Source organism: Stenotrophomonas sp. ZAC14D2_NAIMI4_7 (assembly GCF_003086675.1).
In the GTDB taxonomy this organism is placed as follows: Bacteria; Pseudomonadota; Gammaproteobacteria; order Xanthomonadales; family Xanthomonadaceae; genus Stenotrophomonas.
Window position 1 is genome coordinate 2,589,836 of the sequence record NZ_CP025995.1, and the last position, 228,254, is coordinate 2,818,089.

The 228,254-nt window shown below is 67.0% G+C and carries 208 protein-coding genes and 3 tRNA genes (2 of these 211 running past the window's edge); 107 read left to right on the forward strand and 104 right to left on the reverse strand.

Annotation, left to right across the window (positions count from 1 at the left end):
• From C1922_RS11940 to C1922_RS11950, 3 genes are all read left to right on the forward strand, one after another.
• Positions 1–700: the 3' end of an EAL domain-containing protein gene (locus C1922_RS11940; protein WP_108749952.1), read on the forward strand. 1,052 nt of this gene lie to the left of the window's left edge; only the last 700 of its 1,752 coding nucleotides appear in the window; the start codon falls outside the window, past its left edge; its stop codon occupies positions 698–700.
• 66 nt (positions 701–766) lie between these two features.
• Positions 767–1,960, forward strand: coding sequence for a GAF domain-containing sensor histidine kinase (locus tag C1922_RS11945; RefSeq protein WP_108749953.1), 1,194 nt, complete (start codon positions 767–769; stop codon positions 1,958–1,960).
• An 82-nt stretch (positions 1,961–2,042) separates the two neighbouring features.
• Positions 2,043–4,190: a TonB-dependent siderophore receptor gene (locus C1922_RS11950; RefSeq protein WP_234413517.1), complete on the forward strand. Its 2,148-nt coding sequence runs from the start codon at positions 2,043–2,045 to the stop codon at positions 4,188–4,190.
• A 223-nt stretch (positions 4,191–4,413) separates the two neighbouring features.
• Here C1922_RS11950 and C1922_RS11955 read toward each other — a convergent pair whose 3' ends face one another.
• The 5 genes from C1922_RS11955 to C1922_RS11975 form a co-directional block, all read right to left on the reverse strand.
• Positions 4,414–4,869: a hypothetical protein gene (locus C1922_RS11955; RefSeq protein ID WP_108749955.1), complete on the reverse strand. Its 456-nt coding sequence runs from the start codon at positions 4,867–4,869 to the stop codon at positions 4,414–4,416.
• A 96-nt stretch (positions 4,870–4,965) separates the two neighbouring features.
• On the reverse strand, positions 4,966–6,291 hold the full coding sequence (locus tag C1922_RS11960) for an XVIPCD domain-containing protein (protein ID WP_108749956.1): 1,326 nt from the start codon (positions 6,289–6,291) through the stop codon (positions 4,966–4,968).
• 24 nt (positions 6,292–6,315) lie between these two features.
• Complete coding sequence (locus C1922_RS11965) at positions 6,316–7,179, reverse strand: hypothetical protein (RefSeq protein ID WP_108749957.1); 864 nt, start codon at positions 7,177–7,179, stop codon at positions 6,316–6,318.
• Positions 7,180–7,254: 75 nt separating this feature from the next.
• Entirely contained in the window at positions 7,255–7,662 is a 408-nt protein-coding gene (locus tag C1922_RS11970; RefSeq protein ID WP_108749958.1) for a hypothetical protein, read from the reverse strand.
• Positions 7,663–8,071: 409 nt separating this feature from the next.
• Positions 8,072–8,425 (reverse strand): helix-turn-helix domain-containing protein, encoded by a 354-nt coding sequence (locus C1922_RS11975; RefSeq protein WP_108749959.1) that lies wholly within the window; start codon positions 8,423–8,425, stop codon positions 8,072–8,074.
• A 102-nt stretch (positions 8,426–8,527) separates the two neighbouring features.
• Here C1922_RS11975 and C1922_RS11980 point away from each other — a divergent pair, with 102 nt between their 5' ends.
• The 5 genes from C1922_RS11980 (at position 8,528) to C1922_RS11990 (ending at position 14,079) form a co-directional block, all read left to right on the forward strand.
• Entirely contained in the window at positions 8,528–9,517 is a 990-nt protein-coding gene (locus C1922_RS11980; RefSeq protein WP_108749960.1) for an MDR family oxidoreductase, read from the forward strand.
• A gap of 148 nt (positions 9,518–9,665) precedes the next feature.
• Positions 9,666–12,419: a UvrD-helicase domain-containing protein gene (locus C1922_RS11985; protein WP_108749961.1), complete on the forward strand. Its 2,754-nt coding sequence runs from the start codon at positions 9,666–9,668 to the stop codon at positions 12,417–12,419.
• A gap of 52 nt (positions 12,420–12,471) precedes the next feature.
• Positions 12,472–12,606 carry a hypothetical protein gene (locus C1922_RS20760; protein WP_267896399.1) on the forward strand — a complete coding sequence of 45 codons (135 nt, stop codon included), beginning with the start codon at positions 12,472–12,474 and terminating at the stop codon, positions 12,604–12,606.
• 67 nt (positions 12,607–12,673) lie between these two features.
• Positions 12,674–13,300 carry a hypothetical protein gene (locus C1922_RS20405; protein ID WP_234413307.1) on the forward strand — a complete coding sequence of 209 codons (627 nt, stop codon included), beginning with the start codon at positions 12,674–12,676 and terminating at the stop codon, positions 13,298–13,300.
• A gap of 140 nt (positions 13,301–13,440) precedes the next feature.
• On the forward strand, positions 13,441–14,079 hold the full coding sequence (locus C1922_RS11990) for a hypothetical protein (protein ID WP_108749962.1): 639 nt from the start codon (positions 13,441–13,443) through the stop codon (positions 14,077–14,079).
• Positions 14,080–14,128: 49 nt separating this feature from the next.
• On the opposite strand, the gene C1922_RS20685 is transcribed toward C1922_RS11990, so the two are convergent.
• The gene (locus C1922_RS20685) at positions 14,129–14,407 is read right to left on the reverse strand and encodes a hypothetical protein (protein WP_234413309.1); all 279 of its coding nucleotides are present in this window, start codon (positions 14,405–14,407) and stop codon (positions 14,129–14,131) included.
• Here C1922_RS20685 and C1922_RS20815 point away from each other — a divergent pair.
• Positions 14,387–14,491, forward strand: coding sequence for a hypothetical protein (locus C1922_RS20815; protein ID WP_325051583.1), 105 nt, complete (start codon positions 14,387–14,389; stop codon positions 14,489–14,491). The two genes, C1922_RS20685 and C1922_RS20815, sit on opposite strands and share 21 nt — an antisense overlap.
• A 12-nt stretch (positions 14,492–14,503) precedes the next feature.
• Positions 14,504–15,550, forward strand: coding sequence for an XVIPCD domain-containing protein (locus C1922_RS11995; RefSeq protein ID WP_234413310.1), 1,047 nt, complete (start codon positions 14,504–14,506; stop codon positions 15,548–15,550).
• A gap of 106 nt (positions 15,551–15,656) precedes the next feature.
• Here C1922_RS11995 and C1922_RS12000 read toward each other — a convergent pair.
• Positions 15,657–15,746: transfer RNA gene (locus C1922_RS12000), tRNA-Ser, on the reverse strand.
• 102 nt (positions 15,747–15,848) lie between these two features.
• Positions 15,849–16,841, reverse strand: a complete 993-nt coding sequence (locus C1922_RS12005; protein ID WP_079222336.1) for a LysR family transcriptional regulator — start codon at positions 16,839–16,841, stop codon at positions 15,849–15,851.
• A 124-nt stretch (positions 16,842–16,965) separates the two neighbouring features.
• On the opposite strand from C1922_RS12005, the gene C1922_RS12010 reads away from it, so the two are divergent.
• Both C1922_RS12010 and C1922_RS12015 read left to right on the forward strand, forming a co-directional pair.
• A complete protein-coding gene (locus tag C1922_RS12010) occupies positions 16,966–17,550 on the forward strand; it encodes an NAD(P)H-dependent oxidoreductase (protein WP_108749963.1) in 585 nt (194 codons plus the stop codon).
• Between the two features lie 147 nt (positions 17,551–17,697).
• Positions 17,698–18,048, forward strand: a complete 351-nt coding sequence (locus C1922_RS12015; protein WP_108749964.1) for a ligand-binding protein SH3 — start codon at positions 17,698–17,700, stop codon at positions 18,046–18,048.
• A gap of 279 nt (positions 18,049–18,327) precedes the next feature.
• Here C1922_RS12015 and serS read toward each other — a convergent pair whose 3' ends face one another.
• A complete protein-coding gene (gene serS, locus C1922_RS12020; RefSeq protein WP_108749965.1) occupies positions 18,328–19,608 on the reverse strand; it encodes a serine--tRNA ligase in 1,281 nt (426 codons plus the stop codon).
• A gap of 113 nt (positions 19,609–19,721) precedes the next feature.
• Here serS and C1922_RS12025 point away from each other — a divergent pair, with 113 nt between their 5' ends.
• Positions 19,722–20,360, forward strand: coding sequence for an energy transducer TonB (locus tag C1922_RS12025; protein ID WP_108751580.1), 639 nt, complete (start codon positions 19,722–19,724; stop codon positions 20,358–20,360).
• 118 nt (positions 20,361–20,478) lie between these two features.
• Positions 20,479–21,039: an energy transducer TonB gene (locus tag C1922_RS12030; RefSeq protein ID WP_108749966.1), complete on the forward strand. Its 561-nt coding sequence runs from the start codon at positions 20,479–20,481 to the stop codon at positions 21,037–21,039.
• A 125-nt stretch (positions 21,040–21,164) separates the two neighbouring features.
• Here the strand turns inward: C1922_RS12030 and aroA are convergent, their stop codons facing one another.
• From aroA to C1922_RS12050, 4 genes are all read right to left on the reverse strand, one after another.
• Positions 21,165–22,472: a 3-phosphoshikimate 1-carboxyvinyltransferase gene (aroA, locus tag C1922_RS12035; RefSeq protein ID WP_108749967.1), complete on the reverse strand. Its 1,308-nt coding sequence runs from the start codon at positions 22,470–22,472 to the stop codon at positions 21,165–21,167.
• Between the two features lie 72 nt (positions 22,473–22,544).
• Entirely contained in the window at positions 22,545–23,729 is a 1,185-nt protein-coding gene (gene pheA, locus C1922_RS12040; RefSeq protein WP_108749968.1) for a prephenate dehydratase, read from the reverse strand.
• A gap of 51 nt (positions 23,730–23,780) precedes the next feature.
• On the reverse strand, positions 23,781–24,866 hold the full coding sequence (gene serC / locus C1922_RS12045; protein ID WP_108749969.1) for a 3-phosphoserine/phosphohydroxythreonine transaminase: 1,086 nt from the start codon (positions 24,864–24,866) through the stop codon (positions 23,781–23,783).
• A 233-nt stretch (positions 24,867–25,099) separates the two neighbouring features.
• Positions 25,100–25,909: an FHA domain-containing protein gene (locus C1922_RS12050; RefSeq protein WP_108749970.1), complete on the reverse strand. Its 810-nt coding sequence runs from the start codon at positions 25,907–25,909 to the stop codon at positions 25,100–25,102.
• Positions 25,910–26,034: 125 nt separating this feature from the next.
• On the opposite strand from C1922_RS12050, the gene C1922_RS12055 reads away from it, so the two are divergent.
• The 3 genes from C1922_RS12055 to C1922_RS12065 all read left to right on the forward strand — a co-directional run bounded on the left by C1922_RS12055 (position 26,035) and on the right by C1922_RS12065 (position 28,141).
• Complete coding sequence (locus C1922_RS12055; protein WP_108749971.1) at positions 26,035–26,310, forward strand: polyhydroxyalkanoic acid system family protein; 276 nt, start codon at positions 26,035–26,037, stop codon at positions 26,308–26,310.
• An 80-nt stretch (positions 26,311–26,390) separates the two neighbouring features.
• Entirely contained in the window at positions 26,391–26,879 is a 489-nt protein-coding gene (locus tag C1922_RS12060) for a phasin family protein (RefSeq protein ID WP_108749972.1), read from the forward strand.
• 236 nt (positions 26,880–27,115) lie between these two features.
• Positions 27,116–28,141 carry a restriction endonuclease gene (locus C1922_RS12065; protein WP_108749973.1) on the forward strand — a complete coding sequence of 342 codons (1,026 nt, stop codon included), beginning with the start codon at positions 27,116–27,118 and terminating at the stop codon, positions 28,139–28,141.
• A gap of 142 nt (positions 28,142–28,283) precedes the next feature.
• Here the strand turns inward: C1922_RS12065 and C1922_RS12070 are convergent, their stop codons facing one another.
• From C1922_RS12070 to C1922_RS12085, 4 genes are all read right to left on the reverse strand, one after another.
• A complete protein-coding gene (locus C1922_RS12070) occupies positions 28,284–28,661 on the reverse strand; it encodes a type II toxin-antitoxin system HicB family antitoxin (RefSeq protein ID WP_234413312.1) in 378 nt (125 codons plus the stop codon).
• Positions 28,662–28,684: 23 nt separating this feature from the next.
• A complete protein-coding gene (locus C1922_RS12075; RefSeq protein ID WP_325051574.1) occupies positions 28,685–28,951 on the reverse strand; it encodes a type II toxin-antitoxin system HicA family toxin in 267 nt (88 codons plus the stop codon).
• Positions 28,952–29,032: 81 nt separating this feature from the next.
• A complete protein-coding gene (hutC, locus tag C1922_RS12080) occupies positions 29,033–29,761 on the reverse strand; it encodes a histidine utilization repressor (RefSeq protein ID WP_108749975.1) in 729 nt (242 codons plus the stop codon).
• 32 nt (positions 29,762–29,793) lie between these two features.
• The gene (locus C1922_RS12085) at positions 29,794–31,164 is read right to left on the reverse strand and encodes a formimidoylglutamate deiminase (RefSeq protein WP_108749976.1); all 1,371 of its coding nucleotides are present in this window, start codon (positions 31,162–31,164) and stop codon (positions 29,794–29,796) included.
• Between the two features lie 67 nt (positions 31,165–31,231).
• On the opposite strand from C1922_RS12085, the gene hutI reads away from it, so the two are divergent.
• The 5 genes from hutI to C1922_RS12110 all read left to right on the forward strand — a co-directional run bounded on the left by hutI (position 31,232) and on the right by C1922_RS12110 (position 38,798).
• A complete protein-coding gene (hutI, locus tag C1922_RS12090) occupies positions 31,232–32,455 on the forward strand; it encodes an imidazolonepropionase (protein WP_108751582.1) in 1,224 nt (407 codons plus the stop codon).
• Entirely contained in the window at positions 32,452–33,993 is a 1,542-nt protein-coding gene (gene hutH / locus C1922_RS12095) for a histidine ammonia-lyase (RefSeq protein WP_108749977.1), read from the forward strand. Before hutI ends, hutH begins: the two co-directional genes overlap by 4 nt.
• Positions 33,990–34,844 carry an N-formylglutamate deformylase gene (gene hutG / locus C1922_RS12100; RefSeq protein WP_108749978.1) on the forward strand — a complete coding sequence of 285 codons (855 nt, stop codon included), beginning with the start codon at positions 33,990–33,992 and terminating at the stop codon, positions 34,842–34,844. The genes hutH and hutG overlap by 4 nt, the downstream gene beginning before the upstream one ends.
• Positions 34,841–36,508: a urocanate hydratase gene (hutU, locus tag C1922_RS12105; RefSeq protein ID WP_108749979.1), complete on the forward strand. Its 1,668-nt coding sequence runs from the start codon at positions 34,841–34,843 to the stop codon at positions 36,506–36,508. Before hutG ends, hutU begins: the two co-directional genes overlap by 4 nt.
• A gap of 181 nt (positions 36,509–36,689) precedes the next feature.
• Complete coding sequence (locus C1922_RS12110; RefSeq protein WP_108749980.1) at positions 36,690–38,798, forward strand: TonB-dependent receptor; 2,109 nt, start codon at positions 36,690–36,692, stop codon at positions 38,796–38,798.
• A gap of 39 nt (positions 38,799–38,837) precedes the next feature.
• Here the strand turns inward: C1922_RS12110 and C1922_RS12115 are convergent, their stop codons facing one another.
• From C1922_RS12115 to C1922_RS12135, 5 genes are all read right to left on the reverse strand, one after another.
• On the reverse strand, positions 38,838–39,359 hold the full coding sequence (locus C1922_RS12115; protein WP_108749981.1) for a hypothetical protein: 522 nt from the start codon (positions 39,357–39,359) through the stop codon (positions 38,838–38,840).
• Positions 39,360–39,389: 30 nt separating this feature from the next.
• A complete protein-coding gene (locus tag C1922_RS12120) occupies positions 39,390–40,277 on the reverse strand; it encodes a hypothetical protein (RefSeq protein WP_108749982.1) in 888 nt (295 codons plus the stop codon).
• A gap of 37 nt (positions 40,278–40,314) precedes the next feature.
• The gene (locus tag C1922_RS12125; RefSeq protein WP_199912177.1) at positions 40,315–41,085 is read right to left on the reverse strand and encodes a hypothetical protein; all 771 of its coding nucleotides are present in this window, start codon (positions 41,083–41,085) and stop codon (positions 40,315–40,317) included.
• The gene (locus C1922_RS12130; protein WP_108749983.1) at positions 41,082–41,462 is read right to left on the reverse strand and encodes a VOC family protein; all 381 of its coding nucleotides are present in this window, start codon (positions 41,460–41,462) and stop codon (positions 41,082–41,084) included. Before C1922_RS12130 ends, C1922_RS12125 begins: the two co-directional genes overlap by 4 nt.
• Before the next feature lie 80 nt (positions 41,463–41,542).
• Positions 41,543–42,118: a TetR/AcrR family transcriptional regulator gene (locus tag C1922_RS12135; RefSeq protein WP_108749984.1), complete on the reverse strand. Its 576-nt coding sequence runs from the start codon at positions 42,116–42,118 to the stop codon at positions 41,543–41,545.
• Positions 42,119–42,187: 69 nt separating this feature from the next.
• Between C1922_RS12135 and C1922_RS12140 the strand changes: the two genes are divergently transcribed.
• Positions 42,188–42,733, forward strand: coding sequence for a thioesterase family protein (locus tag C1922_RS12140; RefSeq protein WP_108749985.1), 546 nt, complete (start codon positions 42,188–42,190; stop codon positions 42,731–42,733).
• Positions 42,734–42,740: 7 nt separating this feature from the next.
• Here C1922_RS12140 and C1922_RS12145 read toward each other — a convergent pair whose 3' ends face one another.
• The 6 genes from C1922_RS12145 to C1922_RS12170 all read right to left on the reverse strand — a co-directional run bounded on the left by C1922_RS12145 (position 42,741) and on the right by C1922_RS12170 (position 50,049).
• On the reverse strand, positions 42,741–43,208 hold the full coding sequence (locus C1922_RS12145; RefSeq protein ID WP_108749986.1) for a hypothetical protein: 468 nt from the start codon (positions 43,206–43,208) through the stop codon (positions 42,741–42,743).
• A 15-nt stretch (positions 43,209–43,223) separates the two neighbouring features.
• A complete protein-coding gene (locus C1922_RS12150; RefSeq protein WP_234413314.1) occupies positions 43,224–43,976 on the reverse strand; it encodes an SGNH/GDSL hydrolase family protein in 753 nt (250 codons plus the stop codon).
• A gap of 172 nt (positions 43,977–44,148) precedes the next feature.
• A complete protein-coding gene (locus C1922_RS12155) occupies positions 44,149–46,536 on the reverse strand; it encodes a GH92 family glycosyl hydrolase (protein WP_108749988.1) in 2,388 nt (795 codons plus the stop codon).
• A 135-nt stretch (positions 46,537–46,671) separates the two neighbouring features.
• Positions 46,672–47,013, reverse strand: a complete 342-nt coding sequence (locus C1922_RS12160) for a hypothetical protein (RefSeq protein WP_159091966.1) — start codon at positions 47,011–47,013, stop codon at positions 46,672–46,674.
• A gap of 66 nt (positions 47,014–47,079) precedes the next feature.
• Positions 47,080–49,542 carry a prolyl oligopeptidase family serine peptidase gene (locus tag C1922_RS12165; RefSeq protein ID WP_108749990.1) on the reverse strand — a complete coding sequence of 821 codons (2,463 nt, stop codon included), beginning with the start codon at positions 49,540–49,542 and terminating at the stop codon, positions 47,080–47,082.
• Between the two features lie 177 nt (positions 49,543–49,719).
• The gene (locus C1922_RS12170) at positions 49,720–50,049 is read right to left on the reverse strand and encodes a hypothetical protein (RefSeq protein ID WP_108749991.1); all 330 of its coding nucleotides are present in this window, start codon (positions 50,047–50,049) and stop codon (positions 49,720–49,722) included.
• A 246-nt stretch (positions 50,050–50,295) separates the two neighbouring features.
• Between C1922_RS12170 and C1922_RS12175 the strand changes: the two genes are divergently transcribed.
• From C1922_RS12175 to C1922_RS12190, 4 genes are all read left to right on the forward strand, one after another.
• Positions 50,296–50,913, forward strand: coding sequence for a hypothetical protein (locus tag C1922_RS12175; RefSeq protein WP_108749992.1), 618 nt, complete (start codon positions 50,296–50,298; stop codon positions 50,911–50,913).
• Between the two features lie 92 nt (positions 50,914–51,005).
• Positions 51,006–51,782, forward strand: coding sequence for a HipA family kinase (locus C1922_RS12180; RefSeq protein ID WP_108749993.1), 777 nt, complete (start codon positions 51,006–51,008; stop codon positions 51,780–51,782).
• On the forward strand, positions 51,760–52,155 hold the full coding sequence (locus C1922_RS12185; protein ID WP_108749994.1) for a DUF3037 domain-containing protein: 396 nt from the start codon (positions 51,760–51,762) through the stop codon (positions 52,153–52,155). Before C1922_RS12180 ends, C1922_RS12185 begins: the two co-directional genes overlap by 23 nt.
• A 102-nt stretch (positions 52,156–52,257) precedes the next feature.
• Positions 52,258–53,409 (forward strand): aldo/keto reductase, encoded by a 1,152-nt coding sequence (locus C1922_RS12190; protein WP_108749995.1) that lies wholly within the window; start codon positions 52,258–52,260, stop codon positions 53,407–53,409.
• Here C1922_RS12190 and C1922_RS12195 read toward each other — a convergent pair whose 3' ends face one another.
• The 9 genes from C1922_RS12195 to ligA form a co-directional block, all read right to left on the reverse strand.
• Positions 53,410–54,828 (reverse strand): serine hydrolase domain-containing protein, encoded by a 1,419-nt coding sequence (locus C1922_RS12195; protein WP_108749996.1) that lies wholly within the window; start codon positions 54,826–54,828, stop codon positions 53,410–53,412.
• A gap of 202 nt (positions 54,829–55,030) precedes the next feature.
• Positions 55,031–55,498 (reverse strand): transposase, encoded by a 468-nt coding sequence (locus tag C1922_RS12200; RefSeq protein WP_108749997.1) that lies wholly within the window; start codon positions 55,496–55,498, stop codon positions 55,031–55,033.
• A 230-nt stretch (positions 55,499–55,728) separates the two neighbouring features.
• Positions 55,729–58,257, reverse strand: coding sequence for a membrane-bound PQQ-dependent dehydrogenase, glucose/quinate/shikimate family (locus C1922_RS12205; RefSeq protein WP_108749998.1), 2,529 nt, complete (start codon positions 58,255–58,257; stop codon positions 55,729–55,731).
• Between the two features lie 126 nt (positions 58,258–58,383).
• Positions 58,384–61,083, reverse strand: coding sequence for a DNA gyrase subunit A (gyrA, locus tag C1922_RS12210; RefSeq protein ID WP_108749999.1), 2,700 nt, complete (start codon positions 61,081–61,083; stop codon positions 58,384–58,386).
• A 224-nt stretch (positions 61,084–61,307) separates the two neighbouring features.
• Positions 61,308–62,372 (reverse strand): S-methyl-5-thioribose-1-phosphate isomerase, encoded by a 1,065-nt coding sequence (gene mtnA / locus C1922_RS12215; RefSeq protein ID WP_108750000.1) that lies wholly within the window; start codon positions 62,370–62,372, stop codon positions 61,308–61,310.
• Between the two features lie 46 nt (positions 62,373–62,418).
• Positions 62,419–63,153: a DUF3011 domain-containing protein gene (locus tag C1922_RS12220; protein WP_108750001.1), complete on the reverse strand. Its 735-nt coding sequence runs from the start codon at positions 63,151–63,153 to the stop codon at positions 62,419–62,421.
• A 150-nt stretch (positions 63,154–63,303) separates the two neighbouring features.
• Positions 63,304–64,260 (reverse strand): EF-P lysine aminoacylase EpmA, encoded by a 957-nt coding sequence (epmA, locus tag C1922_RS12225; protein WP_108750002.1) that lies wholly within the window; start codon positions 64,258–64,260, stop codon positions 63,304–63,306.
• A complete protein-coding gene (locus C1922_RS12230; protein WP_108750003.1) occupies positions 64,257–64,742 on the reverse strand; it encodes a GNAT family N-acetyltransferase in 486 nt (161 codons plus the stop codon). Before C1922_RS12230 ends, epmA begins: the two co-directional genes overlap by 4 nt.
• A gap of 52 nt (positions 64,743–64,794) precedes the next feature.
• The gene (gene ligA / locus C1922_RS12235) at positions 64,795–67,260 is read right to left on the reverse strand and encodes an NAD-dependent DNA ligase LigA (protein WP_108750004.1); all 2,466 of its coding nucleotides are present in this window, start codon (positions 67,258–67,260) and stop codon (positions 64,795–64,797) included.
• 265 nt (positions 67,261–67,525) lie between these two features.
• Between ligA and C1922_RS12240 the strand changes: the two genes are divergently transcribed.
• Entirely contained in the window at positions 67,526–68,638 is a 1,113-nt protein-coding gene (locus C1922_RS12240; protein WP_108751584.1) for a pyridoxal phosphate-dependent aminotransferase, read from the forward strand.
• 168 nt (positions 68,639–68,806) lie between these two features.
• Positions 68,807–69,253: a transposase gene (locus C1922_RS12245; protein ID WP_108750005.1), complete on the forward strand. Its 447-nt coding sequence runs from the start codon at positions 68,807–68,809 to the stop codon at positions 69,251–69,253.
• Between the two features lie 147 nt (positions 69,254–69,400).
• On the opposite strand, the gene zipA is transcribed toward C1922_RS12245, so the two are convergent.
• From zipA to C1922_RS12280, 7 genes are all read right to left on the reverse strand, one after another.
• A complete protein-coding gene (gene zipA / locus C1922_RS12250; RefSeq protein ID WP_108750006.1) occupies positions 69,401–70,138 on the reverse strand; it encodes a cell division protein ZipA in 738 nt (245 codons plus the stop codon).
• Positions 70,139–70,184: 46 nt separating this feature from the next.
• A complete protein-coding gene (gene smc / locus C1922_RS12255; protein ID WP_108750007.1) occupies positions 70,185–73,688 on the reverse strand; it encodes a chromosome segregation protein SMC in 3,504 nt (1,167 codons plus the stop codon).
• A 238-nt stretch (positions 73,689–73,926) separates the two neighbouring features.
• Positions 73,927–74,379 (reverse strand): 50S ribosomal protein L9, encoded by a 453-nt coding sequence (gene rplI / locus C1922_RS12260; protein WP_108750008.1) that lies wholly within the window; start codon positions 74,377–74,379, stop codon positions 73,927–73,929.
• A 104-nt stretch (positions 74,380–74,483) separates the two neighbouring features.
• A complete protein-coding gene (gene rpsR / locus C1922_RS12265; RefSeq protein ID WP_002804494.1) occupies positions 74,484–74,714 on the reverse strand; it encodes a 30S ribosomal protein S18 in 231 nt (76 codons plus the stop codon).
• Positions 74,715–74,725: 11 nt separating this feature from the next.
• A complete protein-coding gene (rpsF, locus tag C1922_RS12270) occupies positions 74,726–75,163 on the reverse strand; it encodes a 30S ribosomal protein S6 (RefSeq protein WP_049445625.1) in 438 nt (145 codons plus the stop codon).
• Between the two features lie 195 nt (positions 75,164–75,358).
• Positions 75,359–75,901, reverse strand: a complete 543-nt coding sequence (locus C1922_RS12275) for a CbrC family protein (protein ID WP_108750009.1) — start codon at positions 75,899–75,901, stop codon at positions 75,359–75,361.
• A 135-nt stretch (positions 75,902–76,036) separates the two neighbouring features.
• On the reverse strand, positions 76,037–76,375 hold the full coding sequence (locus C1922_RS12280; RefSeq protein ID WP_006452998.1) for an iron-sulfur cluster assembly accessory protein: 339 nt from the start codon (positions 76,373–76,375) through the stop codon (positions 76,037–76,039).
• Positions 76,376–76,505: 130 nt separating this feature from the next.
• Between C1922_RS12280 and asnS the strand changes: the two genes are divergently transcribed.
• The 12 genes from asnS to C1922_RS12340 all read left to right on the forward strand — a co-directional run bounded on the left by asnS (position 76,506) and on the right by C1922_RS12340 (position 87,006).
• The gene (gene asnS / locus C1922_RS12285; protein WP_108750010.1) at positions 76,506–77,900 is read left to right on the forward strand and encodes an asparagine--tRNA ligase; all 1,395 of its coding nucleotides are present in this window, start codon (positions 76,506–76,508) and stop codon (positions 77,898–77,900) included.
• Positions 77,901–77,930: 30 nt separating this feature from the next.
• The gene (locus C1922_RS12290) at positions 77,931–78,230 is read left to right on the forward strand and encodes a hypothetical protein (RefSeq protein ID WP_005410232.1); all 300 of its coding nucleotides are present in this window, start codon (positions 77,931–77,933) and stop codon (positions 78,228–78,230) included.
• A gap of 7 nt (positions 78,231–78,237) precedes the next feature.
• A complete protein-coding gene (locus C1922_RS12295; RefSeq protein WP_108750011.1) occupies positions 78,238–78,552 on the forward strand; it encodes a hypothetical protein in 315 nt (104 codons plus the stop codon).
• Positions 78,553–78,562: 10 nt separating this feature from the next.
• Positions 78,563–79,201, forward strand: a complete 639-nt coding sequence (locus C1922_RS12300; RefSeq protein WP_108750012.1) for an FMN-binding negative transcriptional regulator — start codon at positions 78,563–78,565, stop codon at positions 79,199–79,201.
• 74 nt (positions 79,202–79,275) lie between these two features.
• A complete protein-coding gene (can, locus tag C1922_RS12305; RefSeq protein WP_108750013.1) occupies positions 79,276–79,938 on the forward strand; it encodes a carbonate dehydratase in 663 nt (220 codons plus the stop codon).
• A 16-nt stretch (positions 79,939–79,954) separates the two neighbouring features.
• Positions 79,955–80,476, forward strand: a complete 522-nt coding sequence (locus C1922_RS12310) for a 3-hydroxyanthranilate 3,4-dioxygenase (RefSeq protein ID WP_108750014.1) — start codon at positions 79,955–79,957, stop codon at positions 80,474–80,476.
• 160 nt (positions 80,477–80,636) lie between these two features.
• A complete protein-coding gene (kynU, locus tag C1922_RS12315) occupies positions 80,637–81,911 on the forward strand; it encodes a kynureninase (protein WP_108750015.1) in 1,275 nt (424 codons plus the stop codon).
• A 31-nt stretch (positions 81,912–81,942) separates the two neighbouring features.
• Entirely contained in the window at positions 81,943–83,310 is a 1,368-nt protein-coding gene (locus C1922_RS12320) for an NAD(P)/FAD-dependent oxidoreductase (protein WP_108751585.1), read from the forward strand.
• A complete protein-coding gene (gene sbcB / locus C1922_RS12325) occupies positions 83,310–84,749 on the forward strand; it encodes an exodeoxyribonuclease I (RefSeq protein ID WP_108750016.1) in 1,440 nt (479 codons plus the stop codon). The genes C1922_RS12320 and sbcB overlap by 1 nt, the downstream gene beginning before the upstream one ends.
• Positions 84,746–85,432, forward strand: coding sequence for a DUF2461 domain-containing protein (locus tag C1922_RS12330; protein WP_108750017.1), 687 nt, complete (start codon positions 84,746–84,748; stop codon positions 85,430–85,432). The genes sbcB and C1922_RS12330 overlap by 4 nt, the downstream gene beginning before the upstream one ends.
• Positions 85,432–86,424 carry an aldo/keto reductase gene (locus tag C1922_RS12335; RefSeq protein WP_108750018.1) on the forward strand — a complete coding sequence of 331 codons (993 nt, stop codon included), beginning with the start codon at positions 85,432–85,434 and terminating at the stop codon, positions 86,422–86,424. Before C1922_RS12330 ends, C1922_RS12335 begins: the two co-directional genes overlap by 1 nt.
• Positions 86,425–86,466: 42 nt before the next feature.
• On the forward strand, positions 86,467–87,006 hold the full coding sequence (locus C1922_RS12340; protein WP_108750019.1) for a DUF2939 domain-containing protein: 540 nt from the start codon (positions 86,467–86,469) through the stop codon (positions 87,004–87,006).
• 372 nt (positions 87,007–87,378) lie between these two features.
• Here the strand turns inward: C1922_RS12340 and C1922_RS12345 are convergent, their stop codons facing one another.
• From C1922_RS12345 to C1922_RS12355, 3 genes are all read right to left on the reverse strand, one after another.
• Entirely contained in the window at positions 87,379–88,326 is a 948-nt protein-coding gene (locus C1922_RS12345; RefSeq protein ID WP_108750020.1) for a 5'-nucleotidase, read from the reverse strand.
• A gap of 49 nt (positions 88,327–88,375) precedes the next feature.
• Positions 88,376–89,149 carry an NAD kinase gene (locus tag C1922_RS12350; protein WP_108750021.1) on the reverse strand — a complete coding sequence of 258 codons (774 nt, stop codon included), beginning with the start codon at positions 89,147–89,149 and terminating at the stop codon, positions 88,376–88,378.
• A gap of 292 nt (positions 89,150–89,441) precedes the next feature.
• Complete coding sequence (locus C1922_RS12355; protein WP_108750022.1) at positions 89,442–94,418, reverse strand: NAD-glutamate dehydrogenase domain-containing protein; 4,977 nt, start codon at positions 94,416–94,418, stop codon at positions 89,442–89,444.
• A gap of 262 nt (positions 94,419–94,680) precedes the next feature.
• Here C1922_RS12355 and C1922_RS12360 point away from each other — a divergent pair, with 262 nt between their 5' ends.
• The 3 genes from C1922_RS12360 to C1922_RS12370 are packed head-to-tail and all read left to right on the forward strand — an operon-like array spanning position 94,681 to position 99,767.
• Entirely contained in the window at positions 94,681–95,337 is a 657-nt protein-coding gene (locus C1922_RS12360; RefSeq protein ID WP_108750023.1) for a TetR/AcrR family transcriptional regulator, read from the forward strand.
• Positions 95,337–96,581 (forward strand): efflux RND transporter periplasmic adaptor subunit, encoded by a 1,245-nt coding sequence (locus C1922_RS12365; RefSeq protein ID WP_108750024.1) that lies wholly within the window; start codon positions 95,337–95,339, stop codon positions 96,579–96,581. Before C1922_RS12360 ends, C1922_RS12365 begins: the two co-directional genes overlap by 1 nt.
• Positions 96,582–96,596: 15 nt before the next feature.
• Entirely contained in the window at positions 96,597–99,767 is a 3,171-nt protein-coding gene (locus C1922_RS12370) for a multidrug efflux RND transporter permease subunit (protein WP_108750025.1), read from the forward strand.
• A gap of 180 nt (positions 99,768–99,947) precedes the next feature.
• Here C1922_RS12370 and C1922_RS12375 read toward each other — a convergent pair whose 3' ends face one another.
• On the reverse strand, positions 99,948–100,235 hold the full coding sequence (locus C1922_RS12375; protein ID WP_108750026.1) for a hypothetical protein: 288 nt from the start codon (positions 100,233–100,235) through the stop codon (positions 99,948–99,950).
• A gap of 250 nt (positions 100,236–100,485) precedes the next feature.
• Here C1922_RS12375 and C1922_RS12380 point away from each other — a divergent pair, with 250 nt between their 5' ends.
• Positions 100,486–101,403: a hypothetical protein gene (locus C1922_RS12380; protein WP_108750027.1), complete on the forward strand. Its 918-nt coding sequence runs from the start codon at positions 100,486–100,488 to the stop codon at positions 101,401–101,403.
• Between the two features lie 235 nt (positions 101,404–101,638).
• On the opposite strand, the gene C1922_RS12385 is transcribed toward C1922_RS12380, so the two are convergent.
• A complete protein-coding gene (locus C1922_RS12385) occupies positions 101,639–102,787 on the reverse strand; it encodes an acyl-CoA dehydrogenase family protein (RefSeq protein WP_108750028.1) in 1,149 nt (382 codons plus the stop codon).
• A gap of 163 nt (positions 102,788–102,950) precedes the next feature.
• Between C1922_RS12385 and C1922_RS12390 the strand changes: the two genes are divergently transcribed.
• The 4 genes from C1922_RS12390 (at position 102,951) to C1922_RS12405 (ending at position 109,056) form a co-directional block, all read left to right on the forward strand.
• Positions 102,951–103,880, forward strand: a complete 930-nt coding sequence (locus tag C1922_RS12390) for a metalloregulator ArsR/SmtB family transcription factor (protein ID WP_108750029.1) — start codon at positions 102,951–102,953, stop codon at positions 103,878–103,880.
• A 7-nt stretch (positions 103,881–103,887) separates the two neighbouring features.
• On the forward strand, positions 103,888–104,982 hold the full coding sequence (locus C1922_RS12395) for a homocysteine S-methyltransferase family protein (protein WP_108750030.1): 1,095 nt from the start codon (positions 103,888–103,890) through the stop codon (positions 104,980–104,982).
• Positions 104,979–107,663 (forward strand): methionine synthase, encoded by a 2,685-nt coding sequence (gene metH, locus C1922_RS12400; protein WP_108750031.1) that lies wholly within the window; start codon positions 104,979–104,981, stop codon positions 107,661–107,663. The genes C1922_RS12395 and metH overlap by 4 nt, the downstream gene beginning before the upstream one ends.
• 67 nt (positions 107,664–107,730) lie before the next feature.
• The gene (locus tag C1922_RS12405; protein WP_108750032.1) at positions 107,731–109,056 is read left to right on the forward strand and encodes an amidohydrolase family protein; all 1,326 of its coding nucleotides are present in this window, start codon (positions 107,731–107,733) and stop codon (positions 109,054–109,056) included.
• Positions 109,057–109,092: 36 nt separating this feature from the next.
• Here the strand turns inward: C1922_RS12405 and C1922_RS12410 are convergent, their stop codons facing one another.
• The 6 genes from C1922_RS12410 to C1922_RS12435 all read right to left on the reverse strand — a co-directional run bounded on the left by C1922_RS12410 (position 109,093) and on the right by C1922_RS12435 (position 115,174).
• On the reverse strand, positions 109,093–111,162 hold the full coding sequence (locus C1922_RS12410; protein WP_108750033.1) for an acyltransferase family protein: 2,070 nt from the start codon (positions 111,160–111,162) through the stop codon (positions 109,093–109,095).
• A gap of 50 nt (positions 111,163–111,212) precedes the next feature.
• Positions 111,213–111,896 (reverse strand): DUF2058 family protein, encoded by a 684-nt coding sequence (locus C1922_RS12415; RefSeq protein WP_108750034.1) that lies wholly within the window; start codon positions 111,894–111,896, stop codon positions 111,213–111,215.
• Between the two features lie 11 nt (positions 111,897–111,907).
• Positions 111,908–112,147, reverse strand: a complete 240-nt coding sequence (locus C1922_RS12420; protein WP_108750035.1) for a SlyX family protein — start codon at positions 112,145–112,147, stop codon at positions 111,908–111,910.
• Positions 112,140–113,489 carry a UDP-glucose/GDP-mannose dehydrogenase family protein gene (locus C1922_RS12425; RefSeq protein ID WP_108750036.1) on the reverse strand — a complete coding sequence of 450 codons (1,350 nt, stop codon included), beginning with the start codon at positions 113,487–113,489 and terminating at the stop codon, positions 112,140–112,142. Before C1922_RS12425 ends, C1922_RS12420 begins: the two co-directional genes overlap by 8 nt.
• A 23-nt stretch (positions 113,490–113,512) precedes the next feature.
• A complete protein-coding gene (locus tag C1922_RS12430) occupies positions 113,513–114,490 on the reverse strand; it encodes an FKBP-type peptidyl-prolyl cis-trans isomerase (protein WP_108750037.1) in 978 nt (325 codons plus the stop codon).
• A 96-nt stretch (positions 114,491–114,586) separates the two neighbouring features.
• On the reverse strand, positions 114,587–115,174 hold the full coding sequence (locus C1922_RS12435; protein ID WP_108750038.1) for a glutathione peroxidase: 588 nt from the start codon (positions 115,172–115,174) through the stop codon (positions 114,587–114,589).
• A 606-nt stretch (positions 115,175–115,780) separates the two neighbouring features.
• Here C1922_RS12435 and C1922_RS12445 point away from each other — a divergent pair.
• The 6 genes from C1922_RS12445 to C1922_RS12470 all read left to right on the forward strand — a co-directional run bounded on the left by C1922_RS12445 (position 115,781) and on the right by C1922_RS12470 (position 120,138).
• Positions 115,781–116,143, forward strand: coding sequence for a GntR family transcriptional regulator (locus C1922_RS12445; RefSeq protein WP_108750039.1), 363 nt, complete (start codon positions 115,781–115,783; stop codon positions 116,141–116,143).
• Positions 116,140–117,030, forward strand: coding sequence for an ABC transporter ATP-binding protein (locus tag C1922_RS12450; protein WP_108750040.1), 891 nt, complete (start codon positions 116,140–116,142; stop codon positions 117,028–117,030). Before C1922_RS12445 ends, C1922_RS12450 begins: the two co-directional genes overlap by 4 nt.
• Positions 117,027–118,052 (forward strand): hypothetical protein, encoded by a 1,026-nt coding sequence (locus C1922_RS12455; RefSeq protein WP_108750041.1) that lies wholly within the window; start codon positions 117,027–117,029, stop codon positions 118,050–118,052. Before C1922_RS12450 ends, C1922_RS12455 begins: the two co-directional genes overlap by 4 nt.
• Positions 118,053–118,084: 32 nt before the next feature.
• A complete protein-coding gene (locus tag C1922_RS12460) occupies positions 118,085–118,969 on the forward strand; it encodes a DUF2807 domain-containing protein (RefSeq protein WP_108750042.1) in 885 nt (294 codons plus the stop codon).
• Between the two features lie 30 nt (positions 118,970–118,999).
• The gene (locus tag C1922_RS12465; RefSeq protein ID WP_108750043.1) at positions 119,000–119,614 is read left to right on the forward strand and encodes a hypothetical protein; all 615 of its coding nucleotides are present in this window, start codon (positions 119,000–119,002) and stop codon (positions 119,612–119,614) included.
• 98 nt (positions 119,615–119,712) lie between these two features.
• Positions 119,713–120,138 carry a hypothetical protein gene (locus tag C1922_RS12470; protein ID WP_108750044.1) on the forward strand — a complete coding sequence of 142 codons (426 nt, stop codon included), beginning with the start codon at positions 119,713–119,715 and terminating at the stop codon, positions 120,136–120,138.
• Between the two features lie 55 nt (positions 120,139–120,193).
• On the opposite strand, the gene C1922_RS12475 is transcribed toward C1922_RS12470, so the two are convergent.
• Positions 120,194–121,633, reverse strand: coding sequence for a class II fumarate hydratase (locus C1922_RS12475; RefSeq protein ID WP_108750045.1), 1,440 nt, complete (start codon positions 121,631–121,633; stop codon positions 120,194–120,196).
• 245 nt (positions 121,634–121,878) lie between these two features.
• On the opposite strand from C1922_RS12475, the gene purB reads away from it, so the two are divergent.
• The 6 genes from purB (at position 121,879) to lpdA (ending at position 132,036) form a co-directional block, all read left to right on the forward strand.
• Positions 121,879–123,246: an adenylosuccinate lyase gene (gene purB, locus C1922_RS12480; protein ID WP_108750046.1), complete on the forward strand. Its 1,368-nt coding sequence runs from the start codon at positions 121,879–121,881 to the stop codon at positions 123,244–123,246.
• Between the two features lie 715 nt (positions 123,247–123,961).
• Complete coding sequence (locus C1922_RS12485) at positions 123,962–125,368, forward strand: cupin domain-containing protein (RefSeq protein WP_108750047.1); 1,407 nt, start codon at positions 123,962–123,964, stop codon at positions 125,366–125,368.
• A gap of 3 nt (positions 125,369–125,371) precedes the next feature.
• Entirely contained in the window at positions 125,372–126,274 is a 903-nt protein-coding gene (locus tag C1922_RS12490) for a GNAT family N-acetyltransferase (RefSeq protein WP_108750048.1), read from the forward strand.
• A 186-nt stretch (positions 126,275–126,460) separates the two neighbouring features.
• The gene (locus C1922_RS12495) at positions 126,461–129,292 is read left to right on the forward strand and encodes a 2-oxoglutarate dehydrogenase E1 component (RefSeq protein ID WP_108750049.1); all 2,832 of its coding nucleotides are present in this window, start codon (positions 126,461–126,463) and stop codon (positions 129,290–129,292) included.
• Positions 129,293–129,333: 41 nt separating this feature from the next.
• On the forward strand, positions 129,334–130,536 hold the full coding sequence (gene sucB, locus C1922_RS12500; protein WP_108750050.1) for a dihydrolipoyllysine-residue succinyltransferase: 1,203 nt from the start codon (positions 129,334–129,336) through the stop codon (positions 130,534–130,536).
• A 63-nt stretch (positions 130,537–130,599) separates the two neighbouring features.
• Positions 130,600–132,036, forward strand: a complete 1,437-nt coding sequence (gene lpdA / locus C1922_RS12505) for a dihydrolipoyl dehydrogenase (protein WP_108750051.1) — start codon at positions 130,600–130,602, stop codon at positions 132,034–132,036.
• Between the two features lie 112 nt (positions 132,037–132,148).
• On the opposite strand, the gene C1922_RS12510 is transcribed toward lpdA, so the two are convergent.
• From C1922_RS12510 to C1922_RS12550, 9 genes are all read right to left on the reverse strand, one after another.
• Positions 132,149–132,412, reverse strand: a complete 264-nt coding sequence (locus tag C1922_RS12510; RefSeq protein ID WP_108750052.1) for a hypothetical protein — start codon at positions 132,410–132,412, stop codon at positions 132,149–132,151.
• Positions 132,409–132,621 (reverse strand): hypothetical protein, encoded by a 213-nt coding sequence (locus tag C1922_RS12515; RefSeq protein ID WP_108750053.1) that lies wholly within the window; start codon positions 132,619–132,621, stop codon positions 132,409–132,411. The genes C1922_RS12510 and C1922_RS12515 overlap by 4 nt, the downstream gene beginning before the upstream one ends.
• Before the next feature lie 156 nt (positions 132,622–132,777).
• Complete coding sequence (locus C1922_RS12520) at positions 132,778–134,208, reverse strand: replicative DNA helicase (RefSeq protein ID WP_108750054.1); 1,431 nt, start codon at positions 134,206–134,208, stop codon at positions 132,778–132,780.
• 202 nt (positions 134,209–134,410) lie between these two features.
• Complete coding sequence (locus C1922_RS12525) at positions 134,411–134,971, reverse strand: NADPH-dependent FMN reductase (RefSeq protein WP_108750055.1); 561 nt, start codon at positions 134,969–134,971, stop codon at positions 134,411–134,413.
• Positions 134,972–135,035: 64 nt separating this feature from the next.
• Positions 135,036–136,979, reverse strand: a complete 1,944-nt coding sequence (asnB, locus tag C1922_RS12530) for an asparagine synthase (glutamine-hydrolyzing) (RefSeq protein ID WP_108750056.1) — start codon at positions 136,977–136,979, stop codon at positions 135,036–135,038.
• A gap of 3 nt (positions 136,980–136,982) precedes the next feature.
• Entirely contained in the window at positions 136,983–139,262 is a 2,280-nt protein-coding gene (locus tag C1922_RS12535) for a transketolase C-terminal domain-containing protein (protein ID WP_108750057.1), read from the reverse strand.
• Between the two features lie 68 nt (positions 139,263–139,330).
• Complete coding sequence (locus C1922_RS12540) at positions 139,331–139,990, reverse strand: glutathione S-transferase family protein (protein ID WP_108750058.1); 660 nt, start codon at positions 139,988–139,990, stop codon at positions 139,331–139,333.
• Between the two features lie 84 nt (positions 139,991–140,074).
• A complete protein-coding gene (locus C1922_RS12545) occupies positions 140,075–140,617 on the reverse strand; it encodes a GNAT family N-acetyltransferase (protein WP_108750059.1) in 543 nt (180 codons plus the stop codon).
• A 119-nt stretch (positions 140,618–140,736) separates the two neighbouring features.
• Positions 140,737–141,576 carry a glycine zipper 2TM domain-containing protein gene (locus tag C1922_RS12550; protein WP_108750060.1) on the reverse strand — a complete coding sequence of 280 codons (840 nt, stop codon included), beginning with the start codon at positions 141,574–141,576 and terminating at the stop codon, positions 140,737–140,739.
• A gap of 163 nt (positions 141,577–141,739) precedes the next feature.
• On the opposite strand from C1922_RS12550, the gene C1922_RS12555 reads away from it, so the two are divergent.
• Together C1922_RS12555 and C1922_RS12560 are read left to right on the forward strand one after the other, a co-directional pair.
• Positions 141,740–141,955, forward strand: a complete 216-nt coding sequence (locus C1922_RS12555) for a DUF6116 family protein (RefSeq protein ID WP_108750061.1) — start codon at positions 141,740–141,742, stop codon at positions 141,953–141,955.
• Complete coding sequence (locus C1922_RS12560) at positions 141,952–142,725, forward strand: TatD family hydrolase (RefSeq protein ID WP_108750062.1); 774 nt, start codon at positions 141,952–141,954, stop codon at positions 142,723–142,725. Before C1922_RS12555 ends, C1922_RS12560 begins: the two co-directional genes overlap by 4 nt.
• A gap of 33 nt (positions 142,726–142,758) precedes the next feature.
• Here C1922_RS12560 and C1922_RS12565 read toward each other — a convergent pair whose 3' ends face one another.
• The gene (locus tag C1922_RS12565) at positions 142,759–143,574 is read right to left on the reverse strand and encodes a tRNA threonylcarbamoyladenosine dehydratase (protein WP_108750063.1); all 816 of its coding nucleotides are present in this window, start codon (positions 143,572–143,574) and stop codon (positions 142,759–142,761) included.
• A gap of 79 nt (positions 143,575–143,653) precedes the next feature.
• Between C1922_RS12565 and C1922_RS12570 the strand changes: the two genes are divergently transcribed.
• On the forward strand, positions 143,654–144,088 hold the full coding sequence (locus tag C1922_RS12570) for a cytochrome c (protein WP_108750064.1): 435 nt from the start codon (positions 143,654–143,656) through the stop codon (positions 144,086–144,088).
• A 128-nt stretch (positions 144,089–144,216) separates the two neighbouring features.
• Positions 144,217–144,711 (forward strand): glycine zipper 2TM domain-containing protein, encoded by a 495-nt coding sequence (locus tag C1922_RS12575; protein ID WP_108750065.1) that lies wholly within the window; start codon positions 144,217–144,219, stop codon positions 144,709–144,711.
• Positions 144,712–144,784: 73 nt separating this feature from the next.
• Here the strand turns inward: C1922_RS12575 and C1922_RS12580 are convergent, their stop codons facing one another.
• Positions 144,785–144,994: a cold-shock protein gene (locus C1922_RS12580; protein WP_065197592.1), complete on the reverse strand. Its 210-nt coding sequence runs from the start codon at positions 144,992–144,994 to the stop codon at positions 144,785–144,787.
• Between the two features lie 237 nt (positions 144,995–145,231).
• On the opposite strand from C1922_RS12580, the gene C1922_RS12585 reads away from it, so the two are divergent.
• The 3 genes from C1922_RS12585 to arsC all read left to right on the forward strand — a co-directional run bounded on the left by C1922_RS12585 (position 145,232) and on the right by arsC (position 147,333).
• Complete coding sequence (locus C1922_RS12585) at positions 145,232–145,717, forward strand: DUF456 domain-containing protein (RefSeq protein WP_108750066.1); 486 nt, start codon at positions 145,232–145,234, stop codon at positions 145,715–145,717.
• A gap of 120 nt (positions 145,718–145,837) precedes the next feature.
• On the forward strand, positions 145,838–146,992 hold the full coding sequence (locus C1922_RS12590; RefSeq protein ID WP_108750067.1) for a phospholipase A: 1,155 nt from the start codon (positions 145,838–145,840) through the stop codon (positions 146,990–146,992).
• Positions 146,992–147,333, forward strand: coding sequence for an arsenate reductase (glutaredoxin) (gene arsC / locus C1922_RS12595; protein ID WP_108750068.1), 342 nt, complete (start codon positions 146,992–146,994; stop codon positions 147,331–147,333). Before C1922_RS12590 ends, arsC begins: the two co-directional genes overlap by 1 nt.
• A 162-nt stretch (positions 147,334–147,495) precedes the next feature.
• Here arsC and C1922_RS12600 read toward each other — a convergent pair whose 3' ends face one another.
• The 3 genes from C1922_RS12600 to C1922_RS12610 all read right to left on the reverse strand — a co-directional run bounded on the left by C1922_RS12600 (position 147,496) and on the right by C1922_RS12610 (position 150,145).
• Complete coding sequence (locus C1922_RS12600; RefSeq protein WP_108750069.1) at positions 147,496–148,131, reverse strand: glutathione S-transferase family protein; 636 nt, start codon at positions 148,129–148,131, stop codon at positions 147,496–147,498.
• A gap of 45 nt (positions 148,132–148,176) precedes the next feature.
• Positions 148,177–148,509 carry a hypothetical protein gene (locus C1922_RS12605; protein WP_159091968.1) on the reverse strand — a complete coding sequence of 111 codons (333 nt, stop codon included), beginning with the start codon at positions 148,507–148,509 and terminating at the stop codon, positions 148,177–148,179.
• 118 nt (positions 148,510–148,627) lie between these two features.
• Positions 148,628–150,145: a fumarate hydratase gene (locus tag C1922_RS12610; RefSeq protein ID WP_108750070.1), complete on the reverse strand. Its 1,518-nt coding sequence runs from the start codon at positions 150,143–150,145 to the stop codon at positions 148,628–148,630.
• Between the two features lie 159 nt (positions 150,146–150,304).
• Between C1922_RS12610 and C1922_RS12615 the strand changes: the two genes are divergently transcribed.
• From C1922_RS12615 to C1922_RS12635, 5 genes are all read left to right on the forward strand, one after another.
• On the forward strand, positions 150,305–151,201 hold the full coding sequence (locus C1922_RS12615; protein ID WP_108750071.1) for an RNA polymerase sigma-70 factor: 897 nt from the start codon (positions 150,305–150,307) through the stop codon (positions 151,199–151,201).
• A gap of 36 nt (positions 151,202–151,237) precedes the next feature.
• Entirely contained in the window at positions 151,238–151,687 is a 450-nt protein-coding gene (locus C1922_RS12620; protein WP_108751586.1) for a carboxymuconolactone decarboxylase family protein, read from the forward strand.
• 247 nt (positions 151,688–151,934) lie between these two features.
• Entirely contained in the window at positions 151,935–153,788 is a 1,854-nt protein-coding gene (locus C1922_RS12625; RefSeq protein WP_108751587.1) for an ABC transporter ATP-binding protein, read from the forward strand.
• 100 nt (positions 153,789–153,888) lie between these two features.
• The gene (locus tag C1922_RS12630; RefSeq protein ID WP_108750072.1) at positions 153,889–154,668 is read left to right on the forward strand and encodes a ferredoxin--NADP reductase; all 780 of its coding nucleotides are present in this window, start codon (positions 153,889–153,891) and stop codon (positions 154,666–154,668) included.
• A gap of 84 nt (positions 154,669–154,752) precedes the next feature.
• A complete protein-coding gene (locus C1922_RS12635) occupies positions 154,753–155,316 on the forward strand; it encodes a TlpA disulfide reductase family protein (RefSeq protein ID WP_234413315.1) in 564 nt (187 codons plus the stop codon).
• 36 nt (positions 155,317–155,352) lie between these two features.
• Here the strand turns inward: C1922_RS12635 and C1922_RS12640 are convergent, their stop codons facing one another.
• A complete protein-coding gene (locus tag C1922_RS12640; RefSeq protein WP_108750073.1) occupies positions 155,353–155,832 on the reverse strand; it encodes a glutathione peroxidase in 480 nt (159 codons plus the stop codon).
• Between the two features lie 141 nt (positions 155,833–155,973).
• Here C1922_RS12640 and C1922_RS12645 point away from each other — a divergent pair, with 141 nt between their 5' ends.
• Positions 155,974–158,142 (forward strand): M3 family metallopeptidase, encoded by a 2,169-nt coding sequence (locus C1922_RS12645; protein ID WP_108750074.1) that lies wholly within the window; start codon positions 155,974–155,976, stop codon positions 158,140–158,142.
• 163 nt (positions 158,143–158,305) lie between these two features.
• Here the strand turns inward: C1922_RS12645 and cfa are convergent, their stop codons facing one another.
• Genes cfa through C1922_RS12660 form a run of 3 tightly spaced genes read right to left on the reverse strand, consistent with a single transcriptional unit; the run spans position 158,306 to position 160,670 of the window.
• Entirely contained in the window at positions 158,306–159,424 is a 1,119-nt protein-coding gene (cfa, locus tag C1922_RS12650; protein WP_108750075.1) for a cyclopropane fatty acyl phospholipid synthase, read from the reverse strand.
• Between the two features lie 19 nt (positions 159,425–159,443).
• On the reverse strand, positions 159,444–160,331 hold the full coding sequence (locus tag C1922_RS12655; protein WP_108751589.1) for a DUF3298 and DUF4163 domain-containing protein: 888 nt from the start codon (positions 160,329–160,331) through the stop codon (positions 159,444–159,446).
• Positions 160,332–160,367: 36 nt separating this feature from the next.
• Entirely contained in the window at positions 160,368–160,670 is a 303-nt protein-coding gene (locus tag C1922_RS12660) for a GNAT family N-acetyltransferase (protein ID WP_108750076.1), read from the reverse strand.
• A 210-nt stretch (positions 160,671–160,880) separates the two neighbouring features.
• On the opposite strand from C1922_RS12660, the gene C1922_RS20530 reads away from it, so the two are divergent.
• Entirely contained in the window at positions 160,881–161,042 is a 162-nt protein-coding gene (locus C1922_RS20530) for a hypothetical protein (protein WP_199911963.1), read from the forward strand.
• 49 nt (positions 161,043–161,091) lie between these two features.
• On the opposite strand, the gene C1922_RS12665 is transcribed toward C1922_RS20530, so the two are convergent.
• Together C1922_RS12665 and C1922_RS12670 are read right to left on the reverse strand one after the other, a co-directional pair.
• Positions 161,092–161,715 carry a rhomboid family intramembrane serine protease gene (locus C1922_RS12665; protein WP_108750077.1) on the reverse strand — a complete coding sequence of 208 codons (624 nt, stop codon included), beginning with the start codon at positions 161,713–161,715 and terminating at the stop codon, positions 161,092–161,094.
• 12 nt (positions 161,716–161,727) lie between these two features.
• A complete protein-coding gene (locus C1922_RS12670; protein WP_108750078.1) occupies positions 161,728–163,293 on the reverse strand; it encodes an oligopeptide:H+ symporter in 1,566 nt (521 codons plus the stop codon).
• A 162-nt stretch (positions 163,294–163,455) separates the two neighbouring features.
• Here C1922_RS12670 and C1922_RS12675 point away from each other — a divergent pair, with 162 nt between their 5' ends.
• Entirely contained in the window at positions 163,456–164,304 is an 849-nt protein-coding gene (locus C1922_RS12675; protein WP_108750079.1) for an endonuclease/exonuclease/phosphatase family protein, read from the forward strand.
• Positions 164,305–164,374: 70 nt separating this feature from the next.
• Here the strand turns inward: C1922_RS12675 and C1922_RS12680 are convergent, their stop codons facing one another.
• Positions 164,375–164,986 carry a superoxide dismutase gene (locus C1922_RS12680; protein ID WP_108750080.1) on the reverse strand — a complete coding sequence of 204 codons (612 nt, stop codon included), beginning with the start codon at positions 164,984–164,986 and terminating at the stop codon, positions 164,375–164,377.
• A gap of 222 nt (positions 164,987–165,208) precedes the next feature.
• Between C1922_RS12680 and C1922_RS12685 the strand changes: the two genes are divergently transcribed.
• Entirely contained in the window at positions 165,209–165,658 is a 450-nt protein-coding gene (locus C1922_RS12685) for a ribonuclease domain-containing protein (RefSeq protein WP_108750081.1), read from the forward strand.
• The gene (locus C1922_RS12690) at positions 165,655–166,068 is read left to right on the forward strand and encodes a barstar family protein (protein WP_108750082.1); all 414 of its coding nucleotides are present in this window, start codon (positions 165,655–165,657) and stop codon (positions 166,066–166,068) included. Before C1922_RS12685 ends, C1922_RS12690 begins: the two co-directional genes overlap by 4 nt.
• An 81-nt stretch (positions 166,069–166,149) precedes the next feature.
• Here C1922_RS12690 and C1922_RS12695 read toward each other — a convergent pair whose 3' ends face one another.
• A complete protein-coding gene (locus tag C1922_RS12695; RefSeq protein ID WP_108750083.1) occupies positions 166,150–167,928 on the reverse strand; it encodes a hypothetical protein in 1,779 nt (592 codons plus the stop codon).
• 10 nt (positions 167,929–167,938) lie between these two features.
• Complete coding sequence (locus C1922_RS12700; RefSeq protein WP_108750084.1) at positions 167,939–168,538, reverse strand: NfuA family Fe-S biogenesis protein; 600 nt, start codon at positions 168,536–168,538, stop codon at positions 167,939–167,941.
• 90 nt (positions 168,539–168,628) lie between these two features.
• Between C1922_RS12700 and C1922_RS12705 the strand changes: the two genes are divergently transcribed.
• The 3 genes from C1922_RS12705 to zupT all read left to right on the forward strand — a co-directional run bounded on the left by C1922_RS12705 (position 168,629) and on the right by zupT (position 170,300).
• A complete protein-coding gene (locus C1922_RS12705; RefSeq protein ID WP_108750085.1) occupies positions 168,629–168,976 on the forward strand; it encodes a 4a-hydroxytetrahydrobiopterin dehydratase in 348 nt (115 codons plus the stop codon).
• Positions 168,976–169,392, forward strand: a complete 417-nt coding sequence (locus C1922_RS12710) for an energy transducer TonB (protein WP_108750086.1) — start codon at positions 168,976–168,978, stop codon at positions 169,390–169,392. Before C1922_RS12705 ends, C1922_RS12710 begins: the two co-directional genes overlap by 1 nt.
• Before the next feature lie 98 nt (positions 169,393–169,490).
• The gene (zupT, locus tag C1922_RS12715; RefSeq protein WP_108750087.1) at positions 169,491–170,300 is read left to right on the forward strand and encodes a zinc transporter ZupT; all 810 of its coding nucleotides are present in this window, start codon (positions 169,491–169,493) and stop codon (positions 170,298–170,300) included.
• A gap of 102 nt (positions 170,301–170,402) precedes the next feature.
• Here the strand turns inward: zupT and C1922_RS12720 are convergent, their stop codons facing one another.
• Positions 170,403–171,377 carry an RluA family pseudouridine synthase gene (locus C1922_RS12720; protein WP_108750088.1) on the reverse strand — a complete coding sequence of 325 codons (975 nt, stop codon included), beginning with the start codon at positions 171,375–171,377 and terminating at the stop codon, positions 170,403–170,405.
• Between the two features lie 408 nt (positions 171,378–171,785).
• Here C1922_RS12720 and C1922_RS12725 point away from each other — a divergent pair, with 408 nt between their 5' ends.
• Positions 171,786–175,022: an Rne/Rng family ribonuclease gene (locus C1922_RS12725; RefSeq protein WP_108750089.1), complete on the forward strand. Its 3,237-nt coding sequence runs from the start codon at positions 171,786–171,788 to the stop codon at positions 175,020–175,022.
• A gap of 779 nt (positions 175,023–175,801) precedes the next feature.
• Here the strand turns inward: C1922_RS12725 and C1922_RS12730 are convergent.
• The 10 genes from C1922_RS12730 to C1922_RS12775 all read right to left on the reverse strand — a co-directional run bounded on the left by C1922_RS12730 (position 175,802) and on the right by C1922_RS12775 (position 189,645).
• Entirely contained in the window at positions 175,802–176,686 is an 885-nt protein-coding gene (locus C1922_RS12730) for an endonuclease/exonuclease/phosphatase family protein (protein WP_108750090.1), read from the reverse strand.
• A 2-nt stretch (positions 176,687–176,688) separates the two neighbouring features.
• Positions 176,689–179,856 (reverse strand): discoidin domain-containing protein, encoded by a 3,168-nt coding sequence (locus tag C1922_RS12735; RefSeq protein ID WP_108750091.1) that lies wholly within the window; start codon positions 179,854–179,856, stop codon positions 176,689–176,691.
• Positions 179,853–180,689, reverse strand: coding sequence for a carbohydrate ABC transporter permease (locus tag C1922_RS12740; RefSeq protein WP_108750092.1), 837 nt, complete (start codon positions 180,687–180,689; stop codon positions 179,853–179,855). The genes C1922_RS12735 and C1922_RS12740 overlap by 4 nt, the downstream gene beginning before the upstream one ends.
• Entirely contained in the window at positions 180,686–181,567 is an 882-nt protein-coding gene (locus tag C1922_RS12745; RefSeq protein ID WP_108750093.1) for a sugar ABC transporter permease, read from the reverse strand. Before C1922_RS12745 ends, C1922_RS12740 begins: the two co-directional genes overlap by 4 nt.
• Positions 181,564–182,856, reverse strand: coding sequence for a sugar ABC transporter substrate-binding protein (locus tag C1922_RS12750; protein WP_108751590.1), 1,293 nt, complete (start codon positions 182,854–182,856; stop codon positions 181,564–181,566). Before C1922_RS12750 ends, C1922_RS12745 begins: the two co-directional genes overlap by 4 nt.
• Before the next feature lie 55 nt (positions 182,857–182,911).
• Positions 182,912–184,519, reverse strand: coding sequence for a glucoamylase family protein (locus tag C1922_RS12755; protein WP_108750094.1), 1,608 nt, complete (start codon positions 184,517–184,519; stop codon positions 182,912–182,914).
• Between the two features lie 236 nt (positions 184,520–184,755).
• Positions 184,756–187,812, reverse strand: a complete 3,057-nt coding sequence (locus C1922_RS12760) for a TonB-dependent receptor (protein WP_108750095.1) — start codon at positions 187,810–187,812, stop codon at positions 184,756–184,758.
• A 75-nt stretch (positions 187,813–187,887) separates the two neighbouring features.
• The gene (locus C1922_RS12765; protein ID WP_108750096.1) at positions 187,888–188,925 is read right to left on the reverse strand and encodes a LacI family DNA-binding transcriptional regulator; all 1,038 of its coding nucleotides are present in this window, start codon (positions 188,923–188,925) and stop codon (positions 187,888–187,890) included.
• Positions 188,926–189,073: 148 nt separating this feature from the next.
• Positions 189,074–189,349, reverse strand: coding sequence for a BolA family protein (locus tag C1922_RS12770; protein ID WP_108750097.1), 276 nt, complete (start codon positions 189,347–189,349; stop codon positions 189,074–189,076).
• Positions 189,346–189,645 carry a YciI family protein gene (locus C1922_RS12775; protein ID WP_108750098.1) on the reverse strand — a complete coding sequence of 100 codons (300 nt, stop codon included), beginning with the start codon at positions 189,643–189,645 and terminating at the stop codon, positions 189,346–189,348. The genes C1922_RS12770 and C1922_RS12775 overlap by 4 nt, the downstream gene beginning before the upstream one ends.
• A gap of 362 nt (positions 189,646–190,007) precedes the next feature.
• Between C1922_RS12775 and C1922_RS12780 the strand changes: the two genes are divergently transcribed.
• The 4 genes from C1922_RS12780 to C1922_RS12795 all read left to right on the forward strand — a co-directional run bounded on the left by C1922_RS12780 (position 190,008) and on the right by C1922_RS12795 (position 193,947).
• Entirely contained in the window at positions 190,008–190,913 is a 906-nt protein-coding gene (locus C1922_RS12780; RefSeq protein WP_108750099.1) for a ScpA family protein, read from the forward strand.
• Positions 190,914–190,926: 13 nt separating this feature from the next.
• Positions 190,927–191,805: an SMC-Scp complex subunit ScpB gene (gene scpB / locus C1922_RS12785; protein WP_108750100.1), complete on the forward strand. Its 879-nt coding sequence runs from the start codon at positions 190,927–190,929 to the stop codon at positions 191,803–191,805.
• A complete protein-coding gene (locus C1922_RS12790; protein ID WP_108750101.1) occupies positions 191,798–193,489 on the forward strand; it encodes a pseudouridine synthase in 1,692 nt (563 codons plus the stop codon). The genes scpB and C1922_RS12790 overlap by 8 nt, the downstream gene beginning before the upstream one ends.
• Positions 193,490–193,686: 197 nt before the next feature.
• Positions 193,687–193,947, forward strand: a complete 261-nt coding sequence (locus C1922_RS12795) for a hypothetical protein (protein WP_108750102.1) — start codon at positions 193,687–193,689, stop codon at positions 193,945–193,947.
• 3 nt (positions 193,948–193,950) lie between these two features.
• On the opposite strand, the gene C1922_RS12800 is transcribed toward C1922_RS12795, so the two are convergent.
• The 3 genes from C1922_RS12800 to C1922_RS12810 all read right to left on the reverse strand — a co-directional run bounded on the left by C1922_RS12800 (position 193,951) and on the right by C1922_RS12810 (position 196,466).
• The gene (locus tag C1922_RS12800; protein WP_108751591.1) at positions 193,951–194,385 is read right to left on the reverse strand and encodes a hypothetical protein; all 435 of its coding nucleotides are present in this window, start codon (positions 194,383–194,385) and stop codon (positions 193,951–193,953) included.
• 113 nt (positions 194,386–194,498) lie between these two features.
• Positions 194,499–195,305, reverse strand: a complete 807-nt coding sequence (locus tag C1922_RS12805; RefSeq protein ID WP_108750103.1) for an amidohydrolase — start codon at positions 195,303–195,305, stop codon at positions 194,499–194,501.
• Between the two features lie 12 nt (positions 195,306–195,317).
• Entirely contained in the window at positions 195,318–196,466 is a 1,149-nt protein-coding gene (locus tag C1922_RS12810; protein ID WP_108750104.1) for a pyridoxal phosphate-dependent aminotransferase, read from the reverse strand.
• 173 nt (positions 196,467–196,639) lie between these two features.
• On the opposite strand from C1922_RS12810, the gene ccmA reads away from it, so the two are divergent.
• The 11 genes from ccmA (at position 196,640) to C1922_RS12865 (ending at position 205,005) form a co-directional block, all read left to right on the forward strand.
• Positions 196,640–197,287 carry a heme ABC exporter ATP-binding protein CcmA gene (gene ccmA / locus C1922_RS12815; RefSeq protein ID WP_108750105.1) on the forward strand — a complete coding sequence of 216 codons (648 nt, stop codon included), beginning with the start codon at positions 196,640–196,642 and terminating at the stop codon, positions 197,285–197,287.
• Entirely contained in the window at positions 197,284–197,979 is a 696-nt protein-coding gene (gene ccmB / locus C1922_RS12820) for a heme exporter protein CcmB (RefSeq protein ID WP_108750106.1), read from the forward strand. The genes ccmA and ccmB overlap by 4 nt, the downstream gene beginning before the upstream one ends.
• 43 nt (positions 197,980–198,022) lie before the next feature.
• Positions 198,023–198,799 (forward strand): heme ABC transporter permease CcmC, encoded by a 777-nt coding sequence (gene ccmC, locus C1922_RS12825; protein ID WP_108750107.1) that lies wholly within the window; start codon positions 198,023–198,025, stop codon positions 198,797–198,799.
• Complete coding sequence (gene ccmD / locus C1922_RS12830) at positions 198,796–198,981, forward strand: heme exporter protein CcmD (protein ID WP_108750108.1); 186 nt, start codon at positions 198,796–198,798, stop codon at positions 198,979–198,981. Before ccmC ends, ccmD begins: the two co-directional genes overlap by 4 nt.
• Positions 198,978–199,439 carry a cytochrome c maturation protein CcmE gene (ccmE, locus tag C1922_RS12835; RefSeq protein WP_108750109.1) on the forward strand — a complete coding sequence of 154 codons (462 nt, stop codon included), beginning with the start codon at positions 198,978–198,980 and terminating at the stop codon, positions 199,437–199,439. Before ccmD ends, ccmE begins: the two co-directional genes overlap by 4 nt.
• Positions 199,440–201,359, forward strand: coding sequence for a heme lyase CcmF/NrfE family subunit (locus C1922_RS12840; protein ID WP_108750110.1), 1,920 nt, complete (start codon positions 199,440–199,442; stop codon positions 201,357–201,359).
• Between the two features lie 8 nt (positions 201,360–201,367).
• Positions 201,368–201,985 (forward strand): DsbE family thiol:disulfide interchange protein, encoded by a 618-nt coding sequence (locus tag C1922_RS12845; protein ID WP_108750111.1) that lies wholly within the window; start codon positions 201,368–201,370, stop codon positions 201,983–201,985.
• Positions 201,954–202,430 carry a cytochrome c-type biogenesis protein gene (locus C1922_RS12850; RefSeq protein ID WP_108750112.1) on the forward strand — a complete coding sequence of 159 codons (477 nt, stop codon included), beginning with the start codon at positions 201,954–201,956 and terminating at the stop codon, positions 202,428–202,430. Before C1922_RS12845 ends, C1922_RS12850 begins: the two co-directional genes overlap by 32 nt.
• Entirely contained in the window at positions 202,424–203,416 is a 993-nt protein-coding gene (locus tag C1922_RS12855) for a cytochrome C biogenesis protein (protein ID WP_108750113.1), read from the forward strand. The genes C1922_RS12850 and C1922_RS12855 overlap by 7 nt, the downstream gene beginning before the upstream one ends.
• 131 nt (positions 203,417–203,547) lie before the next feature.
• On the forward strand, positions 203,548–204,660 hold the full coding sequence (locus tag C1922_RS12860) for a homoserine O-acetyltransferase (RefSeq protein WP_108750114.1): 1,113 nt from the start codon (positions 203,548–203,550) through the stop codon (positions 204,658–204,660).
• Entirely contained in the window at positions 204,661–205,005 is a 345-nt protein-coding gene (locus C1922_RS12865) for a DUF1294 domain-containing protein (RefSeq protein WP_108750115.1), read from the forward strand.
• A 38-nt stretch (positions 205,006–205,043) separates the two neighbouring features.
• Here the strand turns inward: C1922_RS12865 and cydC are convergent, their stop codons facing one another.
• Entirely contained in the window at positions 205,044–206,717 is a 1,674-nt protein-coding gene (cydC, locus tag C1922_RS12870) for a thiol reductant ABC exporter subunit CydC (protein WP_108750116.1), read from the reverse strand.
• Entirely contained in the window at positions 206,714–208,459 is a 1,746-nt protein-coding gene (gene cydD / locus C1922_RS12875; protein ID WP_108751592.1) for a thiol reductant ABC exporter subunit CydD, read from the reverse strand. The genes cydC and cydD overlap by 4 nt, the downstream gene beginning before the upstream one ends.
• Before the next feature lie 227 nt (positions 208,460–208,686).
• On the opposite strand from cydD, the gene C1922_RS12880 reads away from it, so the two are divergent.
• The 10 genes from C1922_RS12880 to pgaD all read left to right on the forward strand — a co-directional run bounded on the left by C1922_RS12880 (position 208,687) and on the right by pgaD (position 219,395).
• Positions 208,687–210,276 carry a cytochrome ubiquinol oxidase subunit I gene (locus tag C1922_RS12880; protein WP_108750117.1) on the forward strand — a complete coding sequence of 530 codons (1,590 nt, stop codon included), beginning with the start codon at positions 208,687–208,689 and terminating at the stop codon, positions 210,274–210,276.
• A 15-nt stretch (positions 210,277–210,291) separates the two neighbouring features.
• Positions 210,292–211,446, forward strand: a complete 1,155-nt coding sequence (gene cydB / locus C1922_RS12885) for a cytochrome d ubiquinol oxidase subunit II (RefSeq protein ID WP_108750118.1) — start codon at positions 210,292–210,294, stop codon at positions 211,444–211,446.
• 59 nt (positions 211,447–211,505) lie between these two features.
• Positions 211,506–211,622 carry a cytochrome bd-I oxidase subunit CydX gene (gene cydX / locus C1922_RS12890; RefSeq protein ID WP_108750119.1) on the forward strand — a complete coding sequence of 39 codons (117 nt, stop codon included), beginning with the start codon at positions 211,506–211,508 and terminating at the stop codon, positions 211,620–211,622.
• A gap of 55 nt (positions 211,623–211,677) precedes the next feature.
• Positions 211,678–211,754: transfer RNA gene (locus C1922_RS12895), tRNA-Pro, on the forward strand.
• 140 nt (positions 211,755–211,894) lie between these two features.
• A tRNA-Pro gene (locus C1922_RS12900) sits at positions 211,895–211,971 on the forward strand.
• A gap of 199 nt (positions 211,972–212,170) precedes the next feature.
• On the forward strand, positions 212,171–213,376 hold the full coding sequence (locus C1922_RS12905; protein ID WP_108750120.1) for an MFS transporter: 1,206 nt from the start codon (positions 212,171–212,173) through the stop codon (positions 213,374–213,376).
• Positions 213,377–213,712: 336 nt separating this feature from the next.
• Positions 213,713–215,752, forward strand: a complete 2,040-nt coding sequence (gene pgaA / locus C1922_RS12910; protein WP_108751593.1) for a poly-beta-1,6 N-acetyl-D-glucosamine export porin PgaA — start codon at positions 213,713–213,715, stop codon at positions 215,750–215,752.
• A 10-nt stretch (positions 215,753–215,762) separates the two neighbouring features.
• Positions 215,763–217,652 (forward strand): poly-beta-1,6-N-acetyl-D-glucosamine N-deacetylase PgaB, encoded by a 1,890-nt coding sequence (gene pgaB, locus C1922_RS12915; protein WP_108750121.1) that lies wholly within the window; start codon positions 215,763–215,765, stop codon positions 217,650–217,652.
• A gap of 1 nt (position 217,653) precedes the next feature.
• Positions 217,654–218,907: a poly-beta-1,6-N-acetyl-D-glucosamine synthase gene (gene pgaC / locus C1922_RS12920; protein WP_108750122.1), complete on the forward strand. Its 1,254-nt coding sequence runs from the start codon at positions 217,654–217,656 to the stop codon at positions 218,905–218,907.
• Complete coding sequence (gene pgaD, locus C1922_RS12925; RefSeq protein WP_108750123.1) at positions 218,904–219,395, forward strand: poly-beta-1,6-N-acetyl-D-glucosamine biosynthesis protein PgaD; 492 nt, start codon at positions 218,904–218,906, stop codon at positions 219,393–219,395. The genes pgaC and pgaD overlap by 4 nt, the downstream gene beginning before the upstream one ends.
• 642 nt (positions 219,396–220,037) lie before the next feature.
• Here pgaD and C1922_RS12930 read toward each other — a convergent pair.
• From C1922_RS12930 to C1922_RS12970, 9 genes are all read right to left on the reverse strand, one after another.
• Positions 220,038–221,306, reverse strand: a complete 1,269-nt coding sequence (locus tag C1922_RS12930) for a glutamate-5-semialdehyde dehydrogenase (protein ID WP_108750124.1) — start codon at positions 221,304–221,306, stop codon at positions 220,038–220,040.
• Complete coding sequence (gene proB, locus C1922_RS12935) at positions 221,303–222,460, reverse strand: glutamate 5-kinase (protein WP_108750125.1); 1,158 nt, start codon at positions 222,458–222,460, stop codon at positions 221,303–221,305. Before proB ends, C1922_RS12930 begins: the two co-directional genes overlap by 4 nt.
• A 10-nt stretch (positions 222,461–222,470) precedes the next feature.
• Positions 222,471–222,734 (reverse strand): YciI family protein, encoded by a 264-nt coding sequence (locus C1922_RS12940; RefSeq protein ID WP_108750126.1) that lies wholly within the window; start codon positions 222,732–222,734, stop codon positions 222,471–222,473.
• Positions 222,734–224,029 (reverse strand): argininosuccinate lyase, encoded by a 1,296-nt coding sequence (gene argH / locus C1922_RS12945; protein ID WP_108750127.1) that lies wholly within the window; start codon positions 224,027–224,029, stop codon positions 222,734–222,736. The genes C1922_RS12940 and argH overlap by 1 nt, the downstream gene beginning before the upstream one ends.
• 22 nt (positions 224,030–224,051) lie before the next feature.
• Positions 224,052–225,005 carry an N-acetyl-gamma-glutamyl-phosphate reductase gene (gene argC, locus C1922_RS12950; RefSeq protein WP_108750128.1) on the reverse strand — a complete coding sequence of 318 codons (954 nt, stop codon included), beginning with the start codon at positions 225,003–225,005 and terminating at the stop codon, positions 224,052–224,054.
• Positions 225,002–225,604, reverse strand: coding sequence for a GNAT family protein (locus tag C1922_RS12955; protein WP_108750129.1), 603 nt, complete (start codon positions 225,602–225,604; stop codon positions 225,002–225,004). Before C1922_RS12955 ends, argC begins: the two co-directional genes overlap by 4 nt.
• 3 nt (positions 225,605–225,607) lie before the next feature.
• Complete coding sequence (locus C1922_RS12960; RefSeq protein WP_108750130.1) at positions 225,608–226,936, reverse strand: acetylglutamate kinase; 1,329 nt, start codon at positions 226,934–226,936, stop codon at positions 225,608–225,610.
• A 24-nt stretch (positions 226,937–226,960) separates the two neighbouring features.
• Positions 226,961–228,049 carry an acetylornithine deacetylase gene (locus tag C1922_RS12965; protein WP_108750131.1) on the reverse strand — a complete coding sequence of 363 codons (1,089 nt, stop codon included), beginning with the start codon at positions 228,047–228,049 and terminating at the stop codon, positions 226,961–226,963.
• A gap of 132 nt (positions 228,050–228,181) precedes the next feature.
• Positions 228,182–228,254, reverse strand: partial view of an argininosuccinate synthase gene (locus C1922_RS12970; protein ID WP_108750132.1) — the 3' end only. 1,121 nt of this gene lie beyond the right edge of the window; the window shows 73 of its 1,194 coding nt (coding positions 1,122–1,194); the start codon falls outside the window, past its right edge; it ends in the stop codon at positions 228,182–228,184.

Consider the following 228,254-nt stretch of genomic DNA (forward strand, 5'->3'; position numbering starts at 1 on the left):
CCTGCAGCCCGTTGCGGCCGAAGTGCTGATCCGCTGGAACCACCCGCAACTGGGTCCGGTCAGCCCGGCCGAGTTCATTCCGGTGTTCGAACGCACCGCATTGATGCACGGAATCACCGACTGGGTGGTGGACCGCGCACTGGACCAGCTTGCACGCTGGCACGCCGATGGCCTGCCGCTGAACCTGTCGATCAACTACTCGGCCCGCGACATGGCCCGCGAAGGCGCGGCCGAGCGCTTGATCGCCGGGATCGACCGGCGCGGCCTGGCCTGCACGCAGGTCGAGGTGGAGATCACAGAAAGCCAATGGCTGCGTGCCGATTCGCAGCAGGGCGTACAACTGAAGCGGATGGCCGATGCGGGCATCCGCGTGGCGGTGGACGACTTCGGCAGCGGCTACAGCAACTTTGGTTACCTGACCGAACTGCCGATCAGCACACTGAAGCTGGACAAGTCGCTGATCGATCGCCTGTGCCTGGACAACCGGTCCAGCGTGAAGGTGGAAGCCATCATCGGCCTGGCCCACCGCCTGGGCTACAGCGTGGTGGCCGAAGGCGCCGAGAGTGCCGACCAGGTCAGCCGCCTGCGCGCACTGGGCTGCGATGAGATCCAGGGATTTGCCCTGGCCCGGCCGATGGATCCGGATCAGCTGTTCACCAGCCACAGCCGCCGCCTGCAGGGTGCCTCCCTGGCCGAGTGATCCGCTTGCACGCGCTGCCGGTGGCTATACTGCCCAGGCCCAGACGCGATTGCCGGACCGCCTGCGATGCCCACACGAATCGACTTCCGTCCCTCCCTTGATCTCGCCTGCCAGTTGACCGGCATGCGCGTGGCGCTGGTAGGCGAAGTGACCGACAGCCGCTGGCGGGCCGTGCAGAGCGTTGACCGCGCCGGCCTGGGCATCAGCAATGGCATGGTGCTGGACATCAACAAGACCTTCTGCAAGGACGTGAAGGCCCAGCAATGCCCGGTGTGGTTTGCCGACGCGCACACCCACCCCGGTTTCCAGCACAGCCCGGTACCGGGTCTGTACGGATTCCGCAGCTATATCTCCGTGCCGATCACCCTGGCCGACGCCAGCATCTTCGGTACGCTCTGCACGCTCGATCCGCTGCCCCGGCCGGTGGACGAAAGCCATGTGGCGGCGCTGACGATGCTGGCGCGGCTGGTGGCCGCGCAGATTGATGCGGTGCACGGCCACGATGCCGATGCGGAGCTGATCGATGGCCTGAAGCGTGATGGGACCAGCCGCGACGTGCAGTTGGCCGAATCCGAGCACAACAACGCCGAGCTGCTGCGGGTGGGCAAGGAGCGCGAGGAGTTCATCGCGGTGCTGGCCCACGATCTGCGCAATCCGGTGCAGGCCATTCGCGCTGGCGCCGACCTGCTTTCGCTCGGGACGCTGAGCATGGCGCAGCAGAAGGTGCTGGAGCACATCAACGACAGTACCGATCGCATCGCCGAGCTGATCGATGTGACCCTGGACTTCGCCCGGGGCCGCCTGGGCACCGGCATTGCCCTGAGGCTGGAAGACTGGTCCGATCTTTCCGGGGTGCTGGCCGTGGCCTGCCGCGAAGCGATGCGCGCCTATCCGCAGCGCCGTTGCGAGCTGGATCTGCAGTTGCCGCCGGTATTCCGCTGCGACGGTGCGCGCCTGTGCCAGTTGCTGGCCAACCTGGTCATCAACGCCGCCGTGCATGGCAGCCCGGGAGAACCGATACGGGTGACAGGCCGCAGCGACGGCGAAGGCCTGCGGATCGAGGTAGCCAACGCCGGGGTGATCCCGCAGGCGCACCTGGCGGCGCTGTTCGAGCCGTTCTCTCGCCCGCAGGAAAAGCGCCTGGATTCCGGCCTGGGCCTGGGGCTGTATATCGCCTCGCAGATCGCCAAGGCCCATGGCGGCACGCTATCGGTAGCCAGCGCCATCGATTCGGGCACGGTACTGACCCTGCGTCTTTGAAAGAAAACGGCATTGCCCGAACGGGGGATGCGTGTCGAAGTGTTGCAAATGCTAATATTTCTCATTTGCAGCCACCCCCACACTGCCCATGCCCTCGAGACTGCTCCGTCGCCGCGCCCTGTGCGCCGCGCTCGCCCTGCCCTTAGCTATTGCCGCCCACGCCGCCGACAGCCCGCCTGCCGGCGTGCAGGATCTGGACAAAGTGGAAGTGCGCGGCCGCGCACAGACCCTGTACCGGGTGGACGACGCCGCCGTCGGCACCCGCACCGACACCCCGCTGACCTTGGTGCCGCAGTCGATCCAGGTACTGCCGCGCGAACTGATCGATGACCAGGCCGCCCGCCAGGTGACCGATCTGTACCGCAGCATCAGCGGCATTAGCTTCTTCAGCTACGCCGGCGTGACCCTGCGCGGCTTCCGCCAGGAAAACGTGCTGTACGACGGCCTGCGCGGCGATCCCTATGCCGGCTTTTCGGTCCCGCAGCTGTTCAACATCGAACGGGTGGAAGTGCTGAAGGGCCCGGCCGGTGCCCTGTACGGCGGCGGCGATGCCGGTGGCGTGATCAACTACGTCACCCGCAAGCCCAAGGCCACCGCCGAGCGCCGCATCGAGCTGCAGGTGGGCAACGAGGACTTCCGCGCCGCCTCGGTTGAAGGCACCGGCCCGTTGAACCGCAGCGGCAGCGTGCGCTACCGCGCGGGCATCTATGGCGATAGCGAATCGGGCGTACGCTGGAACACCGACAGTGAAAGCGTGATTGGCGATGCCTCGCTGGCCTTCGACGTGGGCGACACCGGCGAGCTGGTGCTGCAGTTCACCGATATCACCCAGAACCTGGGCGGCAACCGCCTGCGCGGCGTGCCGGTGGACGACAACGGCACCTTCCTGACCGACCGCCGCTGGAACCACAACGAGGCCAGCGATTTCCTGGACATGCGCGCCAAGGTGGCGCTGGCGCAGTATCGCTTCGCGCCCACCGATACGCTGGATGTGGATGTGGCGGCGCGCTGGTTCAAGAACAGCGAACACCAGATGTACCACGAGCCGATGGGGCTGATCGACCGTGACGGCGACGGCGTGGCCGAGTGGATGACCCGCCAGCTGCGCAACCAGATCCGCGACAACGACGCCGTCACCGCCAACGCCAATGCGGTCTGGCGCACCCGTACCGGTGGCATTGAACACAAGGTGCTGTTCGGCGCCGACGTGTACCAGACCGATGCGGACTTCACCGCGCAGACCGCCAACAGTGCCGACCTGGCCCGTGGCGCCGGCCCGGTGCAGGGCATTGACCTGTTCAACCCGGTGTACGGCGCCAGCACCTGGCATGACTACAACCTGGCCGCCCTGCCCTGGCGCGGCACCTCCACCCGCAGCCAGCGCTACGGCGGCTACCTGCAGGACGAGCTGACCCTGACCCCGCGCTGGCATGTGCTGGCCGGCCTGCGCTGGGACGGCTTCAAGGACGAAGACCGCATCGCCCACAGCAGCGTGGATGGCAACGACATCAGCTGGCGGTTGGGCAGCACCTTCATCGCGCGAGACGGCCTGAACCTGTACGCCAACGTGGCCAGCGGCTTCGTGCCGCAGAGCGCGGCGAACCAGAATTCAGCGGCAGGCGGTCCGTTCGATGCCGAGCGCAGCAAGCAGTGGGAAGTGGGCATGAAATCGCTGCTGGCCGACCGGGTAACCCTGAACCTGGCCGCCTACCGCATCGATCGCAGCAACATCGTGCAGGCTACCGGCGAAGTGGTGGGCGGGGTGAACCAACTGGCCGCGCTGGGCCTGGTGCGCAGCACCGGCATGGAGATGGACCTGCTGGCCGACGTGACCGAGCGCTGGGTGTTGAACCTGACCTACGCCTACAACGACGCGCGGGTGAAGGATGCCGGCCCGAACGGGATCACCAATGCCTCCGGCGATCGCTTCGCCAATGCGCCGCGCAACAAGCTGGGCCTGTGGACCCGCTACGACCTGCCCGCCCTGCATTCGGCCATCGGCTTTGGTGCCGATTACGTGGGTGAGCGCGTCAGCCTGGACGGCCAGCGGGTGAAGCCCTACGCCGTGTTCGACATGAGCTGGAAGACCACCTGGCAGCAGTGGCAGTTCCAGGCCAACGTAAAGAACCTGTTCGACAAGGTGTATGCCGCCAGCGGCTTCATCGAGCGCAACGGGCATTTCCCGGGAGAACCGCGGCGGGTCTACGTGCAGGCGGGTTACAACTTCTGAGGCGGTGCTGCGGGGCGCAGCGGGGGAAGTGGCCATCCACTTTCCCCGCCAACCTCAGTACGCGCGGGACAGCCGCGTCGAACGGGGGCCACACCTTGGTGGGCACGGCGCTGGCGCTGGCGCTGGGCATGCAAACATCAGAGCGTCCACGAAGGTGGGCGTCCATCGTAGCGGTGCAATGGTGCCTCACTCGGGTGGGCCTCTACCCGGGGCGGCGCCGCGCTCAGCGCACCTTGTACAACACCGCGGCCCCTGGACGCGGCTCGAACGCCGGCACGGTCTGCTGGGTGAGCGCGGTGCCCTTGGCATCCCACACCAGCGTTTCCACCGGGTACTCATCCTTCCGGGTCATCTGGTCGATCTTCGCCACGACCACCGCCGCAGCAGCCGGCACCTCCGGATTCCAGCCGAAAACCCCCACCCGGCCGTAGAACACGGCCGGTGCAGTGGCGTCGAGGCGGCGGTCCGGGCACATCACCAGGCCGCGGTCGAGCATGACGCGCAGTGCACCGACCGGCACCTTCTTCACCGTAGGCGCAGTGCGCTCGGTGCTGTGGCCAGGACAGACGTTGGCCGCGCGGGTGACCATGTCTTCGGCCACCTGGCGGTCGGATTGGGCCAAGGCCAGCGCCGGGGCCAGGCAGAGGCCGAACAGGACAAGCGGGGACTTCCGGGTCATTGCTGCGTTCCTTGAATGGGTTGCAAGCGAACTTAGCAATGGCTGCACGCGAAGTTGCAAAGGCGACGTGAGGCTTCGGTTACGTCGTCATGGCGCCTAGCCCATGCGCATGGATGGATTGTCCCGTGTCTGCAGGTCCATCTCCTGCTGCTGGCGCTGCACCTGGCTCTGCTCGCGGTCCACGCTGGCCACCTGCAGGCGCTGCAGCGACTGCTCGACCGGTGTCTGCACCGCGAGATCCGTCGGCATCGACGCGCGAAGATGCGCGGGGTCGTTTGGCTCGCCCTGCACCACAAAGACATTGCGGCCGGCAGGGTTGTCGCTCGTCTGCGCGCTCAGCATCACGTGGTCGGCCCGCTCCAGGTTGTGCTGGCGCGCCAGCGCCATCACGCTGGCGGTCAGGCGCTCGCTGCTTTCATCATGCGTGCGCCCGGCCTGCGCATCCAGAACAGCGACACCCTGTCTGACCTGTTGCAGCAGACCGTACTCGGCATGGCCCGGGCCGATATCGGCCAACCGGGTCGGGGCGAGGCGCGGGTCTGGCAGATCGTCCACCGACGCCGTGAGTGGGCTGCGCGTAATCGTGCGGAAGTTGTCCTCGGGATGGAACTGGCCTGCCTTCTGCTGGCGCTCCAGGCGAACTTCGCGGGCGTCGTTGAGCTCGGCAATGCGTACGGGATCGGTGATCTCGCTCATCGTCACATGGCCACCACCGGCGCTGACACTGGTCCACTTCTTGTCTCCCTCGAAGTACATGGCGTAGTAGCTGTTGCCGCCAATCACGTTTGGGTCGACCGACGAGCGACCTTCAAGGGCTTGGACGGCTTCATGCGCCGTCAACGTGAGTACGTAGCGACCGCCCTTCCATGCCCCCATCTGCGTTACGGCATCGGTACTGGTATCCCAGGCGCGCGTCATGCCTCGGTAGTCGTTGCTAAGCATGCCGGTCCAGATCTGCTCCATCTTCTGCGGACCTTCCTTGGCCAGCGCAGCCTGCAGCAGCACGCGCGGAGTCCAGCAGTTTGGATCAAGCCTGTGATGCTCGAAGGCACGATCATGCGACAGCATCACGTCCCTGCCCGGCAGGTTCAAGGCAAGATCCGGGCGTTTCAGGTCGAACCAGCGCTGCCTGCGCTCGAGGTCCTGCACAATCAGGGTCTGCCCAAAAGACTCCCATTCCCGCTCGCTCAGATTCGCGTTGGGGTGGCGGGAGCCATTGTCGTGCTGGTGCGACGCGTGGCTCTGCGCGTAACTTTTGGCAACACGTCCAGGCAGGCTGTCATTGCGCACCACTCCAAGTGCCAGCGTCCCGTAGCCGTCGGCGCCCTCCAGCTGCGACAGATAGTTCCAGTAAAGCTCGCGATTCCCGGACTTGGCGTAATGTCCGAGGATCTCCAGATTCTTTTGGCTCAATCCACTCATGCCTGCCTCCCTGTAGGCAAAAAATTACTTCACCTTGCTTTCCGCAAGGACGCGCCTCACAGCACTCTCCATGCGTTTCCAATCCTGCAGAAACACCCTGTTATAGCTGAGCATGATCGAAAGCTTGCTTTCGTCATCCACGAAGTAGTGCGTACAACCTGCCACTGTAGATCCAGGCATTTCCGTTACCTCGCTTCCTTGCACACGCAGGCCATCCTCACTGTGCTTCCTGCTGTCGCACTTGATGAAGGTGGTCAGGCGAGCCTGTGCATCACGGACCACGTACCAGTCACCTTCGTAAGCCGGGTTCCGCGGTGCCGGCCTGCCATAGCGGGCCTGGTACTGCTCTGAATACACGGCCATCTTCTCTTCATCGATGGCGTACGGAATCAAGCCCAAGGTTTCAGGCTGCGCGATACGCAGATCAAGCCTGGCAGCAGGATCACCGTGCTCCACCGAATCGCCCGCCGTACGGGCCTCGTCGCCCGAGTACCGTGCCAACGCTGTTTCGATGGGCACACGGTCGACGTAGTCAATGAGGACTTTGATCTCCTTTCGGAAATCGTTTGTGCGTGGATCGGCCCGCGCGCCTGGCGCCGTCGGCTTCATATCCGGCCATTCAATCACCAGGGTAACGCCCTCGCCCGGCCAGGGCGCAATCTGGCTGTCCAGATAATTGGCGGGAAACCGGAACGTCGTCGGACCGAGTTTCACATCCACCGGGGCGTCGGTGTAGGTATGCCCATTGAGGGTTCGGCCGGTCTGGGTTGCGCCCGTCATGGCAGGATTCCTTTCGTGTTCGTTGGACGGCGGCCGTGCACAGGCACCGGCACTTACTGCGACAGCAAGCGCCAGTACCAGGCAGCGGCCGGGGGACATCACGTGCATGGCCAATCCATAGCAGGGTTCCGGGGCCACTATAGGGAACCGGGTGTCAATGGGACAGGAACGGCGTCCCAACCTTCACGGCACCAGACTGCGTTCCACCTGCAGCGACAGCACCTGGCAGGCGTTGAACAGTCCGTCGATGACCGCCGAGGACGGGCAGCTGTCCGGATCGTCGCTCTCCCGCGCGACGTGGGCGGCGTGCAGCACGGCCGTCAGTGCGGTAATGCCCGACGCACTGCGGGTCGCCAGGGCCATATCGAACGCACGGCCCGGGCTGAGGCGGGTTTCGGTCCAGGGCTGGCCATCGGCCCGCGTGTTTTTGCCGAAGCTTTTCAGCAGGGCCAGGAAAGCGGATGACGCAGCGGATTCGGCGGATTCGCAGAGGGCATCCTCGAGCCTTTCGGCCAGGGCATTGGGAAGATCGCGCACGGCACTGCCGAGCAGCGCGTGCAGCCGGGGATAGTCGGGAAGACGGACGGACATGGCGGCAACCTCACGGTGTGGCCACCTGCAGATGCAAGGTGGCGGACGGTGCGGGTTGGCGTGCCGGATACATGATGCAAGAAGCCGGCGGATCGCGAGATCCCCACGCACCGTCCGCCATAAGCTGGCAGGCGGTGCATTGTCGCGGCCGCAGCGCTGGCTGCAACCGAGACGCCGCGCATCATGTAAGTTCGGGACGCCAATCCCGGCCAGGGCAGGTGCCTTGGCGAGGCGATGATTGCCGCACTTCTTCAACGCTTAAAAGTAGGGAAATTCCACTTCTGCGCGTAGTCGTGGCGGTAGCGTCACAGCGTGTCGAAATGCATGCAGGATCAGGTAATACGTCGACCGGAACTGTCGAGCCACACGGGTGATTCGGCCCGAATCGCCAAGCTGAACGCGACATCACTCACGCGTCAGCGGGGGCATCCGTCTGCTGATAGCCGCGATACGTCTCACCCCACTCGCGCATGGCCAGCAGCACCGGCACCAGCGTGCGACCGAACTCGGAAAGCTCGTACTCCACCTTCGGCGGCACTTCGGGGTAAACATGGCGGATCACCACCCCGTCGGCTTCAAGCTCGCGCAGCTGGCTGGTCAGCATGGACTGGGTGGCATTCGGCACGCGCCGGGTCAGTTCCATGAAACGCCGCTTACCGGTCATCAGGTGAAACAGAATGATCGGCTTCCACACACCGCCCATTACCGACAGCGTGACCTCTACGGCACAACCGCTCTTGTTGTCCCAACGCCTGCTACGCATACCTACTCCGGAAAACCATAGTACCTACGAAAAACCATCGTTCTTGTTGTAATAACGGTGCGAGCCTAGCATGGAGCCATCCCCTGAACGCGAGGCCCCACCATGAGTTTCAAGGCACTGCTGACCCGAAAGACCGACACCGGTGTTGCCACTGAACTGGTCGATTTCGATGAAGCCAACCTGATGGAGGGCGACGTCCTGGTACAGGTTGAATATTCAACGCTCAATTACAAGGATGCGCTGGCGCTGACCAACGAGCGCCCGGTGATGCGCACGTATCCGCTCATTCCTGGCATTGACCTGGCCGGCGTGGTGCTGGAATCCAGCACTGCCGAATTCAAGACCGGTGATCGCGTGGTTCTCAATGGCTGGGACCTGAGCATGGGCCACCACGGCGGCCTGGCCCAGCGTGCGCGCGTGCGTAGCGAATGGCTGAACAGGATCCCCGGCAACTTGACCACCCGCGATGCCATGGCCATCGGTACCGCCGGCTATACCGCCATGCTGTGCGTGCTGGCACTGGAAGATGCGGGTGTAACGCCGGACAAGGGCGATGTGCTGGTGACCGGCGCCAACGGCGGCGTGGGCTCGATTGCCGTGGCCATTCTTTCCAAACTGGGTTACCGCGTGGTGGCCGCGACCGGCCGTCCGGAACATGCCGAGTACCTGCACAGCCTCGGTGCGGCGGAGATCATCGACCGCGCGCAGTTCTCCGAGCCGCGCGAGCGGCCGGTCAGCAAGGAGCGCTGGGCCGGCGTGGTGGACGTGGCCGGTGGCCCTACCCTGGTCAACGCAATTGCCGAAACCAAGTACCGTGGCGCCGTGGCGGCATGTGGGTTGGCGCAGAGCGATGCGCTGCACGGGTCGGTCATTCCCTTCATCCTGCGCAACGTCACCCTGGCCGGCGTGGATTCGGTGAATGCACCGCAGGAGGTCCGGCAGCGTGCGTGGGATCGCCTGGCGACCGACCTCGACCCGCAGAAGCTGGAGAGCACCATCCAGCAGATCGGCCTGGCGGAGGTGCTGGATGTGTACGAACAGATCATCCCGGGCAAGGTGCGCGGGCGGATCGTGGTGGATGTGAACGCCTGAGATCTGTTGGCCAGCGGTGGTGCAACGCCATCGCTGGCGGCTGGCCCGCCAGACCGGAAACGCCGCGCACGGCACCAAGCCCCCTTATCATGGGGCTGTAAGGGCGCTTTACGCCCAGTGACGTACGCAAGGCAGTATCTGGATGTCTATGGAATGGCGCCCCTCGAGCTGGGGCCAGCGTGTGACCCGCTCGCCGGACTGGCGTCTGCGGCTGGATGGCGAGCAGGTCGAGCTTCTGATTGAGGGCCGGCAGTACCGGCAGCCACTGGATGACGCCCAGCGCCTGCAGGTGCGTCCGGGGCTGTTCTGGGCCAGGGTTGCGTTGCAGACCGAGGACGGCGAAACGCTGTCCGTGGACGGCCTGCCCAAGCGGCATGCCTCCCAGCTTTCGGCGGCCGTGCAGCACGTGCTCTTTGCGCGCACCACGCGCGGGCGCAAGGCGCTCTTTGAGGACATCCTGGGGCAGATCCAGGCATGGCTGGCCGAGGCCGACGCCCTCACCGACCGGGGCAGTGCCGGCCGCCGCTGGATCACCCACCAGGAACAGCAGGCGCTGCTGGCCGAGCGCCCCACCCTGCCCCTCGCTCCGGACGATCTGGAACGGCTGTTCCTTGACGAGTCCGTGCATGACGATCTGCGCGCCAGCAGCCACCTTGCCGCACTGGAAGCGCTGAACGACTGGTACCTCGACTGGCCCGCCGTCTGGGCGGACGCCAACGAGGCCATGACAACGCGCGAACTGGTGCTGGCCAAGGACTTCCTGGACCGGGTGGAAAGCAAGCCGCTGACCGAGGAGCAGGCCCGCGCGGTCATCTGCTTCGACAACTGCGTGCAGGTCGTCGCCGCAGCCGGCTCCGGCAAGACCTCCACCATGGTCGCCAAGGCGGCCTATGCCATCGACCGCGGCTTCGTTGAGCCCGAGCGCATCGTCATGCTCGCCTTCAACAAGGATGCGGCCAAGGAGCTGGAAGAGCGCGCGCAGCGCTCCTTCGACCGGCTCGGCATGGGCGACACCGTGGTCGAGGCACGCACCTTCCATGCGCTGGGCCTGGCCATCATCGGCAAGGCCACCGGCCGCAAGCCCGACATTCCCGAATGGGCCATCGACGCCACGCTGGGCTTCAACAAGCTGGCCGAGCTGGTGGACGACCTGAAGGACCGCTCGATCCACTTCCGTACCCAGTGGGACATGTTCCGCCTGGTGTTCGGGCGCGACCTTCCGCCGTTCGGTGCGGAGATGATGGCCGACGGCTACGACCGCGACGGCACGCCGTACATCCGCACCCTGCAGGGCGAGCGGGTGAAGAGCCTGGAAGAGTGTGTCATTGCCGATTGGCTGTTCTACAACGGCGTGGCGTACGACTACGAGCGCCGTTACGAATTTGATACCGCCACCGATACCCATCGCCAGTACCGACCGGACTTCTATTACCCGGACGCAGCGCTGTATCACGAGCACTTCGCGCTGGATGCCGATGGTCAGCCGCCGAAGCACTTCGCCAATTACGCTGAAGGCATGCACTGGAAGCGCCAGCAGCACGTGGCGCGCGGCACCGCACTGGTCGAGACGACCTCGTTTGGCCTGCGCAGCGGGCACGCATTGGAACATCTTGCGGAGAAGCTCGGCGACTCCGATGTCGAGCTGGACCCGAACCCCGACCGTGAGCTGCCTACCGAGGGCGCAAAGCCCATGCCGGATGCCGACCTGATCGGCCTGATGCGGACCTTCATTGCCCACGCCAAGAGCAACTGCCTGACGCTGGACGACCTGGCTGCGCGCCTGCAGCAGATGCCCGAGGACCAGTTCAAGGAGCGGCATCGGCGGTTCCTGGAAATCGCAGCGCCGGTCTTCCAGGCCTGGGACGAGGCGCTGGCGGACGAGCGCAGCATCGATTTCGAGGACATGTTGAACATGGCCGCCGGACTGCTGGAACAGGGCCATTATGAATCGCCCTACGAACTGGTGATGGCCGACGAATTCCAGGACGCCTCGCGCGCCCGCGCCCGCCTGTGCCGCGCCCTGGTAAACCGCCCGGGACGTTATCTGTTTGCGGTGGGCGACGACTGGCAGTCGATCAATCGTTTCGCCGGTGCCGATGTTTCAGTGATGACCGGTTTCCGCGAATGGATGGGGCACGGCCAGGTACTGAAACTGGAGCAGACCTTCCGTTGCCCGCAGGCACTGTGCGATATCTCCAGCCGCTTCATCAGCCGCAATCCCGCGCAGATTGCCAAGGCGGTGCGTTCTTCGACGCCAGCGATTGGGCCGGTGCTGCAGGCATTCCAGATGACCCGGCGCGAAGAAGTGCAGGATGGCGTTCGCCAGTATCTGGCCACGCTGCATCAGCAACTGCTGTCCGGTGCCGTGCCTCGCGGCCGCGACGGGCGCGTGACGGTCTTCATTCTGGGCCGGTACCGGAATGAGCGCAGCGCACTACCGGCGGACTGGAAGGCAGCGTTCGGCAGCACGATGGACGTGGAGTTCCTGACCGCGCACCGTTCAAAGGGACGCGAGGCGGATTATGTGATTCTGCCGGGAATGGTGAACCGCGGTTTCCCCAGCCTGCGAGCGGATGATCCGGTGCTTTCGCTGGCGATGCCCGAAGGCGATACCTTCCCGCTGGGCGAAGAGCGGCGGCTGTTCTATGTGGCGCTGACGCGCGCGCGGCGGAGTGTTGCGATGTTCACGCTGCAGGGCAAACGCTCGCCGTTCCTGGATGAGCTGGTGCAGGATGGCGTGGTGGCGGTGACGAGCGTGAAGGGTGTGGCGATCAATGAGGAGCGCTGCCCGGTGTGCAAGGTGGGGGTGTTCGTGGAGCGGAATGGGCCGCATGGGGCGTTCCGGTCGTGTTCCAGTTACCCGTTGTGCCATAACAAGCCGAGGGGTGGGCGACGCGGGTAGGCCTGGCCAGAGCGGATCGTATGGTCAGCGCACGCCTTGCAATGGCGCGCCGATGAACGTGAAGCTGAGAGAGCGCGTACTGTCGCATCTGCCCAAGAAGCCAGTCTGGGCTTCATCTTTCAAGGCGACACGCTCTGCCCAGCTGATCTACGATCCGGGCAATCCTGCAAACTGCGTCACGCCCTGAGAGCCATGCTTTGTAGTAAGCCTGTACTGGCGCCGCCCGGTAGCACCTCAATCAGCGACATGGATCGATGATGCTGACATTCCTACAGACCCTTCCTCGTGTTGTGTTGATTGCTTTGATCGCCGTTGCCGCCCCAGGCTGCAGCAAGGACCGTTCGTACCCTGTCTACCGCGAGAATCCTGCTCCCAAGGATGCCCTGCCGATCGTGATACGGGTCCGCAATGCGCCCGTGAGCGTCCCAACGCCCAAGATAACCGTCCTTTACGAAATTGACCCACGTTGCCTGCCGCCGATCGACAACTACGAGGGCGTGAACTACGAACCCAAATGGCATTCTGTTCAGTTGCAGGTAGAACGCATCAGTTCAACCGAATTCACCAGTAAGGCCTTCAAAGACGGAATGGCCGTTCCTGACTACTACGGTCGTGGCCCGTGCAACTGGACGCCCAACACCGTGCAAGCCTCATTTCCAATGGTCGTGGATGGCCGCTCAATCCACGCTAAAGTTGGCGCCGCATTCCAGAGACTTGAGGATGAGGGCAGCTCAACCACCTACGTAGAGAAGGCACTAAGACCGTTGATTCCAGCGCAGACACCTGAACGGGCTTGGACATTGTCCCAGACCATGTTCGAAAAGCGCCCGCTCGCAGATCACCCCAAGTACTTTGCGATAGATATGTCCTCAAGATTCTAAGATTGACCATCCGGGCGACACAGCGCGAATCAACGGTCTGGCTGGTCCAGCCAACTGCTTAACGCCCTGGAAGCCACGCTTTGTAGCAAGCCTGTATTGGCGCCCCCGAACAGCATCTCAATCGCCGACATGGACCGATCATGCTGACATCCCTCCAGACTCTTCCTCGTGTAGTTCTCATCGCCTTGGTCACCGCCGTCGCACCTGGCTGCAATGAGGACCGTTCGTACCCGGCCTACCGCGAGAATCCTGCTCCCACGGACGCGCCTGCTATCGTGATTCGGGTACACGATGCGCCCGTGGACGTCCCTGCTCCCAAGGTCTTCGTCTCCTACGAAATAGACCCGCTCTGTCTCCCGCCGATCGACAACTACGAGGGCGTGCAGTACGCGCCACAACGCCGGTCAGTGGTGTTTCCAGTGCAACGCGTCAGCAAGACCGAATTCACTTCCACAGTGTTCAAAGATGGGATGGAGGTCGCCGACTACTATGGCCGCGGACCATGTAACTGGACGCCACGCTTTGTGCAAGCATCGTTCACGCTGGACGTCGAAGGCCGCCCGATCGGACTAGCTATTCCCGCCTTCTTTCCAGAGATCGAAGATAAAGCGCGCTCTATTACATACGTGGAGAAGGCACTTAGACCACTGATTCCAGGACAGACACCCGAGCGAGCGGGCATCTGGCCCGACAGCCAATTCCAGAAGATCCCCGATAGTGAGCACTCAAAGTACTTCCCTATCGAGATTTCCACAAAGGCTGAAGGAGAGATTCGATGAATCCTGTTACCGCCGCCGCGCTCTCCAACAGCACGTATGAATCCCCCCCTTAGACGATGCGTTCATTACCGTTGCGGGCATCAAGTACTAGATACTGGCCAGACGCGACTCCAGTACCGGATATCAAGGCACCGTCTATCGCAGCCCAGCAACGAACGAAGTCATTGTTGCCCACCGCGGCACCGAGTTTGATCGCGAGCCACTGCTCGATGGCGGGATCGACGCTGCCATGGTTGCCGCCAGAATCAACCCACAGCTCGACGATGCCCTCGCGCTGACCAAACAAGCCATCAAGATGGCGAATGAAATGGGGTATGGCCCTGTACACGTCACCGGCCACTCCCTAGGTGGCGCGCTTGCACAGATCACCGCACATCACTACAACCTCCCCGGCGACGCGTTCAATCCCTAAGGCGCTGCCGGATTGGCGTACCGCATTCCCGAAGGCCAGCCCGCCAATGCGGCACCCTTCACCAACCATGTCATGGCAGGCGACCTGGTGAGCGCAGGCGGCCCCCATTACGGCAAGGTTGAGATGTGTGCGCTCCCCAAGGAACTGGAGGTTCTGCGCAACGCCGAACAGGGCCAACGCGTCGGGTCCCTTCTGGCACCTGGATTGAGGAGCGGGCACGCCATCTCCGCTGCCGTGGCGGTGCAGTTGGACGACTCCGATCGGGTGATTCATTTCCTTGATCGCATGACCGACAAAGGGCCGGTGCAGTCCGTCCTTGACGACCCAAGCGCACGGATCACCGCCCCCGACGACCTGCGCCGGGTCACTGAGTACCGCAGTGACATCCATCAAGTACGCATGGGAGCCACCGTTGTTGTAGGTGGCGGCCCAGGGCTACTACGTGACGGGATCAATCATCTGCGGGGCACCGAGGAACCCGGCGAGTACGCTCGCCGCGAGGCCGCAGCGGAACAACGGGCACACAGTGCGCTCAAACCTGGTGAGCGACTGACACAAGAATCAACCAACAAGGGCTCGCCTTCGCTGAGCAACCCGGGCTTCACACCCAAGAGTCCACTGCAGGAAAGCATCGAATCGACCCTGGACAAGATGAATCAAGATCCCAGGGACAAAGGGCACCCTGATCATCCGCTCTATCAACAGATCCGCAATGGTGTATCGGCCGTGGACTCCACGCATGGACGCAGCTTCGATGAAACCAGCGAACGCATCTGTGCCAGCCTGTTGGCATCGGCCAAGAGTGGCGGCCTGGATCGGGTCGATCACGTCGTCCTGGGCAACCCATCTTCCGACGGCTCTGGCCCGCGCATGTTCGTTGTGCAAGGTGAGCTCGACAACCCGGCACATCTGCGGGCATCGGTAGCCATCAGCGACGCGATCAACACCCCAGTGGAGCAGTCACTCGCCAAGGCAGAGCAGATCTCACAGGCCCAGCAGCAGGTTGCCCAGAAAGAGCAAGCTCACGAGCAGGCGCGAGATGCGACGCGCATTGGGTAATTGCTGCGCAACCGAACCCAAATCGCTCCGATTGCCGAAAGCGATGAGAGGATGCGCAGCCACGATGAAAAGAAAGCCCCTGTTTCCAGAGGCTTTCCAAATATTCTGGCGGAGAGAGTGGGATTCGAACCCACGGAAGGTTTAACCCTTCGCCGGTTTTCAAGACCGGTGCCTTAAACCGCTCGGCCATCTCTCCGTATCGGCCCAGCCTGCTGGCCGGGCACGCATTCTCGCACGGCCGGGCGATTTGCCCAAGACCGGCGTAACGCCGGGCGTGACCCGGCGCTATCGGCAGGCCTCAGCCCGCATCCACGGCCAAGGCGCCCAGGGCGCTGGCCTTGATCTTCTCCTTGGCCTTCTCGCACGCGCCACCGCAGTCCAGGCGTGAGGCCTCCAGCTGCGGCGGCAGGTGTTCGGCCAGGAAGTCGATGAACACGCGCACCGCCGGCAGCAGGCCACGGCGCGAGGCGAACACCGCATGGCACACGCCCTGCGGCAGCGACCAGTCCGGCAGCACCACTTCAAGTTCACCGTTGCGCACGGCTTCGGCGCACACGGTTTCCGGCAGCATGGTGATGCCGAAACCGTCCTTCACCATGCTCTGCAGCAGCGGGAAGTCGAAGCCGGCCACGCGCGGCTGCAGGTCCACCCGGCGTACTTCGCCTTCCGGGCCATGCAGTTCCCAGCGCTGGCGCGCCTCGTCTTCGCTGATGCTGAGGGTGACGTGCTGGGTCAGCTCTTCGGGGTCCTTCGGGCGGCCGGCGCGGTCCAGGTACTTCGGGCTGGCGACCAGCAGTTCCTGCACCTGGCCGAAGCTGCGCATGACCAGGCTGCCGTCGTCGTCCAGGCGCGAACGCACGCGCAGGGCCACGTCGTAGCCTTCATTGATGATGTCCACGCGGCGGTTGCTGATGTTCAGCTGCAGGCGCACCTTCGGGTACTGCTCCAGGAACTTGGGCAGCAGCTTGGGCAGCTGCATCTGCGCCAATGACACCGGCACGCTGGCACGTACCACGCCACGCGGCTCGGCACTCAGGCGGTCCACCACTTCGCGCGCGGCCTGGGCCTCGGCCAGCATCGTCTGCGCATGGCGGTGCACGCTGGTGCCGACGTCGGTGACGGCGAAGCGGCGCGTGGAACGCTGCAGCAGGCGCACGCCCAGGTCGGTTTCCAGCTGGCTGATACGGCGGCTCAGGCGCGATTTGGGGATACCCAGGGCGCGCTCGGCGGCAGCGAAACCGCCGTGGTCCACGACCATGGCGAAGTAGTACAGGTCATTCAGGTCATGCATACCCGAGTTCCATATCTAGAACAATTCGTGGCATTGAACCACCTTTATCCTGCCCATGCAACAACCTATCGTTCTCTCCGTCGGCGGCGAACCCGCCCCTCCTTCCCGAACATAGGTGACTGCCATGAAGCTTCTGCATCTCGACGCCAGCGTGCTTGGCGACAACTCCGTCTCGCGCCAGCTGACTGCGGCGGTGGTCGCCCAGTTCAAGGACCAGATCGACGGCCTGCAGGTCGATTATCGCGATCTGGACGCCAACCCGGTACCCCATCTGCGCAGCAGCTCGCTGGCCGGTGTCGATGCCGCCGAGGCGACCGACGCTGAACAGGTGATGCAGCAGTTCTTGGCCGCCGACATCCTTGTCATCGGCGCGCCGATGTACAACTTCAGTATTCCGTCCACGCTGAAGGCCTGGATTGACCGCGTTGCCGTGGCCGGCCGCACCTTCAAGTACACCGAGAACGGCCCGGTGGGCCTGGCCGGTGGCAAGCGCGTGATCGTGGTGAGCGCCCGCGGCGGCATCTACACCGATTCGCCGGCCGACTTCCAGGAACCGTTCCTGCGCCAGGTGTTCGCCTTCATGGGCATCGACAACGTCGAGTTCGTGCGCGCCGAGGGCATTGCCTATTCGCCCAAGCACCGCGAAGACGCCATTGCCGGCGCGCTGTCGGCCCTGCCGTCGCACGCTGCCGAAGAAGTGGCTGCGTAAGTACTGCGTTCCAGCGATCGGCGCCCTCCCCCCTCCTCGTCGGGGGCGCTGATTGCGGGCCGGGAGCCCCTCCCCCATCCCGGCCCACCCTGACGGCTCCGCATTGCGGGGCCGTTTTTTGTTGCGTGGGACCGGTAGGCTGGGGGCATGGATTACATCGTGACCACTGCGCACCGCAGCGAATTTCCGCAACCGATCACCCTGCGCCGTGGGCAGGCGCTGGTGGTGGGCGAACGTTATGAGGGCCCTGAGGGCTGGGAAGACTGGTTTCTATGCCAGGCCGAGGGGCAGGAGCCCGGGTTCGTGCCAGCGCCGGTGATCGGGCGAGATGCGCACGGTGGCGCGTTTGCCACGGAGGATTACTGCGCGCGGGAGCTGGATGTGGACCCGGGGCAGCGATTGCGCGGGCTGCGCACGCTGAATGGATGGGCGTGGTGCGTGCCGGAAGACGGCGAGCCCGGGTGGGTGCCGTTGGAGAAGCTGCGGGTGGTGGGGTGATCGCCGGGGTTCATCCACGCAGGGCATGGATGCAGTAGATCCACGCCATGCGTGGCTGCGGTGCCATGCAAGCAAGGCACCCACCGGAGCAGGAGCAGCGCCATGCAAGCATGGCACCTACCAAGGCTGAAGCAGTGCCATGCAAGCATGGCACCTACCAAGGCTGGAGCAGTGCCATGCAAGCATGGCACCTACCAAGGCTGAAGCAGTGCCATGCAAGCATGGCACCTACCAAGGCTGAAGCAATGCCATGCAAGCATGGCACCCACCCCAGCGGGCTCAGCCGATGGTTTCGATACCGCCCATGTACGGGCGCAGCACGTCCGGCACGGTGATGGTGCCGTCGGCGTTCTGGTAGTTCTCCATCACGGCAATCATCGCGCGGCCGACCGCCACGCCCGAGCCGTTCAAGGTGTGCACCAGTTCCGGCTTGCCGGTGGCCGGGTTGCGCCAGCGGGCCTGCATGCGGCGGGCCTGGAAATCACCGGTGTTGGAGCACGAGCTGATTTCGCGGTAGGTGTTCTGCGACGGCAGCCAGACTTCCAGATCGTAGGTCTTGATGGCCGAGAAGCCCATGTCGCCGGTGCACAGCAGCACCTTGCGGTACGGCAGGCCGAGCTTTTCCAGCACGACTTCGGCGCAGCGGGTCATGCGGGTGTGCTCGGCGTCGCTGTCTTCCGGGCGGCAGATCGACACCAGCTCGACCTTCTCGAACTGGTGCTGGCGGATCATGCCGCGCACGTCGCGGCCACCGCTGCCGGCTTCGGCGCGGAAGCACATGGAATGGGCGGTCACGCGCAGCGGCAGGCGCTCGGCGTCGACGATCTCGTCGCGCACCAGGTTGGTCAGCGGCACTTCCGAGGTCGGGATCAGGTAGCGCGTGGAATCACCCACGGCGGTCTTGAACAGGTCGTCCTCGAACTTCGGCAGCTGGCCGGTGCCACGCAGCGAATCGGCGTTGACCAGCAGCGGTACGTTGGTTTCTTCGTAGCCGTGTTCGCCGGCGTGCAGGTCCAGCATGAACTGGGCCAGGGCGCGGTGCAGGCGGGCGACCTGGCCGCGCAGCACGGTGAAGCGCGAGCCGGACAGCTTGGCCGCAGTTTCCGCGTCCAGGCCGGCGTTGCGCGCGCCCAGTTCAACGTGGTCCAGCACCGGGAAATCGAAGCTGCGCGGGGTGCCCCAGCGCGCCTGCTCGACGTTGTCGTTCTCGTCGGCACCAGCCGGCACGTCATCGGCCGGCAGGTTCGGGATGCCGGCGGCGATGGTCTCGATCTTCTCACGCAGCTCGTCCAGGGCCACTTCCGAGGCCTTCAGCTCGTCGGCGAATGCGGCCACTTCAGCCATGATGGCCGAGACGTCCTCGCCCTTGGCCTTGGCCTGGCCGATGGCCTTGGAACGGCTGTTGCGCAGGCTCTGCAGCTCCTGGGTACGCACCTGGATACGCTTGCGATCGGCCTCCAGGGACTCCAGGGCAGACACGTCGAGCTCGAAGCCGCGGCTGGTGCGCAGGCGTTCGGCGAGGTCGGCGGGCTGGTGGCGGAGCAGGGCTGGATCAAGCATGGCAGGTGTCGTGGTGGGTAACAGGGACGGGATTATCGCCTGTTATACGGATTTCTGCCGCCCGGTTCATTCCGGGCGTGGCAGAATCGGGGTACTTCACGCTGGTCTGGTCCATGTCTGCACCCCGCTCGTCCTCTGCCAAGTCGTTCACTGTGCACATTCCGCGCAACGCCCTGAAGATCGCCGGCATCGCCTTCGGCGTGGGCATTGCGCTGTTCGTGGTGGTCTGGCTGACCGGCCGCGACAAGGAATTCTTCCGCGCCGACCCGGCCACGGCCACCCCGCAGGAAACGGCGCAGATCGAGCCGCTGCCCGAGCCGTTGCCGGCCGCGGCGGGATCCAGCGACATGCCCGATGCCAAGCCGGCGCCACTGCCCGAAGACGAGGCGCCGAAGCTGGTGGAAACCGCGCCGCCGCCGCCCGCTGCGGTGGACCCGGCTGCCCCGACCCCGGGTACGGCCGCGCCGGCTGCAGCAACCTCGCAGCCGATGCCGATTGCCGAGCAGTCGCCCGCGCCCAGCTACCCGCCTGCCGCCCTGCGCCGTGGCGAAGCTGGCAGCGTGGTGGTACGCGTGGACGTGGATGCCACCGGCTACCCGAACAACGTAACGGTCATCCAGCGCAGCGGTTCGCGTGACCTCGACCGTGCGGCCACCGACGCCGTGCGCCGCTGGCGTTTCACCCCAGCGCAGAGCAACGGCCAGGCCGTGCCGGGCAGCATTGAAGTGCCGTTCGACTTCAAGCCCCAGTAACTGAACGGTGCCCGGCAGGCAACCTGAACCCTGCCGGTTGCGTTGACGCAACGCTGACACATTGCCACTGCTGCCCGGTCCAGACTCGGGGCGTCGTTACAGACGCGAGGAGCAAGCAATGGCGGCTACTACCCACCAAAACCTTCATTCGCCCCAGCTGCAGCAGGATGTGCCGCACCGGCCGACCTCGCCGTGGCTGTGGATGGCGCTGATCGTGGCAATGTTCGCAGCGGCTTTCGTCTGGCTGCGCTTCGCCCACCAGGAAGACGTGGCGCCGGCCCCGGTAGGCGAGCGCATGCTGCCGGCCACCGAAACACCGGTCGTTACTACGGCACCGGCGGCCCGCACCGCGGCACCGGCCAACACCACCCGACGCAGCGCTCCGGCTGTGAGCAACCGTGAGGCGCGCCCGCTGGCCAGCAATGCCAAGCCGACCTACCCCGCTGCCGCGCTGCGCAGTGGCGTGCAGGGCAGCGTGGTGGCCAGCCTGAACGTGGATACCCGCGGCAATGTGACCCAGGCCAGCATCGTGTCCCGCAGCGGCGAACGCAGCCGTGATCTGGACCGCGCCGTGATCAATACCGTGCAGGGCTGGAAGTTCCAGCCGGCCATGCATGAGGGGCGCGCCGTGGCCAGTGTGGTGCGCGTGCCGGTGGATTTCCGTACCGAACAGCGTTGATCGCGGACGAGGGGTTCGTGATGTGGCGGAGGCTTCGGCCTCCGCCTTTTTTTGCCCCGGATTGCCTGTTCGCCGGGCATGGCCCGGCGCTACCGGGGTGCGGGCGCCGCGGTATCGCGCCGAGCTCAGGCCAGGTTGAAGCCTGCGCTGCGGGCCAGGCCGTCGAAATCGGGGAACGAGGTGGCAACGTTGGCGATGTCGTTGATGCGCACCTCGCCGCTGCTGATCTGACCGGCAATGGCAAACGCCATGGCAATGCGGTGGTCGCCGTGGCTTTCGATGGTGCCGCTGCCCAGGGTCACGCCGCCGTGCAGGGTGGCGCCGTCTTCGGTTTCGTCCACCTGCATGCCCAGCGCGCGCAGGCCGGTGGCCATGGCCGCCAAGCGGTCCGATTCCTTCACCCGCAGTTCGGCCGCGCCGGTCACCACGGTCTGGCCTTCGGCCGCCGCAGCGGCAACGAACAGCGCCGGGAACTCATCGATCATGTCCGGCACCAGCTCCTCTGGAATGCGCGCGCCCTTCAGCGGGGCATGGCGCACCACCAGGTCGGCCACCGCTTCCCCGCCCTGCTCGGCCGGGTTTTCCTCGGTGATGTCCGCGCCCATCAGGCGCAGCGCGTGCAGCAGACCGGTGCGGCGCGGGTTCAGGCCCACCTGCTTCAGGCGGATGTGCGAGCCGGGAATGATGCTGGCGGCGACCAGGAAGAACGCGGCCGAGGAGAAATCAGCCGGCACCACGATGTCGGTGGCGCGCAGTCGCTGGCCGCCGCGCAGGCGGGCCTTGCCCGGCGAGAATTCAATGTCCACGCCGAACGCCGACAGCATGCGCTCGGTGTAGTCGCGGGTCGGGTGCGGCTCGACCACGCTTGTTTCGCCCTGCGCATACAGGCCGGCCAGCAGGACGGCCGACTTGACCTGCGCGCTGGCCACCGGCGAAGCGAAATCGATGCCGTGCAGCGCTTGGCCACCGTGCACGTGCAGCGGCGGGGTGCCATCGTCCTGCGTGTCGATCTTCGCGCCCATCTGCGACAGCGGGCCGGTCACCCGGCGCATCGGACGGCCCGACAGCGATTCATCGCCCACCAGGGTGCAGTCGAAGGCCTGGCCGGCCAGCAGACCAGCCAACAGGCGCATGCCGGTGCCGGCGTTGCCACAGTCCAGCGGCGCGCTCGGCGCCTGCAGGCCGTCGATGCCGACGCCATGCACGATGCGCTGCGAGGCGCTGGGGGTTTCGATGCGCACGCCCAGCTGGCTGAAGATGCGCGCGGTGGCGCGGGTGTCTTCGCCTTCCAGGAAGCCGTCGATCTGCGAGGTGCCATCGGCCAGCGCGGCGAACATCACCGAGCGGTGCGACACCGACTTGTCGCCGGGAATGGTCAGGCTGCCCTGCAGGGGCTGGCCCTTGCGGGCAATCCAGTGTTGCGCGTTGCTCATCGTTCGATCGTTCCGTAGACGCCGGCGGGCCGGCGGTGCTTCAAGGGGCGCGGCACGTGGCCGCCACAGCAATCAGGGCACGGCCACCGGGTAGGAGCCCAGCACCTTGATCTGCGCCGAGTGCGCTTCCAGTTCGGCCAGCGCGGCCTGCATGGGGGCATCGTCGATATGGCCGGCCAGATCGATGAAGAAGCCGTATTCCCACTTGCCGTGGTGCGAGGGGCGCGACTCGATGCGGTTCATGCTGATGCCGTGGCGGGCAAACGGGCTGAGCACATCGAACAGCGCGCCGGGCTTGTCATGGATGAACACCAGCACCGAGGTGCGGTCGTGGCCGGAAGTCGGGAAGATGTTGCGGCCCACCACCAGGAAGCGGGTGGTGTTGTCGGCATCGTTCTGGATCGGCTTGGTCACGACCTTCTTCAGGCCGTACACGTGGCCAGCGCTTTCACCACCGATGGCCGCGGCATCGTCGGCATTGCGCGCGCGGCGCGCGCCTTCGGCGTTGCTGGACACGGGGATCTTTTCGGCCTTCGGCAGGTTGGCACGCATCCAGGCCGAGGTCTGCATGAAGGACTGCGGGTGGCCGTAGACGCGCTCGATATCCTCGATGCGCCCGCTGCGCGACATCAGGTACTGATGCACGCGCAGTTCCACTTCGCCGCAGATCTTCAGGTTGGAGGTCAGGAACATGTCCAGGGTGATCTGGATGGTGCCCTGCCCCGAATTCTCCACCGGCACCACGCCGAAATCGGCATTGCCCGCTTCCACTTCCTGGAACACTTCTTCGATGCTGGCCATCGGCAGGCCCAGTGCCGAGCGGCCGAAGTGCTTGAGCACGGCCTGCTGGCTGAAGGTGCCTTCCGGGCCGAGGTAACCGATCTTCAGCGGTTCCTGCTGGGCCAGGCACGCCGACATGATTTCGCGGAACACGTGCACCAGCAGTTCGTCGCTGAGCGGGCCTTCGTTGCGGTCCACCACCATGCGCAGCACCTGGGCTTCGCGCTCGGGGCGGTAGTAATCGACGGCGGCGGCCAGCTTGCCCTTGGCCTTGCCCACCTGGTGGGCAAACTGCGCGCGTTCGGCGATCAGGCCCTGGATGTCACGGTCGATCTGGTCGATCTTGGCGCGCACGTCGGCCAGCGCCAGCGGTGCCAGCGTGGGGGCCGCGGTGGCGGTCTTCTTGCCCTTGGGGGCCGCGCTGCCCTTGGCCGTTTCAGCCTTGGCGGGCGCCTTCTTGGCGGGTTTGCTTGCCATTGGAATTCCTTGTTGCAGGGCACGCACCGGACGGTGCGCGCCGTTCAGTGCTCAACCGTGACGCTGCTGGAAATCGGCCATGAAGGCGACCAGCGCCTCGGCTCCGGCCAGCGGCATGGCGTTGTACAGCGAGGCGCGGATGCCGCCCACCACCTTGTGGCCCTTCAGCGCCAGCAGGCCAGCGGCCTTGGCTTCGGCCACGAAGCGCGCGTCCAGGTCGATGCTGGGCAGGAAGAACGGGATGTTCATCCGCGAGCGTGCCGAGGGCGCCACTTCATTGCGATAGAAGCCGCCGGAAGCATCGATGGCGCCGTATACCAGCGCGGCCTTGGCGGCATTGCGCTTGGCGAACTCGACCACGCCGCCTTCGGCCAGCATCCACTTGAACACCAGGCCGGCCAGGTACCAGTTCCAGGTGGGCGGGGTGTTGAGCATGGAATCGCGCGCGACGTGCGAGCGGTAATCGAAGATGTCCGCGCGCGGCTGGCCGGCGCGCTCCAGCAGGTCGCGGCGGATGATCATCACCGCAATGCCGACCGGGCCCAGGTTCTTCTGCGCGCCGGCATAGATGATGCCGTAGCGGCGCACATCCAGCGGTTCGCTGGCGATGGACGAGCTGAAATCGGCCACCAGCGGCACAGAGCCGGTGTCTGGCACATCACGGAACTCGACGCCGTGGATGGTCTCGTTGGCGGTGATGTGCACGTAGGCGGCATCGACCGAGAGCTGCCAGCCCTCACGCGCGGGCAGTTCGCGATAGCCGGTGGCTTCGCTGCTGGCGGCGATGTTCACATCCACATAGGGGCCGGCCTGTTTGACCGCCGTCTTTCCCCAATGGCCACTCACTACATAGTCGGCGCGCTGGCCGGGCTTGGCGAAGTTGAGCGGGATGAGCGCCTGCTGGGTGGTGGCACCCCCGGGCAGGAACAGCACCGCGTAGTCGTCGGGTATATCGAGCAGGCGGCGCAGGTCGGCCTCGGCCTCGGCAGCCACGGACATGAATTCCGGGCCGCGATGGCTCATTTCCACGATCGAGGCGCCGGCACCGTGCCAGTCCAGCATTTCCGCCTGCGCCTGGCGCAGGACCGATTCCGGCAAGGTTGCAGGGCCGGCACTGAAGTTGAACGCGCGCGTCATGTCACACCTGTGGGGCAAGACCCCTAGTATGCCGCAGCGCACCAGCCTTGCGGCCTTGTCGCGCAAGGGAAATTTGGTTGCATTCGTATCCAATTCACGCCGGGGGCAATGTGCCAACCAAGGTTGGCACCTACCAAAGAGCGGGCGTGCATGGCTCTGGTAGCCGCCGACCTTGGTCGGCGTACGCCGTCAGGCGTCATGGGTAGCGCCGAGCCATGCCCGGCGGAACGCGTTCAGCGCGCGCCGAACCAGAGCAGCAGGCTGAGCACGCTGGCCAGCAGCAGGGCGCTGGCCAGCAGCCACGGCCAGCGGCGCACGTGACGCGGCGCCACCGGGGCCACCGGCGCCTGTTCGCTGTCTGCCGCCTCGTCGTCCGCGCTGGGCGCCGGGCGCCGGCGCGGGTCATGCGGCACTTCCAGCACGAAGCGATGCTGGCCGTCGAACACCAGCTGGTCACCGGCCTGCAGCCAGCAGTGGCGCACGGCCACGCCGTTCACCCGGCTGCCTTCGGCACTGCCCAGGTCACGCAGCAGTACCCGCTCGCCATGCAGTTCGACCCGAGCGTGCTGGTCGGCGAAGGCCGGCTCATCAATAGCGATGTCGGCATCGTCACCACGACCGATCAACCGCGGCCGTGCCAGGGTGAAACCGCGGCCATGGTGCAGGCCGCCCACCCCGCGCAGCACGCGTTGTTCGTCGATGCCCGGATCGACCTGCGCCGTCGGCGCCGGGGCCTGCAGCAGGGTTTCCACCTCGCCCTGCAGGACCATTTCCACGCCGTCCACATACACCGCATCGCCGGCACGCAGCAGGGCCATGCGCCGCACCGGGCGACCGTTCACGTGGATGCCACGGATACCGTTGCCGACCTGCAGCCAAAGACCGCGATCGTCCAGGCAGAACTGCGCCAGCAGCAGGGCGCCGTTGCCGGCATCGCCCAGCCGCACGCTGCCATTGGCCTGGCGCACGATGCGCTGCACCCCGGGCCGCAGCGGCTGGTCGGGCTGTTGGTGTTGACTGAAGTGAACAAGCAGGTTCTGCACGCGGCGCAGACTAGCAGGTTGGCCGCCAACGCAGAAGAACCCCGTCTGAGTGCTTGGCGCCGCGCCCGCCGATGCGCACAATGACCGCCCTCTTACTACAACCCGGCCCTGCGCCAGGAGCCTGCATGTCCAGCATCGACGTCCGCCACGCCCATTCCCTGCCCGACGCGCAGGCGCGCGAGGCCATCGAACAGGTGGCCGCCAAGCTGTCCGAGCGCTTCGGCCTGAAGTCGAGCTGGGCGGCCGACGTACTGAACTTCAGCGGCAGCGGCGTGGACGGTGCCATCGAACTGCAGCCGGGTGCGGTGCGGGTGACCGCCAAACTCGGTTTCCTGCTGTCGGCCATGAAGGGCATGGTGGAAAGCGAGATCCAGCGCGTGCTGAAGGAAAAGCTGGGCTGAACCCCGGCGCCGGGCCATCACGGCCCAGCAACGCAACGCCGCGCTACTCTCGGGGCAGGCCCAACCTCCCCGGGAGTGCGATGAACACTTACGACAACGACGACCGCCGCGACGATGACGCCAGCTTCGGCGAACAAGCCGGGCGCTTTTCGCGCAAGTTGAGCGATTCGGCACAACAGGTCTGGCTGGCCGGGCTGGGCGCGCTTGGCCGGGCACAGGCCGAAGGCAACCGCTTCTTCGATGGCCTGGTGAAGGAAGGCGAAGCGTGGGAAGCCCGCCGTCGCGAACGCAGCGGTGAACAGGGCCCGGGCTGGCGCGACAATGTGGAACAGTCGCTGGATGAAGCCCGCGAAAAGGCATCGGGCACTTGGACGAAGGTGGAAAAGGCCTTCGACGAGCAGGTGCAGGGCGTGCTGAAACGCATGCATGTGCCCACCGCTCAGGATGTGGCTGCCCTGGAGGCTCGCCTGGATGCGCTGCATGCGCGCTTGGCCAAGCTTGAAAACCGTGCCGCATCGGGCACTGATGCCCCCGCCCCCGGCAGCCACCAGGGGCCGGGCGCCGCCTGACCGGCCAATTGTTGCAATGCAATAAAATTTGTCTGACAATCGCGAGAACCCGCCAATCGCTTCGCCTGCCGTTTGTTCCCTCCCCTCACGGCTTCAGGATTGGCGGGTTTTTTCGTGTCTGCACAGCGCTGATCTGCGCGCTGCATCACGCTTCTTGTCGGGAACGCCCTGACGCAATCGCCCAGTGTGGCCTTTACACTGTCGGCTTCTGAATTTTCCCTTCCGTTCGCACCTGCATGCTCCCTTGGATTCTGGCCCTGCTGTCGGCCCTGCTCATCTGCACCTTGGCTGTTGTCTATCTGTGGTGGGTGAAGCGGCGGCAAACGGAAATGCGACTGGGCCTGCAGGCCCTGGCCGGTATGCATTGGCGTGAGTTTTCCACGCTGATCAAGCGCATGCTGAGCGAGCAGCGCGGGCTGCGCGAGGTACATGACGCAGACGAGGATGCGCGCGAACCGCGCAGCGATTTCGTGCTGACCGACGGCCCCAACACCTGGATGGTCTGGTGCAAGCACGGCCTGGCCTACCGTATTGGTACGGCAGCGGTGAACGAACTGGGTGCGGCCGCGCGCCTGGGCGGCGCCAAGGGTGGCTTGTTGATCACCGAAGGGCGGGTGGAGCGTGACGGCCTGGCCGCCGCCGAAAAGCAGGCGGTGGAAGTGCTGGACGGCCCGCGCCTGTGGCCGCTGCTGCAGCCTTACCTGCCCGGCGACATCGAAAGCCGCGTGCGTGCCAGCGCCCGCCACGAGGCCCTGCGCCGCATCGCCATTTCTGCACTGGGCGCGGTGACCGTGGGCCTGCTGGTCGGGGTCAGCCTGCAGGGGCTGCACGCCGATGCACCGGTTGCCGCCCCGGAGCCCACACCCGTGGCCACTGCCAGCACAGCGGTTGCACCGGCCGCCCCCGTCGCAGCGCCAGCGCCGTCACCCGCGGCGGATGCGGCTCTGACCAGCGCGCCGGTTGTGCCCGCAGCCAAGGCCGGCGACGACAGCCGCAGCAATCCCAACCCCGATGCGGCCACGCTGGAGCGCTACCAGGCCGAGCTGGCCCGCGCCCTGGCCGGTCAGAGCGGCATTGCCAGCGGCGTCTGGCTGACCCGGCAGACCCTGGCCATCAACCGCACCGGCGAACTGGAGCAGGTCTGGCCGCGCGTCTGTCAGGAAGTGCTGCGCTACCCTGCCCTGCGTACGGTGCGCGTGCAGCTCAACGCCCGCCCGGGCGTGGACGAGCCGGTGCGCTGGCGGCAGTGCGCCACGTATTGAGAATGAGGCATCCACGCATGGCGTGGATCTACCGGATTGTGTGAATCATCGTTGCGCGGCCCTGGCATTGCGTGGATCAACCCTGCGTGGTCTCACCCAGTAGATCCGCGCCATGCGTGGATGGTTGCGCCGCCCGCCGCCGTCAAGCCAACGCGGCAAGATGGGCGATGTAGCTTGAACGCGTTTCCCCGGCCGCCTTGGCCTGCGCATCCAACCTGGACAGGATCCGTCGCGGCAGGCTGATGTTCACCCGCTCGATGGTGTCATCCAGCAGTGCGGGATCGATGCTGATATAGGCAAGAATCCATCGCGTTCCACCTGCCGCGTCGGCGACCAGTTTCTGTGGTGCCGACGGTGTTGGAATCGAGTGCCCGGCATCCAGTGCGGCGTCAATCCAGGCAAGCGCAGCCTCTTCGGCCGAACGCAGGGCGTCATCGAGCGTGTCCGCGGCAGAGAAGCAGCCCGGGAGATCCGGCACCACCACGCCCCAAGCAGTGTGTTCATCACCGGCTTCGATCAAGACTGGATATCGCATGGGAGCCTCTACTTCAGTCCAGCAAGCTTCCGGATCGCCTTGACCAGGCCAGTTCCCAGATTCTTCCTGGGATGCGGCACGGTAACGATGTGCGGGCAATGCGGATGCACGAATACATGATGGGAGCCACGGATTCGACAACAGGTCCAACCCGCCTCGCGCAGCTCCCGGATAAGGTCCCCGCTCTTAATGGCGGGGACGATACACATCGTACACACGCCTCGACAGAGTTCAAGGCGACAGACCTGCCGGTTGAAGGAACGCCATCCACGCATGGCGTGGATCTACAGGTAGCAACCACGCGCGGTTGATCCGCGCCATGCCGGTAGGTCCACGCCATGCGTGGATGGTCTGCCTCAGCGCCCGCCAGGCGCGAAGCGCGCCACCAGGTCCCAGGCGTCGCCCAGGAACACCTGCCGCACCCGGGTGATCGGCTGATCGCCGCGCCAGGTCAGGCGCTCGATCACCAGACAAGCGGTGCCCGGCGCCACCTGCAGCAGCTTGGCCGACGCGGCGTCAGCGCCCCAGGCACTGATGCGGTGCTGGGCGCGGGTCCAGGACACGTTCTGCAGCAGCCAGCTGCCCGGCGCAGTGGTGCTGAAATCCACCGCCAGCACTTCGGGCACGCCCACCGGGCTGATCAGGCGATGTTCCAGCGCCAGCGGCCGGTCATCGGCCAGATGCAGGCAGCGCATCGCCAACAGCGAGCCTGCACCGGCCAGCTCTTCTTCGCCGGCATTGCCCGCGGTGGCCCCGCGCAGTTCGCGCTGCAGCAGGCGGTAGCTGTACTGATGGCCACGCGAGCCTACTTCCATCGCGATATCGGGAATTTCCAGCGCCACCTGTTCCAAGTGCGGCGGCTGCCGGGCCACGAACGAACCGGCACGACGCCGGCGCTCGATCATGCCGCTCTCGGCCAGCGCGGTCAGCACCTTGTTCACCGTCATCCGCGAACAGCCGTACTGCTCCATCAGCTCGTGCTCGTACGGAATGCGGAAACCCGGCGCCCATTCTCCACTGAGGATGCGGCTTTCCAGATCGCTGCGGATACGCTGGTTGAGCGTGGCGGACTTGCTGGCCTTCACGGGGGTGGGGATCTCGATGAGCAGGGAGGCGATCAGCCCAGCACGCCACGCAACGCGGCGGCAAAGGCGGTGGTGATGGCCTCGCGCTGCAGGTGGCGGCCGTCGGCCACGACCTGGCAGCCATGGCGCCAGACCGAACGCAGCGCGCCATTACGTGCAGCGAAGACCCAGCTGTCAAGCCATGCGTCATTCTGTCGCGCCTGCAGCGCCGGGTGCGCGGCGTCCAGTTCCAGCAGATCGGCACTGGCGCCGACCTGCAGGCCGGCAGCCACGCCCAGCGCCTGCGCACCGCCGTGCAGGGCGCCTTCGAACAGGAAGCGGCCACTGCTGCGGCGGGCGTCCGGGGCCAGCACGTTGCGGCCGCGCAGGCTCAGGCGCTGGCCGTATTCCAGCAGGCGCAGCTCTTCGGCCGCGTCGATCAGCACGTTCGAATCGGAGCCGACGCCGAAGCGCCCGCCTTCGCGCGCGAACGCCTGCATCGGGAACAGGCCATCGCCCAGGTTGGCCTCGGTGATCGGGCACAGGCCGGCCACCGCCTGGCTGGCCACGATCGCGGCGCGCTCGTCGTCGGTGATGTGGGTGGCATGCACCAGGCACCAGCGCGCGTCCACCGGCGCATGGTTGTACAGCCATTGCACCGGGCGCTGGCCACTCCAAGCCAGGCAGGCGTCGACTTCGCGCACCTGTTCGGCGATATGGATATGCACCGGGCCGTCGGTCAACGGCAGCAGCGCACTCAATTCTTCGCCGGTGACCGCCCGCAGGCTGTGCGGCGCGATGCCCAGCACCGCATCGGGCAGCGCGGCCAATGCCGGCTTGGCCGCATCCAGCAGCTGCGCGAAACCTTCCACGTCGTGTATCAAGCGGCGCTGCGCGGGATTGGGCGGCGCGCCGCCGAAATCGGCGTGGGCGTAGAACACCGGCAGCAGGGTCAGGCCGATGCCGGTCTGCGCCGCAGCGGCGGCAATGCGCGCGCTCATCTCGGCGCGGTTCGCGTACGGCTGGCCATCGGCATCGTGGTGCAGGTAGTGGAATTCGCCCACCCGGGTGAAGCCGCTTTCAAGCATTTCCATGTACGCCTGGGCGGCAATGGCCTGCACCGTATCGGGACGCAGGTGGGCCAGGAAGCGGTACATCAGCTCACGCCAGCTCCAGAAGCTGTCGCCGTCGCCGCCGCCGATCTCGGTCAGGCCGGCCATGCCGCGCTGGAAGGCGTGGCTGTGCAGGTTCGGCAGGCCTGGCACGGCGATACCGACGCGGGTATCGCCTGCTTCGGCGCCCTGCCCCGTGCTGACCGCGGTGATGCGACCGTGCTGCACCTGCAGGCGCACATCACGGGCCCAGCCGTCGGCCAGCAAGGCATGGGCGGCGTGGAAAGCGGCAGGGGAACGCGAATCAGACATGGCTGGACAACCCGAAAGGGACGCTTATATTGTATAGACATATAAGCACAGCCGCGTAGTGGATGCCATGCACGTCGACACCCTCTGGTCCAATGTCCACCTGATGACCCTTGATGGCGAGGGCCTGGGAATCATCCGCGACGGCGTGCTGGCCTGCGCCGACGGCCGCATCGTGCACGTCGGCGCCGCCGGCAGCGATGCCCACCTGCGCCCGACCACGCGTTTCGATGGCGAAGGCCGCTGGATCTCGCCCGGGCTGGTCGACTGCCACACGCACCTGGTCTACGCCGGCAACCGCGCCAACGAATTCGAGCAGCGCCTGCAGGGCGTCAGCTATGCCGATATCGCCCGCGCCGGCGGCGGCATCGTCTCCACCGTACGCGCCACCCGTGCCGCCAGCGCTGAGCAGTTGGCCGCAGAAAGCCGCCCGCGCCTGCTGGCGATGCGCGCCGAAGGGGTAACCACGGTCGAGATCAAATCCGGCTATGGCCTGACCCTGGCCGATGAGCGCAAGCAGCTGCAGGTCGCGCGCGCGCTGGGCGAGCAATGCCGGGTGAACGTGGCCACCACTTTCCTTGGCGCGCACGCGGTGCCGCCGGGCCGGCAGGCGCAGGAGTACACCGACGAGGTGTGCAACGTGATGATTCCGGCCATCGCTGCCGAAGGCCTGGCCGAGGCCGTGGACGTGTTCTGCGAGAACATCGCGTTTTCGCCGGCGCAGGCGCGGCAGGTTTTCGAGGCGGCGCGTGCGAACGGGCTGGCGGTGAAGATCCACGCCGAACAGATGAGCAACCAGCATGGCGCCGAACTTGCCGCCGGCTTCGGTGCGCTGTCGGCCGACCATATCGAACACCTCGACGAGGCCGGCATTGCCGCGATGGCGGCCGCCGGCACCGTGGCCGTGCTGCTGCCCGGCGCCTTCTATTTCACCCGCGATACCACCCTGCCCCCGATCGCCGCGCTGCGTGCGGCCGGCGTACCGCTGGCCCTGGCCACCGACAGTAACCCCGGCACCTCGCCGCTGACCAGCCCGCTGCTGGCGATGAACATGGGCGCCACCCTGTTCCGCCTGACCGTGGACGAATGCATCGCCGGCTTCACCCGAGAAGCGGCGCGCGCACTGGGCCGCGGCGAACGCATCGGCCGCTTGGCGGTGGGCCTGGACTGCGACCTGGCGATCTGGGACATCGACGCGCCGGCCGACCTGGTCTATCGCATGGGATTCAACCCGCTGCACGCGCGCGTGGTGCGCGGGCAGCCCGATCTGCCTGCTTCCTGGAGCAACACATGAGCAACACCCTGGTTCTTCGCCCCGGCCACGTCACTCTCGCCCAGTGGCGGCAGGTCTACCGCGGCGCACCGCTTGCACTGGACCCGGCCGCGCTTCCGGTGGTGCGCGCCAGTGCCGCCGCGGTGGCCGCCATCGTCGCCAAGGGCGCGCCGGTGTACGGCATCAATACCGGCTTCGGCAAGCTGGCCAGCGTGCGCATCGAGCGCGAGGACCTGGCCACCCTGCAGCGGAACATCGTGCTCTCGCATGCCGCTGGCGTGGGCGAGCCGATGCCGGCCAACGTGGTGCGGCTGATGATGGCGCTGAAGCTGGTCAGCCTGGCCCAGGGTGCATCGGGTGTGCGCGAGGAAACCCTGCTGCTGCTGGAAGCGATGCTGGTGAACGGCGTGCTGCCAGTGGTGCCGGCGCAGGGCTCGGTCGGCGCGTCGGGTGATCTGGCCCCGCTTTCCCACCTGGCGAGCGTGATGCTGGGCGTGGGCGAGGCCTTCATCGGCGAGGAGCGTCTGCCGGCGGTGGAAGCCCTGGCACGCGCTGGCCTGCAGCCGGTGGAACTGGGCGCGAAGGAAGGCCTGGCCCTGCTCAACGGCACCCAGTTCTCCACCGCGTACGCGCTGGCCGGGCTGTTCGAGATCGAAACCGTGTTCCAGGCCGCGCTGGTGACCGGCGCGCTGTCGGTGGAAGCGGCCAAGGGCTCGGACACGCCGTTCGATCCGCGCATCCATGCCATCCGCGGCCAGCGCGGGCAGATCGCTACTGCCGCCACCCTGCGTTCGCTGATGCAGGGCTCGGACATCCGCGAATCGCACCGCGACAACGACGTGCGCGTGCAGGACCCGTACTGCCTGCGCTGCCAGCCACAGGTGATGGGCGCGGCGCTGGACATCCTGCGCCAGGCCGCAACCACGCTGGAAATCGAAGCCAACGGTGTCTCCGACAATCCACTGGTGTTCACCGATACCGGCGAGGCACTGTCCGGTGGCAATTTCCACGCCGAGCCGGTGGCCTTCGCCGCCGACATGCTGGCCATGGCCGTGTGCGAGATCGGTTCGATCAGCGAGCGCCGCCTGGCCATGCTGGTGGACCCGGCGCTGTCCGGCCTGCCGGCCTTCCTGACCCCGCGCCCCGGTTTGAATTCCGGTTTCATGATTCCGCAGGTGACCGCTGCGGCGCTGGTCTCGGAAAACAAGCAGCGCGCCTACCCGGCCAGTGTCGATTCGATCCCGACCTCGGCCAACCAGGAAGACCATGTCTCGATGGCCGCGCACGGTGCGCGCCGCCTGATGCAGATGGCCGAGAACGCGGCCAACGTGATCGGCATCGAACTGCTGGCCGCCGCGCAGGGCTGCGATTTCCATGCGCCGCTGCGCTCCAGCGCCGCACTGGAAACCGTGCGCGCCACCCTGCGCGCGCGGGTGCCGACGCTGGAAGAAGACCGCTACTTCCACCCGGACATGGTGGTCGCCACGAACCTGGTGCGCAGCGGTGCGCTGGCACAGGGCCTGGGTGAACTGCTTCCCACCGTGGAGCCGCAGGCATGAATGCCCGCCCCGACTGGCTGACGGTGCACGAGGGCGATGCCCCGCTGATCGTCAGCTTCCCGCATACCGGCAGCGAACTGCCGCACGAACTGATGGGCGACTACCACTCGCCGTGGCTGGCGCGGCGCGATGCCGACTGGTGGGTGCACGAACTGTACGACTTCGCGCGCGGCATGGGCGCGACCACGGTGCGTTCGGCGATCTCGCGCTCGGTGATCGACCTCAACCGCGATCCCAGCGGTGTTTCGCTGTACCCCGGCCAGAACACCACCGGCCTGTGCCCGCTGACCACCTTCGACAACCAGCCGCTTTACCACGCCGGGCGCGAGCCGGACGACGTGGAAATCGCCCGCCGCCGCGACACGTATTTCGCGCCCTACCACGATGCACTGGCCGCACAGATCACGCGGCTGCGCGCGCAGCACGGCACGGTGGTGGTGTACGACGCGCATTCGATCCGTTCGCATATTCCGCACCTGTTCGATGGCGAACTGCCGCAGTTCAACCTGGGCACCGCCGGTCCGTCCGGCGCGGCCGATACCTCCTGCGACAACGCGCTCAGCGATGTGGTGGAAAATCTGCTGAAGATCAGCGGCATGAGTCAAGTGCGCAACGGTCGCTTCAAGGGCGGCTGGATCACCCGGCATTACAGCGACATCCCCGGCGGCGTGCATTCGCTGCAGATGGAACTGGCCTGCCGCGGCTATATGCACGAGCCCCTGCCCGACCAGGTGGATGAGCACAGCTGGCCTACTCCGCTGGATCCTGAACACGCCGCACCGCTGCGCCACACCCTGGCGCAGGTGCTCAATGCCTGCCTTGAATTCGCTACCAACCGGAGCGCCGCATGACCCGCAACGACCCCAGCCGCACCATCACCGCGCCGACCGGTACCACGCTGAATGCCAAGAGCTGGCTGACCGAGGCGCCGCTGCGCATGCTGATGAACAACCTGCACCCGGACGTGGCCGAGCGCCCGCAGGAACTGGTGGTGTACGGCGGCATCGGCCGCGCCGCGCGCGACTGGGAAAGCTTCGATGCCATCGTGGAGACGTTGAAGCGACTGGAAGATGACCAGACCCTGCTGGTGCAGTCGGGCAAGCCGGTGGGCGTGTTCCGCACCCATGCCGATGCACCGCGCGTGCTGATCGCCAATTCCAACCTGGTGCCGCGCTGGGCCAACTGGGACCACTTCAACGAGCTGGATAAGAAGGGCCTGGCGATGTACGGGCAGATGACTGCCGGCAGCTGGATCTACATCGGCGCGCAGGGCATCGTGCAGGGCACCTACGAAACCTTCGTGGAAATGGGCCGCCAGCACTACAACGGCAACCTAGCCGGCAAGTGGTTGTTCACCGGTGGCCTGGGCGGCATGGGCGGCGCACAGCCGCTGGCCGCGGTGATGGCCGGTGCCTCATGCCTGGCCGTGGAGTGCCGCAAGAGCAGCATCGACATGCGCCTGCGCACGGGTTACCTGGACACCTGGACCGACAACCTGGACGAAGCGCTGCGCCTGATCGAGGAATCGTGCACGGCCAAGAAGCCGTTGTCGGTGGGCCTGCTGGGCAACGTGGCCGATGTGCTGGACGAACTGCTGATCCGCGGCGTGAAGCCGGACCTGCTGACCGACCAGACCTCGGCGCATGACCCGGTAAACGGCTACCTGCCGCAGGGCTGGACGGTGGAGGAATGGGACCAGAAGCGCGTTTCCGCGCCGAAGGTCGTGGAAAAGGCCGCGCGCGAATCGATGGCAAACCATATCCGCGCCATGCTCGGTTTCCATGCGCTGGGCGTGCCCACCGTGGATTACGGCAACAACCTGCGGCAGATGGCGCTGGAAGAAGGCGTGGAAGATGCCTTCGATTTCCCCGGCTTCGTGCCGGCCTATATCCGCCCGCTGTTCTGCCGCGGCATCGGCCCGTTCCGCTGGGCCGCGCTGAGCGGCGATCCGGAAGACATCGCCAAGACCGATGCCAAGGTGAAGGAGCTGATTCCGGACAACCCGCACCTGCACCGCTGGCTGGACATGGCCGCCGAGAAGATCAAATTCCAGGGCCTGCCGGCGCGCATCTGCTGGGTCGGCCTGGGCGACCGTGATCGCCTCGGCCTGGCCTTCAACGAGATGGTGGCCAACGGTGAACTGAAGGCACCGGTAGTGATCGGCCGCGACCATCTGGACAGCGGCAGCGTGGCTTCGCCCAACCGCGAAACCGAAGCGATGGCCGATGGTTCGGATGCGGTGTCCGACTGGCCGCTGCTGAACGCCCTGCTCAACACCGCCAGCGGCGCGACCTGGGTGTCGCTGCATCATGGCGGCGGCGTGGGCATGGGCTTCTCGCAGCACGCCGGCATGGTGATCGTCTGCGACGGCACCGAGGCCGCGGCCAAGCGGATTGGCCGCGTGCTGTGGAACGACCCGGCCACCGGTGTGATGCGCCATGCCGATGCCGGGTATGACATCGCGGTGGAATGCGCGAAGGAAAAGGGATTGGACCTGCCCGGGATTCTGGGCTGATCGAGCGGTTCTTGTAGAGTCGAGCCATGCTCGACTGCTTTTCTCGCCATCCTCGGAACGGCCAGTCGAGCATGGCTCGACTCTACAAGGGGCGCGGGCGGCCCATACGCCGCCGGTGGGTGACGTGGCGTGCGCGACCTGTTAACTTTCGCGCCACTTTAATGGTTTACAGCCTGTCCGCATGTCGCTTCCGTCTTACCGCCCCACCCCGTCGCTGCTGTTCCTGGCCGTGTCCTTCAGCCTTGCTGCCACGGCCAACGCCGCCCCGCAGGCCACCACCCTGGATGCCGTGCAGGTCACCGCCGCCGATGCCAGCGCCCAGGCGCGCGCGGCGCTCAAGCACGTGCCCGGCGCCAGCAACGTCATCGATGTGGCCAAGGCCGACAGCCGGTTGTCCAGCAGTGCTGATGTGCTGGCCTACCAGCCGGGCATCAGCGCTCAATCGCCGGGCAACGAAGGCACCAAGATTTCGATCCGTGGCTCGGGCATCAACCGGGGCCCGGGCGCGCATGCCTCGGGTATTGCGGTGTCGATCGACGGCCTGCCACTGACCGGCCCGGGCGGCACGCCCTACGAACTGCTGGAACCGCTGTGGCTGTCGCGCGTGGAAGTCCTGCGCGGCGCCAACGGTTTCGAGCGCGGCGCGCTGGCGCTGGGCGGTGCCATCGACTACGTCAGCCGCAGCGGCCGTGATTCGGCGGGCGTGCAGTTGCACTACGAAGCTGGGAGCCGCGGCTACCAGAAGCGCGGCATCAGCTGGGGCGGCGTCAGCGGCGATGTCGATTATTTCCTCGCCTATACCGATACCGAATTCGACGGTTACCAATACCACGCGCGCGGCGACGGCAAGGGCGCGATGGCCAACATCGGCTGGCAGATCACGCCCGACCTGCAGTCCCGCTTCTTCGTGCGCTACCGCGAGACCAATCACGAAACGCCCGGGCGCCTGACCCGCGCGCAGATCCGCAACGATCCGCGCGCGGCCAACCCCGCCAACCTGGCCATTGATGCGCGCCGCCCGCAGCCTGGCAGCACCTGGATCGGCAACATGACGACGCTGCAGATCGACGAGGATTCCTCGCTGCAGGCCGGGCTGGTCTATCACAAGTACCCGATGGACTTGAACGAGAGCCTGTACCGCCAGCAGCTGGACTACGCCAATCTGAACGCCACGCTGGACTACCGCCATCGCCATGTGCTTTTCGGGCGGGACAGCGAAACCACGGTCGGCCTGCGCGTGACCCACGATCTTCAAGCCGACGTGCGCGAATCGCTGCGCTTTGCCAGCAACGGCTACGCCGCCGGCACGCGCACGCGTGATTTCCGCCACCACGGCACCGACAGCACCCTGCACATCGGCAACGCCCTGGCGTGGAACGAGCGCCTGCGGGTGCAGACCGGGCTGGCCCTGGTCAACACTCAGCGCGACGTGCAGGTAACCTGGCCCAGCAGCGGTGGCCGCCTGCGCAAGCACGACTGGGACTACGCGCCGCGCCTGGGCTTCACCTGGCAGCACAGCGCGCAGACGCAGTGGTTCGGCAACCTGAGCCGTTCGGTGGAAGCGCCGCACCCGTGGTCGATGATCTGGGGTTCGAACCAGTACTTCGCTGCGGGCAACGGGCCGTCCACCGGCCGCCAGCGCAGCCCGGTGCCGATGCAGAACCAGACCGCCACCACGCTGGAACTGGGCGCGCGCGGTGACGCCGCCCTCGGGCGCTGGGAACTGACCGGCTACTACGCGCACGTGAACCACGAACTGCTGACGGTGGAACTGCAGCCGGTGCCGAACCAGTTCATTGCCGAGAACAATGCCAGCCCCACCGTGCACCGCGGCATCGAGGCCGGGTTGGACAGCACGCTGTGGCAGGGCGTGCCGGGCCGCCTGTCGCTGCGCCAGGCCTACACCTTCAGCGATTTCCGCTACCGCCACGACACGCGCTTCGGCAGCAACCGCCTGCCCGGCCTGCCGCAGCACAGCTATCAGGCTGAACTGCGCTTCGATCACGCCTCGGGCCTGTACGCGGCGCTGAACACCGAATACGCCTCGCGCATCGCGGTGGACTATGCCAACAGCTACTGGGCCGACAGCCACGTGATCTTCGGCAGCCGCATCGGCTACGACGCCCCCGGTGGCCGCTGGCAAGCCTGGGCCGAAGTGCGCAACATCGGTGACCGTCACTACGCGGCAACGGTCACGCCCGGCTACGACGACGCCGGCAGGGACCTAGCGCGCTCGACGCCCGGCGAAGGCCGTGGCGTGTACGCGGGCATGCGCTGGCGCTTCGACTGAGCTCGCGCGGGGAATCGCCGGGCATTGCCCAGCGCTGCCTCAGGCGATGCGCCAGCGTGGCAGGCGCTCGCTGCGCTTCCAGATGAGCGGCGCCGCCGCGATCAGCAGCAGGGCCATCAACCAGCGCGGCGAGGTGGCCAGCAAGCTGTTGAGCCACCCGGCTTCGACCACCGGCGGCACCTCCTGCCAGGGGTTGTAGCCCAGGTAGAGCACGCTGCCGGCGCGCCACACGAATACCAGGCCCATGGCCGCCAGGAACAGGGCCGTGCTGCGGCAGGTCCAGCGCTGCGAGGGCGTTCCCCACTCACGGGACACGGCCACCAGCATGCCGATGATCAGCGCGGCCATCACGGCCACCAGGGCGATATCCACCTTGCGCCCGATGCGTTCGTAACTGCAGGCACGGCATTTCGCCTCTTCGCTGGCGGTCGCCGCTTCGGTGGCCGGCACCGCGGTGGAAGGCGATGACTGTGCCAGGCTGGTGAACGGCAGCAGCAGCGCCAGAACCACCCCCAACGTCCATCGAAGCCAGATGCTGTTGCTGCGCATTGCGATATCCATGTCGCGTCTCCTTCCTGTCGATTGATCCGTTCACCACGTGTAGGGCCATCTGCCAGGGCTGCTGCGTACGCCGCCGCCCCGGTCCGGCCGCTCGAATACCCAACGGTTGTCCTCACGGTGCAGCAGGAACTTCTCCCGCAGACCGAAGCCATCAAAGCAGCTGCCGCTGACCACCGAAATCATCGCCCACTGTCCGTCGATACTGAACACCGGGCGTGACAGCGACACGATCTGCAACTGCCGCTCGGTCAGGTCCTGGTTGCACCCCGGCCCGCGCTCCGCCTTCATCGTCTGCAATCGTTGAGGGGTCATCCGCTGCACACCCGCCAGGATCTGCCCGGGTACGCGCGAAGCCCGCGCATTGGCCGCGCCCTGCGCAGCTTCCAGTTCCTGCCGCAGGCGGAACAGCTCGCCACCTTCATCGTCGGGAAAACGGGCCAGCGGCGCATCGTCCTGGCAATCGGTCATGGCGGGCCGATGCCTGCAGAATGGCAGCGTCCACTCCATCAGTCGAACCCACGGAGGCACGGGGGTATCCAGCGTCGGTTGCTGCAGCGGCCGCCAGCGCCCGACTTCCCTCAGCGCAGGCGCGGCGCCGGCCGCCGTGGCGACGTTCGTCCGTGGCGCCGGAACCGCTGCCTCTGTGCGCGGCAGCGACGGAGGCGGCGGGGCTGCGGCCTCTTCCACCGACAACGCCCTCACCACGAGCGGCGGCGGAAGCATCGGCGGCCAAGGCGGGCGCACCTGGCGGATAGCCAGCGCCATCACCTCGGCCTGCATCTGCGCCGTGCCCAGCACGACGGGCACTTGACCGATCCGCACCGCTGGCGCCTGCCACACGCGCTCGACCAGCAGCGCCACCGCCAGCATGGCCACGACCCAGCACACGATGCGCCTGCAGATGATGCGTGCGTGCATGTTCCTCCCTGCTCCGTCCAGCAATTGTAATGCCACGCTACAACGCGCGCGCCACCTGCATCAGGGTGACCGCTTCGGGTGCCAGCGTCTGCGCCAGCCAGCCGAGCGCGGCGAAGAACACCAGCAGCCCCACCAGCGGCCACACGGTATGGGTCAGGCACAGCCGCCACCAGCCCTGGGCCTGCATGCCCTGCATGCGCCGGTACAGCCCACCGACAATCGCGGCATCCACCAGCAGTTCGGCCATCAGCAGCGGCGCCGACCACACCACCCAGGCGCTGGCCAGCACCGCACTGCCGACCACGGCAACGATGCCCAACACCGCCAGCAGTGGCAGGCCCGCTTCGCCATCGGCGGCGTCCAGCAGGGAGGCACCGTCGCTGTCGATCCCGGAGCGAGCCGAGCCCTCCGCCCACGATGCCGATGCACCGCCACCACCCGATTGGCCGCCCTGCCCGCCCCACGCCGGCCCCTGCGCATCCCGTGCTGAACCACCGCCGCCACCGACATCCGGCGCGCCATCCACGGCGTCCCAGCGCCAGCGGATCCACAGCCACATCAGCAGCAGGAACACGCCGTACGCCAGCAGCACCGCCAGCGGGTAGCGCAGCACCATCATGTCCACACCCGCCACGCGCAGCGCATGCGCGGCCAGGAAGCCCGCCGCGCCTGTCAACAGCACGATCACCGCCATCTGCAAGCGCGGCCAGCCGTTGCGCTGCAGTTGCCGGCGCGCGCTCAGCACTTCACCGCGGCGGGTGATGGGCAGCTTCAACGAACGCGCGTTGAATCGGCCGCGCTTGGTCAAGGCACTGCGCCTTTGTAGACGGCCTCGAGGCGATGACCGTCCGGGTCGACGACGAAGGTGGCGTAGTAGCAGTCGCCGTAATCGGTACGCAGCCCCGGCGCACCATTGTCACGCCCATCCGTGGCCAGCGCCGCCGCATGGAATGCATCCACTGCCTCGCGCGACGGTGCGGCAAATGCAAGATGGAAGCCGGGCCCGGGCGCCAGTGCGTCATCGCGCTGTTTCAGGCACAGGATGTCCTCATCGTCGATCAGGCCGTAGCCGATCGCCTCGTCGTCCTCGAACACGCGGCGGAAGCCAAGCGCTGCCAGTGCGGCATCGTAGAAACGCGCGGCGGCATCCAGATCACGGACACCCAGGGAGAGGTGGTGCAGCATGCGGACATCCTTGCCGGGCACGCGGTGGTGGTGATGGCCGATTCTAACCGCGAATCATCGCGGCGGCGGCATGGCACTGTTCAACCGGCGCGGGCCGCCTTCAGCAGTTGCACAGCCACCTGGTCGAACGGGGCGATGTCCTGCAGCGCGCGGCTCATCGCCACCGCGCCTTCCACGCTGGCAATGACCAGGCTGGCCAGGCCCGCTGCCTGTTCCGGCGCATGGCCATCACTGATCAAGGCCTGGGCCAGGTGCCCCTGCCAGCGCGCGAACACCTCGGCCGCCGCGGCGCGCGGTTGGCTGGCAACCGCCTCCACGGGCTCTTCCACCGCCGCCGCAAGCACCGGGCAGCCGGCGCGGAACTGCGAGCGCAGCAGGCGCTCGCGCCACATCGCCAGGAATCGCTCCAGGCCAGGCACGGCGCCATCGCGCAGCAGTTCCAGCAGCAGGGCTTCCACCTTGTCGCCGGCCAGCGTCGTGGCCTTGGCCAGCAGTTCCTGCTTGCCACCGGGAAAGTGGTGGTAGGTCGACCCCAGCGGTGCGTCGGCCAGCTTGGTGACTTCGCGGATGCTGGTGGCATTGAGGCCTACCCGCGCCAGCATCTGGGCCGCCGCATCGATCACACGCTGGGGGGCATCGCTCGCGCGTGGGCTCATGCTGGGCTCCTTGCTAGGACAGTCGTCATAGATTAGCGTAGCGCCCGTTCTATAACAGTCGTCATAGCCATGAATCTCTGGTTCCGCCTGCTCTACCTGCTTCTGTGCAGCCTGTTCCGCCCGCGCCTGGACGCCCCGTTCGGGGTTTCACGCCTGCAGTTCCGCGTGCTGCCCAACGACCTGGACAGCAACCTGCACATGACCAATGGCCGCTACTGGAACATCTTCGATCTGGGCCGGCTGGACCTGATCCTGCGCATGGGCCTGGGCAAGGTGGCGCTGCGCGAGAAATGGGCGCCCATCGTCGGCGCCGGCACCATCCAGTTCCGCCGCGAGCTGCGCCCGTTCCAGCGCTACACCCTGGAAACGCGGCTGGCCGGCTGGGTCGGCACGCGGGTAATCATGGAACAGCGCGTACTGATCGGCCCGGAACAGAAGATCGCCACGCGGGCGCTGCTGGTCACTGGCATCTACGACCGCCGCGCGCGAGCGTTCGTGGGCATGGACCGGATGATGGCGGCCATCGGCAGCAGCACGCCGCCCTCGCCGCCGCTGAGTGCAGCGGCCGAAGCGCTGCTGGCGGCCGATGCGGCGTTGAAGCGCGATGACGGCTGAGGTCGCCTCAGAGCGCCCGCCGGAGTGCATCCTGCAAGCGGCGTTTGTGTGATTCCACGGCCTTCCAGTTCCAGTCGCACGCCGGTGGAACATCCAGTGCGCCGCGCTCGCGAGCCAATGCGACGCGCTCGGTCAGCGCCTGCACTTTCGCGCTGACGTTCGCATCATTCGCCATCGGCAGCAGGATCGAAATCAGCCCCCAGCCGGAGACCATGACGCGCGCGGAGTCGCCACGCCCGCCGTCGAACGGACGCACGCGTACGGCGCCGCCCATGTCCGCGTACTGCACGCCCACCAGCAGCATGCCGCCAGACACGCACTGCAACGCCCGGCCGTGTTCGCGCAGCGCCTCGGGCGATTCATAGCGGCGCGGTTGTTCGCCAGCGCTTGAATAGAGTTCAGTAACCAGCACCGGGCTACGCTTGAACACGGCGAGCGCCACGGTCTCGACCACCTTGTTGGACACTGCCACCATGCGCTGTCAGTGCGATCAGGGCGCGCCGCGTGGCGCAGCTTGCAGCGCCTGCGCAATGGCGGCCTCGGCCAACGGTGCCATCAACGCATAGCCCTTCGCGGTGGGATGCACGCCATCGGCGGCCAGGGCGGGATCCAGGCCTCCGGCGGCATTGGCCATGACCGCGTAATAGTCCAGATACACCAGCCCCTGCGCGTCGGCATACTGCTTGAGCGCGGCGTTCAGAGCGCGCACCTTCGGCGCAGGTTCGATGCCCGGCATCCACGGGTAGTCGCTCACCGGCAGTACCGAGGCCACCACTACGCGTATGCCGTGCGCACGTGCAAGGTCCACCATCGCATGCAGGTTGTCCTCGATCATCACCTGCGTGCTGGGGCCGGTATTGCCGGCGAGATCGTTGGTACCGGCGAGGATGATCACCACGTCCGGCTGCAGCGCGATCACATCCTGGCCGAAGCGCAGCAGCATCTGCGGTGTGGTCTGCCCACTGATACCGCGGTTGAGATAGCCCTTGCCGGGGAAGAATGCCGCAGGATCCTTTTCGCCCCACCCCTGGGTAATGGAATCGCCGAAGAACAGCACGCGCGGCACGCCGGCCTGCTTGGCGGGCACGCGCGCATTGGCCTCACGGTAACGGCCCAGATCGGGCCAGTCGGAAAGGCGCTGCTGCATGTAGCGCACCTCATCCGGGCTGAGCTGGTCCACTGGCTTCACCAGCAATGGATTGATCGCCACGGGCGGCTGCGCCTGTGCGCAGGTGACGCTCATTGCGAGTGCCAGTGCGGAGGCGCGGCATCGGGCACGTAGAAAATGGAGCATTGTTTTTCCCGGGGACTATGGGTGCCGTTCGCCTGGTGCACGGTGAGGCTAGCACGGTCGGGGGGCGCTTCATCCACGCATGGCGTGGTTCTACCGGTGGTTCATCCTCACAGGGCATGGATCAGCCGGGGCCGTGCGAGCGCGGAACGTCCTGTGCGCCCCACTGCTCGTTCTTGGTGCTACCCAGCTCAAAGTCCAGGGTGCCGCCGCGCTGTACGAAACTGGCCGGCAGCCAGCTTGCGTTGCTGGGCCTGCCGTCCACCCGCAGCGATTGCACGTACGGCGCATCCATTGAAGCGCCGCGTGCACGCACCACGATCTTCGCACCCGGGCGGGTGATCACCGCTTCGGTGAACAGCGGGCTGCCGATCACCAGGTCTGCGCGGCCCGGGTATACCGGGTACAGGCCCAGCGCCGACCATACGTACCACGACGACATCTGGCCAAGGTCATCGTTGCCTGGCATGCCCTCGGGCGTGTTGGTCCAGATCTGGCGCATCGCTTGCCGCACGGTTTCCTGGGTCTTCCACGGCTGGCCGAGGAAGTTGTACAGCCACGGCGCGGCGATGGACGGTTCATTGTCCAGTTCGGCGTGCAGCGGGCCGGACTTGGTCACCGCCCATGTACCGTCGGGCTTGCGGAAGAACGCATCAAGCCGCGCGATGCTGGCCTCGCGGCCACCCAATGCTGCGAACAGGCCGGCCGGATCGAACGGCACCATCCACAGGTACTGCGCACCGCTGCCTTCGACAAAACCCTCGTCGGCGGCCGGGTCGAACGGCGGCCAGCTGCCATCGGCATTGCGCGGCTGGATGTAGCCCTGCTGCGCGGTAGCCTTCGGGTTGTACAGATTGCGCCACCAGCCGGAGCGCTCACGGAACTGGCGCGCCCCCTGCGCATCACCGGCCGCCAGTGCCAGCTCGGACAGGCCGAAATCGGCGCTGACCATTTCCAGCGTATCGGCCGCACTGCCCCAGCCCGGCGCGCCTTCCGGCATGTACTTCAGGGCCAGCCACTGGTCCAGGCCCGGGCGCTGGCCCACGCACAGCACCGGGCAACCACGCTTGTCCAGATCACGTGCGGTGGGCACCGTGGCCGCCTTCTTCAGCGAGGCGTAGGCGCGCTGCAGGTCGAAGCTGCGGCCGCCGAAGGCATGGATGGCTGCCACCGACGGCGGCGACGGATCACCGTTCATCACGCCGGTGGCGCCGGTGATGTGGGTCCAGCGATCCCAGACGCCGCCATTCTGGTCGGCCTGGTTCAGCAGCGACTGCGCCACGTCCGAACCGACCTGCGGCTGCAGCAGGGTCAGCAGCTGCAGCTGCGAGCGGTAAACATCCCAGCCCGAGTAATTGGCGTACTGCGCCTGCTGCCGTTTGGCCAGGGCGTGCACCCTGCCGTCAATGCCACGGTAACGCCCATCGGCATCGCTGTGCAGGTTGGGCGCCAGCATGGCGTGGTACAGCGCGGTGTAGAACACGGTGCGCTCGTCGGGCGTGCCACCCTGCACCCGCACCTGGCCCAGCAGGTCGTTCCACTTCGCACGCGTGGCGGCCTGGGTGGCGGCCACCGTGGTGCCCTGCGGACTCTCTCGGCGCAGGTTGGCCCGCGCGCCGGCTTCATCCACGTAGGAAATGCCGATGCGTGCGGTCACCACCGGCGTGCGCGTGGCATCGAAACTGATCCAACCGCCCGCGCCCTTGCCTGCCGGCGGGTGGCCCTTGCTGCCATAGGTGGTGCCGCCGCCGCCCTCGCGTGCCCCGGCCTGCACCGTGTCATCGCGCCAGGTACCGCCCACTTCGAACGGCTGGTCAAACTCGGCCACGAAATGCAGGGTGTAGTAACTCTCGCGGCGGTCTTCGGCCAGGTACCCGCAGAAGTTGCCACTGGTGACCGAACCGCGCACGGTGCGCGTGGCGGGGTCGATGAGGAGGGTCGAATCGCTGCTGCCCACTTCGCTGTCGGAGGTGCGGAACAGCAGGTTGGCCGGCTTGTCGGCCGGGAACTGGAACTGGCCGACCGCGGTGCGCGCCGTGGCCGCCAGGCTGACCGCCACCCCGTTGTCGAGGGTGAGTGTGTAGGCGCCGGGGCTGGCCGTTTCTTTGCGGTGGTCCAGCAGGCTGGTGTAACGCATGCCGGCATCGGCTGACGACGGCGACAGCTCTACCGGCAGCGTGACCGGCATGAGCGGAATATCGCCGCTGGCACCGGTACAGCCGGTTCCATTGACGTGGGTCAGGCTGAAACCGCGCACGCCGTTGCTGCGCCACTCGTAGCCACCGGGGGCGGCAATCGGAAAAAGCTTGCCTGGCAGCGCGGTCATTTCCGGGCTGAAGGCCACCATGCCGAAGGGCACCGTGGGCCCCGGGTAGACGTTGCCGGCGTTGGTGGTGCCGATGAAAGGATTGACCTCGGCGGCCAGGTCCTGTGCGGGCGCCCTGGCGGCCAGCAGCGGCAGCGGGGACAGCGTCAACACCGCGGAAACGACGACCAGCAACGAACGGGACATCGACAACTCCAGTGGAAGGTGGCACGCGCGCGCCGTTGATCACTGAGAGTAGTACGCGCTGAGCGCCCTGCGACGGGCCGGAGGTCATGGTTGGCGGTACCCGGTCACGATCGCAGCCATCGGGCCGCGCGCCGATCAGTACAACGTGCCCAGCTTGAACAACGGCAGGTAGGCGGCAAACATGGCGAGCGGAGTTGCCAGCATCACCGCCACGCTGCCGATCAACGCCGACAGCCGCGCACGTCCTGCCAGCCAGGCGGCCACCACCAGCGGCGGAGCCAGCCAGGCCAGCCCGTAACTGTTAGCAAACAGCTGGGTGATCAGCGGCAGCGGCTGGCCCGCTTCGGCGAACCGCTCAACGAACTGTGGGATCGCAAACCGGCCCAGCGCGGTGCAACCCACGGCGGCGGTGCCGCTGGACAACAGGCCGATCAGCAGCCATCCCCATCCTGAGAGTTCGCGTACAGCCTTTGTCATGAGTATCCGTGGCAAGAAGGGCCGCCCTGGGGCGGCCCTGTTTACAGCAGTCGAGCAAGCTCGACTCTACTTCGCGTTCTTCACGTAGGTGTCGAACCAGTTCAGCATTTCCGACACCAGCTGCTCGTTCGATTCCAGCGCGGTGTACCAGTGCGGTTCATTCGGCAGCATCACCAGGCGGGTGGTGCCGCCGTTGCCACGGATGGCCTGGTAAAGCTTGCGCGACTGGAACGGCTCGGTACCCGGGTTGGCATCGTCTTCGCCGTGGACCAGCAGCAGCGGCAGCTTGATCTTGTCGGCGTAGAAGAACGGCGAGGCCTTCAGGTACACGTCCTGCGCCTGCCACACCGAGCGCCGCTCGTTCTGGAAGCCGAACGGGGTGAAGGTCTTGTTGTACGAGCCGCTGGTCGCCACGCCCGCCTTGAACAGGTTGGTGTGGGCGATCAGGTTGGCCGTCATCAGGCCGCCGTGGCTGTGGCCGGTCACACCGATACGGTTGCGGTCGACCACGCCCATGTCCACGGCCTTGTCCACCGCCGCCTTGGCATCGGCTTCCAGCTGTTCCAGGTAGGTGTCATAGGCGGTCTTGGGATCGCCGACGATCGGGAACGAGGCGTTGTCGATGATCGCGTAACCGGCCAGCAGCATCAGCCGGTATGGCTGCAGGCGGGTGAAGGTCTGCTGCGAACCGGACACCTGGCCGGCCTGCGCGGCATTGGCGAAGTCAGCCGGATAGGCATACAGGATGGCCGGCACGCGCTGGCCTTCCTTGTAGCCCGGCGGGGTGTACAGGGTGAAGGACAGATCCACGCCATCGGCGCGCTTGTAGGTCACCAGCTGCTTCTTGATCTGCCGCACTTCCGGGGTCGGGTCGGTCAGCGTGGTCAGTGCGGTAGCGGTGGAGGCGAACTGCGCTTCGCCTTCCTTTGCAGCGGCCACCGCTTCACCCTGCTGGCGCACGAAGGCGTTCGGCGGGTCCATCACCGACTGGTGCCAGGTCAGATAACGGCCGGGCGTGTTGCTGAAACCGAGGAACTGCTCGTAGGCATCGGCATCGCTGCGGAACAGGCGCTCGGTCTTCAGCGAACCCAGGTCCAGGCGGTCCAGGAACGGGCGGTCACCCTGCGGCGAAGCCCCCTGCCCCCGCAGGAACACGAAATTGCCTTCCTGGCGCACCACGGCCGCACCGTTGGGCAGGCGCTTGAACACCAGGTTGCCCGGATCGCCGTACAGCTCATCGCTGGACATGTCCCACAGCAGGCGGCCTTCCTTCTTCGGCTGGTCGACATCGACGATGCGGGTCTGCACCCAGTGCCGGTTCTCATCATTCTCGAACAGGAACGACACGGTCGGGTCGGCCGACCAGGCCAGGCCTTCGAACCGCTGCGCGGTGCGCGCGATCTCCACCGGCTTGACGTTGAACGGCGCCTTCAGCATCAGCACGCGATCGCGGTGCGGCACGGTCACCTTCCAGTCGCCCTTGTCCAGCGCTTCGGCATAGACCAGGGTGGCCGGATCGGTGGAACGCCAGTCGAAACCGCGCGGACCTTCGGGCACGCCGTGCACCGGCACGCGGTCGGCCAGCGGCAGGCTGGCGATGGCGGTGCTCTTGCCGGTGGCGATGTCCAGCACCGCCACATCGTTGGCGAAGCGCTGGTAGGTGACCGCATGCGAGAACGGCGGCTTGATCGATTCGGTCAGCACGTGCACGCCATCGGGCGCAGCGCTCACGTCGTTGAAGATCGCGGCGCTGCCCACCGGGCGCACCTGGCCGCTGGCGGTGTCGACCACGGCCAGCTGCGAAGCCCCGTAGTACGCGAACAGCTTTTCATCGTGCGCGCTGGTCAGCGTGTCGCGGGCTTCGTAGGTGCTGCTCTCGCCACTGCTGCCCAGCGATTCCTGTGCATCCGGGCCGGTCGGCACGCCGCCGTTGGACGGCGCGGCGCCCTGGTTGGCCGGGACCAGCTTCACCAGCAGGTTGCTGCTGCCGCCCAGCCACTGGACGGTGCTGCCGAAGATGGGGTTCAGCTGCACCCCCGGCACCTGCTTTACCTTGCCGGTGGCGGCGTCGCCCACCCACAGCTGCACGCTGTCGGCCACCGCATTCTGGAACGCGAAATGGCGGCCGTCGGCCGACCACTGCGCGCCACCGGCGCAGCCCTGCGGCAGCGTCACCGGGGTGGTCTTGCCGCTGGCGATTTCCACCACGCTGAAGTCGGCCACGCAGGCCGGAATGCCGTAACCACCGGGGGTGTCATGGCGGCTGCGGTTCTTCGGCTCCAGACGCACGCCGGCCAGCTTCAGGTACGGCTGGGCCACGCGGGCGATGGACGGATAGGTCTGTGCGGTGGTCAGCAACAGGCGCTGGCCGCTGGGATCCACGCTGGGAACCGGCGGCGGCGGTGCCTTCAACACCTTGAGCAGTTGTTCTGGCGGCTTTGCGTAATCGGCAAGTGCCGGGCCGGCGGCCAGCAGGCCGAAGGAAGCAACGGCGATGGCCGCTGCCAGTGACGTACGACGAATAAGCATCCTCAACCCCTGGGTTCGATCCGGTGCCCGTGCTACGGGCATGCACCGAATCTAGCACCCCGGCCCCGCCCGTCCATGGGCCGGAAGCAATGCACGCCGGGCATGGCCCAGCGCTACCACGGGCGTTGGCAACCTCCGGTAGCGCCGGGCCATGCCCGGCGAAACACAGTCGGTGTTCTACTGCTGGGCGTGCAGATCCCAGGTGGTCAGGTAATCGGGGTCCACCACGATGGCGCCCCCGGTGCGCAGCTGATACTCACCAGGCTCGGCCGGCCGGTACTGGTCCAGCATCGGCGGCAGATAATGCTCGTGGCCATCGTCCTCGTCGGCCAGCACCACGCCCTCTTCGGCGCTGATGCGCAGCACGGTGCCTGAATACTGCTGCTGATCGCGCATCTGGCCGTCACCGCCATAACGGGTGATGCCAACCAGAACCACCTTGCCAATCATCTGCCGCGCCTTGGTGTTGTCCAGTGGCGGCAGCATGGGAATGGATTCGTCGCTCATCGGTGCACCTCCAAAGCCTGCAAGTACATCGTGGAAACGCTTGAAGGATGGCAGCTTGCGTACACCACGGCCATCCTGGCCGGTTCAGTCTCCCCACAGCTGGATGCTGCCATCAGCTGCGGCAGGGGGAAGTGAAGATCGGGCCTCAGTTCTGAACGGCCGCAGTGTTCCGCACCAGCTGTTGCGCTTAACCTGTGCGTCACCCGGCTGCCCCTACGGTCAGCCTTCACCACGCAAGGAACGCGCATGCCCAGGCACGCATTCATGCGATCGTGGACCCTCATTCTTTCGGCAGCCACGCTCAATGCCAGCGGCTACACCACAGATCGCACGCCGACTGACCAGCATCCCGGCAGCAGCCTGGAGACCGGTTCGGGCAGCCTGCCTGATGCACCACTGGACGCCGAACAGTTGCTGTTGCGCCTGATGGATCTGATCCAGGCCACGACCTCCGCAAGCGACCTGACCCTCGAGCGCGTATCCTCCGCATTGCGCGAGCCCGCCCGCACCTTCGCACCCGGTCACTTCGGCTACGGTGGCGCGCTCACTTCGGAGTGGAGCTACGGTCTGGAAGTGAAACAGGCTGGCACGCCGGACGCGCGACTGGATCTGAACTTCGTCGACACCGGTCCGCAGCAGAAGGCGCCGGCCACCGCCATCTGTCAGGTGGATTTCAACCGGTTCGCAATGGCGCTTCGTGCGGCGGGCTTTGCCAGGGAAACGGTGCGCGGCGAGCACGGCCGGACCATCTACCACCGCTTTGAGCGCGCGCAGCTGAGCATCAAGGTGGACACGATCCCGGAGCACTCCACAGCCAACGGCAAGGCAGTGCGCGACTGCGTTCGCCTGGTGAGCGTGCAATAGAAAGCGGTCGGCAGCCCCTCCGAGGCTGCCGCGCACCGGCACAGCGGACGATCCTCCGGCGCTCCCTCCACACGCCACGCTAGAATGCGCGCATGCGCACCGTCCATGCCCTCCGTTACATCACCCCTCTCCGCGAAGGGGGTTCCCTGCCCGCCGTGGTCGAGACCGACGACGACGGCATGGCCGTGCTCAAGTTCCGCGGCGCCGGCCAGGGGCCCAAGGCCCTGATTGCTGAGCTGATCGCCGGCGAGATGGCCCGCAGCGTGGGCCTGCCGATTCCGGAAATCCTGTTCGTGGAGCTGGACAGCGAATTCGCCCGCACCGAACCGGACCCGGAGATCCAGGACCTGATCCGCGCCAGCGAGGGCCTGAACCTGGGCCTGGACTACCTGCCCGGCGCGATCAACTACGACCCGGCCGCCATGCCGGTCGATGCCGACCTGGCCTCGCGCATCGTCTGGTTCGATGCCTTTACCAGCAACGTGGACCGCACCACGCGCAACCCCAACCTGATGGTCTGGCACCGCAAGCTGTACCTGATCGACCACGGTGCGGCGATGTACTTCCATCACGACTGGGACAACGCCGCCGATGCCTGCGAGAAGCCCTTCACGCTGATCCGCGACCACGTGCTGCTGTCCTTCGCCAGCCGCATCGCCGAGGTGGATGCCGAACTGGCCGCCCGCCTTTCCGATGCGGAAATCGAACGCATCGTCGGCCTGGTGCCGGACAGCTGGCTGGTCAACGAGCCCGCCTTCGACAGCCCGCAGGCCTACCGCCAGGGCTATATCAACTATCTCAAGCACCGCCTGAAGGTACGTGCCGTGTTCGTGCAGGAGGCCATCCGTGCCCACGCTGCACACGTATGACTATGCGGTCATCCGCGTTGTACCGCGGGTGGAACGCGAAGAGTTCATCAACGTCGGGGTGATCGTCTCCTGCCCTGGCGCTCGCCATCTGGAAGCGGCCATCGAGATCGACGCGGCGCGCTTGCGCGCGTTTGCGCCCGCACTCGACCAGGACGCGTTGCAGCCCTGGCTGGACGCCATCGTGGCGATCTGCCGCGGCGACGCCAACGCGGGCCCGATCGCGCAGCTGCCCGCGCGCGCGCGTTTCCATTTCCTCACCGCCAAACGCAGCTCCATCGTGCAGATGTCCAGCACGCACGTGGGCCGTAGCGCCGATCCGGCCGGCGTGGTGGAGCACCTGATGAACAGGATGGTGCGGGTGCCGCAGCGCTGAGCAAGCGAACGGGCGCCGCGCGTGCACGCGCCCGACACACCTGCGCGGTACAGTGAACCGGCTCTGCGAGACACCCGCCCGCCTTCCGCACAGGAGACTGACGTGACCTCACGACGCCGCTTCCTTTCCCTGGCCGCCGCTGCGGCCGCACTCTCGGCCACCGCACCGCTGTTCGCGCAATCGCCTGCGCCGGGCAGCGTGCTGCCGACCCGCGGCACGCCGCGTCCTGGGGCCACATTGGCCCGCAACCCGCCGCAGGCAGGTGGTCGCTATCGCCCGCAGACCCGCCTGGGGCTGGGTGGGGCGCCGCTGGGCGGCAGCCTGGCGCCCACCACCGATGCGGCCGCACAAGCCACCATGGCCGCCGCGTGGGCGGCCGGCATCCGCACGTTTGATACATCGCCGTGGTACGGGCTGGGCCTGAGCGAACGGCGCATGGGCCGCGAGCTGCACAGCCATGCGCCGGACCAGTACACGCTGTCCAGCAAGACCGGCCGCCTGCTGACCGGCACCGCTGGGCCGCTGCAGAAAACCAACTGGCACGACCCGGCCCCGTTCCGCTACGCCTACGATTACTCCGCGGCCGGCACCCGGCGCTCGGTGGAAGACAGCCTGAACCGGCTGGGCGTGGCGCAGCTGGATATCGTGCTGATCCATGATCTTTCGCCCGAGAACACTGACCTGGGCATGCCTTGGGAACAACGCTTCGCCGAGGCCTTGAAGGGCGCCATGCCCGAGCTGACGCGCATGCGCGAGGAAGGGCTGATCAAGGCATGGGGCTTCGGGGTGAATCGCCCGCAGCCCGCCCTGCGCGCGGTGGCCGAAGCCGATCCGGACATCATGCTGCTGGCCTGCCAGTACTCGCTGCTGGACCACGAAGCCACCCTGCACGACACCTTCCCGAAGCTGGCCGAGAAAGGCGTATCGGTGATGGTCGGCTCTCCGCTGCTGGCCGGCTACCTGACCGGCCGCGAGCGCTATCTGTACGGCAGCCCGATTCCTGAGTGGGCACCGGCCAAGCGTGCGCGCATGGCCGCCATCTGCGAACGCCACGGCATCGACCTGCGCACCGCAGCCCTGCAGTTCGCCGATGCGCCCGAGGTGGTTTCCTCGATCATTCCCGGTGCGCGCAGCCCCGAGCAGGTGCAGGCGAACGTGGCCTCGATGGCCATCGCCATTCCCGCCGATTTCTGGGCCGAGCTGAAGCAGGAAAAACTGATTGCCGCCGATGCGCCGGTTCCCGGCAAGCGTTGATCAAAGCGGCAGGCGCCGAGCGATGTAGTTGACCACATTGCCCACCGCATCCGGATCGATGTTGGCCAGTCCGATCACCACGTAACCCTGCTCGGGCAGCACCACGATGGCACTGTTCGACCCGGGTGCGCCGCCTTCGTGCCCGTACTGGCGCTGGCGGCCCTGCCCCTGCACCACGAAGCCGTAGCCATACCAGCCCTTGTGGTTCTGTGCGCGCGTGGCCTGCTGCAGCAATGCCGGTGCAAGCAGGGTGCCGTTACGCAGCGCTTCGCAGAACTTCAGCATGTCCGCGGCGGTGCTGTAGCCGCCACCGGCGGACATGCCACGCCAGGGCAGCGTCTTCGTCTCGCGCGCCCATTGCCCATCCACCCGGGTGTAGGCAACCGCACGCTGCGGAACGTCCACCGCTTCCGGCTCGAAGCCGGTGCCGGTCATGCCTGCCGGACGCAGGATGTGCGCATCCAGATAGTCGTAGTACGACTGGCCGGACACCGCCTCGATGAGGCGCCCGAGCACGATGAAGCCGTAGTTCGAGTAGCTGTCCTGGCTGCCGGGCGTGAACTGCGGAGCTTCTTTGGCAAAGCGCTGCACGTAGTCGTCCAGCGTCTTCAGTGAGGCCGAGTACTGGTCGAAATCATCCGCGAAGAAGTCGCCCAAGCCGCTGGTGTGGTTCAGCAGCTGCCGCACGGTCACCGTTCCGGCGACGGACGGGTTCGGGTAGTCCGGCAGGTGTTTGCCGATCGTATCGTCCAGACCGAGCGTGCCCTCCTGCACCAGTTGCAGGATGGCCACCGCGGTGAACATCTTGTTGGACGACGCCAGCCGGAAGCGGGTCTGCGCCGCCACCGGCGTCTTCGCGGCACGGTCGGCCAGGCCGCCCGTCCACTCCAGCAGCACGCGACCGTTCTGCGCGACCAGCACGCTGCCCGACAGCGCATCCTGGGCCGCCAGCGCATCCAGCTTCGTGCGCGCATCGGCCATCAACTGCGGCAGCGGAACGCGGGCCGGCTGGTATTGCTCCGGCGTCGGCGTACCTTCCAGCTGGAACTGTTTCAGCTGCGCCGGGTGGGCCGGATCCATCTGCGCGTGCACCAGCAGCGCGCGCTCGCTGCGCTCGCCCAGCACGAGCAGGGTGGTCTGCATCGGCGTGCTCTGCCGTACCTCCAGCAGCTTCAGCGGCCCGGTGGAGTCGCGGAATTCCAGATAGTCCTGTGGGGTGCTGCCTTCGGTCTTGGCATAGCGCTCGGCAAAGGACTGCAGCTGCTGCAGGCTGCCGGCATTGAACGCGGCCAGCCAGTCATCGGCGGCCGTGCGGGCATCGGGCGCCGGTGGGGCCGCGTTGGCGGCGACCAGCGCCAGAAGCAGTGGAGCCCACAGCATCCGCTGCAATAGGCGGGCGGAAAGACGGCACGCAGACATGGCGATTCCTTCGCAGACGAGGCATGCGGCCATCCTAGCCGATCGCAATTCGCAACGACGGGTGGGTAGAGTCGACCGTTGGTCGACTGCTTTTCGCGATCACCAGACACCCGCGCTGCGCGGTAGAGTCGACCGTTGGTCGACTGCTTTTCGCGATCACCTGACACCCGCGCTGCGCGCGATAGTCGACCAACGGTCGACTCTACCCCGCCTCGTTGTCATCCAGCGGCCAGCGGCACCATCCATACGGATATTCGCCCAGCCGGGTTGCCAATCCCGCCCGCACGGGATTGCCCAGGATGTAGCGCGCCTGCTTTCGCAGTGACGCCTCGCTGCGGATCGCATGGTCGTAGTAGCCAGGGTGCCACAGGGCTCCCTCACGCTTCAGCAGCCTGTTGATCAGGAAACTGCTGCGTCCCTTGAACCGCTGCACGCAGTACCCGAGTGACTTTCCTCGCAGCTGGACAAGCCAGTGCAGGTGGTCGGGCATGATCACCCACGCGACCGAGGTGGTCAGGCCTTGATGGTCCAATGCATCCAGCACCTGCATTGCGATGTGGGCGTGGCCGGGATCTTCGAAGATGGGACGGCGATCCCTGCAGATCATCGTGATGGCGTACACATTGCCGATGACGGAGCGGCGGCCGACGAGGAGTTGTGGACTGGGCATGTCATTGAGCGTGCCCGTTGCTGGCAATCTTCGGCATCGGAGAGGTGCCGTCTCATCGATCAGGGAGTGCCGTGGCCATGCGTGGGTAGAGTCGACCGTTGGTCGACTATCGCGCGCGGCGCGAGTTTCAGGTGATCGCGAAAAGCAGTCGACCAACGGTCGACTCTACCGGGCAGCGCGGTGTCAGGTGATCGCGAAAAGCCAGTCGACCAACGGTCGACTCTACCCGGTCATTCCGGCAACGCGTACGCCATCACGTAATCGCCCTTCGGGGTTTCCATGAAGTGGTGCCCGGCCGCGACGATCACGACATACTGCCGCCCGCCCTGCGCGTACACCATCGGATTGGCCTGCCCGCCGGCCGGCAGCGTGGCGTGCCACAGTTCCTTGCCGGTCTTCAGGTCGATGGCACGCAGCAGATCATCGGTGGCGGCGGCGATGAAGATCAATCCGCTGGCGGTCACCACCGCGCCACCATTGTTGGGCGTGCCGATTTCGATCGGCAGGCCGGAACGGATCCCGAACGGGCCGTTGCCGCGCGCACTGCCGAACGGGCGGTCCCACAGCAGCTTGCCACTGCGCAGGTCGATGGCGCGGATGCCGCCGTAGGGGGGCTGCTTGCACAGCAGGCCCGTGAATGGCAGCCGCCAACCGGCATTGACGTCGATTGCATACGGCGTGCCCACCTGCGGATCGCCCGCACCTTCGGCACCGCCCTTGTTGTCGGCGCGGATCTGTTCGCGCGGCAGCCAGCCCTTGCGGTCGGCTTCGGCACGCGGCACCAGCCGGTTGTAGTTGGGCATGTCGTTGTAGTTGGCCACGATGATGCCGCGCCGCGTATCGATGGCCACGCTGCCCCAGTCCGAGCCACCGTTGTAGCCGGGGTACTCGATGGAGTGGCGGTCGCTGGTGGGCGGCGTGTAGAACCCTTCGTAGTGCGCCTTGCGGAACTGGATGCGGCAGACCAGCTGGTCGATGGGGGTCAGCCCCCACATGTCACGCTCGGTCAGGTCATGGTCGCGGCGCAGCGTGTGGTACAGCGAGAACAGCTGGGTGGGCGAGCGCTGCTCCGGCTCCACCCCGCCCTGCGGCACCGGGCGCTCCTCGGCGGGCGTCAGCAGCTGGCCGTTGCGCCGGTCCAGGATGTACAGGTCGCCCTGCTTGGTCGGCAGCAGGATGGCCGGCACCTTGCCGGCCGCGGTCGGGTAATCGATCAGGCTGGCCTGCGACCCCAGGTCGTAATCCCAGACATCCTTGCGCACGGCCTGGAAATGCCATGCGGGCTTGCCGGTGGTCACGTCCAGGGCCACCAGCGAGGTGGCGTAGCGGTTCTGGTTCTCGGTGCGCGAGCCGCTCCAGTAGTCACCGGCCGAATTGCCCATCGGCAGGTAGACCAGGCCCAGCTGCTCATCGCCAGTGGCCGTGGTCCACATGTTGGGGGTGCCGCGGGTGTAGGTCTGGTCGCGCGGCGGCAGACCGCTGCGCTCGGGCTGGTCCATGTCCCAGGCCCAGCGCAGCTTGCCGGTCATCGCGTCGTAGGCCTGGATGACCCCGGACGGCGCATCGCGGCGCTGGCCGTCCAGCACCTGGTGGCCGGTGATGATCACCCCCCGCACGATGGCCGGCGGCGAGGTGATGGATACATAGCCCGGCGGCACCTCGCCCATGCCCAGGGTAATGTCCACTTGGCCGTTGTTGCCGAAGGCGGCGCAGGGTCGCCCGGTGTCCGCATCCACGGCGATCAGGCGACCATCCAGCGTGCCTTCGATGATGCGGGCACTGCAGAACGGCCGGCCGTCCTGTGCGGCAGCGCGGTGCATCGGCGTGGGCGGCGGCGCCGGCAGGGCCAGATCGGCAGCCACATCGGCCAGCACGGCATCGGCCACCGTAGGCGCACTGGGCTGCTCGTAATAGGCCACGCCGCGGCAGGCTGCGGTATAGGGAATGGAGGCGTCGCGCACCTTGGGATCGAAGCGCCAGACTTCATTGCCGCTGGCCGCGTCCAGCGCGATCAACTGGTTGCGCGCACTGCACAGGTACAGCCGGTTGCCGATCTTCAGCGGCGTGGTCTCGGCACCCCAGCGCTTTCGCGGCACGTCGCCGGTGCGGAACTGCCAGGCCAGCCGCAGCGTGCCCACGTTCTTCGGGGTGATCTGCTGCAGCGGCGAAAAACGCGTGGCCGCATTGCTGCGGCCCCATGCCGCCCAGTCCTCTTCGGCGGGTTGATCGGACGGCTGCAGGCCGGTGGTGTCGCGCGTGGGGTCCAGGCCGGCGCTGACTGCGGCCTCGGGGTACGGCTGATGGCCATCCACGTGACCATGCGGGGCGAAGGCCAGCGCGAAGGCGGCCACGAAGACCAGGATCAGCACACCTCCAACGCTGCGCGACAGCCGCGTGGGCACCGGCGTGCGCAGGGCGGGCGCCACGAACGCCAGCACGATGCCCAGCGCGGTCACCATGCCAAGCCGAGGGACCCAGCGCCAGTAGTCGCTGCCCGATTCCCACCATGTCCACAGCAGGGTGCCGACGAACAGCCCCGCGTAGACCAGCGCGCCACTGCGCCGATTGCCCCACAGCAGAATCCCGCTGGCCAGCAGGCCGATACCGGCGATGGCGTAGTACCAGGAGCCGCCCAGGCTACCCAGCCACGCACCCAGGCCACCGATGACCAGCCCCAGCACGACCAGCAGCAGGGCCAGCACCGTTACCAACGGGTGGCGGGACACAACGGGCGCGGCGGACTGCGGCGTGGCGGACATCGTCGATCTCCGGGGGCAGCATGGCCTGTTATCCCACCGTCGCTGTGAAGTGCGCGTGCGGTGAGCGCCGGATACAACAACGCCGGCACGAGGCCGGCGTTGTTGAGGTGACGTCGCGAGGCGGGCTTACGCCTGCGGCGCGTCCTCGCTCGGTGCGGGGGCTTCGGCCGGGGCGGCAGCAGCCACCTCGTCCTCGTCCTCGTCGATCGAGGCGTCCATGCGCTCCACGGCCTGCAGCTTCTCATCCTTGGACAGTCGGATGAGGGTCACGCCCTGGGTGTTGCGGCCCACACGGCTGATTTCCGAACCGCGCGTACGCACCAGGGTGCCGCCGTCGGAGATCAACAGGACTTCGTCGCCCGACCCCATCAGCACCGCGGCGACCAGCTTGCCGTTGCGCTCGGTGGTCTGGATGCCGATCACGCCCTGCGTGCCTCGGCCCTTGCGCGGGTAGTCCGGCAGCGGGGTGCGCTTGCCGTAGCCGTTTTCGGTGGCGGTCAGGATGTACTGCACGCTGGCGTCGTCGGCGCCGTCGATCACCGCATCGCCATTGGCGGCGGTTTCCTCGACACCGTTGTCGTCCTCGTTCTCGTCCTCGATGCCACCGGCACTTTCGGCCACGATCAGGCTGACCACTTCCTCGCCGGCCGGCATCTTGATGCCGCGCACGCCGGTAGCGGTACGGCCCATCGAACGGACCTTGTCTTCACCGAAGCGCACGGTCTTGCCGTTGGAGGCGAACAGCAGGATGTCACGCTCGCCATCGGTCAGGCCGACGCCGACCAGGGCATCGCCTTCGTCCAGGTTGATCGCGATCTTGCCGCGGGCCAGACGGAAGGCGAACTCGCTCAGCGGGGTCTTCTTCACCGTGCCGTTCTTCGTGGCGAAGAACACGAACTGGCCATCGGCGTACTCACGCACCGGCAGCACGGCCTGCACGCGTTCACCCGGTTCCAGCGGAATCCAGTTGATGATCGGACGGCCGCGGGCGTTGGAACCGGCTTCGGGCAGCTGGTAGACCGGCAGCCAGAACACCTTGCCCGAGCTGGTGAAGGTCAGCAGCGTATCGTGCGTGTTGACCAGCCACAGCTGTTCGATGAAATCCTCTTCCTTGGTCGCCGCCGCACTGCGGCCACGGCCACCGCGGCGCTGCGCGCGGTAGACGCTGACCGGCTGGCGCTTCACGTAACCGGCGTGGGACACGGTCACCACCACGTCTTCCGGCGCGATCAGGTCCAGGATGTCCAGGTCTTCTTCGCTGTGGCGGATTTCGGTACGACGCTCGTCGCCGAACTCGGCCTTCACGTTGATCAGCTCTTCGCGGATCACCTGCAGCAGGCGGTCGGGATCTTCCAGGATGTGGATCAGCCCGGCGATCACTTCCAGCAGCTGCTTGTATTCCTCGGTCAGGCGGTCCTGCTCCAGCCCGGTCAGGCGGTGCAGGCGCATTTCCAGAATCTGCGTGGCCTGGATCTCGGTCAGCTGGTAGCCGCCCTCGATCAGGCCCACGCCCTTGGGCAGGTCTTCCGGACGCGAGGCTTCAGCGCCGGCGGCGCCCAGCATCGAACCGACCAGGCCCGGCTCCCACAGGCGGGCGAGCATGCGTTCGCGCGCTTCGTTGGGGTTCGGCGAGGTCTTGATCAGTTCGATCATCTCGTCGATGTTGGCCAGCGCCACGGTCAGGCCTTCCAGCACGTGGGCACGGGCGCGCGCCTTGCGCAGCTCGAACACGGTGCGGCGGGTGACCACTTCGCGACGGTGGCGGACGAAGGCCTCCAGCATCTGCTTGAGGTTCATCAACTGCGGGCGGCCATCGACCAGCGCCACCATGTTGATGCCGAACACCGATTCCATCTGCGTCTGCTGGTACAGGTTGTTCAGCACAACCTCGGCAGATTCACCGCGCTTGATCTCGATGTAGATGCGCATGCCGTCCTTGTCGGACTCATCGCGCAGCTCGCTGATGCCTTCGATCTTCTTTTCCTTGACCAGCTCGGCGATCTTTTCGATCAGACGCGCCTTGTTCACCTGGTAAGGAATTTCAGTGACGATGATCGATTCGCGGCCGTTGTCGGCCACTTCGATATCGGCCTTGGCACGGATGCGCACGCGGCCACGGCCGGTGCGGTAGCCGGCGACGATGCCGGCGGTGCCGTTGATGATGCCTGCGGTCGGGAAATCCGGGCCCGGGATGTACTCCATCAGGCCGTCGACGTCGATTTCCGGGTTGTCGATCAGCGCGATGCAGGCGTTGATCGATTCGCTCAGGTTGTGCGGCGGGATGTTGGTGGCCATGCCCACCGCGATGCCGGCCGAACCATTGACCAGCAGGTTCGGGAACCGGGTCGGCATGACCGTCGGCTCCAGTTCCTTTTCGTCGTAGTTGGGCTGGAAATCGACGGTTTCCTTGTCGATGTCCGCCATCAGCTCGTGGGCCAGGCGGGACATGCGGGCTTCGGTGTAACGCATCGCCGCGGCGGAGTCGCCGTCGATCGAACCGAAGTTACCCTGGCCATCGACCAGCATGTAGCGCAGCGAGAACGGCTGTGCCAGACGCACCAGCGTGTCGTAGACCGACTGATCGCCATGCGGGTGGTACTTACCGATCACGTCACCGACGATACGCGCCGACTTGAAGTAAGGCTTGTTGCTGTGCGCGTTCAGTTCGTTCATCGCGAACAGCACACGGCGATGCACGGGCTTGAGGCCATCGCGCGCATCGGGCAGCGCACGCCCCACGATCACGCTCATGGCGTAATCGAGGTAGCTCTTGCGCATCTCGTCTTCCAGGTTGACCTGGATGATTTCCTTGGCGGTTTCTGCCATTCGGGTTCCGTTGTCTGGTAGCGGTCCAGTCCGGCGCAGCCCACTGCAGGAGGGGTCGTGCCGGAACCTCGATTCAACCTGCCGATACTACCACAACGGGCCGTTTTCCGCCCGTGTTTACGGGGATTTTACCGGCACAAATCAGGAACTTAGGGGTTGCACGCACGGCCGGGGCCGGGGTCGGATCCCTTTCCGCCGGAAAGGACTCTGACCCCGCCTGTCCGTCAACCGGCGAACGCGGCCCGCATGTTTTCCACGGTCGGGTTCAGGATGACCCCGCGCTCGGTCACGATGGCGTCGATCAGCTCGCCCGGGGTCACGTCGAACACCGGGTTCCAGGCGGCGATGCCCTCGGCCACGGTGCGGGTCCCGCCCACGCCGTACAGCTCACCCGGGTCGCGCTGCTCGATCTCGATCTGGCTGCCGTCCACGGTATCCATGTCCACCGTGGACGAGGGGGCCACCACCATGAACTTCACCCCGTGATGGCGGGCGGCGATGGCCAGCTGGTAGGTGCCGATCTTGTTGGCGGTATCGCCGTTGGCGCAGATGCGGTCGGCGCCGACGATCACCCACTGCACCGCACCGGTCTTCATCAGGTGCGAGGCGGCCGAATCGGCGATCAGGGTGGCGTCGATGCCGTCCTGCTGCAGTTCCCACACGGTCAGGCGCGCGCCCTGCAGCCACGGCCGGGTTTCGCCGGCAAACACCCGGGCGATGCGCTGCTGGGCCATGCCGGCGCGGATCACGCCCAGGGCGGTGCCGAAACCGGCCGTGGCCAGCGAACCGGTGTTGCAGTGGGTCAGCACGCCGCTGCCGGCCTCGATCAGCCCCGCGCCCAGCGCGCCCATGTGGCGGTTGGCGGCCAGGTCTTCTTCGGCAATGGCCTGCGCCTCGGCTTCCAGCACGGCCTTCCAGTCGGTGCCGGCGGCGGACAGCGCGCGGCGCATGCGCGCCAGCGCCCAGGCCAGGTTCACTGCGGTCGGGCGCGAGGCATTCAGGCGCTGCAGCGCCGGTTCCAGCTGCTGCAGCGCATGCGCGCCGTCGGCGGCCTGCACATCGCGCGCGGCCAGCACCACGCCCCAGGCCGCGGCGATGCCGATGGCCGGCGCGCCACGTACGGTCAGTGCATGGATGGCGGCGGCGACTTCATCGCTGTCATGGCAGGCAACGTGTTCCACCACGAAGGGCAGCTTGCGCTGGTCCAGCAGCTGCAGCGCGTCGCCGGTCCACAGGATCGGGCGGATGTGGTCGTAACGGGCGTAGTCGATATCGGGGGCAGTGTTCATGGGCCCATTGTAGGGCCAGCCCCTGCCCCGTGGCCCTGCCGCGCGGTCAATTCACCGAGAATTCGGCCCGGCAGCCGCCGTCCACCCAGATCCCGTTGCGGTTCCAGCCCCAGGTCTGCCCTTCCACGCAGGCCGTGCCGGAAATCTGCCGCGACACCACCGCGCCGGCGCTGATGCTGGCCCCGCAGAAGCGACGCCGCTTGGATTTGGATTCGCAGGTCAGCCGGCGCGGCATATCGACGAAGCGGCCCTGTTCGTCGGCCACCTCGAAATCGCCCTGGCAGCCACGGCTGGTCCAGATTTCATTGCGCTTGTAGCCCCAGCCCTGCCCTTCCCGGCACGGCAGCACCGACAACTGGCGCAGCAGCCGCACCGGCGCGCCGTCCAGCCGCACCGGGCAGCTCTGCGGCCGTCCGCTGGATTCGCAGCGCACTACCCGGCGCACCAGGCGTTTGCCGGTCTCGGGGCCGGCCGTCGTGGCCGCGGTACCGGCAGCCACACGTGCACGGAACTCGGCGCGGCAGCCAAGGGTGACCCACACGCCGCTGCGGTCGGTGCCCCACTCGCTGCCGCGGATGCAACTGTTGCTGGACAACTGCCGTACCAGGTCCACGCCATTGCTGACGTCCAGGTCGCAGTGCACCCAGCCCATGTCGCGCGATTCGCAGGTAATGACCTGGCCGTCATAACCGGTCTGCGCCGACGCCGGCAACGGCATGACCGCGCCCCATATCGCCATGGAGTACACCGGTGCCGCTACGACCGCCAACCACTTGACCAAAGCTTTCCCCAACCGAGTCGATAACCACGCTGCCAGTGTCTGGCATCAGGCGTGATAAGAGCATCATCGCCGTTGCTGAATCAAGCGCGGAATGTGCTCGATCCGTTCAGGCGCTGCAGCGGCGGCGCGAAGAACGCGCGCACGCCACGCTCATGCATGGGCGAAGTCGAAGGCCAGTACATCGGCAATGCGCGGCGTGCCGTTCATCGCCATCAGCAGGCGGTCCACGCCCACCGCCACGCCCGCGCAGTCGGGCAGGCCCGGCAGTGCGTCCAGCAGCGCCTCATCCAGCGCCGGCTGCACCTGCCCACGCGCGTGGCGGCGCTGCAGATCGCTGTTGAAGCGCGCGCGCTGTTCATCGGCATCGTTCAGTTCGTGGTAGCCGTTGGCCAGCTCCACCGTGCCCAGGTACAGCTCGAAGCGTTCGGCCAGCGGCGGGCTGCCAGCACGGATGCGGGCCAGCGCCGCCTGGCTGGCAGGCCAGTCATGCACCACCGTCATCACCGCGTCATCGAAGTGCGGCTGGATGCGATGGGTCATCAGCAGGTCCAGCCAGTCATCGCGGGTCAGCCCGACCGGGTCGATGTGCACCTCGCCCAGCGCCGCGCGCAGTGCTGCCTCGTCGGCAGCGAAGGGATCCACCCCGGCATGCTGCTGGAACAGTTCGCGATAGCTGAGCACGCGCAGGCTTGCGGTGCGCCCCACCAAGGCCAGCGCCTGGCGTACCAGCTCGGCGGTTTCGTGCATCAAGCGGTGGTGGTCCCAGCCGACCCGATACCATTCCAGCATGGTGAATTCGGGGTTGTGGCGGCCGCCCGCTTCGCCGTTGCGGAACACCCGGCCCAGCTCGTAGCAGTCGCCCACGCCGGCCGCCAGCAGACGCTTCAGCGGAAACTCGGGCGAGGTGCGCAGCCAGCGGCGGCGACCACCGGCATCGACGTGGCCACTGAAATCGGTGTGGAAGCTGTCGATGTTCGGCTCGGTGTTGCCGGCCACCGACAGGATCGGCGTCTCCACTTCCATCACATCGCGTTCGGCGAAGAAACGGCGCAGCAGCGCATTCAACGCCGCGCGCTGCTGCAGCGTGCGCATCAGCTGCGGATTCACAGGATGCCCTCGGCGCGCGGGTGGTCCAGCGGCAGGGTCAGCAGGCTGCGGGTGTCATCGATATAGCCGCTGGCTAGGTACAGGCGGCGTGCCAGTTCGTTGTGGTGGTTCACTTCCAGCCGCAGGCGGGTGACGCCGCGGCCGCGTGCACGCTGTTCGCAGATGGCCAGCGCCTGCTTGCCGCGACCACGGCCACGTGCGCGATGGCTCAGGTAGAGCTCGTCCAGCAGCACGAAATGGCCGCCCTGTTCCAGGCTGAAACCCATCGCCAGCACGGCATGGCCGACCACGTCGCCGGCTTCGTCCAGCCACAGCAGCACCTCGCCATTGCGCGGGTCGGCCAGCAGCGCATCGACCCCGCGGCGAACGCGGGCATCATCGAATTCGATCTTGTCTTCGGCGTAGAAGTCACGCATCAAGGCGATCAATGCCTCTTCATCGGCACGGGTGGCCAGGCGGAAATCCAGCGGGGCGATCTGCATCGGTAGTCCTCTCGTGCTTCAGGCCGGGCGCGCGCGGCGCCCGGCGGGTTCATCACTCGTGTTCGGCCAGATAGGCCAGCAGGCGATCCTCGTCCCACACCGGCACGCCCAGCGACTGCGCCTTGTCCAGCTTGGAACCGGCTTCGGTGCCTGCCACCAGGAAGCTGGTCTTCTTCGAGACGCTGCCCGACACCTTGGCGCCCAGTGCCTCCAGGCGTTCCTTGGCCACATCGCGGGTGAGCTGGGCCAGGGTACCGGTCAGCACCACGGTCTGCCCGTCCAGCGGCCCGGCCACCACCTCGGCCAAGGCCGGTGCGTGCGCCAGGATGTGCTGCATGGCGCGCTCGGCGGCCAGCAGCATGGCGCCATGGCCGTCGCTGTCCAGCCACTGCGCCAACCCACGCGCGGTGTCATCGGGCAGGCCGGCGTTGACGAACTGGCCGTGCTCGGCGTCCAGCACTGCCTGCGCGGATGGCAACGCCGCCACCAGTTTTTCCGCGCGCAGACGGGTGATGCCGGGAATCTCGGCCTCCACCAGAAGCTGGGCCAGATCCAGCCCTTCGCGCAGCTTGGCGCTGGGCGGATGGGCATCGGCAATGCGCACCTGTCCGACCTGCAGCAGATCGTCGATGGCCTGCTGGTTGCCGGGTTGCTCGAAGAAATGCCCCAGCGAGCGCGCGACTTCACCGCCGATGTCCGGCACGCGCTTGAACAGCGGCCACGGCAGGTGGCGGATCAGTTCCAGATCACCGAACCACTGCGCCAGTGCCTTGGCCGTGCTTTCGCCCACGTGCTCGATGCCCAGCGCGAACAACAGCCGTTCCAGCGTGGCGTCGCGGCTGGCATCGATGGCCGCGATCAGGTTGTCGGCCCACTTGGTGGCGATCTTCTTCGTGTTCCATTCGAAGCTGGCCGGCTGCACCAGCGCCTGCGCGCGCCAGCCCGCTTCGGCGGCGTCCAGCTTCAGCACGGCCGTCAACACCGCGCCACTGCCCTCGGCGGGCAGGTGCAGCTTCAGTGCCGCGGCCAAGGCCGAAGGATCTTCGGCATCGAGTACCAGCTTCAGGTGCAGCAGCGTGTCGCGGCTGAGACGGTAAAGATCCGCCACGCTTTTCACGATGCCGGCGTCGACCAGGGTTTCAATGTACTTGTCGCCCAGGCCGTCGATATCCATCGCGCGGCGCGATGCGAAGTGCGCGATGGCTTCCTTGCGCTGCGCCGGGCAGGACAGTTCGCCCGAACAGCGCCATGCGGCCGCACCCTCTTCGCGCACGATCTCCGCACCGCACACCGGGCAGTGCGTGGGCATCTGCCAGGGCGCAGTGCCCTGCGGGCGACGGTCCAGGATGACGCTGACCACTTCGGGAATGACATCGCCGGCACGGCGCACGATCACGCTGTCGCCCACGCGCACGTCCAGGCGCGCGATCTGGTCGGCGTTGTGCAGGGTGGCGTTGGACACGATCACCCCGGCCACCGCCACTGGCGCCAGCCGCGCGACCGGCGTGGCCGCACCGGTACGGCCGATCTGGATCTCGATCGCCTCCACCGTGGTGCTCTGTTCCTGCGCCGGGAATTTGTGTGCGATGGCCCAGCGCGGTGCACGCGAAACGAAGCCCATCGCCTGCTGACCGGCGCGGTCGTCCAGCTTGTAGACCACGCCATCGATATCAAACGGCAGGCCGTCACGGCGCTCACCGATCATGCGGTAATAGCCCAGCAGCCCGTCGCTGCCTTCCACCACCTGGCACAGGTCGCTGACCGGGAAGCCCCACGCACCCAGCTGCGCCAGCGTGCCCGAATGGGTGTCCGGCAGCTCACCGCCCTGCACTTCGCCGGTGCCGTAGGCAAAGAAGCTGAGCCGACGCTGCGCACTGATCTTCGCGTCGAGCTGGCGCAGCGAACCGGCCGCCGCATTGCGCGGGTTGGCCAGCACCTTGCCGCCGTGCAGGCGAGCACGCTCGTTGTAGGCCTCGAAATCGGCACGCGCCATGTACACCTCGCCGCGCACTTCCAGCACGTCCGGCCAGTCCTGGCCGTGCAGCCGCTTGGGGATGTCGCCGATCTCGCGCAGGTTGGCGGTTACGTCCTCGCCGGTGCTGCCATCGCCGCGGGTGGCGCCCAGCACGAACTGGCCGTCTTCATAGCGCAGGCTGATGGCCAGGCCGTCCATCTTCGGTTCGGCCGAGAACTGCAGGCTGCGGCGTCCCAGGCGCTCGTCGATGCGGCGCACGAAATCGGCCACTTCCTCATCGCTGAAGGCATTGGACAGCGACAGCATCGGCACCGCATGGCGCACCTCGGCGAAGCGCCCGGACGGACGCGCGCCCACCTGCTGGGTCGGGCTGTCGGCGCGGGCCAGTTCCGGGTGTTCCTGCTCCAGCGCTTCCAGCTCGCGCACCAGCCGGTCGTAGTCGACGTCGGGGATCTCCGGCGCGTCCAGCTCGTGATAGGCACGGTTGGCCTGGGCGATCTGCCGGCGAAGGTCTTCGGCGCGTTCGGCGGGGCTGGAGCTCATCGGGATCCGATACTTCTGGGATGGCCGTGAATTCTACCGCGCCCGCGTGCAAGGCCCGGTAGGGGTCGGATCCCCGAAGGGGCTCCGACCCCGGCTTTGTAGAGTCGAGCCATGCTCGACTGCCGCCTTTGTAGAGTCGAGCCATGCTCGACTGCCGCCTTTGTAGAGTCGAGCCATGCTCGACTGCTGCACTCTACAGCCCCCCGGCTTGCTGCCCGGTCCCACCAGCGTTAGCGTGCAGCGGTTGCCCTTCGGAATCCTGCCCGTGACCCTGCCCGCCTCCCGCCGCCACTTCCTGCAACTGGCCGGTGTCGGCCTCGTCGCCGCTGGCAGCAGCCTGCCCCGCCTCGGCCAGGCGCAGCCCGCCGCGGCCTCCGCCGCCGGCCCGGTCCTGCTCAACTTCAACGAGTGCCCCTACGGCCCCTCGCCCGCCGCCCAGCAGGCCGCACGCGACAGCATCGCCGGCAGTGGTCGCTACCAGTTCGCCCTGGCTGGACAGGTGCGCGATGCCTTCGTCGCCGAGGCCGGCATCCCGGCTGACCACGTGCGCCTGTACCCCGGCTCCAGCGAGCCCCTGAACCGTGCGGCCACGTTGTGGACCGGCCCACAGGCGGCACTGGTGGTGGCCGACCCGACCTTCGAAACCCTCGGCGACATGGCTGCAGCGCGCGGCGCCCACGTGCAGAAAGTGCCGCTGCGCAATGACGGTGCGCACGATCTTCGCGCGATGGCGGCGGCCGCGCATTCGCAGCCGACGGGGCTGATCTACGTCTGCAATCCGAACAACCCGACCGGCTCGATCAGCCTGCCGGCCGAACTGGCCTCGCTGCTGGCCAACAAGCCGGCGTCCACCCGTGTGCTGGTGGACGAGGCCTACCTGCAGTACAGCGACCAGCCCAGCCTGATCGGCCGGGTCGCCCAGCGCGATGACCTGATCGTGCTGCGTACGTTCTCCAAGCTGTACGGCATGGCCGGCCTGCGGCTGGGCGTGGCGGCAGCCCACCCCGACCGCCTGCGCGAACTGGCCAGCCTGGGCGAGAACCCGCTGCAGGTGCCGGCGCTGGCGGCAGCGCTGGCCAGCCTGCAGGACCCGCAGTTGATCGCGCAGCGCCGGTTGCAGAATGCGAAAGTGCGCCAGGCCACCATCGCCTGGCTGGGCAAGCGCGGCTTCAGCTGCGTGCCATCCGAAGCAAACTGCTTCGTGGTGGATGTGCAGCGCGACGGCAACGCGTTCGCCAAGGCGATGGCCGACAACGGCGTGGTGATCGGCCGCAGCTGGCCGATCTGGCCGCAACGCGTGCGGGTGACCGTCGGTACCGAAGAGGAAATGGCGACGTTCCGCCAGGCGTTCGCGAAGGTCGCCGGCGTACCGGCGTAACCCCATCCGGGCGGAGGCCGATCCGGCCCTCTGTAGAGTCGAGCCATGCTCGACTTGAGCGCGGCCTGGCCCTTTGTAGCGTCGAGCCATGCTCGACTGGGGCCTTCCCTACACGCCCGGCCGCATTCAAGCGATACCCAAGCTGCCTCAGCCAGCCAATGCTGAGGCATGCCCAGTCCACGTCTCCTGAAAGGCCGTCGGTCGCAACTGCAGAACGTCTACGCGATCACCACGGTCACTCACCAGCGCCATCGGCACTTTGATGATCCACAGCGGGCCGCCGTCGTGGTAACGGGCCTGCAGTGGATTCAACAGGAGGGGCGATGCCTCAACCTCGCGTGGGCGGTCATGCCAGATCACGTGCATTGGTTGATGCAACTGCGATCAGGAACCCTTGCCGCGTCGGTGCAGATGATGAAATCGCGCTGCAGCCGGCTCATCGGCATCGACGGGCCACTCTGGCAGCGCGGCTACCATGATCACGCGGTGCGGAGTGATGAGTCCTTGAAGAACCAAGCACTCTACATCGCTGCAAATCCTGTCCGCGCCGGTCTGGCGGCTCAGCTCGGCGATCATCCGTTTGCGTGGTGCCGGTGGTTTGATCGGGCGCCGTAGACGACTTTGTAGAGTCGAGCCATGCTCGACTGGGGCGCGCCCGGGAACCCACAAGTCGAGCATGGCTCGACTCTACAAAAGGCAGTCGAGCATGGCTCGACTCTACAGAAAGGCGGTCGAGCATGGCTCGACTCTACCTTTGGGCTTTTACCAGCGCGGGGTCTTGGTCAGCGGCGGGGCCTGGTGCTGACGGTCGTAGGCGCGCAGTTCGTCACGGATATGGGCGATGCGCTGGCGGCCCAGGGCGTTGCGGCTGTCATCCAGCACCACGCCATCGAGCAGTTCGGCCATGCGCTGCACGGTGGGCAGCATCTTTTCCCAGGCATCAAGCGCGGTCAGCGGCGCCGGCAGGGTCAGGAAGAAGGCGATGGCCGGGGTTTCCATGGCGCGGATGTTGGCCATGTCGAAGCTACCCGGCTTCATGATGCTGGCCATGGAGAAGATCGGGCCGCGTTCGGGGTGGCCTTCCACCAGCCGGTGGAACACGTTCATGTGGCCAAATACCAGGCCGGTCTTTTCGGCCGCCACCACGATGTCTTCGCCGCGCAGCTGTTCGCCCGCGCGGGCGGCCACGAACAGCGAAACGATCTTGTCGAAATCCTGGGTGGCGCGCTTGCCAAGGTCGTTGGCCGCGCCGTCTGCATCGGCCAGGCCCAGTTCGGCCTGCTGGCCCTCTTCGCCCAGGCCGGGTTCGCTGCGGGTCTCGGCCAGCGGTACGCCGTCTTCGCCCAGTACCGGTTCGCGGCGCTCGCCTGCAATCGGCTCGGGGCCGTCCACGCGGCGCCCCTGCGGCTTCTTCTTGGGGCGACCAAACAGGAAGATCGCAGCCACCAGCAGCAGGCCGGCGGCCAGGATGCCGATGCGCAACAGTGCCGTGTCGGACATTCGATGGGTTCTCCGGCTAGTTCATTCAGGTAACTAGAATGGCACGTCAGGCCGCGCCCGCCAATCGCGCGGCTTCTTCCAGGTCCACGCTGACCAGGCGGCTGACGCCCGGTTCGCGCATGGTCACGCCGGAAAGCTGGTGCGCCGCTTCCATCGTCGCCTTGTTGTGGCTGACGAACAGGAACTGCACCTTCTCGCTCATTTCCTTGACCATGTTGGCCAGGCGACCGACGTTGGCCTCGTCCAGTGGCGCGTCCACTTCGTCCAGCAGGCAGAACGGCGCGGGGTTGAGCTGGAAGATGGCAAACACCAGGGCCACCGCGGTCATGGCCTTTTCCCCGCCGGACAGCAGCGAAATGCTGGACACGCGCTTGCCCGGCGGGCGCGCCATGATGGTCACGCCGGTGTCGAGCAGGTCTTCGCCGGTCAGTTCCAGGTAGGCATGGCCGCCACCGAACAGGCGCGGATACAGCGCCTGCACGCCGGCGTTGACCCGGTCGAAGGTGTCCTTGAAGCGCCCGCGGGTTTCGCGGTCGATCTTGCGGATCGCATCTTCCAGGGTTTCCAGCGCGGTGGTCAGGTCGGTGTGCTGCGCATCCAGGTAGTCCGAGCGCTGCGAGGCCTCGCCGTACTCATGGATGGCGGCCAGGTTCACCGGCTCCAACCGGCGCATGCGCGCGTCGATCTGGTGCACGGCCTGTTCCCACTCGCCCAGGCGCGCATCGTCCGGCAGCGCCTCCAGCACCTCGGCCATCACGAAACCAGCCTTTTCCACGGCGGCCTGCAGGGTTTCGGCGCTCAGCACCAGCGCCTGCTGGTCCAGCCGGCGCTGGGAAATACGCTCGCGCTGCGCCAATGCCTGCTCGTCACGCTGGTGGCGGGTCTGTTCATAGGTGCGCAGATCGGCATCGATGCCGTCCAGCAGGGTGCGCGCTTCGGTCAGCACACGATCGGCGCGCACGCGCTCTTCCAGCGCACGCTGGTGCTCGGCCTGCAGCGATTCCACCGGTGAATCGCCATCGTCCAGCTGCAAGTGCAGTTCGCCCAGGCGCGAATCCAACTGGCCGCGCTGGGTGCTCATGCGCTCCAGCGCCTGGCCCAGCGACGCCAGCTGCGCACGCTGCGATTCCAGAGTCAGTGCCAGCGCATGCGAACGCTCGCGCACCGCACGTGCGGCATCACGGGCCAGGTCGCGGGCTTCGGTCAGCTGGCGGCGCTCGCCTTCCAGGCCCTGCCGGGTCGACTCCAGGTCGCCCATGCTGCTGACCGCGTTTTCCAGCCGCGAACGGGCTTCACGCGCCTGTTCCTGGTTGGCGTCCAGTGCCTCGGCCAGCTGCTTGAGCTCGCCTTCGATGCGGTCGAGGCGGGTGCGTGCGGCCTCTACCTTGCCCTGCTGGCCCTGCAACTGGCCAGCCAGTTCGGACACCGCGCGATGAGCCTGGTACAAGGTGCGCTGCGCATCCTCGCGCTGCTGCTCAGCAGCCAGCAACTGCTCGCGCAGGCCGGCCAACTGTTCTTCCAGTTCGGCTTCGCGGTCCTGCAGCTGCTCGATCTGTTCGCGCAGCTCATTGATCTCGCGTTCGCGCAGCAAGGCACCCTGCTGCGCGGCACCGGAGCGCGACACGCGCAGCCAGCCCCGGCCCAGGCGCTCGCCGCCCTGGGTGATGATCGAATCGCCTTCAGGCAGACCGGCCTGCAGCGTCTTCGCCTCGGCCAGGTCGCGGGCACCGTGCAGGTGCGCCAGCAAGCGACGGATCGCCGCCGGGCCACGCACGCGCGCCGCCAGCGAGGTCGGTGCCACATCCAGCGCGGCGTCATCGCTGGCGACCAGTGCAATGCGGCCCTCGCCCAGCTCGCCAAGCGCGTCGACCAGACCGGACGGGTCATCGACCAGCACGCCTTCGATCAGTTCGCCCAGCGCACTTTCAACGGCATTCTCCCAGCCGGCGTCGACGTCCAGACGCTCGCCGACACGCGCCGCCGAATCCAGCCCGTGCGACTGCAACCAGGCCACCGCAGCGCCCTGCTCCTGGCCCAGTGCGGCCTGCTGCAGGGTTTCCAGCGAGGCCAGGCGCCCGCGCAGGCCATTGACCTGCTTGTGCAGCTCAGCCAGTTCGTTCTGGCCCGCGCGCTGCTGCTCCTGCACGGCGGCCACGCCTTCCTTGCGGTGCTCGACTTCTTCGGCCAGCTCGTCCAGCGCGGTCTTCTGCGTGTCGTGCTGCTGGTGAAGCTGCTCGAACGCCTCTTCCAGAGCCTCGACATCCAGGCCGGCGCGCTCGGCCGCCAGCGCCTCGCGGCGGCGATCGGCATCCAGGATCTGCTTGTCCAGGTAGTCCACGCGGGTGCGCTCGACATCGCCGGCGCGCGAGGCTTCCGAACTCTGCGAGGTATGGTGTTCCCAACGCTGCTGCCAGCTGGCCAGCCGGTCTTCGGCCTCGCGCAGGCTTTCCTGTTTGATCTCGTTCTCTTCCTGCAGCGCTTCCAGCTGCGGGGTCGCGGCTTCGACGGCCTCGCGCAGCACGGCCAGGCGCGCCTCGTCACCACTGATGTGCTGGCCCAGCTCGGCCAACGCCTGCTGGGTTTCGTCACGCGCCTTGTGCAGGCGCTGCGACAGTTCGCGCTGGTGCTGGATCTGCTGCTCCACCCGGGCCAGCGTGCTGCCCACCTGGTAGACCGCCGCCTGTGCGGTATTCAGGGCGTCGGCCGCCTCTTCGCGGCGCACGCGCGAGGTTTCGATATGGGCTTCGGCTTCCCGCTGCTCGGCAATCAGCTGCTGCAGGCGGGTCTCTTCCTGCAACAGGCCTTCACGCAGCTTGGAAAGACGGCCATCCAGGCCGCGGAACTCCAGCGCCTTCCACTGCCCATCCTTCACCCGGCGTTCTTCCTGCAGCGCCTGGTACTGCTCGGCCTGCTTGGCCTGGCGCTTCAGGTGTTCCAGCTGCTTGCCGATCTCATCGCGCAGGTCGCCCAGCCGGTCCAGGTTTTCGCGGGTATGGCGGATGCGGGTTTCGGTTTCCTTGCGGCGTTCCTTGTACTTGGAAATGCCGGCGGCCTCTTCCAGGTACACGCGCAGGTCTTCCGGACGCGCCTCGATGATCTGGCTGATCATGCCCTGCTCGATGATCGAGTAGCTGCGCGGGCCCAGGCCGGTACCCAGGAACAGATCGGTAATGTCGCGACGGCGGCACTTGGTGCCGTTCAGATAATAGTTGCTGGTGCCATCGCGGCTGACCGTGCGCTTGACGGAGATTTCGTTGAACGAGGCGTACTCGCCGGAAATCGTATGGTCGGAATTGTCGAAGATCAGTTCGACGGTGGCCTGCGAAACCGGCTTGCGCGCATTGGAACCGGAAAAGATCACGTCGGTCAGCGAGTCGCCGCGCAGACGGCTGGCCGAGCTCTCACCCATGACCCAGCGCACGGCGTCGATGATGTTCGACTTGCCGCAACCATTGGGGCCCACCACGCCGGTCATGTTGGTCGGCAGGTGCAGGGTGGTCGGATCGACGAACGACTTGAAGCCGGACAGCTTGATCGTGGAAAGACGCATAGGGGTTCCGGGCTGGGGCCGGCGGGCGGCCTGCTTGCCCTGCAAGTCATTGATCCTGCTGGGATCGCCGACAATGACATGGGCGTGACGCCCTGAGTATACCGATGTGGCCCGGTTCTACGAGGCATGTTCGGCAAGGGGCGTGGAACATCGCAGGGCGGGCGGCGTTCGCCCAAAACAAAACGGGCACCCCTGCGGGCGCCCGTTCTGCGGTGATACCCGGCCTTTCGGCCCGGAATCAGGCCTTTTCGGCTTCGACCACAACCTTGACGGTGGTTTCCACGTCGGCGTGCAGGTGCACCAGGACGTCGTACTCACCGATGTTGCGGAAGGCGCCTTCGCCCAGGATGACTTCGCTCTTGCTCAGCTCCAGGCCGGCAGCGGTGAAGGCATCGGCGATTTCGCGGGCGCCGACCGAGCCGTACAGCTTGCCTTCGGTCGAAGCGTTGGCGGCGATGGTCACACTCGCGCCTTCCAGCTTGGCCTTGCGGGCTTCAGCGTCGGCGTGGATGGACTGTGCCTTGGCTTCGTATTCGGCGCGCTTGGCTTCGAACTCGGCCTTGTTGGTCTCGGTGGCCGGCACGGCCTTGCCCTGCGGCACGAGGAAGTTACGGCCGTAGCCCGGCTTGACGGTGACCAGGTCACCCAGGTTGCCGAGGTTGGTGACCTTCTGCAGGAGGATCAGCTGCATGGTAGTGCTCCAGATGAGTTATTCGTTAGCGAGGCAGCGCCCCGCAACTGTGGCTGTCCGAATAGCTGGCACAGCGGGGCGGCACGGGGCCGCCCCGCCGGGCATCAGACGTCGTGGTTGTCGGTGTACGGGATCAGGGCCAGGAAGCGAGCGCGCTTGACGGCGGTCGCCAGCTGACGCTGGTACTTCGACTTGGTACCGGTGACGCGGCTCGGCACGATCTTGCCGTTCTCGGTCAGGTACTGGCGCAGGGTGTTGAGATCCTTGTAGTCGATCTCCTTCACACCTTCAGCCGTGAACTTGCAGAACTTGCGGCGACGGAAGAACTTGGACATGGGAAGGCTCCTTAGGCGGCGGAAGCGGCGTCGTCGCCGGCTTCGTTGTCAGCGGTGGTGGTGGACTCGCCTTCTTCGTCGTCACGACGACGGCGCTCACCGCGCTCCGGCTTGTCACCCTTCTCGTCCTTGCTCTTCATGATCAGCGACTGCTCGGTGTCAGCCTCGTCACGCTTGATGACCAGGTTGCGCAGCACGGCGTCGTTGAAGCGGAAGCTTTCGGTCAGCTCGTTCAGCACAGCCTGGTCGGCTTCGATGTTCAGCAGCACGTAGTGCGCCTTCACCAGGTTCTGGATCGGGTACGCCAGCTGGCGGCGGCCCCAGTCTTCCAGACGGTGGATGGTGCCGTTGCCGTTCTCGACCAGCGACTTGTAGCGCTCGATCATGGCCGGGACCTGCTCGCTCTGGTCCGGGTGGACCATGAACACGATTTCGTAATGACGACTCATGTTTTTTCTACCTTTCGGATGTGGCCTTGCGGCCGGACAGCCCCCCGCCGTGGATACCGCGGTGGGGCAAGGGTTCCCGCCCAGAGGGCAGGAAGCCGCGCATTATGGCGCAGATGGGGGTGGCGGGCAACCCGGCCGGGCCTGGATCTCGTGCCGACCAAGGTCGGCACCTACCAAGCCTGAACGGCGGCGGTGTCAGCCCAGATCGACGTGAAGGCGGTGCTGGCCGCACTGCAGGCACTGGAACAGGCAACCGACCATCTCGCCATCACGGGTCAGGCATTCCAGTACCCCGTCGGCGTCGCGCGGGTTGACCGCCGCCACGTCCGGCCGGACCTGGTCCAGGATCGGCAGCAGGTCTTCGCCGCTGGCGAATCCGAGGAACGCACACGGCCGTTCACAATGACTCAGCCAGACCGACTGCTGCCAGGACGGGTAGCCCGGGGTGCGCTCGCAGATCTCCAGCAGATACTCGCGGGGGATGGTCGGCGGCGGGTCGGCCGGGTCCGGCGACACCCCTTCAATGTCGGTCCAGCCGGTGAATTCGCCCTCGAAGCGCGCCGACGCACGGCCATCGGCAATGCACCACGGACACAGGTAGTCGGGTTTCCGGGCGGCGTAGAACGGCCCGCGGTAGCGCAGCGTGCGCGACTGGCCGCAGCTGTCACAGACTCCATCGACCGCTTCGAAGGCGATCGCGTAGACGTTGGGGTGGTAGGTGAAAACCGGGCGTTCCATCCGTGGGTCCATTCGTGCCGACCAAGGTCGGCACCTACCAGGTGGGTTGCGGTCGGCACCTACCAGGTCGGTTGGCCGGGCCATTCCCCGGCGGGGTAGCGCCGGGCCATGCCCGGCGGGCGCCAGGGCCGTGCGTCAGGCCTTGTCAGCGTCGGTCGTAAAGCTTTCACCGCAGCCGCACTCGGCGGTGGCGTTCGGGTTGCTGAACGTGAACGTCTCGCTCAGGCCGTGCTTGCCGAAGTCGATCACGGTGCCGTCCACCAGGGCCAGGCTCTTGGCGTCGACGTAGATCTTCACCCCGTCCTGGTCGAACACGGTGTCACCCTCGCGCTCGTCACGGGCCAGGTCGGTCACGTGGCCCCAGCCGGAGCAGCCGGTCTTGGTCACGCCGAAGCGCAGGCCCAGGGCGCCGGGGGTCTGGGCAACAAAGCGCTGCACGCGCTCGAAGGCGATAGGGGTCAGGCTGACGGCCATGGGGCTCACTCCAGGGGTACGGGGACATTATAAGGAGCCCAGCGGCGCGAAAAATGCCTCGCAAGCAGAACGCTGCAACCGGTAAACTCCCGTGTTCACAGATCGAGTCGATCAGCAGAGGATTCAAGTCATGACGGTGGTCAGCGTTGAACATGCGCTTGCCGGGAAGATCCCGGAAGGCGGCGAAGTCACGGTACGCGGTTGGGTGCGCACGGTGCGCGGTTCAGCGAATCTGGCTTTCGTGAATGTGAGCGACGGCTCCTGCTTCGCCCCGATCCAGGTCGTGGCCAACGACACCCTGGGCAACTTCGACGAGATCAAGCGCCTGACCAGCGGCTGCTCGGTCATCGCCACCGGCACCCTGGTGAAGTCGCAGGGCAAGGGCCAGTCGTTCGAGATCCAGGCCAGCGCGCTGGAAGTGGTCGGCTGGGTCGAAGACCCGCTCACCTACCCGATCCAGCCCAAGCCGATGTCGCCGGAGTTCCTGCGTGAAGTGGCGCACCTGCGCCCGCGCACCAACCTGTTCGGCGCGGTCACCCGCATCCGCAACTGCCTGGCCCAGGCCGTGCACCGTTTCTTCCACGAGAACGGCTTCAACTGGATCAGCACCCCGATCATCACCACCTCCGATGCCGAAGGCGCCGGCCAGATGTTCCGCGTGTCCACCCTGGACATGGTGAACCTGCCGCGCGACGAGAAGGGCGCGATCGATTTCAGCCGCGACTTCTTCGGCAAGGAAACCTTCCTGACCGTGTCCGGCCAGCTGAACGTCGAGGCCTACTGCCTGGCGCTGAGCAAGGTGTACACCTTCGGCCCGACCTTCCGCGCCGAAAACAGCCACACCACCCGCCACCTGGCGGAGTTCTGGATGATCGAGCCGGAAATCGCCTTCGCCGACCTGGCCGAAGACGCGCGTCTGGCCGAAGAGTTCCTGAAGTACCTGTTCCGTGCCGTGCTGAACGAGCGCGGTGACGACCTGGCCTTCATTGCCGAGCGCGTGGACAAGAACGCGATCACCAAGCTGGAAGACTTCATCAACGCGCCGTTCGAGCGCATCGACTACACCGATGCGGTCAGCCTGCTGCAGAAGTCCGGCAAGAAGTTCGACTTCCCGGTCGAATGGGGCCTGGACCTGCAGACCGAGCACGAGCGCTGGCTGACCGAAGAACACGTCGGCCGCCCGGTGGTGGTGACCAACTACCCCGAGCACATCAAGGCCTTCTACATGCGCCTGAACGACGACGGCAAGACCGTGGCCGCGATGGACGTGCTGGCCCCGGGCATCGGCGAGATCATCGGCGGCAGCCAGCGCGAAGAGCGCCTGGACGTGCTGGACGCGCGCATGGCGCAGTTCGGCCTGGATCGCGAGCATTACAGCTGGTACCGCGATTTCCGCCGCTACGGTTCGGTGCCGCACGCCGGCTTCGGCCTGGGCTTTGAGCGCCTGGTGGTCTACGTCTGCGGCCTGTCCAACATCCGCGATGCCATTCCCTACCCGCGCGCCCCGGGCAGCGCGGACTTCTAAGCCCCACACGAGCACGGAGGTACTGCCCCCATGACCCTGTTCTTCGCCCTCTGTTTCGTCGGCGTTGCAGTGGCCGGGTTCAGTGCCTTCGTGATCTTCTGGCCGCTGACCCTGGTGCACGTGCGCGATCGCCACCCGGCGCTTGCCGCGCGCTTTGGCAGTGGCGCCTTCCTCAAGCCCGACGCCCTGGCCTGGCTGCTGCGCCGCGACTATCGCCAGCAGCCGGACCGCTCGCTGTCCGGGCTGGCGACGCCGGCCTGGGTATCGCTGCTGACCCTGCTGGCCGGACTGGGCATGGCTGCCCTGCTCTGGCTGGCCTCGCTCTGGTAATACGCACATGAACGACAACAACGACGCCCGCGACAGCTGGTGGCTGGCCAGCCTTGGCAACACCCTGATCTGGGCCCGCCTGCGCGTGCGCCCAGCCGGCACCGCCGAAGTGCTCGACAGCGATGGCAATACGCTGAGCTACGACAGCGAAGATACCGCCCGTTCGCAGCTGTTCGATGCCGAATTCGTCGAGTACGACGGCCTGGACGAAGAAGACGCGCTGGTACGCGGCTTCAGCCTGCATGAAGTGCAGCCGCCGCAGGCCGGCAGCGATGAAGGCCTGCGCGGCCGCATGGTGCAGTCGCTGGGCGGGCGCGCCTGAGCCCAAACCGATGTTCACCCCGCGCGCCTTCGCCGAAACCGACCTGCGCTGGCTGGACCGCCTGCTGGCCCGCGATGCGTTTGTCACGGTGCTGACCACCGGTGAGGACGGCCTGCCGGAACTGACCCGGATGCCGGTGCTGTACCGACGCGACGGCAACCAGGTGGAACTGCGTGGCCACTGGGCCCGCGCCAACCCGCAGTCGCGCCACGACGGCGCGGCCAAGGTGCTGGTCGACGGCCCGCACGGCTATGTGTCGGCCAGCTGGTACCCGGACAAGGACGCCGCCGCGCGCGTTCCTACCTGGAACTACACCGCCGCCGAACTGCGCGGGCAGCTGCAGCGGTTCGACGACCCTGCCGCACTGGCCGACCTGGTCGGCGCCATCAGCGACCATTACGAAGCCAGCGTCGGGCAGTCGTGGCAGTTCGAGACCGACCGCCCCGAACACGGCCCGGAACTGCGCGCCATCGTCGGCTTCCGTTTCCAGGTCGAACAGGTGCAGGTGAAGCTGAAGCTGAGCCAGAACCACCCTGAAGCCAACCAGCTGGCGGTGATCGCTGCGCTGGATGAGCTGCACACCCCCGCATCCACCGAGCTGGCGCAGTGGATGCGCTGGCACCGCGACGAGGCCGCCGCCGGCGGCTGAGCGCCCGTTCCCCCACCACGACGCGGCCGGCAGGGCCGCCTCGTGCGCCCACCTGACGTCAGGGACACACGAACATGAAAGACATCCACAAGCTGCTGCAGAACAACCGCGAATGGGCCGACCGCATCGAAAAGGAAGACCCTGAGTTCTTCCACCAGCTGGCCAAGCAGCAGCATCCGGAATACCTGTGGATCGGCTGTTCCGATTCGCGCGTGCCGGCCAACCAGATCATCGGCATGGCCCCGGGCGAGGTGTTCGTGCACCGCAACGTGGCCAACGTGGTGGCCCACAGCGACCTGAACTGCCTGAGCGTGGTGCAGTACGCGGTGGACCAGCTGAAGGTGAAGCACATCCTGATCGTGGGCCACTACGGCTGCGGCGGCGTGCACGCCTGCCTGCACAACACCCGCGTGGGCCTGGCCGACAACTGGCTGCGCCACGTGGGCGATGTGGCACAGAAGCACGCGGCCATCCTCGATGCGATCGACGATGACGAACTCAAGCACGCGCGCCTGTGCGAACTGAACGTGATCGAACAGGTGGCCAACCTGTGCCGCTCCACCATCGTGGAAGACGCCTGGGCCCGCGGCCAGAAGCTGATGGTGCATGGCTGGGTGTACAGCCTGAAGGACGGCCGGGTGAGCGAGATGGGCATCGATGTCGGCGCCCAGGACGAGCTGAAGCCGGCCTACGAAAAGGCCCTGGCCTTCGTGCCCCGCCACGGCAAGCGCGACTGACCGCCCGGAGACTGCCATGCTCGCCTCGCCGATCAACCTGCTGGCCTGGATCGAAGAACACCGGCACCTGCTGAAGCCGCCGGTGGGCAACAAGATGATCGAGAACGGCGATTTCATCGTGATGGTGGTGGGCGGGCCGAACTCGCGCACCGACTACCACTACGACGAAGGCCCGGAGTGGTTCTACCAGCTGGAAGGCGAGATGGTGCTGAAGGTGCAGGAAGACGGCGCCGTGCGCGATATTCCGATCCGTGCCGGCGAGATCTTCCTGCTGCCGGGCAAGGTGCCGCATTCGCCGCGGCGCCCGCCCGGTGGCGTCGGCCTGGTGGTCGAGCGCAAGCGCCTGCCGCACGAGCGCGATGGCGTGATCTGGCATTGCGAGCAGTGCAACCACAAGCTGCACGAAGAGTACTTCACCCTGCAGAACATCGAGACCGACCTGCCCAAGGTCTTCGCGCGCTACCAGGCGAGCCTGGAACTGCGCACCTGCAGTGAATGCGGGCACGTGGACCCGTTGCCGGCGCCCGCGGCGGGCTGACGCCTGCACCGGCATGCGCCCCCTGGTGGGCGCATGGATCCAAGAGCGCCAACCAACGTTGGCCACCAGCAGAGAACACGGCGCTCGAAGCACGGCCGCGACGCCCCGGGCAGGCGCCAGGCGCTACACTGGCAATCCCGTTGCAGCCTGTTGCCCGCCCATGTCCGATCTGCTCAGCCGCACCCACGCCATTGCCCTGGACGCCGCCGATCCGCTGCGCCCGCTGCGCAACGAATTCCTGATTCCGCGCCATGGCGGTGGTGAGCAGACCTACTTCGTCGGCAACTCGCTGGGCCTGCAGCCGCGCGGCGCGCAGGCCGCCGTGCAGGAGGTCATGAAGCAGTGGGGCGAGCTGGCGGTGGAAGGCCACTTCACCGGCCCCACCCAGTGGCTGTCCTACCACCGCCTGGTGAGCGCGCAGCTGGCCCGCGTGGTTGGCGCCCTGCCCAGCGAAGTGGTGGCGATGAACACGCTGAGCGTGAACCTGCACCTGATGATGGTCAGCTTCTACCGGCCCACCGCGCAGCGTCCGGTCATCCTGATGGAAGCCGGCGCCTTCCCCACCGACCGCCACGCGGTGGAAGCGCAGATCCGCTTCCACGGCTTCGACCCGGCCGACTGCCTGGTGGAAGTGCAGCCGGATGAAGCCAACGGCACGATTTCGATGGCCGCGATCGAGCGCGCCATCACCGAACACGGCCCGCGCCTGGCGCTGGTGCTGTGGCCGGGCGTGCAATACCGCAGCGGCCAGGTGTTCGATCTGGACGCCATCACCCGCGCCGCGCGCCTGCAGGGCGCCCGCATCGGCTTCGACCTGGCCCATTCGGTCGGCAACGTGCCGCTGCACCTGCACGATGTGGCGCCGGACTTTGCCGTGTGGTGCCACTACAAGTACCTCAACAGCGGCCCGGGTGCCGTGGCCGGTGCCTTCGTGCACGAGCGCCACCACCGCGATACCACCCTGCCGCGCTTCGCTGGCTGGTGGGGCCATGACGAAGCAACCCGCTTCCAGATGTCGCCGCAGTTCACCCCGGCCGTGGGTGCCGAAGGCTGGCAGTTGAGCAATCCGCCGATCCTGGGCCTGGCCCCGCTGCGCGCCTCGCTGGACCTGTTCGAGCGCGCCGGCATGGACGCGCTGCGCAGCAAATCGCTGGCGCTGACCGGCCTGCTCGATGCACTGGTGCGCGCGCGCCTGCCGCAGGTGCTGGACGTGGTCACCCCGTCCGAACCGGAACGCCGCGGCTGCCAGCTGTCGCTGCGGGTGATCGGCGGCCGCGAACGTGGCCGCGCGCTGTTCGAATACCTGCGTGGCGTCGGCGTGCTCGGCGACTGGCGCGAGCCGGACGTGATCCGCATCTCGCCCACCCCGCTCTACAACCGCTACCTGGACGTGCATCATTTCGTCGAGGAAGTGGAAGCCTGGGCCGGCCTGTAAGCCGCGCCCTCCCCTATTGCTGGACAGTTCGTTGATCGCACACGCCTCCCGCTCCCTGAGCATCATCGGCGCCGGCCTGGCCGGTTCACTGCTGGCCATCCTGCTGTCGCGGCAGGGCTGGCGCATCACCCTGTACGAACGCCGCGGCGACCCGCGCGTGGCCGATTATGAAAGCGGCCGTTCGATCAACCTGGCGCTGGCCGAGCGCGGCCGCAATGCACTGCGCCAAGCCGGCGTGGAAGACGAAGTGATGGCCCGCGCAGTGATGATGCGCGGGCGCATGGTTCACCCGCGCGAGGGCCAGCCGCAGCTGCAGCGCTATGGCCGCGACGACAGCGAAGTGATCTGGTCGATCCATCGCAGTGAACTGAACACCACGCTGCTGCAACTGGCCGAAGAAGCCGGCGCCACCGTGCATTTCCACCGCCGCCTGCACACCGTGGATTTCGACGCCGGCTACGCGCGCTTCATCGATGACCGCGATGACAGCCCACATGACATTCGCTTCGACAGCCTGATCGGCGCCGACGGTGCCGGTTCGGCACTGCGTGCGGCAATGAACCGGCGCGCGCCGCTGGGTGAGGATATCGCCTTCCTCGACCATTCCTACAAGGAACTGGAAATCCCGCCGGCCGCCGATGGCAGCTTCCGCATCGAGCGCAATGCGCTGCACATCTGGCCGCGCGGCCACTACATGTGCATCGCCCTGCCCAATCACGAAGGCACCTTCACCGTCACCCTGTTCCTGCCCAACCAGGGCAACCCGAGCTTCGCCACGGTCAACACCGGTGCGCAGGCCGAGGCGCTGTTCGCCGCCGAATTCGCCGATGCGCTGCCGCTGATCCCGGACCTGCGCGCGGACTGGGAACAGCACCCGCCGGGCCTGCTGGGCACGCTGACCCTGGACCGCTGGCATCAGGACGGCCGCGCCGTGCTGATCGGCGATGCCGCGCACGCGATGGTGCCGTTCCATGGCCAGGGCATGAACTGCGCGTTCGAGGATTGCGTAGCGCTGGCCCGGCACCTGATGGACGCCGACAATCTGCAGGGCGCCTTCGCCGCCTTCGAGGCCGAGCGCAAGCCCAATGCACAGGCGATCCAGCAGATGGCGCTGGAAAACTACCTGGAAATGCGAGACCGCGTGGCCGACCCGGCCTTCCTGCTGCAGCGCGAGCTGGAACAGGAACTGCAGCGGCGCTGGCCGACCCGCTTCGTGCCGCACTACACCATGGTCACCTTCCTGCACACGCCGTATGCCGAAGCGCTGCGCCGCACCGAACTGCAGCGCGACATGCTGGTGGCGGCCACGGCCGGCCACACCACGCTGGACAACATCGACTGGGCCGCACTGGAAGCGCAGATCCACGCGCAACTGCCGGTGCTGGAGGGCGCGCACTGATGGCTGACAGCTTCCTGTTCTACGACCTGGAAACCTTCGGCCAGGATCCGCGCCGCACCCGCATCGCGCAGTTCGCGGCCATGCGCACCGATCCCGATCTGAACGTGATCGACACGCCGGTCAGCTTCTTCGTGCGCCCGGCCGATGATCTGCTGCCCTCGCCCATGGCCACCCTGGTGACCGGCATCACTCCGCAGCAGGCCATGGCCGAGGGCGTGAGCGAGGCCGAGGCATTCGACCGCATCAACGAACAGATGTCGCGCCCCGGCACTTGTGCGCTCGGCTACAACACGCTGCGTTTCGACGACGAATTCATCCGCTACGGCCTGTTCCGCAATTTCCACGATCCCTACGAGCGCGAGTGGCGCAACGGCAACTCGCGCTGGGACCTGCTGGACATGCTGCGGCTGATGCGCGCGCTGCGCCCGGACGGGATTCAGTGGCCGCAGCGCGAAGACGGCGCGACCTCGTTCAAGCTGGAACACCTGGCCGAGGCCAATGGGGTGCGCGAAGGCGATGCGCATGAAGCACTTTCCGATGTGCGCGCCACGCTGGGCATGGCCCGCCTGTTCAAGCAGTCGCAGCCGCGCCTGTGGGACTACGCCCTGAAGCTGCGCGACAAGCGCTTCGTCGGCAGCCTGCTGGACGTGGCCGCGATGCAGCCAGTGCTGCACATTTCGATGCGCTACCCGGCCAGCCGCCTGTGCGCCGCACCGGTGCTGCCGCTGGCCATGCACCCGACCATCGGCAACCGCGCCATTGTGTTCGATCTGGACGGTGAAGTGGACGACCTGCTGGCGCTGCCGGCCGAGGTGATCGCCCAGCGACTGTACCTGCGCGCCAGCGAACTGCCCGAGGGCGTGGCCCGCGTGCCACTGAAGGAAGTGCATCTGAACAAGGTGCCGGCGCTGGTGGCCTGGAACCACCTGCGTGCCGATGACCATGCGCGGCTGGGGCTGGACGTGGCCGCGATCGAAGCCAAGGCCGCGCGCCTGCGCGAGGTGGCGCCGCAACTGGCCGAGAAGGCCCGCCAGGTGTTCAACCAGCCGCGCCCCCCGATGCTGACCGATGTGGACGCCTCGTTGTACGACGGTTTCCTCGGCGCCGGCGACAAGCCGTTGCTGGCCCTGGCCCGCACCAGTGCGCCGCAGCAGCTGGCCGCGCTGGAGGAGCGCTTCCGCGACCCGCGACTGCCCGAACTGCTGTTCCGCTACCGCGCCCGCAACCACCCCAGCACCCTGTCGCCGGTCGAGCAGGAACGCTGGCAGGCGTACCGCCGCCAACGCCTGCTGGGCGAACAGGGCCTGGGCGAACTGAACCTGCCCCAGTACCAGCAGCAGATCGACGCGCTGGCCGCCGAAGCGCCCGACGACGTGCGCCGCGCCGAGCTGCTGCAGTCGCTGCGCGACTGGGGCCACCACCTGCAGGAGCAGCTGTGAGTACGTATTTTTCCGAGGCCAGTTTCAAGTTCCTGCGCAGCCTGGCGCGGCATAACGAAAAGGCCTGGTTCAACGAGCATCGCCAGCAGTACGAAGACCACGTGCGGCAGCCATTCCTGCGCCTGCTGGGCGACCTGCAGCCCGCTTTGGGTGAAGTGAGCGAGCACTTCCGTGCCGACACCCGCGGCGTGGGCGGATCGCTGTTCCGCATCCACCGTGACGCACGCTTTTCCAACGACAAGTCACCGTACAAGACTTGGCAGGGTGCGCGCCTGTTCCACGAGCGCCGCCGTGAAGTGGCCGCGCCCTCGTTCTATATCCACCTGCAGCCCGGCGAGAGCTTCGTCGGCGCCGGCCTGTGGCACCCGGAACCGGAGACCCAGCGGCGCGTGCGCCACTTCATCCTGGACAACCCGGGCAGCTGGAAGGCGGCAGCGCACGCGCCCGCCCTGCGCAAGCGCTTCGATTTCGAGCAGACCGAGAAGCTGGTGCGGCCGCCGCGCGGCTTCCCTGCCGACTTCGAGTTCATCGACGACCTCAAGCACCGCAACTGGGTGATGTGGCGCACGCTGGACGACGACACCATGACCGGCCCGCGCCTGCTCTCCACCCTGGGCAAGGACCTGGCCGCGCTGGGCCCGTTCGTCGATTACCTCTGCGCTGCCCTGGACCTGGAATTCTGATGTCGCAGGAACTGCCCCTGGCCCGGCAGCGGCGCATCCTGGGCCGCACCGGGCTGGCGGTCTCACCGGTCGGGCTGGGCTGTTCGGGCTTCTGGGGCCATCCGCGCTTTGCCGAGGATGCTGCTGCGGCAGTGGTCGAACACGCGCTGGCGCAGGGCGTGAACCTGCTCGACACCGGCCACAACTACTCCGGCTTCCATGCCGAACCGCGCCTGGGCCGCATCCTGCGCCCGCTGCTGGCGCGCGTGCCGCGCGAGTCGCTGGTGGTGTCCAGCAAGGGCGGCACGCTGACCGGCCAGGCCGGCATCAGCGGCGCCGAGCAGCGTGATTTCTCGCCGGCGGCGATCACCGCCAGTTGCGAGGCGTCGCTGCGCAACCTGGGCCTGGACTACCTGGACGTGTACCAGCTGCACGGCGCCAGCCAGCACGACATCAACGACGATCTGCTGCACGCGCTGACACGCCTGCGCGAACGCGGGATGATCCGGCACACCGGCATCAACACCCATTCGGCCGCCACGCTGGAATGGATGATCGACCACCCGCAGGCCTTCGACGTCGTGCTGCTGGATTTCAACGCATTGCAGCAGGACCGCGCGCCGCTGATCGATCGGCTGCACGCGGCCGGAATCGGCGTGCTGGCCGGCACGGTGCTGGCACAGGGGCACCTGCTGCCGCCGCGCCCGCGCCTGCCCCGGCTGGCCGATGCCTGGTACCTGGCCCGTGCGTGGCTGAAACCAAGCAGCCGCCAGTTGATGCGCAGTGCCGGTGCGATGCGCCGCGCGGTGGCCGGCATCGACGGCCAGCGCCCGGCGCAGACCGCCTTCGCCTACGTGCTGCAGCACCCGGGCGTGGCCAGCGGCATACTGGGCACCACCCGCCTGCGCAGCCTGGATGAAGTGCTGGCGACCCGCGTGGAAGCGCTCAGCGCCGCCGAACGGCAGCGGCTGGTGGCCGCCTTCGGTGATGGCCGCGGCTCACCCAGTCACTGACTCTTCACCTGCGCGGCCGGCGTTTGCGGCAGTCTGGGCGGCATGAAGAAGCTCATCGGCGTCCTGATCCTGGCGGTTGCGGCCGTGTGTGCGTGGTGGTTCGGCGGGCCCTACCTGACCGTCCATGGCCTGTCCAAGGCCATCGAGCAGCGCGACACCGCGCGGCTGGAACGCTACGTGGACTTCCCGCGCGTGCGCAGCAGCCTGCGCGCGCAGCTCAATGATTACCTGGTGCGCCAGGCCGGGCCCGAGGTGGCCAGCAGCCCCTTCGGCGCGCTGTTGTATGGTTTGGGCGACCAGCTGGGCGGCGCGGCGGTGGACACCATGATCACCCCCACCGGCATCGGTGCATTGCTGCAGGGCCACGTATTGTGGAAGCGTGGCCGCAACGAACTGCAGGGCGGCGATGCCTTCGGCCCGACCGAACCGGCGCAGCCGCTGAAACACGCCGAACACCATTTCGAAGCGCTGGACCGGTTCGTGGTGGACGTGGACCGCGGGCCGGGGCAGCCCCCCTTGAAGGTGGTGCTGGAACCGCAGGGCCTGCGCTGGAAGGTGGTGGACCTGCAGCTGGGCTGGTAGGTGCCCACCTTGGTGGGCACGGCGGTGCCGCGATGCCAACCAAGGTTGGCATCTACCAGACCCGCGTGCGGTAGGTATCCACCTTGGTGGGCACGGCGGTGCCGCGATCCAGACCCGCGTGCGGTAGGTGCCCACCTTGGTGGGCACGGCGGTGCCGCGATGCCAACCAAGGTTGGCATCTACCAGACCCGCGTGCGGTAGGTACCCAGCACGACTGTGCCGCGATCCAGACCCGCGTGCGGTAGGTGCCCACCTTGGTGGGCACGGCGGTGCCGCGATGCCAACCAAGGTTGGCATCTACCAGACCCGCGTGCGGTAGGTGCCCAGCACGGCGGTGCCGCGATGCCAACCAAGGTTGGCATCTACCAGACCCTACCCTTCGTTGGCGACGCCGTGCGGGACGTGGCCGGCGGCCACGTGTTCGCGGGCGCTGTCGATGTTGTGCTGGGAATCGTCGAAAAAGATGTCCGCGCCAAACGCCTGCAGGAACGGGCCCTTGTGCCGGCCGCCCAGGAACAGGGCTTCATCCAGGCGCACGCCCCATTCGCGCAGGGTGCGGATCACCCGCTCGTGCGCCGGCGCCGAACGCGCGGTGACCAGCGCGGTGCGGATCGGCGCACTCTCACCGGCCGGGAACACTTCCTGCAAGGTGTGCAGCGCCGACAGGAAGCCGCGGAATGGACCGCCACTGAGCGGCTCGCGGGCGCGCTCGCGTTCGTGGCGGCCGAATGCTTCAACCCCCTGCTCGCGCGAAATCCGCTCGCTCTCATCACCGAAGATCACCGCGTCGCCATCGAAGGCGATGCGCAGCTGGCCGGCGTTGCGCTCGCTGTGTACCACCTGGTCCTCGGCGGCCGCGGCGGTTTCGCCGGGCGGCTTGGGCAGGATGGTGGCCGCGGCAATGCCATGGCGCAGCGCACTGCGCACCGATTCGGGGTTGGCCGACAGGAACAGATCGGTGCCGAACGGCTTCACGTACGGCCAGGTCGGCTCGCCGGCGGTGAAGGTGGCGCGGATGATGCCCAGCCCGTAGTGCTGGATGGAATTGAAGATGCGCAGGCCGGTGTCGGCCGAATTGCGCGACAGCAGGATCACTTCCACCCGCGGGTTTTCCGGGCTGGCGCCCTGGTTCAGTGCCAACAGCTTGCGCACGACCGGGAATGCGACACCCGGCCCCAGGATGTCATCTTCGTGCTGGCGCTGGTATTCGGCATAGGCCGCCACGCCATCACTCTCGAACAGCGCGTGGCTCTCTTCCAGATCGAACAGCGCGCGCGAGGTTACCGCGACGGTCAGCAAACGGGGGGTGTTGTCGCCCATGGCGGGGGTTCCTTGCAGCGGACGGCGGGGGCCGGCGGCGTATTGTCCCTTAAAAAACGAACTGTTCGCTCAGGATGCGGTCTTCCAGGTTGTGTTCGGGGTCGAACAGCAGGGTCACCCGGCGATCCTTGGATTCGCGGATGGTCACTTCCACCACGTCGCGCGTCTCGTGCGAATCGGCAGTCACGCTCACCGGGCGCTTGTACGGGTCCAGCACGCGGAAGCGCACTTCGGTGTCGGCCTTGAGGATGGCGCCGCGCCAGCGGCGTGGCCGGTACGGGGCCAGCGGCGTCAGGGCGATGGTGTGGGAGCCCAGCGGCAGTACCGGCCCGTGCGCGGAATAGTTGTAGGCGGTGCTGCCGGCCGGGGTGGCCACCAGTACGCCATCGCCGATCAGTTCGGCCACGCGCTCCTGGCCGTTCAGATCGATGCCGATATGCGCCGCCTGGCGCGTCTGCCGCAGCAGCGACACATCGTTGTAGGCCAGCGAGCCGGTACTGGTACCCGACTCGGTCAGCGCGATCATTTCCAGCGGGCGCAGGTTGGCCGGCTCGGCGCGGGCGATACGGGCCTGCACGTCGTCGTCGCCGCGGTACTGGTTCATCAGGAAGCCGACCGTACCCAGTTTCATGCCGAACACCGGCTTGCCCAGGTGGCCATGGCGGTGCAGGGTCTGCAGCATGAAACCATCGCCGCCCAGCGGGCACAGCACATCGGCCTGGTCGGGCGCATGGTCGCCATAGCGCGACACCATGGCCGCGCGGGCCATCTGCGCAGGTTCGGTGGTGCTGGCCAGGAACGCGATGCGGGGGGTGTCGCTCATGGGTGGATCCGGGGGGAAAGGCATGAGGGAGAGCATAACCGAGCGCCGGGGGTTGGACCCCGCGGGGCGGTCATCACCTGACAGGTCGACGGCCGGCGTCGGGTCAGTGATCGCAGAAAGAACAGGCATAAACAGAACGGCCCCGCTTTCGCGGGGCCGTTCCTCCAACTGCTGCAGATCAGGAGCCCCCCTGAGTCAGGGGGGCGCGCCAACGGCGCGGGGGTCTGGGAGCAGGGTTGGCATGGGGCCCACGGTTTGCAAAGCAAACCGTGGGGCGTCAGCGCGAATGCGCTTACGCACCATGCGCGGCCAGCTGGCCCAGGCGCTGCACCGCGACCGAAACGGTCGGGTAGTCCAGGGTCTTCTGCTCGGCCAGTTCGGCCAGCATCGACAGGGTGAAGCGCAGGCTGTTGTCGTCGCGGCCGATCCACGCCGACACCTTGGCCTCGGCACTGCTGCCCTTGGTCGCCAGCACCTGGCCGGCCAGGTTGCGGTGGTGGTGGGCCAGCTCGTCGCGCAGCACGCCACGGGCCACGGCATGCCAGCGGCCGTTGACCTCCAGCGCGTCGATCTGCTCGAACAGCCACGGCAGCTGCAGGGCATCGCCCAGGCGGAAGTGGATCTTCGACACGTCCACCGGCTTCAGCTTGCGGGTACGGGCCAGTTCGATGATGTCGAACGCCGGCTCCAGGAAGTGCAGTTCGGCCAGCTGCTGGGCCAGCGCGGACGGCAGGCCCTTTTCCTTCCACTCGGCCACCAGGGCTTCGTAGGTCGGACGCTGCGAATCAGGCAGCACGCCCGAAGCGACGCGGATGTCGTTGAACGGACCCTGGTAGCGGTTCACCGCCTCGGTGATGCCCGGCATCGGGCCCGGACGCGACAGCAGCCAACGCACGAACGAACGCTGCAGCTTCCAGATCACTTCCAGTGCGTCGATCTGCACCGATTCGGGCAGCTTGCCGTCCAGCGCGTCGATCTGCGCCCACAGCGCGCGGGCATCCAGCGTTTCGCGGCTGATGGTGTAGGCCTTGGCAACTTCGGCAATGGAGCGGCCGGTGTCTTCCTGCATGCGCATCAGGAAGGTGGCGCCCATGCGGTTGATGGTCTGGTTGGTCACGGCCGTGGCGATGATTTCGCGCTTCAGGCGGTGACGCTCCATCGCGTCGGCGTACTTCTTCTGCAGCGGGGTCGGGAAGTAGCGCTGCAGTTCCTTGGACAGGTACGGGTCTTCGGGAATGTCCGAATCCAGCAGCTGGGCGAACGCCACCAGCTTGGAATAGGACAGCAGCACCGACAGTTCCGGACGGGTCAGGCCCTGGCCACGCGCCTTGCGCTGGGACAGCTCGGCATCGGACGGCAGGAACTCGATCTGGCGATCCAGCAGGCCCTGCTGTTCCAGCGTGCGGATGAAGTGTTGCTTGGAGCCCAAGCGCTTGACGGCCATCCGCTCCATCAGGCTCAGGGCCTGGTTCTGGCGGTAGTTGTCATTGAGCACCAGGTCGGCGACCTCGTCGGTCATCGACGCCAGCAGCTTGTTGCGCTGCTCGACGGTCAGCTTCTTGGCCCGCACCACATCGTTGAGCAGGATCTTGATGTTGACTTCATGGTCGGAGGTATCCACACCGGCCGAGTTGTCGATGAAGTCGGTGTTGAGCAGCACGCCGGCCTGGGCGGCTTCGATGCGGCCCAGCTGGGTCATGCCCAGGTTGCCGCCCTCGCCCACCACCTTGCAGCGCAGCTCGCCACCGTTCACGCGCAGCGCGTTGTTGGCGCGGTCGCCGACATCGCTGTGCTGTTCGCTGGCAGCCTTCACGTAGGTACCGATACCGCCGTTCCACAGCAGGTCCACCGGCGCCTTCAGGATCGCGCTCATCAGATCGTTCGGCGACAGCGCCTTGACGTTCTCGTCCAGGCCCAGCGCTTCACGCACCTGCGGGGTGATCTCGATCGACTTCAGGCTGCGCGGATAGATGCCGCCGCCCTTGCTGATCAGCTTGGCATCGTAGTCCGCCCAGCTCGAACGCGGCACGGTGAACATGCGCTCACGCTCGACGAACGAGGTGGCCGCATCCGGGTTCGGATCCAGGAAGATGTGGCGGTGGTCGAACGCGGCCAGCAGGCGGATGTGGCGCGACAGCAGCATGCCGTTGCCGAACACGTCGCCGGACATGTCGCCGACGCCGACGGTGGTGAAGTCCTGGGTCTGGCTGTCACGGCCCAGCGCACGGAAGTGGCGCTTGACCGATTCCCACGCACCGCGTGCAGTGATGCCCATGCCCTTGTGGTCGTAACCAACCGAACCACCGGAGGCGAACGCATCGCCCATCCAGAAGCCGTGGGCGATGGCCAGGCCGTTGGCGATGTCACTGAAGGTCGCCGTGCCCTTGTCGGCCGCCACCACCAGGTACGGGTCGTCCATGTCGTGGCGCACCACGTCCACCGGCGGCACGATCTTGTTGTTGACGATGTTGTCGGTGATGTCCAGCAGGCCCTGGATGAACAGCTTGTAGCAGGCCACGCCGTTGGCGAAGATCGCATCGCGATCACCGTTCACCGGCGGCATCTTGGCGAAGAAGCCGCCCTTCGCGCCGACCGGCACGATCACGGTGTTCTTCACCATCTGCGCCTTCACCAGGCCCAGCACTTCGGTACGGAAGTCTTCGCGACGGTCCGACCAGCGCAGGCCGCCACGGGCCACGGCACCGAAGCGCAGGTGGGTACCTTCCACGCGCGGGCCGTACACGAAGATTTCGCGGTACGGGCGCGGCTTGGGCAGGTCCGGCACCAGCGCCGAATCGAACTTGAAGCTGATGACATTGCCGTGCTGGCCATTGGCATCGGTCTGGTAGTAGCTGGTGCGCAGGGTCGCATCGATCACGCCCATGAACGAGCGCAGGATGCGGTCCTCGTCCAGGCTGGACACGCGGTCCATCAGCTTCAGCAGCGCATCGCGCGCGGCCTGCATCTGCGCATCGCGGTCACCCTTGCGGGCGTCGACCACGGTCTTGAGCACCTTCAGGGTGGCCTCGTCGCCGGCGGCCAGCACATCGAAGTGGGCCTTCAGATGGGCCTGGCCCGCGGCGATGTCGTCCTTGCTTTCATGGCCGGTGGCCGGATCGAAGCGGGCTTCGAACAGCTCCACCAGCAGGCGCGCCAGCAGCGGGTAGCGGGCGAAGGTGCCTTCCACATAGGCCTGCGAGAACGGCACGCCGGTCTGCAGCAGGTACTTGCAGTAGCCACGCAGCATGGCGACCTGGCGCCAGTGCAGGCCGGCAGCCAGCACCAGGCGGTTGAAGCCGTCGTTCTCGGCATCGCCGTGCCAGACGCGGGCGAAGGTCTCGCCGAAGGCTTCATCCACGCGCGCGGCATCGATGGCGCCGGCGGTCGATTCGACTTCGAAGTCCTGCACGTACACCGGCGCGTTGTCCACCGACAGGCGGTACGGGCGCTCGGCGATCACGCGCAGGCCCATGTTCTCCATCATCGGCAGCGCGTCCGACAGCGGAATGTCATCCAGCTGGCGGTACAGCTTCAGGCGCAGGCCATCGCCGCTTTCGCGCGGCACGGCCTGCAGGCTCAGGCGCAGGTCGTCCGGGCCGGTCAGCGCGTCGAGCTGGCTGACATCGTTGGCGGCAACGGCGGTGCTGTTGTCTTCGATGTAGCCGGCCGGCAGTGCCTTGCCGATGCGTGCGGCAATGCGCAGGCCTTCGGTTTCGCCATGGCGGGTGACCAGCGCTTCACGCAGGTCGTCCTGCCAGTTGCGCAGCACCTGGGCCAGCTTCTGTTCCAGTTCGGCGGTATCGACGTCCAGCATTTCGCCCGGCTTGGGGCGCACGATCAGGTGCACCTGGGCCAGCGGCGATTCGCCCAGCACCACCGAGCTGTCCACGTACTCACCGTGCAGCGCTTCCTTCAGCATGGCCTCGATGCGCAGGCGCACGTCGGTGTTGAAGCGCTCGCGCGGCAGGTAGACCAGTGCGGAAATAAAACGACTGTACTTGTCGCGGCGCAGGAACAGGCGGCTGCGCACACGTTCCTGCAGGCCCAGCACGCCCATGGCGGTGCGCAGCAGTTCGTCCTCGCTGGACTGGAACAGCTCTTCGCGCGGCAGGGTTTCAAGAATGTGGCGCAGGGCCTTGCCGCTGTGGCTGGCCGGGGCCAGGCCGGACTGCTTCATCACGTGTTCGTGGCGCTGGCGCACCAGCGGGATTTCCCACGGGCGGCGGTTGTAGGCGCTGGAGGTGAACAGGCCCAGGAAGCGCTGTTCGCCGATGATCTTGCCCTTGGCGTCGAATTCCAGCACGCCGATGTAGTCCATGTAGCCGGCGCGGTGCACGCGCGAACGGGCATTGGTCTTGGTCAGGATCAGCGCGTCCTTCAGCCCGGACGTGGTGTTCAGGCCCTGCGCGGCCAGCGTCTTGACCGGGCGCGCAGCGGACTTGTCCTTGCCGCGCATCAGGCCCAGGCCGGTGTCGTTCAGCGGTGCCAGCACTTCTTCCTTGCCCTGCTTCTCCACGCGGTATTCGCGGTAGCCGAAGAAGGTGAAGTGGTTGTCGGCGGCCCAGCGCAGGAATTCCTGTGCTTCAGCGCGCGATGCGTCGTCCACCGGCAGCGTGCGGCTGCCCAGGTCGTCAGCCAGGGCCAGGGCCTTGTCCTTCATCGGCTGCCAGTCGCGCACGATGGCGCGCACTTCATCCAGTGCCTTGTTGATGGCCTGCTCGATGGCGGCCATGGCATCGGCCGGCTGGCGGTCGATTTCCAGCAGCATCACCGATTCGGCTTCGCCCTCGCCCACCTTGGCCAGCTTGCCGGCCTTGTCGCGGGTGAAGCGCAGCACCGGGTGACCCAGCACATGCACGCCCACGCCCTGTTCGGCCAGGGTCATGGTGACGGTATCGACCAGGAACGGCATGTCGTCATTGACGATCTGCAGCACCGTGTGCGGCGATTCCCAGCCGTTGGCCTTGGTGGTCGGATTGAACACGCGCACATTGGCCTTGCCGGCCTTGCGGGCACGGGCGAATTCCAGCGTGTCGGCGGCCAGCGCGGCCCACTCGTCAGCGCTGTGGTGCGGGAACTCGTCCGACTCCATGCGCTTGTAGAAATCCGCGGCGAATGCCACTGCCTCGGCCTGCGCGGCAGAGGGGTAACGCTTGCGCAAGGCCGTGTATACCGGCTCCAGGGAGAAACCAGCGGTCACTGCGACCTCCGACTCAGCTGGCTTGGTCTTGTTTTTCACGGTCTTGGCTGCGGTTTTTTGCGGTTTCATGGCAGAGCGATGCGCTTGCTCAGTTGGGAAAATGAAATTGTAGACCTATCCCGCGTAAAGGCCTTGCTGCAGGACGGAATAACCAGATTCGGGTTTGCTGCGGTTTAGACGCCTATTCAGTTCGCACCGGTATGGCGCGCACGGGCGTTGCGCCGCTGCCGACAGGATCGGCAAAGCGTGTTACGGAAAACCACGCGGCAGGTGACAGGCAGGACTATCGGCACGATTCCACAATCCTGAACTGGACGGTATAGTCCACCGCGTGAACCCCACTACCCTCCCCGTTGCCGTGGACGCGCGCGATGAGCGCGTGTTCGATGCCGTGCGCGAACTGCTGGGCCGCCAGGGCATGCAGATGAGCATGGACGCGGTGGCCCAGCAGGCCGGCTGTTCCAAGCAGACGCTCTATTCGCGCTACGGCAACAAGCAGGACCTGCTGCGCCGGGTCGTGCAGCGGCACGTGGGCGATGCCAGCGGCATCCTGCTGCGTGCACTCCGCAGTGACGACCTGCGTGCCAGCCTGTTGCAGTTCGCCACCGACTTCCTGGAGCACTTCAACCAGCCCCACGTGGGCCAGGCCTGCCGACTGATTGCCGCCGATGCATCCCAGTTCCCCGAAGAGGCGCGTACGCTGTACCGGGAAGGCGCCGGGGCGCTGACGCTTCACCTTGCTGAATGGATTGAAACCGTTTGCAGGCGTGGCCTGCTCCGGCATGACGACCCGCACTACATGGCCGAACTGCTGCTGAGCATGATCGCCGGTCAGGATTTCGACAAACAACGCTTCCATACCCCCCATCGCGATGACGCGCGTGCGCGCAGGCGCTGGGCCGAGTTCTCCGTTGACGGTTTCCTGCGCGCGTTCGCGCCGGAACCGGCAGCGGTCCCGTCTACAAACCAACACCGGAGTTTCTCCTGATGACCGCCCCACTCCGCACCCTTGCTTTGACGTGCGCCGTCGCTGTCGCTCTGGCGGCCTGCAAGAAGCCGGAACAGCAGACGCCCCCGCCGCCGGAAGTGGGCGTGATCGATGCCAAGCCGCAGACCCTGCCGCTGCAGCGTGAACTGGTCGGCCGCCTGTCGCCCTACCGCAGTGCCGACGTGCGCGCCCGCGTGCCCGGCGTGCTGCTCAAGCGCGTCTACCAGGAAGGCAGCCAGGTCAAGCAGGGCCAGACCCTGTTCCTGATCGATCCGGCCCCGCTGCGCGCCGAACTGAATGCTTCCGAGGCCCAGCTGGCCTCGGCCCGCGCCACCTATGCCAACGCCAAGGTCGCCGCCGACCGCGCCCGTTCGCTGGCCCCGCAGCAGTACGTGTCCAAGTCCGACCTGGACGCGGCCCAGGCCACCGAGCGCACCGCGCTGGCTGCGGTCAAGCAGGCCGAGGCGGCCGTGTCGTCCTCGCGCATCAGCCTGGGCTATGCCGAAGTGACCGCGCCGATCAGCGGCGTGGCCAACAAGCAGCAGGTGACCGAAGGCGCGCTGGTCGGCCAGGGCGATGTGACCCTGCTGACCACCGTGGACCAGCTGGACCCGCTGTACGTGAACTTCTCGCTGAGCGTGGACGAACTGAGCCTGCTGCGCGCGCAGCAGGCCAAGGGCGCGCTGGCGCTGTCCGGCGATGGCAAGGCCACCGTGGCGGTGAAGCTGTCCGACGGCACCACCTACAGCGAACAGGGCACCCTGGACTTCTCGTCCACCACCGTGGACCCGACCACCGGTGCGGTGTCGCTGCGTGCGGTGCTGCCGAACCCGCAGCAGATCCTGCTGCCGGGTGCCTTCGTCAGCTTCCAGGCCAACCTGGGTGACCGCAACAACGCCTATCTGGTTCCGCAGCAGGCGCTGCAGCGCGACACCATGGGCGGCTTCGTGATGGTGGTCGGCGCCGACGGCAAGGTGGTGCGCAAGAACGTGAAGACCGACGGTGCCCAGGGCGGCAACTGGCTGGTCAGCGACGGCCTGGCCGCCGGTGACAAGGTGATCGTGGCCGGCGTGCAGAAGGTCAAGGAAGGGGCACCGGCCACGGCCAAGCCCTGGACCCCGGCCCAGGACGCCAATGCCAGTGCCAAGCCGGCCGTCGCCGGTGCCGCACCGGCCGCCGACAAGGCCCCGGCCGAAGCGGCCGACAAGGCCGAGCCGGCTGCCACCGAATCGAACAAGCAGTAACGGGACCCTTCCGTCATGCCTAAATTTTTCATCGAACATCCGGTCTTCGCCTGGGTGGTGGCGATCCTGATCTCGCTCAGCGGCGTGATCGCGATCCTCAACCTTGGCGTGGAGTCCTACCCCAACATCGCGCCACCGCAGGTGACCGTGTCGGCCACCTACCCGGGCGCCAGCGCGGACACGACGGAAAAATCGGTCACCCAGGTCATCGAGCAGCAGCTGACCGGTATCGATCACCTGCTGTATTTCAGCTCGTCGTCCTCGTCCAACGGCCGTGCGCAGATCACCCTGACCTTTGAAACCGGTACCGACCCGGACATCGCCCAGGTACAGGTGCAGAACAAGGTGTCGCTGGCCACGCCGCGCCTGCCCACCGAAGTGACCCAGCAGGGCGTGGTGGTGGCCAAGGCCAACGCCGGCTTCCTGATGGTGGTGGGCCTGCGCTCGGAAACCCCGTCGATCACCCGTGATGCGCTGAACGACATCGTCGGTTCGCGCGTGCTCGACCAGGTCTCGCGTATTCCCGGCGTCGGCAGCACCCAGCAGTTCGGTTCCGAGTACGCCATGAACATCTGGCTGAACCCGGAAAAGATGCAGGGCTACGGCCTGTCGGCCAGCCAGGTGCTGGCGGCGGTGCGCGCCCAGAACGTGCAGTTCGCTGCCGGTTCGCTGGGTTCGGACCCCTCGCCCGATGGCCACTTCACCGCCACGGTCTCGGCCGAAGGCCGCTTCAGCTCGCCCGAAGAGTTCGAAAACATCATCCTGCGCGCCAACGCCGATGGCTCGCGCGTGCTGCTGAAGGACATCGCCCGCATCGGCTTCGGTGCCAACAACTACGGCTTCGACACCCAGTACAACGGTGCCCCCACCGGCGCCTTCGCCATCCAGCTGCTGCCGGGCGCCAACGCCCTGAACGTGGCCGATGCGGTGCGCGCCAAGATGGACGAACTGCAGCCCAGCTTCCCGGCGGGCGTGAGCTGGTTCTCGCCGTACGACAGCACCACCTTCGTCAAGATCTCCATCGAGGAAGTGGTCAAGACGCTGTTCGAAGCGGTGTTGCTGGTGTTCCTGGTGATGCTGATCTTCCTGCAGAACTTCCGCGCCACCATCATCCCCACCCTGGTCATTCCGGTGGCCCTGCTGGGTACCTTCCTGGGCATGTGGATGATCGGCTTCACGATCAACCAGCTGACCCTGTTCGCGATGGTGCTGGCGATCGGCATCGTGGTCGATGACGCGATCGTGGTGATCGAGAACGTCGAGCGCATCATGACCGAGGAAGGCCTGGCGCCCAAGCCGGCCACGCAGAAGGCGATGACCCAGATCACCGGCGCGGTGGTGGCGATCACCGTGGTGCTGGCGGCGGTGTTCATTCCTTCGGCACTGCAGGGCGGCGCGGCCGGCGAGATCTACAAGCAGTTCGCACTGACCATCGCCATTTCGATGGGCTTCTCGGCGTTCCTGGCGCTGGGCTTCACCCCGGCCCTGTGTGCCACCTTCCTGAAGCCGACCCACAACGACCACCCGAACATCGTCTACCGCACCTTCAACAAGTACTACGACAAGATCAGCCACACCTACGTCGGCCACATCACCTCGGCGGTGAAGCATGCGCCGCGCTGGATGATCCTGGCCGTGGTGCTGACCGCGCTGTGCGGCTTCCTGTTCACCCGCATGCCGGGCAGCTTCCTGCCTGAAGAAGACCAGGGCTACGCACTGGCCATCGTGCAGCTGCCGCCGGGTTCGCCGAAGAGCCAGACCAACGAGGTCTTCGCCCAGATGCGCGGCATCCTGGAAAAGCAGGAAGGCTATGAAGGCCTGATGCAGATCGCCGGCTTCAGCTTCGTCGGTTCGGGCGAGAACGTGGGCATGGGCTTCATCCGCCTCAAGCCCTGGGACGAACGCAAGGTCACTGTTCCGGAGTTCATCCAGAACATGAACGGCGCGTTCTACGGCATCAAGGAAGCGCAGATCTTCGTGGTCAACCTGCCCACGGTGCAGGGTCTGGGCCAGTTCGGCGGCTTCGACATGTGGCTGCAGGACCGTGGTGGCCAGGGCTACGAACAGCTGACCCAGGCACGCAACATGCTGCTGGGCAAGGCCGCACAGGAAACCGACAAGCTGGCCGGCGTGCGCCCCAACGGCCTGGAAAACGCCCCGCAGCTGCAGCTGCACGTGGACCGCGTGCAGGCGCAGTCGATGGGCATGTCGGTGTCGGATGTGTACAGCACGGTGCAGCTGATGCTGGCCCCGGTGTACGTGAACGACTTCTTCTACCAGGGCCGCATCAAGCGCGTGACCATGCAGGCCGACGCGCCGTACCGTACCGGCCAGGAATCGCTGAAGAGCTTCTACAGCCCGTCCAGCCTGACCACGAATGCCGATGGCACCAGCGCGATGATCCCGCTGAGCACCGTGGTCAGTTCCGAGTGGGTGTCGGCACCGCCGTCGCTGAGCCGCTACAACGGGTATTCGGCCATCAACATCGTCGGTTCGCAGGCACCGGGCAAGAGCTCGGGTGAAGCGATGACCGCGATGGAAGACATCGTCAACAACGATCTGCCGGCTGGCTATGGTTACGACTGGTCGGGCATGTCCTACCAGGAAATCCTGGCGGGCAACGCGGCCACCCTGCTGCTGGTGCTGTCGGTGGTGGTGGTGTTCCTCTGCCTGGCCGCACTGTATGAAAGCTGGTCGATTCCGGTGGCCGTGCTGCTGGTGGTGCCGCTGGGCGTGCTGGGTGCCATTGGCCTGTCGATGATGCGTGGCCTGCCCAACGACATCTTCTTCAAGATCGGCATGATCACCGTAATCGGCCTGGCCGCGAAGAACGCGATCCTGATCGTGGAGTTCGCAGTGGAGCAGCGTGCGGCGGGCAAGACCCTGCGTGATGCCACCATCGAAGCGGCCCGCCTGCGTTTCCGCCCGATCCTGATGACCTCCTTCGCGTTCATCATGGGCGTGATCCCGATGGCCATCTCCACCGGTGCCGGCGCCAACTCGCGCCACGCCATCGGTACCGGCGTGATCGGCGGCATGCTGTTCGCCACCCTGCTGGGTCTGCTGATGATCCCGGTGTTCTTCGTGGTGGTGCGCCGCATGCTGGGCGACAAGCTGGACGAGCCGTCCAAGGAGTTCATGGAACGCCAGCGCGACGCCGAGTCGGCACACCGTCCAGATCGTTGATCCGGCGGTAGAGTGAAATGAAAAGGCCCCGGAGCGATCCGGGGCCTTTTCGTTGGTGGCCCCGGTAGCCGCAACGACCGTCCGGTAGCCGCAACGACCGTCCGGTAGCCGCCAACCTTGGTTGGCGGTCACGGATTCGTGCCAACCAAGGTTGGCACCTACCAGAGCAACGACCGCTCCTCAGCGCAGCAGCGCGATCACCGCACACACGGCCACGATCAGCAGCGCCACCCACTGCATCGGCACGAAGAAGAAGTGATGCGGCGCGGCCTCACCCTTCTGCCGCTGCGCGCGGTTCAACCACAGCCCAAGCAGCACGTTCAGCGCAGCTCCCAGGCCAGCGCCCAGCAGCACCTGCGGCAATGGGATGTTGCCCTTCGGGCCTTCGTGCGGGAAGAAATACGCCAGTAGCAGGATCGCTGCAATCGGCGTCACCAAGGTCAGAAACCCCCAACCGCGATAGATCATTCAACGTCTCCACAACGAAAAGCGGATCGTATTTGACCATGGCGGCGCGCGTTGTGTCGCAATTGTCGGGCCTGACTGCGGCTGCCAGCGCCTTGTGCTTGGTATCGCGCTGCGTCTGCGGCCTTCCAGCGCGTCAATCGCGACTCAACCCTGCGCATGCGATCAGACATTCGGCAGATGGGATCCGGTGCCCAGTTCGCACGCGCGCAGAACGCTATCCAGAGCATTCCCTCAACGGAATGACCGAACCATGCACACGTCACTCTCTTCTGCCAGGCGTCTTGTCGCTGCCTGGCTTCTACTTACGGCCGGCCTGGCGCTGCATCTGGATGCCAGCGCCGGAGGCGTCGTTCCCTGCGTCAACTGTGCAGACTCTCGCGCCGCGGCGCTGCAGTCGGGCACCGGGCTGACGGTCGTCGTCGATCCGCAACAACAGCGGTTGAGCGCCTTTAACGTGGAATACGACAGGGAGCTTCAGCGATACCGTGCGCTGCCCACGCCGGCCCCGGCCGAGATCACGCGCATGTTCAACCGTATTCTTGGCCTGCCAAACGCGCATCTCGGCCCCGGCACCCAGTTCGTGCCGCAGGCATTCGGGCGCGGCGCCGTGGTGCCCGTGCATCCGGACGATCCGCAGATGGCCAACGGCATCACCTTTCCTGACGCCATGAAAGCGCTGAACGCGTACGACGTCGTGCAGTCAGCGACCTACCGCAGCCAACTGGAGCTGGCCATCGGCCGCGCCTTCAGCGGCGCTGACAGCCAGCAACCCGCCTGGAATTCACTGGCGACGACGATTTCATCCATCGTCCTGAGCTGGGTGAGCAAGCTGTTCGGCGTCGACACCGTCACCTATGTCATCACCTGGCGTGACGGCTCGCAGACGCGATTGGTCATCTCACCAGACGCCGTCGACAAGGCCCGTTACGTGACCGGTGAAAGCGTGGATGCCCAGGGCAACCGCATTCCCGATGGCGCCGCCTCCAATACCGAAACCGGCGAAGGGTATGTGGGCAACTACCACTTCAACAATGATGACGACTACCAGCGCTGGCTGGACTCGGCGCACCTGTACGGGGTGCAGATCGAGGTCAACCCCGGTGCGGCCCCCTCCGGCCCGATCTGCCGATGGGATGGCAGGCAGCTGCACTGCCAGGTGCCGCGCTAGCCTGCGCCTGGCCTTCCGGTAGGCGCCAACGTTGGTTGGCGCCCGTAGAGGCGTGCCAACCAAGGTTGGCACCTACCGAGCGGGCTCCCATGCGCCGCCATTGCAGCGGCGCAGCCCACCGGGGACTTCTTGTTGGTGCCAGAGCGGCGGGAGCCCGGTAGTCGCCAACCTTGGTTGGCGCCCTGGATGCGTGCCAACCAAGGTTGGCACCTACCAGGGCGGGCCCCCATGCGGCTCAGCGCAGCCCGGTCTCGTTGCGGGCGATCACCAGGCGCTGGATTTCCGAGGTGCCTTCGTAGATCTCGGTGATCTTGGCATCACGGAAGTAGCGCTCCAGCGGCATTTCCTTGGAGTAGCCCATACCGCCGTGGATCTGCACCGCCTGGTGGGTGATCCACATCGCCGCCTCCGACGCGGTCAGCTTGGCAATGGCCGCCTCGTTGCTGAAGCGCTTGCCCTCGCCCTTCACCCATGCCGCGCGCAGGGTCAGCAGCAGCGCCGCGTCCAGCTTGCACTTCATGTCGGCAATCTTGGCCTGGGTCATCTGGAAGGTCCCGATGGCCGCGCCGAAGGCCTTGCGGTCCTTCACGTATTCGATCGTGGCTTCATAGGCGGCGCGGGCGATGCCGATCGCCTGCGAGGCGATGCCGATGCGACCGGCGTCGAGCACGCCCATGGCGATCTTGAAGCCCTCGCCTTCCTCGCCCAGCACTTCATCGGGCTGCGCCACGTAATCGTTGAACTCGATCTCGCAGGTGGCCGACGCACGGATGCCCAGCTTGGGCTCGGTCTTGCCGCGGCCGAAGCCGGCCTTGTCCGTGTCGACCAGGAAGGCGGTGATGCCACGCGCGCCCTTGTCCGGCTCGCTCATCGCAAACAGCACGATGTACCTGGCCACCGGGCCGGAGGTGATCCAGCTCTTCTTGCCGTTGATCACGTAAGTGCCGTCGGCCTGCTTCACCGCGCGGCAACGCATGGCGGTGGCATCGGAACCGGACTGCGGCTCGGTCAGCGCGAAGGCGCCGATGGCCTCGCCCTCGGCGATGGCGCGCACGTACTTCTGCTTCTGCGCCTCGCTGCCGTGGGTCAGGATGCCGTTGCAGAACAGCGAATTGTTCACCGACATGATGGTCGAATGCGCGGCATCGCCGGCGGCTACTTCCACCATCGCCAGCACGTAGGCGATCGGGTCCATGCCCGCGCCGCCGTACTCGGTCGGCACTTCGATGCCCATCAGGCCGTTTTCGCCCAGCAGGCGGATGTTCTCAAGGGGGAACTCGCCGGTGCGGTCGTGGTGCTCCGCGCTGGGGGCGATCTTTTCCTGCGCGATGCGCCGCGCAACGTCCTGCAGCATCAACTGCTCTTCGGTAAAGCTGAAATCCACAACACCCTCCCAGGTACATGATGACGGGGGCCGCAACAGGCGCTCCCGGATGTGCCGATTGTAACTGCGGGCGGGCATCGGCGGCTGACTCGCCCCCGCACCGGCTTGACCACGACAGCACCCGTCGGCGAATATATCTCTATATCGCGATAGGTAGATATTTATGGATCTGGAAGACTGGTCGACCCGCCTGAAGGTGTTCGCCGACGCCACCCGCGTGCGCCTGCTGGCGCTGCTGGAGCAGGAAGAGCTGACCGTGGCCGAGTTGTCGGCCATCACCCGGCTGGCGCAGCCGCGGGTGTCCACCCATCTGGCACGGCTGAAGGAAGCCGGCCTGGTGCGCGACCGCCGCTCGGGCGTGTCGGCCTACTACCGCTTCGACGAGGCCCAGCTGGACCCGGCGCAGCGTGCATTGTGGCATGCCCTGAGCAATGGAAGCGATGATCCGCTGCTGCGCCAGGATGCTGAACGCGTGGCCGCCGTGCTGGCCCACCGCGCCGCCGACCAGAACTGGGCCGACAGCGTGGCCGGCGACATGGAACGCCACTATTCCCCGGGCCGCACCTGGGAGGCGCTGGCGCGCACCGCACTGCCGCTGCTGGAAACCGGCGACGTGCTGGACATCGCCTCCGGCGATGGCGTGCTGGCCGAACTGGTGGCCCCGCACGCAAAGCGCTACATCTGCATCGACACCAGCGCGCGCGTGGTGGCCGCGGCCAGCGAGCGCCTGCGCCGCCTGCCCAACGTGGAAGTGCGCGAAGGCGACATGCATGCCCTGCCCTTCAAGGACCGCAGCTTCGACCTGGTGGTGCTGATGCACGCGCTGACCTATGCCAGCAAGCCGGCACAGGCGGTGACCGAGGCGGCCCGCGTGCTGCGCCCGGGCGGCCGTCTGCTGCTGTGCAGCCTGGCCCGCCACGAACACAAGGCGGCGGTGGAAGCCTATGGCCACGTCAACCTCGGTTTCAGTGACAAGGAACTGCGCAAGTTCGTGGACAAGGCCGGCCTGCAGGTGTCGAGCCTGGAAACAGTCACGCGCGAAAAACGCCCGCCGCACTTTGAAGTCATCTCGCTGATCGCCAACAAGCCCTGAGGTCGCCGTGTCCAGCCTGCCGTGGTTGCATCCCGAACGTACCAACGCCCTGCTTGACGCCCTGCGCGCGCGCATCCTGATCATCGATGGGGCGATGGGCACGATGATCCAGCGCCACGGTCTGCAGGAAGCGGACTACCGCGGTGAACGCTTCGCCGATGGCTACGACCACAGCCACGGCCCCGGCTGCGACCATGGCACGCCCGAAGGGCATGACCTGAAGGGCAACAACGACCTGCTGCTGTTGACCCGGCCGCAGGTCATCGCCGACATCCACACCGCCTATCTGCAGGCGGGTGCGGACCTGGTGGAAACCAACACGTTCAACGCCACCTCGGTCAGCCAGGCCGACTACCACCTGGAACACCTGGTATACGAACTGAACAAGGCCGGTGCCGCCGTGGCGCGCGCCTGCTGCGATGCGGTGCAGGCCACTACCCCGGACAAGCCGCGCTTCGTGATCGGCGTACTCGGCCCGACCAGCCGCACCGCTTCGATCAGCCCGGACGTGAACGATCCCGGCTTCCGCAACACCAGCTTCGACGCCCTGCGCGATACCTATCGCCAGGCGATTGACGGCCTGATCGATGGCGGCGCGGATACTCTGATGGTCGAAACCATCTTCGACACGCTGAACGCCAAGGCCGCCCTGTACGCCATCGAAGAGGCCTTCGATGCACGCGGTGCGCGCCTGCCCATCATGATCTCCGGCACCATCACCGACGCCTCCGGGCGCACCCTGTCCGGGCAGACCGCCGAAGCCTTCCACGCCTCGCTGGCGCATTCGCGGCCGCTGTCGATCGGCCTGAACTGCGCGCTGGGCGCCGACGCGATGCGTCCGCATGTGGAGACGCTGGCCCAGGTCGCCCACTGCTACGTCAGCGCGCACCCCAACGCCGGCCTGCCCAATGCCTTCGGTGAATACGATGAAACGCCCGAGGAAATGGCCGCCACGCTGCGCAGCTTTGCCGAAGATGGGCTGCTGAACCTGGTCGGTGGTTGCTGCGGCTCCACCCCGGACCATATCCGTGCCATTGCCCAGGCCGTGGCCGGGCTGCCACCGCGCGCGGTGCCCGGCGCACAGGAGCAGCAGGCCGCATGAGCACCACGCCCTACACCCGCCTGTCCGGCCTGGAACCACTGGTCATCACCCCGGACCTGCTGTTCGTCAATGTGGGCGAACGCACCAACGTCACCGGTAGCGCGCAGTTCCGCAAGCTCATCAAGGAAGGCCGCTATGAAGAAGCGGTGGACGTGGCCCGGCAGCAGGTGGCCAGCGGTGCGCAGATCCTCGATGTGAACATGGACGAGGGCCTGATCGATTCGGAGGCGGCGATGACCCGTTACCTGAACCTGATCATGTCCGAGCCGGACATCGCGCGCATTCCGGTGATGGTCGATTCGTCGAAGTGGAGCGTGATCGAAGCCGGCCTGAAGTGCCTGCAGGGCAAGAGCGTGGTCAACTCGATCTCGCTGAAGGAAGGCGAAGCCCTGTTCCGCGAGCACGCGCGCAAGGTGCTGCGCTACGGCGCCGCCGCGGTGGTGATGGCCTTCGACGAAACCGGCCAGGCCGACACCTGCGCGCGCAAGGTGGAGATCTGCACCCGCGCCTACCGCATCCTGGTCGATGAGATCGGCTTCCCGCCGCAGGACATCATCTTCGACCCGAACATCTTCGCCGTGGCCACCGGCATCGAAGAGCACGACAACTATGCGGTGGACTTCATCGAAGCCACCCGCATCATCAAGCAGACGCTGCCGCACTGCCATGTCTCCGGCGGCGTCTCCAACGTGTCGTTCTCGTTCCGTGGCAACGAGACGGTGCGCCAGGCCATCCATTCGGTCTTCCTGTACCACGCCATTGCCGCCGGCATGGACATGGGCATCGTCAACGCCGGCGCCATGCCGATCTACGACGAGCTGGAACCGGACCTGCGCGAGCGCGTGGAGGATGTGATCCTCAACCGCCGCAGCGACGCCACCGAGCGCCTGCTGGAGATCGCCGAGCGCTACAAGGGCAAGAAGGGCGCGGCCAAGACCGAGGACCTGTCCTGGCGAGAAAAACCGATGGCCCAGCGCCTGGCGCATGCGCTGGTGCACGGCCTGGACGCCTGGGTGGAGGAAGACACCGAACTGGCGCGGCAGGGCTCCAGCCGCCCGCTGGACGTGATCGAAGGCCCGCTGATGGATGGCATGAACATCGTCGGCGACCTGTTCGGGGCCGGAAAAATGTTCCTGCCGCAGGTGGTCAAATCCGCGCGCGTGATGAAGAAAGCGGTGGCCTACCTGCTGCCGTACATCGAGGCCGAAAAGGCACGCAGCGGCGATACCGCCAAGAGCAACGGCCGCATCATCATGGCCACGGTGAAGGGCGATGTGCATGACATCGGCAAGAACATCGTCGGCGTGGTCCTGGCCTGCAACAACTTCGAAGTGATCGACCTGGGCGTGATGGTGCCGGCGCAGAAGATTCTCGACGCCGCGCGCGAGCACAATGCCGATCTGGTCGGCCTGTCCGGGCTGATCACCCCCTCGCTGGAGGAAATGAGCCACGTCGCCCGCGAAATGCAGCGGCAGGGCTTCGTCCTGCCCTTGCTGATCGGCGGCGCCACCACCTCGCGCGCGCACACCGCGCTGAAGATCGACCCGCATTACCAGGCCCCCACCGTGTGGGTGAAGGATGCCTCGCGTGCGGTGGGCGTGGCGCAGTCACTGATCTCGCGCGAGCTGCGCGATGCCTTCGTGGCCGCCAACGAAGCGGACTATGCCGAGATCCGGGCCCGCCATCGCAACCGCGGTGACGCCAAGCGCCTGGTCAGCCTGGAACATGCGCGCGGGCAGAAGTTCCAGGGCGGCTGGGACAGCTACATCCCTCCTGCGCCGAAGCAGCCCGGCCTGCATGTGTTCGATGACTACCCGTTGGCCGAGCTGGTCGACTACATCGACTGGACCCCGTTCTTCCAGGCCTGGGAACTGGCCGGCAAGTTCCCCGCGATCCTGACCGACCAGATCGTCGGCCCCCAGGCCAGCGATCTGTACCGCGATGCACGGGCGATGCTGGCGCGCATCGTGGACGAGCAGTGGCTGACCGCCAAGGCGGTGTTCGGCCTGTGGCCGGCCAACAGCGTGGGCGATGATGTCCGCGTGCAGCACCCGTCTGGTGAGACCACCCTGCACTTCCTGCGCCAGCAGGTGGACAAGCCGGCCGAGCGCCCCGACTTCTGCCTGGCCGATTTCATCGCCCCGGCCGACAGCGGCAGGCAGGACTGGATCGGCGCATTCGCGGTCACCGCCGGCATCGGCATCGATGCACACGTGGCCCGCTTCGAGGCCGACCACGATGACTACAACGCGATCCTGCTGAAGGCGCTGGCCGACCGCTTCGCCGAAGCGTTGGCCGAACGCCTGCACCAGCGTGTGCGCACCGGGTTCTGGGGCTACGACCATGCCGAGACCCTCGACAACGAAGCGCTGATCGATGAGCAGTACCGCGGCATCCGCCCGGCCCCCGGCTACCCGGCCTGCCCCGAGCACAGCGAGAAGCGCCGGCTGTTCGATCTGCTGCAGGCCGAAACCCACGCCAGCATGGAACTGACCGAAAGCTTCGCCATGCTGCCCACCGCTGCCGTGTCGGGCTATTACTTCAGCCACCCGCAGAGTCAGTACTTCGTGGTCGGCCGCCTGAGCCGTGAACAGGTGACCGACTACGCGCGGCGCAAGGGCGTGGAGCGTGCACAGGCCGAGCGCTGGCTGGCGTCGAACCTGGATTACGATCCCGAATAGACCCGGCGCACACGCCCGCGTGCGGCCCATCGGTTACCCTCGGGCTTCCCCCTGACCGGAGTTGCCGATGCGACCGACCCGCCTGTGGGCGTTGCTGCTTGCCGCCACCGCCGCCGTTCCCGCCGCCGCCCAGCCGATCCTGCTGGAAAATGCCCGGGTATTCGACGGCCGCCGCGACCTGGGCATCACCCCGGTCCTGATCGACGGCGAGCGCATCGTGCATGTCGGTACGCCGCTGCCGGCCGCCGCGACCACGGCCCGGCGCATCGACTACCAGGGCAAGACCGTGCTGCCCGGCCTGGTCAGCAACCACGCGCACGTGGGCAACACCGAAGGCCTGCAGCACGGCGATCGCTATTACACCCGCGACAACGTGGTGCGTGATTTGCGCCAGTTCCAGCGCTACGGCATCACCACGGTCACCGCGCTGGGCATGAATGGCCCGGCCTTCTTCGATATCCGCAAGGAAGTGAACGCCTCGCCCACGCTGGGCGCGCAGCTGTACGGCGCTGGTGCCGGCATCGGTGCCTTCGCCGGTGCACCGCCGGCGGCCGCCATGGGCCTGGCCCACGACCCGGTGGCGCGGCCACGCAATGCCGAGGAAGCCCGCGCCGCCGTCGCCACGCAGCAGGCCGACGGCGTGGACGTGATCAAGCTCTGGGTGGATTCGCTGGGCGGCCAGTTCCCGATGATGGCACCGGAGATCTACCGCGCCGCCATTGCCGAGGCCCACGCGCGTGGCCTGAAGGTTGCCGCGCACATCCACGACCTGGAGCAGGCGCGCGACCTGGTGGATGCACGCGTGGACATCATCGCCCACGGTATCCGCGATCGCGCGGTGGACCCGATGCTGGCGCGGAAGATGCACGACCAGGGCACCTGGTACATCGCCACGGTGAACATCGACGAAGCCAACTACTGGTATGCGGAAAACCCGCAGGCACTGCAGCAGCCGTTCCTGCGCGATGCCCTGCCCGCTGCGGTGCGCGCGCGCTGGCAGCAGCCGCAGTGGCAGCGCGAGCAGCTGGCCGGGGCCAACATTCCCGGTGCGCGCGCAGCGGTGGCGATGAACCTGGAAAACCTGCGCCGGCTGAGCGCGGCCAAAGTGAAGTTCGGCTTCGGTACCGATGCCGGGGCGATGCCACAGCGGGTGATTGGATTTGCCGAACACCGCGAACTGAAGCTGCTGACCGAGGCCGGTTTCAGCCCGGCCCAGGCCCTGCAGACCGCCACCGCCGACGCCGCCGCGCTGCTGGGCATGGACGATCGCGGCCGCATTGCCGCCGGCAAGCGTGCCGACCTGCTGGTGCTCGATGCCGATCCCTTGGCCGACATCGGCAATACCCAGCACATCCACGCTGTATGGCAGGCCGGGCAAGCGATCGAGCGCTGATGGCCGACGGTCCCGTGTGCCGGGCACGGCCCGGCGCTACGGCTGCAACACCCGCTGCAGGGAGGGCAGCAGCACGCGGTTGCCATGACCGCTCAGATGGTCGCCGTCGAAGAACAACGGTCGGCCATCACGCTGCGCCGCGCACGTCGTGGCCGTGCAGAGGTCAGGCAAGGGATCCCACAGCACTGCGCCTGGCAGGCCATCGACCACCTGCTGCAGGCTGCCCAGCATCGGCGCTCGCAGCGCTTCCATGTCCGCCCTCGAAATATCCAGGCCGTTGCGGCAGACCGCATTGCCGGCGTTGAAGCGGTCGGAACAGCGGTACGGCGGTGCCGGCAGCACCGGCTTCGGCGCTTCGATCACGATACGCACGCCGCGCTGGGCCAGCGGCAGCCACTGCGCGATGGCCTCGGCCACCTCGGCGTTGCGGCCGGCGGCGGCCTGCGCACTGCGCTCGCCCGCCAGCTGCGCCTGCGCGTCGAACAGCACGTACTGGTCGGACAGGCGCGGTACCCGCAGTGACACAAGCACCACCACATCCCCCGGCTGCGCACGCGCGGCGATGTCCGCGCGCACGGCCGCATCATGCTCGGCACAGCCCGCACCGGCACCCCGCCACTGCTGCAGGCTGATCTGCGGGCAGCCACCGCGGCCGTACAGCGACACCGTCGAACCGGTTTCCAGCGCCAGCCGCTGCAGCAGCTCGCGGTAGGCCATGGCATGCGAATCGCCGGCCAGGAACACCTGCGCCGGCCCCTGCACGGCCCCTGCGCGCGGGCAGTCGCCGCGGGCGAAGGTGCGTGCGCTGCCACCGGGGTAGCGGTGCTTGCCCACCTGCAGCGCGCACCCGGGGTAATCAGCCGCCACGCTTCTGCCGTCGGGGTACCAGTCCGCCGGATGGCGGCTGACCGTGCTCAGCGACAGCAGGGGCGACTGCCAGTACAGCAACGCCTGCAGGCCGCCAGCCAGCAGCAGGGTCAGCACGCCGGCTGCGACCCAGCGCCCGGGTGGAAGGTGCTGCCACCTGGGTCCACGGAAGGGCTGCTCGATCCAGCGCCACGAGATCCATGCCAGCAGCGCCACCAGCGCACTGGCCACGGACATCTGCAGGGCCGTTTCCAGGCCCACGGTCCAGCGCATCAGCACGAACACCGGCCAATGCCACAGGTACAGCGAGTAGGACAGCAGGCCGATCCGCCGCATCGGCGCACTGGCCAACAGCCGCGCGATCCATGCCTGCGGGTGCTGGTGCAGGGCCAGCAGCAGGCCGGCCGTGGCCAGCGCTGGCAGCACGCCGTCCGGCCAGGGCGAGCGCCCGGCACGCGCCGTCCACAGCGCGAAGCCCAGTGCGCCCAGCGACAGCAGGGCCAACGCTGACCACGCCCAGCGCCAACGGCCCACCCGTTCAGCACTGCCAGGCTCACCGCGATCGGCAACATGCAGCAGCTGGAACAGCAGAACGCCCACGCCCAACTGCCACAAGCGGGTGCTGGTGGCGTAGAACGCCCAGGCCGGCGGCGCATCACGCAACCCCAGCAGGGCCGCATGCAGCAAAGACCCCACGCTTACCGCGGCGAACAGCGCAAGGCTCAGCCAACGGCCGCGCGGGCCGCGAGCCCAGGCCAGGAACAGCAGCGGGAACAGCACGTAGAACTGCTCTTCCACCCCCAGCGACCAGGTGTGCGTATAGGGATTGAACTCGGCCTTGGGCGCGAAGTAGTCGTTGCCAACGGCCGCCAGCACCCAGTTGCTCAGCCCGAAGAAGGCCATCAACCCGGTCTTGTCGGACGCTTCGCTGAGCCACGAATCGGGAATGAACAACACGCTGGCCACAGCCGTCGCCAGCAGGCAGGCCACCAGCGCGGGCGCGATGCGGCGTACCCGGCGCGCATAGAAGCGCAGCATCGAGGCGCGCCAGGACAGGGCCGGCAGGCGATGCACCGACGCACTGACCACGAAGCCGGAGATGACGAAGAACACGTCCACGCCGGTGAATCCGCCCGGCAGCCAGGCCGGGTCCAGGTGGAACACGATGACGGCCAGCACGGCAATCGCACGCAGGCCGTCAATGTGCGGCACGTAGCCGCGGCTTGGATCAGTGGACATCCCTTTCCCCCTGCCGCTGCTGCCGCAGGGGGCGCCACGGCGATAGTTCGTTACCAGACCAGGTCGTCGGGCACCTGGTACTGCGGATCGGCGTACGGGTCTTCCTCGGCCGGCGCGTTCGGGTCGACCTTCAGCGCGACCGACGCGGCGAACACCGCCTCGGACTGCGCCAGCACTTCGGCGGTCACCAGCAGGTAGCGGCCATTGAGCTGGACCACGCCCAGTTCACCGGCATTGAGCGCGGTCAGCTGTTCGGGGGTTACGTAGATGCGCTTGATCTTGCCGCCATACGGGAAGTGGCGGGCGATGTCGGCCGCCTCGGCATTCAGGCTCTTGTCCTTCAGCAGTTCTTCCAGCTTGGCCTTGGCCTCGCGGCGCACGCGCGCCTCTTCCTGCTTCAGGCGTTCGCTTTCAATGCGTTCCTGCTTTTCTTTCTGGGCGCGGATGGCATAGGCCTTGGCCAGGTCCATTTCCTCGGCAGAACGCGGCTTGCGCGGACCCTGCCCGCCCGGCCCACGGGACTGCCCGGGCTTGCCTGCGCCAGCGTGGCCGTGGCCACCACGGCGCTCACCGGGCTTGTGCTCGCCCTTGCCTGCGCCCTGCGGCTTTCCATTGCCATTGCCACCCTTGCCCTGCGGGCGGCCATCACGGCGGGGGGCATCGTTCTTGCGCTCGGGCTTGGGCGCCGGCTTGAAGCCCAGGCCCATCAGCTGGTCGCGGAGGGTATCGCTCATAGGAATGCAGATCAGTAGTGCGGCGGCGGCGGTTCGCTCGCCGGATCAGAAGAATTCAGTGCGTTGCGCACCTTGCCCAGGTCTTCCAGCAGCACGCGCAGCACATCGGCGTTGCGCGTGCCCTGCATGCGGGCGTCGGCCAATGCATCGCTCAGTTCGGCCAGCGCGTGTTCCTGGAAGGACACGCGCATTTCCAGCTCGATCAGGCGCGCTTCCAGCGCCTGTTCGCGTTCGGTGGGCAGCTCAGACATGCAGCGAACGCCCCCGGCCGATACCGTAGTACGCCACGCCGGCGGCTTCCACTTCGGCCGGGTCGTACAGGTTGCGCCCGTCGAACACCACCGCATCCTTCAGCCGCTCGCGCAGCATCTGGAAATCGGGGCTGCGGAACTGCTTCCATTCGGTCACCACCACCAGTGCATCGGCGCCTTCCAGCGCTTCGTTGGCATTGGCGCAGAACACCAGGTCGTCGCGCTCACCGAAGATGCGCTGCGATTCGTGCATCGCTTCCGGATCGTAGGCACGCACCGTGGCACCGCCTTCCCACAGCTGCGCCAGCAGGCGGCGGCTGGAGGCTTCGCGCATGTCATCGGTGTTGGGCTTGAAGGCCAGGCCCCACACGGCAAAGGTCTTGCCGCGCACGCCCTCGTCCTCGCCCTTGTCGTAGTGGCGCTGGATGAGCGCGAACAGGTGTCCCTTCTGGGCATCGTTCACCGCTTCGACCGCGTTCAACAGCTTCGGCTCCAGGCCGTACTGCTGGGCGGTGCGCGCCAGCGCCTGCACATCCTTGGGGAAGCACGAACCGCCGTAGCCGGCACCGGGATAGATGAAGTGCCAGCCGATGCGCGGGTCCGAACCGATGCCCTGGCGGACCTGTTCGACGTCGGCACCCACGCGTTCGGCGATGTTGGCGATTTCGTTCATGAACGAAATCTTGGTCGCCAGCATCGCGTTGGCCGCGTACTTGGTCAGCTCGGCCGAACGCACGTCCATTTCCACCACGCGATCGTGGTTGCGGTTGAACGGTGCATACAGGCGGCGCATCACCGCCACCGAGTCGGCGCTGCTGGCGCCGATGATGATGCGGTCCGGGCGCATGCAGTCGGCCACCGCATCGCCTTCCTTCAGGAATTCGGGGTTGGACACCACATCGAAGGCGATGTCCGCACCGCGCGCCGCCAGCTCTTCGGCAATGGCCGCGCGCACCTTGTCGGCGGTGCCCACCGGCACCGTCGACTTGTTCACCACCACCGTCGGCACCGCCATGTGGCGGCCGATGGTGCGGGCCACGGCCAGCACGTACTGCAGATCGGCACTGCCGTCTTCGTCGGGGGGCGTACCCACCGCGATGAAGACCACCTGGCCGTGGCCGATGGCGCTGGCGCCATCGGTGGTGAAGGACAGCCGCAGCGCGGCATGGTTGGCCTTCACCATCGGCTCAAGGCCGGGTTCGTAGATCGGGATGATGCCCTGGTTGAGCCCATCCACCTTGGCCTGGTCGATGTCGACGCAGACCACCTGGTGGCCTACGTCGGCCAGGCAGGTGCCGGTCACCAGACCGACGTACCCGGTACCGAAAATCGCAACGCGCATATCCGTGCTGGCTCCGTGGTCGCTTACGGCAGGACGCCCAGCAGCTCGACGTCGAAGGTCAGGGTGGCGTTCGGGCCGATCGGGCCGCCCGGGGTACCGTTCTCACCGTAGGCCAGTTCGCCCGGGATCCAGAAGCGGTACTTCGAGCCCACCGGCATCAGCGCCACGCCTTCGGTCCAGCCCTTGATGACCTGGTCCAGACCGAATTCGGCCGGGCCACGGCCAGCGGAGCTGTCGAAGACGGTGCCGTCCAGCAGCTTGCCTTCGTAGTTCACGCGCACCTTGCTGCTCGGCAGCGGACGCTCGCCGCTGCCCGGGCGGATCACCTGGTACTGCAGGCCCGACGGGGTGGTCACCACGCCCGGCTGGGTCTTGTTCTTGGCCAGGAAGGCGTTGCCTTCGCTGCGGTTGGTCTGCGCGGCCTGCGCGGCCTTGGCCTGCATCTCGGCCTGCTTGGCACCCATGAACGACTGGATGGTGGCGGTTGCGTCAGCTTCGGTCATCTTCGCCTGGCCCTTGGTCAGGCCGGTGCTGATCGCGTCAAACAGCGAGGCGGTATCGATATCGTCCTTCAGCTGCGCCAGCGACGGACCGATGGAGTACGAACCGATCATCTGCGCGACCTTCACGCGGTCCACCTTCGGCGGCTGCGAGCCCGGCGCAACGCCCGGCACCTGCTGGCCGTTGCGGGCCATCACTACCTGGCGCAGGGCGGCATCGGTGGCCTTGGCCTGCTCCTGGGTGATCTGCGGCTGCAGGCCTTCAAACGAACGCTCCACGGCGGTGCGCAGGGCGGCCACGTCGATTTCATCGGCGATCGGCGCGAACGACTTGGCCACATCCAGACCGATGGCGTAGCCGAGCTTCTGCTTGGGGGAATTCAAGGTTGCGGTCTCCTTGGCGGCCGCCGGTGCGGCCGGTTGTTGCGACAGGGCGACACCAGAGGTACCCATCGCCAGAATCAGAACCGACGCCGCGGCGCCGCGCATTCCCATCTTCATTCGCTGCATTCCTGGAAGTGTCTGGGCGCCGACGTCGGCGCGAAAAGAACCATTGTCGCACGCATGCCGGAGATGTCGAGGCATGCGTGCCGGTGATCAACGCGGTGCCGGTGCGGCCAGCGCCTTGCTGATGGCCGCGCCCAGCTGCGGATCATCCGGGGTGACCTTGCTGGCGAACTGGGCGATGACCTTGCCGTCGCGGCCGATCAGGTATTTGTGGAAGTTCCATCCCGGGGCCACGCCGGTGGCGGCGGTCAGGCGCTGGTACAGCGGCGTGGCCTGTTCGCCTACCACGTGCACCTTCTCGAACATGGGGAACTTCACCCCATAGGTGAGCGTGCAGAAATCCTGGATCTGCTTCTCGTCGCCCGGTTCCTGCCCCTTGAAGTCGTTGGACGGGAAACCCAGCACGGCGAAACCGCGGCTGGCGTACTGCTTCTGCAGCGTTTCCAGCCCTTCGTACTGGGGGGTGTAGCCGCACTTGCTGGCCGTATTGACCACCAGCAGCACCTGGCCCTGATAGCGCTTGAGCAGGTTCACCTGCTGCTTGCCGGCCAGCGGCCGGTAATTCACGTCCAGCAGGTCGGCGGCCACGGCGCTGGCGGAACCCGCCAGGCCCAGCGCCAGCACAGCCAGCAGGGACAGGCCGCGCAGGCGGCGCGGAGCAGTGAGAAACACAGGCATGCGGGACATTCCACGGTAGCTGCAACAGGGGCCCGGCCCTTTCAGACCGGGGATCGGCCGAACTATAGCACCGGCCTGCCAGCGCACTGTCGCGGCCGCCGGGCATCCACTTTGCCCGCCGTGGCGGCACGCGCGGGGCCCGATTGGCGCGCCCTTGCTGGACACGCTCTACACATGTATGAATGCCAGGCCCGTGTCCAAGACGGCGTTCGCCGATGCCATTGCAATGAAATCAACAGCTTGGATTCGCAACCGCGCCCGTTCATGGCCCCTGCCATCAGTTGGGGCGCGTCGGGGGTTGCACATGGGCGTGCCGGTGTTATAGTTGCATACAACACCAGTCACCTGAGACAGGGGGAACCATGAACATCCGGATGCGTCGCAGCCATACCGCTCCCGCGGTCACCGCTGTTTCAACCCTGTTCGTGCTGACGTGGCTGCTGCTGCCGGCACCGCCGGCAGAATCCTCCCCCTCCCCCGATTCCACGCAGGACGCGATCTCCACCCCGGCAGGGACCGCCGAACCCTCCCCCCGCGTCGGCTGCACAGCTCCCTGTCCATGCCGTATTTCTCGTTCGCACAGCCGCTGACCCCACGGAGCTGACCATGAGCGACATCCAGTGGAGCGACGGCGCTCCCATCTACCGCCAGCTGAAGGAGCGCGTGATTGCCATGATGCTCGACGGCATCCTGAAGCCGGGCGATGCCCTGCCCTCGGTCCGCCAGGTGGCGGCCGACTATCAACTGAACCCCATCACCGTTTCGCGCGCTTACCAGGAACTGGCCGATGAAGGCCTGGTGGAAAAGCGCCGCGGCCTGGGCATGTTCATGACCGAGCAGGCGGCCACGCAGCTGCGCAGCAGCGAGCGCGACCGCTTCCTCAACGACGAATGGCCGGCGGTCCTGGAGCGCATCCAGCGCCTGGGCCTGAGCCTGAACGAATTGCTGCCCCAGGGGAAATCCTCATGAATGCCAGTGTCGTGAACGTTGAATCCAGCCCAGCGGTGATTACCGCCAAGGGTCTGCGCAAGGCCTACAAGAACACCCTCGCCCTCGACAACACCACCTTCGATATCCCCGCCGGGCGCATCGTCGGCCTTATCGGCCCCAATGGCGCCGGCAAGACCACCGCCCTGAAGGCCATCTTGGGCCTGACCGAGGTGGAGGGCGAGCTGAGCGTGCTCGGCCGTGACCCGCGCCTGCACCGCGACGAGCTGATGAAGGAAATCTGCTTCATCGCCGACGTGGCGGTGCTGCCGCGCTGGCTGCGCGTACGCGAGGCCATCGACTTCGTCGCCGGCGTGCACCCGCGCTTCGACCGCGCCCGCTGCGAACGCTTCCTGGCCAGCACCAAGCTGCAGCCCAGGCAGCGCGTGCGCGAGCTGTCCAAGGGCATGATCGTGCAGCTGCACCTGGCCCTGGTGATGGCCATCGACGCCCGCATCCTGGTGCTGGACGAGCCGACCCTGGGCCTGGACATCCTGTACCGCAAGGAGTTCTACCAGCGCCTGCTGGAAGACTACTTCGACGAGCAGAAGACCATCATCGTCACCACCCACCAGGTGGAAGAGATCGAGCACATCCTCAGCGATGTGATGTTCATCCGTGACGGCCGCATCGTGCTCAGCGCAGAAATGGACGAGGTGGGCGAACGCTATACCGAACTGCTGGTCGGCGCCGAACAGCTGGAAACCGCGCGCGCCCTCAAGCCGATCGACGAGCGCAGCCTGGCGTTCGGCAAGACCGTGCTGCTGTATGACGGCGTGCCGCGCAGCCAGCTTTCCACCCTGGGCGAAACCCGCACTGCGGGCCTGGCCGATCTGTTCGTTGCTGTCATGAAGGGGACCTACGCATGAATGCCGTCAATCATCCGGTCAGCCCCGCAGGCACGCTGCGCTGGCTGCTCAAGCGCGAATACTGGGAAAACCGCGGCGGTTTCCTGTACGCCCCGGTCATCGCCGGCATTGTCTCGTTGCTGATGAGCGGCGTTGGCATCGGCCTGGGCCTGTTTGCCCTGCATCGTGCCGCGCGCGATGGCGGCCTGCACATCGACGGCGAGGACGTGAACATCAACGGCCTGGATCTGGGCCTGTTGACCCGCCAGATCAGCGCCAAGGACATGGCGGACCTGGGCAACGGCCTGGACCTGACCCTCATCCTCAGCTCGACCTGGCCCTTCCTGGTACTGGCCTTCGTGGTGTTCTTCTACTGCCTGGGTGCGCTGTACGATGATCGCCGCGACCGCAGCATCCTGTTCTGGAAGTCGCTGCCGCTGTCCGACACCCAGACCGTACTGTCCAAGGTGCTCAGCGCACTGGTCGTGGCCCCGCTGGTCGCCACGCTGGCTGGCATCGCCACCATGTTCGGTTTCCTGCTGATCATCAGCCTGGTTGCGTTGACCCATGGCGGCAGCCCTACCACCCTGATCTGGGGCCCAGCCAGCCCGCTCACCCTGTCCGCCGGCCTGCTCGCCGCCATCCCCGTCTATGCGTTGTGGGCGCTGCCCACTGCCGGCTGGCTGCTGCTCTGCTCGGCCTGGGCCAAGAGCAAGCCGTTCCTGTGGGCGGTGATGCTGCCCCTGTTCGCCGGCATCATCGTCAGCACCACCAAGGTGATGCACCTGTTCGACATGAGCACCGGCTGGTTCTGGCAGCACATCGTCGGCCGCCTGTTGCTGGGCACCGTTCCAGGCGTGGATCTGGTGTACCGCCTTGCCTCCAGCGACGAGCACAAGAGCCTGGATACGATCGTCTCGCTGATGAACCCTGCCCAGCAGCTGAAGTCGCTGGCGATGCCCGATCTGTGGATCGGCGCGGCGTTCGGCGTGGCCTTCATCTTCATCGCCATCCGCCTGCGCCGGCGCGCTGGCGAAATCTGACGCTCCCCTCTACCACTACTGGAGGCACCCTCATGCGTACCCTGCTTGCCTGCTCTGCGTTGTTGCTGTTGCCGCTGTCGGCGCTGGCTGCCGATGCCCCGAACTGCAAGCACTCGGCGCCCCGCGCGCTGAAGCTGGAAACAGCCGGGGTGAAAGCGGTGGTGTTCGAAGTGAACCAGCACGACCTGAAGGTGGTCGCCCGCAGTGGCGGCGGCCAGCTCGAAGGACGCGCCTGTGCCTCCACTGCCGACTGGCTGGACCAGCTGGTGCTGGACCAGCAGCGGGTGGGCGACAAGCTGGTGGTCAGCCTGCGCCGCGATGGCCGCTCGGCCCTGTCGCTGGGCAACAGCTATGCCTGGCTGGACATCGGCGGCAGCGTGCCGGACAACCTGCCGCTGCAGTTCAAGATCGGCTCCGGCGATGGCAGCGTTGAAAACGCACAGTCGCTGAGCATGGACGTGGGCTCCGGCGATGGCCGTGCCCGCGGCACCCGCGGCAGCGTGCATGCCGCCGTCGGTTCGGGCGACCTGGACATCGACGGTGCCGGCTCGCTGGAGCTGCTGTCGCTGGGCTCGGGCGAAGTGAAGGCGCGCAACATCCGCGGCGATGCCCGCACCGGCACCGTCGGCTCGGGCGATCTGGACCTGTTCGACGTGGGCGGCAGCGTGCGCCTGGAAACCGTGGGATCGGGCGATATCGATTTCCAGCGGGTCAAGGGCGATGTCGAGGTGGGCGTGGTCGGCTCCGGCGACGTGGAGATCAGCGAGGTGGGCGGCAACGTGCGCGTACGCAGCCACGGCTCGGGCGACATCACCGTCAATGGCGCCCGCGGCAGCCTGACCGTGCAGCACAGCGGCAGTGGCGATGTGCGCCACCGCGATATCGGCGGCAGCGTCACCCTGCCGCGCGGCAAGTAATTCCACCTCATTCAACGGAAGGAAACTGTCATGAACCTGCTGCGCCTGCTGCCCGCTACCCTGCTGTGCCTGCCGCTGATGGCCTGCGGCGGGACGTCCCCATCGTCCACCACCGACAGCGCCGGCAAAACCGTGGCCGAGGCCAGCAGCACGGTGGGCAAGGAGATCAAGGACGCCACCGACAAGGCGCGCCGCGAGATCGCCCAGGGCAACATCAAGATCTCCGGCAAGGGCCAGGCCCGTGCCGAGATCACCCCGGACGGCCGCCTGCTGATCGGCGGCACCGAGTCGCCGACCAATGAAGCGCAGCGGCGCCAGCTGCAGGAATACCGCGGCCACATCGCCGGCATCGCCAGCGACGGCATGGACATCGGCGTGGCCGGTGCGCGGCTGGGCGTCAATGCCGCCGGCGAAGCCCTGAAGGGCGTCTTCAGCGGTGACAGCGAGGGCATCGAAAAGCGCATCAACGACGAAGCGGCCAAGATCGAAGCCCAGGCCAAGCAGCTGTGCAACCGCCTGCCGGCGATGCTGGCCAGCCAGCAGGCGCTGGCACGCGACCTGCCGGCTTTCCAGCCCTACGCCACCATGGACCAGAGCGACGTGGACGACTGCGGCAAGGACGACGTAGTCGTGCGCGCGCCCTGAGACATTTCGTCGCACCCGGCCGGCAGCGCCCCCGCGTTGCCGGCCGTCGTGGCCGGGCGGGATTACACTAAGCACCCCGTTTGCCCCGATCGACCGCCATGAAGAAGCTGTTTCTGCTGCTGACCGCCCTGCTCTGCCTGGGCCTGGCCGGCTGCGACCAGGAGTACCGCAACCACCGCGCCGAACGCGGCAAGCCGAAGATTTCGGTCAGCCAGACCATGGTGACCGTGCGCCGCCAGCCCGCGCCGAACATCATCATCCTGGCCGACGGCACGATGAAGATGGACGAGATCCAGATTCCGCTGGACGACACCCAGCGGCAGATGCTGCAGACCATGTTCGGCAAGCTGCAGGTGCTGCGCCAGAACACCCTGGTGGCCGCCCCGGCCGACCCCAACATGCAGCCGGTGAAGATCCAGCCGCCGGAAGGCCTGGAGGTCATCCCCGCCGATCTGGTGCAGACCATCCCCGAATTCAAGGATTACACCGACACCTTCGGCAACATCGTCGCCGACCGCCGCTGAAACGAAAAACGCCGCCCCAGGGCGGCGTTTCCCGTTTACGTACGCAACCGGACGATCAACCGCCGGCGCCCCCACCACCGGCCTGGATGCCACCGGCGGTCAGCGCGGTCGGATCCAGCAGACGGCGCAGCTCGGCCTCGTCCAGGCCGCTGTCCTCCAGCGCCACATCCAGCACCGGGCGCTGTTCCTTGTAGGCACGCTTGGCAATCGCCGCGGCCTTCTCATAGCCGATGATCGGGTTCAGCGCGGTCACCAGGATCGGGTTGCGGGCCAGCGCTTCGGCCACCCGGTCCTCGCGCACCTTCAGCCCGGCGATGGCGCTGTCGGCCAGCAGGGTGGACACGTTGGCCAGCAGGCCGATGCCATCGAGCAGGTTCACCGCGATCAGCGGCAGGGTCACGTTGAGCTGGAAATTGCCGGTCTGCCCGGCCACGGTGATCGCGGTGTGGTGGCCGATCACCTGCGCGCAGGCCATCACGGTCGCCTCGGGAATGACCGGGTTGACCTTGCCCGGCATGATCGAGCTGCCCGGCTGCAGCGCCGGCAGCTCAATCTCGCCCAGCCCGGCCAGCGGACCGGCATTCATCCAGCGCAGGTCGTTGGCGATCTTGATCAGGGCCACCGCCAGCGCGTTGAGCTGACCGGACAGTTCCACCGCATCGTCCTGCGCGGCCAGGCCTTCGAACTTGTTGTCGGCGCTGTCGAACTTGAACCCGGTCTGCTGCTTGAGGGCCTTGGCCACCTGCGCGCCGAAGCGCGGGTCGGCATTGATGCCGGTGCCGATGGCGGTGCCGCCCAGCGGCAGGCGGCGCACGCGCTTGAGGCTGTCCTCGATGCGCTCCTGCGCCGAGGCCAGCTGCGCCGACCATGCACCGAACTCCTGCTCGAAGGTCAGCGGCATCGCATCCATCAGGTGGGTGCGGCCGGTCTTGACCACCTTGCGCAGGCTGCGGCCCTTCTTGTCCAGAGTCCTGCGCAGGTGCACCAGCGCCGGCAGCAGCTGCTCGTGCACGGCCAGCACGGCCGACACGCGCAGCGCGGTCGGGATCACGTCATTGGAGCTCTGGCCCTGGTTGACGTGGTCGTTGGGATGCACCGCGGTCTTGCCCGCCTTGCCGGCACGGTTGGCCAGGGTGGCAATGACCTCGTTGGCGTTCATGTTCGACGAGGTGCCCGAGCCGGTCTGGTAGACGTCGATCGGGAAATGCGCGTCCCAGTCACCGGCCGACACTTCGGCGGCGGCCACCTGGATGGCCTTGGCGACGACCTTGGGCAGGTGGCCCAGCTCGGCGTTGACGCCGGCGGCGGCGCCCTTCACCAGGCCCAGGGCACGGATGAAGCCGCGCGGCATGCGCTGGCCCGACACCGGGAAATTCTCGACGGCGCGCTGGGTCTGCGCGCCCCACAGGGCGTCAGCGGGCACCTGCAGCTCGCCCATGCTGTCGTGTTCAATACGGAACTTCGCGGTTCCACCTTTGCTTGCAGCTTTGCTCATTGCATCGACTCCGCACTACTTCTGTTGGGGAAAGGGAAGCGGCGGCTGGCAGCGGGTCGCTTCCCGGGGCTGGCGGCTGTGCCAACGATACTCCCTTGTCCGCAGCAGGGGACAACGCCGATGGACCGCAGCGTCCGGTCGCACCGTCTGATCGGTAGCGCCGGGCCATGCCCGGCGAGCGCGAAGCGCGGCAGCCCGCAGCGTCGTAGAATATGGCCCCCGCCGCTCGCCCCAGCCCTGCCGACATGTCCGATTCCGCCCTGCTCGCCCTGTCCCCGCTCGATGGCCGTTATGCCGGCAAGGTCGATGCACTGCGCCCGATCTTCTCCGAATATGGCCTGATCAAGGCCCGCATCACGGTCGAGGTCGAGTGGCTGCTGGCCCTGGGCGCCGAGCCGGGCATCGTCGAACTGGCGCCGTTCTCCGAGGGCGCCATCGCCCGCCTGCGCGCCCTGGCCGCTGGCTTCAGCCCGGCCCAGGCCGCGCGCGTGAAGGAAATCGAGCGCACCACCAACCATGACGTCAAGGCGGTGGAGTACTTCATCAAGGAACAGCTGAAGGACGACGCTGAGCTGGCCCCGGCGCTGGAATTCGTGCATTTCGCCTGCACCAGCGAAGATATCAACAACCTCAGCTATGGCCTGATGCTGGAACAGGCCCGCCGCGAAGTGCTGTTGCCGAGCCTGGACGGCATCGCCGCCACCCTGCGCACCCTGGCCCATGCCCAGGCCGCACAGCCCATGCTGTCGCGCACCCACGGCCAGACCGCTTCGCCCACCACCCTGGGCAAGGAGCTGGCCAACGTGGTCGCCCGCCTGGAGCGCCAGCGCCGACAGATCGCCGCGGTGGAACTGACCGGCAAGATCAACGGTGCGGTGGGCAACTACAACGCGCACGTGGCCAGCTACCCGGACGTGGACTGGCCGGCGTTCGCCGAGCGCTTCGTTACCGGCCTGGGCCTGGTGTTCAACCCGTACACCACCCAGATCGAGCCGCACGACAACGTGGCCGAGATCGGCGATGCGGCGCGTCGCGCCAACATCATCCTGATCGACCTGGCCCGCGACATCTGGGGCTACATCTCGCTGGGCTACTTCAAGCAGCGCCTGAAGGAAGGCGAAGTGGGCTCGTCGACGATGCCGCACAAGGTCAACCCGATCGATTTCGAGAATGCCGAGGGCAACTTCGGCATTGCCAACGCGCTGTTCGAACACTTCAGCGCCAAGCTGCCGATCAGCCGCTGGCAGCGTGACCTGACCGATTCCACCGTGCTGCGTGCGCTGGGCACCGCGTTCGGCCACAGCCAGGTGGCGCTGGATTCGCTGGCCAAGGGCCTGGGCAAGCTGGAAGTGAACCCGCAGCGCCTGGATGCCGATCTGGATGCGGCGTGGGAAGTGCTGGCCGAGGCCGTGCAGACGGTGATGCGCCGCCACGGCCTGCCCAATCCGTACGAGCAGCTGAAGGCACTGACCCGTGGCCAGGGCATCACGGCCGAGTCGATGCGTACGTTCGTGCAGGGTCTGGAGCTGCCGGCCGATGCCAAGCAGCGCCTGCTGGACATGACCCCGGGCAGCTACACCGGCCTGGCCGAGTCGCTGGCGAAGAAGATCTAAGGGGTTCCTTTGCGGCGGCGGCCGCGGGCGCTGCCTGCGGCAGGCAACAGCAACTGCAACTGCAACTGCGATCCGGGCGCTGGGTTGCTGCGAGCTGGGTGGGGCGGGTTGGGTTCGCGGGGGACGCCGTGAATCCGTCCATGGAGGCTTGGCAGCCGCATCCATGCGGCTGACACCCCCGCGAACCCAACCCGCCCCACCTCTGACAGTTTCCCGGTTGCGGATCGAAGAGCGTTGGGTTGTCGGGACGGAATTTGAAAGAGGGACGCGGCTTCGCCGCGTCCCTCTTTGTTTTGGGCTCTTTGTAGAGTCGAGCCATGCTCGGCTGCTTCTGCTCAGTCGAGCAAGCTCGACGCTACGCGAGCAAGCGCAGCGCGCGAGCCGCTGTTGCCTTTGCTTTTCTTCTTCTCTTCCGTGGCGGGCCGCGCAGGAAACTGTCAGGGGCCGGGTGGGTGGGCTGCGCGGGGGTGTCCGCGGCATGGATGCCGCGGCCAAGCCCCCATGGACGGGTTAACGGCTTCCCCCGCGCAGCCCACCCGCCCGGCCAAGCGCGGCTTTTGCCGTTGAACCCAGTCCCCGCCACGAGGGGCTCCGCCGTTGGCCGGAACCCCGCGACAAACCATCGCACGTGCGCAATCCCGGCGAACGGCGGACAATGGAGACCTTGGCGGCCCGCCGCGCCGCCCCTCCCGTTTTCCGCTGCAAGGATTCCCCCATGGCCGCCCGCAAATCCTCCGCTCCGCTCATTGAAGTCACCGCCCGCCCCGGCAAGCCGCTGGGCATGGCCCCGGCCACCTTCCTGCGCGACTTCTGGCAGAAGCGCCCGCTGCTGATCCGCAACGCCTTCCCCGATTTCCAGACCCCGGTGCAGCCGGAAGACCTGGCCGGACTGGCCTGCGAAGAAGGCGTGCTGGCGCGCCTGATCCAGCATGACAAGGCCCAGGACAGCTGGCGCGTGCGCAGCGGCCCGTTCCAGGAAGACGTGTTCCCCGCCCTGCCCGACCACGACTGGACTCTGCTGGTGCAGGACGTCGACAAGTGGGACAAGGATGTGCGCGCACTGATCGAGCACTTCAGCTTCCTGCCGCGCTGGCGCATGGACGATGTGATGATCAGCTTCGCCGCCACCGGCGGCTCGGTCGGCGCCCATGTCGACCAGTACGACGTGTTCCTGCTGCAGGCCCACGGCCACCGCCGCTGGCAGATCGATGCCAGCGAATCGATCAAGGGCAAGCGCCCGCCGCTGGGCTTCCGCCCGGACGTGGAACTGAAGCTGCTGCAGGTGTTCAAGCCCACCCACGACTGGGTGCTGGCGCCGGGTGACATGCTGTACCTGCCGCCGAACGTGCCGCACCACGGCGTAGCCGAAGACCCCTGCCTGACGTTCTCCTTCGGCATGCGCGCGCCGTCCTCGGCCGAGCTGATCAGCGACTACCTGGACACCCTGATCGCCGATGCCGACGAGAACATCCGCTACCAGGATGCCGACCTGAAGGTGCCGGCCGACCCGAACGAAATCGACACGGTGGCGATGGCCCGGGTGATCACCGCGCTCAACGCCATCCGCATGAACGACCCGGACAAGCTGGGCGACTGGTTCGGCCGCTTCATCACCACCTACCGCGCCGCCGGCGAAGTGATGGCCCACCAGGCCACGCCGGCGCCGGAAGAAGTGGTGCAGGCGCTGGCCTCGGGCCTGCTGCTGCAGCGCCACCCGTGGGCGCGCCTGGCCTGGCGCCGGGCCAAGCGCGGCGCCAGCCTGTATGTCAGCGGCCAGGATTTCGCCCTGCCCGTCAAGGACGCGCAACGCCTGGCGGGCGCCGAACAGCTCGATGCCGCCGCCTATCGCGGTCTGTCGGACAAGGGCCGCGCGGTGCTGCAGCAGCTGCTGGTCGGCGGCGTGTTCCAGCTCATCGACCCGAACGAGGTCTACTCCGACGAAGATGAGGACGAGAACGACGTGCTGGGCGAAGTGGTGGAAGGCCACGACCAGGTCGCCGAACTTGACGACGAGGTCGTGTCCGACGATGTCCACACCGTGACCGTCCACGACGACGGCATCGAGGTCATCGTCAACTTCGAGGACCACGACGAAGACGACAGCGACGCCGGTCGCGCCTGAGCCATGGCCACGATCCGGGTCCAGCAGGTCAGCCACGCCGACGCCCACGTCGCCATCCACGACGTGCGGCAGCGGGTATTCGTACAGGAACAGGGCATCGCCGCCGAACTGGAGCGTGATGCACTGGACCCGGTCTGTGCCCACGTGCTGGCCCTGGACGCCGACGGCCAGCCCGTCGGCACCGGCCGCCTGACCCCCGATGGCCGTATTGGCCGCATGGCGGTGCTGGCCAGCGTACGCAACCAGGGCGTCGGCGAGGCCCTGCTGGAGGCGCTGGTGCAGGCCGGTCGCCAGCTCGGCCTGGCCGAGGTGCACCTGCACGCGCAGCTGCCGGCACGTGATTTCTACGCCCGCCAGGGCTTCCTGCCGGAAGGCGAAGTGTTCGAGGAGGCCGGCATCGGCCACCAGCAGATGCGTCGCCGGCTGGGCGTGGCCAGTGCCATCGACAGCCGCGCCGAGGCGGTGGCCATCACCACGGCCATCGTCCACCGTGCGCGCCGCCAGCTCTGGCTGCACAGCCGCCAGCTCGACCCCGGGCTGCTGGATGCGCCGCCGGTGCAGGCCGCCCTGCGCCGCTTCGCCACGGCACGCCACGACAAGCAGCTGCGGGTGATCGTGCACGATGCCGCCGCGATTGCCAGTGCCGGGGCGCCGCTGCTGGCGCTGTACCAGCGCCTGCCCAGCGTGATCCAGTTCCGTGAAGTGAGCGATCCGGTCGACCGCGCAGTGGCCTCGGCCTGCCTGGTCAACGATGCGGGCGACTTCTACTTTCGTCTTATCGGCCACCGCCTGGACGGTGAAGCCGGCGTCGCCCTGCCTGCACGTTCACAGCCGTTCGAGCAGCAATTGCAGCGCGTCTGGGACCGTTCGCGCGAATGCAGCGAACTGCGTGCCCTCGGCATCTGACAGGGCCCACCCGGACAAACCTGTCTGGCACCGACACCGCGGCGCGCGCAATGCCGCCGTTGCTGCCCCATCCCGTGCGGATGGGGGTACAATTTGGCTGTTTGAACGCGCCCGTGCAGGGCTATTCATTTTCCTGCAGGGTCCTTCTGAAGCCATACCCCACAAAGCGAATCAACACCCTCCATCGTGGACAATCAACTGAAGCAGTTTGCGCAATCTTCGCAACTCGCCGGCGGCAACGCCTCCTATGTCGAGGACCTGTACGAGCAGTACCTGGTCTCCCCGGATAGTGTCGATCCCAAATGGAAGACCTACTTCGACGGCTTCAAGGGCCGCGAAGCAGGCGACATTCCGCACTCGGCCGTCATCTCCCACATTGCGGACGCGGCCAAGGATGCGCTGAAAGCCGGCACCGGCAGCGGTGCGGGCGACGAGCGTGAGCGCAATGTCGGTCGTCTGATCACCGCCTACCGTTCGCGCGGCCACCTCGATGCCCGCCTGGACCCGCTGGGCCTGACCAAGCCGGTCAACACCCCGGACCTGGGCCTGCCCTTCCACAGTCTGTCCGATGGCGATCTGAACAGCGAGTTCAGCACCGGCGGCGTGGGCGGCCAGCCGCGCATGAAGCTGCGCGACCTGCTGGCACGCCTGAAGGCGACCTACACCGGCTCGATCGGTGCGGAGTTCATGCACATCGCCGAAGTCGAGCAGCGCCAGTGGATCTACAAGAAGCTGGAACTGGCCGGTGGCAACTACCAGCTGGACGCTGACACCCAGCGCCGCACCCTGGAGCGCCTGACCGCTGCCGAAGGCCTGGAACGCTACCTGCACACCAAGTACGTCGGCCAGAAGCGCTTCTCGCTGGAAGGCGGCGACTCGCTGATCCCGATGATGGACACCATCATCCGCAGCGCCGGCAAGGATGGCGTCAAGGACGTGGTGGTCGGCATGGCCCACCGTGGCCGCCTGAACGTGCTGGTCAACACCCTGGGCAAGAACCCGCGCAAGCTGTTCGACGAATTCGAAGGCAAGTTCGAGCACGACGAGCACGCCTCGGCCGGTGACGTGAAGTACCACATGGGCTTCTCGGCCGACGTGGCCACCGAAGGCGGCCCGGTGCACCTGGCGCTGGCGTTCAACCCGTCGCACCTGGAAATCGCTGACCCGGTCGTGGCCGGTTCCGTGCGTTCGCGCCAGGAGCGCCGCAAGGACACCGCGCGCAAGCAGGTCATGCCGATCCTGATCCACGGCGACGCGGCCTTCTCCGGCCAGGGCGTGGTCATGGAGCTGTTCCAGATGTCGCAGGCCCGCGGCTTCGCCGTTGGCGGCACCGTACACATCGTGGTCAACAACCAGGTCGGCTTCACCACCTCCAACCCGCAGGACACGCGCTCCACGCGCTATGCCACCGACGTGGCGAAGATGATCGCCGCCCCGGTGCTGCACGTGAACGGCGATGACCCGGAAGCGGTGGTGTTCGCCGCACAGCTGGCCTTCGAGTTCCGCCAGAAGTTCGCCAAGGACGTGGTCATCGACCTGATGTGCTACCGCCGTTGGGGCCACAACGAGGCCGACGAACCGGCGATCACCCAGCCGCTGATGTACCAGGTGATCCGCAAGCACCCGACCACCCGCGAGATGTACGCCGAGCAGCTGGAAAAGGCAGGCGTGATCGCCGCCGGCGCCGGCAAGGCGATGGTCGATGCGTACCGCGACAAGCTGGATGGCGGCGAAGTGACCACCGAGCTGGCCAAGGTTGAAAAGACCCCGCCGTCCAGCCCGCTGTTCGTCGATTGGCCGAAGCTGCTGGAAGGCAAGCTGTCCGATCCGATCTCGACCAAGGTCGACAAGGCCAAGCTGCTGGAGCTGGCCAAGCTGATCAACACCGTGCCCGAAGAAGTGCAGCTGCACTCGCGCGTGGCCAAGGTGTACGACGACCGCCGCAAGATGGCCGCCGGCGAGATCCCGGGTGACTGGGGCTTTGCCGAGAACCTGGCCTACGCCACCCTGCTGGACGAAGGCAATGCCCTGCGCCTGGTCGGCCAGGACGTGGGCCGCGGCACCTTCACCCACCGCCACGCGATCCTGCACGACCAGGCCACCGACAACTACTACCTGCCGCTGCGGCAGCTGGTGGATTCGCCGGAAAAGGCCACCGTCATCGATTCGCTGCTGAGCGAAGAAGCGGTGATGGCCTACGAGTACGGCTTCTCCACCACCGATCCCAACACCCTGTGCATCTGGGAAGGCCAGTTTGGTGACTTCGCCAACGGCGCGCAGGTGGTCATCGACCAGTTCATCGCCGCCGGTGAAGCAAAGTGGGGCCGCATTTCCGGCCTGACCCTGCTGCTGCCGCACGGCTATGAAGGTCAGGGTCCGGAACACAGCTCGGCGCGCCTGGAGCGCTTCCTGCAGCTGTGCGCGCTGGAAAACATGCTGGTCGTGGTGCCGTCCACCCCGGCACAGGCCTTCCACATGCTGCGCCGCCAGCTGCACCTGACCACCCGCAAGCCGCTGGTGGTGATGTCGCCCAAGTCGCTGCTGCGCCACAAGCTGGCCGTGTCGACCCTGGACGAGCTGGCCAACGGCGAGTTCCAGCACCTGATCGGCGACGCCAACGCAGACGCCAAGAAGGTCAAGCGCGTGGTGCTGTGCTCGGGCAAGGTCTACTACGACCTGCTGGAAGACCAGACCAAGCGTGGCCAGGACGACGTGGCCATCATCCGCGTGGAACAGCTGTACCCGTTCCCGCGCGCGCTGCTGGCCGCCGAGCTGAAGAAGTACGGCAACGCCACCGACGTGGTGTGGACGCAGGAAGAACCGCAGAACCAGGGCGCGTGGTACCAGATCCGCCACCACCTGCAGTTCTGCCTGGCCGATGGCCAGAACCTGCACTACGCCGGTCGCGCGCGTTCGGCTTCGCCGGCTGCCGGCCACATGGCTGACCACGTGCGTGAACAGCAGCAGCTGGTCGCCGACGCACTGGTCAACCCGTTCAACGACCAGGTCGCTGAATAACTCCTCCCCCTATTTAGAAGACAAACCAGGAAGCTCCCGCAATGGCCACCGAAGTCAAAGCCCCGGTACTGCCCGAATCCGTCGCCGACGGCACCATCGCCACCTGGCACAAGAAGGTGGGCGACGCCGTCAAGCGCGACGAAAACCTGCTTGACCTGGAAACCGACAAGGTCGTCCTGGAAGTGCCGTCGCCGGTCGATGGCGTGATCAAGGAAATCAAGTTCAAGGAAGGCGACACCGTCACTTCCAGCCAGGTCGTGGCGATCATCGAAGAGGGCGCCGTGGCTGCTGCCCCGGCCCCGGCCGCTGAAGCCGCTCCGGCTGCCGCCGCTGCCCCGGCTGCTGCCGCTCCGGCTGCCGCTGCTGCACCGGCCCCGGCTGCCAAGTCGGCTGCCGACAGCCTGCCCCCGGGCGCCCGCTTCACCGCCATCACCGAAGGCGTGAACCCGGCCGACGTGGACGGCACCGGCCGTCGCGGCGCGGTCACCAAGGAAGACATCGTCAACTTCGCCCGCAACGGCGGCGCCGGCAAGGCAGGTGGTGCACGTCCGGAAGAACGCGTGCCGATGACCCGCATCCGCAAGCGCATCGCCGAGCGCCTGATGGAGTCGAAGAACTCCACCGCCATGCTGACCACCTTCAACGAAGTCGACCTGTCCAAGGTGTCGGCTGCGCGCAAGGAACTGCAGGACGAGTTCGTCAAGGCCCACGGCATCAAGCTGGGCTTCATGAGCTTCTTCGTGAAGGCCGCTGCCAACGCCCTGCAGCGCTTCCCGCTGGTCAACGCCTCCATCGACGGCGACGACATCATCTACCACGGCTACTCGGACATCTCGATCGCCGTGTCGACCGAGAAGGGCCTGGTGACCCCGGTGCTGCGCAACGTCGAGCGCATGTCCTTCGCCGACATCGAAAAGACCATTGCCGACTACGCCAAGAAGGCGCGTGACGGCAAGCTGGGCCTGGACGAACTGCAGGGCGGCACCTTCACCGTGACCAACGGCGGCACCTTCGGTTCGCTGCTGTCGACCCCGATCATCAACCCGCCGCAGAGCGCCATCCTGGGCATGCACGCCATCAAGGAGCGTCCGATCGCCCAGAACGGCCAGGTCGTGATCGCGCCGATGATGTACCTGGCGCTGTCCTACGACCACCGCATCATCGATGGCAAGGACTCGGTGCAGTTCCTGGTGGACATCAAGAACCAGCTGGAAAACCCGGGCCGCATGCTGTTCGGCCTGTAAGAGACCTCCCGCCCCTCCGCGTCCGCGCGGAGGGGTTCTGGTATAGCAACAAGGAATAATTCAATGGCTGAACAATTCGACGTCGTCGTCATCGGTGCCGGCCCGGCCGGTTACCACGCGGCCATCCGCGCCGCACAGCTGGGCCTGAAGACCGCCTGCATCGACGCAGCGCTGGGCAAGGACGGCAAGCCGGCCCTGGGTGGCACCTGCCTGCGCGTGGGCTGCATCCCGTCCAAGGCGCTGCTGGATTCCTCGCGCCAGTTCTGGAACATGGGCCACATCTTTGGCGACCACGGCATCAGCTTCAAGGACGCCAAGATCGACGTCGAAGCGATGGTTGGCCGCAAGGACAAGATCGTCAAGCAGTTCACCGGCGGCATCGGCATGCTGTTCAAGGCCAACAAGGTCGCCGCCTACTACGGTTTCGGCGAACTGCAGCCGGGCAACGTGGTCAAGGTCACCCAGCATGACGGTTCCATCGTCGAGCTGAAGGGCACCAACGTGATCATCGCCGCCGGCTCGGATTCGATCGAACTGCCGTTCGCCAAGTTCGACGGCGAGACCATCGTCGACAACGTCGGCGGCCTGGACTTCACCGAAGTGCCCAACCGCCTGGCCGTCATCGGCGCCGGCGTGATCGGCCTGGAACTGGGCAGCGTGTGGAAGCGCCTGGGCGCTGAAGTCACCATCCTGGAAGCGCTGCCGGAGTTCCTGGCCGTGGCCGACGCCGAAGTGACCAAGACCGCTGCCAAGGAGTTCAAGAAGCAGGGCCTGGATATCCGCCTGGGTGCCAAGGTCTCCAAGACCGAGATCACCGGCAAGGGCAAGAAGAAGGAAGTTGTTGTCACCTATACCGACAGCGAAGGCGAAAAGACCCTGACCGTGGACAAGCTGCTGGTGGCCGTCGGCCGTCGCGCCGCCACCAAGGGCCTGCTGGCTGAAGGCACCGGCGTGAAGATCAACGACCGTGGCCAGATCGAAGTCGATGCGCATTGCCACACCGGCGTTGACGGCGTGTGGGCGGTCGGTGACTGCGTGCGCGGCCCGATGCTGGCGCACAAGGGCTTCGAGGAAGGCATCGCGGTGGCCGAACTGATCGCCGGCCTGCCGGGCCACGTCAACTTCGACACCATCCCGTGGGTCATCTACACCGAGCCGGAACTGGCCTGGGTCGGCAAGACCGAAGCCCAGCTGAAGGCCGAAGGCATTCCGTACAAGGCCGGCAGCTTCCCGTTCGCCGCCAACGGCCGTGCCGTGGCGATGATCGAGCCGGCCGGCTTCGTGAAGATCCTGGCCCATGCCGAAACCGATCGCATCCTCGGCATGCACCTGGTCGGCGCCAACGTCTCCGAGCTGGTGCACGAAGGCGTGCTGACCATGGAGTTCAGCGGTTCGGCCGATGACCTGGCCCGCATCTGCCACGCCCACCCGTCGCTGTCGGAAGTGATCCACGACGCGGCCATGGCGGTCAGCAAGCGTGCCATCCACAAGGCGAACTGATCGTTCGCGGGTCGTGCCGGCCGCTGGCCGGCATCACCTGGATACAAAAAACCCCGCCTCGGCGGGGTTTTTTGTTGTCCGTTTTCGTTCAGAGCCGGGCATGGGCTCGGCGCTACACCTTTCCAGCCGGCTTCTTCGGCGGATCTTCGCAGACCCTGTGCCGCACCACCGTCTGGCCGACCTTCCATTCCTTCGTGACCCGGCAGCGCTCCTTGGCTTCGGGTTTCTTCGACGGTGTGGCCGCCGCGGCGTTGGCTTCATCGGCGGCAGCCACCTGCTGCCGCTCCAGCCAAGCCGAGGTGGGTGCCGACGGCGGCGGTTCGGCCAGGGCCGGGCCTGCCAGCAGGGCCAGGCCGAGCATCAGCAGCGCCCTCATGCCGCCACCGCCCGGCCACCCAGCAGCCGTGCCGGCAGCATGAACAGCGCACGCAGGAAGGCAAACAGCGCCGAGAAGGTGATGCCGACCAGGCGGAACGGCAGGCTCAGCAGCCAGACCAGCGGCCACAGCAGCAGGGCCAGGATCGCCAGCGGCCAGCACAGCACGAACAGCAGGCACCACACGCCCAGCGCGAACAGCGTCTTCATGACAGGTCTCCCTTGCGGCGGCACCCTGCCGCCTGGGATCACCTTGGCGCCCTGCCCGTCCGGCCGCAAACGGTTTGCGACGAAACCGGGCTGGGGCTGACGAAACCGCGGGAATCGGCCGGGCATGGCCCGGCGCTACCGTAACGCCCGCAGGGGTTACTCGAACGAACCAACCGAATCGTGGGCGAGGTTGTCGAAGCGGGTGTATTCGCCGAAGAACTTCAGTTTGCACGACCCGGTGGGACCACCACGATGCTTGCCGATGATGATCTCGGCCAGGCCCTTGTCCGGCGAATTTTCCTTGTTGTAGTAATCATCGCGGTAGATGAACACGATCATGTCCGCGTCCTGCTCGATTGCGCCCGATTCGCGAAGGTCGGCCATCACCGGGCGCTTGTCGGTACGCGTTTCCAGCGAGCGGTTCAGCTGCGAAAGCGCGATCACCGGCACGTTCAGTTCCTTGGCCAGGCCCTTCAGCGAACGCGAGATTTCCGAGATTTCGGTCGCGCGGTTTTCGCTGTTGCCCGGCACGCTCATCAGCTGCAGGTAGTCGATCACGATCAGGCCCAGGTCGTGCTCGCGCTTCAGGCGGCGGCACTTGGAACGCAGGATCTCCGGCGACACGCCCGGCGTATCGTCAATGAAGATCTTGGTTTCCTTCAGCATCTTGATCGCACTGGTGACCCGGCTCCAGTCCTCGTCTTCCAGCTGGCCGGTACGCAGGCGCTGCGCATTGATGCGGCCGTTGGAGGAAATCAGGCGCATCGCCAGCTGCGATGCGGACATTTCCATCGAAAACACCGCCACGCCCTTCTTCGACTTGATCGCCGCATACTCGGCGATGTTCAGCGCGAAGGTGGTCTTGCCCATCGCCGGGCGCGCGGCCAGGATGATCAGATCGGTTGGCTGCAGGCCGGCGGTCATCGCATCGAAATCGGTGTAGCCGGTAGGCAGGCCGGTGATGTTGCCGCCGTTCTCGAAGCGGTTGCGCAGCTCTTCGAAGGCATCCTTCAGCGCGCCGGGCATCGCCACGAAATCGGTACGGCCGCGCGCGCCCTGTTCGGCAATGGCGAACACGCTCTTTTCCGCCGACGCCAGCAGTTCACTGCTGTCGCGCCCTTCGGGCTGGAAACCGTCGTTGACGATGTCCGTGCCGACCTGGATCAGCTGCCGCAGCACCGCCTTGTCGCGCACGATCTCGGCATAGGCCACGATGTTGGCCGCCGACGGCGTGGTGCTGGCCAGCTCGATCAGGTAGGCGCCATCGCCCACCAGCTCCATCCTGCCCTGCGATTCGAACCATTCGCCCAGGGTGACCGCATCGAACGGACGCTCGCGCTCGGACAGCTCGCGGATCGCCCGGTAGATCATCTGGTGATCGCGGCGATAGAAGTCGGTTTCGTTCAGCTGGTCGTTGACCCGGTCGTAGGCTTCCGGGGCCAGCATCAGGCCGCCCAGGACCGCCTGCTCGGCTTCCACCGAATGCGGGGGCACGCGCAACTGGTCGATGCGCGAATCGTCACGATCACGATCAAAGCCATCGCCGCGCTCTTTGCGGTTGGAACGGAAGCCGGGACGGGCGGACATGCTGCGGTGTTTCCTGCGAAAGTGGCCGGGGCCAGTGTAGGCATGCACCCACACCGGCGGCCATGGACAACTCTGTGGATAAGCCGTGGACGAACGGGGGATGGCTGCCGCGACACAGCGCGGTCGCCCAGCCTGAGCCCGTCATTATCGCATGGGGTCAGATCCCTCTGCGCAGCAGAGGGCTCTGACCCCGATGGCAACCTCAGTCGCCCTTGGCATGCACCGCGATCAACTGCAGGAAGCGATCCACATAGCCCTGCAGGAACTTCTGCGTGCCCTCGTTGTGGATCGTGCCATCGGCGCCGATCAGCTCATCCTTGAAGTGGATGAACGCTTCGGGCTGGCCGAGCACGTGCATGTCCAGGAAGGCCAGGCTGTTGCGCAGGTGCTGCTGGGCCACGGCCGTGCCGATCTGGCCGATGGAGGCACCGATCACCGCCGCCGGCTTGCCGCCGAAGGCGCTGTCGCCATACGGCCGCGAGCCGAGGTCGATGGCGTTCTTCAGCACGCCCGGCACCGAGCGGTTGTATTCGGGGGTGACGAACAGCACCGCGTCGGCGCCGCGCACCTCGTCCTTCAGACGGGTGCCCTGGGCCGGGTAGCTGCCATCGAAATCCTGGTTGTACAGCGGCAGATCGTCGATGCGCACGTACTGGAACCGCGCGCGCTCGCCGGCCAGCTTCTGCAGGGCCAGCGCCAGCCGGCGGTTGCACGATTCCTTGCGCAGGCTGCCAACGAACACGGCGATGGTGGGTACAGGCATGGCGGCACACTCCTGACGGGGAAAGGACCAGCCTAGCGGCCGGCCCGATGTGCCCCGGTGAAGATCAGCCGCGGGCGACGCCTGCGCGCACCTGCCGCCAGTGGTCCTGCCAGGCCTGGAACATCAGCACGTTCCACAGATGGGTATGCCACTTGCGCTGGCCGCCCAGGAACTGCTGCCACAGCGGCTGCACCGCTGCCGCCGACAGCACGCCTTCGCGCTCCAGCCGCGCCGGCTGCAGCAGATCGTCGGCCCACGGGCGCAGGTCGCCCTTCAGCCAGTCGCTCACCGGTGCGCCAAAGCCGCGCTTCGGTCGATGCACCATGTTTTGCGGCACGTAACGGCCAAGCACGCGCTTGAGCAGCACCTTGCTGGTGTCCTGGCTGCGCTTGAACGCCAGCGGCAGCGACCAGGCAAACTCGGCCACCCGCCAATCCAGCAGCGGCGCCCGTGCCTCCAGGCTGACCGCCATCGAGGTGCGGTCGACCTTGCACAGCAGATCATCGGGCAGGTAGGACACGAAATCGGCCAGCATCATCGCGTCGGCCGGGGTGCCGGCCCCGTGCAGCGGGTCGGCCAGGTCGTAGAAGCTGCCCGCCTCGCGTGCACCGATCACCGCCGCCGCAGGATCGCGCCAGCGCGAAATGCGGTTGCGGTACACATCGCCGATGCCGCGCGCGCCGGTTTCTGCCAGCAGCGCGGCCAGCCCGCCGGTGCGCGAGGCCTCGCCCTGCTGGTGCGCACGCGCGCCCATCCAGCGCCGCAGCGGCGCCGGCACGCGCCCCAGCATCTGCCAGTTGCGCAGCGCGCGCACGTAGCGCATGTAGCCGAAGAACAGTTCGTCGCCACCGTCACCCGACAGCGCCACGGTCACGCCCTGCCGCGCCAGCCGCGCGACCAGTGCGGTCGGCACCTGCGAGGCATCGGCGAAGGGTTCATCGAACATGGCCGGCAACTGCGGCACCACCGCCAGCGCATCGGCACCACTCACATACAGTTCGGTGTGGTCGCAGCCCAGGTGCCCGGCCAGTTCCCGTGCCAGCGGCGCCTCGTCGTGGTGCGAGCCGCTGAAGCCGATGCTGAAACTGTGCACCGGCTGCGTGCTCTGCGCCTGCATCAGCGCGGCCACCAGCGACGAATCGGTGCCACCGGACAGGAACACGCCCACCGGCACGTCGGCCACCATGCGCAGCGCCACGGCATCACGCAGCAGGCCGTCCAGCTGTTCCTCGGCCTCCTCGATGCGGCCCTGGAACGGTGCGGCCAGTGCCGCCTGCATGCGTGCGCGCGCATCCCAGTACGGGCGCTGGGCCTGCTCGGGGCGGTGCGCGGCGGCACCGGCGGCCACCATCGCCGCATCCAGGCGCAGCACGCGGCCCGGCATCAGCTTGTAGCAGCGCTGGTGGATGCTGTGCGGGGCCGGGATGTAATCCAGGCGCAGCAGCAGGGTCAGCGCATCGCGGTCGATGTCGTTGTCGAAGTCCGGGTGCTGCCACAGCGCCTTCAGCTCCGAACCGAACACCAGGGTGTCGCCGGCCCAGCCGTAGTACAGCGGTTTCTTGCCCACCCGGTCGCGGGCCAGGTACAGCCACTGCTCGTGGCGGTCCCACAGGGCGATGGCGAACATGCCGTTGGCGCGCTGCAGGGTGTCCTCGACGCCCCACTGCAGGATCGCGGCCAGCAGCACTTCGGTATCGGAGTGGCCGCGGAACGTGTGGCCCAACGGCTCCAGCTCGGCGCGCAGCGCGGCGAAGTTGTAGACCTCGCCGTTGTAGGCCATCACGTAACGGCCATCGGCCGAGGCCATCGGCTGGTGGCCCAGCGGTGACAGGTCGAGGATGCTCAGGCGGCGATGGGCCAGGGCGATGCCGGCGCTGGCGTCGACCCAGGTGCCGCCGTCATCCGGCCCGCGGTGGTGCAGCGCCTGCCCCATGGCCAGCGCCTGCGCCTGCAGCACCTCGTCCGGCGACTGCGGCGCCGGCAACAACATTCCCGCCAATCCACACATGCATCAGGGTTCCTGCGCCAGGTCGAGGGCGGCGCCAATCACCGCATTGTCGCTTGGAAGCCCGAACATTGCTGCCCCCGCCAGCGGCGTGTAGGTATCGGCGCCGCAGACCCGGCGCAGCGGCAGGTGGCCCAGCCCGGCCTCGACCAGGGCGGTCACCACGCCCTCGCCCACCCCGCCGCTGTGGCGGCCCTCGTCCAGCACCAGCACCCGCCGCGCCGTGGCGGCCTGGGCGGCGATGAACCCGGCATCCAGCGGCACCAGCCAGCGCAGGTCCACCACCCGCACCTGCCAGCCGGTCTGCGCCTGGATGGCCGGCACCGCGCGCAGCGCCATCGGCACGCCATTGCCGTAGGTGAACACCACCAGATCATCGGCGTCGGGCGCATAGACCCGACCCTCGCCCAGCACCAGCGCCTGCCCCGGTGCCGGGTAATCGAACAGCCACTGGCCATCGCCGGGCGCGTGCAGGTCCTTGCTCATGTACAGCGCGATCGGTTCCAGGAACACCGCCACCCGGCCGTCCACCCGGGCCAGCGCCGAAAGCGTGCGCAGCATCATCACCGCGTCGTCGCCGCGCGACGGGCAGCCCACCACCAGTCCGGGAATATCGCGCAGCGCGGTGATCGAGTTGTCGTTGTGGAAGTGGCCGCCGAAGCCCTTCTGGTAGCCCAGGCCGGCCACCCGCACCAGCATCGGGTTGCGGAACTGGTCGTTGGAGAAAAACTGCAGTGAACAGGCCTCGCCGCGCAGCTGGTCGATCGCGTTGTGCAGGTAGGCCAGGTACTGGATTTCCGGAATCGGCAGCAGGCCCATGTTGGCCAGACCCTGGGCCATGCCCAGGATCATCGTCTCGTCCAGCAGGGTGTTGAACACCCGGCGCGGCCCGAAGCGGCGCAGCAGGTCCTTGGTAACGGTGTAGACGCCGCCCTTCTGCGCAACGTCCTCTCCGAACAGCAGTGCCTGCGGATACTTGCACAGCAGTTCCTGCAGGCCGTGGTTGATCTGCACGGCCAGGTGCCGTGGCGGCTGCCGTTCGGGCAGTGCGTCGGCACCGCCGTACAGGGCTTGGCGCGCTTCGGCCGGTACCGGGCGCTGCGCTTCGGCCATCACCGCCGCCGGTGTGTACGGCGCCAGCGGCGCGACCACTTCGTCCAGCGACTGCAGCTTGGGCCGTCCTTCGGCGTCCGCCGCCGCCGACAGGCAGCGCGCGCGCAGGGTCTCGTAGGCGGCCTCGATGCCGGCGGCATCCATCCAGCCCGATTCCAGCGCGATCTGCGCCGACCGCAGCAACGGGTCCTGCGCCTCGGCCGCACAGAGGTCGGCCAGCGCACGCCACTCCACTTCGAAGTCAGTGCCGGCGTGGCCCATCAGCCGCGTGGTACGCAGATGCAGGAAGGTCGGCCGGCGGGTACGCCGGCAATGCTCCACCGCCGCCTGCACCTGCGCATGTCCTGCCGCCAGGTCCAGGCCATCGGCATAGTAGTAGTCCAGCCCCGGCTGGCGGCTGAAGCGCTCGGCGATCCAGCCTTCCGGCGTCTTCACCGAAATGCCCAGGCCGTTGTCCTCGCAGACGAACAGGATCGGCGCGGGCAGCTTCTGGTAGGCCGACCACATCGCCGTATTGAAGGCGGTCTGCGCGGTGGCATGGTTGGCCGAGGCATCGCCGAAGGAGCACAGCACGATGCTGTCGGCCGGAATCGGCAGCGGCTGGCCCAGGCGCTTGCCGCTTTCGATGGCCAGCGCGGTGCCCAGCGCCTTGGGCAGGTGCGAGGCGATGGTCGAGGTCTGCGGCAGCACCCACAGCGGGCGGCTGCCCCACACCTTGTGGCGGCCTCCGCTGGCCGGGTCGTCGGCACTGGCGGCGAAGGACAGCGCCGCGTCACGCAACGGGTCCAGGCCCGGCACCTGCCGCGCGCGCTCGGCCATGAAGGCGCCGGAGCGGTAGTGCAGGAAGGCTGGATCGGTATGCCGGCAGGCCCGCGCCAGCAGCGCGTTGCCTTCGTGGCCGGACGAGCCGATGGTGTAGAAGACCTTGTTCTGTACGCGCAGTACGCGCGCCATCAGGTCCAGCTGGCGGCTGGCCAGCTGCGAATCGAAGAGTTCGCCGAAGGCCGCTGCGGTCAGCGTGCTGCCCGGCAGGATCGGCGCATCCGGCGCCGGCTTCGGGCGCGGCAGCCCACGCCAGCCGCGCACTGCCTCGAGGAAATTCACATCGCACACTTCGGCGCGGTTGAGCACGCGCATGCGTGCGGGAATCGGATCGGGAACCACAGCAAACATCGAACACCCTCCGTGTCGTTGTTGCATTCCGCCGGGCGTGGCCCGGCGCTACCGTGCCGGGCTGGACGCTACCCGCGTGCGTCCAACCGTGCGCGTACCTCGGGCGTCACCGCCGGCATCGCCACGAAACGTGGCTGCTCGCGCACCCGCTGCAGCCAGGCGCGTACTTCCGCGAACGGCTGCAGGTCGATGCCACCGTCTGCAGCAACATCGGTGTAGGCGAACAGCGCAATGTCGGCGATGCCGTACTCGCTGCCGGTGAACCACTGCGCCTGCCGCAGGTGCTGCTCCATCACCGCCAGCGCGGTCGCGGCCCGCTCATGCAGGCGCGGCAGTTCGGCCCGGCGCGGCGAATCGGCATCGGTCCAGCCACGGATGAAGCGCGCCACCGCCACGCAGGGTTCGTGGCTGTACTGTTCGAAGAACATCCAGCTCAGCGCCTGCGCGCGCTCCCAGCCATCGCTGGGCAGGTACGGCGTGCCTTCGGCCAGCCAGAACAGGATCGCGTTGGATTCGGTCAACACGCGGCCATCGTCGCGCACGATCAGCGGCACCTTCGCATTCGGGTTGAGGGCCAGGAATTCAGGCGAATGGGTCTGCCCATGCGCACTGTCCACTTCCACCCAGCGGTAGCGGCTGCCGAGCTGCTCCAGCAGCATCCGCACCTTGTGGCAGTTGCCCGACACCGACATGCCATGCACCGTCAACGGAACGCGCTCTTCCACCATTGCCTGCTCCAGGACATCCCGGCCGACGGCCGGCTGCACGCAGTCTGGCAAGCACATCGGCCGATGCCAAGCGCGGGTGCAGCATCAACGCCGGCGTTGCTGCCATTGCGCGCGCGACTGCCCCCAGATCTGCAGCGGCGGGCCCTGGTAGGGTGGCGGCAACTGGCCCATGCGCAGCAGCTGGCTGCCCAGCTTGCGCGCCACGGCACTGGATTTTTCGTTGTCCTCGGCAATGGTATGGATCACTTCCTGCCAGTCCTGCGTGGCGAAGGCCCAATCGATGGCGGCCACCGCCGCTTCCGGCGCATAGCCTTGGCCCCAACTGGCGCGGCGGATGCTCCAGCCCACCTCCGGGCCGGGCCAGCCCAGCGGCTGCCAAGGGCCCATGCGGCCGACCCAGTCACCGCTGGCTTTTTCGATCACGCTGAACATCGAATAGCCGAACAACTGCCAGGCACCGGCCAGGCTGCAGAAGCTGCGCCAGGCCACCGACGGTGGCTGCACCCCACCCAGGCTGCGCATCGTTTCTTCATCGGCACAGAACGCCAGGTAAGGTTCCAGGTCGTGCGCCTGCGGCGGACGCAGGATCAGCCGCTCGGTTTCGATGCGCAGATCGAAGATGCTCATGCCGGTTCCTCTGCCAGACCATGCCGGACATCATCGTCGCTACCGGCGCAGAATCCAGACCCGGAAACGAAACAGGCCGGCAAATGCCGGCCTGTCCGATACCCGCTGCGCTGCGTACGTTACTGGCGGTTGGCGGCCGTATCGCCCGCTGCTGCAGTCTGGGTGACCAGCTGGCCATCGACCACCGGCAGGCGATCGCTGGCCGGCTTGTTCTCCATGCGCACGGTCTTTTCAGCACCGTCGTAACGGTAAGTCACGTTGTAACCCTTGACCACGTCGTTGGTACCCATGGCGATGCGGTTACCCGGCTTGCTGGCCATGCGCATGGTGCCGGTGGTGCCGTCTTCGTTGCGATAGGTCACGTTGTAGCCGGTCACGCGGCTGGATTCAGACGTGGCCGTTTCGGTGTGGCACTGGCGCTCGGTGCGGTTCACCACGCGGCCGCCAACGTGGCGCTTGTCCACCTGGTTGCCGATGAAGCCACCGGCCACAGCACCGGCAGCGGTAGCGGCCTTCTTGCCATTGCCGCCACCGACCTGGTTGCCCAGCAGGCCGCCGACCACGGCGCCGACCACGGTGCCACCGACGTTGCCATCACGTTCGGGCAGGCGCTCCTGCACCACCACATCCTGGCAGACTTCGTGCGGGGTCTGGGTGGTGGAGGTCTCGCGCACCGCATCGGTGCCGATGACCGTGGCGTAGGCCTTCTGCTTTTCAGTGATCGGGTCGACCTTCAGCACATCGGCGTATTCCAGCCCACGCGGCGCGCTCGGGTCGAGCGTATCGGTGCGCGCACCGTCATCGGCCGCGCTGCCATCGGCCAGGCGGGATTCCGCCGAGGGCTGGGCCGAACCGGCCACGTCGGCCGACGAGCCACTCTTCATGAAGGCGGCGGTAGCGATACCACCGACCAGCAGTGCGCCTGCTGCGACCAGGACCGTTGTAGTTGTGCTTTTCATGACCTGCTCCCTGCGGACGATCCGCAACGTTCTCGGGACAGATTGCAGCATGGTCCGCCTGAACGGAATCTCCACATTTCCTGCTCACGGCCGTAACCCATTCAGCATCTGGAAATGCTGTGCCCGTGGTAGCGTTTGCATATTCCCCGCATGGACTTCCACCATGGCCAACCCGATGCTGCTGCCGGTTCTGCAATGGGCACGCCGGCTGCGCTACCCCACCCTGTTCAAGCTGACCGCCGGTCTGTTTGCCATCACCTTCTTCATCCCGGACCCGATTCCGTTCGTGGATGAGCTGCTGCTGGGCCTGGGCACGCTGCTGCTGGCCAACTGGAAGCAGCGCGGCGCGGCCGTGCCGCCGCCGTTGCAGCAGGGTTGAGCGTGCTGATCGATAGTCATTGCCACCTGGATGCCAGCGAATTCGACCCCGATCGCGATGCGGTGATCGCACGCGCCCAAGCGGCCGGGGTGCAGGCCCAGGTGGTGCCGGCGGTTACTGCCGCCAGCTGGCCGAAGCTGCGCCAGGTCTGCCAGCAGGCGAAGGGGCTGTACCCGGCCTACGGCCTGCACCCGATGTTCCTGGCCCAACACCGGCCCGAGCATCTGCAGCAGCTGCGCGACTGGATCGAGCGCGAGCGCCCATGTGCGATCGGCGAGTGCGGCCTGGATTTCTTCGCGGGCGATCTGGATGTGCAGGCCCAGCAGGATTACTTTCTCGGCCAGTTGCAGCTGGCGCGGGAGTTCGACCTGCCAGTGATCGTGCACGCGCGCAAGGCAGTGGATGCGGTGATCGCCGCGATACGCCGCATCGGCGGGCTGCGTGGGGTGGTGCACAGCTATTCCGGCAGCCCGGAACAGGCCGTGCAGCTGCACAAGCAGGGCTTTCTGCTGGGCCTGGGCGGGCCGCTGACCCATGAGCGCGCGCAGCGCCTGCACCGCCTGGTGCGCGACATGCCGCTGGAACAGCTGCTGCTGGAAACCGATGCACCCGACCAGCCCGATGCCGGCATTCGCGGCCAGCGCAACGAGCCAGCGCGGCTGGCAGTGATTGCCCGCCATGTGGCTGCGCTGCGTGGGGTGAAGGTCGATGCGGTGGCCGAGGCGACCGCCGACAACGCGCGGCGGTTGTTCAACCTGCCCGCAGTCTGACGCGTCGCCGGGCATGGCCCGGCGCTACCGGTCCTACGCGGCGTCTGCTTCGGCCTTCACCTTCTTCGGCTCCAGCAGCATTTCCAGGGCCTTGCCTACTGCTGCGAAGGCGAAGGCGCCGGTGATGTGCGTGGCCGCCCCCAGGCCGGCACCGCAATCCAGCTTCAGCGCCGCATCGGCCCCCAGGTTCGGGCGCAGGCCACAGACGCTGCCATCGGCCTGCGGGTACTTCACGTTTTCCAGCGAATACACCGCCGGCACGCCGAAGTAGCGCTTGGCGTTCTTGGGGAAGTTGAACTCGCTGCGCAGCTTCTTGCGGATCAGCGCCAGCATGGCGTCATGTTCGGTGCGCGAGACATCGCGGATGCGCACCAGGGTGGGATCGGTGCGGCCACCGGCGGCGCCCACGGTCAACAGCGGCAGCTTGCGGCGCCGGCACCAGGCAATGGTTTCCACCTTCACCCGGAAGCTGTCGCAGGCGTCGATGACCAGATCGAAGCTGCGGTCCAGCAGTTCGGCCATGTTGCCGGTGGTCAGGAACGCCTCCACCGCATCCACCTCGATCTGCGGATTGATGGCACGGCAGCGCTCGGCCATCGCCACCGATTTGTTGCGCCCGTAGTTGCCCTCCATGGCCGGCAACTGGCGGTTGGTGTTGGACACGCAGATATCGTCGGCATCGATCAAGGTCAGATGCCCCACCGCCGAACGCGCCAGCGCTTCGACCACCCACGAGCCGACGCCGCCCATGCCCACCACCGCCACGCGGCTGCCCTGCAGGCGCTCGAGCGCGCCCACGCCATACAGCCGTTCAATGCCGGCGAAGCGTTCTTTGACCTGTTCGTTCATGCGGCTATTTTAACGTGCAGGCGGCGGTCGCCACAGCGCGCCGCAACCGAACCCACCGTTGCATGCCCGGAGTGCCCGCATGACTGCCAGCCCCTCCCCCGGCCAGACCACGGCCTACCGCTATCTGTTCGTGCTGGCCTTGGGCCTGCTGATCGGCCTGGTGGCCACGGTGATGGTGGGCCGCGCCCTGCAGGCCCGTCGCGATCCGTTTCCCGACAGCCTGATGCAGGTGATGCAGAGGCAGTCGCAACTGCTGCAGCAGGCCCAGCAGCAGAACCGCTGCAGCCTGGCCGACAGCGTGCCGCGCCTGCAGGTGTTGCGCCTGCTGTCCAACGACCTGGAATTGGTCTTCCCGCAGCTGCAGCACGACCGCCGCTTCCAGGCCCATGCCAGTGCCTACCGGGGCAGGCTCAACGACGCGCTGGCCGCGCCGCCAACCGACTGCGCGGCACTGGCAACACTGGTGAAGGCCGTGCAGGACGATTGCCGCGCCTGCCACCAGGATTTCCGCTGATTCATCTTCCAGCCGGAATGCGCTGTCGCGGTTGGCACCTTGTTCACGTGTGAAAGCGGACGATTCCAGCCACCCTGCTGCATGACGCAGTACCACCCGCACCCGCCTTCACGGCCAGGAGACGCCCCATGAAGATCCAGCTCATCGCTGCCGCCACCATTGCCACCCTTGCGCTGGCCGGCTGCGCCACCTCGCCCGGCTACGGCGGCGGTGGTTACAACAATGGCTACAACAACGGCGGCTACGGCAACAACTCCGGCTACAACCAGGGCCGTTGCGCGGACTGCGGCATCGTCACCCGCATCAACACCGTGGCCTCGGGCCGCACCGCACCGGCCGCCACCGGCGCCATTCTGGGCGGTCTGGTCGGCGCCGTTGCCGGTCATGAGATTTCCGACCACACCGGCGGCAGCCGCGGCAACAAGAACATCGCCGCCGCCGCAGGCGCGGTCGGTGGCGCACTGGCCGGCAACCAGATCCAGAAGAACGTGACCAGCGATACCTACGACATCACCGTGCGCATGGATGATGGCCGCACCGTGGTGGTGAACCAGCGCGACCTGGCGGGCATCCGCGAGAACACCTACGTGCGCGTGGTCAACGGCCGGGTGATCCTGCGCTGACCTGCGCCGGGCCACTGGCCAAGAAAAAGGCCCGCTCGCGCGGGCCTTTTTCGTTCAGCGCGATGCGTTCCGGTCAGACCGGCTGCACAGCATCGGCCTGCAGGCCCTTCTGGCCCTGCACGACGGTGAAGGTGACCTTCTGGCCTTCCTTCAGGCTCTTGAAGCCCTGGGTCTGGATGGCACGGAAGTGCACGAACACATCTTCGCCGTTTTCACGGCTGATGAAGCCGAAGCCCTTTGCATCGTTGAACCACTTGACGGTACCGCTCTCGCGATCAGACATCTCACTAACTCCCTGGTGACTCTCTCTTGTTGTTGGATACGCCTGGTTGGGCGGCTGACAAGCAAGGGGGAAGCGAGGTGCAACGATGCAGCGGATCGGTGAGATCTTGCTTCATCAGGCCACGATCCACGGTGACCTTGCCAAGCTCAGCGACTGCAACTTAACCCGACCAAAACGAAAAAGCAACTGGCAAAATCTTTCACTGTCAACCCCAAAAAGCCAAACATACGGAACAGCATGGACCTCTCATTCATCTTGTATCTGCTAGCGGTCATTTCTGTCCTGGTCGGCCTGGCCGGCATCGTGCTGCCGGCCCTTCCGGGGGTGCCGCTGGTGTTCCTGGGCCTGCTGCTGGCGGCCTGGGCTGACGGTTTCGCGCATGTGGGCTGGCCCACGCTGGTGATCCTGGCCGTGTTGACCGTGCTGTCGCTGCTGGTCGACGTGTTGGCCACGGTGGTGGGTGCGCAGCGGGTCGGCGCCAGCCGCAAGGCCCTCTGGGGCACCTTCGTGGGCAGCATCGTGGGCCTGTTCTTCATGCCCATCGGCCTGTTCGCCGGTCCGCTGCTGGGTGCCCTGCTGGGCGAGTACTGGCACAGCCGCGAGCTGGGCCGCTCCACCAAGGTGGGCCTGGCCACCTGGCTGGGCATCCTGCTGGGGCTGGCGCTGAAGCTGGCGCTGGTCATTGCCATGCTGGGGCTGTTCGCCTTCGCCTGGTTGCTCTGACACCCCCGTCTTCACACCCCACGCACGCCGGTGCCGGGCATAAACCGAAGGGGCTGGCCGCAGGTGCGGGCAGCCGCCACACTGTGCATCCACCGTATTCATTTTGAAGGGCCTGCTGCAATGACCCTCCCCGCTCTGCTCCCCCGCCTTGCCCCGCTGGCGCTGGCCCTGGCCGCCGCGCCCGTGGCCGCGCAGGAGATCGTGCCGACCGCCACCACCACACCGGCCGGTTGCGCCGCCATCGACACCGATGCCGCCCGCCTGGCCTGCTACGACCGGCTGTTCGGCCGCAGTGCCGAGGCCACCGCCGCCGCCGATGCGGCCGCCCAGCAGGCCGCACAGGCCCTGCGCGAACAACGCCGTGCCGCCCGCCTGAGCCAGGGCGAAGAGAACCTGCGTGCCCGCGTGGGTGACATCTTCCGCCCTGCCCCGGATGACAGCGCGCTGGCCAACGCCGGCCGTGGCTCGCTGCTGGACAGCCGCTGGGAACTGGCCGAAGACTCCAAGCTGGGCCCGTTCCAGCTGCGCGCCTACAAGCCGGTCTACCTGCTGCCCGCGTTCTGGACCAGCGACAAGAACCAGATGCCGCAGTCGCCGAACCCGGCCAACAGCGTGACCACGCCGCAGGTGCTGGACAGCACCGAGCTGAAGTTCCAGATCAGCTTCAAGACCAAGATCGCCGAGAACCTGTTCGGCGACAACGGCGATATCTGGGCCGGCTATACCCAGAGCTCGCGCTGGCAGGCCTACAACGCCGAGAATTCCCGCCCCTTCCGCGAAACGAACTACGAGCCGGAAGTGATGATGGTGTTCCGCAACGGCTACTCGATCGGTGGCTGGCGCGGCCGCATGACCGGCATCGCGCTGAACCATCAGTCCAACGGCCGCGCCGATCCGCTGTCGCGCAGCTGGAACCGGGTCATGCTCAACATCGGCCTGGACCGCGAGAACTGGGCGCTGGTACTGCGGCCCTGGTACCGCATTCCGGAAACGCGCAGCGACGACAACAATCCGGACATTGAAGACTACATGGGCCGTGGCGATGCCACCCTCATCTGGAACCGCAACGGCCACGAGGTCTCGTTGATGGCGCGCCATTCGCTGCGCACCGGCGACCGCTCGCACGGCGCGCTGCAGCTCGATTACGGCTTCCCGATCAGCAACCTGCTGCGCGGCCACGTGCAGATCTTCGACGGCTACGGCGAAAGCCTGATCGACTACAACCACAAGGCCACCTACGTGGGCGTGGGCGTGTCGCTGCTGGAGTGGTTCTGATGGCGGTGACGATCTGGCACAACCCGGCGTGCAGCAATTCGCGCGGGGCCCTGGCCCTGATCCGCGACGCCGGCATTGAACCGCTGGTGGTGGATTACCTTGGCAACCCGCCTGACGTCGCGACCCTGCGTGCAGTGCTGGCCGAATCCGGCCTGACCGCCCGTGAGCTGGTGCGCAGCAAGGAGGCGCAGTTCGCCGAACTGGGCCTGGCCGGCGCGGATGACGCCGCGCTGTTGGCCGCCATGGCCGAGCACCCGCGCCTGATCAATCGACCCGTGGTGCGCACGCCCAAGGGCACGCGGCTGTGCCGGCCGCCGGAGCGCGCCCTCGACCTGCTGTAGGTAGAGTCGACCAACGGTCGACTCTACCCCGCCGGAGATCGTGCTGGCACGGCCGGTAGAGTCGACTGCCAGTCGACTATCGCGCGCAGCGCGGGGCTGTGCGCCAGCTGATCGGAGAGCAGTCGACCAACGGTCGACTCTACCCCGCCACGCTTCTGATGATCACACCCAGTCGGTGATGCCTTCGCGTTGGTAGGTCTCTGCGAACGATGGGCGTGCCTTCATCCGCTGCGCATGGATCTTCAGCACCGGCAGGCTGTCGGTGGGCGTGGGCATGTTGCGCGACCAGCGCATCAGCATCACCAGCATGAAATCGACCACGCTGGGCGCCTCGCCCAGCACATACGGCCCCTGCGTCTGCAGGTGTGCGGCCATCCGCTGCCAGGCGGCCTCCAGGCGTTGCCGGGCCATCGCCTGGGTAGCGGCGACATTCGCTTCTCCCGCCGCTTCATGCGGGTAGAACCACGCGCGGTAGGCGGGCTGCAGGGTGTTGGCACACCAGAACATCCAGCGATATGCCTCGCCGCGTGCGGGTGTACCCGGTGCCGGCAGCAGGCCTGCTTCAGGATGGCGGTCGGCCAGGTACAGCGCGATCGCGGCCGCCTCGGTCAGTACCTGGCCATCGATCATCAGCGTCGGCACTACGCCTGCCGGGTTCAGCGCCAGGTACTGCGCCGACTTGTGCTCGCGCCGGTCGAAATCCAGCAGCACCAGTTCGTGCTCGATGCCCAGTTCGATCAGCAGCCAGTGCACCACCAGCGAGGCGGTGCTGACAGACCCATACAGCGTAGTGCGCATGCGACGACTCCGGTTGCGGGAAACGCCGATTATGCGCCCATGTGCTCAACCACCGCCGCACGACGCCATGCAGCTGTCGGCGTCCTGGCTGCAGCTGATCAACGGCGACTGGTCCATGCAGGCCTGCGCCTGCGACATGCAGGAGCGGCGCATCTCGTCATCCTTGATCCGGTCGCACTTGCTCGCCGCCTGCGCATCACAGGTGGAACGACGGTCTGAATCCGAACGGGCCAGGCAGGCATTGCGGTACTGCTGGCACGCCATCACGCATTGTGCGCTGGCGTTGTTGCCGGGTGCGCCGTCGTGCAGATCGCCGCTGCTGCTGCAAGCGGCGAGGGAAACAACACACAGCAGCGCAAAGCATCGAAACAATGACATTGGACACTCCCTGTTCAATACATCGGAAAACCCAGCGAAGCCTAGCAGTGCCGACCTTCGTGCGGCGTCAAACGAAAAACGGCGCCCTGCGGCGCCGTTCTCCTGCAACCGGTGGGGATTACTCCACCACCACCGGAATCTTGCCGATGCGGGCCTGCCATTCGCGCGGGCCAGTCTTGTGCACCGATTCACCGGTGGAATCGACCGCCACGGTCACCGGCATGTCCTGCACGGTGAACTCGTAGATCGCTTCCATGCCCAGGTCGGCGAAGCCGACGACCTTGGCCGCCTTGATCGCCTTGGACACCAGGTAGGCCGAACCACCGACGGCCATCAGGTAGGCCGACTTGTGCTTTTTGATGGCCTCGATGGCGGCCGGGCCGCGTTCGGCCTTGCCGACCATGCCCAGCAGGCCGGTCTGTGCCAGCACCTGCTCGGTGAACTTGTCCATGCGGGTGGCGGTGGTCGGGCCGGCCGGGCCCACCACTTCGTCGCGCACCGGATCGACCGGGCCGACGTAGTAGATGAAACGACCCTTCAGGTCGACCGGCAGTTCCTCACCCTTGTTGAGCATGTCGACCATGCGCTTGTGCGCGGCGTCGCGGCCGGTCAGCAGCTTGCCATTGAGCAGCAGGGTCTGGCCCGGCTTCCAGTTGGCCACGTCTTCGGGGGTGATCGTGTCCAGGTCCACGCGGGTGCCCTTGGACGCGTCGTAGGTCAGCTTCGGCCAGTCTTCCAGCGACGGCGGATCCAGCATCACCGGGCCGCTGCCATCCAGGGTGAAGTGCGCATGGCGGGTGGCCGCGCAGTTCGGGATCATCGCCACCGGCAGGTTGGCCGCGTGGGTCGGGTAATCGTTGATCTTGATGTCCAGCACGGTGGTCAGGCCACCCAGGCCCTGCGCGCCGATGCCCAGCGCGTTGACCTTCTCGTACAGCTCCAGGCGCAGCTCTTCGATGCGGTTGGATGCGCCACGGGCCTGCAGATCGGTGATGTCGATCGGCTCCATCAGCGCCTCCTTGGCCAGCAGCATCGCTTTTTCAGCGGTGCCACCGATGCCGATACCGAGCATGCCCGGCGGGCACCAGCCGGCGCCCATGGTCGGCACGGTCTTCAGCACCCAGTCGACGATCGAGTCGGACGGGTTGAGCATGGCGAACTTGGTCTTGGCTTCCGAACCACCACCCTTGGCGGCGACGATGACGTCGACGGTGTTGCCCGGCACCACCTTGACGTTGACCACGCCGGGGGTGTTGTCCTTGGTGTTGACCCGCTTGCCGGCCGGATCGGCCAGCACCGAAGCGCGCAGCTTGTTTTCCGGGTGCAAGTAGGCGCGGCGCACGCCTTCGTTGGCCATGTCTTCCACGCCCATGGTGGCGTCGTCCCAGCGCACGTCCATGCCGATTTCCAGGAACACGGTGACGATGCCGGTGTCCTGGCAGATCGGACGGTGGCCTTCGGCGCACATCCGCGAATTGATCAGGATCTGGGCCATCGCTTCCTTCGCGGCCGGCGACTCTTCGCGCTCGTAGGCGGCGGCGAGGTTCTTGATGTAGTCGACCGGGTGGTAGTACGAGATGTACTGCAGCGCGTCGGCGATGGACTGGATGAGGTCTTCCTGCTTGATCGATGTCACGGCTTGCTCGCTTGCTCAAGGCTGGCGGGGGTAATCCGCCCATTTTACCCCCTCCGCCGACTGCGCGTAGATTCGCAGGGGTCAGATCCCTTTCCGCGGGAAAGGGCTCTGACCCCGCCCCCTTGTCACGCCCCCGCCCTCTCTGGCGTCCTTGCCGACATGAACGCTGAATCGACCTTCCAGACCCACCGTCCGCGCCTGATGGCGCTGGCCTACCGCCTGCTGGGCAGCCGCGCCGACGCCGAGGACGTAGTGCAGGACGCCTGGCTGCGCTGGTCCGGTGCCGACCCGGCCAGCGTGCGCGATGCCGAGGCGTGGCTGGTGACCGCCACCACGCGGCTGGGCCTGGACCGCCTGCGCGCGGCCCGGCGCGAGCGCGCGCACTACGTGGGCCCGTGGCTGGCCGAACCGCTGGCGATCAGCCTGGAGCCCGACCCGGCACCGGGACCGGCGCAGCGCCACGCGCTGGCCGACGACGTGTCGGTGGCTTTCCTGACCCTGCTGGAACAGCTGGGGCCGGAGGAACGCGCGGCCTTCCTGCTGAAGGAAGTGTTCGACCACGACTATGCCGAGATCGCCGAACTGATCGGCCACAGCCAGGCCAACTGCCGGCAGCTGGTGCATCGGGCGAGGCAGCGCCTGCAGGCCGGGCGCCCGCGTTTCAACGCCGATGCCAGCCAGCACCGCGAACTGCTGGCGCGCTTCATGCACGCCACCCAGCAGGGCGACAGCCAGGCCGTGCAGGCCCTGCTGCATGCCAACGCGCGCCTGGTCTCCGATGGCGGCGGCGTGGTAACCGCCGCGATCCGGCCGCTGCTGGGCGCCGAGCGCATCGGCCGGCTGTTCTGGGCCATTGCCCAGCGCGGCCTGGGCCACACCGCGCAGCTGGGCTATGTGAACGGCGAGCCGGCGATCCTGCGCTTCGATGGCCAACGCCTGCATTCGGTCACCACGGTGCAGGTGGTGAACGGGCGCATCGCCGAGGTCTACAGCGTGCTGAACCCGGAAAAGTTGTCGGCGGTTGTCACGGCGGCGGACGCGGCGGCGTCCTGGTAGTGAAAGGCGGCCACCGTGGCCGCCGTGGAGCCGAACATGTCCGACCACGCCTCTCCCCGCGTTCCCTACACCCGCCTGGCTGCCGAGGCCTTCAAGGGCCTGCTGGCCACCAGCAAGGCGGTGCATGACAGCTCGATCGACCCGACGTTGATGGAACTGGTGTTCCTGCGCGTGTCCCAGCTCAACGGCTGTGGCTACTGCATGGACATGCACGGCACGGCGCTGCGCAAGGGCGGCATCGAGCCGCGCAAGCTGGACACCCTGCCGGCGTGGCATGAAAGCCGCTTCTTCGATGCGCGCGAGCGCGCGGCGCTGGGCTGGGCCGAGGCGCTGACCCGGCTGACCGATGGCGCACCGTCACAGGAAGCATTCGACGCGCTGGCGCCGCACTTCGACGAAAAGGGCATCAGCGACCTGAGCATGGGCATTGCGGTGATCAACGCCTGGAACCGGCTGGGCGCCGGCCTGCTGCCGCCGCTGCCGTAAGGGGGTTGCCTGGCCGGGCTGCGCCCGGCACCCGCAGAGGCAACGGCCAGAGCAAGGGCAACGTCAACAGCTGGGGCTCTGTGGGATGGCGAGGTGGGTCAGGTGGCCGTCGGCAGGTGTCCCGCTGCAGTTGGTAGCTGTCGACCTTGGTCGACACGATGGGTCGGGGGTCAGAACCCTTTGCGCTGCAAAGGGATCTGACCCCATCTGACCCCATCTGCACGCCGTGCGCGCGCACAATGGCGGCATGCCTGCTGCCAACGAAAAGAAACCCAGCCTGCGCCAGCGCTTCAAGGCCATGCGCAACCTGCCGCCGTTCCTGCGCCAGGTGTGGCAGACCAGCCCGGCATTGACCCTGGCCAGCCTGGGCCTGCGCATCATCCGCGCCCTGCTGCCGGTGGCGATGCTGTACGTGGGCAAGCTGATCATCGACACCGCCCTGCACCTGAGCCAGCACGGGGCCGGCTTTCCGCCGCTGGGCGAAGCTCTATCCAGCGGCCTGTTGAACCCGCTGCTGGAGTTACTGGCGCTGGAATTCGGCCTGGCCATCGCCTCGGACCTGCTGGGGCGGCTGGTCAGCTACGCCGACGCGCTGCTGTCGGAGCTGTTCGCCAACGCCACCAGCGTGCGCTTGATGGAACATGCCGCCACGCTGGACCTGGAAGACTTCGAAGACCCCGACCTGCAGGACAAGCTGGACCGCGCCCGGCGCCAGACCATGGGCCGCATGAACCTGATGAGCCAGTTGTTCGGCCAGGTGCAGGATGCGATCACCGTGGTCAGCCTGGCCGTGGGCCTGCTGGTCTACGCGCCGTGGCTGATCGCGCTGCTGGCCCTGGCCCTGGTGCCCGCCTTCATCGGCGAATCGCACTTCAACGCGGCCGGCTACAGCCTCAACTTCCTGTGGACGCCCGAGCGCCGCCAGCTGGACTACCTGCGCCAGCTCGGCGCCAGCGTGGAAACGGCCAAGGAAGTGAAGATCTTCAACCTGCACCGCTTCCTGGTCGAGCGCTACAGGCGGCTGTCGGCGGCACTGTTCCTGGCCAACCGTTCGCTGGCGCGGCGTCGCGCGTTCTGGGGCACCCTGCTGGCGGCGCTGGGCACGCTGGGTTACTACACCGCCTACGCCTATATCGCCTGGCGCACCGTGCGCGGGGATTTCAGCATCGGTGACCTGACCTTCCTGGCCGGCAGTTTCCTGCGCCTGCGCCAGCTGCTGGAAGGGCTGCTGATCGGGTTCTCGCAGGTGGCCAGCCAAGCCCTGTACCTGGACGATCTGTATTCGTTCTTCCAGATCCAGCCGGAAATCCATTCGCGCGACAACGCCGTGGCCGTACCGCGCCCGATCAAGCAGGGCTTCGTGTTCGAGAACGTGGGCTTCCGCTACCCCGATGCCGAGCAGTGGGCGGTGCGCCACCTGGACTTCCAGCTGCAGGCCGGCGAAGTGCTGGCCCTGGTGGGCGAGAACGGCGCCGGCAAGACCACGTTGGTGAAGCTGCTGGCACGCCTGTACGAGCCGGATGAAGGACGCATCCTCCTGGATGGCCGTGACCTGCGCGACTACGACCTGGACGACCTGCGCGCCAACCTGGGCGTGATCTTCCAGGATTTCGTGCGCTACAACCTGACCGCCGCCGAGAACATCGGCGTGGGCCAGATGGAAGCCATGGCCGACCAGGCCCGCATTGCCGATGCGGCACGCCGCGGCATGGCCGAAGAGGTGATCGATGCTCTGCCCGGCGGCTACGAACAGCTGATCGGGCGGCGCTTCAAGCAGGGTGTGGACTTGTCCGGGGGGCAGTGGCAGAAGATCGCCATCGCCCGCGCGTGGATGCGCGATGCGCAGGTGATGATCCTGGACGAGCCCACCGCGGCACTGGATGCCCGCGCCGAGTTCGAAGTGTTCCAGCGCTTCCGCGAACTGGCCGAGCAGCGCACCGCGGTGCTCATTTCGCACCGTTTCTCTTCGGTGCGCATGGCCGACCGCATCCTGGTGCTGGCCGAAGGCCGGCTGGAGGCCAGCGGCACCCACGCCGAACTGATGGCCCAGGGCGGACGTTATGCCGAGCTGTTCGAACTGCAGGCGGCGGGCTATCGCTGAACCGTGCCGACGTGCTGAGAACGCCTCTCGTTCCGGCCAATGAGAACTTCTCTCATTTGGGGTAGAATGGAGGGGACGAAACCATGCCCCGACTACCCCAATGTCTTCTGCTTTCGGCGCCGAAACGGTGCTTGAGGTCCGCCACTGGACCGACGCCTACTTCAGCTTCACCCTGACCCGCGACAGCGGTTTCCGTTTCGAGAACGGCCAGTTCGTGATGATCGGCCTGGAAACCGAGGCGCGGCCGCTGCTGCGTGCCTATTCCATCGCCAGCGCGAACTGGGAAGAGCATCTGGAGTTCTTCAGCATCAAGGTGCAGGACGGCCCGCTGACCTCCCGCCTGCAGCACATCAAGCCGGGCGACAAGGTGCTGGTCGGCAAGAAGCCCACCGGCACCCTGCTGATCAGCGACCTGCACCCGGGCAAGAACCTGTACCTGCTGGGCACCGGCACCGGCATGGCGCCGTGGCTGTCGGTCATCAAGGACCCGGAAACCTACGAGCGCTTCGACAAGGTGATCCTGTGCCACGGCGTGCGCTACGAAAAGGACCTGGCCTACCGCGATTATTTTGAAAAGGAACTGCGTGAGCACGAGTTCCTGGGCGAGATGATCGGCGACAAGCTGCTGTACTACCCGGCCGTGACCCGCGAACCGTTCGCCAACCAGGGCCGCCTGACCTCGCTGATGGAAAGCGGCGAGATGCAGCGTACCCTGGGCCTGCCGGAACTGAGCCCGGAAAACGACCGCGCGATGATCTGCGGCAGCCCGCAGATGCTGGCCGACCTGCGCGCCGTGCTCGATGCACGCGGCTTCCAGGTCTCGCCGCGCATCGGCCAGCCGGGCCACTACGTGTTCGAGCGCGCGTTCGTCGAAAAATAAGCCCTGCGCTGCCCCTTGCGTGGACGCCGCCTTCCCGGCATCGTCTGCGCTGCACGGGCCGCCGGCCCGAACAGGGGCTCAAGGATGACGAACAAGCGGTTCCCGCAGTCGGTGCGGGCGTGGGTGTGTGCGGCCGCGCTTGCGGCCATGGCCCTTCCGGCCCTGGCTGCATCGCCCGCCCCCGGTGAGGTGCCGCCGCAGGCATTGGGCAATGACCGCCAGGGCAAGCCGGTCAACCTGGCCGACCTGCGCGGCAAGGTGGTCATCGTGACCTTCTGGGCGTCCTGGTGCGGGCCCTGCCGCAAGGAACTGCCGATCCTGGCGCACCTGCAGAAGGTGGTCGGCGAAGACGCGATGAAGGTCTACGCGATCAACTGGGGCGAACCGCGCAACGACGTCAACCGGCTGGTGCGCCACCGCGACTGGCCGAAGCTGGACTACCTGCACGATCCGCGTGGCGCATTGGCCGAGCAGTACGGCATCACCGCGGTGCCACACATGTTCATCATCGGCCGCGATGGACAGGTCGCCCATGCCCATCGCGGCTACAGCGAAGCGAGCCTGCCGGGCATCCTCGAGGAGATCATCGCTGCGCTGCCTGAAGACGTGCGCAATCGCCCCTCGCAGGCGGGCGCCGCAGCAAACTGAGCGGCGGCAAGCGCGCGCGACGCCGGGCGTGGGCGATTACAGCAGCGCTTCGATGGCCCCGCGCAACTGCTCGGGCTTGGTGGTGGGGGCGAAGCGGTCCACCACGTTGCCCTGCCGATCGACCAGGAACTTGCTGAAGTTCCATTTGATGCGCGCGCTGCCCAGCAGCCCGCGCTTCTGCTGCGACAGCCACGCCCACAGCGGATCGGCTCCTTCGCCATTGACCTCGATCTTCTGCGACAGCGGGAAGCTGACGGGATAATCCAGCGAGCAGAACTGGCGGATCTGCGCCGCATCGCCCGGCTCCTGCGCGCCGAACTGGTTGCAGGGGAAGCCGACCACCACCAGGCCACGCTCGCGGTAGTCCTGCCATAGCTGTTCCAGCCCGGTGTACTGCGGGGTGAAGCCGCAGCGGCTGGCCACGTTCACCAGCAGCAGCGGGCGACCGGCGTACTGGGCCAGAGGCTGCGGCTGGCCGTCCAGGTCTACGAAGGTGAAATCGAAGGCGGTGGCCATGGCAGCGTTCCCGTCAGGAAAACCCCATGGTAATCGCAGCGGACCACCCCGCGCGGGCGGCGTCCATGCCTTTCGACACAAGTGCCGAGCCCGCTGCGCAGGTTACGCTCGGGCCCTTGTCTGTCTTACCGGAGTTACGCCTTGACCACCCGCCTTGCCCTTGCCGTGGCCATGACCCTCGGCCTTGCCCTGCCCGCCTATTCGGCCAGCGCTGCCACCCCGGCCGCTGCCGCCAACGCCCAGCAGGCCAACCCGTTCTTCGCCGACAGCCCGCTGCCGCTGCACTTCCCGCAGTTCGACAAGATCAAGGACAGCGACTTCGCCCCGGCCTTCGACGCCGGCATGGCGCAGCAGCTGAAGGAAGTGGAGGCGATTGCCAACAACAAGGCCAAGCCGACCTTCGACAACACCATCATCGCCCTGGAAAAGAGCGGCGACGTGCTGGACCGCGCGACCACTGTGTTCTTCAGCCTGGTCGGCGCCGACACCAACGATGCACGCAAGAAGCTGCAGGCCGACTACTCGGCCAAGTTCGCCGCACACAGCGATGCGATCGCCCTGAACGGCAAGCTGTTCGCGCGCATCCAGGCGCTGTATGACACCCGCACCCAGCTGGGCCTGGATGCCGAAGGCGTGCGCCTGGTCGAGAAGTACTACGACAACTACGTGCGCGCCGGCGCCAAGCTGTCCGAGGCCGACAAGGCCACGCTGAAGAAGATGAATGCCGAACTGGCCAACCTGGGCACCAAGTTCAGCCAGAACGTGCAGTCGGAAGTGAATGCTTCGGCGATCACCGTCAACGACGTGAAGGAACTGGACGGGCTGTCGCAGGAACAGATCGCCGCCGCTGCCGAGGCCGCCAAGGCCCGTGGCCTGGACGGCAAGTACGTGATCACCCTGCTCAACACCACCGGCCAGCCGCCGCTGACCAACCTGGCCAACCGTGCGCTGCGCCAGAAGATCTACGAAGCGTCGGTCAGCCGTGGCAGCCGTGGCGGTGAGTTCGACAACACCGCCCTGGTCTCGCGCATCATGCAGCTGCGCGCCGACAAGGCCAAGCTGATGGGCTTTGCCAACTTCGCCGCCTACAACCTGACCAACCAGACCGCCAAGACCCCCGAAGCGGTCAACGCCATGCTGGGCAAGCTGGCCCCGGCCGCGGTGGCCAACGCCAAGCGCGAAGCCGCCGACCTGCAGGCGATGATCGACAAGGAACAGAAGGCCGCCGGCAAGCCGACCTTCGCTCTGGAACCGTGGGACTGGGCCTTCTACAGCGAGAAGGTGCGCCAGGCCAAGTACAACTTCGACGAATCGCAGCTGAAGCCGTACTTCGAAATGAAGAACGTGCTGGAAAACGGCGTGTTCTTCGCCGCCAACCAGGAATTCGGCCTGACCTTCAAGCAGCGCACCGACCTGCCGGTCTACCACGATGACGTGACCGTCTATGACGTGTTCGATGCCGATGGCAGCCAGCTGGCGATCTTCATCTTCGACCCGTACGCGCGCGCTTCCAAGCGTGGCGGTGCGTGGATGAACTCCTACGTTTCGCAGTCCGAACTGACCGGCTTCAAGCCGGTGGTGGCCAACCACCTGAACATCCCCAAGCCGCCGGCTGGCCAGCCGACCCTGCTGACCTGGGATGAAGTGACCACCACCTTCCACGAGTTCGGCCACGCCCTGCACGGCATGTTCTCCAACGTGAAGTACCCGTACTTCTCGGGCACCGCAGTGCCGCGTGACTTCGTCGAGTTCCCCTCGCAGGTGAACGAGATGTGGTCGGACAACCCGGCCATCCTGAAGAACTACGCCAAGCACTACCAGAACGGTTCGGCCATGCCGCAGGCGCTGCTGGACAAGGTGCTGGCCGCGGCCAAGTTCAACCAGGGCTTTGCCACCACCGAATACCTGGGTGCGGCCATGCTGGACCAGCGCTGGCACCAGATCGGCGCTGACCAGGTGCCGGCGGCCAAGGACGTGATGGCCTTCGAACGTGCGGCCCTGGAAAAGGACGGCATCTACTACGCGCCGGTGCCGCCGCGCTACAAGACCCCGTACTTCAGCCACATCATGGGCGGCTACTCGGCTGGCTACTACGCCTACATCTGGTCGGAAGTGCTGGACGCCAACACCCAGAAGTGGTTCCGCGACAACGGCGGCCTGAGCCGAAAGAATGGCGACCACTTCCGCGCCACCCTGCTGTCCAAGGGCGGCAGCGTGGATGCCATGCAGCTGTTCCGCGATTTCGCCGGCCACGAGCCGCAGATCGAACCGCTGCTGGAAAAGCGCGGCCTGACCGGCGCCGGCAACTGATCGCCCGCCTGGTAGCCTGAAACGAAAACCGCCCGGGAGACCGGGCGGTTTTTTTGTTGGCCGGGGTCAGAGCCCATCTCTACGAAATGGGATCTGACCCCGGCGTCGGATCCCTTTCCACAGGAAAGGGCTCTGACCCCATGCCTGGACCCCATGCCTGCCCTCAACGCGGCGCGACGTATCCGCCGGGCACGCCGTCGGGCGACAGCACCAGCTGCCACAGCTGCGCATGGCGACAGCGGAAGCTGGCCATCGAACCGGCCAGGTAGAACCGCCACATGCGGCGGAAGCGCTCGTCGTAGCGCTGCGCGTCCAGTGTCGGCCAGGCCGCTTCCACATTCCGCCGCCACGCCTGCAGGGTCAGGTCGTAGTCGGTGCCGAAGTTGTGCCAGTCCTCCAGCACGAACCGCCCTTCAAACGCGCGGCTGATCTGCACCGCCGAGGGCAGCATCGAGTTGGGGAAGATGTACCGGGCGATCCACGGGTCGGTGCGGTGGCGGGAAACGTTGCTGCCGATGGTGTGCAGCAGCAGCAGGCCACGTGGCGACAGGCAGCGCCGCGCCACCTCGAAGAAACTGCCGTAGTTCTTGTCGCCCACGTGTTCGAACATGCCGATCGAGAAAACCGCATCGAACGGTTCGTCCAGTTCGCGGTAATCCTGCAGGCGGATATCGATCGGCAACCCGGCACAGCGCTCACGGGCGAACTGGGCCTGCTCCTGGGAAATGGTCACGCCCACTCCGCTCACGCCGTAGCGCTCGGCGGCGTACTTCAATGCCTCGCCCCAGCCGCAGCCGATGTCCAGCACCCGCTGGCCCGGGCGCAGGCCCAGCTTGCGGCAGACCAGGTCCAGCTTGGCCTCCTGCGCCGCATCCAGGTCTACCGCGTTGCGCCAGTAGCCACAGCTGTAGACCATGTACTGGCCCAGCATGGCGCGGTAGAGATCGTTGCCCAGGTCGTAGTGGCGCCGGCCCACCTCGTAGCTGCCCTGCCCGGCCTGCAGGTTGAACAGGCGCGCCTTCAAGGCATCGGCGACTTCGCGCCAGCCGTGCACGCGCTCATCCAGGTGCGCCTGCATCAGCTGCACCAGGAATTCATCCAGCACGTTGGCGTCCCACCAGCCATCCATGTAGCTTTCGCCCAGGCCGAGCGAGCCCTGGCCCATGACCCGCGCGAAGAAGCGCGGGTCATGCACCTGGATGTCCTGTGGCTGGGTGCCGCCAATGCGGACCCCGGCTTCGTGGAGCAGGCCGGTCACCCGCTCCTGCAACCCTTTATCCACGACACCTCCTGCTGGGCGGTCAACCGCGGGCGAACAGCTCCACGTAGTCCTTGGCCACGTGCGGGAGCAGCACGGCGGCCGGCACATCGGCGGTCTGCGTGCCATCCGAATACGGCCCCACCTGGTAGGGCGGGAACACGAACCGCAGGGCGGTGATCTGGCCCTTGTCATCGGTCAGCGGCTGGAACTGGCTGAAGTTGTCAGCCTGCGGGCCGGTGCCTTCGGCAATCATGCGCGAGGCATTGCGCAGCGATTCCTGCAGTTCGGCCGGTTCCATGTCTTCGCCGCTCAGGCGCGTGGCCACGCGCTCGCGCAACTGGTCGGCGACGAAATCACTGACCGCCTTCCAGCCCTTGCTGTCGGCCACCAGCTTGTCGGCGCTCAGCATCTGCTGCTGCTGCGGCAGCCACACGAAACGTGCCACCAATGGTTCGCCGTGGGCGCCACCGGTGTAGCGGCTGCCATCGGCACTGACCACTACCAGCCGCGGGGTTTCCAGCACCTTCTCAAAGCTCAGCGACAGCTCGTAGGGCATGGTCGGCTTGTCATTGCCCAGGCCATCGAGCGCCTGCTGCAGATCGCTGCGGGCCGAGGTCGCGTAGTCCTGCAGCGCGCGGGCCAGGCCCGGGTAGCGGTCGATGCCGGCCGGATAGCTGATTCCCACCACCTCGCGCTCGTTGTTCTCGATCACATCGCGCAGGTCCAGCGGTGCTTCGGCGGCAGGCGCCTGCACCGTGGCCGGCGCGCTGGCATCCGCGCTGGGTGCGCTGTCGGTAGCCGGTGCTGCATCGTCGCCGCGCTGGCAACCGGCCAGCAGCAGCACGCCCATTGCCCCGGCCAGCACGCTTGCGCGCAACGGCCGGTTGTTTCCGTTCTTCATCGGGATCCCCTGTTCATGTTCGTACATCATCGCCCGCGGTGGCTGAAGCGTGGCCCGCCGGCATCACCCCACCAGCAGGTCGTGGAACTCCTCGTGCCGCTGCAGGAATGCCTCGGCATACGCGCAGGCCGGCACCACTTTGTACTTGTGCTCACGGGCAAAGCGTAGCGCCACCCGCGTCAACTCGCCGGCAACACCGCGGCCGGCAATCGGCTCGGGCACTTCGGTGTGGGTGATCACCATGCGCTTGCGCTTGAGCTGGTAGTCCAGCACCGCCACGTGCCCGCGCACGCGGGCGGTGAAACGGTGGTTGGCCTGGTCATGCGCGACCTCATAGGCCAGACCGGGGGGTGTGACCGAAGCCATGGGACTGTCTCCTGCGGCGACTGCGTGGATGGTGCGCAGCCGGGCGCCATGATCGCGTGAAGCCTGAACAGGGGCAAGGACTGCCGGGCTGCGTCAGTTTGTGCCCCTCAAGCTGCAGCGCGGGCGGCCGCTAACCCCTTCGCAGGGGTACGGCCGCACTGGCACGGCCCTTGCGAACGATGTCCCCGTACTCTGCCGTGGAGGCCCATCATGCACCCCAACCCGTCCCCATCCGATACCGACCGCGCCCTGCTGGAAGGCCTCCTGCAGCTGGCTGTGGAAGGGCAGACCGAAGAGCAGGACTTCCAGCGCATCGGCGAGGAAGTGTATTCGCGGCTGCTGGATACCTACGGCCAGGCCAGCCAGGCCTGAAACCGGGTGGACCGGGGTCGGATCCAGCGGATCCGACCCCAGGCACGCTTCAGCCGCCGAGGCTGAAGGTGGGGTTGGACAGCTCGCGCAGGAAGTGGCTGAAGATGGCCGGCTGCATGGCCAGCATGAAGATGATGCCGAACGCTGCGCCCGCCAGATGCGCGCTGTGGTTGATGCGATCGCCGCCGCGCTTGTCCATCCAGATGCTGTAGCCGACGTAGAACGCGGCATACACGATGGCCGGCGCGGGAATGAAGAACACCAGGATGATCTTCCAGGGGTTCAGCAGGATGTAGGCGAACAGCACCGCCGACACCGCACCGGACGCGCCCAGGCTGAGGTAGTTCGGATTCTTCTGGTTCTTCAGGTAGCTGGGCAGGATCGACACCAGCAGCGCCCCCAGGTAGAACGCCGGATAGGTCAGGAAGCTGCCGGTCAGCTGCACCATCACGCTCTCGATGTATCCCCCGAAGAAGAACAGGGTGAACATGTTGAAGATCAGGTGCGGCCAGTCGGCATGGATGAAGCCGTAGGTGACCAGGCGGTCGTACTGGCGGTGGCGGTCCACCGCCGGCGGCCACAGGATCAGGCGGTCAGCCAGCTTGCGGTTGTTGAACGCCATCCAGGACAGCACGGCGGTGATGGCGATCAACAGGAGATTGACGGGGGTCATGTCAGGTCAGGCTCAGGCGCTGCGGTAGTTGTCGACCATACGATAGCGTCGTGCATACCAACCGAAGGCGAACGCCGCAATGAAGGCGAAGCCGGCGAAGAAGAACATCAGGAACGCCGCCTCGCTCAGGCCCGTGCTGGCGATCTTGTGGGTCACCGCCTCGTTGCGCACCGCTGCGTTGGACAGCAGCACCCACAGGTTGCCGATGGTGGTGGTCAGGTTCCAGAAGCTCATCACCACGCCCTTCATGGCCTGCGGCGCCTGGCTGTAGGCGAACTCCAGGCCGGTGGCCGAGACCAGCACTTCACCGAAGGTCAGCAGCGCATACGGCAGCATCTGCCAGAAGATCGACATGGCATTGCCACCGTCCATCACCACCTGGATGCCGCCCACCACGATCCAGGCCAGGCCGCTGAAGGCGATACCGGCGGTCATGCGGCGCAGCGCGGTCGGCTCGAAGCCGAAGCGGCGCAGCGCCGGGTACAGCACCAGGTTGTTGAACGGGATCAGGATCATCACCAGCAGCGGGTTCAGTGCCTGCATCTGCGAGGCGGTGAACCAGCTCGGCATCTGCATCTGCTGACCCTGCAGCACCCAGGTGGAAGCCTTCTGGTCGAACAGCGAGAAGAACGGGGTGGTCAGGGCGAAGATGACCAGCACGCGCAGCACGGCGCGCACGCCTTCCACGGCTTCGGCCGGATGCTGCGCGCGGGCGCGGTCCAGCTGCAGCCAGGTGCCGCCGCCGATGCCGGCCAGGATGGCCACCAGCGCCAGGCACAGGCAGATCACGATGCCCAGCGAACCGACCAGGCCGAACGAGGCGGCGGCCAGCACCAGGCCGGCAATGGCCATCACCAGGCCCGGACGGCCCTGGCCGGCCACGCGCGCAGTCAGCGCGGTGCGCACCACGTTGGCGAACGAATGCGGATCCTTCGGCGGCAGCGGCACCAGCACGTAGCGCTTGCGGCCCAGCCAGAACACGAAGGTGGCGATGAACATCAGGATGCCGGGAATGCCAAAGGCCCACTGCGGGCCCCAGTTCTTCAGCACCAGCGGGATCAGCAGCGAGGCGAACAGCGAACCGAAGTTGATGATCCAGTAGAAGGCGTCGAAGACGATCTTGGCCAGGTGCTTGTTGCTCTGGTCGAACTGGTCGCCCATGAACGAGGCCACCAGCGGTTTGATGCCACCGGCGCCCAGCGCGATCAGGCCCAGGCCCAGGAAGAAGCCTTCGCGGCTGTTCTCGAACAGCGCCAGGCACAGGTGGCCGGCGCAGTAGACCAGGCTGAACCACAGGATGGTGTGGTACTTGCCGAAGAACTTGTCGGCCAGCCAGCCACCGAGCAGCGGGAAGAAGTACACGCCGATCATGAAGCTGTGCATGATGTCCTTGGCTTCACCGGCGCGGCCTTCTGCAGTGAGTTCCTGCAGCAGCAGCGAGGTGATCAGGAACTGCACCAGGATGTTGCGCATCCCGTAGAAACTGAACCGCTCGCAGGCCTCATTGCCGATGATGTACGGAATCTGGCGCGGCATCTTTCCCTGGCCGGCGATGGGGGCGACTGCGTCGTGGCTCATCCTGTAAGGCATTCCTGCAAAGCGAAAGTGTGAAGGTTACCGGAACCTGCGCCCGCGAAGCACGCTGCAGGGCTGCATGACAGCGCCGCCAATCCATGGCAGGCGCGCTGCACCGTGCCGGAAGTCACGGCACCTGCACGGCGAAAGTGTAAACTTATCGTTATGCGCCCCCTCGCCCCCGCCCGCTTCCTGCTCGGCAGCCTTGCGCTGCTGATGGTCCTGCCTGCCCTGGCGCGACCGCAGATGCCGCCGGCGCCCGGCGCGGCCAGCGACGTGCGGCAGCTGACGGTGGCGGCGCTGGAACTGCCCAGCCGCGATGACGCGCAATGGAAACAGCGGCGCGAACAGGTGCTGCAACTGCTGACCGAGCTGCAGCCCGATGTGATTTCCGTGCAGCAGGTGTTGCAGGAACAGGGCCGCAATCCGGCCTGCTGGCTGGCCAGCCGCCTGCGTTACAGCTGCGACTTCGTTACCGCCGACCCGCCGAGCCAGCCACTGCGCCACGGCAACGCCATGCTGACCCGACTGCCGGTGAGCGAAGACGGGGTAACCCTGCTGCATCCGCCGGGCACCTTCAGTGCGGCGGGCATGCTGCGGCTGCGGCTGGGCGAGGCGCTGTTGAATGTCTATGTGGCACGCCTGCGCCCGGAAGCGGACGAGGCCAGCGCGCGCCAGCACCAGACCAGCGACCTGATGGCCTGGATCGGCGCCACTGCCGAAGGCCTGCCCAGCCTGATTGCCGGCGACTTCGCCGCGCCCACCACCGAACTGGTGCGCAGCACCCCCGGCTTCCAGCCGGCCCGGCGCAATCCGGGCGGCCGCCCCGACGCGGCGGCCGCCAATGGTGGCGGTGCCAGCGGGCACGGCCTGGACGTGCTGTTCCAGGTCAAGCATTTCGGTGGCATCCGCCAGCAGGCCATCGACCTGCCGGCCGCTGGGGATGCACCCGGCATGCGGCTGGGGGTGATGGCCACGCTGCGCCTGCAGGGTGTGCCCGCGTCCAGCGAATGATCGCCCCGTCGTACGCAAACAAAAAGGCCGGGGTTTGCCCCGGCCTCTTCGTTTCATCCCAGTGCCGCGATCAGGCGATCGCTTCCTGGTAACGACGCTCGACTTCGTTCCAGTCGATCACGTTGAAGAACGCGCCGATGTATTCCGGACGGCGGTTCTGGTACTTCAGGTAGTACGCGTGTTCCCACACGTCCAGGCCCAGGATCGGCGTGTTGCCTTCCATCAGCGGGCTGTCCTGGTTGCCGGTGCTTTCAACCACGACCTTCTTGTCCGGGGTGACGCTCAGCCAGGCCCAGCCGCTGCCGAAGCGGGTCAGCGCCGCCTTGGTGAAGGCATCCTTGAACTTGTCGAAGCCGCCCAGGTCCTTGTCGATGGCCTTGGCCACGTCGCCCACCGGGTTGCCACCGGCGTTGGGGGCCATCACGGTCCAGAACAGCGAGTGGTTGGCATGGCCACCACCGTTGTTGCGCACCGGACCCTGCAGGTTTTCCGGCAGCGACTTCAGCTTCTTCACCAGCTCGTCCACCGGCAGGTCGGCGTACTCGGTGCCTTCCAGCGCTGCGTTGACGTTGTTGATGTAGGTCTGGTGGTGCTTGGTGTGATGGATTTCCATCGTCGCCGCATCGATATGCGGCTCCAGAGCGTCGTAGGCGTAGGACAGCTTGGGCAGGGTGTAGGCCATGATGCATCTCCTGATAGCGAGGGCACCCGGCGGTGTCGCCGGGCAGTGCGCGTTGAATGATGGGGACAGACGCGCAGATTACCAAGGGGGATGTAAAGGAAATTGCGTCCTGCCCGTGAGCCCTCCGGCAATTGTTACGCAGCGGTGACGCTGCCGCTGTCCTCATGCGCGATGCAGTGCGCAGGCGCTACAGTGCATGCACCTTCCCTGCCCCGCTCATCCATGCGCAACCCCCGGCTGCTGATCACCGCCATCGCCCTGCTGTTGCTGGGGCTGCTGGCCAACCACTTCCTGCAGCGGCCGGCGCCGCCACAGTTCGCGCCCAGCCTTGCCGGCCAACCGGCCGCGGCGGCCCCCACGGCCAGCGCGCGCAAGGATGCCCTGCCCGCCTTCCTGCCGGCCGAGGCGCGGCAGACGATCGCACTCATCCAGCGCGGCGGCCCGTTCCCGCACCGCCAGGATGGCAGCACCTTCGGCAACCGCGAACAGCGGCTGCCGCCGCGTGACCGTGGCTATTACCGCGAATACACCGTCGACACCCCGGGCGCACGCAACCGCGGCGCGCGCCGCATCGTCACCGGCGGCGACCCGGCCCAGGCCTGGTACTACACCGATGACCACTACGAATCGTTCCGCAGTTTCACCGTACCCGCTTCCGGAGACCGCCCATGAGCCACGATGATTTCGGCCTCGGCCTGCACGACATCAACAATGCCGGCGTCTATGCCATCGACACCGGCGACATCGCCGCGCTATCGGCCGCCATGCGCGATGCACAGCTGAAGGTGATCCGCATCGACCTGCAGGGCGTGGCCGACAAGCGCACGCTGCTGGCGCGGCTGTCAGCGCAGCTCGACTTCCCCACCGGTTTCGGTGGCAACTGGGATGCTCTTTCAGACAACCTGCGCGACCTGCAGTGGCTGCCTGCCCCGGGCTATGCGTTGTTCCTGGCCGACGTGGATACCCTGCGTGCCGAAGCGGGCAAGGAGTTCGACACGCTGCTGGACGTGATGGATGAAGCCTGCCGCGACTGGGTCGGACGTGATGTGCCGTTCTGGGTGTTTCTCTCGCAGAGCGAGTGAGGAACAGGCAGCGTCGGCAGTTCATCCACGCATGGCGTGGATCTACCTCACGCCCGGTGCTCGCGCGGCGCGGCAGCCCCGTTACCGGCTGCCGTTGTCTTCCTGTAGTTCTTTCTTGAACGGGATATCCGGCGGCGGTCGCGCGATTGCCGGCTGGTCCTGCATGTTCGGGTCGCTCAGGCCGCAGCCGCCACCGGCCTGCAGGATCGAGATCACGCAGGAAATCTTCGTGCTGGTGCCGGGCAACGGAATCTCCATGGCCTTGATGCCCTTGCGTACCCATTCGGCCAGCAGCGATTCCTGCGGCACCCAGTACTTGTCGAACGAGGTGGGCGTGTAGTCGTACGGCGGCCGCTTGAGCCAGGTGCCGGACTGGGCGATGCGCTCCTTGCTCCAACCGTCATTGGCCCCGCCCGGGGCGCCGCGCTCGGCCGCGCCCGTGCCCTCCTGGCCAGGCACGCGCACGCTGCCGTCGGCGTTGAACAAGCCCTCGCCCTGGCCACTGCGGCTGGCCTGGCTGCTGCCCTGCGCGGCGCCGTCACGATTGCGGCTGGATGCACCCCAATCGTCGCCGCGCGCGGGCGTGGCCCAGTTGCCCGGTGTCGGCGACGGCCGCGCACCGGCCTGTGCCAGTTTCGCCGCGGCAGCGGGCGCTGCAGTGGCCGCCGTGCTGGCCTCGCTTTGCGCTGCCGAACTCTGGGCTGAGGCTGCCGCGGCCTGCGCAGCACCACTGCCGGTGGCCGACGACGGCGCGGCAGCCGGCGCCGGGGCGATCGCACGCTCGCGCACCTGCACGTCACGGCCCTGTGGTGCACGCACTGTCGGCTCGCGGCCGGCCACGGTCGCCATGCGCACCTGCGGATCAACCACTGCCTGTACTTCGCGTTCGCGCACCTGCACTTCGCGCTGCGGCATCGACACCGGCACTTCCACGCTGCGCATCGGCTGCGGCGCCAGCACGGGTGCATCCACCACGGCCACTTCGCGCTCGCGCACCTGGATATCGCGCGGTGCAGGCGTCTGCACCACCACCTGCGTCGGTGCCACGGGCGCCGGGGTGGCCGGCGCCTGCAGCAGTGGCACGCTGCGCTCGGTCACGCTGGGGGTGACACTGCGCGGCACCACGCTCACCTCGGTACGCGGCACCGTCACTGGCGGCACCACGAAATCGGACGTGACCTCAGCGACCTCGGTGGCCTGCACCGGTGAAGGCGGCGGCGCGGTTTCCACCGCAGGCGCCGGCTCGGCCAGCGGCGGCGCACTCTCCGCAGCCGCAGCGGCGGGCGCTGCAGGTGCGGGCGGAACGGGCTGCGGTTGCGGCTGTGGTGCGGTGGCAGCACCGCCGGGCGCACCGCTGGCGGCACTGGAACCGGCCGGCGCTGCCGCTGCAGCGGCTTCGGCACCGGCCTGATCGCCCCCCCCTTCCTGCGCGCCGGCACCGACGAATTCAATCTGCACGCGCTCGCCTTCGGCGCCCTCCGCATCGGGCTCGGTGGTGCGGATCACCGCCACCCATAGCAGCAGCAGGAAGAACAGCAGATGCAGCACGGCGCTGAGCACGGCCGAGGTCCAGCGCATCCAGCGCTGGTCACGCGGCGCCGGCTCCCAGTCCTGCCAGAACAGGCGCCGCGCCGCATTCCACGGCGACAGCGCCGGCAGTCGTCCCGGACGCCCCGGCAATGGCCGCGGCAGCAGCACCGCAATCACATCGCGGGCATGGAACAGCCGTGGCAGGGGTTTCAGCGAGCGCAGCCAGATCGCCCAGCCATACGGCAGGCGGGTGTGCTTTTCGAGAATGAGACGCTGCTGCTGGCGTGCCAGCAGCACATCGACAAGTTGCTCAGCCCTGGGCAGAGGCACGCGGTGCCGGTCAGGCGGCGTTGCCGCGGGGAATGTACGGCGCGTGGCCGCTGTCGTGGTCGGTGGCGTCACGCACCGCCGTCACGCCCGGCACGCGGCCCATCAGGGTCTTTTCAATACCCTGCTTCAGCGTGACATCGGCCATGCCGCAGCCCTGGCAGCCGCCACCGAAGCGCAGCAGCACCACGCCGTCGGCCGAGACTTCCTGCACGGCCACCTTGCCACCGTGCGAGGCCAGCTGAGGGTTCACCTCGTTTTCCACCACCCAATGCACGCGCTCCACCAGCGAAGCCGCTTCGCCGGGCGCTTCGCCCTTGATGCGCGGCGCCTTGATGGTCAGCTGCTGGGTACCGGCGGTGCCGGGCACGATGTCGATTTCCGCGCCATCGAGCCAGCCGACGCTGGTGGCGTCGACGTACAAGGTGAAGCCGTCGCAATCCACGGCCCATTCGTCGCCCAGCAGATCGGTCGGCTCGGCGAACTCCAGGCGCGCATCGGCGCGTGACGTGCCGGGATCGACGGCGCTCAGGCGCACGCCCATGCCGGGCACGCCCTCACGTTCGATCAGCTTGCGGAAATGGGTCTGGGCAGTGTCGGAGATCTGGATCATCAGGCTATTCTAGCCAAGTCAGCGTCGGCCGCTCATTCGATTTATACACTGTCCGGCGCATTGTTCAGTCAACACGAGGTGGAGGAACCCATGTCCGACCTGATTCCGCTGGCACAGGCGCACTGCGTGCCGCGAAAGGGCAGCGACCACAAGCTGGGCGAGGCCCGCCTGGCCGAGCTGCTGCCGCAGGTGCCGGGCTGGGAGCTGGCCGAGGCCGGCCAGGCCCTGCTGCGCACCTTCCGCTTCAAGAACTACTACGAAACCATGGCCTTCGTGAACGCGCTGGCCTGGATCGCCCACCACGAGGACCACCACCCGGACCTGGGCGTGCATTACGACCGCGCCGTCGTGCGCTATTCCACCCACGACGTGGGCGGCCTGAGCGAGAACGACTTCATCTGCGCGGCCAAGACTTCGGCCCTGACGGAGCAAAAGTGATGAATGTGCGACTGCTGAGCCTTTCCCTGTTGGCTGCCACCGGCCTGGCCGGCTGCGGCGGCGCAGAACCGCAGGCGGCACCGGCCGCCCCGCCCACCGAAGTGGCGGCGGTGAAGACACCGCCGCCGCAGTACCCGCTGGAACTGGCCTGCCTGGGCGTGGGCGGCACCAGCACCTTCAAGGTGGTGATCGGCACCGACGGCAAGCCCAGCGACGTGGCCCTGCTGACCGGCGCGGGCAACCCGCAGCTGGACGAACTGGCCCGCACCGCCGTGCAGGGCTGGCAGTTCAAGGCCGCCACCCGCAATGGCGCGGCCGTGCCGGCCACGATCCAGGTGCCGGTCAGCTTCAACCCGCCGCAGCCCAAGCCCGACCAGTGCTTTGCCATTGAGGAGCGCGCCCGCCGCGGCGGCTGATCGCGCTGACTGCGACGAGGCCAGCCGACGCCCGCCTCGCCCCTGCCGCCCCGGCCCGTGCCGGGGCGGTCGACTGAAACCCTGGAACGCGTCGGCACATGCTGCAGATCCCCCCTGAAAACATCTGGATGGCGCTGGCCGTCACCCTGGCCGCCGGCCTGGCCACGGCCATCGGCAGCCTGCTGGTGCTGTTCTCGCGCCGGCCCAACCCGCGCCTGCTGGCCTTCGGCCTGGCCTTCGCCGGCGGCGCGATGGTCTATGTCTCGCTGTCGGAAATCCTGAACAAGGCCATCGACTCGTTCTCGCTGGCCTACGGCGAGCGCAGCGGCTTCACCTACGGCACGGCGGCCTTCCTGCTGGGCATGCTGGCGATCGTGGTGATCGACCACCTGATTCCCAACCCGCACGAGACGCTGGACAAGCAGGACCCCGCGTTCCGCGACAACAACAAGGCGTACATCAAGCGGGTCGGCCTGCTGACCGCCATCGCCATCACCGCGCACAACTTCCCGGAAGGGCTGGCCACCTTCTTCGCCACCCTGGAAAGCCCGTCGGTGGGCATGCCGCTGGCCTTTGCCATCGCCATCCACAACATTCCCGAAGGCATCGCGATCGCGGTGCCGGTGTACTTCGCCACGCAGAACAAGCTGCACGCCTTCGCCGCCAGCCTGCTGTCGGGCCTGGCCGAGCCGGTGGGCGCGGTGATCGGTTATTTCCTGCTGAAGGGCGCGCTGTCGCACGCCACGTTCGGCTGGGTGTTCGGACTGATTGCCGGGGTGATGGTGTTCCTGGCGCTGGATGAGCTTCTGCCGGCGGCCAAGCGCTATGCCAAGGGCCACGAGACCGTGTACGGGCTGGTGGCCGGCATGGGCACGCTGGCGATCAGCCTGGTGCTGTTCAAGTGGTGAGTGGTTTGCGCGCCGCCCGGTAGAGTCGAGCCGTGCTCGACTGGCTTTCCGCCGCGCCCGGCCGAAGAGCAGTCGAGCACGGCTCGACTCTACAAGGGTCGCCTACTTCAGGCGATCCATCGCTTCCACCAGCTCTTCGGCCAACGGCGCGTTCAGCACATACGGGGTCTGGCCGGCGTCCAGCGCAAACTCCAGCGAGGCGGCGTGCAGGAACAGGCGCTTCAGCCCGATCTGCTCACGAAGCCGCTTGTTGACGGCAGGATCGCCGTACTTATCGTCACCGGCCACCGGGTGCCCCAGGTGCTGGGCATGCACGCGGATCTGGTGGGTACGGCCGGTTTCGATGCGCACCTCGCAGTACGAATGCCCGCCGCGCCGTTCCAGCACGCGGAAGTGGCTGATCGATTCCTTGCCGATCGCGTTCACCTGCACATGGCGCTCGCCGCCCTGGCGCAGGCCCACGTGCAGCGGGGCGTCCACGGTCATCACGCCGTCGGGCATGCGCCCGGCCAGCAGGGTCAGGTAGCGCTTGCGGATGCCGGCACCGTGGTCTTCACGCAGCAGGGCCTGCAGTTCGCTCAGCGCCGAACGCTTCTTGGCCACGATCAGCAGGCCCGAGGTGTCGCGATCCAACCGGTGGACCAGCTCCAGGGTCTGCCCCGGGCGCAGCGCACGCAGGGTCTCGATGGCGCCGAAGCTGATGCCGCTGCCGCCGTGGCTGGCCACGCCGGTGGGCTTGTTCAGGGCCAGCAGGCGCGCGTCCTCGAACACGATCGCCTGCTCCAGCCGGCGCATGAACGCCTCGGGCGGGCCGGCCTTGTCTCCTTCTTCAGTGAGACGAACCGGCGGCACACGCACCTCGTCGCCCGCCTCCAGCTTGCGTTCGGCCTTGGCGCGGCCGCCATTCACACGCACCTGGCCGCTGCGCACCAGCTTGTAGACCAGGCTGCGCGGGGCGCCCTTCAGCTGGCCCAGCAGAAAGTTGTCCAGCCGCTGGCCGGCGCGGTCCTCGGGAACGGTGATCATGCGCACGGAAGGCTTGTCGCCGGCCGGCTTGGTGGGGTCTGATGCAGTCATCGGGCTGTTTATTCTGTTACACTCGGGGGGCGAGATAAGGGATTGATTTCGTTGGAAGTTACTCAGGGCCAGAAGCCCAGCTTCCGACGAATCCGGCACAGTGCGCGACCACCGCCCGCGGGGCGGCCATGTTAGCGGCTCACCGGCCTTCCCGGCCATCGCCGGATGCCTGACACGCAACCGAGCTGAACATGTCCCGCGTGGCGCTCCAGCCTGGCTGACAGCTGCCTGCGGCCCTGCAACACCCCAAAACCCATAAGAGTGAAGCGCTCCCGCGGCCTGCCGTGGTGTCGTAGCGCTGGAAACCGAAGCTGCCCTCCCCGCGCATGCGCGAATGGGCGGCGAGCCGTATCCAGAGGCGAAACCCCATGGCGTTCCGCGCGGTAGCCGCTTGCGAGGAACGCAAGAATGAAGCGAATGCTGATCAACGCCACGCAGGCCGAAGAGCTGCGTGTTGCCATCGTCGATGGCCAGTCGTTGTATGACATCGATATCGAGCAGCCGTCCAAGGAACAGAAGAAGTCCAACATCTACAAGGGCCGGATCTTCCGCATCGAGCCCTCGCTGGAAGCGGCCTTCGTCGAATACGGCGGCGGTCGCCACGGCTTCCTGCCGCTGAAGGAAATCTCCCGCGACTACTTCCAGGCGGGCGTCGACCACAACAAGGCCGGCATCCGCGAGCTGCTGAAGGAAGGCCAGGAAGTGGTCGTGCAGGTCGACAAGGAAGAGCGTGGCAACAAGGGCGCTGCCCTGACCACGTTCATCTCCCTGGCCGGCCGCTACATGGTGCTGATGCCGAATTCGCCCAGCGCCGGCGGTGTTTCCCGTCGCATCGAGGGCGAAGACCGGGCCGCGTTGAAGGACGCCCTGGACAAGCTGAACATCCCCGACGACATGGGCGTGATCATCCGCACCGCCGGCGTCGGCCGCGATGCCGAAGAGCTGCAGTGGGACCTGGACTACCTGCTGAGCGTCTGGCGCGCCATTGCCGAAGCCGCCCTGAGCAAGCCGGCCCCGTTCCTGATCTACCAGGAATCGCGCCTGATCGTGCGCGCCCTGCGTGACTACCTGCGCGCCGACATCGGCGAGATCCTGGTGGACACCGAGGAGATGTACGAGCACGCCAAGGAGTTCATGCAGCAGGTGATGCCGCAGACCCTGCGCAAGCTCAAGCACTACAAGGACGACATCCCGCTGTTCAACCGCTTCCAGATCGAATCGCAGATCGAAGGTGCCTACGAGCGCAACGTGCGCCTGCCGTCGGGCGGCTCGATCGTGGTCGACCAGACCGAAGCGCTGACCGCCGTGGACGTGAACTCCTCGCGCGCCACCAAGGGCAGCGACATCGAAGACACCGCCTTCCAGACCAACCTGGAAGCGGCCGAGGAAGTGGCCCGCCAGCTGCGCCTGCGCGACCTGGGCGGCCTGGTGGTGATCGATTTCATCGACATGGCCTCCAACAAGCACCAGCGCGAGGTCGAGAACCGTCTGGCCAACGCGCTGAAGTACGACCGTGCGCGCGTGCAGGTCGGCCGCATCTCGCGCTTCGGCCTGCTGGAAATGAGCCGCCAGCGCCTGCGCCCGAGCCTGGGCGAATCCAGCCAGATCGTCTGCCCGCGCTGCGATGGCCATGGCCGCATGCGCAGCGTCGAGTCGCTGTCGCTGTCGATCATCCGCGTGGCCGAAGAGCATGCGATGAAGGAAAACACCGGACAGGTGCTGGTCCAGGCCCCGGTGGAGATCGCCAATTACCTGCTGAACGAGAAGCGCAGCGCGCTGCGCGAGATCGAACGCCGCCACGAAGCGCCGATCGTGATCGTTGCCGACGAGCAGCTGCACACCCCGCACTACACCGTTACCCGCCTGCGCGAGAACGAGCTGGGTGAAGAGAGCAACAAGCCCAGCTACCAGCGCGGCACCCCGCGCAAGCTGCCGGTGCACGCCCTGACCAAGGGCCAGCTGAACATCCCGCCGCCGGCGGTGACCCAGGTCAAGCACACCGCACCGGCCCCGGTGCGTGCCGAAGCCGAACCGGTCGCTGCCCCGGCACCGGCCCCGGTGGCTGCAGCTGCCCCGGCCGCTGCCAGCAGCGGTGGCGTGGTCGGTTGGCTGAAGCGCATCTTTGGTGGCGAACCGGCCCCGGCGGCCGCGCCGGCCCCGGCCGCGCGCCAGCCGCAGCACGACGGCGGCCAGCGCAAGGACCGTAACAAGGATCGCAACAAGGACCGCAACAAGGACCGCCGCGACGAGAACCGTGGCAACGGCGGCAACGGCAATGCGCAGAAGGATGGCGGCAACCGCAAGGACCGCAACGAACAGCGCAAGGAAGGCCGCAACAACAACGGCAATGCGCAGCAGCAGCCGCAGCAGGGCAAGCAGCAGAAGGACGCTGCCCAGCCGCAGCAGCCGCAGCAGAACAAGCCGCGCAACGAGCAGCAGGGCCAGAACCCCAACCAGGGCCAGGGCCAGCAGCAGCCGAAGCTGAAGCAGCCGCGCCAGCCGCGTCCGCAGGATGGCGAGAAGCCGACCGACAAGCCGCAGCGCAACGCCGCCGAAGAGGCCGTGGAAACCGTGCCAGCCGCCGCGGCCGCCGCGGTTGCCGCCACTGCGGTGGCCGCCAACGTGGTCACTGCACAGGAAGCCACCGCACCGGTGGCGACCCCGGTTGCCGCTCCGGCAGCACAGGTCGAGGCCCCCGCTGACACCACCCCGACCCCGGCCGTTGAGGCCGAAGGCGTGGTTGCCGGCGATGAAGAGGCTGCGGCCGATGCGGCCAATGGCGAGCAGGCCGGCGAAGGCGCAACCCGCCGTCGTCGCGGCCGTCGCGGTGGCCGTCGTCGTCGTCGCGGTGGCGCCGAGAACGCCAACGGCACCGACGCGCTGGGCGATGACCAGGACGAGGGTGACGAAGGCGAAGACCAGGACGTGGTCGAACCGAACCGCGACAGCAGCGCGCCCGCTCCGGTGGCTGCCCAGCAGCCGGCGCGTTCGCAGCCCGAGTTCGATTTCGACGACGAGATCGAGCCGGCCAGCGTAGAGGCGGAAAAGCCCGCGCGCGCACCGGCCGCTGTGGCCGCTGCCGCACCGGTGGCTGCGGTCAGCAGCGCGGTGCTGGAAGCGGTTGCCGAAGTGCAGTCCGTGGACGTGCCGGTGGCCCGCGAAGCGGCAGCGCAGCCGGAACAGCCGAAGCCGACCCCGGTGCAGACCAGCATGCTGGATGCCATCGATGCGGCCACCCCGGTGCAGCCGGTTGCCGCCGCCCCCGTGGCCGAGGTCAAGCCGGCCGTGGTCGAGGCCGCTCCGGTGGTGGAAGCCGCTCCGGTCGTGACCGACGCCGCCCCGGTGGTCGAGGCCAAGCCGGTCGCCGTCGAGGCTGCTCCGGTGGCAGAGGCTGCACCGGTCGTCGCACCGGCAGCCGAATCCGCGCCGGTCGTGCAGGTTGAGCCGGTGGCCGAGCAGCCGGTGGCCCCGGCCGTGGTGGAAGCCGCGCCGGTTGAAGCTGCTGCGCCGGTGGCCGAAGCCGTGGTGACGCCGTCGATCGACCCGGTGGCCGATGGCCACGCCGATTCGGCCAGCCAGGCTGCCGAGGCCCCGGCGTCGGATGAAGACGAAGAAGCCGCCAAGCGCACGCCGCCGGCGAACTGATCGTTCTTTGATCGCGTGAAAGCGAAACGGCGGGGATCGATGATCCCCGCCGTTTTTGTTGGTGCGGCCCGTAGGGCCTTGGTGGTTGCCAAACCTGGTTGGCACTTTGATTCACCGCGCGCAGGTGCGTCCGTGCTTGCTTGGTAGGTGCCAACCTTGGTTGGCACTTTGCTTCACCGCACGCGGATGCGTCCGTGCCGACCAAGGTCGGCACCTACCAGAGCAAGAGCGGGTGCGGCACTGCTTGCTGGGTAGGTGCCAACCTTGGTTGGCACTTTGATTCACCGCACGCGGATGCGTCCGTGCCGACCAAGGTCGGCACCTACCAGAGCAAGAGCGGGTGCGGCACTGCTTGCTTGGTAGGTGCCAACCTTGGTTGGCACTTTGCTTCACCGCACGCGGATGCGTCCGTGCCGACCAAGGTCGGCACCTACCAGAGCAAGAGCGGGTGCGGCACTGCTTTCTTGGTAGGTGCCAACCTTGGTTGGCACTTTGATTCACCGCACGCGGATGCGTCCGTGCCGACCAAGGTCGGCACCTACCAGAGCAAGAGCGGGTGCGGCACTGCTTCCTGGGTAGGTGCCAACCTTGGTTGGCACTTTGATTCACCGCATGCGGATGCGTCCGTGCCGACCAAGGTCGGCACCTACCAGAGCAAGAGCGGGTGCGGCACTGCTTCCTGGGTAGGTGCCACCTTGGTTGGCACTTTGATTCACCGCACGCGGATGCGTCCGTGCCGACCAAGGTCGGCACCTACCAGAGCATGAAGCCCGGTGGTGTCAGCGCGCCGGGGCGAACTGCAGCCGGGTCCAGACCCCGTAGTGGTCCGACGCCCAGCGACCGCTGTCGTCGGGCTGGTCGAACAGGATCCTGGCTTCGCGCGCGACCATCCGGTCCTGCTGGAAGAAGATGTGGTCGATGCGCGAGGGCGCCTGGTAATAGTGCCGGTTCAAGGTACTGACCTCGGCCAGGTCGGTGTTCACATGCACGCTGCCGTAGCTGTCGCCGTAGTGGCTGCGCAGCTCGCTCAGGTCGCCTGCATCCACCAGCGCGTTGAAGTCACCGGCAATCACCACCGGCGCACCGGCCGAGGTTTCGGTGATGAAGCGAAGCAGGTCTTCCACCTGGCTGCGGCGGATGCCCTGGCCACGCTCGTCACTGCGCTCGTTCAGATGCGTGGCATAGACGTTCACCGGCTGCCCGTCCACGTCGATGCGCAGGTGGGCCACGGTGCGGTAGTCATCCAGCGGCTGCAGCAGGTGCTCGCCGTGGGCCAGGATCGGGCGCCGGGTCAGCAGCGCGTTGCCATAGCGCTTGGGCGCACCCACCGGATCGGTGGATACGAAGACGTACTTGTAACCGAGCTGGCTGGCCAGCCACTGTGCCTGGTTGCGCACGTTGCGGCGCTGGATCACTTCCTGCAGTGCAATGGCATCGGGCTGCAGGCGCTTGAGCTCGGCCACGATCGTGCGCCGCCGGGTCGGCCAGTCTTCGCGGTCATGGTGCAGGTTGAAGGTGACCATGCCCATGCCGGGCGCGGTCGATGCCTGCGCAACGGCAGGCTCACCTGCCTGCTGCGCCACCGCCAACGCGGGCCATGCCAATGCCATCGCCAGCCCCAGGGCGCGCAGTGCCACGCGCGCCCTCCCCTGCTTCAACACCATGTTTACTGCCCCTTGCGTTCGGCGCGGCGCACCGCACTTGGCACTTCAATTTCCACACGCGCTGGCAGCGCGTGCACGTGCAGCTCGTTGTCCACCCATTCGGCCGGCTCGCCATTGACCGTGGCCGCGCCGGGTTCGCCGCTGTAGGGCCACGGCAGCACCACGCCCCCCACCGGCGGCAGCAGGCCCGGCTGCACTTCCAGCACCAGCTGCTTGTCGTTGCGTTGCAGGCGGTAGTTCAGCTGCCCCTGTGGGGTGCGCAGGCCCTGCACGGCAATGCCCTCGCCCTGGAACCAGGCCGTGGGAATACCTGCGGCCAGCACCAGCGCGTCATCCACATCGCGGTTGTAGGCGAACATGTCCAGCGCCGAGCGCACGAAGTCCGAGGCCACCCAGGCATGCGGCAGGTCGCCCACGAAGAACGGCGTGCGCGGCGTGCGCGAGACCACTTCGGCCCACTGGTTCCAGGCCAGCGGCGCGCGGTCCTTGAAGAAGAACTGGCTGGCCTGCCAGGCGCGGTCACGCCAGCCAAGGCGCACGAACGCGGCCACGTTGCGCCACTCGTACGGGGTGTAATCCTTCCATTCGCGCTTGCCGTCGCGGCGCGCCACGAATTCGTTCCAGTAGCGCTCGAACGTGGTGTCCAGCGCGGGCTGCGGCAGGCGCCCCTGCTCACCACCAGGCGCCAGGGCGATGGTGGTGGAGGTGGCATCGAAGTCCCCCAGCTCGGCCGAACCGGGCAGGAAGTCGATGCGATGCTGCTGCATGGCCGACTGCAGCGATGCCTGCAGGTCATCACGGAACTGGTCGCGCGATTCGCTGATCTGCATCGCTTCGACCTTGCCCAGCTGCGCGGCGATGATCGCCGCGTCCTTGTAACCGCGCAGTGCCCAGAAATTGTCCCAGTACGAATGCATCGGCTTGGCCGAATAGCCTTCGTGGCTGATAGAGGCCGGCATCATCCCGTAGAACGCGGGATTGCGCGCGCGGTTCTCTTCGGTGCGCTCGCTGGCACGCAGCTGTTCCATGTACTGGTAGGCGCCCTGCACGTGCGGCCACATCAGTTCCAGGAAGGTGCCATCGCCGGTGTAGCGCCAGTACTCGGCGATGTTGTAGATCAGTTCGCCATGGCTGTCGTTCTCCGGCACCGGGTCGCTGCCGCGTGCATCCACGCAGCACGGCACCTTGCCGTTCTCGAACTGGAAGGGCGCGTACCAGTTCACGTAGTCCCGCACCGCATCGCTGCGGCCCATGCGCAGCAGTCCTTCGGAAATCATCGCGCCGTCGCGGATCCAGCTGCGTGCATACGAACGCGTGCCCGGCTGCAGGCGCGGCCCCACGCGGGAAATCAGCATGTGGGCGACGGCAGTGCGCAGGGTTTCCACCAGCGGCTGGCCCGCCGCAGGCACCTGCAGGCTGACCACGCCCAGCTTGTCGCGCCACATCGCCGCGACCTGCTGCTGTGCCTTGGCCACGTCCAGCGCCTGCGGCTTCCAGCCGCCGGTCTGCGGCAGCACCACGGCCACCTCGCGGCTCTGCCCGGGTTCGAGCTTGATCGTGTACAGCAGGGCGCCGGAGGCCAGGCCCGTGGAATCCTTCACCGCCGTGGTCGCCGGGAACTTGCCCGAGGCCAAGTGCATCGCATCGAGCTTGCCATCGAACGTGGTGGCGAAGCGTGCGTCCGGGGCCTGCAGCGGGTAGATGCGCGGCTCGCCGTTCACCCGTACCAGCTGGTCGCCCACGTCCAGCGCTTCGATGCGGCTGAAGCCGCCGGTGGTGTTCAGGAACTGAGTCGGCGGGTTCACCTGCCACGGCCGGATCGCCAGGGCCAGGGTGTATTCGTGCGCCACCTTGTCCGGGTTGCTCAGGCGGTAGCGGCCGATCAGCTGCGCGCGCTCGGGCGTGCCCTGCACGAAACCGGTGACCGACAACCCAGCCTTCTCATGCACCCAGTCCACGTTGGCGATGGGCAGATAGCGATCCTGCAGCGATTGGGTGATGGCCACGTTGGACCAGTCCAGCAGCTTTCCATCCAGGCGGACGAACGGCTCGATGCTGAAGCTGCCCTTGGCCGGCTCCAGCGCACCGTCTTCGCTGATCAGCGCCTGTTCCTGGCCACCATCCAGGCCCAGCAGGGTCCAGTACGGCTGCTCGCCCACGAACGCACGCGGCAGTGCGCCGCGCGGCAGGTCCGCCGCCACCGACGAGAGGAAGGCGTTGGGCGTGGCCGCGAAGGCCAGCGGCTTCAGCGCGATGTCGCGGATGCCGTAGCGCCAGTTCGGGCCGCCCTGCAGGTCGAAGCGCACATAGCGCGCGTCGGTGTCGGGCAGCGCGAGCCAATCACGGCCACCGCCGCCATTGGTCACCTCACGCACGGTGCGCCAGTCGCGGCCATCCTGCGAGGTGCGCACGGTGTAGCGGGTCGCTTCCAGGCTGGGCAGCCAGTCGATCACCGCCCCGCCGATCTCGCGCGTGTCGTGCAGGTCCAGGCTGATGGTCTGCTGCTTGACCCCGCCACTGATCCAGAAGGTATCGCTCTTGCCGTCGATCATGCGGTCCTGCAGCGCAGGCGCGGTATCGGCAATCACCGCCGGATGCAACGGCGAGGTGTCCTGCGCAGGCAGGCCCTGCAGGGTCAGCTTGTCGAAGCACACCGTGCCGCGCCCGCCCACCTTGCTGTAGATGGTGAACTCGACTGCGGCGCTACGCGCCATCTCCTTGTCCGGCGACGGCCCCCAGGCCTTGTCGATCTGGCGCCGGCGGTACTCCACCGGCGTCCAAGCCTTGGGGAAGCTGTAACCGGGGCGGTTGACCCACCACACGTTGTCACCGCTGGCGTCGATCAGCTTGAACTGCAGGTCGTTGCCCGGCGAATCGCCGCGCAGCTGGAAGCCGAAGCGGTAGTTGACCGGGTATTCGATGTTCAGCGCGCGGCGCAGGCCCACATAGCCGGAGACCTTGTGGAAGTCGTAATCCAGGCACAGCGCGCGGCCACCGCCCGGTGCGGTGACCGGGCGCAGCGAACCACTGACCTGGTCGGACAGCACCAGCTTCCATGCGCCGACGTCGTCGAAGTCATCCAGCACCTTCGGCGCGGGCAGCGCCGGTGGTGCGGCGATCGCCAGGGAAGACCACAGCAGGCCCAATCCAACGGCGATCGCACGCTTCATCCCTTCACACTCCCCAGCAACAGACCTTGGATGTAGTACCGCTGCAGCACCAGGAACAGCGCCAGCACCGGAACCACGGTGACCACCGCGCCGGCCATCATCATTTCCACGTCCATGATGTGTTCGCGCGAGAGGGTGGCCAGTGCCACCGGCAAAGTGTAGTGCTCCTGGTCGGTCAACACGATCAATGGCCACATGAAATCGTTCCATGCGCCCATGAAGGTGAAGATCGCCAGGGTGACCAGCACCGGCTTGAGCATCGGCAGCACGATCTGGAAGAAGATGCGCAGCTCCCCTGCCCCGTCGATGCGCGCCGCTTCCAGCAGCTCATCGGGAATGGAGCGGGCGTACTGGCGCACCAGGAAGATGCCGAACACGCTGGCCAGGGCCGGCACGATCACGCCGCCGAAGCTGTTGACCAGGCCCAGCTGCTTCATCAGCAGGAACAGCGGCAGCATGGCCACCTGCGCCGGGATGACCAGCGCCGCCATCAGCACCTGGAACAGACGCTCGCGGCCGACGAAGTTCAGCTTGGCGAAGGCGTATCCGGCCATGGTGTTGAGCAGCAGCGAGCCCAGGGTGATGGCCAGCGACACCAGCAGGCTGTTGGCGAAGTTGCCGCCCATGCCGGTGCGCGCGAACAACTCCAGGTAGTTGCGCGTGGTGACGTGCGAGGGCAGCAACGGCGGCGGGAAATGGGTGGCCTCGCCCTGCGGCATGAACGAGACCGAGACCATCCACAGCAGCGGCGCAAGGCTGACCAGGGCCAGCACCAGCAACGCACCATTGACCATCCACGGGTGCCAGCGCGACTGGCCGATTTCACGACTCATACCAACTGCCTCTTGCGGCCGAAACGCAGCATCACGGTGGTCACCGCCAGGATGATCAGGAACAGCAGGAACGCCACCGCGGAGGCGCGACCCAGGTTCCACCACTTGAAGCCTTCCTCGAACATGAAATACAGCACGCTGACGGTGCTCTGCAGTGGGTCGCCGCGGGTCATCACATAGGGTTCGGCGAACAGCTGGAAGTAGCCGGACACGGTAATGACGCCGACCACCAGCAGCACCGGGCCGAGCATCGGCAGGGTGATGTGCAGGAACTGCTTCCAGCGCGAGGCACCGTCGATGCGCGCGGCCTCGTACAGGTCGTGCGGAATGGCCTGCAGGCCGGCCAGGAAGATCACCATGTTGTAGCCGAAGTTCTTCCACACGGCGAACAGCATGATGGTGGGCATGGCCCAGTTCGGGTCACCCAGCCAGTCGATCGGGCTGATGCCGATGTGGCCCAGGCCGTAGTTCACCAGGCCGTAGCTGGTGTGGAACAGGTAGCGCCAGATCACCGCCACCGCCACCAGGGTGGTCACCACCGGGGCGAACAGTGCGGTGCGGAACAGCGCCTTGAAGCGCGCCGCCGGTGCGTTCAGCAGCATCGCCGCGCCCAGCGACACGCCGATCGACAGCGGTACGCCGATCAGCACGAAGTAGGTGGTGTTCCACAGCGACTTCCAGAACATCGGGGTCTGCAGCAGATCGATGTAGTTGCCCAGGCCGACGAACCGCAGGTTGCTGCTGTCGGACAGGGCATACAGATCGAAGTCGGTCACGCTCAGCGCCAGCGCCGAGGCCACCGGCAGGCCGAAGAACAGGCCCAGCACGATCAGCGAGGGGCCGGCGAAGATCCAGCCGGCAAGCGAAGTACGTTTCATTGCGGGCTCCCGGCCGCTGCGGCCGGCGCATCGGCAGGTGCCTGCGCACCGCCGCCCTGCAGGCGTTGTTGTTCATGCATCCAGCGGCGCTTGGCCAGCACCTTGTCCACGCGCTGGTCCAGCTCTTCCACGGCCTTGTCCTGCGGCAGGCCACCGCGCACCACCTTTTCGGTGACGATGCGCATTTCCTGCACGATGCGCTCCCACTCCAGCACCTTCGGCGTGGGCTTGACCCGTTCCAGCTGGTCACGGAAGGCCGCGGCCAGCGGATCGCCCGCCAGCGAAGGCGCGTTCCAGGTGCTGCGACGCGGCGGCAGGTCACCGATGATGGAATGGAAGCGGGCCTGGATTTCCGGCCGCGACAGGAACTCGATCAGCTTCCACGAGGCTTCCTTCTGCTGCGACTTGCGGAAGATCACCAGGCTGGTGCCGCCGGCAATGCCCGCGCCCGGGCCCTCCGGGCCCGGCAGCGCAGCGGTGCCCCACTGCCCTTCCAGTTCCTTCGGCTGCAGCTTCTTGAACTCGCGGATGTTCCAGGGCCCGGAGATGTAGAAGACGTTGAAGCCGCGGAAGAATTCATCCCAGACGTTGGAGATCTGCGTCTCGGACATCTTCGGCGCCCAGCCCTGCTCGAACATGTTCGAGTAGAACGCCAGGGTGCGGCGGAAGCCGGGGCTGGCGAAGTTGCCACGGGTGTCGTCGTCACGCAGCAGCGGATCGGGCTGCTGCAGCGCCAGCGACAGCTGCTGCTCGAATTCGTTGATCGGCATCAGCACCGCATAACGGTTCGGTCCCTGCATCTTCTTGATCGCGGCCATCTGCTGGTCCCACTCGGCCCAGGTGCGCGGCGGGTGGTCGAAACCGGCCTTGGCCAGCAGGTCCTTGCGGTAGTAGATCAGGCGCGTATCGACGTACCACGGCACGCCCACCAGCTCGCCGTGGATCACGTTGGTATCCCAGATGCCCTGGAAATAATCCTGCGGATCGACCACGGTGGAGCGCTGCACGAACGGCTGCAGCGGAGTGAGGGCATCCAGTTCGGCGAACTCGGGCACCCAGGTGTTGCCGAGCTGGCAGACATCGGGCAGGCCATCGGCGGCGAAGGCGGTCAGCAGCTTCTCATGCGCGGCCGTCCACGGAATGTTCTGCACATCCACCTTGATGCCGGGATTCTCGGCTTCGAACTCGTGGATCAGCTCGCTGACCACTTCCGCTTCGCGGCCCATGGCCCAGAAGCGCACGGTGGTGGTGCCCTGCTCGGTGCGGGCGCAGCCGGCAACGGCCAGCATGGCCAGCAGCGGCAGCGCCCAGCGGCGCAGGCGATGGGTCCAGGGATGCACCGGCTTACTTCCCCTGTCCAGTGTTGCGGTTGGCATTGTTCTTCTGTTCCTGCGCGGCGGCCGCGCGCGATTCTGCGATACCCACCGCGCGCGCCGCCGCGGCCTTCTCATCCTTCTGCAGCTGCAGCGGCTGGAACTCGCCTTCCGGCGCCAGCCAGCCACCACTGAACCCTGCCCGTTCCAGACCCTTGCGGATGTACGGGTTCTTCTTCATCACTTCCCAGACGAAATCGTCGCGGTAGTTGGCGATCATGGTCAGGATCGGGCCCTGGTCGATGGCGATGTAATCGCTGGCGACCCAGCCGCGGTCGGGCACCAGGCGCCCGGTCTTGATCGGAATGTCGTAGTTGAAGCTGGGGTTGAACGAATCCAGGAACCCGTAGCTGGAATAGATGTAGTCGCCGTAGCGCTTGTGCATCTCCACCGTGGCCGGGATCACTTCCTCCGGTGCGAACACGATCGAAGACACCGCCGCGGTCGGGGCGATGGTGCCGTCGTCGAAGTTCTCGCGCAGGCCTGCGCCGCGCGAGGAGTAATGGCGGAACTGGCGCTGCTCGCCCCGGTACTCCTGGGTGGTGTTCTGCGGGCCATCGCTGGCGGTCAGGCCCCAGACGTTCTCGCCGTAGTCCTTCCAGTTCATCGGGTTGGCGATGGCGTACTCACGCTGGGCCAGCGCCGCCGAACGGCTGTTGAGGAAGTAGGTGCTGCCGCGTTCGCGCATGTACGCGTCCTGGATATCGCGGAAGTCGATCCAGACGTGGCTGTACTGGTGGCCGAACAGCGGCCCGAAGGACAGGTATTCCTGGCCCTGGTAGACGCCCCAGTCGTTGTCGTAGGTACGGGTCCACACGGTCCACGCATCCGGGCTGACCGGGTGGCTGGGCGAGCCCAGGGCGAGGATGTAGACCATCATCGCTTCGTTGTAGCCCATCCAGTCGTGGTCGATGAAGCCGCTTTCGGGGAACCAGCCCATCGAAATGAGCGGTGCGCGCTGCTGCAGCCACGGCCAGTCCACCTGCTTGTACAGGCTGTCAGCGATCTGCCGGATCTCTTTTTCGCGCGGGTCGTCGCCGTCGTAGTACGACTGGGCGAACAACACGCCCATCATCAGCAGCGCGGTATCCACCGACGACAGTTCCACCCAGCTGTCGTAGCGACGGCCTTCCTGCATGTCCAGGAAGTGGTAGTAGAAGCCCTTGTAACCGGCCTTGCCGGTGCGCTGCGGGCCCATCGGCACGTCGCGGAAGAACTTCAGCGTGGTCAGGGTGCGGTCGATGGCCTGGTTGCGGCTGACCCACCCGTTCTCGATGCCGATCGGGTAGGCGGTCAGCGCGAAGCCCACCGAGGCGATGCTGGCGAACGGACGCGACGGGTAACGGTCCGGGGTCAGGCCGTTCAGTTCATTGGTGGTATCCCAGAAGAACTGGAAGGTGCGGCGCTCGATATCGTCGAACAGCGGCGGCAGTTCCGGCTTCATCGGCCGCGGCGGTGCGTCAGCCTCGACAAGGATCACCTGCGGCTTGGGCTTGGCAGGTGCTTCCTGCTGGGCCGGTTTGCAGGCGGCGATGGCCAGGGTCATCGCAGCGGCGGTCAACAGGTGGCGTGCCTGCATGGCGCGGTTCCTCCGGTGGGCTGTTCGATCGAAGAGCATAACGTCCAAACACCTGAAATCGTTTACAGCACGGACTCTTAAAAAACCACGAAAAACGTGGCCCGGGTGTCGGCGTCATTGCCCATGCCAGTGCACCGTGCGGTCGCGGTGCACTGGCATGGGCAATGGACCGGCCATCACGGCCGGCCATTGCACAACCGGTACCGCCGGCGAACCGGCGGTACCAAGCGCGATCATCAGAAGCGGAAGCCCACTTCGGCCTTGATCTGGCGCGGCGTACCGATGATGTCACCGGTCTCGTTGTAGCTGGCTTCCAGCTTGCCGTTGCTCTTGATGTAGTTGTAGCTGGAGAAGTTGTCGAAGTTGAACACGTTGATGATGTCCAGGCGAGCGTACAGCTCGGTATCACCCGGCATCTTGAACGTCTTCGTCGCCTGCAGGTCGACCGAGCGGTAGCCGAACACCTTGCCACCAATCAGGAACTTGCCATTGGCGTTGGGCACGGCGGCCTGCGGGGTCGGCAGGGTGTAGCCGCTGGCCTGCGGGATGCCGTACCAGTCGTTGACGGCGGTCGGGGTGGCCAGGGTGATCTTGCCACCGAAGGTGATGCCCCAGAAGCCCGCGTACGAACCGGTCACCACCAGGCGGTGGCGCGGCGCGCCGTTGGAACGGATGGTCGGGTAATCGCCGATCAGGCCGCGGTCGAACGCGTACTTCTCGTTGATGTCGCGGTTGTGGCGCGCGGTCGTCCAGGTGTAGGCGATCGAGGTGCCCCAGCCGCTTTCCTTGGTGAACGGCTTCTGCGCCGACAGCAGCACCTGGGTCGCACGGGTCTTGATGCCCTGCTGGCCGATGATCAGGCTGCCGAAGCCCGGCACGTTGCAGCTCCAGGCCTGGCTCAGGCCCGGGTCGGTGCCGCCGCACAGGCGCGGGTCATCGAAGAACTGGCCGGTCGGGTAACGGTTGCCCAGGGTGAAGGCGAAGCCGTCGTAGCTCAGGGTACGGGCGATGGTGGCGTCGGTCAGCCAGTCACCGATCTGGTTGCTCATGCCCAGGCTGAACTGATCCGAGTACGGGGCCTTCAGCTTGTTGTTGAGCAGATCCACTTCCAGACCGGCATTGCTGGTGGCGCCCACCAGGGCCTGCAGGTTGCCGATGCCATTGAGCAGGTTCGGGTTCCAGTCGTAGCAGGCGGCCTGGCCGTTGATGCAGGTGCCGGTGGTCGGGTTGCGGAAGTAGATCGTCGGCTGCGGCAGGGCCAGCTTGGTGGTTTCCAGCTGCAGGTTGTCGAACAGGTCGCGGTCGTAGGAACGGCCGGCACCACCGTGGATCACGTGCTGCTCGTCGGCGTTGATGTCATACGAGAAGCCCAGGCGCGGCTGCCAGGCATCCTTGAACGCCTTGCGGTTGTGGCCGTTGCTGATGTAATCGCTGATGTCCAGGCCGCCCAGCGCCAGCGAATCGGCGTAGGTCTGGCCGGCGGCAGCGCGCGGGTCCTGCGAATAGATGGCGTCCACCACCTGCTGCGGGGTCACGAAGTCCAGGTAGGCCGGGTTCTTTTCGTAATCCCAGCGCAGGCCCAGGTTGATCTGCAGGTGGTCGTTGACCTGCCAGTCGTCCTGGATGAACAGACCCAGCTGCTTGGCCTTGGAACGCACTTCACCGGACACGCCCGACACGCCGGTGACCGGCTTGACGAACTGCGCCTTGTACGGGATGTCCGACGGGAAGTCCGGATCGCCCAGGGTGTAGGTGAAGGTCGGGTTGATCTGCGCCGCGTCAGACGCGTACAGATCGATTTCCTTGTACTTCGCGCCCATCTTGATGGTGTGGTCGCCCGCCCACTGGATGCCGTCCAGGGTCAGGTTGTCTTCGATCGACCAGCCCTTCTGGCCCTTCACCTGCGAATCCAGTGCCGACGCGCCACCGACCTTCACGATGGTGCGGTCCTCGGTGCCGTCCGGTGCGGTGTAGGTGATGCCGTTGGCCAGGGTCAGCGGGGTCGGGTTGTTGAACGAATCTTCGTGGGTGACCATCAATTCGTTGTAGTAACGCTCACCGCTGTGGTTCCAGCGCAGCGCATAGCGGCGGTCGGTGTTGACCACTTCACGGCCGGCTTCCGGCGAGGTCTGGCCACTGAACTGCTGCTGGGTTTCGTCGCGGTCCTGGAAGGTCAGTTCGATGCGATCGTTGTCGGTCGGCTCGAAGTCGACCTTGGCGAAGATCAGGTCCTGCTGGAACGGCTGGCTGGCCGGGCCGAGGCCGGCAGCGCCGTCAGCCGGCAGCAGACCGACGCTGCTGGTCACCGCACCGTCCGGCGCGATGGTGACCGGCAGGTCGAAGCGCTTGGCTTCGTAGGTCACGAAGAAGTGGGCCTTGTCCTTGACGATCGGGCCGCCCAGGGCGAAGCCGTATTCCTTCTCGGCCGAGACCATCTTGTCCTGGCCCGCCTGGCGCTCGGCCGGGGTCTTGGCGCGCATGTCTTCGTCGGTGTAGCGGTAGAACGCCTCACCCTTGAATTCATTGGTACCGGACTTGGTCGCGGCGGTCACCGCGGCGCTGGACACCTGGCCGTACTCGGCCTTGTAGTTGCCGCTGATGACCTTGTATTCGCCGATGGCCAGCTGCGGGAACGGGTTGCCGGCGCTGCCGGACTGGCCGGCCACGCCGCCGCCCTTCACGTAGCTCTTCTGGCCCACGCCGTCGATGTAGACGTTGGTGCCGTCAGCATTGGTGGCACCGCCGCGCAGCGAGGTGTTGCCCTTGGCATCACGGGTGAAGATCATGCCCGGCACGGCGTCGGCGAACTCCAGGAAGTTGCGCGACACCTGCGGGGTGGTCTGGATCTGCTGCAGGCTGACGGTCTTGCCGACTTCGGAGGTGCGCACTTCCTGCAGCAGGGTCGGCGCGACCACGTTCACGGTGTCCAGGTTGGTGGCCGCGGTGGTGCCGCCGCCGGTGGCGGCCGCTTCGCTGAAGTTCAGCGTGGCGGTGGAGGCCACGGTGACGGTGACCTTCTGGGTCTGGCCGTTGGCCACCACGTCGTAGGTGCCCGGGTCCAGGCCCATCAGCGAGTAGCTGCCGTCGGCACGCACGGTGCCGCGACGCACCGAACCGGTGGCCACGTTGGTGGCGGTCACTTCCGCGCCGGCCTGGGCGCCGGACACCTGGCCACGCAGGCTGGCGTTGGCCGACTGGGCCATCACGTTCGGGGCCGCGGCCAGCATCAGGCAGCTGACCAGGGCGGTGCTCAGCAGCCGGCGTGCCGGCGTGCGGATGGTGGAATGCATCATCAACTCAATCTCCGGGTGGTGGTCCCGCTTGCGCGGTTCCTGCGATCAGTCAAAAGAAAAGGAAAGCCTCCGGCTTCAACGGCCGGATGGCGAGGTGGTGGAATCTCGAACGATCAAGCGGGGTACCAGCGTCTGCTTGTCCCCTGCCCCTTCCGTGGTAGTGCCGTCCATCAACTGCAACAGGCGCGTCATGGCCCGATCGCCCAATTCGGCGATACTGACCTGCATGGTGGTCAACGATGGGTGTACGAACCGCGCCAGTGGAATGTCATCGAAACCCGCCAGGGCAACATCGGTGGGCACGTGGACACCTGCCTGCGCGAACGCGTACAGACATCCCAGGGCCATCATGTCGTTGGCGGCGAACACGGCATCGGGCAGCGCACCGGCTGCCAGCAACTCCTGACCGGCGCGATGGCCGGAAGCTTCGTCGAAATCACCGGGCAGCTCGATGCCTTCGGCGCCATTGCCAGCAGCCGCCAGCGCGTCACGGAAGCCGCGCAGGCGCTCGCGCGCGTCGAAGTTGAGGTCCGGGCCTGAAATGAAAGCGATGCGGCGGTGGCCGGCATCAAGCAGGTGGCGGGTCATGGCCATCGCCCCTGCGTGGTCGTCGATGCTCAACACCGGGTGGTCCTGCGTGGGCAGGTAGGTGTTGATCAGCACGGTGGGCAGCGACTGCGGCAGGTTGTCGGTCAGGAACCCCGGGCTTTCCGCATACGGGGACAGCACCAGCAGGCCATCGACGCGGCCGCGCATGGCGCGCAGCGCAGCGCCCTGCTGCTCCTGGTCGCCGTGGTAGCTGGACACCAGCAGGTGCTGGCGGCGGCTGCGGGCCACCCCGTCGATGCCGCGCATCAGTTCGGAGAAGAATTCACCGTACAGATCGGGCAGCACCACGCCCACCGTATTGGTACGGCGGCTGCTGAGGCTGCGCGCAGCAGCATGTGGGGTGTAACGCAGCCGCGCGGCCACTTCCAGCACAAGCTGGCGGACCGGTTCGGCAACGTTCTCATGCCCGTTGAGCGCGCGGGAAACCGTGGCCACGGAGACCCGGGCTTCGCGTGCGACATCTTTGATTGTTATGGCTGCCTTGTTCACGAAGCCGCCCTCCACGGCTTGGACCTACCAGCTTGGCGCGGAATGTAAGCGTTTCCATCTGCGCTTGTAAACTGTCCGTTAGGCGAATGTCCCATTCCGGACACAAAAAGATGTCCCGGGCAGGCCCGCACGGTGACCTGCAAAGACAGTATCTGGGTCATGTTCAGCCCTGTTCTGACGGGGTATGTGCACGGATGGACAGCGCATGGATGTCGGTGTCCATCAGGCTGCCCAGGGCGGCGTAGACCGCACGGTGGCGCGCAAGCGGTGCCATGCCGGCGAAGCGTTCGCTGACCACGTGCACGTTGAAATGGCCGCGCCCATCGCGCGCGCCGGCATGGCCGGCATGGCGATGGCTGTCGTCTTCGATCTCCAGCACGCTGGGGGCCAATGCTTGCTGCAGCGCATCACGAATCTGTTCGATGCGCCGCGCGTTCATGGCAGCACCTTGCGGAACGCACGCACCTGGGTGCGCACGTACACGCCCGCAGCCACGTACGGGTCGGCTTCGGCCCATTCCTGCGCCTGCGCCAGCGAGTCGAATGCGGCGATGACCACCGAGCCGCTGAAGCCTGCCGGACCCGGGTCTTCGCTGTCGATGGCCGGGCATGGCCCGGCCAGCAGCAGGCGCCCCTGGTCGTTCAGCGCCTGCAGGCGCGCCAGGTGCTGCGGACGAACCTGCAGCCGCTGGGCCAGCACATCCTGGCCGTCATAGCCTTCAATCACGTACCACATGGGGTGGTTCCTCGTTCATGTTGCGGTGCGCCGATTCTAGCCAATGCCAGCCGGTTGCCCGCCGTTGCTGGACACTGGCGCGGCAAAGCCTTACCCTAGGGCCAATTGCACGTGGCTGGATGCAGCAGCCCGTCGGTTTCCGCGGCTTCCGCAGCCCCCGACGATCGCCCCGCCGCTTCCTGACGGGCCACGTAGACGACCTCCCCGTAGTCTTGTCGCTGCCGCTGTTGTGCAGCGCGTGCTGCTGTTTCATATGTGTGGAATCGCGCCGAGACAGGCGTGCCTGGTGCCCCCGTGGCCGTGGCGTTGGCCCGGCATGGCGGGTACCGCGACTGGTCCGTTGCAATGCTGACGTCCATTAGATGACTTCCGAACTCGCGCTCGACGCGAACCCGCCAACCCGGCCGCCCGCCCCCCAGCAGCAGGAAATGCCGCTGGCCGTGGTGCATGGGCAACCGGTCCTGCAGATTCCGCAGGACCTGTACATCCCGCCGGACGCGCTGGAAGTCATCCTGGATGCCTTCGAAGGGCCGCTGGACCTGCTGCTGTACCTGATCCGCCGACAGAACCTGGACGTGCTGGACATTCCCGTGGCCGAGATCACCCGGCAGTACGTGGAATACATCACGGTGATGCGCGAGCTGCGTTTCGAGCTGGCCGCCGAATACCTGGTGATGGCCGCGATCCTGGCCGAAGTGAAGTCGCGCATGCTGCTGCCGCGCCCGGTCAGCGAGGATGGCGACGAAGCCGACCCGCGCGCCGAGCTGGTGCGCCGGCTGCAGGAGTACGAACGTTTCAAGCAGGCGGCGGAAGATATAGACGCCCTGCCCCGGCAGGATCGCGACACCACGGTGGCGCATGCGTTCATGCCGGAACGGGCGACGGTGAAGCTGCCGCCGCCGGTGGACCTGAAGGAAATGCTGCTGGCCCTGCACGACGTGCTCAAGCGCGCCGAGCTGTTCACTGGCCATGCAATCAAGCGCGAGGCACTGAGCGTGCGCCAGCGCATGGGCGAGATCCTGGGCCGCATGGAAGATGGCCGGTTCTACCGGTTTGAAAGTCTGTTCACCGCTGAGGAAGGCAAGCTGGGCGTGCTGGTCACCTTCCTGGCCATGCTGGAACTGGCCAAGGAACAGCTGCTGGACATCGTGCAGGAAGAACCGCTGGCGGCGATCTACGTGAAGTCGCTGGCGGCCGGCAACACCAACGCCCCGCTGCAGTTCAGCAGCGAGTTCGACGACAACGACGCCGCCAACGAGAACGAGTGAGCGCTGCCTGCCGATGGACCAACCGCTGATCAACCGTATTGTCGAAGGTGCCCTGCTGGCGTCCAGCCAGCCGCTCACCCTGGCCCAGCTCAAAGACCTGTTCCCGGAAGACGAGCCGGCGCCGCCGGGCAGTATCGAGCGCGCCCTGGAACAGCTGCGCGAGGCCTGCACCGGCCGCGGCGTGGAACTGCTGGAGGTGGCCTCCGGCTTCCGCTACCAGGTGACCGCCGAAGTACATGGCTGGATCAGCCGGCTGTGGACCGAACGCAAGACCCGCTACACCCGCGCCACCCTGGAAACGCTGGCGCTGATCGCCTACCGGCAGCCGATCACCCGCGGCGAGATCGAGCAGGTGCGCGGCGTGGCCGTCAGCAGCAACATCATCCAGGCACTGGAAGAACGCGAATGGATCCGCGTGGTCGGCCACCGCGACGTCCCCGGCAAGCCGGCGCTGTTTGGCACCACCAAGGGCTTCCTGGACTACTTCGGGCTGAAGCGGCTGGACGAACTGCCGCCGCTGTCCGAACTGAAGGACCTGGGCGAACTGGAACCGCAGCTGGCGCTGGACCGTGACGGCCCGGCCGCCGCAGGCGCCGCCGGACCGGACATCAGTGCCGACCCTGACGGGGCTGCCAACGATGACACCCGCCTGGACGCAGGCACAGGCAACACCCCCGATTCCGCCGGCGCAGCCCCTGCACCGGCCAGTGACGAGCAAGCACCTTCGCCCTTCGATGCTGGGCACCCCGATTCCGCGCCGGGCGAGCGCGCGGTTCCCGTGAACGAACGCGAAGACAACGCCGTCGCGATGACGACCGTGGCTGTTGACCAAGCCGATTCCGAACCAGAGGCCGACCTCGAAACCGTCGGCCGGAGCAAATCTGATGAGTGACACCCCCCGTAACAAGCTGTCGCTGAAGCGCGAAGCCACCTCCGAACAGTTCAAGCTGGAAGAGCGCCTGCACAAGGTGCTGGCCCAGGCCGGCCTGGGTTCGCGCCGCGCGCTGGAACAGCGCATCGCCGAAGGCCTGGTCAAGGTCAACGGTGAAGTCGCGCAGACCGGCATGTCGGTCAAGAGCGGCGACAAGATCGAGCTGGACGGCCGTGGCTTCGTCGCCACCGCGCTGGCCGAGCCGTCGCGCGTGCTGGTCTACAACAAGCCGGAAGGCGAAGTGACCACCCGCGAAGACCCCGAAGGCCGCCCGACCGTGTTCGAAGCGCTGCCGCCGCTGAAGGGCGCGCGCTGGATCGCGATCGGCCGCTTGGACATCAACACCACCGGCCTGCTGCTGGCCACCACCGACGGTGAACTGGCCAACGCCATGATGCACCCGTCGTTCGAGGTCGAGCGCGAGTACGTGGTGCGCGTGCGCGCACCGGAAGGCGAAGAAAAGGTCAGCGACGCGATCGTCGACCGCCTGGCCCGTGGCGTGGCGCTGGAAGACGGCCCGGCCAAGTTCGACGAGATCGAACGCATCGGCGGCACCGATTCGCACGACTGGTTCCGCGTGGTGGTGAAGGAAGGCCGCAACCGCGAAGTGCGCCGCCTGTGGGAATCGCAGGGCTGCCAGGTCAGCCGCCTCAAGCGCACCCGCTACGGCAAGGTGTCGCTGCCGCGCGAACTGGCTCGTGGCCAGACCGTGGAACTGCCCAGCGCCCAGGTGGAAGCCCTGCGCGCGCAGCTGAAGCTGGAAGAAGGCGCGCCGTCGGCGCTGACCCTGCAGCCGGTGATCGGCCAGCGCCGCGCCGCCAAGACCACCGTGCGCGTGCGCGAAGGTGGCCGCGGCAACGCCTACGTCAACGGCCACAGCACGGCCGATGAAGGCCGCGAACTGCGCCGCTTCGACAACGTGCGCGAAGACCGCGGCCGTGGCCGTGGCGGCAAGGGCGGCGGCTTCAAGGGCGGCCTGACCGTCAGCGGTGAAGCGGCGGCCAAGCAGTCGCAGAAGCCGTTCAAGCAGCGCGCGCCGAAGAACGATCGCTCGCTGCCGGAAGGCAACCCGGCCGCGTTCCGCACCTGGTACGTGCCCGATGGCGTGAGCACTGGCCCGAGCGGCCACCGCAATGCCGGCCCCGGCGCGCGTGGCACGGGTGCTCGTGGTCCGGGTGCAGGCGGCCAGGGCCGTCCCTACGGCAAGCCGAAGGCCCCGGGTGCGGGTGCCGGTGGCGGCCAGGGCCGTGGTGGCTTCGGTGGCGAAGGTCGCGGCAATGCCGGCGGCCAGGGCCGTGGCGGCTTCGGCGGTGAAGGCCGTGGTGGCGCCGGTGGCGGCCAGGGTCGTCCGGCCGGCGCGGGCAACCGCTCGCAGGGCCAGGGCAACAAGCACCCGTACGGCCATCCGGGCAATGCCCCCAGCTTCCCGTCCGACCATGCCACCCCGGGCTTCAACCCGTATGGCAGCCCGAAGCCGGCGCACGGCGCCCGTCCGGGCGGTCGTGGTCCGGGTGGTCCCGGTGGCAACCGTGGCCCGGGCGGCAACCGTGGTCCCGGCGGTCCGGGCGGCAACCGCGGCCCGGGCGGCCCCGGCGGCAACCGTGGCCCGGGCGGCCCGCGCCGCAGCGGCCCGCGCGGCGGCTGATCGCGGTCCTCGCTGAAATGAAAAACCCCGGCTTCTGCCGGGGTTTTTTGTTGGCGCCTGGGTCGTGAGGGCGCCTGATCGTTGCGCGGGTTTTCTCTAGGAATTGTTTGAAAACAAGCCATTTGTGCCATAGGTCGCCGCATCTGGTGCGGCGGCTGCCTATCGTCAAGCCTCACTCACACGACAAGGCAACACCCATGACCGGCATCACCCCCGACCAGGCCCGCGCCAACGCCGACCTCGCTGGCCGTACCACCGACGAATTCATCCAGGACATCGATCATTCCATCGACGCCAACTCGCGCAAGGGCGAACGCCGCATCGTGGTGGCCCTGCCGCGCGGCCAGGCCCGCGAAGGCCAGGCCGAAGCGGTACTGGCGCATTACCAGGATCGCGGCTACGTGGTCGAACAGCTCAGCGTGACCGGCCACGCCTGGCACCTGCAGATCGGCTGGTAAGGCTCAGCGGCGGCTGATGGTGAACGCCGCACCATCCACGCCCAGGTCCCAACCCTTGCCGGTGCCGGACAGGGCCAGCGAGATATCGCCCTTGGTCATCACCTGGGCGTTGCTGGATTTCACCGCACCGGCATGGGCACCGACCGAGGCATAGGTGCCCAGCAACTCACCGACGCTGCTCGCGCCGGTGAAACTGCCACGGCCATCGGTGATCTTCGACTTGCCCACGGTCAGGCCACCGCCCTTGAGCTGGATGCGCACCGGCATGCTGGCGCCGTTGCTGCAGCGGACCGTACCGGTGCCCGAGGCGGTCTTGTAGATCAGCGACCAGCCGGACAGGTTGTAGCGCAACTGGCAATCCAGGTTGCCGCCGGCCTGTGCGGCCGGGGCCAGGGCGCTGGCGGCAAGGGCCAGCAGCAGGGCAAGGGACTTCTTCATCGGCAGCACTTCCACTTCAATCGGACTGCCGGCGAATCTAGCAGCGCGCGCGTGCACGGTGGATGCAGGCGCGCGCATGGGTGCGGCAAGCGTTCAGCCGCCGCAGCGTGCGCTCAGGCGCGTTCGTCCAGATGGAAGGCGTCGGCATCGAGCATGGCCGGGAAACGCGCGCGGTGCGCGGCCAGGGCTTCGGCCGAGATGGTGGTGGTGACCACCTGCTCGCGCTCGCGGATCTCCACCTGCGGCTGGCCCAGGAAATCGATCACCGCACTGTCGCCGGCGTAGTGCAGCTGGTTGCCGTCCACGCCGATGCGGTTGACCGCCGCCACGAAGCACAGGTTCTCGATGGCGCGCGCGCGCAGCAGGGTCTTCCATGCATAGGCACGTGCCGAGGGCCAGTTGGCCACGAAGATCTGCAGGTCGAAATCCATCTGCCCTGCCCGCTCCACGTTGTAGCGGTTGCGGCAGAACACCGGGAAACGCAGGTCGTAGCAGACCTGCGGATTGATCCGCCAGCCCTTCCATTCCACGCTCAGGCGGTCGCGGCCGGCGGCATAGCGTTCGTGCTCGCCGCCGTAACGGAACAGGTGGCGCTTGTCGTAGTACTGCAGCGCGCCGTCCGGCGTGGCAAACAGCAGGCGGTTGTACACGCCCTCGCCTTCACGCAGCTGCACGCTGCCGATCACCGCCGCGTCCAGTGCCTTGGCCTGTTCGCGCAGCCAGGCCACGGTCGGGCCGTCCATGCCTTCGGCCTGGGCGATGGCATCGTTGGAAAACCCACTGGTGAAGGTCTCCGGCAGGATCACCAGGTCGGTGCGGCCGGCCAGCGGCGCCAGCAGCGCACCGTAGTAATCGCGGTTGCCCGCCGGGTCATGCCAGCGGGTGTCGCCCTGGACAAGGGAAATGCGCAGGTCCTGCATGGTCGTGTTCCCTCAGAGCAGGCGCAGGCGTTCGATCGCCGCGTCCAGGGTGGCTTCGTTCTTGGCGAAGCACAGGCGCACCAGGCGCTGGCCCACCGGAGCGGTTTCGTAGAACGGCGACAGCGGAATGGCAGTCACGCCCTTTTCAATCGTCAGCCACTTCACGAATTCGTGGTCGGGCAGATCGCTGATGTCCGAATAGTCGACCAGCTGGAAGTAGCCGCCCGGCACCGGCAGCGGCTTCAGGCGCGTACCGGCCAGCTGCTCGCGGAAGCGATCACGCTTGGCCTGGTAGAACGCGCCCAGTTCCAGGTGATGTTCCGGCTCGTCGCGGATCATCGCGGCAAACCCGTACTGGGCCGGGCCGAAGCTGGTGAAGGTGTTGTACTGGTGCACCTTGCGGAATTCGGCGGTCAGCAGCGGCGGCGCCACCGCGTAGCCGATCTTCCAGCCGGTGCAGTGGTAGGTCTTGCCGAAGCTGGAGATGACGAAGGTGCGCTCGCGCAGCTCCGGGTAGCGCAGTGCTGATTCATGGCGGCGGCCGTCGTAGATGATGTGCTCGTACACCTCATCGGAAATCAGGTAGATCTGCGTACCGCGCAGCAGGTCGGCCAGCGCCTGCATGTCGGCCTCCTCCAGCATCGCGCCGGACGGGTTGTGCGGGGTGTTGACCATCAGCATGCGGGTGCGCGGGGTGATCGCCGCACGCACGCGGTCCCAGTCCACGGCAAAGGTCTGCGGGTCCAGCGGCACGTGTACGGCGGTGGCGCCGGCCAGCTCGATGGCCGGCTCGTAGCAGTCGTAGGCCGGGTCCAGCACGATCACTTCCTCGCCGGCACGCACCACGGCGTGGATGGCGTTGAAGATCGCCTCGGTGGCGCCGCTGGTGACGGTGATCTCGGTGTCCGGGTTGATCGTCGCGCCATACAGGTCCAGCGACTTCTGCGCGATCGCCTGGCGCAGCGGCGCCACGCCGGTCATCGGCGGATACTGGTTCAGGCCGGCCGCCATCGCCCTGCTGGTCTCGTCGATCAGCCGCTGCGGTGCGGAGAAGTCCGGGAAGCCCTGGCCCAGGTTGACCGCGCCGTGTTCGGCGGCGAGCTGGGACATGACCGTGAAGATGGTGGTGCCGACCTTGGGCAGCTTGGTGTTCGGTTGCATCGGCCTGGAATATGGGAGAACAAGGCCCGGAAGTGTACGAAATCCACGCCCTGCCTGCGGAACCGGGCCGTTCTTTGCATATTCCACGCCGCCAGCGGCCCGGGTCCGGCGCTACCGGGGCCGCATTCACCGCTACAATTGCCGCCGCACCCCGGCATGAAGATCCCTGCCCCTTGAACACCCCTGCATTGCTGGCCGCCAGCGGCCTGAGCTTCTCCCGCAATGATGAGCCCGTGTTCGGCCCGCTGGACTTCCATGTGGACGCCGGCGAGGCGCTGCTGGTGCAGGGCGGAAACGGCGCCGGCAAGACCACCCTGCTGCGCGTGCTGGCTGGCCTGGCCCGGCCGGGCGCCGGCCAGGTGCGCATCGACGGCAAACAGGCCAGCACGGCCGAGCGCGCGCGCTACGTGGCCTACCTGAGCCACCTGCCCGCGCTGAAGCCGGACCTGGACACGCTGGAAAACCTGCACTTCCTGTGCGGCCTGCATGGGCGGCGCGCACGGCAGATGCCGGGCAATGCGCTGGCCATCGTCGGTCTGGCCGGTTACGAGGACACCCTGGTGCGGCACCTGTCGGCCGGGCAGAAGCGGCGGCTGGCACTGGCCCGCATCTGGCTGTCACCGGCCCCGCTGTGGCTGCTGGACGAGCCCTACGCCAACCTGGATCTGGACGGCATCAATCTGGTCAACCGGATGATTTCCGCGCACCTGCGCAGCGGCGGTGCCGCCCTGGTCACCACCCATGGTGCCTATGCCGCACCGCCGGTACGCACGCGCCTGCTGGAACTGCAGCCGGGTCTGGCCCAGGGAGAAGCCGCATGATCGCCCCGGGCACCGAACCGGGTCTGTGGCAGACCGCGCGCGCCCTGGTGGCGCGCGACATGCGCCTGCTGTGGCGCCGCCGTGGCGATGCCCTGCAGCCGCTGCTGTTCGCGCTGCTGGTGGTGGTGCTGTTCGCCCTGGCCCAAGGCCGCGATCCGCAGCCGCTGGCCGCCACCGCCGGCGCCGTGCTGTGGCTGTCGGTACTGCTGGCCGGGCAACTGGCGCTGGACTCGCTGTTCCGTTCCGATGCCGAAGACGGGTCGCTGGAACAATGGCTGCTGGCCCCGGTGCCATTGGCCTGGCTGGTACTGGTGCGGGTGCTGGTGCACTGGGCCACCACGGCGCTGCCGCTGATCGTGGTCAGCCCGTTGCTTGCGGAAATGCTGCATCTGCCACATGACCAACTGCCGATGTTGCTGGCATCGTTGCTGCTGGGAACACCCGTGTTGAGCCTGATCGGCGGTGTGGTGGCAGCACTGACCGTCGGCATCCGGCGCTCTGGTATTCTCGTGGCGTTGCTGTCGTTGCCGCTGTATGTACCGGTGCTGGTGTTCGGTGCAGGCAGTCTGGCGGCAGCCGGCCGTGGGCAGGATCCAGTCGGTGCGCTGCTGATGCTGGGCGCGGGGCTGGTGGTCGCCCTGGTGCTGGCACCGCTGGCCACGGCCGCGGCCATCCGTATTTCTCTGAGTTGAACGAGCTGAGAGCCAATCCATCCCTGCTGGATAGCCGCCACGCATGAATCCGATCGTCCGCTGGTTCCACCAACTCGGTTCACCTCCGACCTTCGATCGTTTCGCCGCGCGCTGGTCCCGCGTGTTCTACGCCGCAGCGGTACCGGTGCTGCTGATCGGCCTGTGGCAGGGGCTGTTCGTGGCGCCGCCGGAACAGAACCAGCACGATGCCTTCCGCATCATCTACATCCACGTGCCCAGTGCCTGGATGAGCCTGTTCGTGTTCGCGCTGATGGCGGCCTATTCCGCCATCGCACTGATCTGGCGGATCAAGATCTGCGAAATCCTGGCCATGGCCTGTGCGCCGATGGGCGCCGGCTTCACCCTGATCACCCTGCTGACCGGCAGCATCTGGGGGAAAGGCACCTGGGGCACCTGGTGGGACTGGGACCCGCGCATGACCAGTGAGCTGATCCTGCTGTTCCTGTACCTGGGCGTGATCGGGCTGTACCACGCCATCGAGGACCGCCGCAGCGCCGCGCGCGCCGCCGGGCTGCTGGCGATCATCGGCGTGGGCCTGCTGCCGGTCATCCGCTATTCGGTGGACTGGTGGGGGGCGCTGCACCAGCGCCAGTCGATCAATGTGTTCGGTGGAAACGCGGTCCGCCCGGAACTGATTGCACCGCTGTGGTGGATGGTGGTGGCCACCAAGCTGTGGTTCGTCGGCTCGCTGCTGGCCAAGGCGCGCGCCGACAACATCGCCCGCGAGGCCGGCAAGGCCTGGATCGGCGAACGCTTCGGCACGCCAGCGGCAGCCCGCCACACGGAGCCACGGCCATGACCCACCTGCCCTATCTGATCGCGGCGTTTTCGGTGTTCCTGCTGGTGCTGGGCTGCGATGCGCTGGGTTCCTGGCTGCGCCTTCGCCACGCCCGGCAACAGGCACTGCGCCGCCAGCAGCGGTTGCAGGCGCGCAGCAACGGCCCGGCAGCGGCGCCGCTGGCCACCGAGCTCAGCCGATGACGCCGGTGCAGCGACGCCGCATGGTCTGGGTAATGCTGCTGCTGTTGGCCTCCGGGCTGGCGACCACCCTGGTGGCCTTCGCCCTGCAGCGCAATATCGCCTATCTCTACACCCCGTCTGAAGTGCTGCGCGGGGATGTCGACGCGCAGTCGCGCTTCCGCCTGGGTGGCATGGTGGTGAAGGGTTCCTTCGATCGCCCCAGTGGTTCGCTGCAGGCACATTTCGTGGTGACCGATGGCGATGCCACGCTGCCGGTCAGCACCGATCGCATCCTGCCGGACATGTTCCGCGAAGGCACCGCCGTGGTCGCCAGCGGCCGCCTGCAGGACGGGGTGTTCGTGGCCGACGAAGTGCTGGCCAAGCACGATGAGAATTACGTGCCCAAGGAAGTGGCCGACAAGATGGGCGATGCCCATCGCAAGCACGACGTGCCGGTAACGGCGCCCGAGGTGCGCTGAGTGCTGCCGGAGCTGGGTCAGATCCTGCTGTTGTGTGCGTTGCTGGCGGCGCTGCTGCAGGCCGGCCTGCCGCTGGCCGGCGCGCAGCGCGGCAACAGCGCCTGGATGGCCACCGCACGCCCGGCCGCCTTCGCCCAGCTGCTGCTGGTGGCCGCTGCATTCGCGGTGCTGACGGCCGCCTTCGTGCAGCAGGATTTTTCAGTGCGCTACGTGGCCGAGAATTCCAATTCGCTGCTGCCGCTGATCTATCGCTATTCGGCGGTGTGGGGCGCGCACGAGGGCTCGCTGCTGATGTGGGCACTGGTGCTGGCGCTGTGGACCGGTGCGGTGGCGCTGTTCTCGCGGCAGTTGCCGGCGCCGGTACAGGCCCGCGTACTGGCGGTGATGGGCGTGGTCAGCGTCGGCTTCCTGGCCTTCCTGATCTTCACCTCCAACCCGTTCCTGCGACTGAACCCGGCGCCGCTGGAAGGCCGCGACCTGAATCCGCTGCTGCAGGACCCGGGGCTGATCATCCACCCGCCCATGCTGTACCTGGGCTACGTCGGGTTTTCGGTGCCCTTCGCCTTCGCCGTGGCCGCGCTGCTGGAAGGCCGCGTGGATGCACGCTGGCAGCGCTGGACGCGGCCGTGGACCAACGTGGCCTGGGGCTTTTTGACCCTGGGCATCGCGCTGGGCAGCTGGTGGGCGTATTACGAACTGGGCTGGGGTGGCTGGTGGTTCTGGGACCCGGTGGAGAACGCCAGTTTCATGCCGTGGCTGGTCGGCGCCGCACTGATCCATTCGCAGGCCGTCACTGAAAAGCGCGGCACCTTCGGCAGCTGGACCCTGCTGCTGGCCATCGCCGCCTTCGCGCTGTCCCTGCTGGGCACCTTCCTGGTGCGCTCGGGCGTGCTGACCAGCGTGCATTCGTTCGCCGCCGACCCGTCGCGCGGCCTGTTCATCCTGATCTTCCTGTCGCTGCTGGTCGGTGGCAGCCTGCTGCTGTACGCGCTGCGTGCCGGCCGCCTGGGCATGGACAGCGATGATCCACGGCGCGGCTTCACCGCCACCTCGCGCGAGACCCTGCTGCTGGGCAACAACCTGCTGCTGGCCACCGCCTGCGCCATGGTGCTGCTGGGGACCCTGTACCCACTGCTGGCCGATGCCTTGTCGCTGGGCAAGATTTCGGTCGGCCCACCGTACTTCGGCAGTCTGTTCCTGCTGCTGATGGCACCGCTGGTGCTGCTGCTGCCGTTCGGGCCGCTGGTGAAGTGGCAACGCGACCAGCCCTCGCGCGCCCTGGCCCTGCTGGCACCGTGGATGGGGCTGGCGATCGTGCTGGGTGCGCTGGCGTGGTGGCAGGCACCGCAGAATGGCTGGAAGGCGGGCCTGGGCGTCGCGGCCGCGGCCTGGGTCGGCCTGGGCACCGCGCGCTTCGTCTGGCAGCGGCTGCGCGGCAATGGCCGCTTCACCGCCGAAATGCTCGGCATGATCGTGGCCCATGGCGGCATGGCGGTGTTCCTGGCCGGGGCGCTGCTGGTGGAAGCACTGAACGTGCAGCGCGAAGTAGCGCTGGCGCCGGGGCAGCAGCTGGTCGTCGGCCGCTACGAAGTCCGCTTCGAAGGCGTGGACCACCGCGAAGGCCCCAATTTCGTGGCCGACCGCGGCCACCTGCGGGTGTTCCGCAATGGCCGCGAGCAGGCCCTGCTGCACCCGGAAAAACGCCAGTACGCCAGCGGCGGCCAGGTGATGACCGAGGCCGGCATCGATGCACGCCTGAACGGTGATGTCTACGTGGCATTGGGCGAGCCGCTGGGCAACAATGCGTGGGCGGTACGGGTGCACATCAAACCGTTCGTGCGCTGGATCTGGCTGGGCGCACTGCTGATGGCACTGGGCGGATTCATCACCGCCGCCGACCGCCGTTTCCGTCGTCCGTAGGAGTTTTCATGTCGTCGTCCCCTGCTCCGCGTCCATCGCGCCCGCTGCCCCCCGTCGCCATTGTCATCGGTGTGCTGTTCTTCTTCGGCCTGCTGGGGTTGATGGTGTACGGAGTGATGAAGTCGGGGGATCCGCAGCGCGACGTGCTGCCTTCGGCGCTGATCGACAAGCCGGCCCCCGCCTTCGCGCTGCCGGTGCTGCACGACCCGAGCATGACCGTGCGCAGCGAAGAGCTGCGCGGCGCGCCCTACCTGCTGAACGTGTGGGGCAGCTGGTGCGCGGCCTGCCGCGAGGAACACCCGGTGTTGACCCGCTTCGCCGAAAGCAAGCGCGTGCGCGTGATCGGCTACAACTGGAAGGACGAGCCCACCGATGCGCTGCACTGGCTGGAGACACTGGGCAATCCGTTCATGGTGGTGCTCAGTGACATGGAAGGCCGTACCGCGATCGACTGGGGCGTTACCGCTGCGCCGGAAACCTTCCTGGTCGATGGCAGTGGCATCGTGCGCTGGAAGTACAGCGGCGCGATGACCCAGCAGGTGGTGGACGAAAAGCTGATTCCCGCTCTGCAGAAGATCGAAAAGGCCCAGGGCCATGCCGATACCGGCCTGCACGGCAATCCGTAACGCGCTGCTGGCGCTGCTGCTGTGCGCGGCGCTGCCCGCACTGGCGCAGCAGCCGCTGCACGACCCACGGCCGCTCGCCTTCCGCAGCGCGGCCGAAGAAGCCCGCTTCCACAACCTGGCCGCGCAGCTGCGCTGCGTACAGTGCCAGAACCAGTCCCTGGGCGATTCCAACGCACAGATCGCCCAGGACCTGCGCCGTGAAGTGCTGCAGTTGATGCAGCAGGGCCACGACGATGCACAGATCAAACAATTCCTGGTCGCCCGCTACGGCGAATTCGTGCTGTACCAGCCGCCGCTGCAGCCGGGTACCTGGCTGCTGTGGGGCGGGCCGTTGCTGATCCTCGGCGGCGGTGCCCTGCTGGTGCTGGGCATCGTGCGCCGGCGCGGCCGCACGGTGGCACCGGCAGCGGCCAACAGCAACGCCGATGAAGGAGATGGCTGGTGAGCTACACACTGCCCGTGCTGGCCGGCCTGGTGGCCGCGGTGATGGCCGCGCTGGTGCTGTGGCCGCTGCGCCGGCAGGGGCGCAGCGGTTTCTTGCTGGGCGTGTTCGCGCTGGGCGTGGCCGGTGCCTGCCTGTACCTGCTGGTGGGCGACCCGCGCGCAGCGCAGGTGCAGCCGCCGCCATCGGTGGCGACCCTGCGTGAAGGTGTAACGGCGTTGCAGCAGGCCCTGCAGCGCGATCCCCAGCGCGCCGATGGCTGGGCACTGCTGGGCCGTTCGCAGACCGAACTGGGCGATGCACAGGCGGCGGCCGATGCCTTTGCGCGTGCCGCAGCATTGGCACCGGACGATGCCGGCGTACTGGTGGAAGCGGCACAGGCGCGCGCGCAGGCCGATGCCGCCAAGCAGTTCGATGACACCGCCATGGCGTGGTTGCAGCAGGCGCGGCGGGTGGCACCGCAGGCCGAGCGGGCCAGCTGGCTGCTGGGCATTGCCCTGCGCCAGCGCGGCCGCAATGCCGAGGCTGCCGAGATCTGGAGCAGCCTGCTGCCGCAGCTGGAACCAGGCGCCGCGCAGGCCCTGCAGGCGCAGATTGCGATTGCCCGCGAAGCCGCGGGGCAGGCAGTCGATCCTGCCGCCACGGCGGCACCGGCGTTGCTGCAGGTGCAGGTGCAGCTGCCCGACGCGGTGAAGCACGGCGACTGGCCGGCCAGTACGCAGGTGTTCGTGCTGGCCCGCGCCGTGGGCGGCCCGCCGATGCCGGTGGCGGCGCGCAAGCTGCCGTTGACCGCCTTCCCGGCCACGGTCGGGCTCGGCGACGCTGACAGCCCGATGCCGACGGCACCGCTGTCGGCGCACCGCGAGGTGGAAGTGCTGGCACGCATTTCGCGCAGCGGCAGCGCCAACCGCGGCGAAGGCGACCTGCAGAGCGAGGCGGTGCGGGTAACGCTGCCGCATGACGGCGTGGTGGCGCTGCGGTTCCCCTGATCCACGCAGCCCTGCGCTCGCCGGGCCGCGTCACCGGTAACGCTGGGCCATGCCCGGCGGTTTTGCACGTACGCCGCCCATGGAAACCAGCGTGCCGCCAGCTCCACGGGCCACCCCGCTAGAATGGCGCCATGACTGAATTCATTCCGCCCGGCACCCGCTTCCATGCCCTGCCCTCACCGTTCCCGTTCAAGCGCGGTGGCGCCCTGTACGGCGCGCGCGTGGCCTACGAGACCTGGGGCACGCTGGCCGCCGACGGCCGCAATGCGATCCTGATCGTGACCGGTCTGTCGCCCGATGCGCACGCCGCCGCCAACGCGGCCAACCCCGCGCCCGGCTGGTGGGAAGCCATGGTCGGCGCAGGCAAGCCGATCGACACCGACCGCTGGTTCGTGGTCTGCGTGAACTCTCTGGGCAGCTGCAAGGGCTCTACCGGCCCGGCCTCGGTGAACCCGGCCAGCGGCGAGCCGTATCGCCTCGATTTCCCGGAACTGTCGGTGGAAGACGGCGCACGCGCGGCCATCGCGGTGGTGCAGGCGCTGGGCATCAGCCAGCTGGCCTGCGTGGTCGGCAATTCGATGGGCGGCATGACCGCGCTGGCGGTCCTGATGCTGCAGCCGGGCATCGCCCGCAGCCACATCAACATCTCTGGCAGCGCGCAGGCGCTGCCGTTTTCCATCGCCATCCGCTCGCTGCAGCGCGAAGCCATCCGCCTGGACCCGCAGTGGAACGGCGGCCGCTACGACGATGCGCGCTACCCCGAATCGGGCATGCGCATGGCGCGCAAGCTCGGGGTGATCACCTATCGTTCGGCGCTGGAATGGGATGGGCGCTTCGGCCGCGTGCGGCTGGATTCGGACCAGACCGACGATGATCCGTTCGGCCTGGAATTCCAGGTGGAAAGCTATCTGGAAGGCCACGCACGGCGCTTCGTGCGCTTCTTCGATCCCAACTGCTATCTGTATTTGAGTCGTTCGATGGACTGGTTCGACCTGGCCGAGTATGCCGACGGTGACGTGCTGGCCGGTCTGGCCCGCATACGCGTTGAAAAGGCGCTGGCGATCGGCGCCAACACCGACATCCTGTTCCCGGTGCAGCAGCAGCAACAGGTAGCCGACGGCCTGCGTGCCGGGGGTGCCGACGCGCGCTTCATCGGCCTGGACTCACCGCAGGGGCACGATGCGTTCCTGGTCGACTTCGAGCGTTTCGGTCCAGCCGTACGCGATTTCCTCGACGGGCTGTAAGTGGCCTGGCGGCGCAACCTGGCCGTGGCCGCGTTCGGCGCCTTGATCGCCCTGGCCATCAGTGGCGTGCTGCCCGCGTGGGCGGCCGGCTGGTGTGCGCTGGCCAGTGCGGTGGCCTTCGGCCTGTATGGCCATGACAAGCGCGCGGCCCAGCGCAGGCAGTGGCGCATTCCCGAACGCACCCTGCAGCTGCTGGCCTTTGCCGGCGGCTGGCCGGGCGCGCTGCTGGGCCAGTCCGTGTTCCGCCACAAGCATCGCAAGGCGGAATTCCAGTGGGTGTTCTGGCTGTGCGTGGTGGCCAACGTGGCCTCGATCGCGGTGATGCTGCGCGAATTTTCGCGTTGAACCAGCCCGCCGGGCAGGGCCCGGCACTATCCGTGCGATTACGTTTCGCGCACCACTACGCCATCGCGCAGGCGGTACTGCACGTCCACCACACCGTCCGGCAGGTCGTCGTGGGTGATCATCAGCAGGCTGCGGCCGTCCAGCAGCGCGGGCAGGTCGCGCAGCAGCGCGTGCGCGGTGTCCACGTCCAGCCCTTCGGTGGGTTCGTCCAGCACCAGGATGGGCGCGTTGCGCAGCAGCGCGCGGGCCAGCGCAAGGCGCCGTGCCTGCCCGGCCGACATCGTCGCGCCGTTCTCGCCCACCCAGGTGGCCAGGCCACCGTTGCGCTCGGCCCATTCGTCCAGCCGCACCCGGCGCAGCACGGCCCACAGCGTGGCATCGCTGGCGTCCGGGTCACCCAGGCGCAGGTTGTCGGCCACGCTGCCGGCAAAGACCGGCGCGTTCTGCGGCAGCCAGGCCAGCTGCCGGTGCCAATCGGCCTGGGCGAACGTACGCAGGTCCTGGCCGCCATAGCTCAGGCGCCCCTGCTGCGGGTCCCACAAGCGCAGCAGCAGACTGGACAGGGTGGTCTTGCCGCACCCGCTGTCACCACGGATCGCGATGCGTTCACCCGGCGCCAAGCGCAGCTGCAGCCCACACAGCACCGGCCGCGCCGCGCCCGGCCACTGGAAATGCACGTCTTCCCAGTGCACCACCGATGCCTGCGGCACCGGCTGCGGCGCTTGCGGCTCGTCCACGGCGGCGGGTTGTTCGACGATGGCCTGCAGGCGATCGGCAGCAATGCGGCCAGACTGCAGCGATTGCCACGCCAGGCCCATGCCGGCCCACAGCTCGATCAGCGCCACGGTCAGGAACACCAGGCCTGCGGCCATTTCCGCGCCAACACGCTGTTGTTCGGCCGCGTGCAGGGCCAGCGCCAACATGCCGACCAGCCCCAGCCCGGCCACCGCGCCGTGCAGGGTGGAGGCTGCAATCAGGCGCCAGCGCCGGCGCCGATCGCGCGCCGCCAGCTGCTTGGCCGCAACGCGCACCTTCAACTGCCAGGCGGCGCCCGCATGCAGGGCGGCAAGGTCACCCGCACCTTCCAGCCCTTCGAACGCAGCGGTGCGCAACGCGGCGCGATGCGCAGCACGGTCGGCTTCTTCGGTATCGCGCCCGCGCACGCCCAGCCACGGCACGCCGAAGCCGATCAGCAGCGCCAGCACGGCCAGCAGCACGGCCGCCGAAGGCAGGATCACCGCGGCCGATGCAATGGCCACCAGTGACAGCGCAGCGAGCGCGAACAGCGGCCCGAGCGCGCGCACCAGCAGGCCATCGACCTCGCCGATGTCACCCAACAGGCGTGCCAGCAGTTCACCGGTACGGGTGGCCCCCAGCCGCGCCGGTGCCAGCGGCAGCGCGCGGCGGAAGAACCACACCCGCAGGTCGCGGGCGATGCGCAACGTGGCATCGTGGCCCACCAGCTTTTCGAAATAGCGCGAGACGATGCGCGCCATGGTCAGCCCGCGGATGCCGGCCGACGGCGAGAAGAAATTGAAGCCCTGCGCCAGCCCTGCGGCACCGGCCAGCGCCGCGGCGGTCAGGAAGCCACCGGACAGCCCCAGCAGCGCGGTGCCGGCCAGCATGGTGATCCACAGCAGCAGCACGGTCAGCAGCAGGCGTGGACGGTGGCGCATGAATACCGCGCGCAGCGAATCGGGCGAGCGGCTCATGCGCGCACCGCCTGCGCCGGGTCCACCAGGCGGCCTTCGGGCAGCATCAGGCAGCGATCGGCCCAGGCGATCACCGCCGGGCTGTGGGTGGCCACCACCACGGCGCGGCCGCGCGCATATGCGGCCAGGCTGCGCAGCAGTGCGGCTTCGGTGTCGGCATCCAGGAACGCAGTAGGTTCGTCCAGCAGCAGCACCTGCGGGTCGCGCAGCAGCAACCGCGCCAGGCCGATGCGCCGCGCCTCGCCACCGGACAGGCCGAAGCCGCGCTCACCGATCATCGTGTCCAGGCCCTGCGGCAGGTGCTGGGCGAACTGCAGCACCTGTGCGGCTTCGGCCACCGCGCGCAACCGCGCATCGCTGGCACCGGGATCGGCCAGGCGCAGGTTATCGGCAATCGAGCCATGGAACAGGTACGGGCGCTGGCTGGCGTAGGCCACCTGCACGCCGGGCCGCACCTGCACGCGGCCTTCGCGCGGCGGCAGCCAGCCCGCCAGTGCCTCCAGCAGCGTGCTCTTGCCCGAACCACTGGGGCCGACCAGGGCCAGGCGCTGGCCCGGTTCCAGGCGAACATCCAGCGCGTGCAGCACATCCTGCGGCGCGCCCAGCGGGCGCAGCACCAGGCCCTGCGCCTGAAGTGGCGGCAACGCAGCCTCGGCCGGTTCGGGCGCGCGCGTGGCCATGCCTTCCTCCGGCAGCGCCGCTTCTTCAGGCAATGCGTGCAGCAGCCGTTCCACTTCGGCGGCAGCGGCCAACGCATTGGCGCGGTCGTGATAATGGGCCGCCAACCGCCGCAGGGGCGCGTAGAACTCCGGTGCCAACAGCAGGCAGAACAACCCCGCACCCAGGGTGGGCACGGTGGCATGCAGTGACATCAGGCCCAGGTAGCTCAGCCCCAGGTAGAGCGCCACCATCGCCACGCTCACCGAGGCGAAGAATTCCAGCACGGTGGACGACAGGAAGGCGATGCGCAGCACCTTCAGCGTACGCACCCGCACCCCTTCGGCGGCGGCTTCCACACCGGCCAGTTCGGCATCGCCACGGCCATACAGGCGCAGCAGGCCCAGGCCCTTGATGCGATCGGCGAAGTGCCCGCTCATGCGCGCCAGTTCACCCAGTTGCGCGCGCCCGGCGGCTTCGGCCCCCCAGCCGACCAGCATCATGAAGAACGGCACCAGCGGCGCGGTGAACAGCAGGATCAGCGCCACCACCCAGTCCACCCAGGCCACCGCCGCCAGGATCAGCAGCGGCACCACCACCACTTCGGTGCGTACCGGCAGGAACCCGCTGTAATAGTTCTCAATCGCATCGCCGTGATGCAGCATCAGTTCGCCCAGCTCGCCGGTACGACGCTGCCGCAGCCACAGCGGGCCCTGCCCCAGCAGGCGTGCGAACACGCGCTCGCGCAGGGCCAGGCGGGCGGCGTCGGCGACGTCGCCTGCGGCGGCCTGGCTGACGCTGCCCAGTGCAGTGCGCAGCAGCAGGATGACCACCAGCCCGGCCAGCACCGGCAGCGCCGACGCCAGCGGTGCACGCTGCACCAGCACGTGCTGCACCAGCCAGGCGATGGCCGCGGCCTGGCCGATCAGCAACGCGCCGGACAGGCCCAGGCACAGCCCCGCCAGGCGCTGGCGGCCGCGCGCCGCGCGGGCCAGATCGGCCAGCCAGGCCGTACGGGTACGCCGCTGCAGGGCCGATTCGGCGTGCGGGTCGGTGGCAACAGCGGAAGGTTCGGCAGCGCTCAAGGGGGTCACGGGCAACAGGGCATGGCCGGCATTGTAGGCACACACAGGCGCCCTCCCCTGCGGCCAGCGGTCGCAGTCTCCATCCGGTTTGGCATACGATCCCTGTGCAGAGCCATTCATACATTGATCTGGATCAAGGCTGTTTGAAGTAGTCGGTCACATCATCCACCCCGTAGACCACCCTTCCCGCCACCTGCAACGGCACTATCCAACGAGGTAGCCAGGCCATGATTGATCAGACAGTCGTAGAGCTGTCGCGGCTGCAATTCGCTTTGACCGCGATGTACCACTTCCTATTCGTACCCCTCACCCTTGGCCTGTCCTTCATGGTGGCCATCATGGAAAGCGTGTACGTGATGACCCGCAAGCAGGTCTGGCGCCAGATGACCCTGTTCTGGGGCGCCCTGTTCGGCATCAACTTCGCCATCGGCGTGGCCACCGGCCTGGTGATGGAATTCCAGTTCGGCATGAACTGGTCCTACTACAGCCACTACGTGGGCGATATCTTCGGTGCGCCGCTGGCCATCGAAGGCCTGATGGCGTTCTTCCTGGAAGCCACCTTCATCGGCCTGTTCTTCTTCGGCTGGAAGCGGCTGAGCCCGGTCAAGCACCTGACGGTGACCTGGCTGATGGCGCTGGGCACCAATCTGTCGGCGGTGTGGATCCTGATCGCCAACGGCTGGATGCAGAACCCGACCGGCGCGGTGTTCAACCCGGAAACGATGCGCATGGAAGTGGTGGATTTCGCCGCCGTGCTGCTGAACCCGGTGGCCCAGGCCAAGTTCGTGCACACCGTCAGCGCCGGCTACGTGACCGGTGCGATCTTCGTGATGTCGATCAGCGCTTTGTACCTCCTGCGCAACAAGCACCGCGACATGGCCCGCCGCTCGTTCGCGGTGGCCGCTGCGTTCGGCCTGCTGTCATCGCTGTCGGTGGTGGTGCTGGGTGACGAAAGTGGTTACGCCGCCAGCGAACACCAGAAGATGAAGCTGGCTGCCATCGAAGCGATGTGGGAAACCGAGCGTGCGCCGGCCGACTTCACCGCCTTCGGCATTCCCAACCAGACCACCCAGCAGAACGACTACGCGATCAAGATCCCGTACCTGATGGGCCTGATCGCCACCCGTTCCACCAACCAGCCGATTCCGGGCATCCTGGAACTGGTGGAGCGCGCCGAACACCGCATCCGCGGCGGCCAGCTGGCCTACGGTGCGCTGGAACGCATCCGTGCCAACAAGGACGATGTGGAAGCGCGCGAGATGTTCGACCGTCACTGGCAGGACCTGGGCCACGGCCTGCTGCTGAAGCGTTACCGCGAGGACATCCTCAACGCCACGCCGGAAGAAATCTCCAAGGCCGCGCTGGATACCGTGCCGCGCGTGGCGCCGTTGTTCTGGACCTTCCGCGTGATGGCCGGCCTGGGCTTCTACCTGATCGCCTTCTTCGCCCTGGCGTTCTATTTCTCCTGCCGCAACAACTTCCAGGACAAGCGCTGGTTCCTGAAGCTGGCGGTGTGGTCGCTGCCGGCGCCGTGGATTGCGATCGAATGCGGCTGGTTCGTGGCCGAATACGGTCGCCAGCCGTGGGCGGTGGACGGTGTGCTGCCCACCTTCTATGCCGCGTCGGGCCTGGCCCTGCATGAAATCCTGACCACGCTGGCCATCTTCACCGCGCTGTACACGGTGCTGCTGGTGATCGAGGTGAAGCTGATGCTGAAGGCGATCCGCAAGGGTCCGGACGAGATCCTGCCGACGCTGCAGGCCGACATCCGCCCCGCATCCCCCAATGCCGCAATGCCGGCCCCCGGCCAGGTCTGAGGCAGGAGAACGCACATGGAATTTCTTGGATTGGATTACACCACGCTGCGCGTGATCTGGTGGTTGCTGCTGGGCATCCTGCTGATCGGCTGGGCGGTGATGGATGGCTTCGACCTGGGCGTGGGCACCCTGCTGCCCTTCGTGGCCAGGACCGATGAAGAGCGCCGCCTGGTGATCAACACCGTCGGCCCGGTGTGGGAAGGCAACCAGGTGTGGCTGGTGCTGGGTGGCGGCGCGATCTTCGCCGCATGGCCGCCGCTGTATGCGGTCAGCTTCTCCGGCTTCTACCTGGCGGTATTTGCCATGCTGTTCGGGCTGATCCTGCGCCCGGTCGGCTTCAAGTACCGCAGCAAGCTGCCCAGCAAGCGCTGGCGCGACAACTGGGACCGGGTGCTGTTCGTCGGTGGCCTGCTGCCGGGCCTGATTGCTGGCGTGGCGGTGGGCAACGTGCTGCTGGGCGTGCCGTTCCACTTCGATGACAGCATGCGCATCTTCTACACCGGCTCGTTCTTCGGCCTGCTGACCCCGTTCGCGCTGGTGGCCGGCCTGGTGAGCGTGGCGATGCTGGTGTCGCACGGCGCAGCCATGCTGGTGATCAAGACCGATGGCCCGGTGGCCGATCGTGCTGCCCGCTACGGCAGCGTGGCGGCGATCATCAGCTTCGTGCTGTTCGCCGCAGCCGGTGCCTGGGTGGCCTTCGGCCTGCCCGGCTACCAGATCACCTCGCAGGTGGTGACCGACGGCCCGACCAACCCGCTGCTGAAGACCGCTGCCATCGGCACGGCTGCCGGTGGCTGGCTGCGCAACTACAGCAGCATGCCGCTCACGATCGTGTTCCCGGTGCTGGGCCTGCTGGGTGCACTGGCCAGCGCGGCGCTGCTGCGGGCCCGTCGTGGTGGCCTGGCGTTCATCGCCTCCGGCGCGTCCATCGCCGGCATCATCCTCACCGTTGGCTTTGCCATCTTCCCGTTCCTGCTGCCGTCTTCCAGCCAGCCCGGTTCCAGCCTGACCGTCTGGGACAGCTCGTCCAGCCACCTGACGCTGGGCATCATGCTGGTGGCCACGGCGATCTTCCTGCCGATCATCCTTGCCTACACCACCTGGGTGTACCGCGTGCTGAAGGGCAAGACGACCACCGAGGAAATGGACGAGAACCCGAACGCGTATTGATGGATTGAATGTGTGCCGACCCAGGGTCGGCACCTACCCCGAATAGAGGAGAAACGAACATGTGGTATTTCGCCTGGATTCTCGGCACCGGCCTGGCCTCCACCGTGGCCATCCTCAACGGCATGTGGTTCGAATCGCGCGAGCAGAACCGGCTCGAACAGGAAAACCGTCGCTGAGTTGTAAAAAAACCTTGCCGCCTTGGCCTTCACACGGTATCTTAGGCGGCTCCTTCGGGGTGTAGCTCAGTCTGGTAGAGCGCTACGTTCGGGACGTAGAGGTCGCAGGTTCGAATCCTGTCTCCCCGACCACTTTTGTGGTCGCATTGAAGCCTGGTGAAGTTGTCCAGGCTTTTTTGTTCCCTGAAGTGACACTGCCCTGGCAGTGTGAAGGAAACGGCTTTCACCCCTTGCCGCCACCGGGGTGAACAGCTAGAATAGGCGGCTCCCTTCGGGGTGTAGCTCAGTCTGGTAGAGCGCTACGTTCGGGACGTAGAGGTCGCAGGTTCGAATCCTGTCTCCCCGACCACTTCGGTGGTCAGCAAGAAGCCTGGAAGACGACAGTCCTCCGGGTTTTTTTGTATCTGAAATCGGCGCCCCGCCCACGTGGCGGCCGCAATGCCGCGGCCACGTACAATGGCCCCCTGCCCCCACCTGTCGCACCGGCCCGGTCCGGTGCCGCCGCTGCACGCCCATGTTCCCGCGTGCGCCACCTGCAAGGATTCCGCATGACCACTGCCTCCCACGACTCGCCCTCACTGCTGCACGGGCGGCTGCTCGCCTTCGCCGCCATCCTGCTGGCGGCAGTGAACCTGCGCACCGCTGTCACCTCCATCACCCCGCTGCTGGACGTGCTGGGCCAGCATTTCGGCTTCGGCACCACCATGACCGGCGTGCTGGGCATGCTGCCGACCGCCTCGTTCGCCCTGTTCGGCGTGGCCACCCCGGCCCTGGCCCGGCGCCTGGGGCTGGAACGCACCACCCTGCTGGCCATGACCCTGGCCATGGCCGGCCTGCTGCTGCGCTCCAGCGCCGGCGGCGTCGGCACCCTGCTGCTGGGCTCGGTGATGGCCCTGGCCGGCATGGGTATCGGCAACGTGGTGGTGCCGCCGCTGGTGAAGCGCTACTTCGCCAACAAGGTGGGCACCATGAGCACGCTGTACATCAGCATGCTGCAGCTGGGCACCATGCTGCCGGCGCTGCTGGCGGTGCCGGTGGCGCAGGCGGCCGGCTGGCGCGTGTCGCTGGGCATGTGGGCGCTGCTGGCCCTGGCCGCCGCCCTGCCGTGGCTGATGCTGGCCCGCCGCGCGCCGCACGCGCAGCTGGCGGCCAACGACCCCAGCGCCCAGCCGCATGGCAAGGTCTGGCGCACGTCGCTGGGCTGGAGCATGTCGCTGATGTTCGGCATGACCTCGCTGATGACCTATTCGATGTTCACCTGGCTGCCGCGCATCGTGGTGGAAGCCGGCGCCACGCCGGCCTTCGGCGGGGTAATGGTGGCCGTGTTCTCGGCGCTGGGGCTGCTGCCGTCGCTGGTCATCCCGTCGCTGGCGGTGCGCCTGCAGAACCCGTTCCCGCTGGTGCTGATCGGCTTCTTCTCGTTCGTGATCGCCTTTGCCGGCCTGCTGCTGGCGCCGATGAAGGCGCCCCTGCTGTGGGCCGCCCTGCTGGGCGTAGGCCCGTCCACCTTCCCGCTGGCACTGACCCTGATCAACCTGCGCACGCGCACCGCCACCGGCTCGGCGGCGCTGTCCGGCTTCATGCAGGGCGTGGGTTACAGCTTCAGCTGCCTGGGGCCGTTCCTGGTGGGCTGGCTGCACACGGTCAGCAACGGCTGGGGCCTGCCCTTCGGCTTCCTGTTCGGGTGTGCCACGGTCATGCTGTGCGCGTCCTGGGTGGCTTGCAAGCCGCGCCGCCTGGAAGATCTGTGGTGATCGGCGCCATCTTCCCCCGCGCGTCTACACACCGCTTCGGCGCGAACTGACGTAGCGTGTCCAAAGCTGACGCGGGGCGCGTCCAGGCCGGCCGGCCGCCACGCCCCTCCGCGCCCGCACTCCGTGCCGCTGCGGCGGCCGGTGCACTGATGTTTCGCAGTCCAAGCCTTTGGCGGAAGGGGCGGTGCGATGGACATGGCCTGTTTCGGGTGGCAGTTGCGTGTAAAGGGAACAGCGAGGCTCTGGCCTCCTTGGGGCGTGTCGGCTAAAGTTGGCATGTGATGTGCGTCACACTTTTTGCACATCGTCTAAGAATGGATGCTGAAGGGGGAATTCATGGTTGTTCATCGACCGCTGGCGCTCTGCGTCGGCCTGGCCTGCGCCGCTCTGGCGTCCGGGGCCCATGCGGCGCCGCCGCCCACCCAGGCCACCCGTGCCGATCGGCTGGCTGAAATCGGCCATTACCGTGACCAGGCCCACTGGGTTGATGCGCTGGCCGCCATCGAGCGCGCGCAGCAGGTCGAACCCAACGATGACCTGCTGTACAAGCTGCAGGTGCTCACCCTGGGCGACATCGGCAATGCGCACCGCGCCTGGCGCCTGTACCAGGCACGGCCGCAGTTGTTCGATGCCGACCAGAAGGCCCGCCTGGAAGCGAACTACGTGGCCAAGCTGGTGAATTGGAGCCTGGCCTACGGCCAGACCGAAGATTCGCGCCTGGACGAGGCCGAGGATGCACTGGCAGAAATGGAGCAGTACGTGCAGCGCGACGGCACGCCACTGGCGCAGGCCCCCCTGCGCATCCGCATGGACCGGCTGATCCTGCTCAATCGCCTGTCACGCCACGCACAGGTGCGTGATGAAGCCCGCGCCCTGCAGGCCGAAGGCCATGCCCTGCCCGACTATGTGCTGCCGGCGGTGGGCGATTCGATGATGGCCACCCAGCACCCCGACGAAGCCATTCCGCTGCTGGAGGCGGCGGTGAAGAACGACCCGTCGCGTTTCCAGTCGCGTTCGGAACTGGCCTACGCCTACCTGGAAACCGAGCAGGCGGAAAAGGCCGTCGGCTACCTGCAGGCGTGGCAGAAGGACGAACCGGCCTGGCGCTGGGGCGGCGGCAAGAGCCCGTACGCCAACTGGGCGCGCTATGAGGCCGACCTCAACCTGTCGATGATCCGCGCCTACAGCGGCGACCTGTCCACCGCGCAGCGCGAGCTGGAAGCCCTGGTGGACGTGGGCCCAGGCAATGGTGGCCTGCAGACCGCGCTGGGCAGCGTGTACCAGATGCGCGGCTGGCCGCGGCGGGCGCTCGAACGCCACCAGATGGCCTACACCCTGGACCCGCGCGATGTCTCGCCGCGGATCGGCATGTACGAATCCTACGTGCAGCTGCAGCGCGACGACCTGGCGCGGCCGCTGCACGACGATCTGCTGCAGCGCTACCCCAACCAGCCTTCGGTGCTGCGCATGGACCGCGACTGGCGCGCACACCGCGGCTGGCAGCTGCAGGCCACCGTTGAAGGCGGCCGCAGCTCGGGCGGCGGCGGCACTTCGCCGCTGGGCAACGACGACCTGCATTACGGCATGGAAGTGGCCACGCCGATCCTGGACGACCGCTGGCGGCTGTTCGCCTTCGCCGACCGCCGTTCGGTCACCTTCCAGGACCAGAAGATCAACCCGCTGTGGATGGGTGCCGGCGTGCGCTACCGGTTTGGCCGCGCCGACGCCGAAGCCGCCGTGCTTCGTCCCAACGACAGCATTGGCGACACCGGCCTGCGCGGTGGTTTCGGCTGGCAGTTCAACGACCAGTGGCATGCCGGGGTCACCGCGGCGCGCAACGATCCGGAAGCCTCGATGCAGGCCCGCGTCTCGGGCATCACTGCCGACAGCGTGGCCGTGGCCGTGGATTACACCCGCAACGAGCGCACCCACTGGAGCCTGGGCGGCAGCCAGTTCCGCTATGACGACGGCAACCGCCGCGACACCCTGACCAGCGCCATCGAGCAGCGCCTGCTGACCCGCCCGCGCCTGCTGATCGATGGCCTGGGCAGCGTCTACACCAGCCGTGGCAGCCAGGACGATGCACCGTACTTCAATCCCTCGCGCGACCGCTCGGTAGAGATCGGCCTGCGCATCGACCAGCAGCTGTGGCGCCACTACGAACGCCACTTCCGCCACCGCCTGACGGTGTCGCTGGGCGACTACTGGCAGGAAGGCTATGGCAGCGCACTGATTCCCAGCGTGGCCTACCGCCACGAATGGCAGTTCAGCCAGGGGCGCATCCTGGAATACGGGGTGAGCGGGTCGCGGCCGGTCTACGACGGCCAACGTGAACGTCATATCGGCTTCGATGCCGCGCTGCGCTGGGGAGAGTGAGATGAAACGGATGCTTCGCTACCTGACGACCACCGTGCTGCTGGGCCTGCTGGCCCTGGCACTGCCGGCCGCGGCCCAGCAGCCGACCGAGCTGGATGCCAGCGACAACGGCCTACTGATCCTGAGCTACCACGACATCCGCGATGACGTGCGCGAAAAGGCCGACGCCGACGCCTACGCGGTCAGCACGCAGAACTTTGCCGCACACCTGGACTGGCTGTCGGCACATGGCTACCACCCGATCTCGCTGTCGCAGCTGATCAAGGCCTCGCGCGGGGAAGCCACGCTGCCGCCGCGGCCGGTGCTGCTGACCTTCGATGACGGCCTGCGCAGCGTCTACACGCGCGTGTACCCGCTGCTGCGTGCCTACAACTACCCGGCGCTGGTGGCGGTGATCACCGACTACGTGGACATGGCACCGGGCCGCACCATCGACTACGGCTACCGCCCGTTCGGCCATGACGATTTCCTGACCTGGGCACAGTTGCGCGAAATGCAGTCCAGCGGGCTGATCGAGCTGGCCAGCCACACCGACAACCTGCACCACGGCGTGCAGTCCAACCCGCAGGGCAACCAGACCCCGGCGGTGATCACCCGTGTGTACGATCCCAAGGCGCAGCGCTACGAAACCGTGCAGGAGTACGAACAGCGCCTGCGTGCCGACCTGGGCCGCAGCGTGCAGCTGATCAGGAAAGAGCTGGGGGTGACGCCGAAGGCGATCGTCTGGCCGTACGCCGCCTACAACCAGCTGAGCAACGATATTGCCGAGCAGCTGGGCATGCCGGTGTCGTTCGACCTGGAAGGCCGCAGCACGCCGGTGACCCGCGACCTGCACGGCCTGGCGCGCCTGCTGGTGACCAACAACCCGAACACGGCCTCGCTGGCCTTTGAACTGCGCCGCAATGTCGGCCTGGACGGCACCCGCGCGCTGCAGATCGACATGGATTCGGTGTACGACGCCAACCCCGCGCAGCAGGCGCGCAACCTGGATGCGCTGATCGAACGGGTGAAGAAGGTCGGGCCGACCCACGTCTACCTGCAGGCCTTCGCCGATCCGGACGGCAACAACACCGCCGATGCGCTGTACTTCCCCAACCGCCACCTGCCGATGCGCGCGGACCTGTTCAACCGCGTGGCCTGGCAGCTGAAGACCCGCGCCGGGGTGAAGGTGTATGCGTGGCTGCCGGTGCTGGGCTACGAACTGCCCGACGCCGCACAGCGCACCGCGCTGGGTATCGCCAGCCCCGAACACGATGGCATGTACCGGCTGGACTTCACCAAGCCGCAGGCGCGGCAGATCATCAAGGACATCTACGAAGACCTGGCCATCAATTCGTACTTCGAAGGCCTGCTGTTCCATGACGATGCCTACGTGCGCGACACCGAACTGGCGCAGCTGCCACAGGAAGGCCCCGATGGCGGCCGCACCCAGGCACTGATCGACTTCACCCTGGAACTGCGTGACAGCGCGCAGCGCTGGCGACCGAAGCTGGGCACGGTGCGCAACCTGTACGCCCAGCCGGTGCTGAAACCGCAGAGCGCCAACTGGTTCGCCCAGCGCCTGGACCTGTTCAACAAGGCCTACGACCGTACCGCGCTGATGGCCATGCCGTGGATGGAAGGCAGCCGCCACCCCGAGCGCTGGCTGGACCGGCTGGTCACCGCCGTGCGCGCGCACGACCCGGACCTGAAGCACACCATGTTCGAACTGCAGACCGTGGACTGGCGCACGCAGACGCCGATCAGCGGCCAGCGCCTGCGCGCACAGGTGCGACGCCTGCAGGCACAGGGTGTACGCCACTTTGCGTGGTACCCGGACGATTTCATTGCCGACAAGCCGTCGACCGTGGACGCGCGCGCCGCGATGTCTGCGCGCAACTTCCCGTACCCGGAGAAGTGACATGGACATGAGCCCTTGGCTGTATGCCCTGTTCCAGTTCGCCTTCTTCTACCCGATGGTGATGGCGTTCTTCTGGATGTCCGGTGGCCTGTACTACTTCTTCCGCCGCGAGCGGAAGTCGCGGCCGCGCAACGATCCGCCACCGATGGCCGAATACCCGTTCGCCACGCTGCTGATTCCCTGCCACAACGAATCGGACAACCTGGACGACACCATCGGCGCGGCTCTGGCCCAGCGCTACCCGGATTTCGAGGTGATCGCCATCAACGATGGCAGCCGCGATGACACCGGCGCGCGCCTGGATGCACTGGCCGCACAGCACCCGCGCCTGCGCGTGGTGCACCTGGACCGCAACCTGGGCAAGGCCAATGCGCTGCGCATGGGCGCCCTGGCCGCGCGTTCGGAATACCTGGTCTGCATCGATGGCGATGCGATGCTGGAAGAGTTCGCCATGCACTGGATGGTCTGGCACCTGACCAGCGGCCCACGCGTGGGCGCGGTGACCGGCAATCCGCGCATCCGCAACCGTTCCACCCTGCTGGGGCGCCTGCAGGTGGCCGAGTTCTCTTCGATCATCGGCATGATCAAGCGCGCCCAGCGCGTGTACGGGCGCATCTTCACCGTGTCCGGCGTGATCGCCGCTTTCCGCCGCACCGCCCTGCATCGCATCGGCTACTGGGCCGACGACATGGTGACCGAGGACATCGACATCAGCTGGCGCCTGCAGCTGGACCACTGGGACATCCGTTACGAGCCCAACGCGCTGTGCTTCATCCTGATGCCCGAAACCCTGAAGGGTCTGTGGCGGCAGCGCCTGCGCTGGGCCCAGGGCGGCGTGGAAGTGCTGCTGCGGCATGGCACTTCGCTGTTCAGCTGGCGCAAGCGGCGGATGTGGGGGGTCTTGCTGGAGTACATCCTGAGCGTGTTCTGGGCGTACACCATGTTGCTGATCGTGGTGCTGTGGGCGCTGGGCAAGTTCGTTCCGCTGCCGGCCCCGCTGTACATCGATACGCTGCTGCCGCAATGGCACGGCGTGATCCTGGCGCTGGTCTGTCTGCTGCAGTTCGCCAGCAGCCTGATCATCGACCGTCGTTACGAAACACACATTGGACGCAACTACTTCTGGGTCATCTGGTACCCGATGGCGTACTGGTTGATCAGCCTGTTCACCACTCTGGTGGCGTTGCCGAAGACGCTGTTCAAGCGCCGCGGCAAGCGCGCCACCTGGGTCAGCCCTGACCGGGGGATCCGATGAGCACCGTACGTGGCACCACCACCAAGAAACCGTCCAACCGCTTCGATTCGCGGTTGATCCAGAAGCCTCGCCAGCAGCCGCGCCTGCAGCGCACGGCCTGGGGCTTCGTCACCCTGGCGTTCTGGGGCTTCTACTTCTACCTGTGGGCACCGCTGGTCACGCTGATCTCGTGGCTGCTGGGCGGGCAGATGGCGTTCGTGCAGTTGTACCAGCACAAGCAGCATCTGGATCCGTTCGTGATGATCGCGCTGCCGATCATCCTGGTGTGCTGCGCGCTGCTGCTGATCGCCTGGGCCGAGTACAACCGCTACCGTTTCGCCGGCAAGGAACGGCGCGCGCCGCGGGTGGATTCGAGCCGGGCGGAGATCGCCCATTCGCTGGGCGCCAGCGATGCACTGGCCGATCTGCTGGTGAATGCCAAGGCGGTGACGCTGCACATGGATGACAACGCACGCCCGGTGGGCCTGACGCGGCAGCCGCTGGTGTAGGTGGTGGGACGTGAGCAGGGCTTGCAGCCCTGCACCTGCTTCAAGCCAGATCAAAGGCAACAGCAACGTCAAAAGCTGGGTATCCGTGGGTGGCGGGGCGGTGTGGGTGGGCAGGACACGCCGCAAGTACGTCCGTGTAGGCTCGTAGGCGCCTTGCTCGTGTGCGCAATCCTGCGCACACGGCAAGACCGGGGTTGGGCGTCCTGCCCAACCCGCCCGAGGCATGCCTCGGGCCCATGGCGCCTGCGGTCCTGCCCACCCACACCGCCCCACCTCTGACAGATTCCCGCGGCTGCTGGTAGGTGTCGACCTTGGTCGACACAGTAGATCCACGCCATGCGTGGATGCTTTTCCATCGAAATCGAATATTGAATCCGGAGTCGGAGCCCGCTGCGCAGCAACGGGATCCGACCCCGGTGCCGTTCCCACAGATCGCGGGAAACTGTCAGAGGTGGGGTGGTGTCGGAATGCGGGGTGTCAGCCGCATGGATGCGGCTGCCAAGCCTACACGGACGTACTTGCGGCGTCCCCGCATTCCGACACCGCCCCGCCATCCCACGGATATCCCGCTTTTGACGTTGACGTTGACGTTGACGTTGACGTCCAGCAGGTGCAGGGCCGCAGGCCCTGCCAGACACCCCCCTACCGGGTCTGCCCTTCGCCACGTACGACGAACCGTTCCACGGTCAGCGCTTCCAGGCCCATCGGCCCATACGCGTGCAGGCGCGTAGTGGAAATGCCGATCTCGCTGCCCAGCCCCAACTGGCCACCATCGGAAAAACGCGAGGACGCGTTGACCATCACCACCGCCGAACGCAGCGCGTTCACGAAGCGCTCGGCATTGCCGGCGTCTTCGGTAGCAATCACTTCGGTATGGTCGGAGGTATACGTGCGGATGTGGGCGATCGCCGCGTCCAGGCCATCGACCACGCCGACTGCCAGCACCAGATCGAGGAACTCGGCAGCGAAATCCTCGTCGGTAGCGGCCGTGCTGCCCGGCAGCAACGGCTGCGCGCGCGCGTCGGCACGCAGCTGCACCCCACGCTCGCCCAGCGCCTGCGCCGCGCGCGGCAGGAACGCCTCGGCCACGTCGCGGTGCACCAGCAGCGTTTCCAGCGAATTGCAGGCCGCCGGGCGGCTGCACTTGCCATCCACCAGCAGCGCAACGGCCTTGTCCAGATCAGCGCTGGCATCCACGAACAGATGGCAGACGCCCTTGTAGTGCTTGATGACCGGAACCCGCGCGTGTTCGGCCACGAAGCGGATCAGCCCTTCCCCGCCGCGCGGAATGGCCAGGTCGATCAGCTCGTGCAGCTGCAGCAGTTCCAGCATGGCCTCACGGCGCAGATCGGTCAGCACAGTCACCGCCGCCGGTGGTACGCCGTTGGCCTTCAGCGCACCGGCCAGGGCCTGGGCGATGGCGGTGTTGGAATGGATGGCCTCGGAACCACCGCGCAGGATCACCCCGTTGCCGGCCTTCAGGCACAGCGCCGCGGCCTCTGCGGTCACGTTCGGGCGTGCCTCGTAGATCATCGCGATCACGCCCAGCGGCACGCGCACCTTCTGCACGCGGATGCCATTGGGGCGCACATCGTCGCGGGTTACCTGCCCGACCGGATCGGGCAGCGCGGCCACGTCGCGCACCGCTTCGGCCATGCCGAACAGCCGCGCCGGGTCCAACGCCAGGCGGTCCAGCATCGCCGCACCCACGCCTTTTTCCCGCGCTGCTGCCAGATCGCGTGCGTTGCCGGCCAGGATCAGGCCGGCGTTCACTTCCAGGGCCTGTGCCATGGCCTGCAGCAGCGCACGGCGCGCCGCACTGTCCAGCCCGGCAACCACCGTGGCCGCATCACGGCAGGCCCGCGCCTGCGCTTCGATTTCATTCATGGGGATGTCCTGCAGTTCGTTCATGGCAGCACCAGATCGTCACGATGCACGACCGTGCCACCGTAGTTGTAGCCGAGCACGGCCTGGATGTCGCGCGTGTGGCGGCCGGCGATGCGGCGCACATCGTCGGCGGCGTACTGGCTGACCCCGCGCGCCACGCAGACCCGCCCCGCGTCGCTGTTCCAGCACACCTGCACCATGTCACCACGACGGAACGCGCCGTCGGCGCCGGTAATGCCACCGGGCAACAGCGAAGCGCCCTTCTCGCGCATGGCCTGCGCGGCACCGCCATCGACCAGGATCGCGCCCTCGGCCAGCGGCGCATGCCGCAGCCAATGCTTGCGCGCCGCCTCACGGCTGCGTGCGGCGTGGATGCGCGTGCCAAACAGCCGATCACGGGTCAGCGCGCGCACCACGTCACCGCTGCGACCGTTGAACAGGTAGGTTTCAATGCCGAGGCGGCCGGCCTTGGCAGCGGCTTCCAGCTTGGTCCGCATGCCACCGGTACCGGCACGCGAGCCGGCACCGCCGGCCATGGCCAGCACGGCATCGCTCAGCTCGGCAACGTCGTGCAGCGGCTGCGCGTCGGCGACCGTGCGCGGGTCGGCGCTGTACAGCCCGTCGATGTCGGTGGCGATGAACAGCGCATCGGCATCGACCAGCGCGGCCACGGTGGCGGCCAGGTTGTCGTTGTCGCCAAGCTTGAGTTCGTCCACCGAAACGGTGTCGTTCTCGTTCACCACCGGCAATGCACCCAGCCGCAGCAGCTCGTTCAGCGTCGCGCGCGCGTTGAGGTAGCGGCGGCGGTTGCGCAGGTCGTCGTGGGTCAGCAGCACCTGCGCCACCGGTCGCTCGAAGAAGCGCTGCCACAGGCCAATCAGCTGCGCCTGGCCCAGTGCGGCCAGGGCCTGGCGGGCGGCCATGGCGGCGCCGGGTTCATCCACGCGCGGCAGGATCGCCCGCCCCGCCGCGACAGCGCCGGAAGACACGATCACCACTTCGCGACCGGCCAGCACATGGGCCGACACGAACTGGGCCAGGCCCAGCGCATGGCGCGGCGACAGGCCGCCACCGTCGGCGGCCAGCAGACTGCTGCCCACCTTCAGCACCGCACGCCGCCACGGCGGCAGCGCTTGTTCGGGGAACGGCGAGGCGACGTGGGCAGCGGGGTGTGTCATCGGCGGGTTCTCAGCGGGTACGCCATTCGTGTACGGTCAACTGCGAGGCCTGCATCGTCACCAGCGGATCGGTGGCGACGATGGCCTGGGCCTGCGCCAGGCTGTCCACGTTGCACAGCACGTAGGCGCCGCCACTGCCATCGGTGAAGCCACCGGTCAGCTGCAGCTGGCCCTGCTTGCGCAGCGCGTCCAGGAAATCCAGGTGCGGCTGCACCGCGGCCTGGGTGAACGTGGGCAGGCGCAGGGCCATGACCAGATAGACAGTGCCCGCCATCAGGCCAGCGCCAGCCAGCGCGCGCGCAGTTCGTCCAGGCGCAGGTCGGCGGCCGAACCGGGCGACACGCGCGCGGCCAGGCTGCCTTCCGGGGTACGCCCCTGCCCTGCACTGTCAGCGCCGGCAGCGGCGGCTCTGTAGGCCTCGCGGAACGGCACACCGGCCACGGCTGCTTCCACCGCAACGTCGGTGGCATACATGCCCGAATCGATGGCTGCACGCAGCTTGTCGTCGCGCCACTCCAGGTTGGCCAGCAGCGCCGGCAGCAGTTCCAGCGCAGCGAGGCCACGACCGAAGCCGTGGAAGATGGCGCCCTTGGACGACTGCAGGTCGCGGTGGTAGCCCGACGGCAGCGACAGCAGCTGCTCGATCTCGGTACGCGCCGCGGCCACGCTGGCGTGGGTGGCGCGCATCAATTCGATCACGTCCGGGTTGCGCTTGTTCGGCATGATCGAGCTGCCGGTGGTGTACTGCGCCGGCAAGGCGACAAAACCGAATTCGGCACTGGTGAACAGGGAAAGATCCCAGGCGATGCGGCGCAGATCCAGCGTGGCGCCGCCCAGTGCTTCCAGCGCGGCCAGCTCGAACTTGCCACGCGACAGCTGTGCGTAGATCGGCGACACCTGCATGCGCGCAAAGCCCAGTGCAGCCGTGGTGTGTTCGCGGTCCAGCGGCAGGTTCACGCCATAGCCGGCGGCGGTGCCCAGTGGGTTGGCATCCACCAGTGCGTGGGTGTCGCGCGCGCGCACCGCGTTGTCGATGAAGGCTTCGGCCCAACCGGCCCACCACATGCCCGCCGAAGACACCACGGCACGCTGGATGTGGGTGTAGCCGGGAATCGGCAGGTCCTTCTCGGCCTGCGCGCGGTCCAGCGCCACCTTGGCCACTTCGGCGCTGAGATGGGCCACGCGCTGCAGCTTTTCCTTCAGCCACAGGCGGGTGGCCACCAGGATCTGGTCGTTGCGGCTGCGCCCGGTGTGGATCTTGCGCCCGGCATCGCCCAGGCGTTCGGTCAGGCGTGCTTCGATGGCCGAATGCCCGTCTTCGTACTGGGTATCCAGCACGAAACGGCCAGCGCGGAAGTCCTGCGCCAGCAGGTCCAGTTCGCGAAGCAGGCCGGCCAGTTCGTCGGCACTGAGGATGCCGATGTGCTGCAGGCCTTCGGCGTGCGCGGCACTGGCGGCGATATCGTGCAGGAAGAACTCGCGGTCGAGGATCACGTCATCGCCGGCGAGGAAGGTCTGGATCTGTGCGTCGACCGCGACGCCCGGCTTCTGCCAAAGAAGGTCTGCCATGGGGGGGCTCCGTAATACGTGTTCAGTGCGGGATCGACGTCAGTTCGTCGATGCCCAGCGCAAGGTTGAGGTTCTGCATGGCCTGGGTGGCCGCACCCTTCAGCAGGTTGTCCAGGGTGGCCACCACCACCACCCGCTTGCCACCGGGTGCCAGGGTGAAACCACCGACCTGGGCCCCATGGCGGCCGGCAATGCGGCTGACCCACGGTGCTTCGTCCACCACCTCTACCAGCGGCTCGCCGGCGTAGGCCTGCTGGAAACGCGCGACGATCTGCTCGCGCGTCTGCACCTGGTTCAACCACAGGTTCGCGGTCAGGGTGATGCCACGGAAGTGCGGCGCCACGTGCGGCATGAACTCCACGGCCACGCCCAGCTGCACCGACACTTCGCGCTCGTGCACGTGGTTGGTCAGCGCGTACGGCATCAGGTTGTCGGCCAGCAGCTCGACGTTGTTCTTGTCCGACGGCGTGGTGCCGGCACCGGAGTAGCCAGAGACACCAAAGCACTGCGGCGGGCCGGCCAGCAGGTCCAGCAGCGGGTGTACGGCCAACTGCATTGCGGTGGCGTAGCAGCCCGGGTTGCTGATGTGCTTCTGGCCGCTGTAACGGCCACGGGTGAGCTCGGGCAGGCCGTAGTACCAGCCGTTGTCGAAGCGGTAATCGGCCGACAGATCGACGATCACCGTGTCAGGCCTGGCGGCGTCCAGCGCGGCCACGAACGGGGCGGCCAGGCCATTGGGCAGGGCCAGGATCACCGCATCCACGCCCTTGGCGGCCACGGCATCGGCGTCCAGGTTTTCGTACTGCAGTTCGCCCTGCACCTCGGGGTGGTGGTCGGCCAGGCGCTGGCCGGCACGCTCGCGCGAAGACACGAAGGCCAGCTTCAATCGCGGGTGGGCGGCCACCAGCTTGATCAGCTCGGCGCCGGTATGGCCACGGGCACCGACAATGCCCAGAGTGAAGGTCGAATCGTTCATGCGTGTTGGTCCAAGCGGTGCTGCAGGTGGCGCTTCACGCCCTGCCATTCCGCGTCGATGATGGAAAAGATGACAGTGTCACGCGGCGTGCCGTCGGCATGCCGCTTGTGGTTGCGCAGCACGCCGTCCTGCTTGGCACCCAGGCGGGCGATGGCCGTGCGCGAGGCATGGTTGAACCAGCTGGTTTCCAGCACCACGCTGATGCAGCCCATTACCTCGAAGGCGTGCCGCAGCAACAGCAGCTTCGCCTCGGTGTTCACCCCGGTGCGCTGCACGCGCGGCGCATACCAGGTGTACCCCAGGCTGAGTTTGGGAACGTCCGCTTCCAGTCCATAGAAGCGGGTGCTGCCGACGATGGCGCCGGCCGCATCACGAATCACGAACGGCAGCACCTTGCCTTCGCCCTGTGCATCCAGCGCGGCCTGCACGTAATGCCCTGCCTGCTGCGGCGAAGGCACCTGGGTGTACCAGAGCTGGTCCAGGCCGCTGCCTTCCAGCGCCGCGGCCAGGCCGGGCACGTGCGCACGCTGCAACGGTTCCAGCAGCACGTGCTGCCCGCGCAGGGTGGGAACGCTGTTCCAGGCATCGGCAGGCATCATCGCTCAGCCCTGCAGGCTCGGCGTGCGCTGTGCGCAGTGGTCGACATAGGTCTTGATGCGGTCGATGCCATCGGCGCCGAACCAGAACACCTTCCACTGGTCCTGCTTGTAGCAGCCATCGGATTCAGCGTAATAGAAGTGGTTGATCGGGTTGCCATGGCGCGAGCGCCAGAACAGCTGCGGGGTTTCTTCCAGCATCACGTTCCACACCGCACGGCCCAGGCCTTCGCCCTGCGCGTCATCCAGCACCGCGAACTTGTCCAGGTACACGCCCTCGGCCTCGTCGGTAAGGATGACTGCGGTGCGGTAGTTCTCGCTCACATACGCGCGCAGCAGGCGGGTCTTCTGGAAGTAATCGGGCACCAGGGTGCGGCCGAAGCTGGATTCGATCAGCCCCTTCAGGCGCGGCAGGTCCAGCTCGCTCCATTCGGTGGCGCGCAGCACTTTTTCGCCCTTGCGCACCAGCGTGCCCGAGCCCTTGTGGGTGAACAGTTCCTTGGCCAGGTCGGCCGGACGGGTGATCGACACCGACGATTCCAGCGGCAGGCGATCGAGCAGGTCCTTGATCTGTTCGATCTTCACCTTCATGCCGCCGTGGATCCACGGCTGCGCGATCAGATGGTCGTACTCGGTGGACAGGTTGATCGAATCGATCACCGTGCCCTGCTCGTCCAGCAGGCCGCCGGTGCCGGTCAGGAATATGATCTTGTAGGGCTGCAGTTCCTGCACCAGCTCGTTGGCGGCGAAGTCGGCGTTGACGTTCAGGATCTGCCCACCGGCGGTTTCACCCAGGCTGGTGATGACCGGAATGGAGCCGGCGCGCAGGCTGGCCTCGATCGGCGCCAGGTTCACCTTCTTCACTTCACCCACCAGACCGTAGGTGTCCAGGTCCAGGTACTCGGCTTCGAACACGCCGCCGGTGATGGACGTGGCACGCGCGCCGTTCTGCTGCAGGGCTTCGACCAGGCGCAGGTTGGACTGCTGGAAGACCCGGCGCACGATGGCCAGGGCTTCCGGCGAGGTCACGCGCAGGCCGTTGACCGTCTGCTTTTCGATGCCGGCGGCGGACAGTTCCGCGTCCAGCTGCGGGCCGGCGCCGTGCAGCACGATCGGGGTCAGGCCCACTTCCTGCAGGAACGACAGCGAGGAGGTCAGCGCTTCAAGATCATCGCGCAGCACCGCGCCGCCGACCTTGACCACGGCGAAGCGCTTGGCGTCCAGCTGCGAGAAACGCTTGAGGTACTGGCTGATCTCCTTCGCGCTGGCCATGCTGGAAAGCAGGCGCACGATGGTCTGGCGGGTCTGGCGGTGGGGCTGGAGGGCAGGAGACATTTCGGTTTCGTCGGAAAGGAGGAATCAGGCGCCGGCAGCGATGATGCGGTGCACGGCGTCGGTGTAGCGCTGCAGCTGGTCCAGCGTCACGAACTCATCGGCAGTGTGCGCCTGGGCGATGTCGCCCGGGCCGAACACCAGCGTGGTGTAGCCACCGGCCGAGAACAGCGAGGCTTCGGTCCAGAAATCCACCGCGTTGCCGATCGGCAGGTCCAGCGCATCGGCCACGTCGCGTGCCAGCAGGCGGCGGTGCTCGGCCTCGGCGATGTCACCGGCCGGCAGGCTGGGGCCACGGAAGGTTTCGGTGAACACAGCCGCTTCCGGCTCGGCAAAACCGGCGAAGGTCGCCAGCAGTGCATCGATGTCCATCGACGGCAGCGGGCGGAAGCCGAAACGCACTTCAGCGGCCGGCGCGATCATGTTGGCCTTGATGCCACCTTCCACGCGACCGATGTTGAAGCGCAGGCCGGTCAGGCCGCCGAAGCGCGCCGAGGCCAGCGATTCCACATGGTCCAGCGCGCGGTTGCCCCAGCGCATGGCCTGGTGCAGCGCGCTGGCGGCGGCATCCTGCTTGCCCGAGGCATGGCCGGCGCGGCCGGCGAACTGCATCAGCACCGAGCTGATGCCACGGTGCGCCAGCACCGCCTCGCTCATGGTCGGTTCGGCCACCAGCACCGCTTCGTACGGCAGGCCACGGGCCAGGAACGCGGCGATGCAGCGTGGATCGTTGGCTTCTTCGTCACTGGAGAACAGGAACGCCGCATCGCCATCGCTGGCATTGGCCGCGGCCACCAGTGCCGCCGCCGCGCCCTTGATGTCGCACACACCCAGGCCGACCACGCGGTCGTCCAGGCGGCGCATCACGTGCGGATCGGCAGTCCAGTGCGGCGAATCGGGCACGGTATCCAGGTGCACGTTGAACAGGTACTTCGGCGTACCGCGCACCGCGTACAGGCTGACCGCACCGGCACCGTGGTCGATCACCTCGACGTTGAAGCCGGGCAGATGGTCGCGCAGGTAATCGAAGATGCCACCGGTGGTGATCGCACGCGGCGGGTTGCGGGTGTCGAAGGACACCAGGGCCTGCAGGTGATCGAGCGTCTGTTCAAGCATGAATCAACAGTCCTGTGGAATTCCGCCGGGCATGGCCCGGCGCTACCGTAATGCGTCTGGTGGACAGCCCCCTTGGTGTTCAAGGGGGCGCGCCAACGGCGCGGGGTTGAGGCGGAATGCGTGGTCAATCGCTCAGCGATTGACCTGCGCATACAGGGTCGAGCTCATGCCGAACAGCTTGATGAAGCCCTCAGCCTCCTCCACG

Excerpts from the sequence above, each read along its gene's own strand:
- C1922_RS11945 (WP_108749953.1), top strand. The coding sequence starts at position 767 with ATGCCCACACGAATCGACTTCCGTCCCTCCCTTGATCTCGCCTGCCAG.
- C1922_RS11955 (WP_108749955.1), bottom strand. The coding sequence starts at position 4,869 with ATGACCCGGAAGTCCCCGCTTGTCCTGTTCGGCCTCTGCCTGGCCCCG.
- C1922_RS11960 (WP_108749956.1), bottom strand. The coding sequence starts at position 6,291 with ATGAGTGGATTGAGCCAAAAGAATCTGGAGATCCTCGGACATTACGCC.
- C1922_RS11965 (WP_108749957.1), bottom strand. The coding sequence starts at position 7,179 with ATGCACGTGATGTCCCCCGGCCGCTGCCTGGTACTGGCGCTTGCTGTC.
- C1922_RS11970 (WP_108749958.1), bottom strand. The coding sequence starts at position 7,662 with ATGTCCGTCCGTCTTCCCGACTATCCCCGGCTGCACGCGCTGCTCGGC.
- C1922_RS11975 (WP_108749959.1), bottom strand. The coding sequence starts at position 8,425 with ATGCGTAGCAGGCGTTGGGACAACAAGAGCGGTTGTGCCGTAGAGGTC.
- C1922_RS11980 (WP_108749960.1), top strand. The coding sequence starts at position 8,528 with ATGAGTTTCAAGGCACTGCTGACCCGAAAGACCGACACCGGTGTTGCC.
- C1922_RS11985 (WP_108749961.1), top strand. The coding sequence starts at position 9,666 with ATGGAATGGCGCCCCTCGAGCTGGGGCCAGCGTGTGACCCGCTCGCCG.
- C1922_RS20760 (WP_267896399.1), top strand. The coding sequence starts at position 12,472 with ATGAACGTGAAGCTGAGAGAGCGCGTACTGTCGCATCTGCCCAAGAAG.
- C1922_RS20405 (WP_234413307.1), top strand. The coding sequence starts at position 12,674 with ATGATGCTGACATTCCTACAGACCCTTCCTCGTGTTGTGTTGATTGCT.
- C1922_RS11990 (WP_108749962.1), top strand. The coding sequence starts at position 13,441 with ATGCTGACATCCCTCCAGACTCTTCCTCGTGTAGTTCTCATCGCCTTG.
- C1922_RS20815 (WP_325051583.1), top strand. The coding sequence starts at position 14,387 with ATGGGGTATGGCCCTGTACACGTCACCGGCCACTCCCTAGGTGGCGCG.
- C1922_RS12005 (WP_079222336.1), bottom strand. The coding sequence starts at position 16,841 with ATGCATGACCTGAATGACCTGTACTACTTCGCCATGGTCGTGGACCAC.
- C1922_RS12010 (WP_108749963.1), top strand. The coding sequence starts at position 16,966 with ATGAAGCTTCTGCATCTCGACGCCAGCGTGCTTGGCGACAACTCCGTC.
- C1922_RS12015 (WP_108749964.1), top strand. The coding sequence starts at position 17,698 with ATGGATTACATCGTGACCACTGCGCACCGCAGCGAATTTCCGCAACCG.
- serS (WP_108749965.1), bottom strand. The coding sequence starts at position 19,608 with ATGCTTGATCCAGCCCTGCTCCGCCACCAGCCCGCCGACCTCGCCGAA.
- C1922_RS12025 (WP_108751580.1), top strand. The coding sequence starts at position 19,722 with ATGTCTGCACCCCGCTCGTCCTCTGCCAAGTCGTTCACTGTGCACATT.
- C1922_RS12030 (WP_108749966.1), top strand. The coding sequence starts at position 20,479 with ATGGCGGCTACTACCCACCAAAACCTTCATTCGCCCCAGCTGCAGCAG.
- aroA (WP_108749967.1), bottom strand. The coding sequence starts at position 22,472 with ATGAGCAACGCGCAACACTGGATTGCCCGCAAGGGCCAGCCCCTGCAG.
- pheA (WP_108749968.1), bottom strand. The coding sequence starts at position 23,729 with ATGGCAAGCAAACCCGCCAAGAAGGCGCCCGCCAAGGCTGAAACGGCC.
- serC (WP_108749969.1), bottom strand. The coding sequence starts at position 24,866 with ATGACGCGCGCGTTCAACTTCAGTGCCGGCCCTGCAACCTTGCCGGAA.
- C1922_RS12055 (WP_108749971.1), top strand. The coding sequence starts at position 26,035 with ATGTCCAGCATCGACGTCCGCCACGCCCATTCCCTGCCCGACGCGCAG.
- C1922_RS12060 (WP_108749972.1), top strand. The coding sequence starts at position 26,391 with ATGAACACTTACGACAACGACGACCGCCGCGACGATGACGCCAGCTTC.
- C1922_RS12065 (WP_108749973.1), top strand. The coding sequence starts at position 27,116 with ATGCTCCCTTGGATTCTGGCCCTGCTGTCGGCCCTGCTCATCTGCACC.
- C1922_RS12075 (WP_325051574.1), bottom strand. The coding sequence starts at position 28,951 with ATGCGTGGATGGCGTTCCTTCAACCGGCAGGTCTGTCGCCTTGAACTC.
- C1922_RS12085 (WP_108749976.1), bottom strand. The coding sequence starts at position 31,164 with ATGTCTGATTCGCGTTCCCCTGCCGCTTTCCACGCCGCCCATGCCTTG.
- hutI (WP_108751582.1), top strand. The coding sequence starts at position 31,232 with ATGCACGTCGACACCCTCTGGTCCAATGTCCACCTGATGACCCTTGAT.
- hutH (WP_108749977.1), top strand. The coding sequence starts at position 32,452 with ATGAGCAACACCCTGGTTCTTCGCCCCGGCCACGTCACTCTCGCCCAG.
- hutG (WP_108749978.1), top strand. The coding sequence starts at position 33,990 with ATGAATGCCCGCCCCGACTGGCTGACGGTGCACGAGGGCGATGCCCCG.
- hutU (WP_108749979.1), top strand. The coding sequence starts at position 34,841 with ATGACCCGCAACGACCCCAGCCGCACCATCACCGCGCCGACCGGTACC.
- C1922_RS12110 (WP_108749980.1), top strand. The coding sequence starts at position 36,690 with ATGTCGCTTCCGTCTTACCGCCCCACCCCGTCGCTGCTGTTCCTGGCC.
- C1922_RS12115 (WP_108749981.1), bottom strand. The coding sequence starts at position 39,359 with ATGGATATCGCAATGCGCAGCAACAGCATCTGGCTTCGATGGACGTTG.
- C1922_RS12120 (WP_108749982.1), bottom strand. The coding sequence starts at position 40,277 with ATGCACGCACGCATCATCTGCAGGCGCATCGTGTGCTGGGTCGTGGCC.
- C1922_RS12130 (WP_108749983.1), bottom strand. The coding sequence starts at position 41,462 with ATGCTGCACCACCTCTCCCTGGGTGTCCGTGATCTGGATGCCGCCGCG.
- C1922_RS12135 (WP_108749984.1), bottom strand. The coding sequence starts at position 42,118 with ATGAGCCCACGCGCGAGCGATGCCCCCCAGCGTGTGATCGATGCGGCG.
- C1922_RS12140 (WP_108749985.1), top strand. The coding sequence starts at position 42,188 with ATGAATCTCTGGTTCCGCCTGCTCTACCTGCTTCTGTGCAGCCTGTTC.
- C1922_RS12145 (WP_108749986.1), bottom strand. The coding sequence starts at position 43,208 with ATGGTGGCAGTGTCCAACAAGGTGGTCGAGACCGTGGCGCTCGCCGTG.
- C1922_RS12150 (WP_234413314.1), bottom strand. The coding sequence starts at position 43,976 with ATGAGCGTCACCTGCGCACAGGCGCAGCCGCCCGTGGCGATCAATCCA.
- C1922_RS12155 (WP_108749988.1), bottom strand. The coding sequence starts at position 46,536 with ATGTCCCGTTCGTTGCTGGTCGTCGTTTCCGCGGTGTTGACGCTGTCC.
- C1922_RS12160 (WP_159091966.1), bottom strand. The coding sequence starts at position 47,013 with ATGACAAAGGCTGTACGCGAACTCTCAGGATGGGGATGGCTGCTGATC.
- C1922_RS12165 (WP_108749990.1), bottom strand. The coding sequence starts at position 49,542 with ATGCTTATTCGTCGTACGTCACTGGCAGCGGCCATCGCCGTTGCTTCC.
- C1922_RS12170 (WP_108749991.1), bottom strand. The coding sequence starts at position 50,049 with ATGAGCGACGAATCCATTCCCATGCTGCCGCCACTGGACAACACCAAG.
- C1922_RS12175 (WP_108749992.1), top strand. The coding sequence starts at position 50,296 with ATGCCCAGGCACGCATTCATGCGATCGTGGACCCTCATTCTTTCGGCA.
- C1922_RS12180 (WP_108749993.1), top strand. The coding sequence starts at position 51,006 with ATGCGCACCGTCCATGCCCTCCGTTACATCACCCCTCTCCGCGAAGGG.
- C1922_RS12195 (WP_108749996.1), bottom strand. The coding sequence starts at position 54,828 with ATGTCTGCGTGCCGTCTTTCCGCCCGCCTATTGCAGCGGATGCTGTGG.
- C1922_RS12200 (WP_108749997.1), bottom strand. The coding sequence starts at position 55,498 with ATGCCCAGTCCACAACTCCTCGTCGGCCGCCGCTCCGTCATCGGCAAT.
- C1922_RS12205 (WP_108749998.1), bottom strand. The coding sequence starts at position 58,257 with ATGTCCGCCACGCCGCAGTCCGCCGCGCCCGTTGTGTCCCGCCACCCG.
- gyrA (WP_108749999.1), bottom strand. The coding sequence starts at position 61,083 with ATGGCAGAAACCGCCAAGGAAATCATCCAGGTCAACCTGGAAGACGAG.
- mtnA (WP_108750000.1), bottom strand. The coding sequence starts at position 62,372 with ATGAACACTGCCCCCGATATCGACTACGCCCGTTACGACCACATCCGC.
- C1922_RS12230 (WP_108750003.1), bottom strand. The coding sequence starts at position 64,742 with ATGCAGATCGCCCCGCTGGATTTCCGCCTGGCCACCCGTGCCGATGAA.
- ligA (WP_108750004.1), bottom strand. The coding sequence starts at position 67,260 with ATGAGCTCCAGCCCCGCCGAACGCGCCGAAGACCTTCGCCGGCAGATC.
- C1922_RS12245 (WP_108750005.1), top strand. The coding sequence starts at position 68,807 with ATGCCCAGTCCACGTCTCCTGAAAGGCCGTCGGTCGCAACTGCAGAAC.
- zipA (WP_108750006.1), bottom strand. The coding sequence starts at position 70,138 with ATGTCCGACACGGCACTGTTGCGCATCGGCATCCTGGCCGCCGGCCTG.
- smc (WP_108750007.1), bottom strand. The coding sequence starts at position 73,688 with ATGCGTCTTTCCACGATCAAGCTGTCCGGCTTCAAGTCGTTCGTCGAT.
- rplI (WP_108750008.1), bottom strand. The coding sequence starts at position 74,379 with ATGCAGCTGATCCTCCTGCAGAAGGTCACCAACCTCGGCAACCTGGGT.
- rpsR (WP_002804494.1), bottom strand. The coding sequence starts at position 74,714 with ATGTCCAAGTTCTTCCGTCGCCGCAAGTTCTGCAAGTTCACGGCTGAA.
- rpsF (WP_049445625.1), bottom strand. The coding sequence starts at position 75,163 with ATGAGTCGTCATTACGAAATCGTGTTCATGGTCCACCCGGACCAGAGC.
- C1922_RS12275 (WP_108750009.1), bottom strand. The coding sequence starts at position 75,901 with ATGGAACGCCCGGTTTTCACCTACCACCCCAACGTCTACGCGATCGCC.
- C1922_RS12280 (WP_006452998.1), bottom strand. The coding sequence starts at position 76,375 with ATGGCCGTCAGCCTGACCCCTATCGCCTTCGAGCGCGTGCAGCGCTTT.
- asnS (WP_108750010.1), top strand. The coding sequence starts at position 76,506 with ATGACGGTGGTCAGCGTTGAACATGCGCTTGCCGGGAAGATCCCGGAA.
- C1922_RS12290 (WP_005410232.1), top strand. The coding sequence starts at position 77,931 with ATGACCCTGTTCTTCGCCCTCTGTTTCGTCGGCGTTGCAGTGGCCGGG.
- C1922_RS12295 (WP_108750011.1), top strand. The coding sequence starts at position 78,238 with ATGAACGACAACAACGACGCCCGCGACAGCTGGTGGCTGGCCAGCCTT.
- C1922_RS12300 (WP_108750012.1), top strand. The coding sequence starts at position 78,563 with ATGTTCACCCCGCGCGCCTTCGCCGAAACCGACCTGCGCTGGCTGGAC.
- can (WP_108750013.1), top strand. The coding sequence starts at position 79,276 with ATGAAAGACATCCACAAGCTGCTGCAGAACAACCGCGAATGGGCCGAC.
- C1922_RS12310 (WP_108750014.1), top strand. The coding sequence starts at position 79,955 with ATGCTCGCCTCGCCGATCAACCTGCTGGCCTGGATCGAAGAACACCGG.
- kynU (WP_108750015.1), top strand. The coding sequence starts at position 80,637 with ATGTCCGATCTGCTCAGCCGCACCCACGCCATTGCCCTGGACGCCGCC.
- sbcB (WP_108750016.1), top strand. The coding sequence starts at position 83,310 with ATGGCTGACAGCTTCCTGTTCTACGACCTGGAAACCTTCGGCCAGGAT.
- C1922_RS12335 (WP_108750018.1), top strand. The coding sequence starts at position 85,432 with ATGTCGCAGGAACTGCCCCTGGCCCGGCAGCGGCGCATCCTGGGCCGC.
- C1922_RS12340 (WP_108750019.1), top strand. The coding sequence starts at position 86,467 with ATGAAGAAGCTCATCGGCGTCCTGATCCTGGCGGTTGCGGCCGTGTGT.
- C1922_RS12345 (WP_108750020.1), bottom strand. The coding sequence starts at position 88,326 with ATGGGCGACAACACCCCCCGTTTGCTGACCGTCGCGGTAACCTCGCGC.
- C1922_RS12350 (WP_108750021.1), bottom strand. The coding sequence starts at position 89,149 with ATGAGCGACACCCCCCGCATCGCGTTCCTGGCCAGCACCACCGAACCT.
- C1922_RS12355 (WP_108750022.1), bottom strand. The coding sequence starts at position 94,418 with ATGAAACCGCAAAAAACCGCAGCCAAGACCGTGAAAAACAAGACCAAG.
- C1922_RS12365 (WP_108750024.1), top strand. The coding sequence starts at position 95,337 with ATGACCGCCCCACTCCGCACCCTTGCTTTGACGTGCGCCGTCGCTGTC.
- C1922_RS12370 (WP_108750025.1), top strand. The coding sequence starts at position 96,597 with ATGCCTAAATTTTTCATCGAACATCCGGTCTTCGCCTGGGTGGTGGCG.
- C1922_RS12375 (WP_108750026.1), bottom strand. The coding sequence starts at position 100,235 with ATGATCTATCGCGGTTGGGGGTTTCTGACCTTGGTGACGCCGATTGCA.
- C1922_RS12380 (WP_108750027.1), top strand. The coding sequence starts at position 100,486 with ATGCACACGTCACTCTCTTCTGCCAGGCGTCTTGTCGCTGCCTGGCTT.
- C1922_RS12390 (WP_108750029.1), top strand. The coding sequence starts at position 102,951 with ATGGATCTGGAAGACTGGTCGACCCGCCTGAAGGTGTTCGCCGACGCC.
- metH (WP_108750031.1), top strand. The coding sequence starts at position 104,979 with ATGAGCACCACGCCCTACACCCGCCTGTCCGGCCTGGAACCACTGGTC.
- C1922_RS12405 (WP_108750032.1), top strand. The coding sequence starts at position 107,731 with ATGCGACCGACCCGCCTGTGGGCGTTGCTGCTTGCCGCCACCGCCGCC.
- C1922_RS12410 (WP_108750033.1), bottom strand. The coding sequence starts at position 111,162 with ATGTCCACTGATCCAAGCCGCGGCTACGTGCCGCACATTGACGGCCTG.
- C1922_RS12415 (WP_108750034.1), bottom strand. The coding sequence starts at position 111,896 with ATGAGCGATACCCTCCGCGACCAGCTGATGGGCCTGGGCTTCAAGCCG.
- C1922_RS12420 (WP_108750035.1), bottom strand. The coding sequence starts at position 112,147 with ATGTCTGAGCTGCCCACCGAACGCGAACAGGCGCTGGAAGCGCGCCTG.
- C1922_RS12425 (WP_108750036.1), bottom strand. The coding sequence starts at position 113,489 with ATGCGCGTTGCGATTTTCGGTACCGGGTACGTCGGTCTGGTGACCGGC.
- C1922_RS12430 (WP_108750037.1), bottom strand. The coding sequence starts at position 114,490 with ATGAAGATGGGAATGCGCGGCGCCGCGGCGTCGGTTCTGATTCTGGCG.
- C1922_RS12435 (WP_108750038.1), bottom strand. The coding sequence starts at position 115,174 with ATGCCTGTGTTTCTCACTGCTCCGCGCCGCCTGCGCGGCCTGTCCCTG.
- C1922_RS12445 (WP_108750039.1), top strand. The coding sequence starts at position 115,781 with ATGAGCGACATCCAGTGGAGCGACGGCGCTCCCATCTACCGCCAGCTG.
- C1922_RS12450 (WP_108750040.1), top strand. The coding sequence starts at position 116,140 with ATGAATGCCAGTGTCGTGAACGTTGAATCCAGCCCAGCGGTGATTACC.
- C1922_RS12455 (WP_108750041.1), top strand. The coding sequence starts at position 117,027 with ATGAATGCCGTCAATCATCCGGTCAGCCCCGCAGGCACGCTGCGCTGG.
- C1922_RS12460 (WP_108750042.1), top strand. The coding sequence starts at position 118,085 with ATGCGTACCCTGCTTGCCTGCTCTGCGTTGTTGCTGTTGCCGCTGTCG.
- C1922_RS12465 (WP_108750043.1), top strand. The coding sequence starts at position 119,000 with ATGAACCTGCTGCGCCTGCTGCCCGCTACCCTGCTGTGCCTGCCGCTG.
- C1922_RS12470 (WP_108750044.1), top strand. The coding sequence starts at position 119,713 with ATGAAGAAGCTGTTTCTGCTGCTGACCGCCCTGCTCTGCCTGGGCCTG.
- C1922_RS12475 (WP_108750045.1), bottom strand. The coding sequence starts at position 121,633 with ATGAGCAAAGCTGCAAGCAAAGGTGGAACCGCGAAGTTCCGTATTGAA.
- purB (WP_108750046.1), top strand. The coding sequence starts at position 121,879 with ATGTCCGATTCCGCCCTGCTCGCCCTGTCCCCGCTCGATGGCCGTTAT.
- C1922_RS12485 (WP_108750047.1), top strand. The coding sequence starts at position 123,962 with ATGGCCGCCCGCAAATCCTCCGCTCCGCTCATTGAAGTCACCGCCCGC.
- C1922_RS12490 (WP_108750048.1), top strand. The coding sequence starts at position 125,372 with ATGGCCACGATCCGGGTCCAGCAGGTCAGCCACGCCGACGCCCACGTC.
- sucB (WP_108750050.1), top strand. The coding sequence starts at position 129,334 with ATGGCCACCGAAGTCAAAGCCCCGGTACTGCCCGAATCCGTCGCCGAC.
- lpdA (WP_108750051.1), top strand. The coding sequence starts at position 130,600 with ATGGCTGAACAATTCGACGTCGTCGTCATCGGTGCCGGCCCGGCCGGT.
- C1922_RS12510 (WP_108750052.1), bottom strand. The coding sequence starts at position 132,412 with ATGAGGGCGCTGCTGATGCTCGGCCTGGCCCTGCTGGCAGGCCCGGCC.
- C1922_RS12515 (WP_108750053.1), bottom strand. The coding sequence starts at position 132,621 with ATGAAGACGCTGTTCGCGCTGGGCGTGTGGTGCCTGCTGTTCGTGCTG.
- C1922_RS12520 (WP_108750054.1), bottom strand. The coding sequence starts at position 134,208 with ATGTCCGCCCGTCCCGGCTTCCGTTCCAACCGCAAAGAGCGCGGCGAT.
- C1922_RS12525 (WP_108750055.1), bottom strand. The coding sequence starts at position 134,971 with ATGCCTGTACCCACCATCGCCGTGTTCGTTGGCAGCCTGCGCAAGGAA.
- asnB (WP_108750056.1), bottom strand. The coding sequence starts at position 136,979 with ATGTGTGGATTGGCGGGAATGTTGTTGCCGGCGCCGCAGTCGCCGGAC.
- C1922_RS12535 (WP_108750057.1), bottom strand. The coding sequence starts at position 139,262 with ATGTTTGCTGTGGTTCCCGATCCGATTCCCGCACGCATGCGCGTGCTC.
- C1922_RS12540 (WP_108750058.1), bottom strand. The coding sequence starts at position 139,990 with ATGGTGGAAGAGCGCGTTCCGTTGACGGTGCATGGCATGTCGGTGTCG.
- C1922_RS12545 (WP_108750059.1), bottom strand. The coding sequence starts at position 140,617 with ATGAGCATCTTCGATCTGCGCATCGAAACCGAGCGGCTGATCCTGCGT.
- C1922_RS12550 (WP_108750060.1), bottom strand. The coding sequence starts at position 141,576 with ATGAAAAGCACAACTACAACGGTCCTGGTCGCAGCAGGCGCACTGCTG.
- C1922_RS12555 (WP_108750061.1), top strand. The coding sequence starts at position 141,740 with ATGGCCAACCCGATGCTGCTGCCGGTTCTGCAATGGGCACGCCGGCTG.
- C1922_RS12565 (WP_108750063.1), bottom strand. The coding sequence starts at position 143,574 with ATGAACGAACAGGTCAAAGAACGCTTCGCCGGCATTGAACGGCTGTAT.
- C1922_RS12570 (WP_108750064.1), top strand. The coding sequence starts at position 143,654 with ATGACTGCCAGCCCCTCCCCCGGCCAGACCACGGCCTACCGCTATCTG.
- C1922_RS12575 (WP_108750065.1), top strand. The coding sequence starts at position 144,217 with ATGAAGATCCAGCTCATCGCTGCCGCCACCATTGCCACCCTTGCGCTG.
- C1922_RS12580 (WP_065197592.1), bottom strand. The coding sequence starts at position 144,994 with ATGTCTGATCGCGAGAGCGGTACCGTCAAGTGGTTCAACGATGCAAAG.
- C1922_RS12585 (WP_108750066.1), top strand. The coding sequence starts at position 145,232 with ATGGACCTCTCATTCATCTTGTATCTGCTAGCGGTCATTTCTGTCCTG.
- C1922_RS12590 (WP_108750067.1), top strand. The coding sequence starts at position 145,838 with ATGACCCTCCCCGCTCTGCTCCCCCGCCTTGCCCCGCTGGCGCTGGCC.
- arsC (WP_108750068.1), top strand. The coding sequence starts at position 146,992 with ATGGCGGTGACGATCTGGCACAACCCGGCGTGCAGCAATTCGCGCGGG.
- C1922_RS12600 (WP_108750069.1), bottom strand. The coding sequence starts at position 148,131 with ATGCGCACTACGCTGTATGGGTCTGTCAGCACCGCCTCGCTGGTGGTG.
- C1922_RS12605 (WP_159091968.1), bottom strand. The coding sequence starts at position 148,509 with ATGTCATTGTTTCGATGCTTTGCGCTGCTGTGTGTTGTTTCCCTCGCC.
- C1922_RS12615 (WP_108750071.1), top strand. The coding sequence starts at position 150,305 with ATGAACGCTGAATCGACCTTCCAGACCCACCGTCCGCGCCTGATGGCG.
- C1922_RS12620 (WP_108751586.1), top strand. The coding sequence starts at position 151,238 with ATGTCCGACCACGCCTCTCCCCGCGTTCCCTACACCCGCCTGGCTGCC.
- C1922_RS12625 (WP_108751587.1), top strand. The coding sequence starts at position 151,935 with ATGCCTGCTGCCAACGAAAAGAAACCCAGCCTGCGCCAGCGCTTCAAG.
- C1922_RS12630 (WP_108750072.1), top strand. The coding sequence starts at position 153,889 with ATGTCTTCTGCTTTCGGCGCCGAAACGGTGCTTGAGGTCCGCCACTGG.
- C1922_RS12635 (WP_234413315.1), top strand. The coding sequence starts at position 154,753 with ATGACGAACAAGCGGTTCCCGCAGTCGGTGCGGGCGTGGGTGTGTGCG.
- C1922_RS12640 (WP_108750073.1), bottom strand. The coding sequence starts at position 155,832 with ATGGCCACCGCCTTCGATTTCACCTTCGTAGACCTGGACGGCCAGCCG.
- C1922_RS12655 (WP_108751589.1), bottom strand. The coding sequence starts at position 160,331 with ATGTACGAACATGAACAGGGGATCCCGATGAAGAACGGAAACAACCGG.
- C1922_RS12660 (WP_108750076.1), bottom strand. The coding sequence starts at position 160,670 with ATGGCTTCGGTCACACCCCCCGGTCTGGCCTATGAGGTCGCGCATGAC.
- C1922_RS20530 (WP_199911963.1), top strand. The coding sequence starts at position 160,881 with ATGCACCCCAACCCGTCCCCATCCGATACCGACCGCGCCCTGCTGGAA.
- C1922_RS12665 (WP_108750077.1), bottom strand. The coding sequence starts at position 161,715 with ATGACCCCCGTCAATCTCCTGTTGATCGCCATCACCGCCGTGCTGTCC.
- C1922_RS12670 (WP_108750078.1), bottom strand. The coding sequence starts at position 163,293 with ATGAGCCACGACGCAGTCGCCCCCATCGCCGGCCAGGGAAAGATGCCG.
- C1922_RS12675 (WP_108750079.1), top strand. The coding sequence starts at position 163,456 with ATGCGCCCCCTCGCCCCCGCCCGCTTCCTGCTCGGCAGCCTTGCGCTG.
- C1922_RS12680 (WP_108750080.1), bottom strand. The coding sequence starts at position 164,986 with ATGGCCTACACCCTGCCCAAGCTGTCCTACGCCTACGACGCTCTGGAG.
- C1922_RS12685 (WP_108750081.1), top strand. The coding sequence starts at position 165,209 with ATGCGCAACCCCCGGCTGCTGATCACCGCCATCGCCCTGCTGTTGCTG.
- C1922_RS12690 (WP_108750082.1), top strand. The coding sequence starts at position 165,655 with ATGAGCCACGATGATTTCGGCCTCGGCCTGCACGACATCAACAATGCC.
- C1922_RS12700 (WP_108750084.1), bottom strand. The coding sequence starts at position 168,538 with ATGATCCAGATCTCCGACACTGCCCAGACCCATTTCCGCAAGCTGATC.
- C1922_RS12705 (WP_108750085.1), top strand. The coding sequence starts at position 168,629 with ATGTCCGACCTGATTCCGCTGGCACAGGCGCACTGCGTGCCGCGAAAG.
- C1922_RS12710 (WP_108750086.1), top strand. The coding sequence starts at position 168,976 with ATGAATGTGCGACTGCTGAGCCTTTCCCTGTTGGCTGCCACCGGCCTG.
- zupT (WP_108750087.1), top strand. The coding sequence starts at position 169,491 with ATGCTGCAGATCCCCCCTGAAAACATCTGGATGGCGCTGGCCGTCACC.
- C1922_RS12720 (WP_108750088.1), bottom strand. The coding sequence starts at position 171,377 with ATGACTGCATCAGACCCCACCAAGCCGGCCGGCGACAAGCCTTCCGTG.
- C1922_RS12725 (WP_108750089.1), top strand. The coding sequence starts at position 171,786 with ATGAAGCGAATGCTGATCAACGCCACGCAGGCCGAAGAGCTGCGTGTT.
- C1922_RS12730 (WP_108750090.1), bottom strand. The coding sequence starts at position 176,686 with ATGGTGTTGAAGCAGGGGAGGGCGCGCGTGGCACTGCGCGCCCTGGGG.
- C1922_RS12735 (WP_108750091.1), bottom strand. The coding sequence starts at position 179,856 with ATGAAGCGTGCGATCGCCGTTGGATTGGGCCTGCTGTGGTCTTCCCTG.
- C1922_RS12740 (WP_108750092.1), bottom strand. The coding sequence starts at position 180,689 with ATGAGTCGTGAAATCGGCCAGTCGCGCTGGCACCCGTGGATGGTCAAT.
- C1922_RS12745 (WP_108750093.1), bottom strand. The coding sequence starts at position 181,567 with ATGAAACGTACTTCGCTTGCCGGCTGGATCTTCGCCGGCCCCTCGCTG.
- C1922_RS12750 (WP_108751590.1), bottom strand. The coding sequence starts at position 182,856 with ATGCTGGCCGTTGCCGGCTGCGCCCGCACCGAGCAGGGCACCACCACC.
- C1922_RS12755 (WP_108750094.1), bottom strand. The coding sequence starts at position 184,519 with ATGCAGGCACGCCACCTGTTGACCGCCGCTGCGATGACCCTGGCCATC.
- C1922_RS12760 (WP_108750095.1), bottom strand. The coding sequence starts at position 187,812 with ATGATGCATTCCACCATCCGCACGCCGGCACGCCGGCTGCTGAGCACC.
- C1922_RS12770 (WP_108750097.1), bottom strand. The coding sequence starts at position 189,349 with ATGAACGCGCGGCGCATCGAACAGATTCGTGATGCGCTGCAGCAAGCA.
- C1922_RS12775 (WP_108750098.1), bottom strand. The coding sequence starts at position 189,645 with ATGTGGTACGTGATTGAAGGCTATGACGGCCAGGATGTGCTGGCCCAG.
- C1922_RS12780 (WP_108750099.1), top strand. The coding sequence starts at position 190,008 with ATGACTTCCGAACTCGCGCTCGACGCGAACCCGCCAACCCGGCCGCCC.
- scpB (WP_108750100.1), top strand. The coding sequence starts at position 190,927 with ATGGACCAACCGCTGATCAACCGTATTGTCGAAGGTGCCCTGCTGGCG.
- C1922_RS12790 (WP_108750101.1), top strand. The coding sequence starts at position 191,798 with ATGAGTGACACCCCCCGTAACAAGCTGTCGCTGAAGCGCGAAGCCACC.
- C1922_RS12795 (WP_108750102.1), top strand. The coding sequence starts at position 193,687 with ATGACCGGCATCACCCCCGACCAGGCCCGCGCCAACGCCGACCTCGCT.
- C1922_RS12800 (WP_108751591.1), bottom strand. The coding sequence starts at position 194,385 with ATGAAGAAGTCCCTTGCCCTGCTGCTGGCCCTTGCCGCCAGCGCCCTG.
- C1922_RS12805 (WP_108750103.1), bottom strand. The coding sequence starts at position 195,305 with ATGCAGGACCTGCGCATTTCCCTTGTCCAGGGCGACACCCGCTGGCAT.
- C1922_RS12810 (WP_108750104.1), bottom strand. The coding sequence starts at position 196,466 with ATGCAACCGAACACCAAGCTGCCCAAGGTCGGCACCACCATCTTCACG.
- ccmB (WP_108750106.1), top strand. The coding sequence starts at position 197,284 with ATGATCGCCCCGGGCACCGAACCGGGTCTGTGGCAGACCGCGCGCGCC.
- ccmC (WP_108750107.1), top strand. The coding sequence starts at position 198,023 with ATGAATCCGATCGTCCGCTGGTTCCACCAACTCGGTTCACCTCCGACC.
- ccmD (WP_108750108.1), top strand. The coding sequence starts at position 198,796 with ATGACCCACCTGCCCTATCTGATCGCGGCGTTTTCGGTGTTCCTGCTG.
- ccmE (WP_108750109.1), top strand. The coding sequence starts at position 198,978 with ATGACGCCGGTGCAGCGACGCCGCATGGTCTGGGTAATGCTGCTGCTG.
- C1922_RS12845 (WP_108750111.1), top strand. The coding sequence starts at position 201,368 with ATGTCGTCGTCCCCTGCTCCGCGTCCATCGCGCCCGCTGCCCCCCGTC.
- C1922_RS12850 (WP_108750112.1), top strand. The coding sequence starts at position 201,954 with ATGCCGATACCGGCCTGCACGGCAATCCGTAACGCGCTGCTGGCGCTG.
- C1922_RS12860 (WP_108750114.1), top strand. The coding sequence starts at position 203,548 with ATGACTGAATTCATTCCGCCCGGCACCCGCTTCCATGCCCTGCCCTCA.
- cydC (WP_108750116.1), bottom strand. The coding sequence starts at position 206,717 with ATGAGCCGCTCGCCCGATTCGCTGCGCGCGGTATTCATGCGCCACCGT.
- C1922_RS12880 (WP_108750117.1), top strand. The coding sequence starts at position 208,687 with ATGATTGATCAGACAGTCGTAGAGCTGTCGCGGCTGCAATTCGCTTTG.
- cydB (WP_108750118.1), top strand. The coding sequence starts at position 210,292 with ATGGAATTTCTTGGATTGGATTACACCACGCTGCGCGTGATCTGGTGG.
- cydX (WP_108750119.1), top strand. The coding sequence starts at position 211,506 with ATGTGGTATTTCGCCTGGATTCTCGGCACCGGCCTGGCCTCCACCGTG.
- C1922_RS12905 (WP_108750120.1), top strand. The coding sequence starts at position 212,171 with ATGACCACTGCCTCCCACGACTCGCCCTCACTGCTGCACGGGCGGCTG.
- pgaA (WP_108751593.1), top strand. The coding sequence starts at position 213,713 with ATGGTTGTTCATCGACCGCTGGCGCTCTGCGTCGGCCTGGCCTGCGCC.
- pgaB (WP_108750121.1), top strand. The coding sequence starts at position 215,763 with ATGCTTCGCTACCTGACGACCACCGTGCTGCTGGGCCTGCTGGCCCTG.
- pgaC (WP_108750122.1), top strand. The coding sequence starts at position 217,654 with ATGGACATGAGCCCTTGGCTGTATGCCCTGTTCCAGTTCGCCTTCTTC.
- pgaD (WP_108750123.1), top strand. The coding sequence starts at position 218,904 with ATGAGCACCGTACGTGGCACCACCACCAAGAAACCGTCCAACCGCTTC.
- C1922_RS12930 (WP_108750124.1), bottom strand. The coding sequence starts at position 221,306 with ATGAACGAACTGCAGGACATCCCCATGAATGAAATCGAAGCGCAGGCG.
- proB (WP_108750125.1), bottom strand. The coding sequence starts at position 222,460 with ATGACACACCCCGCTGCCCACGTCGCCTCGCCGTTCCCCGAACAAGCG.
- C1922_RS12940 (WP_108750126.1), bottom strand. The coding sequence starts at position 222,734 with ATGGCGGGCACTGTCTATCTGGTCATGGCCCTGCGCCTGCCCACGTTC.
- argH (WP_108750127.1), bottom strand. The coding sequence starts at position 224,029 with ATGGCAGACCTTCTTTGGCAGAAGCCGGGCGTCGCGGTCGACGCACAG.
- argC (WP_108750128.1), bottom strand. The coding sequence starts at position 225,005 with ATGAACGATTCGACCTTCACTCTGGGCATTGTCGGTGCCCGTGGCCAT.
- C1922_RS12955 (WP_108750129.1), bottom strand. The coding sequence starts at position 225,604 with ATGATGCCTGCCGATGCCTGGAACAGCGTTCCCACCCTGCGCGGGCAG.
- C1922_RS12960 (WP_108750130.1), bottom strand. The coding sequence starts at position 226,936 with ATGTCTCCTGCCCTCCAGCCCCACCGCCAGACCCGCCAGACCATCGTG.
- C1922_RS12965 (WP_108750131.1), bottom strand. The coding sequence starts at position 228,049 with ATGCTTGAACAGACGCTCGATCACCTGCAGGCCCTGGTGTCCTTCGAC.